Source organism: Lentzea aerocolonigenes (assembly GCF_000974445.1).
GTDB lineage: Bacteria > Actinomycetota > Actinomycetes > Mycobacteriales > Pseudonocardiaceae > Lentzea > Lentzea aerocolonigenes.
This window is the reverse complement of record NZ_BBOJ01000020.1, coordinates 1-183,924: the sequence shown is the minus strand read 5'-3', so window position 1 is coordinate 183,924 and position 183,924 is coordinate 1. Positions and strand designations below refer to the sequence as shown.

At 69.3% G+C, this 183,924-nt stretch carries 171 protein-coding genes, 2 tRNA genes and 1 riboswitch; of the genes, 114 read left to right on the top strand and 59 right to left on the bottom strand.

Translation table 11 applies throughout. The features are described 5' to 3' along the window. On the bottom strand, nt 1–286 hold a 286-nt coding region (locus tag AOM45_RS35005; RefSeq protein WP_156249756.1), incomplete at its 3' end, for an IS110 family transposase. Between the two features lie 499 nt (nt 287–785). Further along, nucleotides 786–1,313, bottom strand: coding sequence for a YbhB/YbcL family Raf kinase inhibitor-like protein (locus AOM45_RS35000; RefSeq protein WP_030472818.1), 528 nt, complete (start codon nt 1,311–1,313; stop codon nt 786–788). A gap of 302 nt (nt 1,314–1,615) precedes the next feature. On the opposite strand from AOM45_RS35000, the gene AOM45_RS34995 reads away from it, so the two are divergent. The 3 genes from AOM45_RS34995 to AOM45_RS34985 all read left to right on the top strand — a co-directional run bounded on the left by AOM45_RS34995 (nt 1,616) and on the right by AOM45_RS34985 (nt 3,178). Then, nucleotides 1,616–2,176, top strand: coding sequence for a polysaccharide deacetylase family protein (locus tag AOM45_RS34995; protein ID WP_308202675.1), 561 nt, complete (start codon nt 1,616–1,618; stop codon nt 2,174–2,176). A gap of 21 nt (nt 2,177–2,197) precedes the next feature. Then, entirely contained in the window at nt 2,198–2,641 is a 444-nt protein-coding gene (locus AOM45_RS34990; RefSeq protein ID WP_156094361.1) for an AMIN-like domain-containing (lipo)protein, read from the top strand. A 63-nt stretch (nt 2,642–2,704) separates the two neighbouring features. Further along, nucleotides 2,705–3,178, top strand: a complete 474-nt coding sequence (locus tag AOM45_RS34985; RefSeq protein ID WP_156094362.1) for an AMIN-like domain-containing (lipo)protein — start codon at nt 2,705–2,707, stop codon at nt 3,176–3,178. Between the two features lie 67 nt (nt 3,179–3,245). Here the strand turns inward: AOM45_RS34985 and lon are convergent, their stop codons facing one another. Continuing rightward, nucleotides 3,246–5,594, bottom strand: coding sequence for an endopeptidase La (gene lon / locus AOM45_RS34980; RefSeq protein WP_030472822.1), 2,349 nt, complete (start codon nt 5,592–5,594; stop codon nt 3,246–3,248). 165 nt (nt 5,595–5,759) lie between these two features. Between lon and AOM45_RS34975 the strand changes: the two genes are divergently transcribed. Next, a complete protein-coding gene (locus AOM45_RS34975) occupies nt 5,760–6,554 on the top strand; it encodes an SAM-dependent methyltransferase (protein ID WP_030472823.1) in 795 nt (264 codons plus the stop codon). Here AOM45_RS34975 and srmL read toward each other — a convergent pair. Together srmL and AOM45_RS53675 are read right to left on the bottom strand one after the other, a co-directional pair. After that, on the bottom strand, nt 6,527–7,555 hold the full coding sequence (gene srmL, locus AOM45_RS34970; RefSeq protein WP_030472824.1) for a PheS-related mystery ligase SrmL: 1,029 nt from the start codon (nt 7,553–7,555) through the stop codon (nt 6,527–6,529). The two genes, AOM45_RS34975 and srmL, sit on opposite strands and share 28 nt — an antisense overlap. 127 nt (nt 7,556–7,682) lie before the next feature. Continuing rightward, nucleotides 7,683–9,563, bottom strand: a complete 1,881-nt coding sequence (locus tag AOM45_RS53675) for a patatin-like phospholipase domain-containing protein (protein WP_030472825.1) — start codon at nt 9,561–9,563, stop codon at nt 7,683–7,685. Between the two features lie 261 nt (nt 9,564–9,824). On the opposite strand from AOM45_RS53675, the gene AOM45_RS34960 reads away from it, so the two are divergent. From AOM45_RS34960 to AOM45_RS34945, 5 genes are read left to right on the top strand one after another with little or no spacing between them, the layout of a single operon-like run. Next, entirely contained in the window at nt 9,825–11,807 is a 1,983-nt protein-coding gene (locus AOM45_RS34960; RefSeq protein ID WP_051784616.1) for a B12-binding domain-containing radical SAM protein, read from the top strand. Between the two features lie 23 nt (nt 11,808–11,830). After that, the gene (locus tag AOM45_RS34955; RefSeq protein WP_156094363.1) at nt 11,831–13,399 is read left to right on the top strand and encodes a B12-binding domain-containing radical SAM protein; all 1,569 of its coding nucleotides are present in this window, start codon (nt 11,831–11,833) and stop codon (nt 13,397–13,399) included. A 29-nt stretch (nt 13,400–13,428) separates the two neighbouring features. After that, nucleotides 13,429–13,605 (top strand): hypothetical protein, encoded by a 177-nt coding sequence (locus tag AOM45_RS51270; RefSeq protein WP_156094364.1) that lies wholly within the window; start codon nt 13,429–13,431, stop codon nt 13,603–13,605. After that, entirely contained in the window at nt 13,596–14,957 is a 1,362-nt protein-coding gene (locus tag AOM45_RS34950) for a hypothetical protein (protein WP_156094365.1), read from the top strand. Before AOM45_RS51270 ends, AOM45_RS34950 begins: the two co-directional genes overlap by 10 nt. Then, complete coding sequence (locus AOM45_RS34945) at nt 14,954–16,147, top strand: MFS transporter (RefSeq protein WP_030472829.1); 1,194 nt, start codon at nt 14,954–14,956, stop codon at nt 16,145–16,147. The genes AOM45_RS34950 and AOM45_RS34945 overlap by 4 nt, the downstream gene beginning before the upstream one ends. A gap of 12 nt (nt 16,148–16,159) precedes the next feature. Here the strand turns inward: AOM45_RS34945 and AOM45_RS34940 are convergent, their stop codons facing one another. From AOM45_RS34940 to AOM45_RS34930, 3 genes are read right to left on the bottom strand one after another with little or no spacing between them, the layout of a single operon-like run. Continuing rightward, nucleotides 16,160–16,804, bottom strand: coding sequence for a CatB-related O-acetyltransferase (locus AOM45_RS34940; RefSeq protein WP_030472830.1), 645 nt, complete (start codon nt 16,802–16,804; stop codon nt 16,160–16,162). After that, the gene (locus tag AOM45_RS34935; protein WP_030472831.1) at nt 16,801–18,675 is read right to left on the bottom strand and encodes an ABC transporter ATP-binding protein; all 1,875 of its coding nucleotides are present in this window, start codon (nt 18,673–18,675) and stop codon (nt 16,801–16,803) included. Before AOM45_RS34935 ends, AOM45_RS34940 begins: the two co-directional genes overlap by 4 nt. A gap of 34 nt (nt 18,676–18,709) precedes the next feature. Continuing rightward, a complete protein-coding gene (locus AOM45_RS34930) occupies nt 18,710–19,606 on the bottom strand; it encodes an alpha/beta hydrolase (protein ID WP_030472832.1) in 897 nt (298 codons plus the stop codon). Nucleotides 19,607–19,676: 70 nt separating this feature from the next. Here AOM45_RS34930 and AOM45_RS34925 point away from each other — a divergent pair, with 70 nt between their 5' ends. Further along, nucleotides 19,677–20,699, top strand: a complete 1,023-nt coding sequence (locus AOM45_RS34925; protein WP_030472833.1) for a M48 family metallopeptidase — start codon at nt 19,677–19,679, stop codon at nt 20,697–20,699. A 15-nt stretch (nt 20,700–20,714) separates the two neighbouring features. Continuing rightward, nucleotides 20,715–21,494: a S1 family peptidase gene (locus AOM45_RS34920; RefSeq protein ID WP_051784617.1), complete on the top strand. Its 780-nt coding sequence runs from the start codon at nt 20,715–20,717 to the stop codon at nt 21,492–21,494. Here AOM45_RS34920 and AOM45_RS34915 read toward each other — a convergent pair. Together AOM45_RS34915 and AOM45_RS34910 are read right to left on the bottom strand one after the other, a co-directional pair. Further along, nucleotides 21,446–23,644 (bottom strand): tetratricopeptide repeat protein, encoded by a 2,199-nt coding sequence (locus tag AOM45_RS34915; RefSeq protein ID WP_030472835.1) that lies wholly within the window; start codon nt 23,642–23,644, stop codon nt 21,446–21,448. The two genes, AOM45_RS34920 and AOM45_RS34915, sit on opposite strands and share 49 nt — an antisense overlap. A 5-nt stretch (nt 23,645–23,649) precedes the next feature. Then, nucleotides 23,650–24,270: a TetR/AcrR family transcriptional regulator gene (locus AOM45_RS34910; protein ID WP_030472836.1), complete on the bottom strand. Its 621-nt coding sequence runs from the start codon at nt 24,268–24,270 to the stop codon at nt 23,650–23,652. 53 nt (nt 24,271–24,323) lie between these two features. On the opposite strand from AOM45_RS34910, the gene AOM45_RS34905 reads away from it, so the two are divergent. Further along, entirely contained in the window at nt 24,324–25,628 is a 1,305-nt protein-coding gene (locus AOM45_RS34905; protein ID WP_030472837.1) for a serine hydrolase domain-containing protein, read from the top strand. Here AOM45_RS34905 and AOM45_RS34900 read toward each other — a convergent pair. Beyond that, nucleotides 25,625–26,233 (bottom strand): LysE family translocator, encoded by a 609-nt coding sequence (locus AOM45_RS34900; protein WP_030472838.1) that lies wholly within the window; start codon nt 26,231–26,233, stop codon nt 25,625–25,627. The genes AOM45_RS34905 and AOM45_RS34900 overlap by 4 nt on opposite strands. 148 nt (nt 26,234–26,381) lie before the next feature. On the opposite strand from AOM45_RS34900, the gene AOM45_RS34895 reads away from it, so the two are divergent. Further along, nucleotides 26,382–27,116, top strand: a complete 735-nt coding sequence (locus AOM45_RS34895; protein ID WP_035913449.1) for a serine protease — start codon at nt 26,382–26,384, stop codon at nt 27,114–27,116. Between the two features lie 12 nt (nt 27,117–27,128). Next, complete coding sequence (locus tag AOM45_RS34890; protein WP_030472840.1) at nt 27,129–27,587, top strand: GNAT family N-acetyltransferase; 459 nt, start codon at nt 27,129–27,131, stop codon at nt 27,585–27,587. Here AOM45_RS34890 and AOM45_RS34885 read toward each other — a convergent pair. Continuing rightward, nucleotides 27,541–28,740, bottom strand: a complete 1,200-nt coding sequence (locus AOM45_RS34885) for an 8-amino-7-oxononanoate synthase (protein ID WP_236703931.1) — start codon at nt 28,738–28,740, stop codon at nt 27,541–27,543. The two genes, AOM45_RS34890 and AOM45_RS34885, sit on opposite strands and share 47 nt — an antisense overlap. A 37-nt stretch (nt 28,741–28,777) precedes the next feature. Between AOM45_RS34885 and AOM45_RS34880 the strand changes: the two genes are divergently transcribed. Both AOM45_RS34880 and AOM45_RS34875 read left to right on the top strand, forming a co-directional pair. Further along, on the top strand, nt 28,778–29,839 hold the full coding sequence (locus AOM45_RS34880; protein ID WP_201780119.1) for a cytochrome P450 family protein: 1,062 nt from the start codon (nt 28,778–28,780) through the stop codon (nt 29,837–29,839). 131 nt (nt 29,840–29,970) lie between these two features. Further along, nucleotides 29,971–30,933, top strand: a complete 963-nt coding sequence (locus AOM45_RS34875; protein ID WP_081902715.1) for a threonine aldolase family protein — start codon at nt 29,971–29,973, stop codon at nt 30,931–30,933. Here AOM45_RS34875 and AOM45_RS34870 read toward each other — a convergent pair. Both AOM45_RS34870 and AOM45_RS34865 read right to left on the bottom strand, forming a co-directional pair. Beyond that, the gene (locus AOM45_RS34870) at nt 30,913–31,809 is read right to left on the bottom strand and encodes a hypothetical protein (RefSeq protein WP_030472844.1); all 897 of its coding nucleotides are present in this window, start codon (nt 31,807–31,809) and stop codon (nt 30,913–30,915) included. The two genes, AOM45_RS34875 and AOM45_RS34870, sit on opposite strands and share 21 nt — an antisense overlap. A gap of 11 nt (nt 31,810–31,820) precedes the next feature. Continuing rightward, nucleotides 31,821–33,935 (bottom strand): hypothetical protein, encoded by a 2,115-nt coding sequence (locus AOM45_RS34865; RefSeq protein WP_030472845.1) that lies wholly within the window; start codon nt 33,933–33,935, stop codon nt 31,821–31,823. A gap of 97 nt (nt 33,936–34,032) precedes the next feature. Next, nucleotides 34,033–34,148: riboswitch (cobalamin riboswitch) on the top strand. A 37-nt stretch (nt 34,149–34,185) separates the two neighbouring features. Here AOM45_RS34865 and AOM45_RS34860 point away from each other — a divergent pair. From AOM45_RS34860 to AOM45_RS34810, 11 genes are all read left to right on the top strand, one after another. Further along, the gene (locus AOM45_RS34860; protein ID WP_035913454.1) at nt 34,186–36,090 is read left to right on the top strand and encodes a putative cobaltochelatase; all 1,905 of its coding nucleotides are present in this window, start codon (nt 34,186–34,188) and stop codon (nt 36,088–36,090) included. Nucleotides 36,091–36,100: 10 nt separating this feature from the next. Then, nucleotides 36,101–36,715, top strand: coding sequence for a cob(I)yrinic acid a,c-diamide adenosyltransferase (gene cobO / locus AOM45_RS34855; RefSeq protein WP_030472847.1), 615 nt, complete (start codon nt 36,101–36,103; stop codon nt 36,713–36,715). After that, on the top strand, nt 36,712–38,088 hold the full coding sequence (locus AOM45_RS34850) for a cobyrinic acid a,c-diamide synthase CobB (RefSeq protein ID WP_174517947.1): 1,377 nt from the start codon (nt 36,712–36,714) through the stop codon (nt 38,086–38,088). Before cobO ends, AOM45_RS34850 begins: the two co-directional genes overlap by 4 nt. A 30-nt stretch (nt 38,089–38,118) precedes the next feature. Beyond that, entirely contained in the window at nt 38,119–39,150 is a 1,032-nt protein-coding gene (locus AOM45_RS34845) for a cobalt-precorrin-4/precorrin-4 C(11)-methyltransferase (RefSeq protein ID WP_035913458.1), read from the top strand. Nucleotides 39,151–39,155: 5 nt separating this feature from the next. Further along, nucleotides 39,156–39,971 carry a hypothetical protein gene (locus AOM45_RS34840; protein ID WP_156094366.1) on the top strand — a complete coding sequence of 272 codons (816 nt, stop codon included), beginning with the start codon at nt 39,156–39,158 and terminating at the stop codon, nt 39,969–39,971. Continuing rightward, a complete protein-coding gene (locus tag AOM45_RS34835) occupies nt 39,968–41,224 on the top strand; it encodes a cobalamin biosynthesis protein (protein WP_030472851.1) in 1,257 nt (418 codons plus the stop codon). The genes AOM45_RS34840 and AOM45_RS34835 overlap by 4 nt, the downstream gene beginning before the upstream one ends. A gap of 101 nt (nt 41,225–41,325) precedes the next feature. Further along, nucleotides 41,326–42,696 (top strand): M36 family metallopeptidase, encoded by a 1,371-nt coding sequence (locus AOM45_RS34830; protein ID WP_030472852.1) that lies wholly within the window; start codon nt 41,326–41,328, stop codon nt 42,694–42,696. Nucleotides 42,697–42,820: 124 nt separating this feature from the next. Beyond that, nucleotides 42,821–43,594, top strand: coding sequence for a S1 family peptidase (locus AOM45_RS34825; protein ID WP_030472853.1), 774 nt, complete (start codon nt 42,821–42,823; stop codon nt 43,592–43,594). Between the two features lie 44 nt (nt 43,595–43,638). Next, complete coding sequence (locus tag AOM45_RS34820) at nt 43,639–44,352, top strand: PIG-L deacetylase family protein (RefSeq protein ID WP_030472854.1); 714 nt, start codon at nt 43,639–43,641, stop codon at nt 44,350–44,352. Between the two features lie 51 nt (nt 44,353–44,403). Further along, complete coding sequence (gene cobA, locus AOM45_RS34815) at nt 44,404–45,612, top strand: uroporphyrinogen-III C-methyltransferase (RefSeq protein WP_030472855.1); 1,209 nt, start codon at nt 44,404–44,406, stop codon at nt 45,610–45,612. Nucleotides 45,613–45,736: 124 nt separating this feature from the next. After that, nucleotides 45,737–46,600, top strand: a complete 864-nt coding sequence (locus AOM45_RS34810) for a ricin-type beta-trefoil lectin domain protein (protein WP_156094367.1) — start codon at nt 45,737–45,739, stop codon at nt 46,598–46,600. Here the strand turns inward: AOM45_RS34810 and AOM45_RS34805 are convergent. Then, nucleotides 46,513–47,739 carry an MFS transporter gene (locus AOM45_RS34805; protein ID WP_051784620.1) on the bottom strand — a complete coding sequence of 409 codons (1,227 nt, stop codon included), beginning with the start codon at nt 47,737–47,739 and terminating at the stop codon, nt 46,513–46,515. The two genes, AOM45_RS34810 and AOM45_RS34805, sit on opposite strands and share 88 nt — an antisense overlap. Nucleotides 47,740–47,787: 48 nt before the next feature. On the opposite strand from AOM45_RS34805, the gene AOM45_RS34800 reads away from it, so the two are divergent. After that, a complete protein-coding gene (locus AOM45_RS34800) occupies nt 47,788–48,147 on the top strand; it encodes a DUF3024 domain-containing protein (RefSeq protein WP_051784621.1) in 360 nt (119 codons plus the stop codon). Nucleotides 48,148–48,308: 161 nt separating this feature from the next. Here the strand turns inward: AOM45_RS34800 and AOM45_RS34795 are convergent, their stop codons facing one another. From AOM45_RS34795 to yaaA, 3 genes are all read right to left on the bottom strand, one after another. Next, nucleotides 48,309–49,850 (bottom strand): DEAD/DEAH box helicase, encoded by a 1,542-nt coding sequence (locus AOM45_RS34795; RefSeq protein ID WP_081902713.1) that lies wholly within the window; start codon nt 49,848–49,850, stop codon nt 48,309–48,311. A 234-nt stretch (nt 49,851–50,084) separates the two neighbouring features. After that, complete coding sequence (locus tag AOM45_RS34790; RefSeq protein WP_030472860.1) at nt 50,085–51,050, bottom strand: serine protein kinase RIO; 966 nt, start codon at nt 51,048–51,050, stop codon at nt 50,085–50,087. Nucleotides 51,051–51,260: 210 nt separating this feature from the next. After that, complete coding sequence (gene yaaA, locus AOM45_RS34785; RefSeq protein ID WP_030472861.1) at nt 51,261–51,989, bottom strand: peroxide stress protein YaaA; 729 nt, start codon at nt 51,987–51,989, stop codon at nt 51,261–51,263. A gap of 60 nt (nt 51,990–52,049) precedes the next feature. Here yaaA and AOM45_RS34780 point away from each other — a divergent pair, with 60 nt between their 5' ends. The 3 genes from AOM45_RS34780 to AOM45_RS34770 all read left to right on the top strand — a co-directional run bounded on the left by AOM45_RS34780 (nt 52,050) and on the right by AOM45_RS34770 (nt 53,555). Continuing rightward, on the top strand, nt 52,050–53,387 hold the full coding sequence (locus AOM45_RS34780) for a hypothetical protein (RefSeq protein WP_051784622.1): 1,338 nt from the start codon (nt 52,050–52,052) through the stop codon (nt 53,385–53,387). Between the two features lie 17 nt (nt 53,388–53,404). Next, nucleotides 53,405–53,477, top strand: a tRNA-Gln gene (locus AOM45_RS34775). Between the two features lie 6 nt (nt 53,478–53,483). Continuing rightward, nucleotides 53,484–53,555, top strand: a tRNA-Lys gene (locus AOM45_RS34770). Here AOM45_RS34770 and AOM45_RS34765 read toward each other — a convergent pair. After that, on the bottom strand, nt 53,555–54,310 hold the full coding sequence (locus tag AOM45_RS34765; protein WP_030472863.1) for an SAM-dependent methyltransferase: 756 nt from the start codon (nt 54,308–54,310) through the stop codon (nt 53,555–53,557). The two genes, AOM45_RS34770 and AOM45_RS34765, sit on opposite strands and share 1 nt — an antisense overlap. Before the next feature lie 85 nt (nt 54,311–54,395). Between AOM45_RS34765 and AOM45_RS34760 the strand changes: the two genes are divergently transcribed. Then, nucleotides 54,396–55,355 carry a GNAT family N-acetyltransferase gene (locus AOM45_RS34760; RefSeq protein ID WP_051784623.1) on the top strand — a complete coding sequence of 320 codons (960 nt, stop codon included), beginning with the start codon at nt 54,396–54,398 and terminating at the stop codon, nt 55,353–55,355. Between the two features lie 940 nt (nt 55,356–56,295). Here AOM45_RS34760 and AOM45_RS34755 read toward each other — a convergent pair. After that, complete coding sequence (locus AOM45_RS34755) at nt 56,296–56,655, bottom strand: VOC family protein (RefSeq protein WP_030472865.1); 360 nt, start codon at nt 56,653–56,655, stop codon at nt 56,296–56,298. Between the two features lie 134 nt (nt 56,656–56,789). Between AOM45_RS34755 and AOM45_RS34750 the strand changes: the two genes are divergently transcribed. Further along, nucleotides 56,790–58,532, top strand: coding sequence for a proline--tRNA ligase (locus tag AOM45_RS34750; RefSeq protein ID WP_030472866.1), 1,743 nt, complete (start codon nt 56,790–56,792; stop codon nt 58,530–58,532). A gap of 307 nt (nt 58,533–58,839) precedes the next feature. Here the strand turns inward: AOM45_RS34750 and AOM45_RS34745 are convergent, their stop codons facing one another. Continuing rightward, the gene (locus AOM45_RS34745) at nt 58,840–59,784 is read right to left on the bottom strand and encodes a DUF8017 domain-containing protein (protein WP_156094369.1); all 945 of its coding nucleotides are present in this window, start codon (nt 59,782–59,784) and stop codon (nt 58,840–58,842) included. A gap of 118 nt (nt 59,785–59,902) precedes the next feature. On the opposite strand from AOM45_RS34745, the gene AOM45_RS34740 reads away from it, so the two are divergent. After that, nucleotides 59,903–60,862 (top strand): YhgE/Pip domain-containing protein, encoded by a 960-nt coding sequence (locus tag AOM45_RS34740; RefSeq protein ID WP_035913460.1) that lies wholly within the window; start codon nt 59,903–59,905, stop codon nt 60,860–60,862. Here the strand turns inward: AOM45_RS34740 and AOM45_RS34735 are convergent. The 3 genes from AOM45_RS34735 to AOM45_RS34725 are packed head-to-tail and all read right to left on the bottom strand — an operon-like array spanning nt 60,758 to nt 62,698. After that, nucleotides 60,758–61,165 (bottom strand): secondary thiamine-phosphate synthase enzyme YjbQ, encoded by a 408-nt coding sequence (locus tag AOM45_RS34735; protein ID WP_059362844.1) that lies wholly within the window; start codon nt 61,163–61,165, stop codon nt 60,758–60,760. The genes AOM45_RS34740 and AOM45_RS34735 overlap by 105 nt on opposite strands. Before the next feature lie 4 nt (nt 61,166–61,169). Further along, nucleotides 61,170–61,727 carry a sugar O-acetyltransferase gene (locus AOM45_RS34730; RefSeq protein WP_030472869.1) on the bottom strand — a complete coding sequence of 186 codons (558 nt, stop codon included), beginning with the start codon at nt 61,725–61,727 and terminating at the stop codon, nt 61,170–61,172. An 8-nt stretch (nt 61,728–61,735) separates the two neighbouring features. Then, the gene (locus AOM45_RS34725; protein WP_030472870.1) at nt 61,736–62,698 is read right to left on the bottom strand and encodes a GlxA family transcriptional regulator; all 963 of its coding nucleotides are present in this window, start codon (nt 62,696–62,698) and stop codon (nt 61,736–61,738) included. A 116-nt stretch (nt 62,699–62,814) separates the two neighbouring features. Here AOM45_RS34725 and AOM45_RS34720 point away from each other — a divergent pair, with 116 nt between their 5' ends. From AOM45_RS34720 to AOM45_RS34695, 6 genes are read left to right on the top strand one after another with little or no spacing between them, the layout of a single operon-like run. After that, nucleotides 62,815–63,660 (top strand): NAD(P)-dependent oxidoreductase, encoded by an 846-nt coding sequence (locus AOM45_RS34720; protein ID WP_030472871.1) that lies wholly within the window; start codon nt 62,815–62,817, stop codon nt 63,658–63,660. Nucleotide 63,661: 1 nt separating this feature from the next. Further along, complete coding sequence (locus tag AOM45_RS34715) at nt 63,662–64,225, top strand: maleylpyruvate isomerase N-terminal domain-containing protein (protein ID WP_030472872.1); 564 nt, start codon at nt 63,662–63,664, stop codon at nt 64,223–64,225. Between the two features lie 9 nt (nt 64,226–64,234). Beyond that, the gene (locus tag AOM45_RS34710; RefSeq protein WP_030472873.1) at nt 64,235–65,143 is read left to right on the top strand and encodes a glycosyltransferase; all 909 of its coding nucleotides are present in this window, start codon (nt 64,235–64,237) and stop codon (nt 65,141–65,143) included. 11 nt (nt 65,144–65,154) lie between these two features. Beyond that, entirely contained in the window at nt 65,155–65,619 is a 465-nt protein-coding gene (locus AOM45_RS34705) for a DUF4442 domain-containing protein (RefSeq protein ID WP_030472874.1), read from the top strand. Then, complete coding sequence (locus AOM45_RS34700) at nt 65,612–66,565, top strand: aminotransferase class V-fold PLP-dependent enzyme (RefSeq protein WP_030472875.1); 954 nt, start codon at nt 65,612–65,614, stop codon at nt 66,563–66,565. Before AOM45_RS34705 ends, AOM45_RS34700 begins: the two co-directional genes overlap by 8 nt. A gap of 55 nt (nt 66,566–66,620) precedes the next feature. Then, entirely contained in the window at nt 66,621–67,346 is a 726-nt protein-coding gene (locus tag AOM45_RS34695) for a hypothetical protein (RefSeq protein ID WP_051784625.1), read from the top strand. 4 nt (nt 67,347–67,350) lie between these two features. Here AOM45_RS34695 and AOM45_RS51265 read toward each other — a convergent pair whose 3' ends face one another. Together AOM45_RS51265 and AOM45_RS51260 are read right to left on the bottom strand one after the other, a co-directional pair. Continuing rightward, nucleotides 67,351–67,779 (bottom strand): ferritin-like domain-containing protein, encoded by a 429-nt coding sequence (locus tag AOM45_RS51265; RefSeq protein ID WP_236703930.1) that lies wholly within the window; start codon nt 67,777–67,779, stop codon nt 67,351–67,353. Then, the gene (locus AOM45_RS51260) at nt 67,776–68,219 is read right to left on the bottom strand and encodes a hypothetical protein (protein ID WP_063757175.1); all 444 of its coding nucleotides are present in this window, start codon (nt 68,217–68,219) and stop codon (nt 67,776–67,778) included. The genes AOM45_RS51265 and AOM45_RS51260 overlap by 4 nt, the downstream gene beginning before the upstream one ends. A gap of 129 nt (nt 68,220–68,348) precedes the next feature. Between AOM45_RS51260 and rimP the strand changes: the two genes are divergently transcribed. From rimP to AOM45_RS34645, 9 genes are all read left to right on the top strand, one after another. Beyond that, nucleotides 68,349–68,873, top strand: coding sequence for a ribosome maturation factor RimP (rimP, locus tag AOM45_RS34680; RefSeq protein ID WP_030472877.1), 525 nt, complete (start codon nt 68,349–68,351; stop codon nt 68,871–68,873). Further along, nucleotides 68,870–69,883 carry a transcription termination factor NusA gene (nusA, locus tag AOM45_RS34675; protein ID WP_030472878.1) on the top strand — a complete coding sequence of 338 codons (1,014 nt, stop codon included), beginning with the start codon at nt 68,870–68,872 and terminating at the stop codon, nt 69,881–69,883. Before rimP ends, nusA begins: the two co-directional genes overlap by 4 nt. A gap of 117 nt (nt 69,884–70,000) precedes the next feature. After that, nucleotides 70,001–70,249 (top strand): YlxR family protein, encoded by a 249-nt coding sequence (locus AOM45_RS50020; RefSeq protein WP_382374053.1) that lies wholly within the window; start codon nt 70,001–70,003, stop codon nt 70,247–70,249. 87 nt (nt 70,250–70,336) lie between these two features. Beyond that, nucleotides 70,337–73,516 (top strand): translation initiation factor IF-2, encoded by a 3,180-nt coding sequence (gene infB / locus AOM45_RS34670; protein WP_030472879.1) that lies wholly within the window; start codon nt 70,337–70,339, stop codon nt 73,514–73,516. Nucleotides 73,517–73,587: 71 nt separating this feature from the next. Further along, the gene (locus tag AOM45_RS34665) at nt 73,588–73,884 is read left to right on the top strand and encodes a DUF503 domain-containing protein (RefSeq protein WP_030472880.1); all 297 of its coding nucleotides are present in this window, start codon (nt 73,588–73,590) and stop codon (nt 73,882–73,884) included. Between the two features lie 13 nt (nt 73,885–73,897). Next, a complete protein-coding gene (gene rbfA, locus AOM45_RS34660; RefSeq protein ID WP_030472881.1) occupies nt 73,898–74,347 on the top strand; it encodes a 30S ribosome-binding factor RbfA in 450 nt (149 codons plus the stop codon). A gap of 126 nt (nt 74,348–74,473) precedes the next feature. Beyond that, nucleotides 74,474–75,460, top strand: a complete 987-nt coding sequence (locus AOM45_RS34655) for a DHH family phosphoesterase (RefSeq protein ID WP_030472882.1) — start codon at nt 74,474–74,476, stop codon at nt 75,458–75,460. Continuing rightward, nucleotides 75,457–76,590 (top strand): ROK family transcriptional regulator, encoded by a 1,134-nt coding sequence (locus AOM45_RS34650; RefSeq protein ID WP_030472883.1) that lies wholly within the window; start codon nt 75,457–75,459, stop codon nt 76,588–76,590. Before AOM45_RS34655 ends, AOM45_RS34650 begins: the two co-directional genes overlap by 4 nt. Before the next feature lie 507 nt (nt 76,591–77,097). Beyond that, nucleotides 77,098–78,399, top strand: a complete 1,302-nt coding sequence (locus AOM45_RS34645; RefSeq protein WP_030472884.1) for an MATE family efflux transporter — start codon at nt 77,098–77,100, stop codon at nt 78,397–78,399. A gap of 400 nt (nt 78,400–78,799) precedes the next feature. Here AOM45_RS34645 and AOM45_RS34640 read toward each other — a convergent pair whose 3' ends face one another. Further along, on the bottom strand, nt 78,800–80,080 hold the full coding sequence (locus AOM45_RS34640; protein WP_236703929.1) for an IS4 family transposase: 1,281 nt from the start codon (nt 80,078–80,080) through the stop codon (nt 78,800–78,802). 738 nt (nt 80,081–80,818) lie between these two features. Here AOM45_RS34640 and AOM45_RS34635 point away from each other — a divergent pair. The 11 genes from AOM45_RS34635 to AOM45_RS34585 all read left to right on the top strand — a co-directional run bounded on the left by AOM45_RS34635 (nt 80,819) and on the right by AOM45_RS34585 (nt 91,227). Next, nucleotides 80,819–82,144: an MFS transporter gene (locus tag AOM45_RS34635; protein ID WP_030471757.1), complete on the top strand. Its 1,326-nt coding sequence runs from the start codon at nt 80,819–80,821 to the stop codon at nt 82,142–82,144. Nucleotides 82,145–82,155: 11 nt separating this feature from the next. Then, nucleotides 82,156–83,043 carry a tRNA pseudouridine(55) synthase TruB gene (truB, locus tag AOM45_RS34630; RefSeq protein ID WP_030471758.1) on the top strand — a complete coding sequence of 296 codons (888 nt, stop codon included), beginning with the start codon at nt 82,156–82,158 and terminating at the stop codon, nt 83,041–83,043. Nucleotides 83,044–83,085: 42 nt separating this feature from the next. Then, nucleotides 83,086–84,018 carry a bifunctional riboflavin kinase/FAD synthetase gene (locus tag AOM45_RS34625; protein ID WP_081902572.1) on the top strand — a complete coding sequence of 311 codons (933 nt, stop codon included), beginning with the start codon at nt 83,086–83,088 and terminating at the stop codon, nt 84,016–84,018. Nucleotides 84,019–84,102: 84 nt separating this feature from the next. Continuing rightward, nucleotides 84,103–84,582, top strand: a complete 480-nt coding sequence (locus AOM45_RS34620; RefSeq protein ID WP_030471760.1) for a helix-turn-helix domain-containing protein — start codon at nt 84,103–84,105, stop codon at nt 84,580–84,582. A gap of 112 nt (nt 84,583–84,694) precedes the next feature. Further along, nucleotides 84,695–85,141: a 2'-5' RNA ligase family protein gene (locus AOM45_RS34615; RefSeq protein WP_051784395.1), complete on the top strand. Its 447-nt coding sequence runs from the start codon at nt 84,695–84,697 to the stop codon at nt 85,139–85,141. A gap of 127 nt (nt 85,142–85,268) precedes the next feature. After that, nucleotides 85,269–85,538: a 30S ribosomal protein S15 gene (rpsO, locus tag AOM45_RS34610; RefSeq protein WP_030471762.1), complete on the top strand. Its 270-nt coding sequence runs from the start codon at nt 85,269–85,271 to the stop codon at nt 85,536–85,538. A gap of 229 nt (nt 85,539–85,767) precedes the next feature. Continuing rightward, entirely contained in the window at nt 85,768–88,017 is a 2,250-nt protein-coding gene (locus tag AOM45_RS34605; protein WP_030471763.1) for a polyribonucleotide nucleotidyltransferase, read from the top strand. Between the two features lie 95 nt (nt 88,018–88,112). Further along, nucleotides 88,113–89,414, top strand: coding sequence for a M16 family metallopeptidase (locus AOM45_RS34600; RefSeq protein WP_236703928.1), 1,302 nt, complete (start codon nt 88,113–88,115; stop codon nt 89,412–89,414). Then, nucleotides 89,411–90,148 carry a 4-hydroxy-tetrahydrodipicolinate reductase gene (dapB, locus tag AOM45_RS34595; RefSeq protein ID WP_035912778.1) on the top strand — a complete coding sequence of 246 codons (738 nt, stop codon included), beginning with the start codon at nt 89,411–89,413 and terminating at the stop codon, nt 90,146–90,148. The genes AOM45_RS34600 and dapB overlap by 4 nt, the downstream gene beginning before the upstream one ends. Beyond that, nucleotides 90,145–90,582 (top strand): tetratricopeptide repeat protein, encoded by a 438-nt coding sequence (locus AOM45_RS34590; protein WP_030471766.1) that lies wholly within the window; start codon nt 90,145–90,147, stop codon nt 90,580–90,582. The genes dapB and AOM45_RS34590 overlap by 4 nt, the downstream gene beginning before the upstream one ends. Nucleotides 90,583–90,648: 66 nt before the next feature. Beyond that, nucleotides 90,649–91,227, top strand: a complete 579-nt coding sequence (locus AOM45_RS34585; RefSeq protein WP_030471767.1) for a maleylpyruvate isomerase mycothiol-dependent enzyme family protein — start codon at nt 90,649–90,651, stop codon at nt 91,225–91,227. 304 nt (nt 91,228–91,531) lie between these two features. Here AOM45_RS34585 and AOM45_RS34580 read toward each other — a convergent pair whose 3' ends face one another. Further along, complete coding sequence (locus AOM45_RS34580) at nt 91,532–92,737, bottom strand: winged helix-turn-helix domain-containing protein (RefSeq protein ID WP_051784408.1); 1,206 nt, start codon at nt 92,735–92,737, stop codon at nt 91,532–91,534. A 70-nt stretch (nt 92,738–92,807) separates the two neighbouring features. On the opposite strand from AOM45_RS34580, the gene AOM45_RS34575 reads away from it, so the two are divergent. Together AOM45_RS34575 and AOM45_RS34570 are read left to right on the top strand one after the other, a co-directional pair. Next, a complete protein-coding gene (locus AOM45_RS34575; RefSeq protein WP_030471769.1) occupies nt 92,808–93,350 on the top strand; it encodes a GNAT family N-acetyltransferase in 543 nt (180 codons plus the stop codon). Between the two features lie 30 nt (nt 93,351–93,380). Then, nucleotides 93,381–93,878 (top strand): YqaA family protein, encoded by a 498-nt coding sequence (locus AOM45_RS34570; protein ID WP_035912805.1) that lies wholly within the window; start codon nt 93,381–93,383, stop codon nt 93,876–93,878. Nucleotides 93,879–94,045: 167 nt separating this feature from the next. Here AOM45_RS34570 and AOM45_RS34565 read toward each other — a convergent pair whose 3' ends face one another. Then, nucleotides 94,046–94,912 carry an SRPBCC family protein gene (locus AOM45_RS34565; protein WP_030471771.1) on the bottom strand — a complete coding sequence of 289 codons (867 nt, stop codon included), beginning with the start codon at nt 94,910–94,912 and terminating at the stop codon, nt 94,046–94,048. Beyond that, on the bottom strand, nt 94,909–95,451 hold the full coding sequence (locus AOM45_RS34560; RefSeq protein ID WP_030471772.1) for a winged helix-turn-helix domain-containing protein: 543 nt from the start codon (nt 95,449–95,451) through the stop codon (nt 94,909–94,911). The genes AOM45_RS34565 and AOM45_RS34560 overlap by 4 nt, the downstream gene beginning before the upstream one ends. Nucleotides 95,452–95,579: 128 nt before the next feature. Here AOM45_RS34560 and AOM45_RS34555 point away from each other — a divergent pair, with 128 nt between their 5' ends. The 3 genes from AOM45_RS34555 to AOM45_RS34545 are packed head-to-tail and all read left to right on the top strand — an operon-like array spanning nt 95,580 to nt 97,686. Next, nucleotides 95,580–96,560 (top strand): aldo/keto reductase, encoded by a 981-nt coding sequence (locus AOM45_RS34555; protein ID WP_030471773.1) that lies wholly within the window; start codon nt 95,580–95,582, stop codon nt 96,558–96,560. A 4-nt stretch (nt 96,561–96,564) separates the two neighbouring features. After that, entirely contained in the window at nt 96,565–97,173 is a 609-nt protein-coding gene (locus AOM45_RS34550) for a TetR/AcrR family transcriptional regulator (RefSeq protein WP_035912783.1), read from the top strand. A gap of 18 nt (nt 97,174–97,191) precedes the next feature. Next, nucleotides 97,192–97,686: a hypothetical protein gene (locus AOM45_RS34545; protein WP_030471775.1), complete on the top strand. Its 495-nt coding sequence runs from the start codon at nt 97,192–97,194 to the stop codon at nt 97,684–97,686. Between the two features lie 89 nt (nt 97,687–97,775). Here AOM45_RS34545 and AOM45_RS34540 read toward each other — a convergent pair whose 3' ends face one another. Together AOM45_RS34540 and AOM45_RS34535 are read right to left on the bottom strand one after the other, a co-directional pair. Continuing rightward, nucleotides 97,776–98,675: a DUF4097 family beta strand repeat-containing protein gene (locus tag AOM45_RS34540; protein WP_030471776.1), complete on the bottom strand. Its 900-nt coding sequence runs from the start codon at nt 98,673–98,675 to the stop codon at nt 97,776–97,778. Between the two features lie 5 nt (nt 98,676–98,680). Then, on the bottom strand, nt 98,681–99,196 hold the full coding sequence (locus AOM45_RS34535) for a toxin-antitoxin system HicB family antitoxin (RefSeq protein ID WP_030471777.1): 516 nt from the start codon (nt 99,194–99,196) through the stop codon (nt 98,681–98,683). Nucleotides 99,197–99,264: 68 nt separating this feature from the next. Between AOM45_RS34535 and thyX the strand changes: the two genes are divergently transcribed. The 8 genes from thyX (at nt 99,265) to AOM45_RS34495 (ending at nt 106,386) form a co-directional block, all read left to right on the top strand. Further along, nucleotides 99,265–99,969, top strand: a complete 705-nt coding sequence (gene thyX, locus AOM45_RS34530) for an FAD-dependent thymidylate synthase (RefSeq protein WP_030471778.1) — start codon at nt 99,265–99,267, stop codon at nt 99,967–99,969. Nucleotides 99,970–99,974: 5 nt separating this feature from the next. Continuing rightward, nucleotides 99,975–100,376 carry an ACT domain-containing protein gene (locus AOM45_RS34525; protein WP_030471779.1) on the top strand — a complete coding sequence of 134 codons (402 nt, stop codon included), beginning with the start codon at nt 99,975–99,977 and terminating at the stop codon, nt 100,374–100,376. A 71-nt stretch (nt 100,377–100,447) separates the two neighbouring features. After that, the gene (locus AOM45_RS34520) at nt 100,448–101,887 is read left to right on the top strand and encodes a serine/threonine-protein kinase (RefSeq protein ID WP_030471780.1); all 1,440 of its coding nucleotides are present in this window, start codon (nt 100,448–100,450) and stop codon (nt 101,885–101,887) included. Nucleotides 101,888–101,889: 2 nt separating this feature from the next. After that, nucleotides 101,890–102,303 (top strand): hypothetical protein, encoded by a 414-nt coding sequence (locus AOM45_RS34515; protein ID WP_030471781.1) that lies wholly within the window; start codon nt 101,890–101,892, stop codon nt 102,301–102,303. Between the two features lie 8 nt (nt 102,304–102,311). After that, the gene (locus tag AOM45_RS34510) at nt 102,312–102,923 is read left to right on the top strand and encodes a TIGR03085 family metal-binding protein (protein ID WP_030471782.1); all 612 of its coding nucleotides are present in this window, start codon (nt 102,312–102,314) and stop codon (nt 102,921–102,923) included. A 19-nt stretch (nt 102,924–102,942) separates the two neighbouring features. Next, on the top strand, nt 102,943–103,839 hold the full coding sequence (dapA, locus tag AOM45_RS34505) for a 4-hydroxy-tetrahydrodipicolinate synthase (protein WP_030471783.1): 897 nt from the start codon (nt 102,943–102,945) through the stop codon (nt 103,837–103,839). Beyond that, nucleotides 103,836–105,515 carry a ribonuclease J gene (locus tag AOM45_RS34500; RefSeq protein ID WP_030471784.1) on the top strand — a complete coding sequence of 560 codons (1,680 nt, stop codon included), beginning with the start codon at nt 103,836–103,838 and terminating at the stop codon, nt 105,513–105,515. The genes dapA and AOM45_RS34500 overlap by 4 nt, the downstream gene beginning before the upstream one ends. Before the next feature lie 76 nt (nt 105,516–105,591). Next, nucleotides 105,592–106,386, top strand: a complete 795-nt coding sequence (locus AOM45_RS34495) for a F0F1 ATP synthase subunit A (RefSeq protein ID WP_030471785.1) — start codon at nt 105,592–105,594, stop codon at nt 106,384–106,386. Here the strand turns inward: AOM45_RS34495 and AOM45_RS51255 are convergent. After that, complete coding sequence (locus tag AOM45_RS51255; RefSeq protein ID WP_030471786.1) at nt 106,383–106,997, bottom strand: class I SAM-dependent methyltransferase; 615 nt, start codon at nt 106,995–106,997, stop codon at nt 106,383–106,385. The genes AOM45_RS34495 and AOM45_RS51255 overlap by 4 nt on opposite strands. Nucleotides 106,998–107,133: 136 nt before the next feature. On the opposite strand from AOM45_RS51255, the gene AOM45_RS34485 reads away from it, so the two are divergent. Genes AOM45_RS34485 through AOM45_RS34475 form a run of 3 tightly spaced genes read left to right on the top strand, consistent with a single transcriptional unit; the run spans nt 107,134 to nt 111,415 of the window. Then, the gene (locus tag AOM45_RS34485; RefSeq protein WP_051784396.1) at nt 107,134–109,905 is read left to right on the top strand and encodes an AfsR/SARP family transcriptional regulator; all 2,772 of its coding nucleotides are present in this window, start codon (nt 107,134–107,136) and stop codon (nt 109,903–109,905) included. Nucleotides 109,906–109,914: 9 nt separating this feature from the next. Continuing rightward, on the top strand, nt 109,915–110,691 hold the full coding sequence (locus AOM45_RS34480; RefSeq protein WP_030471788.1) for an alpha/beta fold hydrolase: 777 nt from the start codon (nt 109,915–109,917) through the stop codon (nt 110,689–110,691). Nucleotides 110,692–110,734: 43 nt separating this feature from the next. Then, entirely contained in the window at nt 110,735–111,415 is a 681-nt protein-coding gene (locus AOM45_RS34475) for a hypothetical protein (RefSeq protein WP_030471789.1), read from the top strand. Here AOM45_RS34475 and AOM45_RS34470 read toward each other — a convergent pair. Next, nucleotides 111,312–112,055: a lysophospholipid acyltransferase family protein gene (locus AOM45_RS34470; RefSeq protein WP_236703933.1), complete on the bottom strand. Its 744-nt coding sequence runs from the start codon at nt 112,053–112,055 to the stop codon at nt 111,312–111,314. The two genes, AOM45_RS34475 and AOM45_RS34470, sit on opposite strands and share 104 nt — an antisense overlap. Before the next feature lie 148 nt (nt 112,056–112,203). On the opposite strand from AOM45_RS34470, the gene AOM45_RS34465 reads away from it, so the two are divergent. Further along, a complete protein-coding gene (locus AOM45_RS34465) occupies nt 112,204–114,585 on the top strand; it encodes a DNA translocase FtsK (protein ID WP_030471791.1) in 2,382 nt (793 codons plus the stop codon). 1 nt (nt 114,586) lies between these two features. On the opposite strand, the gene AOM45_RS34460 is transcribed toward AOM45_RS34465, so the two are convergent. From AOM45_RS34460 to AOM45_RS34425, 8 genes are all read right to left on the bottom strand, one after another. Beyond that, nucleotides 114,587–115,132 carry a GNAT family N-acetyltransferase gene (locus AOM45_RS34460; RefSeq protein WP_030471792.1) on the bottom strand — a complete coding sequence of 182 codons (546 nt, stop codon included), beginning with the start codon at nt 115,130–115,132 and terminating at the stop codon, nt 114,587–114,589. A 226-nt stretch (nt 115,133–115,358) separates the two neighbouring features. Continuing rightward, on the bottom strand, nt 115,359–115,826 hold the full coding sequence (locus AOM45_RS34455; protein WP_030471793.1) for a phospholipase: 468 nt from the start codon (nt 115,824–115,826) through the stop codon (nt 115,359–115,361). A gap of 83 nt (nt 115,827–115,909) precedes the next feature. After that, nucleotides 115,910–116,563 carry a nitroreductase family protein gene (locus AOM45_RS34450; RefSeq protein WP_030471794.1) on the bottom strand — a complete coding sequence of 218 codons (654 nt, stop codon included), beginning with the start codon at nt 116,561–116,563 and terminating at the stop codon, nt 115,910–115,912. Between the two features lie 5 nt (nt 116,564–116,568). Beyond that, nucleotides 116,569–117,723, bottom strand: a complete 1,155-nt coding sequence (locus tag AOM45_RS34445) for a YcaO-like family protein (protein WP_051784397.1) — start codon at nt 117,721–117,723, stop codon at nt 116,569–116,571. Next, a complete protein-coding gene (locus AOM45_RS51940; RefSeq protein ID WP_030471796.1) occupies nt 117,720–118,130 on the bottom strand; it encodes a hypothetical protein in 411 nt (136 codons plus the stop codon). The genes AOM45_RS34445 and AOM45_RS51940 overlap by 4 nt, the downstream gene beginning before the upstream one ends. Nucleotides 118,131–118,224: 94 nt before the next feature. Beyond that, nucleotides 118,225–119,016: a hypothetical protein gene (locus AOM45_RS34435; protein WP_030471797.1), complete on the bottom strand. Its 792-nt coding sequence runs from the start codon at nt 119,014–119,016 to the stop codon at nt 118,225–118,227. Then, complete coding sequence (locus AOM45_RS34430) at nt 119,000–119,851, bottom strand: MerR family transcriptional regulator (protein WP_236703927.1); 852 nt, start codon at nt 119,849–119,851, stop codon at nt 119,000–119,002. The genes AOM45_RS34435 and AOM45_RS34430 overlap by 17 nt, the downstream gene beginning before the upstream one ends. Nucleotides 119,852–119,914: 63 nt before the next feature. Further along, nucleotides 119,915–120,415: an amino-acid N-acetyltransferase gene (locus AOM45_RS34425; RefSeq protein ID WP_081902576.1), complete on the bottom strand. Its 501-nt coding sequence runs from the start codon at nt 120,413–120,415 to the stop codon at nt 119,915–119,917. 147 nt (nt 120,416–120,562) lie between these two features. Here AOM45_RS34425 and AOM45_RS34420 point away from each other — a divergent pair, with 147 nt between their 5' ends. From AOM45_RS34420 to AOM45_RS34380, 9 genes are all read left to right on the top strand, one after another. Beyond that, nucleotides 120,563–121,846, top strand: a complete 1,284-nt coding sequence (locus tag AOM45_RS34420; RefSeq protein ID WP_030471800.1) for an AAA family ATPase — start codon at nt 120,563–120,565, stop codon at nt 121,844–121,846. A gap of 49 nt (nt 121,847–121,895) precedes the next feature. Next, nucleotides 121,896–122,387, top strand: a complete 492-nt coding sequence (locus tag AOM45_RS34415; RefSeq protein WP_051784398.1) for an RloB family protein — start codon at nt 121,896–121,898, stop codon at nt 122,385–122,387. 39 nt (nt 122,388–122,426) lie between these two features. Continuing rightward, a complete protein-coding gene (rimO, locus tag AOM45_RS34410) occupies nt 122,427–123,830 on the top strand; it encodes a 30S ribosomal protein S12 methylthiotransferase RimO (protein ID WP_030471802.1) in 1,404 nt (467 codons plus the stop codon). After that, nucleotides 123,827–124,405 carry a CDP-diacylglycerol--glycerol-3-phosphate 3-phosphatidyltransferase gene (gene pgsA / locus AOM45_RS34405; protein ID WP_035912790.1) on the top strand — a complete coding sequence of 193 codons (579 nt, stop codon included), beginning with the start codon at nt 123,827–123,829 and terminating at the stop codon, nt 124,403–124,405. Before rimO ends, pgsA begins: the two co-directional genes overlap by 4 nt. After that, the gene (locus AOM45_RS34400; RefSeq protein WP_030471804.1) at nt 124,402–124,881 is read left to right on the top strand and encodes a CinA family protein; all 480 of its coding nucleotides are present in this window, start codon (nt 124,402–124,404) and stop codon (nt 124,879–124,881) included. Before pgsA ends, AOM45_RS34400 begins: the two co-directional genes overlap by 4 nt. A 102-nt stretch (nt 124,882–124,983) precedes the next feature. Continuing rightward, a complete protein-coding gene (locus tag AOM45_RS34395) occupies nt 124,984–125,406 on the top strand; it encodes a helix-turn-helix domain-containing protein (protein WP_030471805.1) in 423 nt (140 codons plus the stop codon). A 430-nt stretch (nt 125,407–125,836) separates the two neighbouring features. Then, the gene (locus AOM45_RS34390) at nt 125,837–126,688 is read left to right on the top strand and encodes a PspA/IM30 family protein (protein ID WP_030471806.1); all 852 of its coding nucleotides are present in this window, start codon (nt 125,837–125,839) and stop codon (nt 126,686–126,688) included. Nucleotides 126,689–126,716: 28 nt separating this feature from the next. Continuing rightward, entirely contained in the window at nt 126,717–127,538 is an 822-nt protein-coding gene (pspM, locus tag AOM45_RS34385) for a phage shock envelope stress response protein PspM (RefSeq protein ID WP_035912814.1), read from the top strand. Between the two features lie 235 nt (nt 127,539–127,773). Further along, nucleotides 127,774–128,970: a uracil-xanthine permease family protein gene (locus AOM45_RS34380; protein ID WP_308202652.1), complete on the top strand. Its 1,197-nt coding sequence runs from the start codon at nt 127,774–127,776 to the stop codon at nt 128,968–128,970. Here AOM45_RS34380 and AOM45_RS34375 read toward each other — a convergent pair. From AOM45_RS34375 to AOM45_RS34350, 6 genes are read right to left on the bottom strand one after another with little or no spacing between them, the layout of a single operon-like run. After that, the gene (locus AOM45_RS34375; RefSeq protein WP_030471809.1) at nt 128,945–129,928 is read right to left on the bottom strand and encodes a quinone-dependent dihydroorotate dehydrogenase; all 984 of its coding nucleotides are present in this window, start codon (nt 129,926–129,928) and stop codon (nt 128,945–128,947) included. The genes AOM45_RS34380 and AOM45_RS34375 overlap by 26 nt on opposite strands. A gap of 42 nt (nt 129,929–129,970) precedes the next feature. After that, nucleotides 129,971–130,501 (bottom strand): hypothetical protein, encoded by a 531-nt coding sequence (locus tag AOM45_RS34370; RefSeq protein ID WP_030471810.1) that lies wholly within the window; start codon nt 130,499–130,501, stop codon nt 129,971–129,973. Continuing rightward, the gene (locus AOM45_RS34365) at nt 130,498–131,055 is read right to left on the bottom strand and encodes an RNA polymerase sigma factor (protein WP_051784399.1); all 558 of its coding nucleotides are present in this window, start codon (nt 131,053–131,055) and stop codon (nt 130,498–130,500) included. The genes AOM45_RS34370 and AOM45_RS34365 overlap by 4 nt, the downstream gene beginning before the upstream one ends. A 42-nt stretch (nt 131,056–131,097) precedes the next feature. Continuing rightward, nucleotides 131,098–132,336 carry a cytochrome P450 family protein gene (locus tag AOM45_RS34360; RefSeq protein WP_051784400.1) on the bottom strand — a complete coding sequence of 413 codons (1,239 nt, stop codon included), beginning with the start codon at nt 132,334–132,336 and terminating at the stop codon, nt 131,098–131,100. 32 nt (nt 132,337–132,368) lie between these two features. Next, nucleotides 132,369–133,130: an Fpg/Nei family DNA glycosylase gene (locus tag AOM45_RS34355; protein ID WP_030471813.1), complete on the bottom strand. Its 762-nt coding sequence runs from the start codon at nt 133,128–133,130 to the stop codon at nt 132,369–132,371. Next, complete coding sequence (locus AOM45_RS34350; RefSeq protein ID WP_030471814.1) at nt 133,123–133,968, bottom strand: ParA family protein; 846 nt, start codon at nt 133,966–133,968, stop codon at nt 133,123–133,125. The genes AOM45_RS34355 and AOM45_RS34350 overlap by 8 nt, the downstream gene beginning before the upstream one ends. A 33-nt stretch (nt 133,969–134,001) precedes the next feature. Here AOM45_RS34350 and AOM45_RS34345 point away from each other — a divergent pair, with 33 nt between their 5' ends. From AOM45_RS34345 to AOM45_RS34320, 6 genes are all read left to right on the top strand, one after another. Then, nucleotides 134,002–134,721: a class I SAM-dependent methyltransferase gene (locus tag AOM45_RS34345; RefSeq protein ID WP_030471815.1), complete on the top strand. Its 720-nt coding sequence runs from the start codon at nt 134,002–134,004 to the stop codon at nt 134,719–134,721. Nucleotides 134,722–134,821: 100 nt separating this feature from the next. Then, on the top strand, nt 134,822–135,391 hold the full coding sequence (locus AOM45_RS34340) for a sigma-70 family RNA polymerase sigma factor (RefSeq protein WP_051784401.1): 570 nt from the start codon (nt 134,822–134,824) through the stop codon (nt 135,389–135,391). Further along, nucleotides 135,388–136,104, top strand: a complete 717-nt coding sequence (locus AOM45_RS34335) for a class I SAM-dependent methyltransferase (RefSeq protein ID WP_030471817.1) — start codon at nt 135,388–135,390, stop codon at nt 136,102–136,104. Before AOM45_RS34340 ends, AOM45_RS34335 begins: the two co-directional genes overlap by 4 nt. 84 nt (nt 136,105–136,188) lie before the next feature. After that, nucleotides 136,189–136,755 carry a sigma-70 family RNA polymerase sigma factor gene (locus AOM45_RS34330; RefSeq protein WP_030471818.1) on the top strand — a complete coding sequence of 189 codons (567 nt, stop codon included), beginning with the start codon at nt 136,189–136,191 and terminating at the stop codon, nt 136,753–136,755. Nucleotides 136,756–136,857: 102 nt separating this feature from the next. After that, nucleotides 136,858–137,535: an RNA polymerase sigma factor gene (locus AOM45_RS34325; protein ID WP_030471819.1), complete on the top strand. Its 678-nt coding sequence runs from the start codon at nt 136,858–136,860 to the stop codon at nt 137,533–137,535. Nucleotides 137,536–137,744: 209 nt separating this feature from the next. Next, complete coding sequence (locus tag AOM45_RS34320; protein ID WP_051784412.1) at nt 137,745–138,257, top strand: sigma-70 family RNA polymerase sigma factor; 513 nt, start codon at nt 137,745–137,747, stop codon at nt 138,255–138,257. Here the strand turns inward: AOM45_RS34320 and AOM45_RS34315 are convergent. Then, on the bottom strand, nt 138,238–139,548 hold the full coding sequence (locus AOM45_RS34315; protein WP_030471821.1) for a type I glutamate--ammonia ligase: 1,311 nt from the start codon (nt 139,546–139,548) through the stop codon (nt 138,238–138,240). The two genes, AOM45_RS34320 and AOM45_RS34315, sit on opposite strands and share 20 nt — an antisense overlap. Nucleotides 139,549–139,560: 12 nt before the next feature. On the opposite strand from AOM45_RS34315, the gene AOM45_RS34310 reads away from it, so the two are divergent. The 3 genes from AOM45_RS34310 (at nt 139,561) to AOM45_RS34300 (ending at nt 142,706) form a co-directional block, all read left to right on the top strand. Further along, nucleotides 139,561–140,649 (top strand): amidohydrolase family protein, encoded by a 1,089-nt coding sequence (locus AOM45_RS34310; protein ID WP_030471822.1) that lies wholly within the window; start codon nt 139,561–139,563, stop codon nt 140,647–140,649. Nucleotides 140,650–140,683: 34 nt separating this feature from the next. Next, nucleotides 140,684–141,961, top strand: a complete 1,278-nt coding sequence (locus AOM45_RS34305; protein WP_030471823.1) for a DNA polymerase IV — start codon at nt 140,684–140,686, stop codon at nt 141,959–141,961. Between the two features lie 85 nt (nt 141,962–142,046). Then, nucleotides 142,047–142,706, top strand: coding sequence for a hypothetical protein (locus AOM45_RS34300; RefSeq protein ID WP_051784402.1), 660 nt, complete (start codon nt 142,047–142,049; stop codon nt 142,704–142,706). Nucleotides 142,707–143,000: 294 nt separating this feature from the next. Here AOM45_RS34300 and AOM45_RS34295 read toward each other — a convergent pair whose 3' ends face one another. Continuing rightward, on the bottom strand, nt 143,001–144,095 hold the full coding sequence (locus tag AOM45_RS34295) for a DUF4034 domain-containing protein (RefSeq protein WP_051784403.1): 1,095 nt from the start codon (nt 144,093–144,095) through the stop codon (nt 143,001–143,003). 19 nt (nt 144,096–144,114) lie between these two features. Continuing rightward, nucleotides 144,115–145,614, bottom strand: a complete 1,500-nt coding sequence (locus AOM45_RS34290) for a M48 family metalloprotease (protein WP_030471826.1) — start codon at nt 145,612–145,614, stop codon at nt 144,115–144,117. A gap of 264 nt (nt 145,615–145,878) precedes the next feature. On the opposite strand from AOM45_RS34290, the gene AOM45_RS34285 reads away from it, so the two are divergent. Both AOM45_RS34285 and AOM45_RS34280 read left to right on the top strand, forming a co-directional pair. After that, nucleotides 145,879–149,028, top strand: a complete 3,150-nt coding sequence (locus tag AOM45_RS34285) for a S8 family peptidase (RefSeq protein WP_030471827.1) — start codon at nt 145,879–145,881, stop codon at nt 149,026–149,028. A 397-nt stretch (nt 149,029–149,425) separates the two neighbouring features. Further along, on the top strand, nt 149,426–149,821 hold the full coding sequence (locus tag AOM45_RS34280) for an SCO2097 family morphological protein (RefSeq protein ID WP_030471828.1): 396 nt from the start codon (nt 149,426–149,428) through the stop codon (nt 149,819–149,821). A gap of 214 nt (nt 149,822–150,035) precedes the next feature. Here the strand turns inward: AOM45_RS34280 and AOM45_RS34275 are convergent, their stop codons facing one another. From AOM45_RS34275 to AOM45_RS34265, 3 genes are read right to left on the bottom strand one after another with little or no spacing between them, the layout of a single operon-like run. Next, complete coding sequence (locus tag AOM45_RS34275) at nt 150,036–152,510, bottom strand: transglutaminase TgpA family protein (RefSeq protein WP_051784404.1); 2,475 nt, start codon at nt 152,508–152,510, stop codon at nt 150,036–150,038. Between the two features lies 1 nt (nt 152,511). Continuing rightward, the gene (locus AOM45_RS34270; protein WP_030471830.1) at nt 152,512–153,777 is read right to left on the bottom strand and encodes a DUF58 domain-containing protein; all 1,266 of its coding nucleotides are present in this window, start codon (nt 153,775–153,777) and stop codon (nt 152,512–152,514) included. Nucleotides 153,778–153,779: 2 nt separating this feature from the next. Beyond that, a complete protein-coding gene (locus tag AOM45_RS34265; RefSeq protein WP_372497488.1) occupies nt 153,780–154,832 on the bottom strand; it encodes an AAA family ATPase in 1,053 nt (350 codons plus the stop codon). A gap of 406 nt (nt 154,833–155,238) precedes the next feature. Here AOM45_RS34265 and mraZ point away from each other — a divergent pair, with 406 nt between their 5' ends. From mraZ to AOM45_RS34240, 5 genes are all read left to right on the top strand, one after another. Then, nucleotides 155,239–155,670 (top strand): division/cell wall cluster transcriptional repressor MraZ, encoded by a 432-nt coding sequence (mraZ, locus tag AOM45_RS34260; protein ID WP_030471832.1) that lies wholly within the window; start codon nt 155,239–155,241, stop codon nt 155,668–155,670. Between the two features lie 167 nt (nt 155,671–155,837). Continuing rightward, nucleotides 155,838–156,791, top strand: a complete 954-nt coding sequence (gene rsmH / locus AOM45_RS34255; RefSeq protein WP_030471833.1) for a 16S rRNA (cytosine(1402)-N(4))-methyltransferase RsmH — start codon at nt 155,838–155,840, stop codon at nt 156,789–156,791. Next, a complete protein-coding gene (ftsL, locus tag AOM45_RS34250; RefSeq protein ID WP_051784405.1) occupies nt 156,788–157,366 on the top strand; it encodes a cell division protein FtsL in 579 nt (192 codons plus the stop codon). The genes rsmH and ftsL overlap by 4 nt, the downstream gene beginning before the upstream one ends. Further along, on the top strand, nt 157,366–159,276 hold the full coding sequence (locus AOM45_RS34245; RefSeq protein ID WP_030471835.1) for a peptidoglycan D,D-transpeptidase FtsI family protein: 1,911 nt from the start codon (nt 157,366–157,368) through the stop codon (nt 159,274–159,276). Before ftsL ends, AOM45_RS34245 begins: the two co-directional genes overlap by 1 nt. A 334-nt stretch (nt 159,277–159,610) precedes the next feature. After that, nucleotides 159,611–160,666 (top strand): putative glycoside hydrolase, encoded by a 1,056-nt coding sequence (locus AOM45_RS34240; RefSeq protein ID WP_030471836.1) that lies wholly within the window; start codon nt 159,611–159,613, stop codon nt 160,664–160,666. Here AOM45_RS34240 and AOM45_RS34235 read toward each other — a convergent pair. Both AOM45_RS34235 and AOM45_RS34230 read right to left on the bottom strand, forming a co-directional pair. Further along, nucleotides 160,663–165,702 (bottom strand): NACHT N-terminal helical domain 7-containing protein, encoded by a 5,040-nt coding sequence (locus AOM45_RS34235; RefSeq protein ID WP_156094240.1) that lies wholly within the window; start codon nt 165,700–165,702, stop codon nt 160,663–160,665. The two genes, AOM45_RS34240 and AOM45_RS34235, sit on opposite strands and share 4 nt — an antisense overlap. A 44-nt stretch (nt 165,703–165,746) precedes the next feature. Beyond that, the gene (locus AOM45_RS34230; RefSeq protein ID WP_030471838.1) at nt 165,747–166,496 is read right to left on the bottom strand and encodes a universal stress protein; all 750 of its coding nucleotides are present in this window, start codon (nt 166,494–166,496) and stop codon (nt 165,747–165,749) included. 275 nt (nt 166,497–166,771) lie between these two features. Between AOM45_RS34230 and AOM45_RS34225 the strand changes: the two genes are divergently transcribed. The 8 genes from AOM45_RS34225 to AOM45_RS34190 all read left to right on the top strand — a co-directional run bounded on the left by AOM45_RS34225 (nt 166,772) and on the right by AOM45_RS34190 (nt 176,997). Continuing rightward, a complete protein-coding gene (locus tag AOM45_RS34225; protein WP_035912795.1) occupies nt 166,772–168,298 on the top strand; it encodes a UDP-N-acetylmuramoyl-L-alanyl-D-glutamate--2,6-diaminopimelate ligase in 1,527 nt (508 codons plus the stop codon). After that, nucleotides 168,295–169,755 carry a UDP-N-acetylmuramoyl-tripeptide--D-alanyl-D-alanine ligase gene (locus AOM45_RS34220; protein ID WP_030471840.1) on the top strand — a complete coding sequence of 487 codons (1,461 nt, stop codon included), beginning with the start codon at nt 168,295–168,297 and terminating at the stop codon, nt 169,753–169,755. Before AOM45_RS34225 ends, AOM45_RS34220 begins: the two co-directional genes overlap by 4 nt. After that, nucleotides 169,752–170,837 carry a phospho-N-acetylmuramoyl-pentapeptide-transferase gene (mraY, locus tag AOM45_RS34215; RefSeq protein ID WP_030471841.1) on the top strand — a complete coding sequence of 362 codons (1,086 nt, stop codon included), beginning with the start codon at nt 169,752–169,754 and terminating at the stop codon, nt 170,835–170,837. Before AOM45_RS34220 ends, mraY begins: the two co-directional genes overlap by 4 nt. Further along, a complete protein-coding gene (murD, locus tag AOM45_RS34210) occupies nt 170,837–172,210 on the top strand; it encodes a UDP-N-acetylmuramoyl-L-alanine--D-glutamate ligase (RefSeq protein ID WP_030471842.1) in 1,374 nt (457 codons plus the stop codon). The genes mraY and murD overlap by 1 nt, the downstream gene beginning before the upstream one ends. Nucleotides 172,211–172,277: 67 nt before the next feature. Beyond that, nucleotides 172,278–173,744 carry a putative lipid II flippase FtsW gene (gene ftsW / locus AOM45_RS34205; protein ID WP_030471843.1) on the top strand — a complete coding sequence of 489 codons (1,467 nt, stop codon included), beginning with the start codon at nt 172,278–172,280 and terminating at the stop codon, nt 173,742–173,744. Between the two features lie 21 nt (nt 173,745–173,765). Further along, nucleotides 173,766–174,869 carry an undecaprenyldiphospho-muramoylpentapeptide beta-N-acetylglucosaminyltransferase gene (gene murG / locus AOM45_RS34200; protein ID WP_030471844.1) on the top strand — a complete coding sequence of 368 codons (1,104 nt, stop codon included), beginning with the start codon at nt 173,766–173,768 and terminating at the stop codon, nt 174,867–174,869. A 41-nt stretch (nt 174,870–174,910) separates the two neighbouring features. Continuing rightward, nucleotides 174,911–176,248, top strand: coding sequence for a UDP-N-acetylmuramate--L-alanine ligase (gene murC, locus AOM45_RS34195; protein WP_051784415.1), 1,338 nt, complete (start codon nt 174,911–174,913; stop codon nt 176,246–176,248). Next, nucleotides 176,245–176,997, top strand: coding sequence for a cell division protein FtsQ/DivIB (locus tag AOM45_RS34190; RefSeq protein ID WP_051784406.1), 753 nt, complete (start codon nt 176,245–176,247; stop codon nt 176,995–176,997). The genes murC and AOM45_RS34190 overlap by 4 nt, the downstream gene beginning before the upstream one ends. Nucleotides 176,998–177,323: 326 nt before the next feature. Here the strand turns inward: AOM45_RS34190 and AOM45_RS53590 are convergent, their stop codons facing one another. Then, a complete protein-coding gene (locus tag AOM45_RS53590) occupies nt 177,324–177,449 on the bottom strand; it encodes a hypothetical protein (RefSeq protein ID WP_269083667.1) in 126 nt (41 codons plus the stop codon). A gap of 94 nt (nt 177,450–177,543) precedes the next feature. Between AOM45_RS53590 and crtI the strand changes: the two genes are divergently transcribed. Together crtI and AOM45_RS34180 are read left to right on the top strand one after the other, a co-directional pair. Further along, on the top strand, nt 177,544–178,959 hold the full coding sequence (gene crtI, locus AOM45_RS34185) for a phytoene desaturase family protein (RefSeq protein WP_035912797.1): 1,416 nt from the start codon (nt 177,544–177,546) through the stop codon (nt 178,957–178,959). A gap of 27 nt (nt 178,960–178,986) precedes the next feature. Further along, nucleotides 178,987–179,478 (top strand): DinB family protein, encoded by a 492-nt coding sequence (locus AOM45_RS34180; RefSeq protein WP_030471848.1) that lies wholly within the window; start codon nt 178,987–178,989, stop codon nt 179,476–179,478. Here the strand turns inward: AOM45_RS34180 and AOM45_RS34175 are convergent. Further along, entirely contained in the window at nt 179,475–180,359 is an 885-nt protein-coding gene (locus AOM45_RS34175) for an RICIN domain-containing protein (protein ID WP_030471849.1), read from the bottom strand. The genes AOM45_RS34180 and AOM45_RS34175 overlap by 4 nt on opposite strands. Further along, complete coding sequence (locus AOM45_RS34170) at nt 180,359–181,252, bottom strand: RICIN domain-containing protein (RefSeq protein WP_081902580.1); 894 nt, start codon at nt 181,250–181,252, stop codon at nt 180,359–180,361. Before AOM45_RS34170 ends, AOM45_RS34175 begins: the two co-directional genes overlap by 1 nt. A gap of 331 nt (nt 181,253–181,583) precedes the next feature. On the opposite strand from AOM45_RS34170, the gene ftsZ reads away from it, so the two are divergent. Together ftsZ and AOM45_RS34160 are read left to right on the top strand one after the other, a co-directional pair. Further along, entirely contained in the window at nt 181,584–182,909 is a 1,326-nt protein-coding gene (ftsZ, locus tag AOM45_RS34165; protein WP_030471851.1) for a cell division protein FtsZ, read from the top strand. A 750-nt stretch (nt 182,910–183,659) separates the two neighbouring features. Beyond that, on the top strand, nt 183,660–183,924 hold a 265-nt coding region (locus AOM45_RS34160; protein WP_201780118.1), incomplete at its 3' end, for an IS110 family transposase.

Sequence of the window (183,924 nt, the reverse complement as noted above, 5' to 3'; positions counted from 1 at the left end):
TTCGCCGGTCGGGGCGGGAGACTTCGCGGACCTGGATTCCGTTTTGGCGCAGCGATATCGCGAGTTGTTTGCCGTAGGAGCCGGTGCCTTCGACGCCGATCTTGGCGATGGGGCCGAACCTGGTCAGCCAGCCGAGTAGTTGTGCGCAGCCGCCAGGGGTGGCAGGGAACTTGGCGTCGCCCAGGAGCCGGCCGATGTGGTCGAGTGCGGCGGCGTGGTGGGTGTCGGTGTGGGTGTCGACTCCGCCGAACACCTCACCGTGGGCGGGGGTATGGGCATCGGGCATCCTGGGGACCGCCGTCCTTGCTCGCTGGACCGTGTCGGGACGGCACGCACCGGGCTGGGCGGGACGGACAGAACAGAGATGGGTCCTGTGGCGACAGGCTCCTATCAGGTCACTTCCGCTCGCCTGGTGACGTGCACGCGAGATCACCCGAATCAGTCGACAGATCAGGCGAAGGACACCGCGGTCAGTTGGGTTGAGGGTCAGACCAGCTCAGGTGATCCCGCCACAACATCCTCTCTGTTGGGTTGGGCGGCTTGCTGTTGGGTGGGTGGTGCGGTTCGGGCGGTGTGGTCCCGTCCCAAGCCGTGCCAGGAGCGAGTCACACCCGAGGGGAGAGGTCAAGTCGCGAAAAGCGTGCGACTTGACCTCTCCCCTCGGGCGCGACAAGAGCTGTGGCACGACTCGTGACGGGACCACACCGCCGGAACCTCGCGTTTCAAGCAAGGACTGCTCGCCTTCGGCCTCGCGTCGGCTCGCCTTGAGGTGCCCGCCTTCGGCGTTAGTGCTGGTAGGTGGGGGTGATGATGGCCCTGGCCAGGGTGTGGAAGGCCAGGTTGAAGCTCACCACCGCCGGTGAGGCGTTCTCGTCCACGTCCAGCTTGTCGACGTCCACCGCGTGGACCACGAAGTAGTAGCGGTGCGGGTGGTCTCCCTTGGGCGGGGCGGCTCCTCCGAAGGCTCGGGTGCTGTAGTCCGAGCGGACGTGGAAGGCGTCGCCGGGGAGGGTGGCGTCTGAGGCGCCCGCGCCGGTGTCCAGGGAGGTGGTGGTGGCTGGGATGTTCACGGCCACCCAGTGCCAGAAGCCCGAGGGGGTCGGGGCGTCCGGGTCGTAGCAGGTGACCACGAAGCTTCGGGTTTCGGCTGGGTGGCCGGACCAGGAGAGTTGGGGTGAGGTGTTGCCGCCTTCGAAGACCTGGGCTTCCGGGAGCTGCTTGCCGTCTTCTACGTCGGTGGACGTCACTGTGAACGTGCCCACCTTCGGGAGCAGCTGGTAGGGGTCGGGAGCGACTGGACGCTCAAGGCTCATCGGAACTCCTCCGTCTTGTGATCAGTTCGAGCCTATCCCCGTGCAACCATGAGTGCCTGCGCGACGTCTTTCGCGTGGAGGGGGATTCATCGATGTCCAGGTTGCGGCTCGTTGCTGCATTTGCGTTGGTTGCCGGGATCGTGTCATGTGGACAGACGCCCGATGAGCAGCCCAGTGGTCCCGTTCTCACCACGGCGCCACCTACTACTACGTCTGCCACGCCCGAGAAGCCGAAGCGGATGTTCGAGCCGGCGTATGCATACGGAACCGTTCAGGCTCATGCTCCTGCGGTCGTGGACGGGATGGTGCCCGTCGTCACGCACATTCCAACGGACAAGCCATATGTCTTCATCACGATCGACGACGGGGCCGTGCAGCACCCGAAGGCTCGTGAGCTGATGATCGACGCCGGGGTGTGGCCGTCGGTGTTCCTCAACACGAAGTACGCGGAGGGGCACAAGGACTACTTCAAGGCCCTCCCGGTCACCGTGCACAGCCACACGTCCAACCACCCGAACCTGCTGGGCAAGCCGTACGAGTTCCAGAAGCACGAGATCTGCGGCAACGCGGACTTCCTGGCTCAGGACTACGGCAAGCGGCCCACGTTGTTCCGGCCGCCGTTCGGCAACTACGACGCGACCACGCGCAAGGCTGCTGCCAGTTGCGGGTTCAAGGCGCTGGTCAACTGGACCGCCGCGGTCAACGACGGGCGCGTGCAGTTCCAGCAGGGGGACAAGCTCAAGCCTGGCGACATCGTGCTGATGCACTTCCGGACGACGTTCGTCGAGGACTTCACGGCGTTCTTGAACCGGGCCAAGCAAGATGGACTCACTCCAGTGCCACTGGAGGATTTTCTGGGGTAGTAAGGCAAAAGGGGGAAAGACGTGAAGCGGATTGCAGCAGCGCTCCTCGCCGCTGGGATGGCGTTGAGCATCGTTCCGGCGGCTTCTGCGGCTGACTACGCGCAGCTCACCAATGTGCGGACTGGGCAGCAAGCGACGTTCGACCGGGTCGTGTTCGACCTGACCGGTGGGCAGGTGCAGGACAGCGTTCAGTCGATCTCGGAGCCGGTGGGCTGCGGGTCGGGCAAGCCGATCTCGGCGCCGGGGGTCGAGTTCCTCGAGGTGCGGCTGACTCCGGCCGACGGGCACTCGTACACCGGGTCGCGGAAACTCACGCCGGGGCTGCCGAGTGTGAAGAGCGTGGTGTTCACGTGCGACTTCGAGGCTGACCTGTCGATCGCGATCGGGGTGGGGAAGGCGAACCCGACGTACCGGGCCTACTACCTCACCAGCCCGCTGCGGTACGTGGTCGACATCGACCACTGACGCAACTGTGACGCGTGCCACGCGTCTGTTCTTTCATCGAGTCGCCCTGAGAGGGGGCCAATGATGAGGAACAGACGCTTGGCCGCGTTGCTGCTGGCGGTGCTCGCGGTCTTCACGTTCGTCCCGATGGCGTCTGCGCAGAGCACGCCGACGCTGTCGAAGATCCGGACCGGCCTGCACACCGACTACAACCGGATCGTGCTGGACATGTCCGGCCTGCCCGCCGAGTACCGGCTCCGCGAGGTCTCCAGCGTGTCGGACTGCGGATCCGGCAACCCGGTGTCCATGCCGGGCAGCAACGAGATCCTCGAAGTGGTCATGTTCGGTGCCGCCGCGCACGACGACAACGGGAACCCCACCTACACCGGGCCGCGGAACTTCACGCCGCCCAACCTCGACAACGTCCGCAGGGTCGCGCTGACGTGCGACTTCGAAGCGGTGCTCACCGTCGCCGTCGGATACACGAACACCAGCTCGTGGCACCGGGTCTTCACGCTGACGAACCCGAACCGGGTCGTCATCGACATCGGTCTCTAGCAGCGAAAAGCCTCGTGGGGGCAGTAGTCGCCGCTACTGCCCCCACGAGGGGTCTTACCGGGAACCGTTACGCCGCAACGGTCGTGACGGTCTCCTTCGAGAGTGCGTGCTCCAGGACCTCGGCCACGTCCGAGACGAAGTGCACGGTCAGCTGCTCACGCACGGACTCCGGCACGTCGTCCAGATCGGGCTCGTTGCGCTGAGGCAGCAGCACGGTCGTGATGCCCGCACGGTGCGCGGCGAGCAGCTTCTGCTTCACGCCGCCGATCGGCAGGACCCGGCCGGTCAACGAGATCTCGCCCGTCATCGCCACGTCCGAGCGCACCGGGCGGCCGGACAGCAGGGACGCGAGGGCCGTCGTCATCGTGACGCCCGCGGACGGGCCGTCCTTCGGCACCGCGCCCGCCGGGACGTGGATGTGCACACCCCTGTCGGCCAGCGCTGCGGCCTTGTCGTCGTGCGAACGCAGGTACGACAACGCGATCTGCGCGGACTCCTTCATCACGTCGCCCAGCTGGCCGGTCAGCGTGACGCCGGTCGAGCCGGTGTCCTTCGGGGCCAGTGAGGCCTCGATGAACAGGACGTCGCCGCCGACACCCGTGACGGCCAGACCTGTTGCCACACCGGGAACAGAGGTGCGTTCGGCCGACTCGGGCGTGTTCTTCGGGCTGCCCAGGTACGACTTCAGCGACGGCTGGTCGACGGTGATCGGCAGTTCCGACTCGCCGAGCGCCACCTTCGCGGTCACCTTGCGCAGGATCCGCGCGAGGGCCCGTTCCAGTTGCCGCACACCGGCTTCCCGCGTGTACTCGCTCGCCAGCTGGTGCAGCGCGGGCTTGTCGAACGTGACGTCCTCAGGCGCGAGGCCGGCGCGTTCGATCTGGCGCGGCAGCAGGTGGTCGCTAGCGATCGTGACCTTCTCGTCCTCGGTGTAGCCGTCGAGCTGCACCAGTTCCATGCGGTCGAGCAACGGCGCGGGGATCGACTCCAGCACGTTCGCGGTCGCGAGGAACACGACGTCCGAGAGGTCGAGCTCGACCTCCAGGTAGTGGTCGCGGAACGTGTGGTTCTGCGCCGGGTCGAGCACCTCGAGCAACGCCGCCGTGGGGTCGCCGCGGTAGTCGGAGCCGACCTTGTCGATCTCGTCGAGCAGCACGACCGGGTTCATCGAACCGGCCTCGCTGATCGCGCGGACGATCCGGCCCGGCAGCGCGCCGACGTACGTGCGGCGGTGACCGCGGATCTCGGCCTCGTCGCGGACGCCACCGAGCGCCACGCGGACGAACTTGCGGCCCATCGCGCGTGCCACGGACTCGCCGAGCGAGGTCTTGCCGACACCGGGAGGGCCGACGAGGGCCAGCACGGCACCGGAACGACGTCCGCCGACAACGCCCATGCCGCGGTCGGCGCGACGCTTGCGCACGGCCAGGTACTCGGTGATGCGCTGCTTCACGTCGTCCAGGCCGGCGTGGTCGGAGTCGAGGACCTCGCGGGCGGCCTTGATGTCGTAGGCGTCCTCGGTGCGTTCGTTCCACGGCATCTCGAGCACGGTGTCGAGCCAGGTCCGGATCCAGCCGACCTCAGGCGACTGCTCGGAGGTGCGCTCCAGCTTGTCGACCTCGGCCAGGGCGGCCTTGAGGACCTTCTCCGGCAGCTCGGCGGCCTCGACGCGCGCCCGGTAGTCCTCCTGCTCGGTGGCGGGCTTGCCGTCGAGCTCGGCCAGCTCCTTGCGGATCGCGGCCATCTGCTGGCGCAGCAGGAACTCCCGCTGCTGCTTCTCGACGCCTTCCTTGACGTCCTTCGCGATCGTCTCGTTGACGTCGAGCTCGGTCAGGTGCGCCTGGCCCCACTCGAGGAGCTTCTCCAGCCGGGTGGTGACGTCGGACGTCTCCAGCAGCCAGATCTTCTGCTTCTCGTCGAGGTAGGAGGCGTAACCGGCGAGGTCGGCCAGCGCCGACGGGTCGCTGATCTGCTGCACCGAGTCGACCATCTGCCACGCGCCGCGCGTCTGCAGGATGTTCGTGACGAGCGCGCGGTACTGCTTCGCGAGCTCACGGGTGCGGTCGGTGATCTCGGACTCGTCCGCGACCGTCGCATTCACCCACAGCGCCGCGCCCGGACCCGTGGTGCCCGTGCCGATGCGCACGCGCTTGGTGCCGCGCACGACAGCGGCGCGCTCGCCACCGGGCAGACGGCCCACCTGCTCGATCTCGGCCAGCGTGCCGACCGAGGCGTACTTCCCGTCCAGCCGCGGGACGAGCAGCACTTGATGATCTGCTGCGGTCGTGGCCGCGTCTACGGCCGCACGGGCCTCGGCGCTCGCGTCCGCACCGGAGATGCGGATCGGCACCACCATGCCGGGGAGCACCACGACGTCGTCCAGCGGCAGTACCGGCAGGGCCAGGGTTTCGCCCATCTCGTCATCCTCCAAAGTTGAGTCTGTATCGCTCAACCAACTGGAGCGTGGTGGTGTTCCCCCGTGGTGTTCGCTGTCAGCGAGCACCCCCGACGTGCGACACGAACGTGGGTCGCACTTGTGGCGGTGGACACTCGTGTGCGCACGAGCGAGGATGCGCCCGTGATGGAAGAGCTGAAGTGGGTCCCGTCCACGGTCGACGTCACGCGCCCGAGCGTCGCGCGGATGTACGACTACTACCTGGGCGGCTCGCACAACTTCGAGGCCGACCGCGCCGCAGCCAAGCAGGTGGAGCAGATCTTCCCCGGCATCGCCCAGAGCGCCCAGGCGAACCGCTCGTTCCTGCGCAGGGTCGTCCGCCACCTCGCCGCCGAGGGCGTGGACCAGTTCCTCGACCTGGGCTCCGGCATCCCGACCGTGGGCAACGTCCACGAGATCGCCCAGCAGGACAACCCGTCCGCACGCGTGGTCTACGTCGACTACGAGCCGGTCGCCGTCTCGCACAGCAACGCACTGCTGGCCGACAACCCGAACGCGAACGCCATCCTCGCCGACCTGCGCGCGACCTCCGCGGTGCTGGCAGGCGCCCGCGAGACGCTCGACTTCTCCCGCCCCGTCGGCGTCCTGATCATCGCCGCGCTGCACTTCGTCCCCGACTCCGACGACCCGTACGGCGCGGTCGCCGAGTACATGGCGGACCTCCCGTCCGGCTCGTACCTGGCCATCACCCACGCCACCTGGGACAGCCTCACCGAGGAGGAGGCCGCGGAGGCCAAGCAGGTCGCGCAGATCTACAGCAACTCGGACAACAAGCTCGCCATCCGCACGCACGCCGAGGTGAGCAGGTTCTTCGAGGGCCTGGACCTGCTGGAGCCGGGCATCGTCACGGTGGACGAGTGGCGCCCGGACTCCTTCGAGGACCACACGGGCATCTACGGCGCCGTCGCGCGCAAGCCCTGAAGCAGGCGGTCGCGGATCTCGTTCGTCTCGCGGTCGGTGAGGGTGCGCTCCGGTGCCCTCATCGTCACGCGGATGAGCACGTTCTTCTGCCCTGGCAAGGCTTCCAGGCGTTCTTGGACGTGTTCGGGCAGATCTTCGGTCCTGGTTTCGCTCAGGATCTCGATCTCCTCGACCACGTCCTCCGGCACGAGCGCACGGATCCGGTCACCGAGCGTCTCGACGTCGTCGTTGATGCTCGCCATGACCGAGATGTCCCTGATGGCGGCCGGATGACGTGAGATCGGCCGGTACTCGGTGAGGTCCAGCATCTGGGTCGCGATGCGCGGGTCTTCGTTGCGCAACAGGCGGATGTCGGGGATTCCCTTGCGCAGCATGAGGATCCGGTCGAGCCCGAATCCCGTGGCGAGGCCGTGCGGGTGGTTCTTGAGGACATGCCGCGCCGCTCGTCCACCCTCGCCGATCTCCACCCACTCGCCGTCGTGCTCGACGTCGATCTGCTTGCCGTGCGTGGTGTACGGATGTTGCGCGTCGACCATCCGGTATCGCTTGCCGGGCAACAACGTGGTGACGACGGTGTCTACGAGGTCTTCGAACCGCTCCTCGTGGGTGCTGATCCGCCAGATCTCGAGCTGGTGCGGGGTGCCGGTGTGCAGGCGGTCGACCGTGTCGCGGCGGTAGACGAGGCCGGGGCCGACCAGCGTCACGTCCGGGGCGACTTCTTTGAGAGCGTGCGGGATCATCGCTGTGGTGTGGCTGCGCAGCATGCACGTCTCGCTGACGTACCTGGTGTAGCGGGCTTCCCGGGTGATCGCGTCGGCGGGATAACCGAGGTGTTCGTAGTTGTGCTCCACCGGGACGAGCGGGTGGTGGCGGACCTGCCTCGGGTTGTCGAGGGCTGCTTCGAGGTCGGCGATCAGCTGCTGCATCGCGTGCGGGCCCTGCGCGGGATCGGTGAGATCGCGGACGTTCAGGGCGCGCACGAGTTCATCGGTGCGGTACATGGGGTTCTTCCCGTCTTCCTGGTCCAGTGGGATGCGGAGTCCCCCGACCAACGGGAAGGTTCTAGGCGCGCGCCACCGCCGCAGGTCGGGGGTGGCTAAATCGCGTCATGGACCCAGGTTAGCGCGCCTACTCGGGTGGCGTCAGCCGCAAATCCGGATCCACCGGCGGCGCCCCGTCGAACGGCCCGTCGTCCTTCAACCGCCCCACGTGGTCCAGCGCCACGTCGATCTCCGCCCGGAACGGGTCACCGTCGGCAGGGGGAGTGCGGAACCACTCGTGCAGCGCTTCGGGGATCTGGAAGCGCTCCAGCAGCTCCTCGTACATCGCGTCCCGTTCCGCTGCCTGCACGCCGAGCTCCTGGTACTCCCGCATCGCGATGCGCAGCCGGATCCAGCGGTAGCGGTCGGTGTTCTGCTGCTGCTCGAACCGTTCGCGCAGCAGGTCGCCCGCACGCTGACCGCGCAACGCGAGCTTCCTGATCGTCGCGGGTGGCATGAACAGGTTCGTGCCGCCCTCGTTCTCGGCCTGCCGCACGTGTGCGATCCGGCCGCGGTAGCCGGGCAGGGCGGACTGCATGGTGTCGCGCCAGTCCAGGAAAGTGTCCAAGATGGACACCAGGAAGCGCGGCACCGTGTTCAGAGACGCGTAGTGCGTGCCGGACGTCGACGCGTCCTGCTCCGGCAGCCACACCTCGTCCGTGTCGCCGTTCGGGTAGGGCTGGAGGCTCAGGCCGAACGTGGGCCAGCGCGGCAGCAGCGAGTCGAAGAAGTGGATCGGGAAGTTGCTGGTGATGCCGCCGTCGGAGAACCAGTGCACGCGTCCGTCCCGGTACAGCGGCACGGCGGCGATCAGGCCGGGGAACGACAGCGACATCCGCACGGCCAGCACGACCGGCAGTTGCTCCCTGGCCGGCAGATCCCGCAACGGCATGTGCGTGTGCTGCGGGCATTTCGCCGTGCTGACAGCGCCGTTCATCTGCTCGACCACGCGGCTCGGCAGCACGTAGCCGAGGCACTCCTCGCAGTACTGCCAGCTCTCCTTGAACGGCAACCGGTACGGCCGCCCCTCGGACAGGTCGGTGGTCATCAGCACCAGGTTGATGTCGCCCAGGTCGCCGAACGTCAGCGCGTCCTCGATGCTGGCCAGCGAGTCGAGCTGGTCGGCGATCCAGTCGGCGAGCGGTGGCACGCCCGTCGACTTCGGCATGCCCGCCAGCCGGTCGAGCAACGACGGCGTGAAGTCGCCGGTGCCGGGAATCAGTCCGAAGTGGATGGACCGCGCGTTGTCCTTCAGGAACCGTTGCATCGCATACCCGTACGTGACGATCAGCGCGCTGACCGCGGCGAGCGACAGCACCAGCCACACCAGCAGCACCACCGCCGCCGTGGCGTAGTGCCGCGAGAACGCCAGGCCCAGCACAAGTGGCACCGCGGCGAACACCCAGGCGGGCCAGGGCAGGCTCGACCGCAACGGCCAGAGCACCAGCACCACGCACGCCAGAGCCAGCAGCACGACCAGCGTCGCGAGCCACCCCGCGTAGGACTTCGGCGCGAGCCACGCCGACCACAGCACCGGTCCGCCCAGCCACAGCAACGCCATCAGCGCGAGCACGGCCTTCGCGCGCAACCCCACGGCACCCAGCAACGCGAAGAACAGGCACGAGATCGCACTGCGCCCCGTCGTCTCCCGTTTCTGCATGGTCGCCACGACGATCCGGTACAGCGCACGGGTCTTCTCGGCGGGCTGGAACAGCTGCGCGAGCCGCCACCTGTCCGCACCGCTGCCGGACGTGAACCAGTCGATCAGCTTCGTGAGTCTCTCGAAGCCACCGGAGGCACGACCGCGTTCGGCGGCCGCCGTGAACGCCGCGGCGATCGCACCCGCCGACGCGCCGCCGATCTGCTTGAACTCGTAGTGGCGCGCCAGTGACGCGACGGCGAGGGGGTACACGACGCCGCTGGTCGTGCCGCCGCGCATGGTCAGGTCGCAGTAGCGGTCGTACTCCATGTGCTGATGATCGCGCGGTCAGAAGGCTCCGTCGCGAAAGTTCACTCGGACGCCACCGAATCGACTTCGAGTTGTGCATCCGGTCCAATGGGGTCAAATTCGATCTTTGCGCCCTTTTGGCGCAGTTGAGGAGCCTGGGTGATAAATTGGCTGATGATGTTTATCGGCTGTTGACACGTGTTTGGCCTGGTTGCTAGAACTTGAAGCAAGCTGAGCGGGGGAGGCCTTTGCGGGCGCTCTCCTCTTGTGGGGGGAGTATCCGTGAAGTGGTCATTGGTCTATCCTCCGTTCGAGGACAAGCGCGATCGATCCGCCTACTACGTGGCGCCGCCGCTGGGAATCCTTTCGATTGCCGCCTATCTGGAGGCCGACGGTCACGAAGTCGCTGTCGATGATTTCGTTTTCCGGCTCCAATCGGGTGAGTTGAAGGCCGGCTCGGCGATCTACGACCGCTGTGCCGAGCAGATCCTCGCGAGCGATCCGGACGTCGTGGCCTTCGGCACGCAGTGCTCCACCGGGCCGAGCTCGCTCAACATCGCCCGCAGGGTCAAGCAGCTCAAGCCGGACGTGTCGATCGTCCTCGGCGGGCACGACGTGAGTTTCCTGGCACCTCGCTACCTCGAAGCCTTCCCGTACGTCGACGCGGTGCTCGGCGGCGAGGCCGAACTCACGATCCAGAAGCTCGCGGGCGCGCTCGGCGGCACGCGGCAGTGGGACGGCATCGCGGGTCTCACGTGGCGGGACAACGGCAAGATCAGATTCACCCTCGGTGAGGAGCGGGTGGCCGAACTGGACACGCTGCTCGCCCCGAGCTACCACCTGGTCGACGATCTCGAGCGGTACTTCGAACACAGCCGGAAACCCACCATTCTCGTGGACAGCGGCCGTGGCTGTGCATTCGCGTGCGAGTTCTGCCAGACGACGTTGCTCAACGGGAGGAAGGTCCGCTATCGCAGCGTGCCGTCACTCGTGGCCGAGCTTCAGCGATATCGGCAGCGGTACGGGGAATTCGAGGCCTATTTCGTCCACGACCTCTTCACGGCGCGGACGCAGTTCGTCCGGGACCTTTGTGATGCTTTCATCGAAACCGGTCTCGACCTTTCCTGGCAATGCCGCTGCCGCATCGACGAGGTTGATCAGGACCTGCTCGCGAAGATGAGTGACGCGGGTTGCCGCATGCTGCTCTACGGCGTCGAGTCGGGCTCCGAGGAGACGCTGGCGAAGATGAACAAGCGGCTGCGCAGGGGAGTGGCGGCGGAGACGACCGAGCGGGTGCGCTGGACCGTCGACAACGGAATCTTCCCTTCACTCTCGATGGTCGTCGGCATTCCGGAGGAACGGTTCGAGGACCTCGAGGCGACCCTCCGCCTCGCGGCGACGTTCATCCAGATCGGCCGGGTCAACGCGTTCATCCAGCTGATGAGCCCGCTGCCGGGCACCGCACTGGCCCAGCGGGTCGCGCATCGGCTCGAGTACCGCGGTGAGGACGCGCCCACGGCGTTCTCGCAGGGCATCGAGTTCCTCGACCGTCAGCGCCTGGCCGAGGACGACGAGCTCATCAAGACGTGGCCGGACATCTTCCAGTCCTTCTACGTCGTGGCGCCGGACCACGGTGACCTCGACCTCTGCGTCGACGTCTCGCTCGGGTACTGCAAGCTGCTCGAGGTCTACGGCTGGACGTACGTGGCACTGGCCGAACACCTGCGATGCGGATATCTGGACCTGTTCCGCCGGTTCGTCGACGACATCAGCGCGGCCGCGGGGTCGCGCCGCGGGTTGGTCGGCCTGCGCGATCACGAACTCTGGGAAGGGTTCGCGTCGTTCGCCACCCGCCTGCTGGGCGATGAGGCGCCCGCGCGACTGCGTGACACGTTCGAGTTCGAGACCGTCGTGCACGAAATCTCCGTGTTGCCACCGGTTCCACACGACAGCGGCGCCCCGATGCCGGTGGGAGCCTTCTCCCTGCACCCGGCCGCTCGGGTCTTCCGGTCGACCAGCGGGGTGCCGTGGAGCGAGGAGGGCGGTGACCACGCACCCGCGCACCTCGTCTTCATGGGACCGGACCGGCTGAAGGTCGTGCCGCTCTCGCCCGGTCACCTGAACGCGCTCGACCTGCTGGAAGAGCTGTCGACCTGGCCGGACGCCGCCGAGGCGCACTTCGCCCGGCTCGCACGGGTGCTCGCGCCGCTGGCCGCGCTCGGTGTTTTCGAATCGGCGCACGAGCGCGTCGCGGCGAGCGCCTAGTGCTGGAGGGCAAGGTTGCCCTGGTGCAACCACCACTCGTGGTCGGCACGTCGTACCACCTGGCCGAACCACTGGGGCTGCTGCTGGTCGGCGCCGCGCTGCGGGAGCGGGGCGCCGGCGACCCGACCGTCGTCGACCTCTCGCTGGAGCTGGCCGAGGGAGCGCTCCCACGCGGAGCCGGTCTGGTCCGGGCCGCGGCACAACGCCTCGCCGCGGTGGAAGCCGACACGTACGCCTTTTCCGTGCAGTGCGTCGATCTGCCGATCGCGCTGGCGATCGCGCGAGAGCTGTCCGAGTCACGGCCGGGTTGCCGCGTTGTCCTGGGCGGGCACCACGCGTCGCTGCTCGGCGAGGAACTGGTGCGGCGCTTCGGTTTCGTGGACGAAGTCGTGTGTGGTCACGCCGAGCCCGTGCTCGGCGTGACCGGCGGCCGGTGGCTCACTCCGGCCTATGACCTCGCCGCGCCGTTCTCCAGATACGCGGCGGTCAGCCGGCAACCGACCGGACTGGTCGAAGTGGCTCGCGGCTGTCCTTACAGCTGCACGTACTGCTCGATCCCCGCGGCGTTCGGTCGCCGAGTCTCGTACAAACCCGTCGACCAGATCGTCGCCGAGCTGGACCTGCTCGCGGGACGCGGGTGCACCGAAGTCCACCTGGTGCACGACACCCTCACGGTGAACCGGCGTTTCGTGGCGGAGCTGGTGGCGGCGCTCGACGCCAGGGACGCGGAGCTGAGCTGGACCGGTATGACGCGCGCGGACCTCGTCGATCCCGCGATGCTGGCGGCCTTGGCCCGCACGGGGTGTCAGGGACTGCTCATCGGGGTGGACGCGGGTGACACCGCGACGTTGCGGCTGATCGACAAACGGGCGCACCGCTATCCGCAGCTCGTGGAGCTGGCCCGGTGGCACTTCGAGGCAGGCCTGGCGTCGAAGTTCTACTTCCTGGCGAACCTGCCCGACGACACACCGGAGGCGTTGGGACGTTCGCTGCACGAAGCGGCCAAGGTGTCGGTCGTCGATCCCGGCAGCTGTCACGTGCAGTGCCCCCGGATCGTGCCCGGCACCCCGCTGGCGTCCCGAGTGGACGGACGTCTCGAGCTCGACACGGGCAGCCCGTACGCCCAGTGGCTGCACGAGACCGTGGGCGCGGAGGGCGAACCGTGGGACCTCGTCACCGGCCATCCCGACCTCTTCTCGACGTACTACGCCACGCCCGGCCCGGTGGACGCCGCGACCGCGAGCGCGCTGGCGTGGACGGCCGGCCGTCTGCTGGAAGCGGTGCCGATCACGCTCGCGGCGCTCGGCGAACGCTCGGGACTGCTGGACCTCTTCCGGTTCCTGGGCGGCTGCGCGACAGGACGTGGCTGGCGCGACTGGACCCTCGGCGATCTGCTGGGAGCGGTGGATGAGCACCTGTCCTCGGCCGCACCGGACCTGGGTGAGGTCACCCGGTTCGAACGATGGCTGCGCGACGGCGAGGGGTCGTTCGTGTCGTCGGTCGACCACGGGGGCGTGCGCGCGGCCGTGCTGGACCAGCGACCGCTCACCCCAGCCCTGCACGGCGGTGACCGCGTGTACCGGCGTGCGTGACATCGACGATCTGGAGGAGGTGAATACACATGGTGGGAACCCATTACGGTTTCGGTGACGGCCTCGGCAAGGTTCAGGTCGAGGATCGCGTTCGCAGCGTCGAGGATCGCCTCGACGCGCTGCTCGCCGAGAGCGTCGAGCACGAGCTCACGGTCCAGGAGATCGCTGTCGCTCCTCGCTCGAAGCTGCGGGTCGCATGCGAGTGACCGACGAATCCGGCTCCGGGTGTGTCTGGACTGCGGCCGACGCCCAGACACACCCGGCACCGCGGGTGTACGCGCTCGACATCGTCGTTCCCGACGAGGGCGATCCGCTCGTCGTGGACGTCAACGGTGCGCGGTCGGGGGTGGAGCCGCAGCGGTTGCTCCACGGCGACGACCGCGTTCAGGAGGCGGTGCTGACCCCGCTCGCGGAAGCCGGTGGCGGTGTCATCACCACGGTGTCGCAAACGACCCCGGCACCGCTGCAGGACCGCTTCTGCGCGGCCAGGCTGCGGTTGGCCGGCTCGCGCTGCGGGTGGTACGAGGCCGCCGACGCGTACGTGCCGGTCGGTGATCCAGCCGCGCGTGGACGTGAGCAGCTTCCGGCGGCCACCGCACGACGGCTCGGCATCGACTACCGAGCCGTCACCGTGGACTGGAGGGAAGACCGGTTCGTGGTCCTGGACCGGGGAAAGACCTGCGATCTCCGCGACTGGCGACCCGAGGGAATCGTGTGGCCCTATGCGTGGGACCAGCGCGTCCTGCCGCTGCCGCTCGACGTGCCGGTGTGCAACCCGCTGCCCTACTCGTTGCCCACGACCAACAAACTGCTCGCGAACCACCTCCTCGCCGACGTGGGCGTTCCGCCGACTCGTCCCGCCGGCCTGTGGCTGCCGGGAAGTCCTCTGCTGGCCGAGCAGGCCGCGGGACCCCGGCGGTTGACGGTTGTGAAGCCCGCGGTCGGCAGGCGCAGTTTCGGCGTGGTCCTGACCCCGACCGAGCGGCTGCCGGAGATCGCGCCCGACCTCGGTCTGGTCTCCGCGCGCGCCGGCCTCGACCGCACCGCCGAACTGACCGTGCTCGGCCTGCTGTGGGGACAAGCCACCGAACTGCTGGCGCTGGCCCAGCCCTACGTGCCTCCGCGGCTTCGGCGGCACCCGGAAACCGGTGCGATGCACACGTCGATCGCCCGTGCGACCGTCGTGGTCGAACGGGACGTGCCACGTTGTGTCGACGTGTGCGCGTTCCTCGTGCCCGAACCGCACGGCAGCACGCGGGGCGGTCTGATGCTGACCGGTGCCGGCGGTGCCGCCGTCGTCGCTCTTGCCGACGGCGAAGCCCTCGAAGTGCGGCGCGCGGCCGAAACCGTGGTGGCACGACTGGAAGAGGCCGTCCGGACCCGGTTGCGGGGCCCGAGTGGCGCGGAGATCGTGCGCGCCGAGATCGGTCTGATGGTGGAGTTGCTGGAAGCGGGCACCGACTGTCCGGTCGACCGGGCCTGGCAGGCCCACCGGGACACCATCACCGGCTACGAGGCGTTCGATCCCGGTTACACCAACGAGAGAGCGAAGGCATGACGAAGGAGAACAGCCGCACGGCGACGTGGTGGAGCCTCACCCCGTTGGTCTTCGGCGCGTTCGTGGTGGCGGTCGAGGGCACGATTCTGACCGGTGTGCTTCCGACGCTCGGCAGAGATCTCCAGGTGGAGCCCGGCGCCATCGGGGCGACGCTCGCGATCTACCCCCTCACCTACGTCTTCGGCGCGCCGACCGTCGCGATGCTGGCGGGCAGCCGGTCGCAGCGGACGATGTGCGCGATCGGTCTGGTCGTGTTCGCGCTCGGCAACCTCGGGGCGGCTTCGGCAGGGTCGCTCATCGGGCTGACGGCCGGCCGTCTCCTCGCGTCGTTGGGCGCGTGCGCCTACCTCCCGAACGCCGGTGCCCGTGCGGCCGGCCTCGGTCCCGAACGGCGCGGCAGGGCGTTGTCGATCGTCGCGTCCGGCTACACCGCCGCGACACTCGCCGGTGCGCCGCTGGGCGTCGTGGCGGCCTCCTACCTGGGATGGCGCCCGGTGCTGGTGGTCGTCGCGGTCTGTGCCGTCGCCGTCGCGGTCGCGCAGTGGTTCAGCAGGTTGGACGACCAGCCCGCGAGCACGATGAGCATGCGGGAGAGGCTGAAGTTCCTCGGTGATCGGCGGCTGCTGTCGATCCTGGCGCTGACCCTCGCGGTCGTCACCGCCGAGTTCGTCGTCTACGCCTACATCTCCGTCGTGGTCGGCCACAACATCGGGGCCGACAGCCGGACCGTCGCGACCGCGCTCATGGTCTTCGGCGTCGGCACGACCACCGGCACGCTCGCGGGCGGGTTCCTCGTCGACCGCTTCGGATGGCGCCGGATGTTGCGCGTCAGCACGTTCGTCATCGGCGTGGCCCTGCTCGTGATGCCGTTCGCTCGCAGCATCCCGTTCCTCTTCGCGTGCTTGGTCGTCTGGGGACTGTTCGGCTGGACCTTCACGCCGACCCAGATGAACCGGCTGCTCGACACCTTTCCCGACAACGGCACCATGCTGCTGACGCTGAACGCCTCCGCCGTCCAGCTCGGCGTCGCGGGAGGCGGGCTCGCGGGTGGTGTGGTGCTGGAGACCCTCGGTGCGGGCGCGCTGGCGTTCGCGGGAGCGGCGATCGTGTGGATCGCGCTGGTGGTCGCGTGGCGCGGCAGCCGTGCGCCCGTCGAGGCCGGCAGCGTTCCGCGGCCGGCCGGCCCGTGACGAGCAGCGCCTTCAGCGCTCGATCCCCGCGGCCTCGGCCAGCTCGGCCGGCGTCCCCGACATGATCACGCGGACGTGCTCGGTGACCTTCTCCACCGGCCAGTCCCACCACGCGATCCGTTCCAGCAGCTCGATCTCGTCGTCGCGGTAGCGCTTGCGCAGCACCTTGGCCGGGTTCCCGCCCACGATGCCGTAAGCGGGAACATCCGACACCACGACGGATCCGGCGGCGATGATCGCGCCGTTGCCGATCCGCACGCCGGGCATGATCAACGACTGGTACCCGATCCAGACGTCGTTGCCCACCACCGTGTCTCCGCGAGACGGTGCTCCCAGTGCGATGTCCAGGGTCTTCTCTCCCCACACGCCGCCGAAGATCGTGAACGGGAACGTCGACACGCCCGCCATGTTGTGGTTGGCGCCGGACATGATGAACCGCACTCCCTCGGCCAGAGCGCAGTAACGGCCGATGACCAGCTTCTCCGCGCCGAAGTTGTAGAGCACGTTGCGTTGCTCGAACTGCAAAGCGTGGTGCGGGTCGTCGTAGTAGGTGTACTCGCCGATTTCGATCTGCGGGTTCTTCACCAACGGCTTGAGTTGCACCGTGCGCGCGATGTCCGGCAACGGGTAGAGGTTGTCCGGCGACGGGATGGTCACGGCGCTCCGATCGGTTCCTCGCTGAACTGCGTCCGGTACAACTTGGCGTAGTGGCCTTCCAGAGCCAGCAACGACTCATGCGTACCACGTTCGACGACCTGACCGCGGTCGACGACGAGGATCTGGTCCGCCGCCCTGATCGTCGACAGCCGGTGCGCGATCACCAGTGACGTCCGGCCCGCCAGCGCCTCGACCAGTGCCTCCTGCACCGCCGCCTCGGATCGCGAGTCCAGGTGTGCGGTGGCCTCGTCCAGGATCACGACGCGTGGCTTGGCCAACAACAACCGTGCGATCGTCAGCCGTTGGCGCTCACCGCCAGACAGGCGGTATCCGCGTTCGCCCACCACGGTGTCCAACTGGTCCGGCAACGACGACACCAGGTCCGCCAGCCGTGCGCGCTCCAGCGCGTCCCACAGTTCCTCGTCGGACGCGTCAGGTGCCGTGAGCCGCAGGTTCGCGCCGATCGACTCGTGGAACAGGTGCCCGTCCTGCGTCACCATGCCCACGGTCTCGCGGATCGAGTCGAACGACAGGTCGCGAACGTCCACACCGGACAGTCGCACGGTGCCGGAGTCCGCGTCGTACAACCGGGGCACCAGCGAGGCGATCGTCGACTTGCCCGCGCCCGACGCGCCGACCAGCGCGATCAGCGAACCGGGTTCCGCCACGAAGGACACCCCGCCGAGGATCTCCTCGCCGCCGCGCGTGTCGAGCGACGCGACCTCCTCCAGCGACGCGAGCGACACCTTGTCCGCCGACGGGTAGGCGAAGCGGACGTCGGAGAACTCGACGGACACCGGCCCGTCGGGAACGGCCACCGGGGAGTCCTTCTCCTTGATCAGCGGCGGCAGGTCAAGCACCTCGAAGACCCGTTCGAACGACACGAGCGCGGTCATCACGTCCACCCGTGCGCCGGCCAACGCGGTCAACGGCGCGTACAGGCGCGTCAGCAGCAGCGCCAGCGTCACGATTGTGCCCGGCGCCATCTGCCCGGCGAACACGAAGTACCCGCCCAGGCCGTAGACCAGCGCCAACGCCAGCGAGGACACCAGCGTCAGGGCCACCAGGAACAGCCACTGCGCCACCGCGGTCCGCACGCCGATGTCCCGCACCCGCCGCGCCCGCGTCCCGAACTCCAGGCTCTCCAGCGACGGCCGGCCGAAGAGCTTGATCAACGTGGCACCCGGCGCCGAGAACCGCTCGGTCATCTGGGTCGTCATCGCCGAGTCGAGGTTCGCCGCCTCGCGGTGCATGGACGCCAAACGCTTGCCCATGCGGCGGGCCGGGATCAGGAAGATCGGCAACAACACCATCGCGAGCACCGTGACCTGCCACGACAGCGTCAGCATCACGGCCAGCGTCAGGATCAGGGCGATGATGTTCGTGACGACGCCGGAGATTGTTTCGGAGAACGCCCGCTGCGCCGCGATCACGTCGTTGTTCAGCCGCGACACCAGCGCGCCGGTGCGCGTGCGGGTGAAGAACGCGATCGGCATCCGCTGCACGTGGTCGAAGACGGCCTGCCGCAGCCGCAGGATCAGGTCCTCGCCGACCCGTGACGACTGCCAGCGCTCGGCCAGCGAGAAACCGGCCTCCAGCACCGCGACACCGGCGATCGCCAGCGCGAGCCACACGACCAGCCCGAAGTTCTGGCCGCCGATGATGGTGTCGACGACGCGACCGGCGAGCACCGGCGAGGCCACCGCGAGCACGGCGGCGAACGAGCTGATGGCCAGCAGGCCGTACACGGCCCGCCGCTGCGGGCGGGCGAACCGGGCGACACGCTTCAACGTCGCCCGGCTGACGCGACGGCTCTTTTCGTCCTGCATCGCGCTTTCGAGCGCGTACCAGGCGTTGAAGTCGATGTTCATGACGACCAGTCTCGAACTTCGACCTATGACGAGGTCAAGCCGTTTTGAGGAACTCGTCGACCTCCGCGAGGGCCGCCGCGCGCACCGGCTCAGCCGACAGGAACAGGTCGTGCATGCCCGCCTTGATCTCCACGACCTTCACCGAGGTCCCGAGCTTCGGCCCCCACTTCCGCATGCCCTCGACGTCCAGCACGGCGTCGGCCTTGGAGACGTCCTCGCTCCACTCGCGCGCGTTGAGCATGCTCTTGTCGGAGTGCAGCACCAGCACGGGCACGCGCACGTCGAGGCCGTTGTGGACCTTCTCCTGCGCGATGAGGATCGCGCGGATCCACCCCGCCAGCACGGGGAAGCCCGCGAGCGGTTTCCACTTCAGGTCGAAGTCCCACTCGCCGTTGCGCGAGCTGTGGATCGCCGACCCGTACGCCTCACCGAGGTTCGCGCGGATCTTCGCCTTCGGCGCGACCCGCCCGATCAGTTTCACGACCTGCCGCATGAACGGCGGTTCGACGACGTCGAGCCACGGGCTGTTGAGCACCAGGGCGTCGATCAGGTCGCTGGAGCGGCGTTCGTGCGCCCACAACGAGGTGGTGAGACCACCCGTCGAGTGCCCCATGAGCACCACACGCGAGTGCTCTTCGCGTACGACGGCGATCGCGGCGTCGATCTCCTCGAAGTACACCGCCATGTCGGTCGTGTAGTTCGGCACCTCGCCGTCGCGCAACGACCGGCCGTAGCCGCGCAGGTCGACCGCGTAGAAGTCGTAGCCCTGGGCGGTGTAGTGCTCGGCCACGTGCTCCTGGAAGAAGTAGTCCGCGAAGCCGTGCACGTAGAGGATCGCGCCGCGGTCGTTGGCGGCGGCCCGCCGGCGGACGAGGGTCGCTGATGCGCCGCCCCGCAACGGCAGAACGGTGGTGTCTTCGTCGCTGCTCACCGCGCAAGTTTGCAACGGTCCTGCGCCGATTCCGTGCACCCTTGTCCGGATCGTGTCTAACCTGGATGACGTGACGGGGGATATTGAGCAGTCATCGCGCGTGCGCTTCCCAGGCATCAGCCCGCGCGCCTACGAGCATCCTGCCGACCGAGGCGCCCTCGCGGTGCTGAGGGCGGTGCCCGCGGTGGCACCGATCCTCAAGGCGGTCGCCGGAGCCTTCTCCGAGCGTGGTGAGCGCCTGCTCCAGGTGGCGTCCTCCGTGCGGGTCGGCCCGAAGCAGTACCCGCAGCTCGACCGCATCCGCAACGAGGTGGCGGCGACGTTCGACCTCGACGAGGTCCCGGACCTCTACGTCGAGCGCAGCGCGGGCGCCTACGCCTACACCTACGGCATCGACAAGCCGTTCATCGTGATCAGCACCGGCTCGGTCGACCTGCTCGACAACGAGTCGCTGCGCTTCGTGATCGGTCACGAGATGGGCCACGTGATGTCGGGCCACGCGCTCTACAACACGCTGCTGCGCCGGCTCATCGACCTCACGACGTCGTTCGCGTGGGTGCCCGCGGGTGCGATCGCCATGCGGGCGGTCATCGCGGCGCTGCGCGAGTGGCAGCGCAAGACCGAGCTGTCCTGCGACCGGGCGGGCCTGCTCGCCTGCCAGGACCCGCAGGCCGCGCTGCGCACGCACCTCGCGCTCGCGGGCGACCTCGGCGGCCAGGTCGACATCGCGTCGTTCCTCGCCCAGGCGAAGGAGTACGAGGAGGTCGAGGACATCCGCGACAGCCTCCTCAAACTCCTGCACACCGAGCACCGGTCGCACCCGCTGGTCGTGGTGCGGGCGGCGGAGTTGCAGCGCTGGTCGGCGACCGAGGAGTACCGCGAGATCCTGACCGGCACGTACCCGCGCCGCGAGGACGACAGGCCGACGAGCAACCTCACCGACGACGTGAAGTCCGCCGCCCGGTCGTACAAGGAGTCCATGAGCACCTCAGCCGACCCGTTGATCAAGACGATCAACGACATCGGCGAGAGCGTGATGGGCGCTGCGGGCAGGGTTTGGAGCAAGGTTGCTCCGAACGGCGCATCCGAGTAGCTACCATCTGGAGTCATGCGACGACTCCTGGTGCTGGTCCTCTCGGCGTTGATGGTTTCCACGGGCACCGCTGCCGCCAGCGAGCAGGTCGTTGGCGGCGAGCGGGCCTCCATCGAGGCCAACCCGTGGGCGGTCTTCCTCACCGACGACCGCGGTGCCCAGTTCTGCGGCGGCACGATCGTCGCGCCGACGAAGGTGCTCACCGCGGCGCACTGCGCGGTGGGCCGCTCGCCCGCCGATCTGCGGGTCGTCGCAGGTCGCGAGGACAAGCTGGACCGCGACACCGGCGTGTCGGTGGTGCCCGCGGACATCTGGATCCACAAGCTGTACATCGCCGCGGACGAGGGCGAGGACGTCGCGGTCCTGACGCTCAAGAAAGCGCTGCCGTACACGCCGTTGCCCATCGCGGAACTGTCCGACCGGGTGCTCTACCAGCCCGGCACGAGGCTGCGCGCGCTCGGCTGGGGCCGCACCAGCGAGAACGGCAAGACGTCGCGCTACCTCATGCAGGCCACCGTGCCGGTGCTGCCGGACGCCTTCTGCGCCGAGACCTACCCGCAGTTCGTGAAGACGGACATGTTCTGCGCGGGCTACCAGGACGGCAAGATCGACACCTGTCAGGGCGACTCGGGCGGCCCGATCGTCGCGGAGGGCAAGCTCGTCGGCGTCACGTCGTGGGGCGAGGGCTGCGCGCGCAAGGACAAGCCCGGCGTGTACGTCCGGCTCTCCCGGTACGCGAAGGACCTTCACCCGATCGTGGACGCGGCGCCGGACCGGATCACGTCAGCCCGGTAGCGCAGCCCCGCGCTCTCCGCCCGTTCGATCGCCTGCTCGTACAACGCCCTGTCCTGCAGCAACGCGGCCTTGCCCGCCAACGCGCGCACCTCGATGATCCGGAACTCGGCGTCGACCGCCCGGCGCAGCACCTCGTCGAACTCGGCGACCGAACGGTTCACCTCCGCGAGCACGAGGCAGGCGTCGACCTCGATGAACAGGTCGTCGTCGCCGGCCAGTTCGAGCGCGCGTTCTGCGTGGTCGCGGGCCTCTTCTGGACGACAGGCCGCGATCAGCAGCTCGGCGTACTCGACCCGCGCGGACATCTCGATCGGCCGCAGCCCGTGCTGCTGCGACAACCGGAGGGCCTCGCCGAACGCGTCCTCGGCGTCGGCGTGCCGGTGCTGGGCCGCGAGGACCACGCCGAGGTTGTTGAGGCCGTTCGCGAGGTGCTGCCAGTCGTCGATCTCCCTGGCCAGGCCGACCGACCGGCGCAGCGCGTCCTCGGCGGAGGTGAGCCTGCCGAGCTCCAGCTCGACCAGTCCGAGGTTGCCGAGACCGCCGATGAGCTGCGAAGTCATGCCGTTCGGGCCGTAGATCTCGATCGCGGAGGCGAGGTGTTCGCCGGCGAGCCCGAGCTCGCCGATGTCGTGGTAGATCCCGGCGAGGATGTTCAGCGCGGTGGCCTCCTGGGCCAGCGAGCCGGCGGCGCGGTACTCGGCGATCGCGTGCTCGCTGTGCTCGATCGCGCTCCGGTGCTCGCCGAAGCGCCAGTCGAGGTACGCGAGGCAGACCCGCACCGCCGCCGCCCGCTGTCCCGTCTCGCCGCTGTCCAACGCGGCGCGTGCGATCGTGCGCAGGTCGGTGTACTGGCCGGTGAGCAGCAGGTATCCCCGCAGGGCCGCGACCAGTGCGGCGTCGGGGTGGTCCTCGGCGAGCGCCACGAGGTTCGGCCGTTCCGCCTCGAACCACGCCATCGCCTCGTCGCGGCCGGCGAACGGCACGGCGTCCGGCCCGGCGGGCAACAGGCGGGTGAAGCCGACCTTCAGCTCGGCCTCGGCGCCGTCCGCGCGCTTGAGGTACCAGTCGAACACCGCACGCCTGTCGTCGTCTGTCGTCCGTGCGTGGGCGTACAGCCGTAGGAGGTCGTGCAGTTGGTAGCGGTCGTTGTTCTGTTGGACGAGGTTGGCGGCCACCAGTTCGTCGATCGCGTCTCCTGCGAGACCGCGTGGGACGTCTGGGCCCGGTACCGCGCCGAGGAAGTCGAACGTCCGTTGCGCGCGTTGGGACAGCTTCCGGTACGAGAGGTCGAACGTCGCCTGCACGGCCGTGTCGTCGTCTGCGATCTCCAACGCTTCGAGCCGGTGTCCGCGCAGTTCCTCCACGTAGTCCGGGAGATGGCGCCCGGCGAGGTTCGCCCCGGCGATCCGCAACGCCAGCGGCAGCCGCGCGCACAGCCCGACGAGCTCGCTCGTGTCCCCGTCGACGCGCATGCCCTTGAGCAGTTCGCCCGCCTCGTCGTCCGCCAGCACACCGAGTCTGACCTGCGCGAACTGCGGCAGGTCCTGGCGGCTCGTGACCAGCGCGGCACAGCCTGGCGCGGCCGGCAGCAGGGGCGCGATCACGTCGGCCGTCGCATTGTCGAGCACCACGAGCACCCGCCGGTTCTCCAGGAGCGCGCGGTAGTCGTCGTTCGGGCCGCCGCCGAGCGCCTTCACGAACCGCGCCAGCGCCTGCTCGACCGTCATCGACGGGCCGGTCGAGTAGCCGCGCAGGTTCACGTACAGCTGTCCGTCCGGGAACTCGGGCCGCAGCCGGTGCGCCTCCCTGATCGCGAGCACGGTCTTGCCGACACCGGGCAGTCCGGTGATCGCCCGCACCGGCGCGTCGATCAGCTCCAGCCTGGCGATCTCCTCCCTCCTGCCGACGAAGTCCGGCAGGTCGGCCGGGAGCTGGCACGGCGCGGGCGGCCGCGGCACGAGCCGGTAGCCGGTCGGTTCGGTGATCACCTGCTCGGTGGCGCGCAGCCTGCTGACCAACGTGCGCAACGCCGCGCGCGGGTGCTTGGGCGGTTCGTCCGGCCACACCTGCGCGGCCAGCACGTCGAACGGCACGGGCTCACCGGGACGTGCGGCCAGCGCGTCGCGCAGGGCCTGGAGCCGATCCGCCACCGTGGTTACGACCTGCCTTCGCCCAGTCCCGCGAGCACGCGCGCCAGCCCGTACTCGAACGTCTTGTCCCGCAACGCTTTCGACGTTACGCCGTGCAGCGACAGCTCGTCCTCGGACTGGCCACTGCGCGCCAGCAGCTGCACGTACGCCGCCTCGCTCACGGTCATCCCGACCACGTAGCCGAGGACGGTCTTCATCGCCAGATCGGCTTCCTCGCCGGGAAATCCTCCGCCGGTGAACAACGCCAGCAGCCGTGCCGACCGGTCCGACAGGTTGGGGCCCAGTTCGGCCAGACCGACCTGGCCGAGCACCGACGCCACCCACGGGTGCCGCAACACCATGGCGCGCAAGCTTCGCGCGGCCTCCGCCACCGACGCCTGCCAGGGACCTTCGTGGGGAACCTCCATCTCGCCGTACACCTCGTCGACGACGAGCTCGATCAGCTCGTCCTTGTTCGCGACGTGCCGGTAGAGCGAGGTGGCCCTGGTGTCGATGCGCGCGGCGAGCGTGCGCATGGAAAGGGCCTCCAAACCGTCTGCATCCAGCAGCTCCACGGCTCCGGCCACGATCCGCTCCAGGCTGAGCCCCGCACGCGGCCGTTCCCGCGTCCACACCGAAGAAACCATGCGATCAATGTACGCACTTGCGTACAGCGGCGCGATCTGCGTACAGTGTTCGCATGACGCGAACGATGTACGCACAGAACCTGCTCGACACCCTCCGCGCGGAGCACGACGTTCCCGGCGCCACCCTCGCCGTGCTGGTCGACGGCGAGATCCACGAGTTCGCCAGCGGCGTCCTGAACACCGGCACGGGCGTCGAGGCGACCACCGACTCGGTCTTCCAGCTCGGCTCGGTCGCGAAGATCTACACGGCGACGCTGGTGATGTCGCTGGTCGACGACGGGCTGCTCGACCTCGACGCACGGGTCGTCGACGTGCTGCCCGACTTCCGGGTCGCCGACCCGGACGCGACGAGCAAGATCACCGTGCGGCAGCTGCTCAGCCACACCAGCGGCCTGAGCGGCGACTTCCAGCCCGACACCGGCCGCGGCGACGACTGCATCGAGAAGTACGTCGAGGCGTGCGTGAAGCTCGGCCAGGACGTGGCGCCCGGAGCGACCGTCTCCTACAGCGGCGCGGGGTACGTCGTGCTCGGCCGGATCGTCGAGGTGCTCACCGGCACGACCTGGAACCAGGCGCTCGCCGACCGCGTGCTCACGCCCCTCGGCCTGACGCACACCATGACTTTGCCGGAGGAGGTGCTGCGGTTCCGCGCCGCGACCGGGCACTTCGGCGGTCAGCCGACCCCGGTGTGGGACATGATGCCGCGCGCCGCCGGGCCTGCCGCCGCCGTCTGCGCGAGCGCCGGCGACGTCGTGCGACTCGCGAAGGCACACCTCGACAACGCCGTGCTGAAGCCGGAAACCGTTGCCCTGATGCAGGAACGCCAGGTCGACGTGCCGGACAAGTGGACCGTGAGCGCGGACGGCTGGGGCCTGGGCTGGACGCTCTACGACTTCACCGGCACGCCCGGCATCGGCCACGACGGCGCCGCCACCGGCCAGTACACCTACCTCCGCGTGATCCCGGAGAAGGGCATCGCCATCGCGCTGCTGACCAACGGCGGCGGCGCGCGACCGCTGTCGTCGGCGATCCTGCGCTCGCTGCTGGGCGAGTTCGGCGTCGAGATGCCGCCGCCGTTCGCGCCGCCCGCCGAGCCCCTGGACGTGGACATGACGCCCTACAACGGTGTCTACAAGCGCGAAGGCGTGGTCATCATGATCGACGGCCGCAAGGCGCGGTACGAGTTCGTCGACGACATGGCGATCTACCCGTCCATGGACATGGAGCTGGTTCCCGTGGCGCCCAACGTCTTCGCGGCCACCGGTGCCGGATCGTCGTTCCAGGACGACTTCATGCCGGTCGTGTTCGAAAACGGGTGCTGCTACATCGGAATGCGCGCCGCTCCCAAGGTCTCCTAGACCACGAGTCCCACGGACATCGTGAGGAAGACCGCCGCGCACACCGCGTCCAGCGCGGTCGTCACACCGGGTCGCTTGAGCCGGCCGGCCACCCGCGACGCCGCCAGCACGATCATCAGCTCCCACACGGCGGCGAGTCCGAGGAACAGCACTGCCAGCATCGCGAGCTGCGGCGCCGGTTCACCCGATCCGATGAACTGTGGCAGGAACGCGAGCGAGAACAGGATCATCTTCGGGTTCGTGATGTTGGTCAGGAAGCCCTGCCGGAACGGCCGGTCGCTCATGACCTCCTCCGGCTCGCCGCCCGAGCGCTTCATGAGGCCGCGCGCGATGGAAACCGCCAGGTAGAGCAGGTAGGCGGCGCCGATCCAGCGCAACGCGGCGAGCACCATCGGGTACTGCGCGAGCACCACGCCGAGGCCCGAGATCACGAGCGCCACCTGGACCGCGGCGGCCGAGTGGATGCCCGCCAGCGCCAGCAGGCCGGCGCGGGTGCCGGAACGCAACGACGTGCGCAGCAACAGGAACGCGTCAACACCGGGGGTCACGATGACGACCGCGCACGCGATGAGAAAGGCCGGAACCTGGCCGAAGTCGAACAACACCGTACATACCCCCGTGAGCTACACCACTGGCCGCAAAATCTTCGGCCCAACGGGACACTAACACGAGAATCTCCGGTTTTGACGCCGTCCTAGCGCTGTCGCTACCGTTGGTGACCGATCGTCCACCTGGCGCAACGAGGAGTGGTCCGTGAGGGGTAAGCGGCTTGCCGTGATCGTGGCGGTGATCGCGCTGGTCAGCGGTGCGTCGACGGCCGATGCGATCGTTGGAGGGACACCCGCGCGGGTGGCCGACACCCCGTGGGTTGTGGCGATCACCACCACGGACGGTCAGCTGATCTGCGGTGGCGCGCTCGTCGCCCCGGACAAGGTCGTGACGGCCGCGCACTGCGCGACGATCAAGGGCGTGGTCGGCCGCAACCAGCGTCCCGCCGAGCAGTTGCGAGTGGTCGCCGGGCGCACGGACCTGCGGGCCACGGGCGAGGGGATCGAGGCGGCGGTTGCGACCGTGTGGCGGCACCCCGAGTACAAGGACGTCACGAAGGGCGACGACGTGGCGGTGCTGACGCTGGCCCGTTCGCTGCCGTATCGGACGATTGCGCTCGGTGAGGTCGGCGAGGACGGTGTCGTGCTCGGCTGGGGCCGCACCGCGGAGAGCTCCCCGCCCGCCATGACGTTGCGCAAGGTGACGGTGCCGATCCTGCCGGACGCGGAGTGCGTGGCGAAGGAACCGGACTACCGGCCGGGCGCGATGCTGTGCGCCGGGCGCGGTGGCCGTGACGCGTGCGCCGGCGACTCGGGCGGGCCGCTCGTCGTGCGGGGCAGGCTCGCGGGCGTGGTGTCGTTCGGCCGCGGCTGTGCCCGTGCCGATGAACCTGGTGTCTACACCCGGCTCGCTCACTACCGATCGACGCTGGGCTTCTGATATCCACGGTTGGTGCGAACCACACCGTTTCCCGCCACCCTGCGCAGGCAGTGGGGACTCGACCTGAGTCCCGCCCAGCTGTACGCGATCCTGCGGCTGCGTCAGGACGTCTTCGTCGTCGAGCAGAACTCGATCTACTGCGACGTGGACGGCCGTGACCTCGAACAGGGAACACGGCACTTCTGGCTGGAAGCGGACGGATCACACGACCCGGTCGCGTACCTCAGGCTGCTGGAAGAACCCGACGGCACCTTCCGCATCGGACGCGTCGCCACCGCGCGCATGGCCCGAGGGCGAGGCTTCAGCCGTCGCCTGATGCACGCCGCACTGGTCGATGTGGGCAACACGCCGTGCGTGCTCGACGCGCAGACGTACGTCGTCGACTTCTACGCGTCGTTCGGCTTCGTTCCGGAAGGGGACGAGTTCATCGAGGACGGGATTCCACACCTGCGGATGCGGCGCACTCACTGATCACGCGCACCGCGCGCTCGATGTCGGCCTCGGTCAGGTCGGCGCGCGCGGTGAGCCGCAGCCTGCTGATCTGGTCCGGCACCGACGGCGGGCGGAAGCACCCGACGACCACGCCGTTCGTGCGGCAGGCCTCAGCCCACCGGAACGCCTGCTCCGGGCCGGGCGCCCGCACGCTGACCACGGCCGCGGTGGGCGTGCTGACCTGGAAACCGGCCTCCTTCAGGCGGTTGCTCAGGTCGTGCGCCACCATCAGCGCGCGCTCGGGGCGGTCCGGTTCCTCGCGCAGGATCTTGATCGCGGCGAGGGCCGCCGCGGCACTGTTCGGCGCGAGGCCCGTGTCGAAGATGAACGTACGGGAGGTGTCGATCAGGTGCTTGATCACGCGGCTCGGGCCGAGCACCGCGCCGCCCTGCGCGCCGAGCGACTTGCTCAGCGTCAGCGTGGTGATCACGTCCGGCGCCTTGATGATGCCCGCCTCGGCCACGGCACCGCGACCGCCGGGTCCGACGACACCGAGACCGTGCGCGTCGTCCACCACCAACGCGGCACCCGTCGCGCGACAGGCCTCATGCAGCTCGTTGAGTGGTGCGATGTCACCGTCGACGCTGAAGACCGAGTCCGTGACCACGATCGCGCGCCGCTTGCCGCGGGTCTCCAGCGCGTGCCGGACCTTGCCGACGTCGCAGTGGTCCGCGACGACGACGTCCGCCTTGGACAGACGCGTGCCGTCGATCAACGACGCGTGGATGTGCTGGTCGGCCACGATCGCCGTGCCGGGACCCGTCAGCGCCGTGACCGCGCCGAGGTTCGCCATGTAGCCGCTGCTGAACACCAGCGCGGACTGCGCGCCGCAGAAGTTCGCGAGCTCGTACTCCAGCTCGTTGTGCAGCTCCGTCGAACCCGTGACCAGGCGCGACCCGGTGGAGCCCGCACCCCACTTGAGGGTGGCAGCGGCAGCGGCACCGGCGACGCGCTTGTCCCTCGCGAGCCCGAGGTAGTCGTTGCTCGCGAGGTCGAGGTCCGTCGAGCCCGCCGTGCGCGGCCGCACGCGACGGGTCAGACCGGCCTTGGCGCGCGCTTGCGAGCGGACGTCGATCCAGTCGAACGTCGACTCACCACCGCTGGAGATCGTCTCGGTTGTGCTCACGGTCACCGCCTGAGTCTCCCATCCGCCGACTAGCGTGCCGCTCGTGGACCTGTTCACCTTCACGCGTGCCGAACTCACCTCGCCGGTGCAGTTCGTCGACGGCCGCTGGGTGGTCTCGGCCTACGACGACGTGCGCGCCGTGCTGGCCGATCCGGTCACCTTCCTGCCCGACAACGCCCTGACCGCCGTGACTCCGGTGGCGCCCGCCGCGTTGCGCGCCCTGGTGAGGGCCCGCTTCTCGTTGCCGCCGACGCTCGCGAACAACGGCTCCGACTCGCACGCCGCCCTGCGTCGGCTGGTGGCGTCGTTCTTCACGCCGGTCCGCGTCGCCGCTGCGGAGCCTCGCATCCGGTCGCTGGTTTTGGAACGGCTGGGTGGCGCGGATCTCGTGCGTTCGCTCGCGTGGGACCTTCCGGCGATCGTGCTGATGGAGCTGCTCGGCCTGGAGAACGTCGACATCCCCACGTTGAAGCGGTGGAGCACCGGTTCGCTGGAGTTCTTCTGGGGTGACATCACCCGCGAACGGCAGCTGGAGCTGGTCGACGACGTCGGCGACTTCCACCAGTGGCTGATCAAGCGCTACCACGCGCGGGACGGTGAGCTGTTCTGCGCGCTGGCCGACGCCGGCGTGTCCGCCGAGGACTCCGCCGGTCTCTGCTACTTCCTGCTGATCGCGGGTCAGGAGACGACGACTCAGTTGTTGTCCACGGCGTTGCGCCGTGCGTTGCAGGACCGCGCGTTGTGGGCGCGTCTGGCCGAACCCGGCGTGGCTGAGTCGTTCGTGGAAGACGTCCTACGGACCGATACGCCTGTCGTGACGTGGCGGCGGCTGACCGCTCGTGAGGTCGTGTTGTCCAGTGTGCGCGTTCCTGCCGGTGCGGAGCTCGTGTTGTTGTTGAGCGGTAAGGAAACCGACCCGCGGCATCTGGCGTTCGGCTACGGGCGCCACTTCTGCCTCGGTGCGGGCCTGGCTCGGCTGGAGGCCGCGGTGACGTTGCGGACCGTCGCCGAGCACGAGCCGTCGTTGCACCTGACCGGAGACGACCCGGAGTGGCTGAACCTGCTGTCGTTCCGCGCGCCGAAGTCGGTCACGGTCGCGCGATGAGCTGTGCGTGCCTCCACGCCGCGGCGAGCGCATCGCGTTCCTGCTCGACCAGGGCATGACGGCCGGCGAGATCAGGGCCGGGGTTATCTCGCTCGCCGACACGCTCGCGACTGGGGTTTGATGCGGTGGTGATGAACCGACAGCTCTCGGGAGTCCGGAAGAAGTCGCTGCTGGAGATGCTCGGCCCGGTGCCGGACGTCGACCCCGACCGCTACGGCGAAGGCGGGCCGGTGGGCGCGCTGGAGACGCGGGTCGCACAGCTGCTGGGCACCGAGGCCGCGCTGTTCGTGCCGACGGGCACCATGGCGCAACAGATCGCCCTGCGCTGCTGGTCCGACCGCACGCACAACCCGATCGTGGCGATGCACCCGCTGGCGCACCCGCTGCACCACGAAGACGACGCCCTGACCGTGCTCTCAGGTCTGCGCCCGATCAAGGTGCGCAACGCCGACGTGGCCACGTGCCCGGAGCCGTTCGGCACGCTGCTGATGGAGGTCCCGGACCGCGAGGCGGGCTTCATCCTCCCGACCTGGGACGAGCTGGTCACCGTCGTCGACGCGGCCCGCGAACGCGACGCGGTCGTGCACCTCGACGGCGCGCGCCTGTGGGAGAGCACCTACGGCCTGGGCAAGCCGCTGAACGAGATCGCGGGCCTGTTCGACTCGGTCTACGTGTCGTTCTACAAGTCGCTGGAGGGCATCTCGGGCGCCGCGCTCGCCGGCACCCAGGACTTCGTCGACCAGGCACGCGTGTGGCGGCACCGGTACGGCGGCATGCTGTTCCAGCAGTGGCCGGCCGCGTTGTCCGCACTCCACGGCCTCGACACGGTGCTGCCCCGGCTGGGTGAGTACGTCGCGCACGCCAAGGTCGTGGCGGCCGCGATGGGACTTCCGGAGCCGCACACCCACCAGTTCTCGTTGCACCTGCCGGGTGATCCGGCACGGCTGACCGAGGCGAGCGGGAAGTTCCTCGGGTCGTTCTGGCGGGACGGGACGCTGGCGAAGACGGAGATCACGGTGGCGGAGCCCGCGCTGGAGTGGACCGGGGACGAGGTGCGGGAGGCCTGGACCGAGCTACTCGCCGCGCTGGGCTGAGCGCTCGATCTCGGCGAGGTTCGCGGCGTAGATCCGTTCACCCGCGTAGTCCTGCCGCGCCCGGCACTCCGCGAGCGCCAGCCGGGTGTTCTCCGACGCCGCGTCCAGCTCGCCCAGGTTGAAGTGGTTGAGCCCGAGCAGGCCGTGGATCTTGCCGAGGTAGCGCGTGCCCGCGGTGCCCGTCACGGCGGTGAGCAGTTCCCGCAGGACGTCGTTGCTGGCCGGGTACCGCCGGGTGTCGCTGAGGTCCTGGGCGAACGCGAGCCGGTCACGGGTGTGCGCCAGCTCGCGGCCCGTCTCGGTGCCGTCGGTGATCTCCTTGGCCACGAACAGGGTTTCCGCGTTCTCGGTGTAGATCCACACGCCTTCGAGGTCGTTCAGCTCCCGGCAGCGCCGCAACGCGTCACGGGTGTGCTCGAGCGCCTCGTCGACGTTGCCGAGCCGTTGCGCGTTGGCACCGAGCAGTCCGGAGATCTTGGCGCGGAGCTCGTCGACGCCCGGTCCGGACGAGCCCTCGACGTCTGCCAGCAGTGACCGGAGCTCGTCGGTGCTCGCCGCGTGCTCACCCGCGTCGTGCAGGTGCTGCGCCCGCTGGTAGGCGTAGTTCCAGGCGTTGATCGGGTTCGCCGCACCCTGCGGGTTGAGCCGGTTCATCGGCTCCGGGTGCCCCAGTGCCTCCAGCACCTGCGCGGTGGCGATCAGGACGCTGCCGTACGCGTTGATGCTCTGCGGATCGGCGCGGATCTCGGCAGGGACGACCGCCCAGCCGTTGAACTCGCGCACCACGGTCTGCGCGTGCGTCCGGCACAGCTCGATGAACGTGTGCTCGTCGCCGGTGTGATAGGCGACGAACAGTCGTTGCCAGAGGTCGGTCACGTGCGTTCCCCTCAGCCGATCTCGTCGAACAACCGGGCGCGGAACAGGCCTCCAGGCCACTGCGCGGTCGTCACGCCACCTCGACGGCTGAAGTCGGGGCCCGGCTGCGACGGGTTGTGCCGCTCGACGTTGTTCTCCGGCGCGTCGACGGCGACGGTGACGTGCGGCAACCCGGCGCCGTCGAGCGCGTTGAGGATCGCGGCCGTGGTCGCGCACCGCTCGAACCTCATGCCTGCCGCCACCAGAACCCACATCGGCGCGTCGATCGTCGTGGTGCGCAGGGTGCCGTCGGCGAAGTGCCCGACCGGTGCCACGTCGGTGGCGAGCCAGCTCAGCGAGCCGACCGCACAGTTCGCCGCCGAGGCCAGTTCGTCGTGCCGCGCGAGCGCCCACTCGGCGATCAGGGCCGCTTCGCCCTCGCAGGAGCCGATCACCACGACGTGGCAGTCGCGGCCACGGCCGAGCCACCGCCGTTCCAGCTCCACGTACGACGGAGGAACGCGGTGGCCGCGGCGTTGGCCGAGACGCGTCACCGCGGTCCAGTCCAGCGTGGCGGTGCTCCAGGCGGGCGGTCTGTCGGCAGGCCGCGCGGTGGACGCGGGCAGCACGACCGCGCGTCCGCCGTCGACCAGCGGCAACGGGAAGACGCCGGTGAGCACCTCGGTGTCGTCGATGTGGATCTTGGTGGGCATGCCGAGCCTGCAGAGCCCCGCGTACACCGCGGGCAGGTCGGTGGGCACCGTCGCGGAGAGCTCCAGGCGGCGCAGGCACTCGTCGGGTGTCTGGACGCCGAAGAACTCGGTGTCGAGCAGGGCCCGCCAGACGACGTGCGGCCGGTCCTGGAGAAGGGTGTACAGGTGGTGCTCGGTGCGCCCGGCGACGACCGTGGAGCGGTCGGCACCGACCAGCAGGTCGAAGTTCTGCGCGGAGTCGGCGGTCAGCGCCTCGAGGGTGCACCAGGCGCGGGTGAGGTAGTCGTCGGCGTCGTCGAGCAGGATCGCCGTGCGCCCGATGATCTGGTGCACCGCGAGATGGGTCAGCCCCTCGTCGAACGCCAGCTGTTCGGCTCGGGTGCGCGGAGGCTGCGGCATGCAGCTGTAGTCGTACCAGAGCAGGACGCGGTCCAGGAGCCGCCGCAACCCGGGATGCCCTGCGACGAGCGCGCGCAACCGGCTGAGGTCCTCGTCGGCGTGGCTCGCCGGAACGCCCCGGTCGGCGGTCTCCCGTTGCAGCGGCCAGATCTCGGCGTGCAGCGCGTCCAGCCCGGCGGGGTCCAGCGCGGGACGCAGCACGTTGACGATCAGCGCCTCGGCGAGGTCCGACCCGGACGCCCCGACCGGCACCGGCGTGAGCCTGCTGACCTTGCGAGGTGTGTGCAGACCGCGTTCGTGCGCGACGTACACCGCCTCGCACAGCGCCGCGACGAGCTGCCAGGCGATGAGCCGCGCCTGCCGGCCGTCCGGGTCCGGCGCGGTCGGCGTGAGCCAGCGGTGGGAGACGAAGCAGTAGTAGTTGCCGGGGGCGGTGCTCGCCACGAGATCGCCGGTGACCTTTTGCATCCGCTGGAACCGACCGGCTTCGATCAGGGCGGGCAGCGGCAGCCAGTACGAGTCCGGCACGTCCACTCGCGCGTGCTGGGTGAACAGCTGCGGCTCGTCCCTGTCGTCCGCCGCGTCGAGGAACATCTTCGGCGGTGCGCTCAGCGGGAACGACCACACGAGCCCGTCGTCGGGCTCGCCGTTCTCCGGCACCAGGGTCAGGTTGAACAGGTCGTCCTGGACGGTGAACCGCATCCGCCCGTCCGGTGCCGCGATCGGCCTGTGCCGCAGCTTGCGGGTCTGCGTGAGCAGCAGGTCCAGATCGGCGGGAGTGCGGCGGCGGAGCTCCCGTTCGGCGTCGAGCCGTGCCCTGGCGAACGTCTGCAGCGGCCCGTAGCTGTCGAACGGGGTCGCCGCGAGCGAACGGAACCCGATCTCGTCGTACGGCGCCTGCCCCGCCGACCGCGCGTACTTCAGCGCCCTGGCCGCCGCTTCCCGCGCGGGCAGACCGCTGACCAGGTCCGGCCTCATCGCCAGTTCCTCCGGCGGTACCGACTCCCACCCGCCGAGATCGACGTCCCACCCCATCTGGCTCACCCTAGAGAGAGACGATCACCACGTCGAGGGACCTTCCGCGGGCGATGTCGCTCACCTGGCTGTTGGTCCCGGGGGTGCGAAATGCGACGATGCCGGGGCTGTGAGGGGAGCGCGAGGAAGCCGGTGCGAATCCGGCGCCGTCCCGCGACTGTGACCGACCGCGTGTCGGGAGTCAGGAACTCGTCCCCCTCTTACCCCACCGACCGCGGGCGTGGACACCCGAGGAAGGACCTTGCCGAGCATGTTCCCCTTTTCGGCTGTCGTCGGACATGACGACCTCCGGCTGGCCCTGTTGCTCAACGCCGTGCACCCCGGCATCGGCGGTGTTCTCGTCCGCGGCGAGAAGGGGACCGCGAAGTCGACGATCGTGCGCGCCCTCGCCGCGTTGCTGCCGGAGCTGGCCGTGTCGCGCGGCTGCCGCTTCGGGTGCGTGCCGGGCAGCACGGACTGCCCCGACGCGCCGCACGACGGCACGGAGACCCGCCCCGCCCGGCTCGTCGAGCTGCCCGTCGGTGCCACCGAGGACCGGCTGGTCGGCTCGCTCGACCTGGAGAAGGCGCTGACCGAGGGTGTCCGGGCGTTCCAGCCCGGTCTGCTGGCCGCGGCGCACCGGGGTGTGCTCTACGTCGACGAGGTCAACCTGCTGCACGACCACCTGGTCGACCTGCTGCTCGACGCCGCCGCGATGGGGCGCGCGCACGTCGAACGCGAAGGCGTGTCGGTCTCGCACCCGTCCCAGTTCCTGCTGGTCGGCACCATGAACCCCGAGGAGGGCGAGCTGCGGCCGCAGCTGCTCGACCGGTTCGGGCTGACCGTGGCGGTGAAGGCCGCGCGGGACGTGAGCGTGCGCACCGAGGTGATCCGGCGCCGCCTCGCCTACGAGGCCGATCCCGTCACGTTCGCGGCGAAGTGGGAGGCGGAGGACGCGAAGCTCCGGCAGCAGATCGCCGACGCCAAGCGGAAGCTACCGCAGGTGTCCCTTCCGGACGGTGAGCTGCGCCGGATCGCCGCCGTCTGCGCGGCCTTCGAGGTCGACGGCATGCGCGCGGACCTCGTCGTGGCGCGTGCCGCCACCGCCCACGCGGCGTGGCGCGGCGCCGGGCAGGTCGAGGAGATCGACGTCGAGACCGCCGTCCGGCTCGCGCTGCCGCACCGGCGCCGCCGCGACCCGTTCGACGAGCCCGGCATCGAGGAGCAGCAGCTCGAGGACGCCATGCGCCAGGCGGCCGAGCACGCGGAAGAACCGGACGACGGCCCCGACGACGACGGCCCCGGTGGAGGCGAGCTGCCCGAGCCGCAGGAAGGTCCGAAGGGCAACGGGAACGCGCCCAACGACCGTCCGGCGCCTGAGCCCGCGCCCGCGTTCAAGGCGCGCCTGCTCGAGGTCCCCGGCGTCGGGGAAGGCGCGCCGGGCAAGCGTTCCAGGGCCCGCGCCCGCACCGGCAGGATCGTCCGTTCGTCCAAAGTGGACGGAAGCGGCCTGCACCTCGTCGACACCCTCACCACCGCGGCACCGCACCAGCAGGCGCGCGGCCGCAGCGGCCCTGGGCTCGTGCTCACCGGAACCGACCTGCGCAGGGCCGTCCGGGAGGGCAAGGAGTCGAACCTCGTGCTGTTCGTCGTCGACGCCTCCGGCTCGATGGCGGCGCGACAGCGGATGTCCGCGGTCAGCGGCGCGGTGATCTCCCTGCTGCGCGACGCCTACCAGCGCCGCGACAAGGTCGGCGTGGTGACGTTCCGCGGCAGCCAGGCCGAGGTCGCCCTGCCCCCGACCACCTCCGTCGACGCGGCCGCGACCAGGCTCAAGAAGATGCGCACCGGTGGCAGGACCCCGCTCGCGGACGGCCTGCTGAAGGCCCACCGGGTGCTCGAGATCGAACGGCTGCGCGACCCGCGCAAGCGCCCGCTCGTCGTCCTGCTGACCGACGGCCGCGCCACGTCGTCCGGACTCGGCGGCGACCCCACCAAGGACGCGCTCAAGGCCGCCGGACTGCTGGAGCAGACCGCCGTCGTGGTCGTGGACTGCGAACAGGGCCACGTCCGCCTAGGCCTCGCGCAGAAGATCGCCGAAGCGCTGCAGGGCACGTGCGTCAAGCTCGACCAGCTGTCCGCCGACCACCTCGCCGGCGTCGTCCGGGCCGCATAAGGAGAACCCAGTGCCTCAAGGACAACCCACCGAGGTGCCGAAGGACGGCCTGACCACCCGTCAGCGCCGCAACCGGCCGTTGCTGATGCTGCACACCGGTGAGATGAAGGGGAAGTCGACCGCCGCGTTCGGCATGGCGCTGCGCGGCTGGAACCAGGGCTGGGACGTCGGCGTGTTCCAGTTCGTGAAGTCCGCCAAGTGGAGGGTGGGCGAGGAGTCCGCGTTCAAGGCGCTCGGCCGGCTGCACGAGGAGACCGGCGAGGGCGGCGCGGTCGAGTGGCACAAGATGGGCGAGGGCTGGTCCTGGTCCCGCAAGCAGGGCACCGAGGAGGACCACGCCGCCGCGGCACTCGAGGGCTGGCAGGAGATCGCCCGCCGGCTGCAGTCCGAACGCCACGGCTTCTACGTGCTCGACGAGTTCACGTACCCGCTGCACTGGGGCTGGATCGACGTCGACGAGGTGGTGGACGCGCTGGTCAACCGGCCGGGCCACCAGCACGTCGTGATCACCGGCCGGTACGCGCCGCAGAAGCTGGTCGACGCCGCCGACCTCGTGGTGGAGATGACGAAGGTCAAGCACCCGATGGACGCGGGCCAGAAGGGCCAGCGGGGGATCGAGTGGTGAACAGACTGGTCGTCGCCGCCCCGGCCTCGGGCAGCGGCAAGACCACCGTCGCCACGGGCCTGATGGCCGCACTCCGTCGCGCCGGCTCCCGAGTCGCCCCGTTCAAGGTCGGCCCCGACTACATCGACCCCGGCTACCACTCCCTGGCCACGCGGAGACCGGGCCGCAACCTGGACCCCGTGCTGGTCGGCGAGCACCGCATCCCCGGCCTGTTCGCGCACGGCTCCAAGGGCTGCGACATCGCCGTCGTCGAGGGCGTGATGGGCCTGTTCGACGGCCGCGTCGACACCGCGGGTGTCGGCTCGACCGCGCACGTCGCCAAGCTGATCAACGCCCCCGTGCTGTTCGTCGTGGACGCGCGGGGGCAGAGCCGGTCGCTCGCCGCGCTGCTGCACGGGTTCCGCGGCTACGACCCCACGGTCCGGCTCGGCGGCGTGATCCTCAACCAGGTCGGTTCGGAACGGCACGAGCAGGTCCTCCGCTCGGCGTGCGACGAGGTCGGGCTCGACGTCCTCGGCGTGCTGCCGAGGGATCCTCAGTTCTCCTTGCCCTCACGGCACTTGGGGCTCGTGACGGCGGCGGAGCACGGTCCGGAGGCCGTCGCCGCGGTCGACGCGATTGCCGCCGCGGTGGCCGAGCACGTCGACCTGGACGCCGTGCGCAGGCTCGCCCGTTCCGTGCCCGCGATGGCGGTCGCCGCGTGGGAACCGCAGGTCGAACCCGTCGCGCACGAACCCGTGATCGCCGTGGCGGGTGGAGCGGCGTTCACGTTCGGGTACGCCGAGCACGTCGAGGTGCTGAAGGCGGCGGGAGCGTCAGTCGCCGTCGTCGATCCGCTCAACGATGAAGATCTTCCGGAAGACACGGCGGGGCTCGTCCTTCCTGGCGGATTTCCCGAGCAGCACGCGGAAGCGTTGTCGGCCAACGCGAAGTTGCGCGACGCGGTGGCCCGGTTCGCTCGATCGGGTGCGCCGGTGCACGCCGAGTGCGGTGGGTTGCTGTACCTCGCCAGGTCGCTCGACGGGCACCCGATGTGCGGCGTGCTCGACGCCGACGGGTTCATGACGCCGAAGCTGACCTTGGGTTACCGGGACGCGGTGGCGTCGGCCGGCTCGCCGCTGCACCTGGCCGGCAGCCGCGTGACCGGCCACGAGTTCCACCGTACCCAGCTGTCCACACCGCACTCGGACCCTCCCGCGTGGCACTGGCGCGGCGTCGACTCACGGCCCGTCGCCGAGGGCTTCGTCGCCGGTGGCGTGCACGCGTCGTACCTCCACACGCACCCGGCAGGTGATCCGGAAGCCGTAGCCCGTTTCGTGCGCGCCTGCCACCCGTTCGTGGCCGGAGCGGCAGGCGGTACGGTCTTCGCTTAAGCCTCTCGCCGAAACCCCTGTGGAGCTGTCGTGACGACGACCGGTCGGGTCTCCTTCGTCGGCGCCGGTCCCGGTGCCGCCGACCTCATCACCCTCCGCGGCGCGCGCCGCATCGCGGAAGCCGACGTGGTCGTCTGGGCCCCCAGCGCGGTGGACGCCGAGTGCGTCCGCGAGCACGCCCGTGCCGACGCCGAACTGGTCGACTTCTCCCGCGTGACGCAGGAGGAGATCACGGACCTGTACCGCCGTGCCGCCGCGTCGCGCCTGACGGTCGTCCGGCTGCACGCGGGTGACGCCGCGACCGGTGGTGGCGTGCAGGAGCAGCACGACCTGTGCCTGCGTCTCGGCCTCGAGGTCGAGGTCGTGCCGGGTGTGTCCGTCGTGGCCGCCGCCGCCGCCAAGATCGGCCGCGAGATCACGCTCACCGAGGCGTCGTCGACCGTGCTGATCTCGCCGGAGAGCAGCGAGCTCGTCCAGGAGTTCGCCGCGCTGCAGACCACGATGGCCGCCACGGTCTCGGGCGCGCGCACCGGCCAGTTCGTCGAGAAGCTGCTCCAGGGCGGCTACTCCGAGACCACGCCGGTCGTCGTCGCGTACAAGGTGAGCCAGGCCGACGAACTGGTCGTGCACACCACGATCGGCGAGCTGGAAGCCGTGGTGAAGAAGCACAAGCTGTACCGCCCGACGTTGTTCCTGGTCGGTTCCGCGGTGAAGGCCCCGACCCGCCGCGTCTCGACCTCGGCGACCACCTCGGTGGACGAGCCGATCCGCGCCGCCCGCCCGACCCGCTGGTCGCGCCGCGCCGCCTCCCGCATCTCCACGCGCGTCGACGAGCCCGTCCCCGCGGCCCCGGTTCCCGCCGCGGCTCCTGCCGAGCCGAACCCGGCGTGGACCGCGGTCGAGGAAATACAGCAGTCCGTGCGCAAGCCCGCCGAGGAGCCCGCGCCGAAGCCGAAGCTGACGGTGGTGGCGGCGGAGAAGCCGAAGCCGCCGACGGTGCGCGCCTCGACGGCCACGCCGAAGAAGAAGCCCGCCGCCCGTAAGCCGAAGCGCACCAGCTGATGACGGTGGAGAAGCTGCAGGAGGCAGCGGGCCGGCCCGTCGAGATCGTCGACGCCGCGGACGGCCTGCGTCCCGCGCTGAACGTGTGCCGCGCGCAGTCCGCCGTGATCGTCAAGCTGGCCGAGGGCATCGGTCCGGCCGAGATCGGCGCGGGTCTCGCGGGCTGGCGCCGCACGCTCACCGTGGCGGACTCCGGCGAGCTGTCCACTGTGGACCCGAAGGACGCGGTGACCCGTCGCTGGACCGCGCCCGAAGCGGTGTTGTGCCTGGCGGACAACGAGTTCCTCCGGTCGAACGACGGCTGGGCGCTGCCGGACGAGGCGTTCGCGAGCCGTTCGCACGTGCTCGGCGCCGAGGTCCGCGCGTTCGTGCTGGCGCGGCTCGCCCCACGTCCCGGCGTGCTGGTGTGGGACGTGCTGGCCGGTTCCGGCGCGGTGGGCGTGGAGTGCGCCCGGCTGGGTGCCGCGGTGATCGCGGTCGAGCCCGATCCCGTGCAGTGCGTGCGGATCATCGCGAACGCGTCCGCGCACGGCGTCGACGTCCGGGTCGAGGAAGCCGAGCTGGACACGTCGTCGTTGCCGCGTCCGGACGCGGTGTTCGTGGGGCGTGGTGAGATCGCCGCGGTCAAGGCGTGTGCGGCCGTATCTGCGCGGCGCGTCGTGGTCGCGACGGAGAGCGTGGACGAGATCGTGCCCGCACGGGACGCGTTGCTGGCAGCCGGATACGAGGTCGAGGGCGTGCACTGGACCGCTTCTCGCCTGCTCGACTCGGGTTTCGCGCCCGCGGTGCCCGTGACCGTGTTGTGGGGTACCAAGAAGTGATCGGTGTGTTCGCGGGTCCGGCGCAACGTGGCGACGGAGCCGACCTCGCAGGTCTCCTCGGGTCGGACGCGGTAGTTCCCGATGGTCCGGTGAAGCCCGCGGTGCAGCAGCTGTGGTCGCGGCTCGGTGCGGTGGTCCTGTTCCTGGACGCGGGTTCCGCGGTCCGGCTGATCGCGCCCCTGTTGCGGGACAGGCGATCCGACCCCGCCGTGGTGTGCGTGGACAAGCACTTCGTCGTGGCGCTGGCCGGTGACGCGGACGCGTTCGCCCGGCACGTCGCCGACCTGCTGAACCGCACGGCCGTGGTGACCGGCGGTCCGTCGATCGACTCGGTGCTGGACGAGCTCGTCGAGCAGCTCGACGCCACCGCGGACGGCGACGTCGAGGCCTGCGCCGCCGCCATCGAGGCGGGCGAGAAGGTCGTGCTGCGCAACCCGTTGAACTTCCCGCTGCCCGCCCTGCCGCCCAACGTCGTCGGCGCGGGAGAGGACGCGACGTGGCTGATCGTCGTCGACGACCGCGCGGCCGCCACCAAGGACAACGTGCTGCGGATCGTGCCGCGCACGCTCGTCGTCGGTGTCGGTTCCACGCGCGGTGCGTCGGCCACGAGCGTCGGCGCCGCGCTGGCGGAGCTTGACGCGCAGGGCGGCCTGGATCTGCGCGCCATCAAGGCGTTCGCGACGGCGGACGCCAAGGCCGACGAGCCCGGCATCGTGGATGCCGTGGAGGACTGGGGTTTCTGGCACGGCGACACCGCCGAGCTGCTGACGTTCCCGACCGAGGAGCTCGCGGAGATCGGCGTGCCGAACCCGAGCTCGGTGGTGCGCAACTCGATGGGCACCGCGAGTGTCGCGGAGGCTGCGGCGTTGCGCGGTGCGCAGACGCTCGGGCACGGCGGGCAGGTCGAGCTGGCGGCCGAGAAGTTCAAGCGGGACAACGTGACCGTGGCCGCGGCACGGGTGCTGCCGCGTGGCCGGCTCGCGCTGGTCGGACTCGGTCCGGGGGCGGCGGAGGAGCGCACACCCCGTGCGGAGGCGGAGATCCGGCGCGCGGCGTTCGTGGTCGGCACACCGGAGGCGATCGACGCCGTCGGTCCGCTGCTGCGTTCCGGCACGGAGGTCCGTCACGACGGCGCGTGCGATTTGGCCGCGCGCGGTGCGGCTGTCGCGTTCGTCGCTTTCGGAACCGGACCAACGCTGGACAATCCGGTCGAAGCCGACGTAATTGTTGTTCCCGGAGTCTGGGAACACTGACGTTTTTCCTTCTTTCGTAGGGTCTCTGTCGAAGTTTTCTTGATTACCGTCGCCACGCACACGGCCCACCCTGCCTCGGGCCCGAAGCACTGGAGACCGACATGAGATCGCGTCGTCTCATCGCTGTCGCCTGCACCGCCGGCGTCGCACTGTCCCTGCTGACGATCAACGCTCAGGCCGCCGCGCCCAAGGAAGGCCTCCGCCTGCTCGCCGTCCGCGACTCGCTGACCGCCAGGCACACCTGGTACGAGCAGACCTACGCCGGAAAGCCCGTGCTGGGCGCCTACTACGTGGAGCACGTCGACAAGGCGACCGGTGTGAAGACCGTCGACGACGGCCGGATCGCCGTCGGCACCGTGGACGTCACGCCCGCGGTCACCGCCGAGAGCGCGAAGCAGAAGTCCCAGGGCGTGCCGGAGAACGCGAACCTCAAGGTGCTCGCCGGCACCGGTCTGGTCTACGAGGTGATCTCCGACAACGGCAAGGGATCCGAGCGCACGCTGGTGAACGCGGAGACCGGTGACGTCGTGAAGACGGAGAGCCTGGTCAAGCACGCGAACGGCACCGGCAAGGTGTTCAGCCCGAACCCCGTGTCGTCGCAGCAGAACCAGAACCTGGTCGATGCGAACGACGCCGACTCGGCCGTGCCCGCCGCCGCGTACAAGTCGGTGACGCTGTCCGATCTGGACGGTTCCGGCTACCTCAAGGGCAAGTACGCGGCGTTGACCGGCACCAAGAGCAAGCTCGCGTACAGCGCGAACAACCAGTTCGACTACACGCGCAACAACGACTTCTTCGAGCAGGTCAACGCCTACTGGGGCGTGACGGAGGCGCAGAAGTACATCCAGGGCCTCGGTTTCACCAACATCAACAACGAGGCGCAGAAGATCACCACGATCGGCTTGAAGGACGACAACTCGTTCTACGACCCGTCGAAGGACCAGATCACGTTCGGCAGCGGTGGCGTGGACGACGCCGAGGACGTCGAGGTGGTGTGGCACGAGCTCGGCCACGCGATCCAGGACGCCCAGGTGCCGGGCTTCGGTTCCTCCACGGAGGCGGGCTCGATCGGCGAGGGCTTCGGTGACTGGTGGGCGTTGATCATGTCCTCACGCGACGCGCAGGACACGGCGACGGTTCCGCTGGCGTGCATCATGGACTGGGACGCGACGTTCTACACCACCACGACGCCGCATTGCCTGCGTCGCACGGACACCGAGCTGAAGTACGCCGACCGCAACGGCGAGGTGCACCACGACGGCCAGATCTGGTCGCGCGCTCTGTGGGACGTCTTCAAGAAGTTCGGTCGCGACAAGTCGGCGAAGATCGTGCTGGAGGCGCAGTTCTCGTACTCGCCCTCGACGACGTTCTCCGCTGCCGCCAAGGCGACCGTCGCCGCGGCCAAGAAGCTCTACGGTGACGCGGACGCCGCCACCGTGCAGGCTGCTTTCACGGCGCGTGGCATCGCCTGAGTCAAAAGTGAAGTCGGACTTGTCCGACTAATGGCGGTTCCGCCGCCGAACGTCTGCCCATGACGCTGTGTGTGCCGCCGCTCGACACCCTGCACACACAGCGTCATCGGGAAGGACTGGCTACATGGCGAAAACCCTGCATCGCCTGATCGTGTCCGTCGTGGTGTCCGCTCTCGCGAGCATCTTCTTCATCGCACCGGCCGCCAACGCCGACGTCTCGCCGATGATCGTCGGCGGCACGCGGGCGAGCACGTCGACCTACCCGTGGGTCGTGTACCTGGCCACCACCTCCGGTTCCCAGTTCTGCGGTGGAACGCTGACGAAGGCCAACAAGGTCGTCACCGCCGCGCACTGCGTGAAGGGCCGCACGCCGGCCAGCACGCGGGTCGTGCACGGACGTGACGACAAGCAGAGCACCGCGGGCACGGTCGCGAACGTGACCAAGATCTGGGTGCACCCCAGCTACACCACCGCGACCGCTGGCTACGACGTCGCCGTGCTGACGCTGGACCGCAACATCAGCTCGGCGACCCTGCCGCTCGCCACGCCGTCCGACACCGCGCTGTACACGGCGGGCAACTCGGCGCTGATCCTCGGCTGGGGCACCACGTCCTCCGGCGGTTCCGCCTCGCGGTACCTGCTCAAGGCCAACGTGCCGCTGACCTCGGACGCCACCTGCAAGACCGCGTACTCGCAGTACAGCAACACCTCCATGGTGTGCGCGGGCTACCCGCAGGGCGGCACCGACACCTGCCAGGGCGACTCCGGTGGCCCGCTGGTGTTCGGCGGCAAGCTCATCGGTGACACGTCCTGGGGCCGCGGTTGTGCCGGGGCGGGCTACCCCGGTGTGTACGGCCGCATCGCGCCTTACTACTCGGTGATCACCGCTCAGCTGTAACCGCTCACTTGCCATGCCCGCAGGATCACGCGCATCCTGCGGGCATGGCTGATCTTGAATCGATGCCAGAGGACTGGTCGAGCGCACTGGTCGTCGTCGCGCACCCCGATGACATGGAGTACGGCGGTGCGGGCGCTATCGCGCGTTGGACCGCTCAGGGCAAGAAGATCGCGTACCTGCTGGCGTGCCGTGGTGAAGCCGGCATCGACACGATGAACCCAGCGGAATGCGGCCCGTTGCGGGTCAACGAGCAGATCGCCTCCTGCGCGGCCGTCGGCGTGAACGTGGTCGAGTTCCTGGACCACCCGGACGGTCTCATCGAGTACGGCGTGCCGTTGCGGCGCGACATCGCGGCCGCGATCCGCCGGCACAAGCCGGAGGTCGTGATCACCGGCAACTTCCGCGAGACCTGGCCGGGCGGCGGGTTGAACATGGCGGACCACATCGCGGTCGGGCGCGCGACCGTCGACGCGGTGCGGGACGCGGGCAACCGGTGGATCTTCCAGGAACTGCGTCTCGAACCGTGGAACGGCGTCAAGTACGTGGCGGCGGCGTCCTCGCCGTTGGCCACTCACGCCGTGGACATCACCGACTCGTTCGACGCTTCGGTTGAATCGCTACGCGCGCACAAGGCGTATCTGGCTGCGCTGAGCGGGGACATGGCCGAGCCCGAGCCGTTCCTGCGGGGCGTGGCGGAGGCGGTGGGACAGCGGTTCGGAGGTGTTCTGGCGACCTCTTTCGAGCTGCTCCAGCTGTGACCATGTTCCCTTCGGCTGGACACGACGTGTCGGGTGTGGATGCTTCTACGCATGCCCTTTGAACAGCACTACCTGGCCGGCCTCGACCTGCGGGGCCGGCGCGTCCTCGTGGTCGGCGGAGGCACGGTCGCGCAGCGCCGCCTACCTCGCCTGATCGCGTCCGGCGCCGTCGTCGAGCTCGTGTCGCCGTCCGTCACACCCGCCGTGCAGGGCATGGTCGACGCGGGGGAGCTGACCTGGCACCAGCGGCGGTTCGAGCCGGGTGACGTCGAGGGCGCGTGGTACGTGGTGGCGTGCACGTCCAACGTCGAGGTGAACGCGCAAATCGGCGAAGAGGCGCTGTCGCACCGTGTGTTCTGCGTGCGCGCGGACATCGCCGTCGAGGGCACGGCCGTGACACCGGCCACCGGTATGCACGACGGCATGTTGATCGGTGTGCTGGCAGGCGGCGAGCACCGCCGTTCGGCCTCCGTGCGCGACGGCCTCGTGGCGGCGTTGCGCGACGGTCGCATCGCGGACCAGGCCGCACCGCCCGTCGGCGTGGCGCTGGTCGGCGGCGGCCCCGGCGACCCCGAGCTGATCACCGTGCAGGGCAAGCGTTTGCTGGCCCACGCCGACGTGGTCGTCGCCGACCGCCTGGCCCCGCGCGAGCTGCTGGAGGAACTGCCCGCGCACGTCGAGGTCGTGGACGCGGCGAAGATTCCCTACGGCCGTGCGGCAACGCAGGAGTTCATCAACCAGACGCTGATCGACCGCGCCAAGGAGGGCAAGTTCGTCGTCCGGCTGAAGGGCGGCGACCCGTACGTTTTCGGCCGCGGCTTCGAGGAGTTGCTGGCGTGTGCGGAGGCGGGTATCCCCGTGACCGTCGTGCCGGGCGTGACGTCCGCGTTCGGTGTGCCTGCATTGGCCGGTGTGCCGGTCACGCACCGAGGCGTGGCGCACGAGGTGGTCGTCGTCTCCGGACACGTCGCACCGGACGACCCGCGCTCTCTCGTGGACTGGCCAGCGATCGCACGTCTCCGTGGCACCGTCGTGCTGATGATGGCCGTCGAACGCGCTGGTGCGTTCGCCACGGCGCTGATGGAAGGCCGCCCGGGCTCGACCCCCGTCGCCGTCGTCCAGGAGGGCAGCACGGCGGCCCAGCGCGTCCTGCGCTCCACTTTGGACTCCCTGGCGGCCGACATGGAGGCACAGGCGATTCGTCCGCCGGCGATCATCGTGGTCGGCCCGGTGGCCGACATTGCTTCAGCAAATAGTTAGATAAGTTTCTTTACAAAAACCGCTCGACCGGTGGACTCTGCACTCACGCCGCCAAAGTCCACCGGTTCTTGCGGAGGCACGCATGAAACGCGCCCTGTCTTTGGCGGCAGGCATCTTGCTAGCGATGTCCGGTTTAGTGGTTTCATCCCCGGCGAACGCGGCGTCCCAACAGGTCTTCTGGACCTTCTACGGCTGGTACGACAACACGCCGCCCGGTGGTGACATCGCCTACCCGAAGATCCACGACACAGCCGGCGGCAAGGGCACCTGGTCGGACCCGATCACGTTCGCGACGTCCAGCAAGGAAGCCAAGCCGGGCACGCGCATCTACTTCCCGCGCGTGAAGAAGTACTTCATCATGGAGGACTCCTGCTCCTCCTGCGAGCAGGACTGGAACGGCAACGGCCCCAACGGCGGCCCCAAGCTGTGGCACTTCGACGCCTGGGTGGGCGGCAAGGGCGGCAACGCCATGAACGCCATCGACTGCGAAGACGCGCTGACGAACTACCACGACGACGGCAAGCCGGTGATGGAGGAGACCATCCTCAACCCGCCGTCGAACCTGGCCGTGGACCCGACGCCGATCTTCAACACGCAGACCGGCGAGTGCTACGGCGGCGCGAAGCCCAAGACCACCAACGGCGAGTACAAGAACGTCTCGACCGGCAAGTGCCTGCAGGGCGGCGCCTCCGGAACCCAGCTGACGACCGCCACGTGCAACGGCTCGGCACCGCAGCAGTTCAAGTTCCACGGCGCGTTCATGGAGCAGGGCTCGCCGCAGCTGTGCACGACGCTGTCCTCGGGCAAGGTGCTGCTGAAGAAGTGTGACGGCGGGCCGAACCAGCAGTGGTCCATCAACCCGAACAAGACGATCTCGGACATGCAGTACAACACGAAGTGCTACCGGGACGCGTCCGGGAAGGTGACGGCGGCGTCCTGTTCGGGTGACGCTGCCAAGTGGACGTTCAAGGCAGCAGCGAAGAAGTGAGCGCGTAACGGCTTGAGGCAGATCAGCCCGACCGCGGTTCGCAGTGCGACAGCGACGAACCACGGTGCCAACAGTCCGAAGTAGTCGGCTGTGAGCCCTCCCAGCAGCGCGCCGATCGGTTGAACACCCCAGGTGATCAGGGTCTGCGCGCTGCTGACGCGGCCGAGGAGCTCGGTCGGCACCGCGCGCTGCCGCAGGGTCGCCGTGGCAACGCCCCACACCGCCGTGCAGAACGAGCTCACCACAGCGAACACCGCGACCGTGAGCAGATCGTGTGCCACGGTGGCGATCCCCAGCCACATCAAGGGAATCAGCACCACGGTCACGGTCACGGTGTTCCGGTACCGGAGCAGCCGTTCCGCGAGCATCCCGCCCGCGACGCCACCACAGGCGAGCGTGGCGAGAAACGCGCCGAACCCCGCGTTCGTCAGCCCGAGCCGGTGCTGCGCGAACAACACCAGGGTCGCCATGGTCATCGCGATGCACAGGTTCGTCGTCGCGGACACCACCGTGACCGTCCTCAACGCCTTGTGCTTCACCAACCACCGCAAGCCTTCGGCAACTCTCGGCCTCACCGGCGGGGGCTCTTTCCGTTGTGTGCGCATGCATGTGACGAGCAGTGCCGCGATGGCGAACGTCAGTGCGTTGACCCAGAACGGCGCCGGCACCGCGACCGCGAACAACAACCCACCCAGCGGCGGTCCCGCGAACTGCAACGCCACCGCCTGCGACGCGAACAACCGCCCGTTCGCCCGCTCCAGCAGGTGGTTGTCCACCGTGGCCTTGATGAGCGGCTGCCCGACCGCTCGCGGCACGTTCTCCGCAGTGCCGATCAGGAACGCCATGCCGTAGAGGAACGCGATGTGTGCGCTGTGGAAGGTGGCCAGCAGAGCCATGAGCGCGCACTGGATCCACAAGGCGGTGAGGAGGAGGCGCCGGCCGTCGTACCGGTCCGCCGCCGCCCCGGCCGGGAGTGCGGCCAGCAGCCAGGGGAGTGCGCCGAAGAAGCTGACGCCGGCGATCAGCTTCGGGTCTTGGGTGAGCTGCGCGGCGAGCAGGGGGAGTGCGGCCAGGAAGATCCCGTCGCCCACCGCCGAGATCGCGCTGCCGCCCCACAACAGGTACCAGTTCCGCCCCATGCGTCATCCTAGGGGGCGCACGATGAGGCGACCTGCCACCATCAGGACATGCCGTTGCCCGAAACGCATCTGCGTCAGATCGCCCGGTGGTGTGAGCAGAAGGTCCCCGAGAGGCTCCGCTTCCGAGTCCGGGTCGAGTACAAGGTGCGTGGATCGAACGTGACGCTCCACGAGTGCCACGTGCCGATCGGTGCGACCCCGGAAACGAAGTGGTTCCGGCAACCGATGGCCCAACTGCGGTACGACGGGTCCTCGTGGCAGCTGTATTGGGCGGAGCGCCACTTCTCCGAGCACCCCGGCCGGTGGGTCGCGGTGGACTACGACCCGCGCGGCACCGCGCCCTCGCCAGGCCCGCTGCTCGACATGATCGCCGACCCCCGCGTCTCGTTCTTCGGGGAAAAGGACTGAAGATGCTCATCTGGGACGATCAGTACATGCCTGTCCCAGACACGCATCTTCGCCAGATCGTCCGCTGCTCGACGTGATCGACGATCCCGGCAGTCCGTTCTGGGGATGGCGAAAGGCCGCCTCCCCGCAGCGGGGAGGCGGCCTTCAGCCGTCGATCAGATTCAGTGCTGCGGTGCCCGGCGCGGACGGCCGGTGCGCTCGGTCCGGCCGAAACCGCGGCCGCCCTCGGAGCGCTCCGAGCGACGCGGACCGCCGCGGAACTCGCCGCCCTCGGAGCGACGGCCGGAGCCGCCGCGGTACTCGCCGCGGCCGGTGCCGGTGGCAGGAGCGCCGAAGCGACGGCCGCCGCCGCCGCCGTTGCGACGGGCCGGCTTCTCGCGTTCCACGATCGGCTCGCCGCTCGGGGTGCGGGCGCCGGTGATGCGGATCAGGTCGTCGTCGCCGGGGCGCACCTTCGTGCTCTCCGGACGGATGCCCGCGCGGGCCGCCATGCCCTGGACCGCACGGCGCTGGTCGTGCGTCACCAGCGTGACGACCGTGCCGGACTGGCCTGCGCGAGCCGTGCGGCCTGCGCGGTGCAGGTAGTCCTTCGGGTCGGCCGGCGGGTCGACGTGGACGACCAGGGACACGTCGTCGACGTGGATGCCGCGGGCCGCCACGTCCGTCGCGATCAGGACGGGCGTGGTGCCCTCGCGGAACTCGCCGAGCACCCGCGTGCGGGCGCTCTGGGCCTTGCCGCCGTGCAGCGCGCCGGCGTGGACGCCGACCGAGCGCAGCTTCTTGGCCAGGCGGTCGACGTGGTGCTTGGTGCGCACGAACATGATCGTGCGGCCCTCGCGCGCGGCCACCTCGGTCACCACGTTCTGCTTGTCCTCGGCGGACACGAACAGCAGGTGGTGATCCATCGTCGTGACGCTCGCGGTGGGCGGGGCCACCGAGTGCGTCACCGGGTCGTGCAGGTACTGGCGGACCAGCTTGTCCACGTCGCCGTCGAGCGTCGCGGAGAACAGCAGGCGCTGGCCGTCCTGCGGGGTCAGGTCGAGGATCGCGCGGACCTGGGGCATGAAGCCCATGTCCGCCATCTGGTCGGCCTCGTCCAGTGCGGTGATCTCGACCTGGGACAGGTCGCAGGTGCCCTGGCGGACGTGGTCGGACAGGCGGCCCGGCGTGGCGATCAGCAGGTCGACGCCGCGGCGCAGGTGATCGATCTGGCGCGGGAAGGACGTGCCGCCCACGACGACGCGGCACCACAGGCCCAGCGAGCGGGCGTGCGGCATCAGCGCCGTCTCCACCTGCATCGCGAGCTCGCGGGTCGGGACCAGGATCAGGCCGCGCGGCTTGTGCGGCACGGAGCGGCCGCCCGCGAGGCGGGTCAGCATGGCGAGGCCGAACGCCAGCGTCTTGCCGGAGCCGGTCTGGCCGCGGCCGAGGATGTCACGGCCCGACATCGAGTCGGGCAGGGTGGCCGCCTGGATGGGGAACGGCTCGGTGATCTCGTTGGCGGCGAGCGAACGGATCAAAGCGTCGGAGAGGCCGAGCTCGGCGAACGAGGGCAGCGGGCCTTCCGGCAGCGTGCTCTCGAAGTGCTCGGCGACGATCGGTTCCTCGACCCGCTGCTGCGGACGCGAGGAGTTGCCCTGGCGACCCGAGCGACGCCGCGGTGACCTGCGGCTTTGTGCGCGCTCGGAACGGCCTTCGGACATGGATGGCAAAACAAACCTCCGGGACATGGCACGTCTCGAGGCTGCCCCGCGCGCTACCGCGGTGCCGATCACAAGGACGGGCCCGGCGTGATGGTCACGCCGCTGATGAGTGGGTGGAAACACCGGTCAACGGCTGTCAGGCCTTCATCGGTGCACAGCACAGTCTAGCTGATCATTGAGGGTGCGCCGCGCGCCCGGCAGTGTCGTTGGACACGGCCGGACGCGCAACGTGGGTCACGCCATACCCGCCACGTCCAGCAGCGTTGCCACCAGGGAGGACGGGTCGCCGATCTCCGGCGGGAGGCCGCGCGAGGCGAACCACCCGCTGATGTTGCGGACGTCGCGGTCGAGGAACTCCGCACCGCGCGGGTTCCTGACCAGGTCGACCACCTGCGGCAGGTCGATCATGATCAGCCTGCCTTCGTGGACCATGAGGTTGTACGCGGACAGGTCGCCGTGGGTGAGGCCCGCCTCCGCGAGCGTCATCAACGTGCTCACCAGCTGTCGCCACAGGTCGAGCAGTTCGTCCTCGTCCGGACGGGTCTGCGCGAGCCGCGGTGCCGCGTTGCCCTCGTCGTCACCGATGAACTCCAGCAGCAGTTCGGTGCCGCTGCGCTGCACCGGGTACGGCACGGGTGCGCCGATCTGCCACAGCCCGGAGAGCGCGGCGAACTCCGCGACCGCCCACTGCTCCGCGATCAGGTTGCGCCCGAACGCGGTGCGGTTCGCGATGGCCCGCGTCTCGCGGGACTTCTTCATCCGGCGACCTTCCAGATATCCCGCGTCGCGGTGGAACATCCGGTGGTCGTTGCTGCGGTAGCGCTTGGCGGCGAGCAGGCACGCCTTCTCGCCCATCGCTCGTTCCAGCAGGAAGACGTCCGCTTCCTTGCCGGTCTTCACGATGCCCAGTTCGCGGTCGACCGCGGCGAGTTCGGTGATGAGCCAGTCCGGATGCGGTTCGGGGCCCTGCTCGGCGTCGCCCCACGTGGACCAGCGATCGCCGTCCTCGGGGGTGTCCGCCGTGCTGAGCTGGTCCTCGCGCAGCCGGGCGACTCGCAGCTTCTCTGCTTCTGTCATTCGGCCGCGACGCGTCGGTTCCGCGTCGTCGGCGGTGCGCTTGGCGCGCTTTCCCTTGCGCCGCATGGTGTCGGCGTCGTCAAAGGATGATTCGAAACGCTCGAAAAGATCGTGCTCGCGCACGGTGGGGTCTCCCAAAAGATGAAGGTGACCGCCCCACTGGCGCTCTGCGATCAAACGGTGCTGATCAGGCGCGAAGGGCGGCTGGACGGGTCGCGCGGGCGATGCCACGTCCAAAGACAGGCTCTGACATCACGCACCTCCTCGATCCAGCTCCGATGTCACGCTTCGAGGCAGAAGACTGCCGTGCGGCCCCCACCGGCCGCAACCGAATTAATCGGTGATCAGGTCCGCGGTCTTCTCACCCGTCGGCACGATCTTGAGCCCGGCCTTCTGCGCAAGCTTGACCAGGCCTTTCAGGTCGGCCGGCTCCGTCTTGGCGCTCGCGATGGCGCGGGCCAGCAGACCCTTGTGCGCCTTGTTGAAGTGGCTGACGACCTTGCCCTCGCTGGTGACCACCCGCACGACGACGGCGTGCGGGACCTTCGCGAGGCTCGAGTACGCGCCGGAACGCAGGTCGACGACGAACTCGTCGGCGTCCTTCAGGACCGGTTCCAGCACCGGCTTCCACAACGTGCGCAGGCTGCCGTGGGACGGGAGCGTGCTGCCGCCCGACAGCCGGTACGCGGGCACCGGATCGCCGCCGCGAATCGCCCCGAACAGCGCCGACGCGACCGCCAGCCGCTCGAAAGCGCGCTCTTTCTCGGCCTTCTTCAGCGACGGGAAGTCAAGGTTGTCGTAGAGCACGCCGGTGTAGCGCAGCAGCGCGGGTGTCGTCTCGGACGTGCGCAGTGCCGCGTTGCGGTGCACCTCGTCGACCTGGCGCTCGGAGATCTCCAGCGCCTTCAGGCTCGCCGGGACGTCCTTCGCGAGGTCGGCCAGCGCGGACACCAGCTTGTCGCGCACCGGGTTCAGCTCGGGGAACGACAGCGCGTCGAGATCGAGCGGCGCGCCCTCGCCGCCGATCGCCTTGGTCTCCGACGGGGGAAGCAGCACCAGCACGGTTGGAAAGGGTAGGGCAACGCGCGAAAACCGCTGGACCTGCGTGGTGCTCTGGAAGGCGTGGACGCACTGGACCGCCTGTACGACTCGCTGGACGCACGCCTGCGCCCGGAGGACGTGGTCGCCCTCGTACTGGAGGCGCTGCCGTCGCTGAGGCGCCGGGAGCGTGCGGTGCTGCGCGACGTGGCGGAGCACGCGCGGCGTTGGTACGGCTTCTCCGGGATGAGCGTCGACTACGCCCGCCCGGTCGGTGCCGCGCCTCAGATCGCCGCCACCAGGTTCATGTTCGGAGTGGACGGCGGCGCGGTCGACGCCAACGACCCGATCTCGGTGCTGGAGTTCGCGGCGCTCGTCGGCTCTGAGATCAACTGGGACCCCGCGCGCACCGACTTCCTCACCGACCGGTTGAACCGTGAGGACCGTGCCGCCGCGGGCATCGAACTGTCGAAGCGCAAGTACAACCGGCGCTTCCGCATGCTGCGCCGGCTCACCGCGAAGGCCGCACGGCTGGAGCGCGCGCGGAAGATGCGCGGCCTGAGGATGCTGGCGGCGGCTGGCTTCGTCGGCGCGATCGACCGCGACCGGTTCCGCGCCGACCCGGACGCGGCCTGCTTCATCGCCTACTTCACGGCACGGCGCAAGCTGCGCCGCGAGTTCTCCCTGGCGGGCCGGGAGAACCCGTTCGACCAGGTCGCGGAGGTGTTGTTCGCGCGCTGCGAAGCCGGTGACGAGACCGACTGGGAGATGATCGCGCTGGCCTGCCCGACCTGGCAGGTGCTGCGCCGGTTGCGGGCCGAGCAGCTCGGCGAGCTGCTCGGCCGGTGGTCGGCGGCGACCAGGTCGGTGGCGGAACTGCTGGCTTCGGAGTGGCGGTCGTCCGAGATCGACAAGGCGACCATGATCGTCCGCCGCGGCGTGGACTCGTCCAGCTGGAACGCTCTGGCCGGCGCCTACAACGCCGCGCGCACGGGCTGGATCGCCTGCCTGCACGCGTCCGGGCTGACGTCGCTGGTCGAGGACGCGTGGCCGGGCAAGGTGATGCGCGTGATGGCCGCCGACCTCGCCGCCTGGCACCAGACGTCCGGAGGCGGCCTGCACCCGGACACCTCGGTGTGGTCGCGCCTGCCGCTGCCGTGGGAGGTGCTCGACGGCACGGCCGCCTGCTCGCGTGCCGACGTGGAAGCCGCCTGCCGCGAGCACCGCGTCGACCCCGAGCGTTCCGGATGGACAGCACCGCGAGCGCACACGGCGATCGCGCGCTTCCGGCCGACCCCGGAGCTCGTGCACGGCGTCGCGGTGTCCGACCCGTTGTGGGCCATGGCGTTGCGTCGCGCGCGGGTGTTCAGCGGCAAGCCGTTGAACACCGGGGTATTCGGTGGACAGGACGCGCTCGACTGAGCAGGCTGTACCGGCGTTCGGCTGTAGTTCAGCGGTAGAACACCCGGCTCTGGGACCGGGCGGACGCCGGTTCGAGCCCGGCCGGCCGAACGCGTGGAACGCGTAGCTCAGTGGTGGAGCGCCCGGCTCTTACCCGGGAGGACGCCGGTTCGAGCCCGGTCGTGTTCTCACGGTGCCTGCAACGTCAGGTAAGCCAGGCCGAGCGTGCCGCGCCAGCCGCGCAGGCGGAAGGTGCGGTGCGTGTCGGCCTTCGCGCGGATCTCCTCGGCGTGCGGGGAGTCCGGGTTCTCACGAAGCCAGCGTTCCCACGCGAGCCCGTGCCCGTTCTCGAACACGTCCCACTCGTCGAGGCCCGCCTGCTCCACCGCGAGCAGTCGGTACCCGTGAGCGTGCGCGAGGTCGACCAGGTCGGCCAGCGAGCCGTACTGTTCGCGCGGGATCGGCATCGCGGCGAGCTGCGCTTCAGTCGGCTCGCGCTCCCAGAAACCCTCGCCCAGCAACAGCTTCCCGCCCGCGCGCAACAGCCCTTTCGCCGCTGTGAGCGCGTTCGCCGTGTGCTGCAACGGATCTCCGCCCCACACCTGGCTGGCACCGTTGACGATCACGGCGTCGACTGGCCGATCGGACTGCCACTGAGCGACGTCGGCCACCTCGAGGCTGACGCGGGCCGCAAGGCCTCGTTTCTCGGCGTTGGCCCGCGCGTGGGCGATGGCCGCCTCGTCCAGGTCGACGCCCGTGCCGGTGGCGGTGGGCGCGGTTTCCAGCACTCGCAGCAGGAACTCCGCCCAGCCGCAGCCGACGTCGAGCACGTGCGCGCCGTCGAGCGGGAGCAGGCCGCGGATCAGGCGCGCGGCCCGTTCCTCGGACAGCGGTCCGTGGAAGGTAAGGTCCTCGTGCAGCGGTGCGATCTCTGGTGTCGTCATCGCCCGCAGGATGGCGTTGATCGCCTGGTCCGGCAACGCGTTATTCAGTTGTTGAGGTCATCACCTCCCCGTAGCTTCAGTTGGCGTGGAACTCGTGTGGCGTCCGCTCACGACAGCGGACATTCCTGCGGTTGCCGCGCTGTACAACGCGGCCGAGGCGGTCGACGACACCGGCGAGCTGCTGTCCGAAGAGGACTTCGCCGAGTCGTTCGCCGAGGCGGACCTGCCCAGGGGATCACTGGCCGTGCTCGTGCACGACGAGCTCGCGGCGTACGGCCTCGTCGTGCTGCGGGACAACCCGGCAGGCACGCACCGCGTCCGCCTGGACGGCGCGGTGCACCCGAAGTTCCGCCGCAACGGCATCGGCCGCGAGCTGCTGGCTCGCCTGGTCGCCTCGTCCCGAGAACTGCACACCGAGCGCCACCCGGCGATGCCGCTCACCGTGAGCACCATGGTCGAGAGCCGCTCGGCAGGGCACGTGGCACTGGCCGAGGAAGCAGGGTTCACCGCACAACGCCACTTCTACGAGCTGGAGGTGGCACTGGGCGAGTCACTCGCCCAGGTCCCGATCCCGCCCGGCTACGAGATCGTGCCGTTCTCCCCGGACCGCGACGAAGAGGTCCGCCAGGTGACCAACACGACCTTCGCCGAGCACTGGGGGTCGGTCGAGCGCAGCCCCGAGGAATGGGCGTCGTCGTTCACCAACAGCAAGAGGTTCGTGAAGGAGACCTCCTTCCTGGCGCTCGCACAGGGCGCCGTGGTCGGTTTCGTGCTCGCGCGGCACTACCCGGTCGTCGAGGAGACGACCGGCGTCCGCGAGCTGTGGATCGGAGACGTCGGCACCCTCGCCGAGCACCGCGGGCGCGGGGTCGCCTCCGCCCTGCTGAGCTGGACGCTGGCTCAGGGCAGGGAGCAGGGGTACCAGCGGGCCGGGCTGTCCGTGGACACGGCCAACTCGACCGGTGCGCTCGGTGTGTACGAGCGTGCCGGGTTCGGGGTGGCGCGGACGTGGATCGACTTCGGGTTGCCGGTCTCGTTGGGGTAGCGGGGTTTTCGGCTGGTCTTCGCAGTGGTCGGCGGTGTGTGCTGGTCTCCTTGCGTAGTCGGGAGGCGCGTCTCTGGGACTCCGATGTGCCTGTCTGATCGGCGGGGTGTCGGGTGGAGGTCGGCGGTGACGGCAGCGTTCGAGTGCGTCCGGTCGTCCGTGGACGCTGCCGACTTCGGAGTGCAGGTCGTGTTGGGGTAGCGGGTTTTCGTTGGGGCTCACCGTGGTCGCCAGGGTGCCTCGGTGCTGGCCCGCGCCTCCTCACGCCAGCGGAGGACACGGGACCGCGCCGCACCCGTCTGACCCGGCTTGACGCGTGCGGTCGGTGGTGCGGGAGCACGCTGCAGTCGGGCTGGGTGGTTCGGCCTTCAGCAGGTCGTGCGGCGGCCAGCAGGGGTGCCTCGGTGCCGACCCACGCCTCCTCACGCCAGCGGAGGACGCGGGATCGCGCCGCACCCGTCTGATCCGGTTCGACGGGTGTGGTCGGTGGTGCGGGACCGCGCTGCACCTGTCTGGCTCGGCTTGATGCGTGTGGTCGGTGGTGCGGGAGCACGCTGCAGTCGGGCTGGGTGGTTCGGCCTTCAGCAGGTCGTGCGGCGGCCAGCAGGGGTGCCTCGGTGCCGAGCCCGTGCCTCACGCCAAAGGCGGACACGGGGGCGGCACGGCAGTGCACCGTCTGATCGGCGGGGCATCGGGGGAAGGCGGTGACGGCACTGTTCTCGGACATCGCCAACTCGACCCATGCGCTCGGCGTGCACGAGCGCACAGCGGTAGAGGTGGCACTGACCCGGCTCGACTCGGGTCGCCGACGAGCCGAGGTAGTCAGGTCTTCACCAGGCTCCGCGGCGGCCAGCAGGGTGTCTCGGGCCCGCGCCTCCCCACGCCAGAGGAGGACGCGGACACCGCCGAGCACCCGGCTGACCGGTGAGTGGCGGGGAGGCTAGAGCTCCTCGCCCGCCTGGCCGACGCAGAACTCGTTGCCCTCCGGGTCGGCGAGCACCGACCACACCAGGCCGGGGATGCTGTGCACCGCGACCTCCGTGGCGCCGAGGCCCACCAGCCTGGCCACCTCGGCCTTGCGGTCGGGCACGTGCGAGTCGAAGTGCACTCTGTTCTTGCCCGGCGTGGGGTCCGGTACCTGCTGGATGCCCAGGGCGGGACCGTGTTCGGTGTTCGGCGCGAGGACGATGAACTCGCCCCAGTCGTTCTGGACGGTGGTGTTCAGGGCGGCCGTCCAGAACTCAGCCAGCTTGCGGGCGTCGCCGGTGTCGATGGTGATCATTTCGATGGTCAGGGACATGGGAGGGACGCTACTCAGGGGGTCTGACAGTTTTGGTTCTTGCAGGTCAGATGCGGTGAAACCTGCCGCCGCGATTCCATGAGCAGAGCAACCAGTACGCTGCTCCAACAGCCCGTGAACGAGGAGTACCCACCGTGATCACCAGGATGTCGTCGCTGTTCCTGCGCACTCTTCGCGAGGACCCGGCCGACGCCGAAGTGCCCAGCCACAAGCTGCTGGTGCGCGCCGGCTACGTCCGCCGCGTCGCGCCGGGCGGATACTCCTGGCTGCCGCTCGGGCTGAAGGTCCTGCGCAACATCGAGGCCGTCGTCCGCGAGGAGATGGACGCGTTCGGCGCGCAGGAGATCCAGTTCCCCGCCCTGCTGCCCAAGGAGCCCTACGAGGCGACCAACCGGTGGGAGGAGTACGGGCCCAACATCTTCCGGCTCAAGGACCGCAAGGGTGCCGACTACCTGCTCGGCCCCACGCACGAGGAGCTCTTCACCCTCACCGTGAAGGGCGAGTACAGCTCGTACAAGGACTACCCGGTCACGCTGTACCAGATCCAGACCAAGTACCGCGACGAGGCGCGTCCCCGTGCGGGCATCCTGCGCGGCCGCGAGTTCCTCATGAAGGACTCGTACTCGTTCGACCTCACCGACGAGGGTCTGAGCCAGTCGTACCAGAACCACCGCGACGCCTACATCCGCATCTTCGACCGGCTCGGCCTCGAGTACGTGGTCGTGTCGGCGACGTCCGGTGCGATGGGCGGCTCCGCTTCCGAGGAGTTCCTCGCCGTCGCCGTGACGGGTGAGGACACCTTCGTGCGCAGCACCGAGTCGGGCTACGCGGCGAACGTCGAGGCCGTCACGACCCCCGTGCCCGCCGAGCAGTCGATCGACGACAAGCCCGCCGCGCAGGTGCACCACACGCCGAACACGCCCACCATCGAGACGCTGGTGGACTTCCTCAACGCCAACACCGACCGCAAGTTCACCGCGGCGGACACGTTGAAGAACGTCCTGGTGAAGCTCAAGCACCCCGGCAAGGACTGGGAGCTGCTCGCCGTCGCCGTCCCCGGTGACCGCGAGGTCGACTTCAAGCGCCTCGAGGCCGCGCTGGAGCCCGCCGAGGTCGCGATGGTCGACGAGGCCGACTTCGCCAAGAACTCGTTCCTGGTCAAGGGGTACATCGGTCCGGGCGCGATCCAGGCGAACGGCATCCGCTTCCTCGCCGACCCCCGCGTCGTCAAAGGCACCGCGTGGGTCACGGGCGCCGACAAGGCCGACCACCACGTCGTCGACCTCGTCGCGGGCCGCGACTTCACGCCCGACGGCGTCATCGACGTCGCCGAGGTCCGCGAGGGCGACCCGTCGCCCGACGGCAAGGGTGTGCTGGTCGCCGCGCGCGGCATCGAGATCGGCCACATCTTCCAGCTCGGCCGCAAGTACGCGGACGCGTTCTCGCTCGACGCCCTGGGTCCGGACTCCAAGCCCGTGCGCATCACCATGGGCTCGTACGGCATCGGCGTCTCGCGTCTCGTCGCGGCCATCGCCGAGCAGTCGCACGACGACCGCGGCCTGATCTGGCCCCGCAACGTCGCCCCCGCCGACGTCCACGTCGTCGTGGCCGGCAAGGACGAGACGCTGCTGGCCGCCGGTGAGGACTTCGCGAAGCAGCTCAGCGAGAAGGGCCTCAAGGTCCTGCTGGACGACCGCAAGGCGAGCCCCGGCGTGAAGTTCGCGGACGCCGAGCTCGTGGGCGTGCCGACGATCCTGGTGATTGGCCGCGGGCTGAAGGACGGCGTCGTCGAGGTCAAGGACCGCAAGTCCGGTGAGCGAGTCGACGTGCCGGTCGCGGAGGTCGTGGAGCACCTGGTGCAGGTCGTCCGCGGTTAGTCGTTCGGAGTGCTGGGCGGGGTCGGCCCGCCCAGTTCGCGGATGTGCTGACCGCCTTGGTTGATCGGCCGTGCACCACCTGGTCCGGGTCGTTCGGGCTTAGTTGCTCGCGCTGCTGAGTGGGGTTCGCCCGCCCAGTTCCGGGGGCGTGCCGGCGCTCCAATGATCGGCCGTGGGTTGACGGACGGCGTGATCGAGGACCGCAAGTCCGGTGACCGCGTCGACGTGCCGGTTGCCGAGGTCGTGGATCACCGGCGCAGGTCGCTCGGACCGCTGGGCGGGTCAGCCCGCCCAGCGGTGACGACGGTCAGGTCGTCGGCACCAGCGAGTCGACCATCTTCTGCAGGTCGGCCTCCTTGGGCAGTGGCGGCGTCGTGCCACCTCCGCCGCCCTCCAGGTCGCCGTTGATCGCCAGCACGTGCAGCTTGCTGCTGCCGTTCAGCACGACGACCTTCAGCATTCCCTTGCTCGCCAGGCACTTGTTCGCCGACTGGGTGATCGTCGCGTCCACCTGCACGCCCTCGATGACGACCTTGTTGCCGTTCTTCTGCGTGTGCTGGATCTTCAGGGCCTTCGGCTGGGTCAGCTCCACCTTCGGCTCACCGCCCGACGAGTAGAACTGCGTCGCCAGGGCCTTCGTGAAGTCCGTGGCCGTCTGGTTGATGTCGCCCTTGGGCAGCAACGTGCCGCCGTTGGTGCCCTTCGTGTACGACTTGCCCTCGCAGGTGTAGTTGCCGTACGAGGTCACCCCGGACAAGGCGATGTCGTCGAACTTGTCGACCGGGATCCTGGCGTCGGCGACGACGTCCCAGCTCTTCGGGACCTCGTAGTTGAAGCCGAGCGACGTCTCGACGCACTGCACGCCTTCGTTCTTGCACGCCCCGGTGGTGCCCTGCGCCGTCGAGCTGGGCGGCGCGGTGCTGGGCTGGGCGTTCGGGTCGGTCGTGTTGCGGGACAGCACGAGCCACGTCACGCCGCCGCCCACGAGCAGCACCAGCACGACCGCGCTGATCACCAGGAAGAGCGTCTTGTTGCTCTTCTTGGGCGGCTCGTTGTCGAACCCGCCGTACACGCCGAGGCCGCCGTATCCGCCGTGGCCCTGTTGAGGGAAACCCCCCTGCTGCTGCGGGAAGCCACCCGTCTGCGGATAACCGCCGACCTGGTAGCCACCGCTGGAGTAGTCACCCTGCTGCTGGCCCCAGCCCTGCTGGTCGTTCCAGCCGCCCTGTCCGCCCCCACCTGGGTAAGTCACGAGCAAACGGTACCTGGTGGGTCTGACAGTGATTAATTCATCGGCCGTTGACTTCTGGAGCGTGCCGAGCGTAGCGTTCCCATTGAATTCAACGTGTGATGAACTTTGGAGGCCCGTGATGCGCACCGCGCTGGTCACCGCCGCCGCAGGTGCGGTGGTGGCGTTTCTCCTGGGATTGCTGACGTTCGGCGTGCAGGCGACCGTGCACCCGCACGACGTGCCGCTCGCCGTGGTGGCGCCTCCGCCGATCGCGGAACGGGTCGAGGCCGCCGACTCCGCCGAGGTCCAGATCACCGTCGCGTCCGCCGACGAGGCTCGGACCCTGTTGGCGGAGAAGAAGGTCTACGGAGTCCTGGAGATCGCACCCGGCCAAGCGATCATCCGGCTCAACCCCGCGGTCAACCCGTCCGGCACGCAGGTCGCGCAGCAGGTCCTGACCGGTGTCGCGCAGGGGGCCGGGCTGCCCGTGAAGGTCGAGACCCCGGCCGTGTCCGCGGCCGAACGCACGGCGCCGCTCGCCGCGTCCGCACTGCTGTGGGTCGGCGGCATGGTCGCCGGACTGCTGTTCGTCGTGCTGAAGGGCAACCGGTTCCGGTGGCTGTCGTCGCTCACCGCGGCTGTGCTGGTCGTCGGTTCCGTGACGGGGTTGCTGGCGTGGTGGGGCGTCACGTTCAGCGCGACCGCGGTGGGTTTCCTGCTCGCTGTCGCCGTGTCGTTCGCGCTGCTGCAGGCGGGGTTGTTCAAGCACCTCGGCATCCGTGCGATGGGGATCCTCGGTCTGCTCTACCTGATGGCTCCCGCGGTGGCTGGTCAGGTGCCGGAGCTGCTCAACCCCGCCTACCGCGCGGTTCTGTGGTCGTGGACGCCGTTCCGCTTCTCGACGGAAGGCCTGCGCAGCCTGATGTACGACGGGTCGATCAGCACCGAGTGGTGGGTGTTCGGCGGGATCGCGCTCGTCGGGCTCGTGCTGCTGCTAGCCGGCAAGAAAGCTCAGACGGACCGTGCGGACGGGGTTGTCGACATTGGTGTCGACGAGGCAGATCGACTGCCACGTCCCGAGCGCCAGCACACCGCCTAACACCGGGATCGTCGCGTACGGCGGCACCAGCGCCGGCATCACGTGGTCACGGCCGTGACCGGGGGTGCCGTGCCGGTGCCGCCACTTCACGTCGCGGGGCAGGATGCGCTCCAACGCGGTCAGCAGGTCGTCGTCGCTGCCCGCACCGGTCTCGATGATCGCGACACCGGCGGTCGCGTGCGGCACCCACACGTGCAACAGGCCGTCGCCGTTCTCGCTGTCGAGGAACCGCTGGCATTCGCGGGTCAGGTCGTGCACGACCTCCTCGGAGCCGGTGCGGATCTGGATCTCCTCGCTGCGCATGACCTCAGATCTTACGAACCACCCGTGCGGGGTTGCCGACCGCGAGCACGTGATCAGGCAAATCACGCGTCACGACACTGCCCGCGCCCACCACCGTGTTGTCGCCGATGGCGACTCCAGGGCAGACGATCACGCCGCCGCCGAACCACACGCGGTCGCCGATGACGATCGGCGCGGTGGTCTCCCAGCCGGCGATCCGGGCGTCGTGGTCCTCGACCGGGTGCAACGCCGTCAGCAGCTGCACGCGCGGGCCCATCATCACGTGGTCGCCGATCGTGACCGGGCCGCAGTCGAGGATGATGCCGTCGTAGTTCATGAAGCTGTTCGCGCCGATGCGGGTGTTGTAGCCGTACTCGATCTGCAGGCGTGGCAGCAGAACCGTGTTCTCGCCGATCTCCGCGACGAAGTCCGCGAGAATCGCGTGCATGCCCTCGTAGTCACCGGGTTCCAACGCGTTGTAGCTGTTCATCACGCGCCACGCCCGTTGGCGGTCCAGTTCGAGCTCGGAGTCCATCGACAGGTAGGGCTCGCCGTTGATCATCTTCTCGCGGTTGGTTCCCATGAGGAGATTCAACCCGCGTAGGCTCGTCTGTACTCGGTGGGCGGCACACCGACGTGGGCGGTGAAGTGCCGGCGCAGGTTCGCGCCCGTGCCCAGGCCGCAGCGTTCCGCGACCTGTTCCACGGACAGCGCGGTCGTCTCCAGCAACGCCTGGGCGTGGGCGACGCGCTGGGCGAGCAGCCACTGCAACGGGGTGCTGCCGGTGGCGTCGTGCAGGCGGCGGAAGAACGTGCGCTGGCTCATCCCGGCGCGGCGGGCGAGCTCGGCGACGGTCAGCGGGCGGTCCAGGTGGCGGACGGCCCACTCCAGCACCGGCGCGATGCTGTCGTCGTCGGTCTCTGGCACGTGCCGGGTGACGAACTGCGCCTGGCCTCCGGTGCGGTGGGCCGGCACGCAGAGCTTGCGCGCCAGCTGGTTGGCGACGTGTGCGCCGAAGTCCTGCCGCACCAGGTGCAGGCACAGGTCGAGTCCCGCGGCCGCGCCCGCACTGGTGAGGATCGCGCCGTCGTCGATGTAGAGCACCGAGTCGTCGACCTCGACCTGGGGGAACCGGCGCGCCAGACGGTCCGTGTACGACCAATGTGCCGTGGCGCGACGTCCGTTCAGAAGCCCCGCTTCAGCCAGAACGAACGCACCGTTGCACAACGCGGCGATGCGCACGCCGTTGTCCGCGGCGTCCTGGAGTTCCTTGACCAGCAACGGGTCCAACGGTTCGGTTCCGTCCAGCACTGCTTGCGGGACTGACGGGACGATGATCGTGGACGCGCCGTGCAGGCCCTCCAGGCCGTGTTCGGGGTTGAGCGTCCAACCGTGCTGTGCTCGTGGTGCCGCGGGGTTCAGGCCGCACAACCGCATCGTGTACCAGGGATCGAAGTGGTCGACGCCGAACACCACACACGCCAGCCCCGCCTCGTACACGTCCCAGACGGCCGGTGCGTCGTCCTCGGTCACCAAGATCGCCACCACGCTCATGCCCGCACGGTAGCTGGCAGCAATCGTTCGACAGTAGGCATTTCCGCCACTGTCGGTGCGCGGCACGGCTTGCGAGGGTAGGGGAGGTCAATCGACAACCCTTGGGGGACAACGCAATGCACTCGGATGTTGCCGTGCTCGGACTCGGTCAGATGGGCTCGGCGCTCGCCGCGGCCTTCCTGCACGCCGGTCACCGCGTCACGGTCTGGAACCGCTCCGAAGCCAAGACCGCGCCGTTGGTGGCCCAGGGCGCCCACCCGGCCGCTTCGGCCCTGGAGGCCCAGCGGTCCGCACCGGTCGTGGTGGCCTGCGTGCTGGACTACCCGGCGCTGACCGAGATCCTCGACCCCGAACTGCCGGGCGTCCTGGTCAACCTCACCTCCGGCTCACCGGAACAGGCGCGCGAGATGGCCGCGCGCGTGCCGCGTTACGTCGACGGCGGCATCATGACCACGCCGCCCGGCATCGGCGACGAGCGCTCGATGATCCTCTACAGCGGCGACCAGGACGCGTTCGCCGAGGCGAGGGACCTGCTGTCCGCACTGGCCGAGCCGGTGAACCTCGGCGCCGAACCCGGCCGCGCCGCGCTGTACGACACGGCGTTGCTGGGCATCATGTGGGCGACGCTGACCGGCTGGCTGCACGCGAGCGCTCTCGTCACCGCGGACGGTTCGACCGCCGCGCACTTCACGCCCCTGGCGACCCGCTGGCTCGGACCCGTCGCCGGGTTCGTCACCACCTACGCCGAGCAGGTCGACGCGGGCAGCTACCCCGGCACGGACGCGACGCTGGACGTGCACCTGGCCACGCTCGACCACCTCGTGCACGCGAGCGAGGTCCGCAAGATCGACCCGGCGCTGCCCAGGCTGTTCCGCGAGTACGCGCGTCAGGCGGTCGAAGCCGGTCACGGCGGGGACGGCTGGGCGCGGATCATCGAGCTGCTGCGCGCGAAGGCGGTCTGAGGTGGACTGGCCGAAACTGCTCGACGCCGCGGCCGAGGACTGCGTGCGGGCGCTGGCCACCCTGCCGGAGGCCGGCTTCACCCGCCGCGCCCACGGCCTGGAGTGGTCCCGCCGCGAGACGCTCGACCACGTCGTCGAGGGCCTGCTCGGGTACACGGCGCTGCTGGCGACCCGTGCGGAGAGCAGGTGGACCAGCCTGCTCGGCAGTCTGCGTCCCGGCCTGCCGCTGGAGCACTGCCTGGAAGGCGTCACGACCACCGCGACACTGCTGTCCCGAACCGTTGCCGCGAGCCCGCCGGATGCCCGCGCGTGGCACCCGTGGGGCACTTCGGACGCGACGGGGTTCGCCGCGATGGGCATCACCGAGCTGACCATGCACACGCACGACATCACGGGGGCGCAGTGGCGACCGGACCCTGAGCACTGCGCACCGGTGATCGAGCGGTTGTTCCCCGATGCGCCGCGCCATGCCGATCCCGTCGCGCTGCTGCTGTGGTGCACCGGGCGCGGTGATCTGCCAGGGGTGCCACGACGAGAGAAGTGGCAGTGGCACGGCCAGGTTTAGATTCACGGCATGCGCGTGCTCTTCGCCAGCATGGCCACTGCCGGCCACACCTATCCGTTGATCCCGTTGGCACTCGCACTGCGTGACGCCGGGCACGAAGTCCACTTCGCGGTCGGCGACGAGATGCACCCCGAACTGGACCGGCTGGGACTGCGGCCGTTCCGCCCCGGACTGGTGTTCGGCGAGATCTACGCCGAGGACATCGCGCCGGAGCTGGAACGGGTGCTGCCCGACCTGGTGATCAGCGGGTGGGCGGTGCCCGAGGTCTTCGCGGAAGCGCGCAGACGGGCGTTCCCGGTGCTGTGGCACGGGTTCGGGCGGATGTTCCCCGACGGCATCGGGCTGGCGAGGCCCGCGGGTGGGCGGCACCTCGACATCTGCCCGCCCTCCTTGCAGGACAAGGGTTTCACCGACGAACGCATCCTGTTGCGGCCGGTCGCGCACTCGACGCCCGGTGAGGTCCCGGCCCGCACGCACGAGAAGCTGATCTACGTCACGTTCGGCACCGTGTTCGGCACCGACGACCTGGTCGCGACGGCGGTGGCCGGACTGGGACGGCTCGAGGCCCAGGTCGTGGTCGCCACACCAGGGAGGTGGCTGCCGCAGGCCGAGGTGATCCGGCAGGCGGACGTCGTCGTGCACCACGGCGGCAGCGGCACGATGCTCGCTGCTCTGGCCGAGGGGGTCCCACAGGTCGTGTTGCCGCAGGGCGCGGACCAGTTCGCCAACGCCGATGCGCTCGTCACGGCCGGTGCGGCGGTGCGGCCGGACGCGGTGAGTGCCGAGGCGGTGGCGGAGAGCGCGCGGCTGCTGCTCGTGGACGGCCGGTACCGCGAAGCCGCAGGTCAGATAGCGGAAGAGATACGTCACACGCCTTCGCCGAAGGAAGTTGCGGACAGTCTGGCGGACGTTGTGTAACACTGTTTTTTATGAAGGCAAGCCGCCTGCGCTTCGGGATGAACCTGTGGCCGCCGTTCCTGTTCGCCGGCATCCGTGTCGAGGAGATCTCGCCGGACTACCGCTACGCGCGCGTGCGCATGCGTCTGCGTCCATGGAACCGCAACTTCTTCGGCACGCACTTCGGCGGTTCGCTGTTCGCGATGACCGACCCGTTCTGGGTGCTGTTGCTGTTCAACCAGCTCAACAACGAGCACGTGGTGTGGGACCAGGCCGGCGAGATCGAGTTCGTCGCTCCCGGCCGCGGCACCGTGTACGCGGAGTTCCGGCTGACCGACGAGCACGTCGAGCAGGTGCTGGAGCAGACCTCGAACGGGGAGAAGGCGTTGGTCTGGTTCGACACGGACGTGACCGGGCAGGATGGAACCGTGATCGCTCGAGTGCGAAAGCAGGTCTACGCGCGGCGCAAGCGCGGCAAGCAGCTCGCCCATGCGTGAGGCCTTCGGCGCTGTCTTCGACGTCCAGCCCGGCTACCTGAACACGGCGTCCATCGGGGTACCTCCCCGGCACGTCGCGAACGCGGTGGCGGGCGCTCACGAACGGTGGCGGCGCGGCGAGGACACGTCGTCGGACTTCACCCTCGTGGTCGAGACCTCACGTCAGGCGTTCGGCCGGCTGGTCGGGGTGCCTGAGACGTCGGTCGCGTGCGGCGCCACGGTCTCGCAGTTCGTCTCGCTGGTCGCCCAGGCGCTGCCGGCGGGGTCGAAGGTCTTCGTCGAACCCGGTGAGTTCACCAGCGTCGCGTTGCCCTTCGTCGCGGCGGGCCACGAGGTCGTGTCCACGGCGGACGCCGCGGATCTCGTGGCGACGAGCGTGGTCCAGTCGGCGGACGGGAGGATCGCGGACCTCGAAGCGCTGAGGTCCAGCGGCAAACCGGTGTTGCTGGACGTCTCGCAGGCCGCCGGGTGGATGCCGTTGTCGTTGGCGTGGGCCGATTTCGTCGTCGGCGTGTCCTACAAGTGGCTGATGGCTCCCCGCGGCGCGGCCTGGATGGCGGTGCGGCCGGACCGGCTGGACTTCCTCAAGCCGTTGGCCGCGAACTGGTACAGCACGGAGGAGAACTACGGCACCGAACTGGTGCTCCGTCCGGACGCGAGGCGGTTCGACCTTTCGCCGACCTGGTTCGCGCATCTCGGCGCGGCGGTGGCGCTGCCGTGGGTGGCGTCGCTGGACCTGGAGGCCGTGCGGGCGCACTGCGTGGAGCTGACGGATCACCTGCTCGCCGGACTCGGGCTGCCGTCGAACGGCTCGTCGATCGTCTCCGTCGACGTACCACCCGTTCCGGGTGTCGTTTCGTCGGTTCGTGCAGGTCGGACGAGGTTTGCGTGTCACATGTACAACACGATCGAGGACGTTGATCGGGTGCTCGCAGCGCTTGGCTGACCGCCGTCCGTTACCGTGGGTCCTTGTGTCGGAACCACGCCAGTCACCTGAAGAGGTGACCCAGAACCTGCCTCGCTTCCCACCGAGGCCGTCCGACACCGCACCGCTCTACCCGGCCGACGAGCTCATGAAGCTCCAGTCGATCATGGACAACCGCCAGGGGCACCTGCCCCCTCCGCCGCCCGCGCCCCCGCGCAGGACGTGGCTGGGCAAGGCGCTGGCACTCGTCGGCGTCGCGGTGGTGTCGGGGTTCGTGTGGTGGGTGTTGCAGCCGTCCGAGCCGATCGACAAACCTGTCGCGCAACCGCAGAAGACCGCGGGCGAGTTCGAGTTCACGACGGTCGGGCAGCTCCCGGAACCGGTGAAGGACAGCGACTGCGCGGCCCACGCGACGGGACAGACGCAGGCGTTCTTCAAGACCACGCCGTGCCTGCAGCTGACGCGGGCGTTCTACACGGCGAAGCTGCAGGACGGCCGGGCCGTGTACTCGTCGGTGTCGGTGGTGAAGATGCGCAACGCCGAGGAAGCCAGGCAGTTGCGCGAGCTGACCCAGAAGGACGGCACCGGCAACGTCAAGGACCTGGTGCTGGACAAGGCCATCAGCGTGCCGCCGCTGACCACGCTGGCCAACGGCGGGTACGCCTCCGAGCAGCGCGGCCAGGAGGTCGTGATCGTCGAGTCGGACTCGCCGAACAAGGGGACGGACGCGCTCGCGCACAACAAGGAGATGAAGAGGGTCTCCGCGGACGCGATCAGGCTCGCGTCCTCCTTCGGCGGCTAGGACCTCACCCGGACGCGACACCCGGCATCGTGATCGACGCCGGGTTCGTGCCCGCCGCCTTGCGCCACCGCGTCGCCCGCACGGCCGCCGTCGTCAGCGCCTCCAGCGCCGACGCCCGCAGCGCGGCGTCGTCGGTCCGTTCGAGGACGCCGTGCCACGCGGCACAGGTGTCCTGCTCGACGGCGGCGAGCGCGGTGAGAGCGGAGGGCCCGTCCGACACCGGTGCGGGTGGCAGGTAGGCCGCGGCGGGCGGGTTCGGTGTCGCGCCCTTGTCCCGCAGCCACCGCTCGGTCGTGTCGCGGCGCGCCCGGTGCGCGTTGGCGCCCTCCGCGACGGCCGCGGCCTGGTTGCCCAGGAACGCCGACACCAGGCCGTAGGTCCACAACGCGGCGTGCTCGGTTCCGAGCGCGGTCTGCACGGCGTCCACGTTCACGCGAGCACCTCCCGCAGCGAGGCGCAGCCGGCCGCCACCGACCCGACGAGGCCCGCCCGGTAGCTGGGCAGCGAGGCGACGAGCGTGGAGGCGTCGCGGACGGCTTCGTCGAGCGCGGTCCGCAGCGCCGCCAGCGGGTCCGGTGGCGTGGGCGGGCTGGTGGGAGCGGGCGGGGCCGTGGAGGACAGCGGCGGGCGCTCGCGGTCGACCTCGGCCTGCAGCAGGCCCGCGTGCGTCTCACGGGCCTTGGCGATCTCCGCGGCCGCCGGCACCGACGTGAGCGACTGCGCCAGCTTCGCGTCCGCGCGGGCCTGAGCGGCGAGGGCGGACAACGGATCCGGCGGCGGTGGTGCGGGAGGTTCTGTGGTGCACGCAACGGCGAGCGGTGCGGCGGCCACCGCGAACAGCACGCGGCGGCGGCTGACCGATTCGGAGATCACGCGAACCCATATTGCCAGCAGCCGTGCGGGTCGGTGGGAGGCGGGCGAACGAGATAGTCTTGGCGTCCACGGCCGCCGGGTTTCGCGTCGGCCGGGGTTTTCATGCGTTCGAACTGAAGGAGACACCACGTGTCCAGCCCGCCGCGCGGAGAGCTTTCCGCGCAGCTAGCACCCGTTGTGCGGGAAGCTCTCGAAGCCGTCGGCTTCGACCTCGACGCGCTCGACGTGAATCAGGCTGGGCGCCGCCGTCTGGTCAAGGTCGTCGTGGACGGCGAGGACGGCATCGGGCTCGACGAGGTCGCCGAGGCGAGCCGCGTGGTCTCCGCCGCGCTCGACGCGCACGACCACCTGATCAACGGGCCGTACACCCTCGAGGTCACCTCGCCGGGTGTCGACCGCCCGCTCACCCGCCCGCGCCACTGGAAGCGCGCGCACCTGCGTCTCGTGAAGATCAAGCAGCCCGAGCAGGTCGAGTGGTTCGGCCGGGTCGGGGAGTGCGACGAGACCGGGGTCGAGCTGCTGCACCAGGGCGAGCTGCGGCGCGTGGAGTACCGCCACATCGAACGCGCGGTCATGGAGATCGAGTTCAAGCAGCCGCCGGTCGAGGAACTGGCTCGGCTCACTCGGAAAGCACCGAAGGAGGAGCCGAGGTGAACGTCGACATCGCCGCCCTGAGGGCGATCGAACGTGAAAAGGACATCCCCTTCGAGACGGTCCTGGAGGCGATCGAGTCAGCGCTGCTGACCGCCTACAAGCACACCGAAGGGCACCACTCGCACTCGCGGGTGGAGATCGACCGCAAGACCGGCGTCGTGCGCGTGCTCGCGCAGGAGCTGGGGCCGGACGGCGTGGTGCAGGAGGAGTGGGACGACACTCCGGAAGGCTTCGGCCGCATCGCCGCCACCACCGCGCGCCAGGTCATCCTGCAGCGCCTGCGCGACGCCGAGCACGAGCGCACCTTCGGCGAGTTCGCCGCCAAGGAGGGCGAGATCATCGCCGGTGTGGTGCAGCGCGACGCCCGCGCGAACGCCCGCGGCATGGTCGTCGTCCAGGTGGGCGACACCGAGGGCGTGCTGCCGCCGGCCGAGCAGGTGCCGGGCGAGCAGTACAACCACGGTGAGCGCATCAAGTGCTACGTCGTGAGCGTGTCCCGCGGTGCGCGCGGACCGCAGATCGCTCTCTCGCGGACGCACCCGAACCTCGTGCGGCGGCTCTTCGCCCTCGAGGTTCCGGAGATCGCGGACGGCACCGTGGAGATCCCCGCGGTGGCACGTGAGGCAGGTCACCGTTCGAAGATCGCGGTGAAATCAACGGTTGCCGGAGTGAACGCCAAGGGCGCCTGCATCGGCCCGATGGGTGCCCGCGTGCGCAACGTGATGCACGAGCTCGGCGGCGAGAAGATCGACATCATCGACTTCTCGGACGACCCGGCAACTTTCGTCGGGAATGCATTGTCACCTGCGAAGGTTGTGTCCGTGCGGGTGCTCGACGAGCGTGCCAAGACGGCCCGTGTCGTGGTGCCCGACTTCCAGCTGTCGCTGGCGATCGGCAAGGAGGGGCAGAACGCCCGCCTGGCCGCCCGCCTGACCGGCTGGCGCATCGACATCCGCAGCGACGCGGAGTCTCCGGCTGCCGGAGCAGTCACATCCAGTTCGGCCGAATGAGCTCCAGGGGATAGACTTATCAACGGTTCAACGTCGGGTCCGGTCACCCAACACATCGGCCCTGTTCGCACGTGCATTGGATGCCGCACCCGGACGTTGCCCTCTGAGCTGCTGCGTGTGGTCGCGGTGGACGGTTCGGTGGTTCCGGACGTCCGCAGGCGACTTCCTGGTCGGGGTGCTTGGTTGCATTTCGATCTCGAATGTCTGCGCAACGCCGAGCGGCGACGGGCGTTCTCGCGGGCCCTCCGGGTCCAGGGAGCACTCGACGTCGCTTTGTTGCGCGAGCACCTGGAGCAGCACGGGAACTTGGCCGCGGGACAGCCCCGTGGCCAGCAAGCAACAAGGAAGCAGGTCGACCCGTCATGAGTCAGCCGTGAAGCTGAAGACATGAACGCGCGACGTTAAGACGAGGTCGATGGGACTTGCCCGCCGGCCTCACGACCAAGGAGAGCAGTGGCAGGCAAGGCCCGCGTGCATGAGCTCGCGAAAGAGCTCGGTGTTACGAGCAAGGAAGTTCTCAACAAGCTCGCCGAACAGGGCGAGTACGTGAAGTCCGCGTCTTCGACCGTCGAGGCCCCCGTGGCCCGGCGGCTTCGTGACGCCTACGAAGCCAAGTCCTCGAAGCCGGCTCCCAAGCCGTCCGCTCCGAAGCCCAAGGCTCCGGCACCCGCTGCCGCCGCAGCGCCCGCCGCACCGGCGGAGTCCAAGCCGGCGGCGTCCGACTCCAAGCCGGCCGCCCCCAAGGGTGTGCCCGGCCCGCGTCCGGCTGCTCCGCGTCCGGCGGCCCCGAAGCCCGCACCGGCAGCTCCTGCCGCGCAGGCTCCGGCTCCCGCGGCGCCCGCACCGGCTCCCTCTCAGACCCAGGCTCCGGCCGCAGCGGCACCCGCCGCGCCGGCTCCGGCAGCCCCCAAGGCCGTTCCGGCTCCCGGCGCCAAGCCGGGTGGCCCGCGTCCGGGCCCGCGCCCGGCTCCGCAGCAGCAGCCTGAACAGTCCCAGCAGCCGCAGGCTCCGGCCGCGTCCGCTGGTGCGCAGTCCCCGTCCGTGGTGCCGCCGCGCCCGCAGTCTCCCAAGCCTGCAGGCCCGCGTGCCCCGCGTCCGGGCAACAACCCGTTCGGTGTCGGTGGCGGCAACGCCCCCTCGCCGCGTCCGGGACCTCGTCCCGGCCCGCGTCCGGAGCAGGGCGACCGCCCCTCCGGCCCGAAGCCCGGCGACCCGCGTCCGTCGAGCCCCCGTCCCGGTGGCGCTCCCGGTCAGGGTGGTCCGCGTCCGGCTGCCGCGCAGGGCGGTCCCCGTCCCGCGCCCGGTCAGGGTGGTCCGCGCCCCGCTCCCGGTCAGGGCGGTCCTCGCCCGAACCCGGGCAACATGCCTCCTCGCCCGAACCCCGGCATGATGCCGGGCCGTCCGGCCGGTGGTAACCGTCCTGGTCCTGGTGGCGGCGGTGGCCGTCCCGGTGGCGGTGGCGGTCGTCCCGGTGGTGGCGGCGGCGGTGGCGGCTTCCGCGGCGGTGGCGGCGGTGGCGGTGGCGGTGGCTTCCGCGGCGGTGGCGGCGGAGGCGGCGGTGGCGGCTTCCGTCCCGGTGGCGGCGGTGGCGGAGGCGGTGGCTTCCGTCCCGGCGGTGGTGGCGGTGCCGGTGGCGGCGCCCCGGCCGGTGGTGGCGGCGGTTTCCGCGGCCGTCCCGGTGGCGGTGGCGGCGGCGCTGGTCGCGGCGGTACCGCTGGTGCCTTCGGTCGTCCGGGTGGTCCGGCGCGTCGTGGACGCAAGTCCAAGCGGCAGAAGCGCCAGGAGTACATGGACAACATGCAGGCGCCTTCGGTCGGTGGCGTCCGCCTGCCCAAGGGCAGTGGCGAGACGATCCGCCTGCCGCGCGGTGCCTCGCTGACCGACTTCGCCGACAAGATCAACGCCAACCCGGCGTCGCTCGTGCAGGTGCTCTTCCACCTGGGCGAGATGGTCACGGCGACCCAGTCGGTGTCCGACGAGATCCTGGAGCTGCTCGGCTCCGAGATGAACTACGTCGTGCAGGTCGTGTCCCCCGAGGAGGAGGACCGCGAGCTGCTCGAGACGTTCGACATCACCTACGGCGAGGACGCCGGTGACGAGGACGACCTGCAGGTTCGCCCGCCGGTCGTGACCGTCATGGGTCACGTCGACCACGGTAAGACGCGACTCCTCGACACCATCCGCAAGGCGAAGGTGCACGAGGGCGAGGCCGGTGGCATCACCCAGCACATCGGTGCGTACCAGGTGGAGACGGAGCTCGAGGGCAACGAGCGCCTCATCACCTTCATCGACACCCCAGGTCACGAGGCGTTCACCGCCATGCGTGCCCGTGGTGCGAACTCCACCGACATCGCGGTCATCGTCGTCGCCGCTGACGACGGCGTGATGCCGCAGACGGTCGAGGCGATCAACCACGCCCAGGCCGCCGAGGCGCCGATCGTGGTCGCGGTGAACAAGATCGACAAGGAGGGTGCGAACCCCTCCAAGATCCGCCAGCAGCTCACCGAGTACGGGCTGGTCGCCGAGGAGTACGGCGGCGAGACGATGTTCGTCGACATCTCCGCGAAGCAGGGCATCAACATCGACGGTCTCCTCGAGGCCATCCTGTTGACCGCCGACGCCTCGCTGGACCTCCGGGCCAACCCGGACATGGAGGCCCAGGGTGTCGCGATCGAGGCTCACCTCGACCGCGGTCGCGGTCCGGTCGCCACGGTCCTCGTCCAGCGCGGCTCGCTGCGCGTGGGTGACTCGATCGTCGCGGGTGACGCGTACGGTCGCGTCCGCCGCATGGTCGACGAGCACGGCGACGACGTCACCGTCGCGACCCCGTCGCGTCCGGTGCAGGTCATCGGTCTGACGTCGGTGCCGCGCGCCGGCGACACGTTCCTCGTGGTCGAGGAGGACCGCGTCGCTCGCCAGATCGCCGAGCGTCGCCAGGCCCGCACTCGCAACGCGCAGAACGCCGCCAAGCGCAAGCGCGTCAGCCTCGAGGACCTGGACGCGGCGCTCAAGGAAACCAGCCAGCTCACCTTGATCATCAAGGGTGACAACTCGGGTACCGTCGAGGCCCTCGAGGACGCGCTCATGAAGATCGAGGTCGGCGACGACGTCGAGCTGCGCGTGATCCACCGCGGTGTCGGTGGCATCACCGAAGGCGACATCAACCTCGCCGTGGCCGGTTCCGCGATCGTCCTGGGCTTCAACGTCCGGGCCGAGGGCAAGGCGACCGAGCTCGCGAACCGCGAGGGCGTGGACGTCCGCTACTACACGGTCATCTACCAGGCGATCGACGAGATCGAGGCGGCCCTCAAGGGTCTCCTCAAGCCGGAGTACGAAGAGGTCCAGCTCGGCCGCGCCGAGATCCGCGACGTCTTCAAGTCCTCCAAGGTCGGCACGATCGCGGGTTGCATGGTCCTGTCGGGCGAGATCCGTCGCAACGCCAAGGCCCGCCTGATCCGTGACGGCAAGGTGATCGCGGAGAACCTCCCGATCAGCTCGCTCAAGCGGTTCAAGGACGACGCCACCGAGGTCCGTGAAGGTTTCGAGTGTGGTCTCACGCTCGGCAACTACAGCGACCTCAAGCTGGAAGACGTCATCGAGACCTACGAGATGCGCGAGAAGCCGCGCGCCTAGTCGGTCGATGAGGGGTGCGGAGCCGTTTTAACCGGTGGCTCCGCACCCTTTTCTTCTGGAGGATCTTGCCCATGTACGTGGGGGCTCTGGAACTGGACGTGCTGCTCGGTGACGTCCACTCGTTGAAGGAGAAGCGCTCGGTGGTCCGCCCCGTGGTGGCGGAGCTGCGCAAGCGCTTCGAGGTAGCTGTGTCCGAGGCCGGTCATCTCGACCTGCACCGGCGCAGCCTGATCGGGGTGGCGGCTGTCGCCGCCGACTCCGAGCACGTCAGGGAAGTCCTGGCAGCCTGCGAAAGGCTGGTCGCCGGACGTCCCGAACTTGAACTGCTCTCCGCCCGGACGCGTCTCGTCGGGCCGGAGGACGACTAGGAAGGGGAGGCTCGTGGCCGACACGGCACGTGCCCGCAAGCTCGCCAAGCGGATCTCGCAGATCGTTGCTTCGGCTCTGGAGCACGAGGTCAAGGACCCGCGTCTGGCTCGGGTCACCATCACCGACACCAAGGTGACCGGCGACCTGCACGACGCGACCGTGTACTACACGGTGCTGGGCGAGCGGCTCGACTCCGAGCCCGACTTCGCCGGTGCCGCGGCGGCGCTGGAGAAGGCCAAGGGCGTCCTGCGTTCCATGGTCGGGCAGCAGACCGGCGTCCGGTTCACGCCGACGCTGACGTTCATGACCGACACCGTGCCCGACGCGGCGCGGAAGATGGACGAGCTGCTGGCCAAGGCTCAGGCCGCCGACGCCGAGGTGGCCAGGCTGGCCGCCGGGGCGTCTCCTGCCGGCGAGGCGGATCCGTACAAGGCGCCGCGCGAGGACGAGGACGAGGACTGACGCACCGTCCACACAGCACTGTTCGGGGCACCCGCGGTTGGGCCGTTCACCTCGTGCCAGAGGTAAATGGTCTTGGTCGCGGGTGCCCTGCAGCACATCGGGACCCTGAACAGCTAACGTCTCCCTGTGGCAGACGACCTGAGCACCACCATTGCCGAGGCCGCGCGGTTGCTGGCCGACGCCCGCGACGTGACCCTGCTGAGTCACATCAACCCCGATGCGGACACGCTCGGGAGCGCGTTGGCGGTGGGGCTCGCGTTGCACCGGCGCGGGGTCGCGGTGCGGGTGGCGTTCGGTGAGCCCGAGACGGTGCCGGAGTCGCTGAAGGCGTTGGACACGGCGGGGTTGCTGGTCCACCGCGACGAGGTGCCTCTGGAGCCGTCGTTGCTCGTCGTGATGGACACGGGCAGCCTGCAGCGACTCGGGCCGCTGGCCGGCAGGGTCGAGCGGTGCACGGGTCCGGTCATCGTCGTCGACCACCACGTGTCGAACACGCGGTACGGGACGGTGCACTGCATCGACGAGCACGCGGAAGCGACGGCGCTCATCGCGTTGAAGCTGCTGGACGAGATGGACGTGGAGATCGACGAGCCGATCGCGCGGTGCATCTACGCGGGGCTGGTCACGGACACGGGGGGCTTTCGCAAGGCGGGACCGGCTGCGCACGAGACGGCCGCCCGGCTGCTGCAGACCGGAGTGGATGCCTACAGCGTCACGCGGCCGTTGATGGACGCGCATCCGTTCGCGTACCTGGGCATGTTGTCGCGGGTGCTGGGCAGGGCCGAACTGGACCAGCGCGCGGCGGGAGGCCTCGGGCTGGTGCACGCGGTGGTCGGGCTGGACGACGCGCGCGACGTGCGCAGCGAGGAGGTGGAGAGCGTGATCGACGTGGTGCGATCCGCCTCCGAGGCCGAGGTCGCCGCCGTGTTGAAGGAGTTGCGACCCGGCTTCTGGTCGGTGTCGCTGCGGGCCGTGAGCCGGGTCGACGTGCGCGAGGTGGCGCAGGTCCTCGGCGGTGGTGGGCACCGGCTGGCGGCCGGGTTCACCTTCGACGGGCCCGCGGAGCAGGTCGTCGCCGCGCTCAAGGGCGCGTTGGAGCGGGTGGGGTCATGACGAGGACAGGAAGCCCGCGGCTGCTGCGGGAGATCAACGACCGGGCCGCGATCGAGACGTTGCTGCGCAGCGGTGCGATGACGCGGGCCGAGCTGGAGGAGGTCATCGGCCTCTCCAAGCCCGCGACCGCCCAGCTGCTGGCGCGGCTGGAGGAGGACGGCATGGTCGTCCGCACCGGCCTGCGTGGTGGTGGGCGCGGCCCGCGCGCGCAGATGTGGGCGGTCAACGGCGGGGTGGGGCACGTCGCGGCCGTGGCGTTGTCGGCGGACCTGATCGACGTGGTCATCGCGGACATCACGGGCTCGTTGCTCGCGGAGCACAGCGCGCCGATGCCCAAGGAGAACACGCTGCAGGCGTTCCGGGAGACCGTGCAGAAGGCGGCGGCCCTCGCGGGTCTCCGCCTGGACGCGCTCTCGCACGTCGTGGTCGGCACGCCCGGCGCGGTGGACCCGTCGACCGGGCACCTGGGTTTCGCGCCGCACCTGCCGGGCCTGGTGGACGTCGACCTGCCGGCGACCCTGCGCGAGCTGCTGGGGACGTCGGTGTCGATCGAGAACGACATCAACCTCGCCGCACTGGAGGAGATGAGCTCCGGCCGGGCGGTGGGCGTGCGGAACTTCGTGCTGTTCTGGCCGGCCGACGAGATCGGGTCGGCGGTCGTCGTCAACGGCGTGCTGCTGCGCGGTGTCACGGGCGGCGCAGGCGAGATCGACTCGATGCAGGTCCCCGGCGGCCGCTACGGCGACCAGGTCGACAGCGACGCGATCGTGGCGCTCGCGGCGTCGCACGGGATCTCGGCGTCGTCGGGTCTGGAAGCCGTCGCCCACGCGCTGACCTCGGGAACCGAGGGACGCGCGTTTTTGTCGGACCTCGCCCGTAGGATCGCTTTGGGGTTGGCGAACGTGGTGTGCGTGCTCGACCCGGAACTGGTGCTGCTCTCCGGCGGGGTGGCGCAGGCCGGTGGCGAGACGCTGTGCGACCTGGTGTCGGCGGAGCTGCTGAAGCTGGTGGTGCCGCGGACACCGGTGCACCTCGCGCAGATCACCACGAACCCGGTCCGCGCGGGGGCGCTGCACTCGGCGCTGGCGGTCGCGCGCGAGCAGGTGTTCGGGCTGCCGCAGCGGGCGTAGGTGGCGTTTTTGTCGCTCGATCGGGTGGTTCAGGGCCGCTGGAGGTCCTGAAACGCTGTTACGCGCGCCTCGCGTATCGAGGAAGCGCGCGGGGGAGCGAACCGGGAGAGCGTTGGGGTGAGCGGACCCGGTGGAGCGGGGCGGACCGGTTGGGCGTGGGCGGGCGAACCGGCCGAGCTTGGGTGGGCGAGCCGGTCGGGCTTGGGCGGGTGGCCCGGTCGGGCATGGCGGCAGACCTGGTCGGGCATGGGTGGGCGAGCCGGTCGAGCTTGGGTAGGTGGGCCGGTCGAGCTTGGGTGGCCGAGTCGGTCGGGCATGGGAGAGTGCCCCGGTGCGGCGTGGGGGAGCGACCTGGCAGGGCGCGGCTGAGTGACTCGATGGGGCGCGGGTGAGCGATCCGGCAGGGCGTGAGGGTGGACACGGCCGAGCGTGAGGAGCTGCCAGGAGGGGAGTGCTTTCCATCGCTAAACAGATGGACAGCGTCCCAGGAACGCCTAGGTTCGGCCTGTGGAGGATCGGGTTCCCGCGCGGCGGGTGATCGGGTTGGCGGTGCCGGCGCTGGGCGTGCTGGCTGCCGAGCCGTTGTACGTGCTCGTCGACACGGCCGTCGTCGGGCACTTGGGCGCGCTGCCGCTGGCTGGCCTGGCGCTCGGCGGGGTGCTGCTGACGCAGGTGTCGACGCAGCTGACGTTCCTGTCGTACGGCACGACCGCACGCACGGCTCGCCTGCACGGCGCCGGCCGCCGCATCGACGCCGTTGAGGAGGGCGTGCAGGCCACGTGGCTGGCGCTCGCGGCGGGCCTGCTCGTGGTGGTGCTGGGTCAGCTGTTCGCGCGCCCGCTGGCGTCGCTGCTGGCTGGGGAGGGTGCGGTGGCCGACGCCGCGGTGGAGTGGGTGCGCATCGCGTTGTTCGGGGCGCCGTTCATCCTCGTGACGATGGCCGGCAACGGCTGGATGCGCGGCGTCCAGGACACCCGCCGGCCTTTGCGCTACATCCTGATCGGCAACGGCATCAGCGCCGTGCTGTGCCCGGCGCTGGTGTACGGCGCGGGGTGGGGCCTTGAGGGGTCGGCCATCGCGAACGTGGTGGCGCAGGTGCTGGCGGCGGGGCTCTTCGTGCGCGCGCTTTTCGTGGAGAAGGTGCCGTTGGCGCCGCATTGGGGTGCCATGCGCGCGCAGCTCGGCATGGGGCGTGACCTGGTGTTGCGGAGTTTGGCGTTCCAGGCGTGCTTTGTGAGTGCGGCTTCGGTGGCGGCGCGGACGTCCGTTGCTGCCGTGGGGGCGCATCAGGTCGTGTTGCAGTTGTGGACGTTCCTGGCGTTGGTGCTGGATTCGCTGGCGATCGCCGCGCAGTCGTTGGTGGGGGCCGCGTTGGGGGCGTCTCGGCGAGTGCAGGCTGAGCGGCTGGCCTGGCAGGTCACTCGGTACGGGCTGGTTTTCGGCGTGGGGCTCGGGGTTTTGTTCGCCTGCCTGGTTTCTGTGCTGCCGCGGGCGTTCACTTCGGATGCTGGGGTGTTGGCGGAGATTCCGCACGCTTGGTGGTTTTTTGTTGCGCTGCAACCGGTTGCTGGCGTGGTGTTCGCGTTGGACGGGGTTCTGTTGGGGGCCGGGGACGTTCGGTTCATGCGGACTGCGACGTTGGGGGCGGCGGTGGTGGGGTTCTTGCCGCTGGTTTGGGCTTCGTACGTTTTCGGGTGGGGCTTGGTTGGGATTTGGACTGGGTTGTCGGCGTTCATGGTGTTGCGGTTGGGCGCTGTGGTGTGGAGGGCTCGGTCTGGGGAGTGGGCCGTTGTTGGGGCGGTTCGGTAGGGCCGCGTTGGGTCGTCTTGGGTCTGCCTGGGGTCGCTTTGGGTCCGCCTGGGGTCCGCCTTAGGTCCGCCTGGGTTTCGTAGGTCGTCCCCCTGTTGCGTTGGCGGCTGCCGGTTTTGTGTTCGTAGGTGGTCTTGTTGCGTGCTGGCGTGCCTGTTGCTTTCTGGGAGCTCTGCCCCAGACCCAATGCCGCGTAGCTTAAGTTGATCTTGCTGTGTCCGGTTGAAGGAAGTAGAACCGGATGGTGGCGGGTCCGGGGTGGCGTGTGCTGGCGGGTTCGTCGTGTCGTTTGACGCGGTAGCTGTTGTGGCGCATGCGTTTGACGGCGCGGGGGCAGGTGCGGTGCCGGCGGGGTGGGATGCGCATGCCCGCGATGCGGTCGAGGATGCGGGGTAGGTGGTCAGTCCAGTCCTGAGGGGGGAATGGTGGCTGTGCCGGTGGCGGTGCGGCGGATCAGGCGCAGGGTCTGGGTGTAGGAGATCCGGTCGGGGTCCAGCTCGGCGGCGGTGGCGGCCTGGGTGATCAGTGTGGTGATGGCGTGGTGGGTGATCAGCCAGGCCCAGATCTCCTGGTAGGCCAGTTCGGGTAGCCGGGAGCGCAGGATGCGGCCGGGTCCGCGGAGGTGGGTTTTGGCCTGGTCGTTGCCGGTTTCGTGTTCCCATCGCTGGTGGTAGGCGTCGGCCAGTTCGTCCGGGCGGGCCGCGGCGGGGTCGAGGATGGTGGTGAGCAGGGTGATGATCTCGCCGGTGCCGTTGCCGTCCCGGTCGGGCACGTCGTACTCGATCACGCGAGCCCACTGGCCGTCACTGGGGTGGATGGCGTGTCCGGCGCGGGCGGCGGCGGTCACTCGGTCGCGTCGTTCACGTTTGTGGGTTTTCGGGTTGGACAGCATGGTCAGGTAGGTGCCGTCGGCCAGGACCCGTACCACCGGCAGCTCCAGCTGGGTCGGTGCCCGCCACAACAACGCCGCCCCCGTGGCGGCGGCGGTCTCCCAGGCGGGCCAGGAGTAGAAGTTGCGGTCCGCGGTCAGCAACTCGTCGGCTTGCAGCCGTGGATACAGCTTGCCCGCCAACGCTTTCTCGCTCGTGGCGTAGGTGCCGATCTCGGCGGCGAGGAAGGCGTGCGTGCCGCACTCGGTGAGTGTCACCACCCGTGCTTTCGGGAACGCCGAGCGGCTCTCACCGGTGCCGGCGTAGCCGAACTCGGCGGCGTTGGCCTCGCTGTCGGGCAGGTCGGCCTCGAACCCGTCGATGGCCACCAGCCGCCAGTCCCGTAGCCACGCCCCGCGTGCCCGGCCGGTCGCCAGCAGCCCGGCCATCGGCCCGGGCTCGCCGCCCGCCGGGCCGCAGATCCGCTCGCAAATCTCACGAAAGACGGCAGGGCCGAGTCGTTTGCGGGCCTGGGTGATCGCGCTCGAGGTCGGCGGCGTCCACGAGGCATCCCAGCAGCCCCACCGGTCCAGCGACCCCGTCACCTTGGCCGCGACCTCGGTGTAGTCATCGTCGCCGAACAGGCACAACGCCATCGTCAGATACGCCACCACATGCGGCGGCAGCTTCCCATCCGAGCGGCGTGCCCCCGCCCCGTACGCCGCGATCGCCTCGTCCACCGCGTCCCGCGGCACCGCCGTGACCAGCACACCCAGCGACACCTGATCCGGTAAGGCCACAGCCGTAGTCACGACCACAGACCGTGCCAGCCTTCCGCGTGATGATCACGTCACCACGCCGAACCTCCAGCACACCACCAAGATCAACTTAAGCTACGTGGCATTGGCCCCAGACCCCGCCAATCTGATCAAAGACCGGTCCAGCGCCGTCGGCAGGCTGATGGCACGCCGGTTGCTTCGGGCGGCTTGCTGTTGCGTAGGTGGGTTGCGGTGTGTGGGGTGGTCCCGTCACGAGTCGCGCCAGAGCGAGCCACACCCGAGAGGTCAGGTCAAGCCGACTAAAAGCGTGTCGGCTTGACCTGACCTCTCGGGCGCGGCCTGAGCTGTGGCACGACTCGTGACGGGACCACCCCACCAGCGTTGTTTGCCAAGAACTGCTCGGCTCCGCCATCGCTTCGGCTCGCCTTCGGCCTCGCCTTGGGGCGGCTGGCCTTCGGCCTCGCCGCTCGCGTCAGGGGCCGCCATGTGCGTTGGCCTTCGCCCTGCCTTGCGTGTTCCGTTCGCCCCGCCTCGTCACTTCCCGCCTGGCTCGGTTCGCCCGGCCCGGCCTCGCACGGCTCGCCCGGCTTCGCGCCTCGCCGCCTTGCTTCGCGTCGCTGCCGCCCGGCGGCCTGGCGATGTGAGCGGGGGGTACGGGCGTTGTGGCTGGTTGGAGGCTGTGGTCGACCTCACGGCATGGAATCGTTACCAAGAAGGTTGTTTAGGCGATGTAACTAATATCTGCTCGCCTCCGACCTGGGAGAGTGCGTCTTGCCGTCGGTCGATCGCGCCACCCGAACCTCGTGGCTGATCTGGACCACCGCTGTGTTCGTCTACTTCGCCGCTGTGTTTCACCGGACCACGCTGGGTGTGGCCGGGTTGGAGGCCAGTGAGCGGTTCGGGCTCGGGCCCGCGCAGCTCGGGGTGTTCACCGTGTTGCAGATCGGGGTTTACGCCCTGATGCAGATTCCTACTGGGCTGCTCGTCGACCGGTTTGGGCCTCGGCGGGTGCTCACTGCCGCCGCGTTGCTCATGGGGACCGGGCAGTTGCTGTTCGCTGTTGCCGACTCGTACGGGCTTGGGCTGGTTGCTCGGGCCGTGCTGGGGATGGGCGACGCGATGACCTTCATCAGCGTCATTCGGCTCGTGGCCGCGCACTTTCCGCCTCGGCAGTACTCGTTGGTCGTGGCGATCACGGCTGCGTTGGGCGGGGTTGGCAACCTCGTGGCCACTGTGCCGTTGACGCTCATGCTCGGGTCTGTGGGGTGGACCTGGGCGTTCTTCGTGGCGGGGGCGGTTACTGCCGCCTACTCGGGTGTGGCGTTCTGGCGGTTGCGGGACGTGCCTGCCGGGTTCGTGGCGCCCAAGCCCGAGGTCGTGCCCTTGCGGAAGATTTGGCCCAAGGTTCGGACGGCGTGGAGTGTGCCGGGGACTCGGCTCGGGTTCTGGGCTCACTTCAGCACCATGTCCACGCCTGCTGTGATCGGGTTGTTGTGGGGGTATCCGTACCTCGTGCAGGCGCAGGGCATGTCGGCCAAGGCCGCGTCGTCCACGCTCGGGTTGCTGGTCATCGGCGCGATTGTGGCCAGTCCGGTGATCGGGGCGTTGTTCTCGCGCAATCCTGAGTGGCGGATGCCCATTGCGGGTGGGTTCCTGGCGTTCGCGCTTGCTGGGTGGGCGGTGTTGTTGTTGTGGCCCGGTGGGCACGTGCCGGTGCCTGTTATCGCCGTTGTGTTCTTGGTGCTGACGGTTGGTGGGCCGATTTCCGGGGTCGCGTTCGCGTTGGCGCGGGACTACAACCCCTCGCACCGGCAGTCCACGGCCAGTGGGCTGGTCAACGTGGGTGGGTTTCTCGCGGTGACGGTGGCTGCGCTCGGGGTTGGTGTGTTGCTGGACCTCGTCGAGGGCGTGTTGGCGCCTGCCACGGCGTTTCGGGTCGCCTTCAGCTTCCTGGTGGCGGTGCTCGCGTTCGGCGGGTGGCGGATGCTCGTGTGGTGGCGGCGGGCGCGGGCCGCGGTGTTCGCTGCCGAGGAGCGCGGGGAGACCGTGCCGGTGCAGTTGCGGCGTCGTCGTTGGGACGCTCTGCGCGTCGCTTAAGCTTTCCGGCCGTGAAACCCTCTGTTGCACCGGGCCTGGTCGTCGTCGACAAGCCGGACGGCATGACCTCGCACGACGTGGTGGCGCGTGTGCGCAGGATTCTCGGCACCCGCAAGGTCGGGCACGCCGGCACGCTCGACCCCATGGCCACGGGTGTGCTCGTGCTCGGCATCGAGCGGGCCACGAAGCTGCTCGGTCACCTCGCGCTCGACAGCAAGGCCTACCTCGCGACGATCGTGCTCGGGGCGTCCACCACCACGGACGACGCCGAGGGCGAGGTCTTGTCCACTGTGGACGCTTCTGACGTGGCCGACGACGCGATCGCCGCCGAGGTGGCCAAGCTCACCGGGCCGATCCAGCAGGTGCCTTCCGCGGTGTCGGCGGTGAAGATCGACGGCAAGCGGGCTTACGCGCGGGTGCGTGCCGGTGAGCAGGTTGAGATTCCCGCACGGCCCGTGACGGTGCATCGGTTCGATGTGCTGTTCACGCGCCGTGAGGACAAGACCGTTCTGCTCGACGTGATGGTCGAGTGCTCCTCCGGGACGTACGTGCGCGCGTTGGCACGCGACCTCGGTGCCGCGCTGGGTGTCGGTGGGCACCTGGGTGCGTTGCGGCGCACCAGGGTCGGGCCGTTCGACCTGCGCGTGGCCCGGACGCTGGAGCAGCTGGAGGAGACGCCCGGCCTGTCGCTGGACCTCGACTCGGCCGTGGCCACGGCGTTCCCGCGCCGCGAGATCAACCCGCAGGAGGCGTCGGCGCTCTCGCACGGGCAGCGGCTCAAGGCGGGCGGGATCGACGGGACGTACGGCGTGTTCGGGCCCGACGGGCACGTCATCGCGCTGGCCAAGGACGAGGGCACCGCGTGCAAGCCCGTGGTGGTGCTGAGCCCCGCCGGCTAGGTCCGCTGCCGAGCGCGGGGGCGCCGACGTAGGCTGATCACCGTGCAACGCTGGCGCGGTCTGGATCACCTCCCCGGCGGCTGGGGCCGCTGCGTGGTCACCATCGGTGTTTTCGACGGTGTCCACAAAGGCCATCAAGCCCTCATCGGCAGGGCCGTCGAGCTCGCGGACGAGCGCGGTCTGCCGAGCGTCCTGATGACGTTCGACCCGCACCCGTCCGAGGTCGTGCGGCCCGGCAGCCACCCCGCGCAGCTGACGACGCTGCGGCGCAGGGCGGAGCTGGTGGAGGAGCTCGGCATCGACCACTTCGTCGTCGTGCCGTTCAGCCTCGAGACCTCCCGCATGCCCGCGGACGAGTTCGTGCACGAGGTGCTCGTCGAGAAGCTGCACGCGGCCGCTGTCGTGGTGGGTGAGAACTTCACCTTCGGGCACAAGGCTGCCGGTAACGTCGCGTTGCTGCGCCGGCTCGGGCAGCGGTTCGGATTCGTGACGGAGGGGGCTGATCTGGTGTCCGCGGAAGAGGTGACCTACTCGTCGACCTACGTCCGGGCGTGCATCGACGCCGGGGACGTGAAGGCGGCGGCGGAGGCGCTGGGCCGGCCGCACCGGCTCGAGGGCATCGTCGTCAAGGGCGACGGGCGGGGGAAGGACCTGGGGTTCCCGACGGCCAACCTGTCGACGCCCAAGTTCGCGGCGGTGCCGGCCGATGGCATCTACGCGTGCTGGTTCACCGATGCCAAGGGCAAGAAGCTCAAGGCCGCGGTGAGTGTGGGGACGAACCCGACGTTCTCCGGGCGGGAGCGGCGGGTCGAGGCGTTCGTGCTGGACGTGGACGAGGACTACTACGGGCAGCGGGTCGCGGTGGACTTCGTCGACCGGTTGCGCGAGATGGAGAAGTTCGACTCCGTCGAGGCGCTTCTCGAACAAATGCACCGCGATGTAGACCGAACGAGGGAACTGCTGGCCGAGTCGTGACCGTCAGATTGGGCGAAGCGGACGTGGGGGCGTTCGCGGGCTGGCAGGATGCGGGTCGGAGTGCGGGCTACGGGAGAGGCTGAGGTGGAGGACCACAAGATCGTGCAGCGCAACCTCGCGCTGCAGCGGGAGTGGTACGGGGAGCCCTTGGGCGATCGGGTGCGCCGGCTCGTCGTGGCCTTCAACGTGTCCCAGGCTCAGCTCGCGGACGTGCTGGGGATCAGCGCGCCGATGCTCAGCCAGGTGATGAGCGGCCGCCGCGCCAAGATCGGCAACCCGTCCGTGCTCGCGCGGATGATCATGCTGGAGCGCAAGGTCCTCACGCCGGACGTGGCGACAGGGGCTCCGGAGGCGTTGCAGCGCGCGCTCGACGACGTGCGCGAGTCCAAGCCGACCGTGTCGCGCGACTCGCTGCCGGTCAACGGCGACGAGAGCGTCGCGTACCCGGTGCTGCGCCGCATCGCCGACCGCACCGAGCTGCAGCAGGCCGCGGACATGCTGTCCGACGACTTCCCGGCGATCGCGGAGCTGTTCCGGCGCGCCATCCGTGCCGCCACGCGGTGAAGTTCTTCACCGCGCTCGCTCAGGGGACGTGTGTCCGCGGACAGCGCGGACCACGTCGCTCGCAGTGTCTTCTGGGGAGCGACCCCCAGACCCCCGGGATCGCGCGAGCGCGATGAAGTTCTTCACCGCGCTCTACCCGCCGCTGCACGTGGTGGACGAGCTCCGGGCCGTGCTCGACCGCGGCCCGGACGTGAAGTGGACCAAGCCGGAAAAGTGGCACATCACGTTGTGCTTTCACGGCGAAACCGCAGATGAGGAACGCTTCAAAGCCCTCGAAGGGCACGAGGTGCCGGAAATCCGGCTGAGGAACTTCGGCACCTTCCGCGACACGGTCCTGTGGGCCGGAATAGACGGCGACTTAAATCAGTTGGCAAGGGCAGCGGGCGCGGACGACAATTGGTTCGCGCACCTGACGGTGGCCTACGGATACCGGGGACAGCCGATGCCGGCCTTCCTGAGCAGTCCGTGGCAGCCGTCGGAAGCGGTGCTCGTGAGCAGTGCGGACGGTGTGTACACGCCCCTCACACGGGTGGGGTTGCGCACGTCAGCGCGCCGCTGAGCACCGTGCCTGATAGCCTTCCCAGTTGGGTCTGGCTGCGGTCCGTGGCGGCCAGTACCGGCTACCCCGGCCAGCAATTCGGCGGGCGTGGGGCCGCACGGACCTGAACAAGTAGGAGAAGTACCTAGTGGCACTGTCCACGGAGCAGAAGAAGTCCATCCTCGGTGAGTACGGTCTGCACGACAGCGACACCGGCTCGACCGAGGCGCAGGTGGCCCTGCTGAGCAAGCGCATCGCTGACCTCACGGAGCACCTCAAGCAGCACAAGCACGACCACCACTCCCGCCGCGGTCTTCTGCTGATGGTCGGCCGTCGCCGCCGTCTGCTGAACTACCTGACCAAGGTGGACATCAACCGCTACCGCGCGCTGATCCAGCGCCTCGGTCTGCGCAGGTGATACTTGCCGAGGGGGAGTGACCGGCCGGTCACTCCCCCTCGGCGTACAACCGGGTGTATACAGATCCCTGGTTGAAAGAGGAACAAAACAGGGCCCGCATCGCGCGAAGCAGTTTCCGCGCCGGTCCTCGGTAGTGGCCCCCTGGTGGAACGCCCCAGGGGACTTCGATCGAAGACCGGCCTCGTCAAGACGCGTGTGCGGTGTCCAAAAGACGAGGAGTAACAAGTAAATGACGGACACTGAAGTCCACGAGGCGACTGCCGTAATCGACAACGGCAAGTTCGGCTCGCGCACCATCCGCTTCGAGACCGGGCGCCTCGCGCGCCAGGCCGCCGGAAGCGTGGTCGCGTACCTGGACGACGAGACGATGCTGCTCTCCGCCACCACGGCGTCGAAGCAGCCCAAGGAGCACTTCGACTTCTTCCCCCTCACGGTGGACGTCGAGGAGCGCATGTACGCCGCGGGCCGCATCCCCGGCTCGTTCTTCCGGCGTGAGGGCCGTCCGAGCACGGACGCGATCCTGACCTGCCGCCTGATCGACCGTCCTCTGCGCCCGTCCTTCGTGGACGGTCTGCGCAACGAGATCCAGGTCGTCATCACGGTCATGAGCCTCAACCCGGCCGACCTGTACGACGTCGTGGCGATCAACGCCGCGTCCGCGTCCACGCAGCTCGCCGGCCTGCCGTTCTCCGGCCCGATCGGTGGCGTCCGCGTGGCGCTGATCGAGGGCCAGTGGGTCGCGTTCCCGACGCACGAGCAGCTCGAGAAGGCCGTGTTCGACATGGTCGTCGCGGGTCGCGTGGTCGAGTCCGGCGACGTCGCGATCATGATGGTCGAGGCCGAGGCCACCGAGAACGTGATCGACCTGATCGGCGAGGGCGCCGTCGCCCCCACCGAGGAGGTCGTGGCCGCGGGTCTCGAGGCCGCCAAGCCGTTCATCAAGGTCCTCTGCGAGGCGCAGGCGCAGCTCGCGCAGGTCGCCGCCAAGGAGACCGGTGAGTACCCGACGTACCCGGCCTACCAGGCCGACGCGTTCGAGGCCGTCGAGTCGGCCGCTTCCGGTGAGCTCGCGCAGGCGCTGACCATCGCGGGCAAGCAGGAGCGCGAGGAGAAGCTCGACGAGATCAAGGCCGCCACGCTGGACAAGCTGGCCGAGCAGTTCGAGGGTCGCGAGAAGGAGGTCGGCGCCGCGTTCCGCTCGCTGACCAAGAAGCTCGTGCGCCAGCGGATCCTGCGCGACAAGGTCCGCATCGACGGCCGCGGCCTCACCGACATCCGCGACCTGGGTGCCGAGGTGGCCGTGATCCCGAGGACGCACGGTTCGGCGCTGTTCGAGCGCGGCGAGACCCAGATCCTGGGTGTCACCACGCTGAACATGCTGCGCATGGAGCAGCAGATCGACTCGCTGTCTCCCGAGACGCACAAGCGCTACCTGCACCACTACAACTTCCCGCCCTACTCGACCGGTGAGACCGGCCGCGTGGGTTCGCCGAAGCGCCGCGAGATCGGCCACGGCGCACTGGCCGAGCGCGCGCTCATGCCGGTGCTCCCGAAGCGTGACGAGTTCCCGTACGCGATCCGCCAGGTGTCCGAGGCTCTCGGCTCCAACGGCTCGACGTCCATGGGTTCGGTCTGCGCCTCGACCCTGTCGCTGCTCAACGCGGGTGTCCCGCTGAAGGCGCCGGTCTCCGGCATCGCGATGGGTCTCGTCTCCGACGAGGTCGACGGCAAGACCGAGTACGTGGCGCTGACCGACATCCTCGGTGCCGAGGACGCGTTCGGCGACATGGACTTCAAGGTCGCGGGCACCAAGGAGTTCGTGACGGCGCTGCAGCTCGACACGAAGCTCGACGGCATCCCGTCCGAGGTGCTGGCGCAGGCGCTGGGCCAGGCCCGCGACGCGCGCTACACCATCCTGGAGGTCATGGCCGAGGCCATCTCCGACCCGGACGAGATGAGCGCCTTCGCTCCGCGCGTCACGTCGGTCAAGATCCCGACCGACAAGATCGGCGAGGTCATCGGCCCGAAGGGCAAGATGATCAACTCGATCACCGAGCAGACCGGTGCCGACATCTCCATCGAGGACGACGGCACGATCTACGTCGGTGCGGCGGACGGCCCCTCGGCCGAGGCCGCGATCGGCATGATCAACGCGATCGCGAACCCGCAGCTGCCGAAGGTCGGCGAGCGCTTCCTGGGCACCGTGGTGAAGACGGCCGCGTTCGGCGCGTTCGTCTCGCTGCTGCCCGGCAAGGACGGCCTCGTCCACATCTCGAAGCTGGGCAACGGCAAGCGCATCGCGAAGGTGGAGGACGTCGTCAAGGTCGGCGACAAGCTCCGCGTCGAGATCGCCGACATCGACCAGCGCGGCAAGATCAGCCTGATCGTCGTGTCCGATGACGACGCAGCGGATGCCAAGCCGGCGGCTCCCGCTGCCGAGGCTCCGGCTGAGGCCGCTGAGGCGGCTCCCGCGCAGTGAGTGCGACAGACAACGTGACGGCCGCGGGTGCATCCACCCGCGGCCGTCCGCGTACTGCAACGCCTGGGCACCTCCAGAAGCCGGGCAGCACGCGGGTGCTCGAGACGTCCGCGGGATCCGAGGTGCGGCGCAGCATGCTGCCTTCGGGCCTGCGGGTCATCACCGAGCGCATCCCGAGCGTGCGGTCCGCCTCGGTCGGGCTGTGGGTGCAGGTCGGGTCCCGTGACGAACGGCCCGAGGTCGCGGGTGCCGCGCACTACCTGGAACACCTGCTGTTCAAGGGAACCTCGCGGCGTTCGGCGGCGGCCATCGCGGAGGAGATCGACGCGGTCGGCGGCGAGCTGAACGCGTTCACCGCCAAGGAGCACACCTGCTACTACGCGCACGTCCTGGACGAGGACCTGCCGCTCGCGGTGGACCTGGTCGCGGACGTGGTGTTCGAGGCGATCTGCGGTCCGCGTGACTTCGAGACCGAACGCGGTGTCGTGCTCGAAGAGATCGCGATGCGCGACGACGATCCCGAGGACCTGCTGCACGACGCGTTCATCGAGGCGTTGTTCGGCGGGCACGCGCTGGGCCGGCCGGTGCTCGGCACCGAGAAGTCCATTCAGAACATGGAGAGGGACAACCTCTTCTCGTTCTACAAGAAGCGCTACACGTTGCCGCGCATGGTGTTCTCGGTCGCCGGCAACATCGAGCACGCGCACGTGATGCGTCTGGTGCGCAAGGCGATCGGCGACCGGCTGTCGCGGGAGGGCACCGCGGTCGCGCCGCGGGCGGGTCGTGCGCGCATCGCCGACGCGCGCAAGCTGGTGCTGCACACCGACGACACCGAGCAGGCGCACCTGATGCTCGGCATGAAGGGCCTGGACCGCCACGACGAGCGCCGGTTCGCGCTGAACGTGCTCAACGCGGCGATCGGCGGCGGCATGAGCTCCCGGTTGTTCCAGGAGGTGCGCGAGCGCCGAGGCCTGGCGTACCAGGTGTACTCGTCGGTCGGCCTGTACGCGGACACCGGCACGTTCTCCGTCTACGCGGGCTGCCAGCCGGACCGGCTGGGCGAGACCGCGGGCGTGATCCGCGAGGTGCTCGTGGACGTCGCGCGGGGTGGCCTGTCGGACGCGGAGGTGGCGCGCGGCAAGGGACAGCTGCGCGGTGCTCTCGTGCTGGGCCTGGAGGACACCAGTTCCCGCATGTCGCGCATCGGCAAGTCCGAACTGAACTACGGCGACCACCTGAGCGTGGAAGACACGTTGGCTCGCATCGACGCGGTGTCCGCGGACGAAGTGGCGCTGCTCGCACGTGATCTGCTGCGCCGTCCCGTCGCCGCGGCCGTGGTCGGCCCTTACGATCACGCCGACGATCTGCCGGACCAGGTACACGAGGTGATTGCATGATTCGCGTCGGAGTTCTCGGCGCGCGGGGCCGCATGGGTTCCGAGGTCGTCCGCGCGGTCGAGGCCGCGAAGGACATGGAGGTCGTGGCGGCGATCGACGCCGACGACTCGTTGCAGGCCCTGGTGGACTCCGGGGTGCAGGTCGTCGTCGACTTCACGCACCCCGACGTCGTGATGGGGAACCTGGAGTTCTGCATCGCGGCCGGAATCCACTGCGTCGTGGGCACTTCCGGTTTCGACAACGCGAAGCTGGCCGCGGTCGAGGCCCTGCTTTCGGACAAGCCGGAGGTCGGCGTGCTCGTCGCGCCGAACTTCGGCATCGGCGCCGTCCTGCTGATGCGCTTCTCGGAGATCGCGGCCCGCTACTACGAGTCGGCCGAGATCATCGAGCTGCACCACCCGCGCAAGGCGGACGCCCCGTCCGGCACGGCGGCGCACACGGCTCGTTTGATCGCGGCGGCGCGTGAGGGCATGGACCCGATGCCCGACGCGACCACGCAGGAGGAGCCGGGCGCGCGCGGTGCCGTCGTCGACGGCGTGCGGGTCCACTCGCTGCGGATCTCCGGGATGATCGCGCACCAGGAGGTCGTGTTCGGCGGTGAGAGCGAGACGCTGACGATCCGTCAGGACTCGCTGCACCGGACGTCGTTCATGCCGGGCGTGGTCCTGGGTGTCCGGGAGATCGTGGGTCGTCCCGGTCTCGCGGTCGGTCTCGACAAGTACCTCGACCTGTGAAGGTTCGCATCACGGTCGGGGTGCTGATCGCGGCGCTCGCGGTCTACTTCGTCCTGCTCGCCGGCCGCGCGGTGGCTCTGCTGCAGACCGGCTCGGTGGTCGGCGTGCTGCTCGGCGTGGGCGTGCTGATCCTGCCGCTGCTCGGCGTGTGGCTCGTGTACTCCAACCTGCGTTTCGGTTGGGAGACCGAGAAGATGGCCCGCGAGCTCGACGCGGACGGGCTGCTGCCGGACGTCTCGCACCTGCCCCGGCGGCCGTCGGGGCGCGTGGACCGGGACGCTGCCGACTCGTGGTTCGAGGAACGGAGGGCTGAGGTCGAGGCCTCGCCGGAGGACTGGCGGGCGTGGTTCCGGCTCGCGTACGCGTACGACATCGCGGGGGACCGCGGGCGGGCGCGCGAGACCATGCGGAAGGCGATCGAGCTGCACTCCTGACCTTGCCGGGGTGTTGACCAGGGCGGACGTGTCCAACGCGTCCGCCCTGCGCACTATTCTGCGGCGGTGACGGTAACCGCTGACGACCTCGACGCGGCTGTCTCCTGCCTGCTCGACACGCTCGGCCCCGCGACCGGCCGGGACTGGGTGATCTCGCCCGGTACGGGGGAGTGGAACTGCCGGCAGACCGCTGAACACGTCGGCGACTGCCTGTTGTCCTACGCGGCACAGCTCGTCGCCCAGCCCGATGCCCGCTACGTGCGGTTCCTCGCCGTCGCGGATGAAGAGGCGAGCCCGGCCGAAGTGCTGGAGTTCGCGGTGACCGGCGGCAGGATCCTCGCCTCGGTCGTGCGGACGACGCCGCCGTCCGTGCGCGCCTACCACCCCACCGGCATGGCCGACCCGGCGCACTTCGCGGGCATGGGCTGCGTCGAAGCGCTGGTGCACGGCGAGGACATCGCCCGCGGCCTCGGCCTGAGGCTCGACCCGCAACGCGACGTATGTGCTCGCGTGCTCGCGAGGATGTTCCCCCACGACGATCTCGACGTGGATCCCTGGACCGGGCTGCTGTGGGCCACCAACCGCACCAGCCTGCCCGGCCGTGAGCCGCAGACCGGTTGGCGCTGGCAGGGACCGCCGGTCTGAACTCTCGCCGGTGGCGCTGAGCGGGGGCGGAACGGAAGGGGTGTCGGCTTTGGTGTCGGCGAGGTCGCTCGGCGCTCGTTGGCGGGCGTCGTGAGGCCGGGCTGTGAGCCGCAGACCGGCTGGCGCTGGCAGGGCCCGCCGGTCTGAGCCTGATCCCCGTCGGTGGTGCTGAGCGCGGTGGAACGAAAGGGGTTTCGGCAAATTCGGTCAGCGTGCGGCGCTCGCTGACGGCCGCCGTGAGACCGGCACCGGAGCCTCTGACGATCCGAAACGACTTTGCCCGAGCCTTCCCAGACCGGCGCGGTCAGCCGTGCGCGACCGCCACGGCCAGTTCCGCCGCCAGATCCCCCTTCTGCACCACCAGCACGTCCTCCAGTCCCAGCCACTCAGCCATGTGCTTCAGCTCCCCGGCCAGCTCCGCCGCCACCCGCGGGCGCTCCACACCTTCCTCGGACCAGGCCGACTGCACCCGCAGCACCCCCGCCGCGCGGTCCGCCTTCAGGTCCACGCGGCCCACCAGCTGACCGTCCAGCAGGAACGGGAACACGTAGTAGCCGTGCACCCGGCGTGGCTCCGGCACGTAGATCTCGATGCGGTACCGGAAGCCGAAGATGCGCTCGGTTCGCGCGCGTTCCCAGATCAGCGGGTCGAACGGGCACAGCAACGCGCGGCCTGCCACCCGCCGCGGCGCCTTCGCCTCGACGTGCCGGTAGCCGACGCCTCGCCAGCCGTCGACCGACACCGGTTCCAGGACGCCTTCCTCCACCAGGGACGCCACCGCCGCCTGTGAGCGGCGCGGGTCGAGGCGGTAGTAGTCGCGCAGGTCTGGTTCGGTGGCCACGCCCAGGGCCACGGCGGAGCGCAGGACCAGTTCGCGGGCGCCCTCCTCGGGTGTCCACTTCTGCGCCAGAACCTCCGGCGGGATCACGCGTTCGGTGAGGTCGTAGAGCCGTTCGAACGAGCGGCGCGTGCCCGTGGTCAGGACGCCGACGCCGAACAGGACCTCGCACACCCGTTTGACCTCGGACCAGTCCCACCACGGGCCCTTCGACCGGCCCGAGTCACCGACCAGGGCCTTCTCCAGGGCACCGGCGCCGATCGGGCCCAGTTCCTTCACCGCGGCCAGGACCTCGTCCACGAGCTGGGGCGAGCGTTCGAGGATCGCCTGGTAGTTCTGCCACCAGCCGCGCTTCTTGGCTCCCGAGTGGAACAACGGCCAGTCGAGGACCGGCACCAATGACGCCTCGTGGGCCCAGGTCTCGACGAGCATGCGGGGCTTGCGCGATGTGTGGGTCCACGCCGCGTCGTCCAGCAGGGACGGGTCGTAGGAACCCAACCGCGAGAACAACGGCATGTAGTGCGCGCGCACGGCCACGTTCACGGAGTCGATCTGCAACAGCTGCACGCGCGACAGCACCCGTTGCAGGTGCCTGCGCGTGGCCGCCGACGGCCTCAGGTCGGTGAAACCCTGCGCGCCCAGCGCGATCCGGCGGGCCACGTCCGCACTCATCCTCTGCACCCGGCCGATGTTGCCACGCACCCCTGACAATTCTGCGCGGCGGCGTCGATAAGGTGCGGTTATGGCCGACGCCGGCGTGCACACCGCCACCGCAGCTGATCTTCCCGAGATCGTCCGCATCCACCGGGAGACGTGGCGCCTCGCCTACGCCCAGCTGTTGCCGCCGGAGGTGCTTGACACGCTCGACACCGACGAGGCGTGGGGGCTGGCAGTCCAGCAGGGAGCAGTGCTCAAGGCCGTCGAAGGGGAGTGGACCGTCGGGTTCGTCGTCGCCAGCAAGGCGCCGGACGACGAGGTCGCCAAGGCCGACGGGTCGCTGCCGCAGGACGCCGCCACGACCGCACTGCTCAGTGTTCTCGTCGAACCGCGCTGGGGGCGTCGCGGTCACGGCACGCGGCTGGTCGCGGAAGCGTGCAGGCGCCTGAGCGAGGCGGGCGCGACGCGGGGCATCGCGTGGGTGCCCGAGGCCGACAAGGCGTCGCGCAACTTCTACGAACGACTCGGCTGGACGGGTGACGGCACGGTCCGCACGTTGGACGCGGGCGGGCGTCCGTTGCGCGAGATCCGGGTGTCCGGGCCGCTGGAGGTCCGCCTCGGCGACTGAGATGTGTGTAGCCTCGGGCGGGTGCTCGCCTTGGTTGGCCTCGCCTTCGGGGTCGCGCTCGGCTCAGCGGTGGTTCCCCTGATCAGCATCGAGATGTTCGTGCTGGGACTCTGCACGCGCTGGCCGGACGTCTCGTTCTGGATCGTCGGCCTCGCCGTGGCCGTCGGCCAGGTGCTGGGCAAGCTGCTCTACTTCTACGCGGCGCGCGGCGACATCCACCTGCCGAAGTTCCTGCACCTCAAGCCGAAGGACAAGCCGTCACGGCTGAAGCGCTGGTTCGGGCCGGGCACGCGCGTCCACCGCTGGAACGCCTGGATCCACGTGAGGTGCCGGGCGCACCCGAACTGGATGGCCGGCACGCACGCGGTGAGTTCACTGGTAGGGGTGCCGCCGTTCATGGCGACGAGTGTTCTCGCCGGGTTCGCGGGCATGTCCACGGCGATGTTCGTCGTGACCGGCATGGCGGGCCGCTTCGCGAGGTTCAGCTTCCTCGCGGCCTCGCCGGCCGTGATCATGGCCTGGTTCTAGCTGAACAAGATCGACGCCGTCACGGAGAAGGCGATCAGCAAACTGGCAACGGCGATGCGGGCTGAATCGAGCACGAACTTAACGATATCGATCCGCCGCCGATGAAAGACAGGCGCAAACGGGTGAGAACCGAATGATCTGGCTCTCACCCGCTGTTTCACGCCCGATCATTCAAGAGTGAGAACGCCGTCGGGCAGGCCAGGCATCTCCATCGAGTGCCACATCGGACGCCAGTTCGGCACCTCCAGCATGCGCTTGAGGTCCGCGAACCCGCTGAGCCAGCCCAGCCACGGCCCGTACGGCGGGTTGGCGGCGTCGAACCCGCTCTGCACGAACGTCAGGTGCGTCTTGCCCTCGGAGCCCTTCAGCTCCCAGGACGCGACCATCCCCTCCTGGAACTCCAGCGTGAAGTGCTCCGAGTCCAAAGCGAGGATCTTCGCCGGCGTCTCGTCGGTCTCGAGGCTGCCCATCGTCCACCGGCCGCCGACGTGCGGCTCGATCTCCATGCGGGCTCCGAACCACCGCGCGAACACGTCCGGGTCGATCAGCGCGTCGATGATCGCCTCGGGGGAAGCCGCGATGTCGGTCTCGAACCGCTGCTCGGGCGTCGAGAAGTCGCAGAACCCGAACACCGGCCTGCCCTCGACGTGCTCGACCAGGTTCGCCAGCACGAGTGCCCAGAACGTCTGGACGATCTCGGCCTGGTCGTCTCCCGGGCCCCAGGACGGGTACGGGGACTGCGTCATGGCGATCACCGTCTCGCCGTCGCGTTCCTCGATCCCGAGCGAGACCGTGTAGTTCTCGTCGAAGAAGAACCACGAGAAGCTCACCGACGTGTCGTCGACGCTCAGGAGCTTCTGCCGGCCCCGCTCACCTTCCGGCGTGTAGCGCCCCCAGAACTCGAACGTCCCCTGCGCGAGGTCCACGGCGGCGTGCTCGGCGAGCCACGTCCGCAGGCCCTCGGTGGTCGTCAAGGCCTCGTAGACGCGGGCGACGGGCGCGGTGGTGCGAACGCGGACAACTCCCGTGCTCATCGGTTGTCTCCCTTCGGGTAGCAGGCGAGCGCGATGCGGAACGCATCCCCTTCCGCGCCGCCGTATCGGGTGAAGAGGTCCTGCAACGTCGTCTGCAGCTCGGCGAGGAACTGCTGGCGGTCTTCCGGGCGGACGCGGATCTCGCCGGACACGCCCACTGACGGCAGTTCGGACGACCGGTCCAGCGCCGCCACGTCGACCTGGATCTGCTCGGCGAGGTCCACGAGGTGCCCCAGCGCGAGTTCGTCGCGCGAACCGATCCGGCCGACCAGTCGCGGCGACAGCCAGTACGACCGCGCCACCGCCTGGTAGAGGCCTTCTTGGACGCCGCGCACCCTGCGTTCGGCGACCTGGGTCGCGAGACCGGCCTTGACCAGCTGTTTCACGTGGTAGTGCACGCGTTGCGGCGTCTGGTCGAGCACCTCGGCGACCTCGGTGCACGAACGCGGCGCGGCGAGCTGCCGCAGCACCTCCACGCGCTGCGGCTTGAGCAGGGTCTCTGCCTGCTCCATCCGGTCCAGGTAGATCACGTCTCTCATCGCAAAAACAACTTTGAACGTTCAAAACATTTTTGTCAATCGTCCCAACAACTATGGACTGACAGATATTGAAATCTGTCAGTCCATCGGGCAGGGTGGAGTCACCGAAGAGGAGAAGGAGTTCGGGAATGCAGAAGCGTCAGCTCGGAGCCACCGGCCCGATCGTGTCCGCCATCGGGCTGGGCTGCATGGGCATGTCCGACGCCTACGGCCCCGCCGACCGGGACGAAAGCATCGCGACCATCCACGCGGCGATGGACGCGGGCGTCACGTTGCTCGACACCGGTGACTTCTACGGCATGGGGCACAACGAGCTGCTCATCAACGAGGCGATCAAGGGCCGCCGCGACGAGGTGCAGCTCAGCGTCAAGTTCGGCGGCATGCGCGACGCCGACGGCGCGTTCATCGGGTTCGACACCAGGCCGGCCGCCGTGGCCAACTTCCTGGCGTACTCGCTGGAGCGGCTCGGCACCGACCACGTCGACATCTACCGGCCCGCCCGGCTCGACCCGAACGTGCCGATCGAGGAGACCGTCGGCGCGATCGCCGAGCAGATCGAGAAGGGGTACGTCCGGCACATCGGCCTGTCCGAGGTCGGTGCGGAGACCATCCGCCGTGCCCACGCCGTCCACCCGATCGTCGACCTCCAGATCGAGTACGGGTTGCTCGAACGCGGCGTGGAGCGAGAGATCCTGCAGACCACGCGCGAGCTCGGCATCAGCATCACCGCGTACGGGGTGCTGTCGCGCGGCCTGATCTCGGCCACTCCGCCCGCTATCGGCGGCGACTACCGCGTCCACACGCCTCGGTTCCAGGGCGACAACCTGATCCACAACCAGGCGCTCGTCGAGAAGCTCAACCAGATCGCGCAGAACAAGGGCGTCACGGTCGCGCAGCTCGCGATCGCGTGGGTCGCGGCACGCGGAGAGGACGTGGTGCCTCTCGTCGGCACGACCAAGCGTGCGAGGCTGAGCGAGGCGATCGGTGCCGTCGACGTGACGTTCACCGAACGGGAACTGCAGGAGATCGAGGCTGCTGTTCCTGCAGGGGCCGCTGCGGGCACTCGGTACCCGACCGCGATGATGGCCTTCTTGGACAGCGAGAGGTGAGTACGTGGCGGAGGCGTTGACGTCGGAGGCGATCCTCGCGGCTACCGAAGAGGTGCTGCGCAGGTACGGCCCCGCCAAGGCGACGGTGGTCGACGTCGCCAAGGCGCTCGGGGTCAGCCACGGCAGCGTCTACCGCCACTTCCCGACCAAGGCCGCGTTGCGCGAGGCCGTGACGCGGCGCTGGCTCGACGCCATCCACGTCGCGATGGAGCCGAGGTTCGACCAGGGCCTCACCGCCGCCGAGACGTTGCGGGCCTGGCTGCAGAAGCTCTTCGACCGCAAGAGGCACTCGCACGTCGACGAGCCGGAGCTGTTCGCGACGTTCCGGGTGCTGGTGAGCGAGAGCCAGAACATCCCCGAGTACCACGTCGACCACCTGGTGGGGCAGGTCGCTCGCATCATTCAGGCGGGAGTGGATACCCAGGAGTTCGTGACCGACGACGTGCCGAAGACGGCTCTGGCGGTGTGGGACGCGACCGAGAAGTTCCACCACCCGGCGCACGCTCAGGAGTGGGGGGATCCTCACATTCAGGACGCGTTCGACGCCGTCGTCTCACTGGTCATCGCTGGACTGCGGTACAACCGAATCCCGAGTGCCGCAGGCGATGCTTGAGGGTCACGGAGGTGAGCGGTGCCGCCTGACGAGTGGATCGATCTGCTGGGAGCGCCAGAAAGGCGTCCTGACCCGGTCGACTGGGACGCGGTCAGGGCGCGGGCGGGCACGGACCTGCCGACCGACTACGTGCACCTCGCCGAGGCCTATCCACCGCTGATCGTCGGCGGTTACGTCCGGATCCTGCACCCCACCGCGCGTGCCGCGTTCATGAACTGGATGTCGCAGGCGCCGAAGATCCTGCGGGCGCTGAGACGCCAGCCGGGACTGCGGGTGCATCCGGATGTTCCGGGTCTGCTGCCGTGGGGCACGACGCTGGGCGGCGACCACTGCCTCTGGTACACCCGCGGCGAACCGGACGAGTGGACCGTCGTGATCACGGACCTGCGGCAGAGCTGGTCGTACGAAGGCAACTTCTCGAGCTTCGTCAGGAAGTTCCTGACCGGCGAGATCCGCTGCCCGGTCTTCCCGGACGACGTCCCCGGCGGCTCCAAACCGTTCCAGGAGCCCTGACAGCCCGGCTTTTTTCGGCACGCGGGGGCCCTGCGTACTTCAAAACGAGTACGCGGGGCTCCCGCGTAACCTTTTTTCCGACCCCCCGGTCAGTTTGCGGCGGCGGTTACGAGGGCGTTGCCGCTGCCCGTGCGGCCTGTGACGGTGAGAGAGGCGTCTCCCAGCGGTTGCGAGGAGACCTCGAAGTCGCTGCGGGCGTTGCCGGACGTCGACACGAGGTCGATGCGCGCGAGCGTGCCCTGGCGGATGCCGACGCGGATGTTGCCGGACCCGGTGCCGAGCTGGATCTCGCCGGACGCGGCGTCGGCGACGGTCAGGTCGCCGCTGCCGGTGCGGACCTGGACGTTGCCCTGCACCGCGCCCAGCCACACGTCGCCGGTTCCGGTGATCAGCGTCGTCGTGCCGCCCACGGACGACACCTCGACGTCACCGCTGCCCGTCTTGGCCTTCAGCGAGGAGAGCATCGTGCCGAGCCGGACGGTGCCCGCGCCCGAGTTGACCTTGGCCTCGCCGGTCGCCCTGTCGGCGGACACGCTGCCCGTGCCGGTGTTGAGGTCGAGCCGGCCCGCTCCGCCCGTGACGCTCACGTCGGCGGCGCCGGTCCGTGACGACACGTGCGACCCGACCGGCGCCGTCACCACCACCGACAGCGGCACGGCGCGCAACGGCAGCGCTTTCGACGACTCGATGCGCAAACGGTTGCCCAGCAGCTCGACGCGTGCCTCGCGCACGGCCTCCTCGGGACCGGCGACCGGAGCGGTCTTGTCGGGGCCGAACTGGCCGCTGACCCAGCTGAGCACGCTCGACAGTCCCTCGGTCCACGAGTTGCCCGCGGTCGGGTCGTGCCGGACCTCGACGTGCACGCCCGGCTCGTCGACCAGGTGCACCTGCACCCGGCCGCTGAGCAGCGAGATGTCGATCTCGGCGATCCCCGCGAACTCGAAGCTCTGCTGACGCACCACGCCTGTCGGTTCGGTTTCCTCGGTCATCCCGCTCACCCCTGCACCCATCCGCGGACACGCGAGCCGGAGCCCGTGTTGCCCTGCCACCCCTTGTGTCCGTGATGCTTGTGCTTGCCGTGCACCGCGCCGCCCACGGCCTGCTGGATGAACGAGTTCAGCGACACGCCCTGGGCCGCGGCGGCGGCCTCGGCCTTCGACTTGAGCTCGTTGATCATGCGCAGGGTGATGCGGCTGATGTCACCCGTGGCGTCACCTGCGCCAAAGTTCGGCACGTCCTGACGCGGGCCGGGCTCCGGCTCCGGTTCCACCGACCCCGTGACGACCACCTGGACGTCGCGGCCCGCCAGGCGAACCTCCACGACCTGGCCTTCCAGGGAGGCGGTGACCTCCGCGGCCAGGTCCGACAGTGCGTTCATGATTGCCAGTCGCGCGGCTGGCTCAAGCGCTGCGGACAACGCGGCGGCCGTTCGACGGGTGTTCTCGTCCCCCGCTGATGCGGCCGTCGCCAGGTCCTCGCGCAGTGACGCGATGTACGGCGACAGATCCATGACACCACTATGACGTCACATCTGGCGTCGCGCAACCACCGCCTGACATCAGGACTAGTGTCCGGGCCATGCCGAGAGTGCGCTTGGTGGCGAAAACCGAGTTCATCCCGCCGGACGACGTGCCGTGGACGACCGACGCGGACGGCGGCGCGGCGCTGGTCGAGTTCGCCGGCCGCGCCTGCTACCAGTCGTGGGACCGCTCGAACCCGCTGACGAACACCAACGCGACGTTCCTGCACCACCTGCTCGACGTCGGCCACCTCGCGGCGTTCGAGCACGCCAGTGCCACGCTCTACCTGACCGAGCTGCCGCGTTCGCTCACCCACGAGCTGGTGCGGCACCGGCTCTTCTCGTACTCGCAGCTCTCCCAGCGCACCGACCCGACCGACGTCGTCGAGCCCGAGCTGATCGCGAAGGACCCGGAGCTGCACGCGCGGTTCGTCGCCGCGACCGAGGCGAGCCTGCGGGCGTACGAGGACTTGGTGCAGAGCCTCGAAAAGACCGTGAACGGCCGACGCGCGCGACAGATCGCACGGTCCGTGCTGCCCAACGCCACGGGCACCGAGATCGTCGTCACGGGCAACTACCGCTCGTGGCGGCACTTCATCGCGATGCGCGCGACGGAGCACATCAACGTCGAACTGCGCGAGCTCGCGGTCGCCTGCCTGCGGGAACTGATCAAGGCCGCGCCGAACGCGTTCGCGGACTTCGTGATCTCGACACTCCCGGACGGCACAGAAGTTGCTTCGAGCCCACTGGTGGTTGAAGGCTGACGCCCATGAAGCGGCTCATCGTGGACGTCCGCCCTGGCGAGTACACGGTCACGCGCCTGGCGGCGGACGCCCGAGTCCCCGCCGGGCTGCTCGACCTGACCGACGTGCTGGTGTCGGTGACCAGGACCCCGGACGAGATGTCGATCATCGCGCCCTCGTCGTTCGAGATGCCTGTGGACAACGCGGAAGAGGGCTGGCGGCTGCTCACCGTGCGCGGCCCGCTGGAGTTCACCCTCACCGGCATCATGGCCGCCCTGGCGGGCGAACTCGCGGCCGCCGGCGTCTCCCTGTTCGCGGTGTCCACATACGACACGGACCACCTGCTCGTGAAGCACACGGACCTCGGCCGCGCCGTGCTGGCGTTGCGTGCCGCAGGTCACGAACTGGTTGTAGCACCGGAAGCGTAGGAACCGATCCTCCGTGTGGCGGGTCTGAAGTACCGTCAACGCCCCCGGCTCATCGTTGTAGGAGCGCCACGTTGCACGGACAGGCAGTCGAACCGCGCGTCATCGCCGGCAGGTACGCCCTGGTGGCCGAGCTCGGCCGCGGTGGCATGGGCATCGTGTGGCGTGCGCAGGACCGCCACATCGGACGGTTCGTCGCGATCAAGGAACTGCACCTGCCAGACGGCATCGCGCACGAGGAACGCCGTGTGCTCGAAGAGCGCGCTCTGCGTGAGGCGCGCACCGCGGGCAAGCTCAACGACCCCGGCATCGTGACCGTCTACGACGCCATCAACGAGAACGGCACGACGTACATCGTCATGGAGCTGGTCGAGGCGGCGACGCTGTCGACGTTGATCAGCGCCCACGGCCCGATGCCGCCGAACCAGGTCGTGTCGATCGCGCTGCAGGCCTTGTCCGCGCTGGAGACCGCGCACGCGGCGGGGATCGTGCACCGCGACGTCAAGCCCGGCAACCTGATGGTCCGCCCGGACGGCAAGCTCAAGCTCACCGACTTCGGCATCGCGCAGGCCGTCGACGACCCGCGCCTGACGACCAGCGGCAGCCTCATCGGTTCGCCCGCGTACATGGCGCCGGAACGCATCCACGGCCACGAGGCCAGTCCCGCGTCGGACCTGTGGGCGCTCGGTGCGACGCTCTGCTACGCCGTCGAGGGCTGGAGCCCGTTCGAGCGCTCGTCCACGGCCTCGACGCTGCACGCGATCATGAGCGAGACCCCGCGCCTGACACGGGCCACCGGCGTGCTCGGCGCCGTGATCACCGGTCTGCTGATCGCCGACCCGAACGCCCGGCTGTCCGGCCCGCAGGCCCGCGCGATGCTCGCCAGCATCGGCAACCAGCCGACGCCGCCCACCGGGATCCCGCCGCAGGCCACGCAGCAGTACCAGCAGAACGCGCCCGTCGACCCCGCGAAGAAGAAGCGCAACCGCATCCTCGCGATCGTCGGTGTGGTCGCCATCGCGGCGGCCGCGTTCACCGGCGGCATCTACGCGCACAGCTGGTTCACGGCGCCGGGTGGCGGCAGCAGCAACACGCTGACCTACGGCGAGGGTGGTGAGGTCCCGGTCTTCGGGCTCTCCGAGAACGTCTGCGGGAACGGCGCGGTCGCGCCGACCAAGCAGCTCGACTCGGACACCCGCGAGGACTGCGACAAGCCGCACGACTTCGAGGTGTTCGACGTCGTCGAGACGCTGCCGGTGAACTCGAGCCTGCCCGACTCGACCTACCCCGGCGTCGAGGCGCTGACGAACCTCGGTGTCGCGCGCTGTGAGCTGACGCTGAAGTCGCAGTGGGTCAAGGAGGGCGGGAAGCTCAAGCTCACCACGCTGATCCCCACCGAGACGGCGTGGAAGAAGGACAAGAACGACAGCGCGGAACGCCGCATCTACTGCGTGGCGGCCAAGAAGGACGGCAGCCAGCTGAACAGCACCATCAGCGCGAAGAAGGACAACTGACGGTGAAGAGAAGGATCGGCTCGGCTCTGCTGGTGCTGGGCTGCGCGGCGGCCATGTCGGCGTGCGCGAGCAACGAGGACAAGTTCGTCTCCGAGCTGAAGGCCGCCGGCTTCACCAACCCCGGCCCGGCCAGCACGGAGACGTCGAAGAAGTCCAAGAAGATCGGCAAGCGCACGGTCAAGTCCTCGGAGAAGACCATCGAGGTCGTCGTGCGGGTCAAGGGCTGCGACCTGGAGTTCGCCAAGACCTCCGGTCAGTCGGGATACTGGTTGGACGAACTGCACGTCAACGGACAGGAACCGGACTGGCCCGGCTACCCGGAGAACCTGAACCGCGACCAGGTGGTCAAGCTGCTGGCGGACAAGTCCGCGAAGCCGGACGGTTTCACCGGCTGCTACAAGCCGAACGAGCCCTAGGAGTAGGTGTGGGTCTCGCCCGCGACGAGCGCAAGGCGCTCGTCGACCTCATGACCGAGCTCGGCCCCGACGCGCCCACGTTGTGCGGCACCTGGCTGACCAAGGACCTCGCCGCGCACCTCGCGATCCGCGAGCGACGCCCGGACACCGCGCCCGGCATCGTGCTGCCGGTGTTCGCGAAGTGGACGGAGAAGGTCCAGGAGGACTACACGCACAAGGCGTGGAGCGAGCTCCTCGACCTGGTGCGCACACCGCCGTTCTGGATCCAGCCGGTCGACGACCTGATGAACACGGGCGAGTACTTCGTTCACCACGAGGACGTGCGGCGCGCACAGTCGGACTGGGAGCCACGGCCGTACGACGCTCGTCGCGAGAAGGTGCTGTGGAAGCTGCTGCCGTTCACCGCGCGCATGACGTACAAGTCGTCGCCTGTGGGCGTGACGCTGGTACGGCCTGATGGCGAGCACATCGTGGCCAAGCCCGGTGCGAACGGCGTGGTGATCACGGGCGAGGTGTCGGAGCTGGTGATGCTCGCGTTCGGGCGCGATCAGGCCCGAGTCGAGTACAGCGGTGACGCCGACGCGGTCGAACGCGTGCGGTCGTTGAACCGAAGTGTCTGAACTCGGGTAGTTTCTGCGCATGCCTGCAAGCCCCTACGCAGGGCCGAACCGCCCGTTCGGCCGCGTTCTCACCGCCATGGTCACGCCGTTCGACTCGCGCGGCGAGATCGACCTGCCCAAGGCGCAGGAGCTGGCGAAACACCTGGTGGACCTGGGCAACGACGGGCTGGTCGTGAACGGCACGACCGGCGAGAGCCCGACGACGACCGACCGCGAGAAGGCCGCACTGATCACGGCCGTCGTCGAGGCGGTGGGCGACCGGGCGACCGTCGTCGCCGGCGCGGGCACCTATGACACCGCACACAGCATCCACCTGGTGCAGCAGGCCGAGAAGGCGGGCGCGCACGGCGCACTGGTCGTGACGCCCTACTACTCGCGGCCGCCGCAGGAGGGCCTGCTCGCGCACTTCACCGCCGTCGCCGACGCGTCGGAGCTGCCGGTGATGCTCTACGACATCCCGCCGCGCGCCGTCGTGCCGATCGAGGTCGACACGCTCCTGCGCCTGGCGGAACACCCGCGGATCCTCGCCGTGAAGGACGCGAAGGGCGACCTGCACGCGGGCAGCCGGGTGATCGCTTCGACCGATCTCGCCTACTACTCGGGCGACGACCCGCTGAACCTGCCGTGGCTGTCCGTGGGCGCCGTCGGGTTCGTGAGCGTCATCGGTCACCTCGCGGCGGACCGGCTGCGGGATCTCGTCGACGCGTACGAAGCCGGGGACGTGGCCCGGGCGAAAGAAATCCACGAGTCGCTGCTGCCGCTGCTGCGACCCTTCCGCCGGGTCCCCGGCGTGACGTACACGAAGGCTGCGCTGCGCCTGCGCGGACTGGACGTGGGTGACCCGCGTCTGCCGCTGGTGCCGGCCGCGGCCGAGGACATCGAGGCCATCGCGGCCGAACTGGGAGTAAACGCGTGACCCAATCGACCGAATTGCCGCCCGCCCTGCCGGAAGGCGGCCTGCGGGTCGTCGCACTCGGCGGAATCGGCGAGGTCGGCCGCAACATGACCGTCTTCGAGCACGCCGGCCGGCTGCTCGTGGTCGACTGCGGCGTTCTTTTCCCCGAAGACGACCAACCGGGCGTGGACCTGATCCTGCCCGACTTCCGCGCCATCGAGGACCGGCTCGACGACATCGACGCCATCGTCCTGACGCACGGCCACGAGGACCACATCGGCGCGGTCCCGTTCCTGCTCAAGCTGCGTCCCGACGTGCCGGTCGTGGGCTCCCGCTTCACGCTGGCACTGCTCGCCGCCAAGTGCCGCGAGCACCGCCAGACGCCGAAGCTGGTGGAGGTGAAGGAAGGCCAGCGCGCGACCTACGGGCCGTTCGAGCTGGAGTTCTTCGCCGTCAACCACTCCATTCCGGACGCGCTCGCCATCGCGATCCGCACGGCGGCCGGGCTCGTGCTGCACACCGGTGACATCAAGCTGGACCAGCTGCCGCTGGACGGCCGCCTCACCGACCTGGCCGGGTTCTCCCGCCTGGGCGACGAGGGCGTGGACCTGTTCCTGGTCGACTCGACCAACGCCGAGGTGCCCGGTTTCGTGGTGCCGGAGCGCGAGATCGGCCCGGTGCTGGAGAACGTGATCCGCAAGGCGCGCCAGCGGGTCATCGTCGCCTGCTTCGCCTCGCACGTGCACCGCGTGCAGCAGGTGCTGGACGTCGCGGTCCAGTACAAGCGGAAGATCGCGTTCGTCGGCCGCTCGATGGTCCGCAACATGGGCATCGCGGCCGAGCTGGGCTTCCTGAACGTGCCGGACGGGCTGTTCGTCGACCTCGACGTGGCGATGCGGATGGAGGAGGACGAGGTCATCTTCGTCTCCACCGGGTCGCAGGGCGAGCCGCTGTCGGCGTTGTCGCGCATGGCCCGCGGCGACCACCGGCAGATCTCGATCCGCGAAGGCGACACGGTGATCCTCGCGTCGTCGCTGATCCCCGGCAACGAGAACGCGGTCTTCAACGTGGTCAACGGTCTCGCCAAGCTCGGCGCGACCGTGGTGCACCAGGGCAACGCCAAGGTCCACGTCTCCGGCCACTCACCGGCCGGCGAACTCCTGTTCCTGTACAACGCTGTTCGCCCGTCGAACGTCATGCCGGTGCACGGCGAGTGGCGCCACCTCCGCGCGAACGCCGCGCTGGCCGTCGCCACCGGTGTCGCCGAGGACCACGTGGTGATCGCCGAGGACGGCGTCGTCGTCGACCTGGTCGACGGCAAGGCCGCGGTGTCCGGACGCGTTGTGGTGGGCCACGTCTACGTCGACGGCCTGTCGGTCGGCGACGTCGGTGAGTCCACTTTGTCCGATCGTCTGGTGCTGGGCGAGGGCGGTTTCATCTCGATCTCCGTCGCCATCGACACCACGACCGGGCGTGCCGTCACGGCGCCGACGATCTCCGGGCGCGGGTTCTCCGACGACCCCAAGGCGCTCGACCAGGTCGTGCCGCTGGTGGAGATGGAGCTGGCGCGGACCGAGGCGGAGGGGATCACGGACACGCACCGGGTCGCCCAGGCCGTGCGGCGCGTTGTCGGGCGCTGGGTGGCGGAGACGTACCGGCGCCGGCCGATGATCGTGCCGACGGTCATTCCGGTCTGAACGTGACCCTGCTGTGATCTGCGTCCCCCTCGTCCGCTAAGGTCTAACTCCAGACCATGGACGAGGGGGTCGCCTCATGGCCGATGTTTTCGCACCACCGGGCAAGGAAGACATCTTCCTTCCGCCGATCTTCACCTGGCACCACCCGTTCGGAATTCCGATCGATTTCGTGGTGGACAAGGCACTGGTCCTGCTGTTCCTGTCCGTGGCGATCATCATGGGGTTCTTCCTGATCACCACGAGGAACCTGAAACTCGTCCCGTCCCGGTGGCAGTTCGCCGCCGAGTCGGTCTACGACTTCGGCCGCAACACGATCGCGCGCGAGCAGATCGGCGCCAAGGAGTTCGCGCCGTACGTGCCGCTGATCGTCAGCATCTTCTGCTTCGCCCTGGTGAACAACCTCTACGGGTTGATCCCCTTCGTGCAGTTCCCGACGTTCACGCACAGCGGGTTCCCGTTCGCCGTGGTGGTGATCATCTACCCGCTCTACCACTTCGTGGGCGTCAGGAAGTTCGGGCTCAGGGGCTACCTGCGCAACCAGTTCATCATCCCGGGCGTGCCGAAGGGCGTGCTGTGGGGCCTGCTGATCCCCACCGAGGTCATCCTCAAGTTCTTCTTCGACCCGCTGAACCTCATGATCCGGGTGTTCGCGGCGATGTTCGCGGGTCACCTGCTGGTGCTGGTGTTCACGCTCGGCGGGGAGTTCCTGTTGCTGCACGGCCCGGTCTGGCTGAAGCCGGTGTCGGTGCTGGGCTTCGCGCTCGCGATCGGGCTGATCTTCCTCGAAGCGCTCGTGCAGGTGTTGCAGGCGTACATCTTCGCCTTGCTGTCAGCGCACTTCATCGGCCGGGCGCTCGCCGAACAGCACTAAGGTCGTTGGCACACCAGGTGAAGTGACTCTTCGGGCGTCGCGCCGGGGAACGACGGTGTGAACACCGGACGGCTCCGGCGCACGACCCGCAGGCCCACGTCGCCCAGGTGCTTCTCGAAGTTCTCCTCGGAGAACGACGACACCTCGATCTCCTGGCCCATCCACGGCAGCGTGACCTGCTCGACGTCGATCGCCACGGTGGCCAGGAAGAAGTGGCCGCCCGGCCGCAGCCACGCCGAGACGCGACCCAGGGTCTGGATGATCTCGGCCTGGGGCATCTGCAGCAGCGAGAACACCGCGCAGATGACGTCCCACGAGCCGGCCGGCGACTCGAAGTCGCGGACGTCGATCTTGTGGAAGGCGGCGTCGGGGACCTGGTCGGTCGCGATGTCGACCATCACCGGGGAGACGTCGATGCCGGTGACCTTCATGCCGGCCTTGGCGAGCGTCCGCGCCACCGGGACGCCCGTGCCGCAGCCGATGTCGAGCACGCGCGAGCCCGACGGCTGGGTCGCTGCGAACCAGGCGAGGGTGCCGTGCAGTGCGGGCTGGTGCGACCAAGCCCGTTGGTATTCCAGTCCGAGCGTGTCGAAGACCTCGGCCGCGTTCATCTCCGCCCCTCATTTCGGCCCAATCCACCTGTGTGAAGTGTGGAGAAGCCCTCTGCACGGACTCTGGATGGCTTCTGGACGAAAACTGACGGTAGGTTGCTGGATGGCTGCGGACAGCGACGGAGTTGGGACAAAGGTGCAGAACGAGTTGCGCGTCAGCTTGCTGGGCGCGCTCGCCGCGACGGTGGACGGCCAGGAGCTCACCCTGGGGCCACCGCGGCAGAGAGCTGTGCTCGCCGTGCTCGCCTTGCGCGCCAACCACGTCGTGTCCCGCAGTGAGCTGATCGACGCCGTCTGGGGTGACGAGCCGCCCGCCAGCGCGGACAACGGCATCCACACGTACGTCGCGGGACTGCGCCGTCTCTTCGAACCGGGCAGGGCCTCGCGCGCGCCCAGTTCCGTGCTGCTCTCCACGGACGCTGGATACCTGCTGAAGCTGCCGTCGGACAGTTCCGACGCCGCCCTGTTCCGCACGCACCTCGACGAGGCCGGGCGGCTGCGCGACAGGCCCGCGGAAGCCATCGCCGCGTTCGACGCCGCGCTCGGGTTGTGGCGGGGTGTCGCTCTGGACGGCGTGCCGGGTCCGTTCGCTGCGGTGGAACGCGCGCGCCTGGCCGAACTGCGGCTCACGGCCGTGGAGCAACGTGCAGCGCTGATGCTGTCCGTCGGGCGTGAGACGGAGGTGGCGGCGGAGCTGGCGACGTTGGTCAGTGCGCATCCGCTGCGAGAGAGGCTGCACGGCCTGCTGATGTCCGCGTTGTACCGCGGTGGCAGGCAGGCGGAGGCGCTCGCCGTCTACACGGACCTGCGCCGGCTGCTGATCGAGGAGCTCGGCATCGAGCCGGGGCCCGAACTGCGCCAGGTCCACGAGCAACTCCTCGTCGGCCGCCACGACCCGCAGCCGGAACCGGCCGAGCCCGCGCTCGTCCCCGTCCAGCTGCCGCACGAGATCCGCGACTTCACCGGCCGCGAGAAGGAGCTCGTGAAGCTCTCCGAGGCCGTCCCGAGCGACCACTCGCCGGTGCTCGTCGCGATCACCGGCACCGGTGGCGTCGGCAAGACCGCCTTGGCCGTCCGGTTCGCGCACCAGGTGGCCGCCCGGTTCCCCGATGGGCAGCTGCACGTCGACCTGCGCGGTTTCGACGCGTCGGCACCGCCGGTGCAGCCCGCCGCCGCGTTGCACCAGTTGTTGCAGAGCCTCGGCGTGCCGGCCGAACGCATCCCGGACGACCTGCCCGCGAGGTCCGCGCTCTACCGCAGTGTGCTGGCGGGCAAACGGGTCCTGGTGCTCCTCGACAACGCCCGGCTGGCCGAGCAGGTGCGCCCGCTGCTGCCGGGACGGTCGTCGTCGATGGTGCTGGTGACCTCCCGCAACCACCTCGGCGGGCTCGTGGCGCGCGACGGTGCCCATTCGCTGACGCTCTCGACGTTGACGCCCGACGAAGGGCTCGCGCTGCTGACGTCCGCCGTGGGTTCGGACCGGGTCGCGGCGGAACCCGAGGCCGCCGCCAAGCTCGTCGAGCTGTGCGGGCACCTGCCGCTGGCGGTGCGGATCGCGGCCGAACGCGTCGTCACGCGGCCGCACCTGACGCTGGCGGACCTGGCGGACGACCTCGCCGACGAGCGCGACCGGTTGAACGTGCTGGCGACGGGCGACGACGAGGACACGGCCGTGCGGGCGGCGTTCTCGTGGTCGTACCTGGCGCTGAAGCCGGACGCGGCGCGGATGTTCCGGTTGATCGGCCTGCATCCCGGCGCCGAGATCAGCCTCGCCGCCACCGCCGCGCTGGCCGGTGTGCCGGTGTCGCGCGCACGGACGTTGCTGGACGTGCTGACGGGCGGCCACATGATCGAGGAGGTCGCGCGCGGACGGTTCCGGCTGCACGACCTGCTCCGGTTGTACGCCACGGAGCTCAGCGCCACGGAGGAGTCGCCGGACGGGCGCGACGAGGCCGTGAAACGCCTGCTGCGGTGGTACTTCGACACCGCGAACGCGGCCGGCACCGTCATCGCGCCACCCGACCACCCGTCGTTCCTGCTGCCTCCACTGTCCACTCAGGACTTCGCATCGCACGACGAGGCGTTCACCTGGTGCCGCACCGAGTCCTCGAACCTGCTGGCGGTGGCGAAGCTCGCCGAGGAGGAGCACTCGCCCACGGCGTGGCAGATCCCGGTGGCGCTGTGGAACTACTTCATCGTCTCGAGCGCGCTGGACGAGTGGACCCGCACGTACCGCGTCGCCGAACGCGCGGCCGCCCGTGACGGCAACCAGGCCGCCCGCGCGTGGGCGGTGCACGGCCAGGGTCTCGCCGCCTTCCGCGGCCAGCGTTTCGCCGACGCACTGGAGCTCTTCGACCGCGCGCTGGCGATCCGGCGCGAGATCGACGACCGCGTCGGTGCCGCGTGGAGCCTCACCGGGCTCGGCATGGCGTACGGCGGGTTGCGCCAGTTCGATCTCGCCATCGACAGGTTCGGCGAGGCGCTGGACCGGCACGCCGAGGCCGGCTCGTGGTTCGGCGAGGGCGGCACGAGGTTGTTCCTGAGCGACATCCTGCGTTCGGCGGGCCAGCACGAGGCGTCGCTGGCGGCGGCGCGGCGGGCGTTCGAGCTGATGGACTCGCACGACGCCGTGCACGGCAAGGCGATGGCGCTGGTCAGCATCGGCTGGGCGCAGTGCAAGCTCGGCCGGCGCGTCGAGTCGCGCGAGGTGTTCCGCAACGCGCTGGGCTTCCTGCGTGTGCTCGGCGACCGCAAGAGTCTCGCGGAAGCGTTGCACGGCTTGGGGGAGACGAGCCTCGGGCAGCCGGACGTGGCCCGGACGCACCTGCTCGAAGCGTTGGCGATCTACGAGGACTACGACCACCCTCTTGTGCCGGAAGTGCGCGCACGGCTGCACGAGTTGGCATAGAACTGCGGTGTGCATTTCGTAGAACACGGCGCGGGCACTCCGGTGCTCGCCATTCACGGCTGGACCCCTGACCACCGCCTGATGCTGGGCTGCTTGGAACCGTTCTTCGAGACCAGGCCGGGCTACCGGCGCCTGTACCCCGATCTGCCCGCGATGGGGAAGTCGCCGGCCGACGGGATCGACTCCAGCGACGACGTCCTCGCGGCGCTGGAGAAGTTCGTCGACGCCGAGATCGGCGCCGAGCCGTTCCTGCTGGTCGGCGAGTCGTACGGCGGCTACCTCTCCCGCGCCCTGACGCACCGCCGCCCGGACCAGGTGCGCGGGCTGGCGCTCATCTGCCCGATCGGCACGAACCTCTTCTCGCCCGACCGGACGCTGCCGGAGTTCGAGGTCCGCCGGTCCGACGGCGTCGAGCTGGACCCGGCGCTGGCCGCGCAGTTCGACGGCCTGGCCGTGGTGCGCACGGCCGAGACGGCGCGGCGCTTCGCCGAGGAGATCCTGCCCGGACTGCAGATCGCCGACCGCGAGGCGATGGTGCGGATCTACGAGCGGTGGGAGCTCTCGGAGGGGCCGGAGCTCGGCACCTACTCCGGCCCCTCGTTGATCCTCACTGGACGCCAGGACAACGCCACCGGGTACGAGGACGTGTACCTGTTGTTGCCGCACTACCCCTACGCGTCGTTCGTCGTGCTGGACACGGCCGGGCACAACCTCCAGATCGACCAGCCGGTGCTGTTCGACGCGCTCATGGGCGAGTGGCTGGACCGGGTGGCTCAGTCAGGGTGATCCCTGATGCGCTTCGCCCTGACGTGTAGGCACGCTACATGTCATGGCGAAGCGCGCGAGAACGTTGTTGGTGTGGTTGCACGTCGTGAGCTCGGTCGGCTGGCTCAGCCAGGCCGTGGCACTGCTGGCGTTGCTGCTCCACGGCATGAAGACGAGCGACGTCAACGCGTTCAGGATGGCGCGGGTGCTGGACCACAACGTGCTCGCGATCATGGCCAACACCAGCGCGTTCACCGGCATGATGCTCAGCGCGACGACGCCGTGGGGCTACTTCCGGCACTGGTGGGTGCTCGCGAAGTTCGCGATCACCGTCAGCCAGCTGTACATCGGGATCTTCATCCTGAGCGGCAACCTGCAGGCGGCTTCGGAAGGCCACGTCAGCGCGTGGATGCCGGTGGGAACCGGGTTCATGATCGGCGCGATCGCGTTCCAGACGTGGCTCAGCGTCGCGAAGCCGTGGAAGCGCACGCCGTGGGCGGATCCGAAGATCAAGCTGCCCACGGCGGGCACCGCCGCGTTCGTGCTGGCCCTGGTCGTTCCCGCGATCGACTTCGCGCTGAGTCTCGTCGTGGGCAATCCGATGCCGATGACGATGCTCGTCACGGTGATCGCCTACTCGATCAGGCGGGCCGCCAGGGGGAGGAACCGGTCGTCGGCCGCGTCGGGTCGTGGAACCTCGGCAGGTCCGGCTCGTCGAGACGCAGCGGCACCAGGCCCTCGGTGATCGCGAGCATGATCCGCTCGTGGGCCCGGCGCGCGTCGCCCATCGTCTCCGCGGAGAGGTCCGACAGCTCGACCGGCTTGCCGAAGTGGACCCTGAACGTCGGCCGCTTGCGGATCGCGGACAGCCACGACGTCAGGTACGGCAGGAAGTCCTTCCAGCCCGACACGTGCAGGTTGCCCCAGTACACGGCCTCGTGGGCGCCCCACTGACTGATCGGGATCACCGGGATGCCGCCGCCCAGCGCCATGCGGGCGACACCGGTCTTGCCGCGCTCTGGCCACATGCCGGGATCCAGCGTGATCTTGCCTTCGGGGTAGACGGCGATCGGGTCGCCGCCGGACTGCAACGCCTCGACGGCGCGGTGCATCGCCTCGCCGACGTTGGCGGACCTGCGGTCGACGCGCAGGTGGCCGCACGCCTTGAGCGCCGGGCCCATGATCGGCGCGTCGAGCAACCCGCCCGCGAGCATGAACCGCGGATTGATGCCGATCTTGCGGCACGCGGCGATGAGCACGAACGGATCGAGGTTGCCGATGTGGTTGGAAGCGAGCAGCAACGGCTTGCCGAGCAGCTCCGGAGGAACGTCGCCGGACACCTCGAGCTTGCCGGTCAGCGCGACGAAGCCACGGTCGATCGCCATGAGCACGCGCCAGAAGAGCGGTGTGGACACGCGGGGCAGCGTACGGCGTGTCGAAACGACACCGTGCGGGATCCGGGGAACCATGAGGTTTCGCACGCGTCCCAGTTGCAAACGGGGCTGGTGAGACGCGAGGGACTACCTTATACACATGGCCGGGCGTACAGGGACTTCGAGAAAGACCACGTCACGCGGCAAAGCACCAGCCAAGCCGCGGGCGCGATCGGCCGCGTCCAGAAAGCCCGCTCCGCGCAAGAAGAGCAGCAGTGGCGCGATCAGCGCCGTGTGGGGCGGCATCGGACGCGGTGTCGGCACCGTGGTGCGGGCGATCACCGGCACCAAGGGCCTCGACCCCGAACACCGGCGGGACGGCATCGGGCTGTTCCTCATCGCGCTCGCGTTCATCACCGGCGCGGGCGTGTGGTGGCAGGCGGGCGGCCCGGTCGGCCAGTGGGTCGACGTCGCCGTGCGCAGCTCCGTCGGGTTCCCGGCGGTGATCGTTCCCGTCGTGCTGCTCGGCATCGGCGTGACGCTGATGCGCACCGACGCGAAGCCCGAGGAGCGCTTCCGGCTGGTCGTCGGCGGCGTGCTGATCGGCATCGGCGTGCTCGGCATGTTCCACCTGATCGGCGGCCTGCCGATGGACCCGCTGGCGCGTCGTGACGCGGGCGGTGCGCTGGGGTACCTGGCCGGCGGGTTCCTCGCGCAGGGCCTCACGCCGTGGGTCGCGGGCCCGCTGCTCATGCTGATCTTCGTTTTCGGCCTCCTCTGCTTGCTGCACTGGCCGGTTCGTGAGGTGCCGCAGCGACTTCGTGCGCTCGTGCACCGCGAACGGCCGGAGGAACCGGAAGCCGAGACCGACGAAGAAGAAGAGCCGAAGCCGGTTCGCCTGCGCCGGCCCAGCAGGCGTCGTCAGGCAGCCGCGCCCGTCGAGGAGGAGCCGCAGGCCGAGCTCCCGCTGGAAGAGCCCGCGGAGCCCGCGCCGAAACCCGTTGCCGCGAAGGAGAAGAAGGCTTCCGCTCCGGCGCTGGCCGTGCGCGCGGTGGAGGGCGAGTACCAGCTGCCGCCGCCGAACGTCCTCAAGGACGGCGACGCGCCGAAGACCCGCAGCAAGGCCAACGACCACATGATCGAGGCCATCACCGGCGTCCTCGACCAGTTCTCGATCGACGCCCAGGTCACCGGCTTCACCCGTGGCCCGACGGTCACGCGGTACGAGGTCGAGCTCGGCCCCGGCGTGAAGGTCGAGAAGATCACCGCGCTGACCAAGAACATCGCGTACGCCGTCGCGACGGACAACGTGCGCCTGCTGGCCCCGATTCCCGGCAAGTCCGCCGTCGGCATCGAGGTGCCGAACAGCGACCGCGAGATGGTGCGCCTGGGCGACGTGCTGCGCGCGCCGTCCACGGTCAAGGACACGCACCCGATGGTGATCGGCCTCGGCAAGGACATCGAGGGCCACATGGTCACCGCGAACCTGACGAAGATGCCGCACCTGCTGGTCGCGGGCTCCACGGGTTCCGGCAAGTCGTCGTTCGTGAACTCGATGCTGGTGTCGCTGCTGGCCCGCGCGACGCCGGACGAGGTCCGGATGATCCTGATCGACCCGAAGATGGTCGAGCTGACGCCGTACGAGGGCATCCCGCACCTGATCACGCCGATCATCACGCAGCCGAAGAAGGCGGCGGCGGCGCTCGCGTGGCTCGTCGAGGAGATGGAGCAGCGCTACCAGGACATGCAGGTCAACCGGGTGCGCCACGTCGACGACTTCAACCGCAAGGTGAAGTCCGGCGAGATCACCGCGCCTCCCGGTTCCGAGCGCGTCTACCGGCCGTACCCGTACATCATGGCGATCGTCGACGAGCTCGCCGACCTGATGATGACCGCGCCACGAGACGTCGAGGACGCGATCGTGCGCATCACGCAGAAGGCCCGCGCGGCCGGCATCCACCTGGTGCTGGCGACGCAGCGTCCGTCCGTGGACGTCGTCACCGGTCTGATCAAGACGAACGTGCCGTCCCGCCTGGCGTTCGCGACGTCGTCGTTGACGGACTCGCGGGTCATCCTCGACCAGCCCGGTGCGGAGAAGCTGATCGGCATGGGCGACGCCCTGTACCTGCCGATGGGCGCGTCGAAGCCGGTGCGCATCCAGGGCGCGTTCGTCGGCGACGAGGAGATCGCGTCGATCGTCGAGTTCACCAAGAACCAGGCACAGCCCGAGTACACCGACGGCGTCACGGCGGCCAAGGCGGGCGAGAAGAAGGAGATCGACGCCGACATCGGCGACGACCTGGAGCTGCTCGTGCAGGCGACGGAGCTGATCGTCACGTCGCAGTTCGGCTCGACGTCGATGCTGCAGCGCAAGCTCCGCGTCGGGTTCGCGAAGGCGGGGCGCCTCATGGACCTGCTGGAGACCCGCGGCGTGGTCGGCCCGTCCGAGGGCTCGAAGGCACGTGAGGTGCTGATCAAGCCGGACGAGCTCGAGTCCGTGATCTACCTGATGCGTGGAGGCGGCCCCGCCGACGACGAGTAGGTCACCCGGCCCGCACGCCGAACCACTGCTCCGCGCCGAACTCCTCGAACCGGTCGACCTCGGTGAAGCCCAGCTTCGCCGCGAGGTGCATCGAGGCTTGGTTGGCGGTCTGGGTGGTGAGCACCACCGGCTCCCCGGGATGGCTGCCGTGGAACCAGTCGAGCGCCGCCGCACACGCCTCGGCGGCGTACCCGTGACCCCACGACCGCGGCAGGAACAGGTAGCCGAGCTCGGCCTCGCCGCCTTCCGGCAGGAACAGCCCCGAACTGGCGGGGGTGCGCCGGTCGAACGAGATCATGCCGATCATCGCGCCGTCGAGGTCGACCACGAAGCAGCCGAAGCGCCGGCCCGGCACCTCGGGCGCCGTGCGCTCCATTTCGTCTCGCTGGTGGGGGCCACCGATGTAGGTGCCCACCTCTGGTGAGGTGAACAGGTCGATGAACGTCGCCCGGTCTTCGGGTGCCGACTCGCGGAGCACCAGGCGCTCGGTTTTGATCGGGGCGGGCGGCCAGGTGACGGGTGCGAGTCGGTCGTGGTCGGTGCTCATCGGTCATCCCCCAAAGCTGACGCAGGGGTCCCCCTTGATCGGGAACCCCTGCGTTTCAACGTACTCCGGAGGTCTGACAGTTCAGTCGGGCTGCTTCGGGCCGGGCTGCTTCGGGCCGGGCTACGTCAGACCGGGCTGCTTCGGGCCCGGACTACTTCAGGCCGGACTACTTCAGGCCGGACTACTTCAGGCCGGACTACTTCAGGCCGGACTACTTCAAGCCGGACTACTTCAAGCCGGCCTGCTGGAGGCTCTTCGCCGTGGACGACGCGGTGCCGCCGAACTCGCGCACGGCCGCGTAGTAGATGTCGGCCGTCCGCTTGCACGCCCAGTTGCTGCCGCAGACCTTGTACATGTCGGACTTGAAGTTGTTGTCGATCCGCAGCCGGTTCGCCTCGCTGAACCGCGACTGCCGCTTGTAGTTGCGGTAGCCGAAGTCGTGCCGGTAGCAGGTCGGCAGGAACTTGAACCCGAAGGGGTTGTCCGGCGAGTACGAGCAGCCGTCGGACGACCAGTCGAGCTCGCCGGCGTAGGGCTGCTGCGCGCGCAGTGTTGTGAACTGGCTGAGTGTCTTGGTGTAGAGGTAGTCGTCGGTCACCGCGACGATGTCCACGGCCTGGGCCGGGGCGCCCGTGAAGATCAGGGCCAGGGACGCGGCGGCACCCACGAATGCCGAACGCAGGGTCTTCGACATGGCGAGCTCCTCGGGATGTGAGCAGGGTCTCGCCTTGTTGTAGCGGTGATCGACTGTCCTCGGTAGACACGATCTGATGAACGTCAGGTGATCATGTGACCGCACGCGATCGCTGTGGCCACGCGAAGTTCGCGGGGTAAGCCGAGTGAGTGAAGCATCTCGTTGTCGGCTACTCCGCCGAGCAGACAGCCGCCGAGTTTCTGTTCCGCCAAACGGAGGCAAATGCTCTGGGCCGCGGCGCCGACCTCGATCAGCCCGAACCGGCCGGCGCGTTCGCCGTACTTCTCGAAGCCCTCGTCGTCCTTCAGCACCAGCACGATCGTGAGCGGCGGGACCTCCGGAGTGCCGAGGATCTCCGCGAGGTTCCCGGGTGCGGCGCCGATGTCCTGCAGGGCGTGCCGGCTGATGTCGTAGCGGACCGCGCGCCCGTTCACGAAGGCGTAGCAGCGCAACGGGTTCAGGCCGCCGGCGGACGGGAAGCTGTGGTCGCCCAGTGCGCCGAGGACGGTGCCGAGCTGCTTGTCGGTCAACGGCCTGTCCGTGAACTCCCGCGTGCTCTTCCGCGCCTGGAACAGCTTCTGCAGGCGGTCATGAGGCTTGGGCAGCGGTTGTGGCGCGGTGGACAGCTCCAGCGGGTCGACCAGCGGTGGTTGCGGCCGGAAGTCGCGCAGCCGCTCGCCGAGCCTGCGCTGGTGCAGCGGCGAGAACCGGCTGGCCGCCCAGAAGTCGTCGAACATCGGCCTCACCCCAGCGGATGTGGTGCGGGATTGGGGAACACGCCCGGTGAGGCGTGCGGGTAGCGCCAGTCCAGCTCCCGTGCGCGGCCGCCGAGGTGGGGCCAGCGGTGGTCGGCGTGCAGCGGCGCGAGGTCGGGGGACAGGACGCGGACGCAGTGCAGTCCGACGGCGGACAGCTCCGGTGTCGTCAGCTCGCGGTAGGCGAGCCGGATGCCCGCGCCGTCGAGCGCGTGCACCAGTTCGGTCAGTTCCGCTGCCGTGCCGCGTGAATCGGCATCGGGCGGCGGGTCGGTCTCGATGCCGGAGAACCACGGCAGAGCGTCCCACTTCTCCGGATGCGTCGCGTAGTACACGGCGTGCTCGTCGAAGTCGGTGGCCTCCTCGACGGGCCGGTCGCCGTTGCGCGCCAGCCACACCTCGATGAACACCGTGCCCTGCACCCACTCCTCGTACGCCTTCCGCAGCGCGTCCGCGACCGTCGCGCGGCAGGCGAGGCCGAGCGTGGGACGTGGTTTTCCGGCGATCGGCAGCGAACCCGCCACGGCGATCACCGGGTGCGGGCTGTAGGCGGGCGTGAGGTCGAACGCCTGCGCGCCGTGCGGGAGATCGGCCGAGAACCGTTGGGGCGCAATGGAGTGCAGCCAGGTCGTGGTGAACGCGTCGCGCTCGACCAGTTCCTGGACGGCCCGCAGCAACGCACTGGTCGTCGACGGACCGGCCGCGAGCCCGGACGACGTCGTGGGCAGCCCGTGCGACGCGTCCAGACCCACCAGTCCGGCGGGCACGCGGATCGGTTCGTTGCCCGGCAACGTCCACGCCCGCGTGTACTTCGTGTCGACGTATCCCTTGCGGTAGCGGTAATCGCCGCGCACGCGTTGCTCGACCGTGTGCAGGCTGAAGTGCTCCAGCGGCCAGCACGCCCCGTCCGTGGCGATCTCCAGCGGCGCCCGCGCGGCGGCGTGCCGTTCCAGCGCCTCGGCGATCGCGGCAACCCTGCTGGTGCCACCGGAAGTGCCGCCGGTGGCGAACGGTTCCGGCACCGCGGCCCAGCCCTCGACGTCCACATCGGACAGACTGTGCGGCACGGGGTGCAGCTGCGACACCACACCCTGCCGCCACCCGACCGCGCGCTCGACGAGCGCCTCCGCGACGGTCTTCACGACTTCCTCCGGTAGTGCCGGAAGAGCCAGTACCCGAACGCCAGTGCGCCGCCGACGTAGATCACCGCACCGACCGCGACGTGCGTGCCCGCGGAGAGCACCACCAGCAGCGGCAACGCGACGAACGGTTCGAGGCACCACAGCAGGATCCAGCCGAGCAGCCGCACCACGCTCGCCCACGGCTTCGGCGACCGTGCGAGGAACCCCGCCGCCACGGCCCACGCCAGCGCCGCGCCCAGGCCCCCGACCCACCATCCCCAGTGCAGGTCGAAGACCGCGCCCGCCGTCGCGAACGGCAGCACCACGACGAGCAAAGGGAACAGCGCGGCGGGAAGGACGATCGCGCTGCGCGTGCCCGGTTCGGGCAGCTCCTTGGTGTCCTGGTGCAGCGCTGCCGGGATGTGCACAGCCGCACCGACCGAGGAAACCGCGCAACAGCAACAACAACAGCAACAGGTGGGCGTCGCGGCGTTGGCGGCGGCCGCACCGGGTGAGAACTGGTCAGGTAACCGGGCTGCTGTCCCGTTCATGGTGCCCCCAAGGAAGTGTCACGCGCCCGAACTCGACCTTCGGGCAGACCTCGCAGTCGGCGGCCGGCAGCACGCTCTCGCGCGTCGTCGTGAACTCGTCGAGGTTGACGGTCACGACCGCGTCCAGCAGCGCCAACGAGCCGTTGCGGATGTTCTGAACCGCTTGCAGCGCAAGCGAAATCGGGAAGTCGAACGTCAGTGCCGCCGGCTGCGGGGGAGGTGGCGGATCTCCCCACCGCCGCCCCGCGCGCACCGCGAGGCAGGCCAGGCACGCTCCGGCGCCCGGAACCACGAACGGTCCGATCGCGGCGGTGTGGTGGTACGCGAGGTCCAGCAACAGATGCGGAACCTTCGTCTCGCGCGCCACCTCGACGAGGTCGACCAACGTGCCCGTGGTCCGCACGACGAGCAGGAGGTCCGGATCGTCGTCGTGCGGCAACCGCTCCACCAGCCCGGCGGGCGCCTCTCCGACGAACCGCGTGCCGATCCCCAAGGGCTCGCGGTCGTCGGTCGGCAACCCCGCCGGGCGGAGAGCGCCCAGGGTCCTCAGCTGGGCCACGTGCCGGCGCACCGGTTCCCCCAACCGGCTTTCGTCGACCGTTCGAGCCACTCCCCTCAAAACCGGCTCGAACAGTCCCGCCAGCGCCACGGCCACCGCCCCGGGCAGGTCCGGAATCAGGTACGCGAGGTCGGCCCCCGCGTACACGACCAGGCCTTCGTCTCGTATCTGCGCCTGCCACGCGGGATCAGCGATCAGGCTCATCCTCGTCCCCCTTTTGCAGGAAGCGCTCGATCTCCTGCTCGCTCGGCAGATCTCCCGCCGGATCCATGAGGTTCTCGGCGATCGGCGGCAACGGCTGCTCCGCCCACGCGGGCTGGAATTCGTCGCTGGGCAGCAACCCGTGCCGTGACGCGAACTCCTCGGCCGCGTCCCGGATGGACTCCCGCAGCGTCCCCACCACCGCGGTCTCCGCCGTGTACGTCAGCTCGACCAGCAGCGCCCGCACGTTCTCCAGCTGGTTCTCGTCACCGGCCTTGCGGGCGAGCTCCGGCCAGAACTGACGCTCGAACAACCGCACGAAGTCCGCCGCCACCGCGTCGGTCGCCGTGCGCAGGCGCGTGAAGCTGTCCATGACGTCATCGCTGGGCACCCTGAGGCCGGCGAGCCTGCCGCCCGCCTCGAGTGCCCAGCGACGCGCGTGCGGCCAGCCGTACTTCCACCGCACCAAGCCCAACCGCATAGCCCGGAGGAGGAGTCGCGGTTGGACGTCTCCCATCGGAACGAGGTGCCGGATGTCGCGCACCTTGATCCGAACCCAGTCGTCGGGCCCCTCGGTCTCGCCCATGCCGAGAACCGCGGCGACCGACTCGCCCTTCTCGCGCGCCGAGATCAGCTCGGCGATCGCCGGCAGCGAGAACCCCCGCTGCTGCAACCGCTGGACCAACGTCAACCGCTCGACGTGCGAGGCGTCGTAGTACGCCACGCGCCCCTGCCTTCTCGGCGCGTGCAGCACACCCTTCGTCTGGTACATGCGAATGGTGCTGCTGGGCAGGCCGATCCGGGCAGCGAGCTCGTCGACGGTCAGCGATTCGGGCACGGCACAGATCCTGACGCGCCCTGGTTCATCGAGTCAAGACTATTCGAGTATTTACTCGAATAGTCAGAGCTCCAGGAGCATCCGGCTGTTGCCGAGCGTGTTCGGCTTCACGTAGCTCAGGTCGAGGAACTCGGCGACACCCTCGTCCACCGATCGCATGATCTCCTCGTAGACCTCGGGGCTCACCGGCGTGCCGTCGATCTCCACGAAGCCGTGCTTGTTGAAGAACTTGGTCTCGAACGTCAGCACGAAGATGCGCGCGAGCTGCAGCTCCCTGGCCGTCGCGATCAGCTGGGCCACGATCCGGTGCCCCACGCCGCGGCCGAGCGCCATGGGGGAGACGGCCACACTGCGGATCTCGGCCAGGTCCTCCCACATCACGTGCAGGGCACCGCAGCCGAGCAGCTCGCCGTCCTCCTCGGCCACCCAGAACTCCTGGACGGCCTCGTACAGCGTGACCAGGGGTTTGGCCAGCAGGACCTTGCCCGCGTACCCGTCGATCAACGCCTTCATGGCACGCACGTCGCTGGTGCGGGCGCGCCGCACGACTACCCCACTGGTCACAGTGGTCAAGTATGAGCTGGCCCGTCGAGTCGGTCGCGAGCCAGTGGCAAACCTCCTGAAGTGGGCCTGTGTGGATACCTTCGAGCTGCTCTGTGCGACTTATTCGCATTCTGAGGCCTGTAGTCTGCTTCTGGAGGTGGATGGACCATGCTTCGCAGTTTTCGCCTCGGCAACCACCGGTCGTTCCGCGACGAGCGTGAGTTGCTGCTCATGCCTGCCTACTCGAAGGATCGTGACGTCCTGCCGGTGGCGGCGATCTACGGAGCGAACGCTTCGGGCAAGTCGAACCTCGTCGACGGTCTGCAGTTCATGGCTGCGGCGGTACGCGACTCCTTCGCCGTGTGGCCTCCGGACGGAGGCGTGCCGCGACAGCCGTTCAAGCTCGACGAGCCGCGTGTCAAGCCCTCGGTGTACGTCGTCGAGCTGATCGAGGCCGGCGTCCGGTACACGTACGGCTTCGAGGTGGACGATCACCGCGTCCGCGAGGAGTGGCTGTACAGCTACCCCGAGAAGCGCAAACGGATCTTGTTCGAACGCGTCGGCGGTGAGATCAAGTTCGGCACGACGGTCGCCGACGGCGTGGCGAAAGGCGACGTGCTCAAGGGCCTTCTTCGGCCGAACTCGCTGTTCCTCAGTCTTGGCGCTCAATCAGGGCTCGACGCCGTTCTTCCAGTACAACGATGGTTCGCGCACAAGCTGGTGTTCCGCGGCGAAGCGCACGCTCAGTTCGACCACGGCGCGATCTCGCGGTTTCTTCGCTCCAACGACGGGTTGGCCGATCAGTTCGTCAGCCTGCTGCGAATCGCAGACCTCGGAATCACCGGCATCCGGTACAGCGAAGATCGACCGGCGGACGAAGATGAGATTTTCGCGATGCTCCGCCTGATGGAACCGGACAGGTCGAATGAGGGGGTCCGCGAGTTCCTGGAGCAAGTACTTCGGCGGCAAGGTCGAGTCCGGCTCACGCACGGACCTGCGAACCGGGCGTTCGACATCGGCGAGGAGTCGGCGGGTACCCGCTCCTGGCTGATGTTGCTGCCCACCGTCCTCGCGATGCTCCGTGATGGCGGCACACTGGTCGTCGACGAGATCGATTCGAGTCTGCACCCACGTCTCACTGCGGCGTTGGTGGGCATCTTCCGGAGTGCTGAGATCAACGTGGGTGGTGCCCAACTGATTTTCACCACGCACGACGCGAGCCTGCTCAGCCCGGTCCTGGGCGACGAGGTGCTCACCCGTGAGGACGTCTGGTTCGTGGACAAGAACTCTGAGGGTGCATCCGATTTGTACCCGTTGACGGACTTCAAACCGCGCAAGGAGGGCGAGAACCTGGAGCGTCGCTACCTCGGCGGCAGCTATGGCGCCGTCCCCGACGTGCAAGCCGAGGCGTTCGTGGCCGCCGTCCTACGAGGTGTCGATGGCGCGGCGTGAGAACTCGCCTCGTCGTCGCCGCACACCTACGCGGGTTTCTGCCAGTCGTGTGCTCGCCGTGTGCTGTGGGCAGACCGAGCAGGCGTACCTGGACGGGTTGAAGCGGCTGTCCAAGCCTGTGACGGTGAAGGCGGTGGTCAAAGTCGGTTCGCCTGCGCAGCTGGTGAGGTACGCGGCGAAGATGCGTGAGAGCGACCGCGGTGGGTTCGACGAGTACTGGTGCGTTGTGGATGTCGATGAGTTCGACATCGCCGAAGCCATCGCAGAGGCCCAGTCGACGAGGATCTCGTTGGCCGTGTCGAACCCGTGCTTCGAAGTGTGGTTGATCCTTCATTTCGAGGGTTGTACGGCCGGCATCTCGAGCCCGAAGGCCGCCGCGGAGAAACTGCGCAGGCACGTGCCCGGCTACGCGAAGGGGACACTCGACTTCGCCTTGCTCGCGGAGCGCGTCGACAAGGCTGTCGAGCGGGCCAAGGCGTTGGGCGATGGCAACCCCTCAAGTGACATGTGGCGCCTTGTCGAGGTCGTTCGGAAGCACTGAGTTCAAGCGCTCACACCTGGGCCGGTTACGCTGAGCACCGTGTCTTCTCCCACCACTCCGCGACGCGTGTCGCTGCTGACCCTGGGCTGCGCCCGCAACGAGGTCGACTCCGAAGAGCTCGCCGGACGCCTCGGCGAGGGCGGCTGGGAGCTGGTGGACGAGGGCGCGGACGTCGTCGTCGTCAACACGTGCGGCTTCGTCGAGCAGGCGAAGAAGGACTCGGTCGACACGCTGCTCGCCGCGTCCGACACCGGGGCCAAGGTGGTCGCGGTCGGGTGCATGGCCGAGCGCTACGGCAAGGAGCTCGCGGACAGCCTCCCGGAGGCGGCCGCGGTCCTCGGCTTCGACCAGTACAACGACCTGGCCGAGCGCCTCAACGACGTGCTGCACGGCAAGCAGGTCGAGTCGCACGTGCCGGTCGACCGGCGCACGCTGCTGCCCATCACGCCGGTCAAGCGCCAGGAGGCGAAGAACGACGTGCAGGTGCCCGGCCACGGCTGGGGCCCCACGAACGTCCAGCGGCGCAGGCTCGACGACGCTCCCGTGGCGCCGTTGAAGATCGCGTCCGGCTGCGACCGGCGGTGCTCGTTCTGCGCGATCCCGAGCTTCCGCGGCGCGTTCGTGTCGCGGCACCCGGACGAGGTCGTGGCCGAGGCCATGTGGCTCGCCGAGAACGGCGTGAAGGAGCTGTTCCTCGTCAGCGAGAACTCGACGAGCTACGGCAAGGACCTGCCGCGCGAGCAGGGCGCCCTGGAGCAGCTCCTCCCGAGGCTGGCGTCCATCCCGAACATCGAGCGGGTCAGGGTCAGCTACCTGCAGCCGGCCGAGACCAAGCCGTCGCTCGTCGCCGCCATCGCGAAGACCGAGAAGGTCGCGAACTACTTCGACATGTCGTTCCAGCACTCCAGCGAGAACGTGCTGCGGCGCATGCGCCGGTTCGGCGACACCGACAGCTTCCTCAAGCTCGTGTGGCAGATCCGCGAGCACGCCCCTGAGGCGGGCATCCGCAGCAACTTCATCGTGGGCTTCCCCGGCGAGACCGAGGATGACCTGGCCGAGCTGGAGCGGTTCCTCACCGAGGCGCGCCTGGACGCCGTCGGCATCTTCGGCTACTCCGACGAGGACGGCACCGAGGCGGAGAACCTCGACGGCAAGCTCGACGCGGACACCATCGCCGAACGCGTCCAGCGCATCGGCAACCTCGTCGAGGAGCTGACGAGCCAGCGCGCCGAGGACCGGGTCGGCTCCGAGGTCGTCGTGCTGATCGAGCACGAGGAGGACGAGGAGAGCGACTGCGTCGGCCGGGCCGAGCACCAGGCTCCCGAGGTCGACGGCGAGTGCATCGTGCTCGAAGCCGAGGGCCTCAAGCGCGGCGACTTCGTGCGGTGCCGTGTCGTCGACTCCGAGGGCGTCGACCTGATCGTCGAGGTGCTCCCGACATGACAGAGGCCAGGAAGGTCCCGCTGCTCAACGTCGCCAACATCCTCACGATGGCGCGGATGGCACTGGTTCCGGTCTTCCTGCTCTCACTGTTCGCGGCGGGCGGTTTCGACACGACGTGGCGGCTCATCGCGTTCGGGATCTTCGCCGTCGCGAGCTTCACCGACCACATCGACGGCACGCTCGCCCGCAAGCACGGGCTGATCACCGACTTCGGCAAGATCGCCGACCCGATCGCGGACAAGGCGCTGACCGGGTCCGCGCTGGTCGGCCTGAGCATGCTCGACGTCCTGCCGTGGTGGATCACGATCGTCATCGCCGTGCGCGAGGTGGGCGTGACACTGCTGCGGTTCTGGGTGATCCGCTACGGCGTGATCCCCGCCAGCCGCGGTGGCAAGGCCAAGACGTTGCTGCAGGTCATCGCGATCGGCCTGTTCCTGCTGCCGCAGAACGACGTGATCGCGCTGATCGCGTGGGTGATCATGGCGGCCGCGCTGGTCCTCACGGTCGTCACGGGAATCGATTACGTCGTCCGCGCGTTTAGATTGAAAGCCCGCGCGGGTAGGGCGGTGGCGTGACGAACGTCGTCGACCTGCTCAAGGCGCGCGGGCAGACCGTAGCCACTGCCGAGTCGCTGACCGCGGGTCTGCTGTGCGCGACGATCGTCGACACACCGGGGGCGAGTGCCGTGGTCCGCGGTGGGTTGATCGTCTACGCGACCGAGCTCAAGCACGAGCTCGCGGGCGTGGATCAGCAGTTGCTCGACGAGCACGGCGCCGTGCACCCCGACGTTGCGATCCAACTGGCCGAGGGAGCCCGGAACCGGTGCAAATCGGACTGGGGGATCGGACTGACCGGGGTCGCGGGCCCCGATCCGCAGGACGGAGTCGCTCCAGGCACGGTCCACATCGGCTTGAGCGGGCCTGGAGTGTCCACAGTGCGGACCATCACGCTGAGTGGTGACCGGAAAACGGTGCGCCGCACAGCCGTGGAAAAAGCGCTGGTCCTGCTGTCGGATCATCTGCTGATCACCGGGGACGGGAACAAACGATGACTTCGCGTTCGTTCGCCCTTGGCGGACGTGTTCGGAAGTCACTGCCCGTTGTCGGTGTCGATCGGTAACGTAGGGACACGGCCGGCCGGAAGGAGGCGCGCGATGACCGTGCTGCTGCGCGAGGCGATCGGTGATCGGCTTCGCCATGCCCGCACCAACCAACGCCGCACGCTGCGCGAGGTCTCTCGGACCGCCCGCGTGAGCCTGGGGTATCTGTCCGAGGTGGAGCGCGGCCGCAAAGAGGCGTCCAGCGAGCTCCTCGCGGCCATCTGTGAAGCGTTAGAGCTGCCGCTGTCCGAGCTGCTGCACCACGTCGCCTCCGACATCGGCGCCGTCTCGCAGACGCCCGACACGGTGCCGGACACCGTCCCGGACGGCCGCTCCGAGCGCGGGAAGCTGGAAGGTGGCCGCGTGCTGCCGACCACGCTGTCGGACGACCTGTCCGACCTGCGCCTGCAGCCGATGCTCAGTCACAGGCTCACGAGCAAGATCGGCGAACCGCCCAAGGCAGTCGTCGCGGCCTGACCCATGTCGTTCCGACCCCGTTCGCTGCAAAGCGAGCGGGGTCGCTGGCATCCGGGTGAACGCTTCTCCGCACGCGGGGACCCCGCGTCCTCTCCTGGAGTACGCGGGGTCCCCGCGTACCGTCCGGCAACACGGGTGGGTGGGGTTGTGGTCCCCGACACGTCACGCGCTGCAACAAGAACGGGTCGTCGCACGTTCAACTGACAACGACGGCGGCGTGCTGGACGCAGGCAACGGCTTGGCCACAGCACGCTGGGTCACCGCGTCTCGGGGCGCGGGTGCGGGCAGGATTGGGCGCCGGCGGGCGTGTCAGTCCAAAGTCCCGGGGTGGGTCGGGGTCTTCCCGGATATCTCCCCAGGTTGGTGGAACCGCCGACGCACAATTGAGACGATGGATCCAACACCGGCACCGAGAAGGCAGGCGTAGGAGATGGCCAGTCCGTTCGTGAAGTTCTGGAAGTACCTGATGGCATCGTTCTCGTCCAAGATCGACGAGCACGCTGACCCGAAGGTGCAGATCCAGCAGGCCATCGAGGAGGCGCAGCGTCAGCACCAGGCGCTCTCTCAGCAGGCCGCGGCCGTGATCGGCAACCAGCGTCAGCTGGAGATGAAGCTGAACCGGCAGCTCGGCGACGTCGAGAAGCTGCAGGCGTCCGCTCGTCAGGCCCTGGTGCTGGCCGACGAGGCGCGCTCCAAGGGCGACGAGCAGAAGGCGCAGCAGTTCGAGAACGCCGCACAGGGCTTCGCGACCCAGCTCGTCACCGCCGAGCAGGGCATCGAGGACCTCAAGACGCTGCACGACCAGTCGCTGCAGGCCGCCGCACAGGCCAAGCAGGCCGTCGAGCGCAACTCGATGATGCTGCAGCAGAAGCTGGCCGAGCGCACGAAGCTCCTCAGCCAGCTGGAGCAGGCGAAGATGCAGGAGCAGGTCTCCGCGTCGCTGACCCAGATGAGCGAGCTCGCCGCACCCGGCAACGTGCCGTCGCTGGAAGAGGTCCGCGACAAGATCGAGAAGCGCTACGCGACCGCGATCGGGTCCGCCGAGCTCGCCCAGAACTCGGTGCAGGGCCGCATGCTCGAGGTCCAGGCCTCGACCACGCAGCTCGCCGGGTCGTCGCGGCTGGAGCAGATCCGCGCGTCCATGCACGGCGGTCAGGCCAGCACGCCGCCGCAGGTGACCGCGGGCAACAGCGCCGCCGCGCAGATCCAGGCCGAGATCGCGCAGCGCGTCCAGCAGGAGCAGAAGACCACGCAGCAGCAGGTCCCGCCGGCACAGCACTGAGCGGGGCAGAGGGAGTCAGCAGGTGATCATGGAGCCCTGGAGAAACCGTCCCAACAACGAGATCGTCCGCAAGGTCGTCAACGAGTTGGGTGCGTCGCTCCAGGGCCACCCGCTGGCCGAGCAGGCGCGGTACCGCCTGCAGAAGTGGAACGACCCCCGCGCCAAGCTCGAACGCAAGCGCAAGCGCACCAACGCCGTGCTCACGTTCTGGCTCGCGCTGATCACGATCTTCGGCACGCTGGCCGTGTTCGGCTTCACCGGCGTGCTCGGCACCTGGGCCGCGGTCGGCGGCACGATCGGCGCGGCGGTGCCCGGTCTGCTCGCCGTGCGCAGCGGCTTCAAGCTGCGTGAGCTGGGTGCGGCCAGGCAACGCCTGGCGCTGTCCCCGCCGCCACCGCCCCGGCCGCCGCTGCCCGCGCACATCTCCGCCGCGCGCGTGCCGATGGAGAAGCTGCACAGCGCCGAGGACGCGATGAACGAGCTGCTGCGTCAGCTCGACTCGCCCGCGTTGACGTCGATGCCGACGGAGTCCGTCCAGCACGCCCGCCAGACCGCCCAGGAGGCCGCCACGGCGATCCGCGCGGTGTCCGGGCAGCTCCAGGCCGTGGAGCGCGCTCGTGACACGGCACCGCACCTGGAACGCGCGCCGTTGGTCGAAGGCGTGCGGGTGCTCAGGATCCAACTGGCGGACGGCGTCGACCGCTACTGTGCGTTGGTGGCGGAAGCGGGCAAGGCGCTCGCGGCGAGCACGCAGTTCCAGGATCCGCGCTCGGTGCTGGACGACGCGACCGACCACCTGGCAGGCCTGGCGTCAGCCATGCGAGACGTGTCAGGCTATTCAGCGTATTAACGGTAACGCTGTGTAGTTGTGTCCGCCTATTCGGCGGTTCTCCCTGGGATCTTTACGGCGATCGTGTGATTATCAGACCGTTATCTAGCCGTAGCCACTACATGGCGTGGCAGGATTCCGGGGCCGGTCTGCGGGAAGTCCGGCTGAATTGCCGGGAGGCAGTGCGTTGGCGTTGTGGACCGTGCACGGGGACGGTCGGATCACCGACAGTGAAACCGTCGCACCGCAGGAGCGGGTGAGCTGGCCGCTCACGATCGGGTTCGGAGTGCAGCACCTCGTCGCCATGTTCGGGGCGACGGTGCTCGTGCCCACCGCCACCGGCCTCCCCGTCGCCACCACGCTGCTGTTCTCGGGCCTGGGCACGCTGCTGTTCCTGGTGATCACCAAGAACCGCGTGCCGAGCTACCTGGGCTCGTCCTTCGCCTTCGTGGCGCCGCTGGTGGCCGCTCGGGAACAGGGCATCGCGGCCCAGCTCGGCGGTGTCGTCGCCGCCGGTCTGCTCGTGATCGTCGTCGGCATCGCGGTCAAGGCGCTCGGCGTGCGGCTGCTGGAGTCGGTCATGCCGCCGGTCGTCACCGGTGCGGTCGTGATCATCATCGGCCTGAACCTCGCGAACCAGTCCACCTCGAACTTCGCCAAGCAGCCGTTGCTGGCCGCCATCACCACCGTGCTGATCCTGCTGGCCGGGGTGCTGGGCCGCGGCCTGGTCTTCCGGTTCTCGGTCCTGCTGGGCTTCGTCGCGGTCTGGGCGGCTGGCCTGGCGTTCGGCGCGGTGTCCTCGGACAAGCTCGAGGCGCTGCGGGACGCCGCGTGGGTCGGCCTGCCGACGCTGTACCAGCCGGAGCTCCGGCCGTCCGTGGTGCTGCTGATGCTGCCCGTGGTGATCGTGCTGGTGGCCGAGGTCGTCGGACACGTGAAGGCGGTCGCGGCGCTCACGGGCCGCAACCTCGACGGCAGCGCGGGCGACGCGATCATCGCGAACGGCCTGTCGACGGCCCTGTCCGGCCTCGGCGGTGGCGTGGGGACGACGACGTACTCCGAGAACATCGGCGTCATGGCCGTGACCCGCGTCTACTCGACGGCTGCGTTCGCGTTCGCCGGTGTGTTCGCCGCGGCACTGGCGTTCTCCCCGAAGGCCATCGCGCTGTTCGGCACCATTCCGCCGGGTGTGCTGGGCGGCTGCACGTTGGTGCTCTACGGCCTGATCGTGCTCATCGGCGTGCGCATCTGGATGGACCGCGGCGTCGACCTGGCCAACCCGGCGAACGCCCTGGTCGGCGGCGCCGCGCTGGTCGCGGGCGTCGGCGACCTCACGATCGAGATCGGCGACCTGCAGATGGGCGGGATGGTGTGGGGCTCGCTGCTGGTCGTGATCCTGCACCCGGTGATGCGCTGGCTGCGGGCGGCTAGGCGTCCTTCAACGCCCGGTTGATCCTCGACACCAGTCCGGGGCCCTCGTAGATGAACCCGGTGTAGATCTGCACCAGGCTCGCGCCCGCGTCGATCATGCGCCTGGCGTCGTCCGCGGTCGCGATGCCGCCGACGCCGATGACCGGCAGGTCGCTGTTCTTGGTGATGAACCGGACCACGTCGTTCGCGCGCTGGGTGAGGGGCTTGCCGCTGAGACCGCCCGTCTCGTCCCTGTACGGGCTCCTGAGGCCCTCACGGCTGAGGGTGGTGTTCGTGGCGATGAGGCCCTTGATGCCGTTGTCCACGCACACCTGGATGACCTCGGCGATGGCGTCCTCGGTCAGGTCGGGCGCGATCTTGACCAGCATCGGCTTGGTCGTGGCCCGCGTCAGCGCCTGAACCAGTTCGGTGAGCGCGCCCTTGTCCTGGAGGCTGCGCAGGCCCGGCGTGTTGGGCGAGCTGACGTTGATCGCGTAGTAGTCGCCGTGGTTCTTCAGGGCGTTGAGCGAGTTCAGGTAGTCCTGCACGGCGTCCTCGACCGGGGTGATCTTGGACTTGCCGAGGCTGATGCCGAGCGGTGCCTTCAACGGCGTCCGGTCGAGCTTCGCCGCGAGGGCCTGAGCGCCGGCGTTGTTGAAGCCCATCCGGTTGATGATCGCCTCGTCCTCGCGAAGGCGGAACAGCCGCGGCTTGGGGTTGCCCGGCTGCCCGTGCCACGTGACGGTGCCGACCTCGACGAACCCGAAGCCCAGCGCGGCCCACGCCGGCAGCGCGCGTCCGTCCTTGTCCAGCCCGGCCGCGAGCCCGACGGGGTTGGGGAACCGGACGCCGAAGACGGTGCGCGGGTTGTTCTGGTTGCGGGCGAACCTCGCCAGCGGGCTCAGCCGCGCCATGACGTTGAGCGTGGTCTCGTGGACCCGCTCCGCGTCGCCGCCGTGCATTCCGAACAACGCCCTGCGAACCACCTGCTTGTAAACCACGCGCCCACCCTATAACGCCAGTTCAGGGTGGGCGCGCGGCACCTACTCGCCGACTTCCTGCAGGCAGTCCGGCGCCGGGTCGCGGTGCGGGCCGGTGAAGCCCAGTCCAGTGCCGCGGTTCGGCATGTTCGAGATGCCCAGCAGGATCGTCCACCCGTCCGGGACGTCGCCGGGGCTCATCGTGACCGACCCGTCCGCCTCGTTCTGGCGCGGCAGCCGGTAGTCCTCGGTGATCTTCATCTTGCTCTCGTCGAGCGGAGCACATTCACGCGACATCGGTACTGCTTTCGCGTGGATCCCGTACTCGCGCAGCTTCGCATTCGCGGGGTCGACTCCTTTGATGTCCTTGATGCTCACCGTGACGCTGCCGTCGGCGTTCTTGGTGACCGCGTACGCCTCCGGAGTACCGCCGCTCGTCGTGATCGCCACCGTGGCCGCACCGGCGATCGCCAACGCCGCGCCCGCGATCAGCAGAGGCCGTGCGGACCTCGTGGTGCGCACCGGTGCTTCCTCCACTGTCTCGCCGTGTTCGCGCATCAGGTCGTTGAGCAGGTTGTCCTTGAACGTCGTCATCGCTGTCCCCCTCGCGTGGCCAGGTCGCGGACCTTGCCGCGGACCCGGAAGAGCTTGATCCGCAGCGCGCCGGACGACATGCCCAGCACCTTCGCCGCGTCCTTCGGTGTCAGGCCGACCAGGTCGACGAGCTCGATGACCTCGCGGTCGGTGTCGGACAACGCCGACATGGCCGCGATCAGCTCACGGCCGGCCCGTTCCGCGTCGATGCGCGTGACCAGGTCGGCGATCTCGTCGGTGTCGAGCGAACGGCGCCCGTGAATGCGCGCGACCACGTCCCGGCCGCGCGTGACGGCCTCGCAGTGCTGCGCGAACACCCGGCGGGCGATGCCCAGGACCCAGCCGCGGGCGGTGCCTCGCGCGGGGTCGAACGTGGCGAACGAGGTGATGGCGGCGACGAACGTGTCCGCGGTGAGGTCCGCGGCCGTCTGCGGGTCCGCGGTGCGCCGCGCGAAGTACGACGTGACGACGTCGAACTCGGATTCGTAGATCTCCTCGAACGCGCGCGCTGCGCGGGTCAGAGGCGGTGGTGGTGGATGTCGTGGGGCTGTCATCGGCTGACTCACGCCAATGATTGCCGACTTCTCCGAACAGCGTTACATCGGCTTCTGGACCTTCACCGTCATCTGCTCGTCGAGCGGCATGGCGGGCTCGGTCCGGAACGTCACCGGCAGCGACCTCAGGCCCCTGCTGCCCAGCGACACCCGCCACCCGAGCGGCTGCGAGGCGTCGAGCGTCAGCCCCGCGCACCGGCCGAGCAGGGTGCGGAACGCCACCTCGCCCTCCAGCCGGGCGAGCGGCGCGCCGAGGCAGAAGTGGATGCCGTGCCCGAACGCCAGGTGCTGGCGGTCCGCCCGTTCGATGTTGAGCTGGTCGGCCCGCGGGTAGCGCGCGCTGTCGTGTTCGGCGGAAGCCAGCGAGAGCAGCACGACGTCACCGGCCGGGATCTGCACGCCGCCGACCGTCAGCGGCTGCGCGGCGAACCGCACCAGGTGCGAAGTCGGGCCGTCGAAGCGCAGGAACTCCTCGATGGCGCCGGGCAGCAGCGACGACGAGCGTTGCAGCAGCTCGAGCTGTTCGGGGTGGCGCAGCAACGCGAGCGCGCCGTTGCCGACCAGGTCGACGGCGGTCGTGTACCCGGCCACGAGCAGCAGGAACGCCAGTGACGCGAGCTCGGAGTCGGTCAGCGCGGCCTCGCCGGTGGCCCTCGCCAGCGCGCCGATCAGGTCGTCGTCGCCGGACGTCCGCTTGTGCGCCACCAGGTCGCCCAGGTAGCCGGAGGTCTCCTCGCGGGCCGAGGTCGCGTCACCGTCGGCCAGCCCGGTCACCACGTCGGCCCAGTAGCGGAAGTTCTCCTGGTCGACGGCGGGAACACCGAGCAGTTCCATGATCACGGTGATCGGCAGCGGCGCCGCGAAGTCCGCGATCAGGTCGCACTGCCCCGAGTCGGCGAACGCGTCGGCCAGCGAGGTGGCGAGCTGCTCGATGCGGGGGCGCAGGGCGGCGATGCGCCGTGGCGTCAGCTCGCTCGACACCGCGCGGCGCAGGCGCGTGTGGTCCGGGCCGTCGCTGTTCATCATGTGGTCGGACAGGTCGCCGAACCACCACGACGCGAAGTGCGGATGGCCGCGCAGGGGTTCGGCGAGCGCGGAGCCGTGCGAGGACAGCTGCGGGTTGTCCAACGCGGCGCGCACGTCGGGGTAGCGGGTCACGAGCCACATCGGCACGCCGAGGGTCTCGACCCGGTGCACGGGGCCTGCGTCGCGCAGGCTCTTGAGCACCGCGTAGGGGTCGTCGGTGAAGCCGGGGCGCAGCGCATCCAGATTTACCGCCATATTGGGGCACACGGCCAGGAGAGCGTCTCGGTTCAACCGGATTGGCATTTTGGGCAGAAGTACACGAACCTGCCGTCGATCTCGCCCGATCGGACTCTTGTGCCGCAACGCAAACAGGGTTTGCCGGTCCGCTCGAAAACGTAGTGCTGGACGCGCCGGTCACCGGTCGTGATCTGCTCGGGACGCCACTGGTTGGCCTGCAAGAGCTTGCGGGACAACGCAACGGCTCGTGCGGCATCCACGGCTGACACCGGTGCCGCCGGGTGAACGCGCAACAGGAAACAAACCTCCGCGCGGTAGAGATTGCCGACGCCGGCCATGATCCGCTGGTCCAACAATGCGATCCCCACGGACCGTGCCGGATCGGCGGTCAGCCGTGCGACGGCCTCGGCGGCGTCGAACTCAGGGGAAAGCAGGTCGGGCCCCAGATGTGAGATGAGTTCATCTTCTCGTGAGGTCGGAATGAACTCCATGTCGTGCAACGCGAAGCCGATGGCCTGCCGGTCGTCGACCTCGAACACCGCACGTGCCTGGTGCGCGGGGCGGCGCCAGCGCTCGCCGGGGCGGTAGAGGTGCCACGCTCCGTCCATCCGGAAGTGGCTGTGCAGGCTGTTGCCGTCGGAGAAGCGGGTGAACATGCGCTTGCCGTAGGTGCGGACGCCGAGCACGTCCAGGCCCTCGAGGTCCAGTGTGGACAGCCGGGGATGGCGCAGTTCCCCGCGCCGCAGCGTCTTCCCGGCCAGCGCCTCGTGCATCCGGTGGCCGGCCAGGAAGACGGTGTCGCCCTCAGGCATCCACCGCCTCTTGGATCTCGTCGTCGTCGAAGTCGTGGTGCACGGCGCGCCGGCGGCTGCGGGAGATGCGCTGGATGCGGGCGAGCAGCAGGTTGAACGCCAGTGCCACCTCGCGCGCGCCCGGCGTGCCCCACTCGTGGATCGGCATGCACGCACCCTGTGCCTGCTGCACGGCCAGACGGTCCGGCAACGCCACGGGCATCACCAACGGGCCGAAGATGTCCCGTAGCTCCTCGATGCGGAACTGGTGCTCGTGCGAGCGTGGGCGCACACGGTTCACGACGACGCCCAACGGCTGAAGGTCGGCGTTGTTCTGCTCGCGCTCGTTCTGCACCGCCTCGAACGCCCGCTGCACGCCCGCCACCGCGAACATCGTCGGCTCGGTGACCAGCAGCGCGCGGTCGGCCGCGACCAGCGCGGAGCGGGTCAGCTGGCCCAGCGACGGCGGGCAGTCGAGCAGCACGAGCTGGTACGGGAACTCGTCGTACATGTCCCGCAACGTGCGCAACGCGTCTTTCAGCCGGTGCAGCCGCGACTCGTTCGGGTCCGGGTGGTTGAGCAGCTCGGCGTCCTCGGACCCGGACAGCACGTCGATCCCGTCGCCCCACCTGCTCGGGCGGATCGCCTGTTCCAGGTTCTCCTCGGACGGGTCCTGCAGGACGTCGTAGATGCTCGCCTTGGACTCCTCGGGCTCCAGCGTCGACGTGGCGTTGCACTGCGGATCGAGATCGATCACCAGCGTGCGGACGCCACGGCGGAGAGCGGCTGAGGCGAGGCCGAGCACCACCGTCGTCTTGCCGACGCCTCCCTTGAGGCTGAGCACGGACACCGTATGCACAGACCTACTCTAGGGTCTCCTAGTCTGTGTGCCATGCGACCGGACGCCGTACACAGGGTGCTCGACGCCGAACTGGCCGCCGCGCGCGAGCGCAGGGGCGGCGAACCACCGCGCGTGCTCGACGTTGGTGGTGGTAGCGGCGTCTGGGCCGTGCCTCTCGCTGCGGCGGGGTGCGCGGTCACGGTCGTGGAGCCGTCGCCGAACGCACTGGCCACGCTGAACACCCGTGCACGCGAGGCCGGCGTGACCATCAACGCGGTCCAGGGCGACACCGACTCGTTGGGTGTTCCCGCAGGTGAGGCCGATCTGGTGCTCGCGCACGGCCTGCTGGAGGTCGTCGACGACGCGCCCGCGGCGCTGTCCGCGCTGGCCGCCGCCGTGACCCCTGGTGGCGCGGTGTCGGTGCTGGTCGCGAACCGGTTCGCGACCATCCTGCACCGCGCGATCGCGGGCCGGATCGTGGACGCGCGCAGGCTCCTGGACGACGACGCGGGCCAACTTGCGGGCACGCGTGATCCGTTGCAACGTAGGTTCGACGTTCCAGGGCTTGAGAAGCTGGTCCTGGAGGCAGGGCTTTCCGTTGAGCTCCTGCAAGGTCATGGCATTGTTTCGGATCTCGTGCCCGGCGTGGTGCTGGACGCGAATCCGGGTGCCGCCGACGCACTCGCCGAGCTGGAACTGGCCGCCGCCACACGGTCTCCGCTCCGCGATGTCGCCGCCCGGCTGCACGTGCTGGCCCGTCGTACCGCCTGAAGCGTTTGCATCAGGGACTTTTATGTCCCGGATGAGTGGTCCCAAACGACTTCGCGGCGAAAGATGTGAAGTTCCGCTGCCGACGTGGGGGACCAACGCCATGGAGAGTTCGGACCTGCTGGCCTCTTTGGTCACGGAGGCCGTTGCGGGTGATCGACGTGCCGTCGAACGGCTGCTCGCGACCGTGAGGCCACTCGTATCGCGGTACTGCCGTGCACGCGTTGGCCGCCACGAGCGTGCGTACGCGTCCGCGGACGACGTGGCGCAGGAAGTCTGCCTGGCGGTGCTGACAGCGTTGCCCACCTACCGCGAGCAGGGCCGGCCGTTCCTCGCGTTCGTGTACGGCATCGCCGCGCACAAGGTCGCGGACGCGCACCGGGTCTCGGCGCGCAACCGGTCCGAGCCCGTCGCGGAGGTGCCGGACGGGCCGTCGCTGACGATCGACCCGGAGGAGAACGCGCTGCTCGGGTCGCTCTCGGTGCGGCTGGGTCAGATGCTGCGAGGGCTGCCGGACAAGCAGCGCGAGATCTTGCTGCTGCGGGTCGTGGTGGGTCTGTCGGCGGAGGAGACCGCCGAGGCGATCGGCTCGACGCCGGGGGCCGTGCGGGTGGCCCAGCACCGCGCGCTGGCGAAGCTGCGGACGTCCGTGGGGGTCGAGGAGCTGATTTGACCGGTGCCTTCTACGACGGTCTGGCGGGGACGTACGACCTCATGTTCCCGGACTGGGACGCGTCGATGGCCCGGCAGGCGTCGCAGCTCGCGGAGTTCGTTCCGGCGGGCGCGCGCGTTCTGGACTGTGCGTGTGGCATCGGTACGCAGGCGATCGGTCTGGCGATGCGCGGCTATGAGGTCGTGGGCGCTGATCTGAGTCCCAAGGCGGCGGTACGGGCCGTTGTAGAGGCTTCTGCGCGAGGCGTCGCGTTGCGCGCGTTGTCGTCGGACATGCGTGCGTTGCCGTTCGCCGATGGCTCGTTCGACGTCGTGCTCGCTGCCGACAACGCACTGCCGCACCTGTTGACCTCTGATGATGTGCTGGCGGCGTTGCGGGAGATGCGCCGTGTGCTGCGCCCTGGTGGCCGGCTCGTCATTTCGACGCGCGACTACGACGCGATCCGGCGTGACCGGCCGTTGTCGACGCCACCATCAGTTGGTCCGGGTCGAGTCGTGTGGTTCCAGCTCTGGCATTGGGACAACGATCAGTACGAATTGGAGATGTTCCAGCTGCACGAAGCCGACTCGTGGCGCGTTGTCGTGGGCAAGGCACGGTATTGGGCGATTACCCGTCACGAACTCACCGAATTGGCTGAACGTGCAGGTCTACGTCACGTTGAGTGGTCACTCCACGCCTATTGCCAACCGCTGATGGTTGCTACAAATGGGTGACGTTTGAAGTTTCTCCCTACTTTCCGCATAAGGAGTGACGTGTCGCACGTCTCCTCTCCGGGACGTCGACGAGGGGAACTTCGGATGGAGAGTACGGCTTTATCCGCGGAACTGGTCAACCTGGCTGTGCACGGTGAGCGCAGGGCCATTGACCAGCTGCTTCGCTATCTCCGGCCACTGGTGGTGAAGTACTGTCGCGCACGTGTTGGGCGTTCCGCGACAACCGCGGACGACGTCGCGCAGGACGTCTGCCTGGCCGTGCTGACGGCCCTGCCGAACTACCGGGAGCAGGGCAGGCCCTTCCTGGCGTTCGTCTACGGCATCGCGGCGCACAAGGTCGCGGACGCCCATCGGGCCATGGCTCGTAACCGTGCGGAGCCGACGGCCGATGTGCCGGATCAGGCCGTGCGCGGTGGTGGGCCGGAGGAGTTCGTCCTCCAGGACGAGCTGAACGGGACCATGGGCGAGCTGCTGCGCCTTCTGCCCGACAAGCAGCGCGAAATTCTCATGCTGCGCGTGGTGGTGGGCCTGTCGGCCGAGGAGACCGCCGAGGCCGTCGGTTCGACACCGGGCGCGGTCCGCGTCGCGCAGCACCGGGCGTTGGGGCGTCTGCGGAAGGAAATCGCGGCCCTGAGTGTCCCGATCGGGTGACATTCGTTTGCTTTCGCGACTAGTCGGGGCTGGGGCGTGGGGTGGACGCACCCAAACGACATACCTAGTTGCAGGAAGACACCGACATAGGGACCAGGGGGCATGGGAAGTTCGGACTCAGCGCTTGCCGCCGAGCGGCTGCGCGTCGACGGGGTGCTGGTGCAGCACTTCCGCGAGTCGGGGCTAACCGGACCCCGCTGGGACCAGTTCCACCGCCAGCTTCTCGGACACGGACTCGACATCGTTACGAAGCTCGTGAGGTCGGGCGCGATGTTCGCCCGCTGCGGGCGCCACGGTCGCTACCTGCACCAGCAGGACATCTCGCCGCAGGAGGCCGAGGAACTGGCCAGCGACGCGGTGTTCGAGGGGTTCGTCTACTTCCGCGACCGGGGTCTGCTCGGCAAGCAGTGGTCCGTCGAGCACGGGCAGCCGCTGACCGAGTACTTCGTCAACGCCTGCGTGCTGGCGTTCCCGAACGTCTACCGGCGCTGGCAGACGCGCGTGAACGGCTGGCAGGACGTGTGGCTGGTCGACTCGTGGGCCTCCCTCGAACACGTCGTGACCGAGGGGACCCCCGAGGACGCGGTCGTCGAGCAGCAGGCGGCGAACACCGCGTTCGCCGCGTTGAGCGAGGACATCAAGCGGTTGCTCTTCCTCCATGACCAGGGCTATTCGCATGCGGAGATCGGCGAGTTGCTGCGACTCACCCCGCGCGCGGTCGAAGGACGGATCCGGAGGGCGCGGCTCGCCGTGCGCCGGCTTCCAGAAGAGGAGCGGTGATCTGCGTGGAGTTCTCACCTGGCCTGCATCGGAAGGTTCCCGCGGAAGCCGTGCGGCACTCTTCCGTCGGTGGTCCGGTCTCCGCGTCGAGGGGCACCATCGACGCGTTGGTCGTGCGGACCACCGTTGAGCAAGGACCGGTCGATCCGCCCCCACCGTCGTACTACTCCAGTCGTCCAGAGGCCGCCGACGACCACGTTGCGCGCGCTGTGGCCGGTGACCGCGTTGCTGTCGAACGGCTGCTGGGCACCATCCGGCCGTTGGTCGTCAGGTACTGCCGTGCGCGTGTTGGGTCGTTCGCGTCGGCGGATGACGTTGCACAGGACGTGTGTCTGGCGGTGCTGACGTCGTTGCCGTCGTACCGCGACCAGGGCCGGCCGTTCCTGGCGTTCGTCTACGGCATCGCGGCGCACAAGGTCGCGGACTCGTTCCGCAGCTTCTCCCGCAACCGCGCCGAGGCCGTGCCGGAGCTGCCGGAGTCGATGGACACGGCGGCCGGGCCCGAGCAGATGGCGATGCAGGGAGAGCTCTCCGACCAGATGGCGACGCTTCTGCGCGTGTTGCCCGAGAAGCAGCGCGAGATCGTTGTGCTGCGTGTGGTGGTGGGGTTGTCGGCGGAGGAGACGGCCGAGGCTGTCGGCTCCACGCCCGGTGCGGTGCGGGTGGCTCAGCACCGGGCGTTGGCGCGGCTGCGCAAGGAGATCAGTGGCGCCAGCGGGTGACGTTGGCGATGCCCTGGGGGCTGGCGTCCTTGTACCGCTCCATCTCACCGCGCCGGACGTCGGCGATCGTGCCCGCGAGCTCCTTGCCGAACGCCTCGGTGAGCACGGCGTCCTTCTCGAACTCGTCCACGGCCTCCTTGAGGGACGTCGGCAGGCGCGGGACCTCGTCCAGCAGTGCCGGGTCGACGTTGAGGCCCTCCGGGAGGGCCGCCTGCGTGGCGATGCCGTCGAGGCCGGCCGCGATCACGCCCGCGACGACGAGGTACGGGTTCGCGGTGAGGTCGAAGCACTTGATCTCGAGGTTGTCGTGGATCAGACGCAGGGCCGTTTCGCGGTTCTCCTCGCCCCACGCCACGAACGGTGCTGACCACGTGTGCGGCACGAGCCTGAGGTAGCTCGCGAGAGAGGGGCAGCCGATGGCGCACAACGCGCGCAGGTGGTTGAGCACGCCCGCGCTGAACTGCTTCGCCTCGTCCTGGAAGCCGTCGAAGAGGTTCGTGTCGTCACGCCAGAGGCTGAAGTGCAGGTGACCGCCGTTGCCGACACCGCCGTTGATCACCTTGGGGGAGAACGACGGGCGCATGCCGTGCCGGATCGTGACGGCGCGAATGGTCTCTTTGGTCAGTACTGCGGTGTCTGCTGCTGCGACCGGGTCTTCGGGCGCGGTGGAGATCTCGAACTGGCCGGCCGCGTACTCGGGGTGGAACTGGAGCACCTCGACGTCCTGCTGGTCCAGCGCGTTGAGGAGGTCGACGCAGTAGTCGGACAGCTCGACCTGGCGCGCGTGGCCGTACGCGGAACCGCTCGTCGCGGGGACCCAGTCGTCGGTGCCGGTCTTGCCGACGCACCACTCGATCTCGAAGCCCGCCTTGGCGGTGAGGCCCTGGCCGGCGAGGTTCTGGACGGCTTTGCGCGCTTGGAGGCGCTGGTCCATCGGGTACGGGACGCCGCTCTGGAAGTGGCGGTCGGCGGGTGCCCAGGCCCAGCCGGGCTGGCCCGCGAGCACCGTGAGGCGGTCGAGGTCGGGGTGCAGCCGCAGGTCGCCGACCGGTCCGCCGGCGAACCGGCCCTGGATGATCCAGTCGTCGAACAGGAACACGTCGAACACCGGTGACGCGCCGACGCCGTGTGCTGCTGCGTGAGCCAGTCTGCGCAGAGGCACGGACTTGGTGCGTGTGATGCCGCTGTTGTCGACCCAGGTGAGCGCCACGACGCTCACGTCCCTGGCGTTGAGCCCGTCGAAGAGTTCCGTCGCCCGGTCGAACCGCTGGTCCCGTTCCGCAGAGTCCACGATCCTAAGGTTATGGGCATCTTGCCGTTCGTCGCCGAACTCGGGCTGATAGATCACCACTGCCACGGCGTGTCGCGCACAGACAGCACGCGTGAGGAGTTCGAGTCGCTGTTGTTGGAGGCTGACGGCGTCTCGCCGTTGGGCGGGTCCTTCTTCGACTCGGCTATCGGATTCGCGGTCCGTCGGTGGTGTGCTCCGCTGCTGGACCTGCCTCGGCACGCGTCCGCCGAGGCGTACCTCGAACGGCGGAACTCTCTGCACATCACGGAGGTGTCGCGGACGTTCCTGATGGCGTCCGGGATTCACACGTTCCTGGTGGACGGCGGGTTCCAGCCCGAGCGGTTGCTCTCAGGCGCCGAGCTGGCGTCGCTGGCCGGTGCCGACTCGCACGAGATCGTGCGGCTGGAGCACCTCGCGCAGGAGCTGTCCGCGGCTGCTTCGGCGGCCGAGTTCGTCCACGAGCTGCGTGCGCGGTTGCGGTCGGCGTCCGTGGTCGGGGCGAAGTCGGTCGCGGCGTACCGGACGGGGCTGGCGATCAGCGGCGAGCGGCCGAGCGAGGCCGAGGCGTTGCGGTCGATCTCTTCGGGGCCGGTGAAGGACCCCGTGATGATCTCGTGGCTGGCGTGGGAGGCGATGGACGCCGGGCTGCCGTTGCAGTTCCACGTGGGCTATGGCGACTCCGACATCGATCTGCACCGTTGCGATCCGTCGTTGTTGACGCCGTTCTTGCGCGCGACGGCGGGCTTGGGTGTCCCTGTGCTGTTGTTGCACAACTACCCGTTCCACCGGCAGGCCGGATACCTCGCGCAGGTGTTCCCGCACGTGTTCTGCGACCTGGGGCTGGCCACGCACGGGCTGGGGCATCAGGCGTCGCGGGTGTTCGCCGAGGCGCTGGAGATCGTGCCCTACGGCAAGTTCTTGTTCTCCTCCGACGCGTTCGGTCTGCCCGAGTTGTACTACCTCGGTGCGTTGCTGTTCCGGCAGGCGTTGTCGGACTTTCTGGCCGATGGGTTGCGACGCGATGCGTTTCTCGAGGAGGACGCGCACCGGATTGCACGACTCATAGCGTCGGAGAACGCAGCGCGTGTGTACAAACTGTAGGATTCGCTCGAACTGACGTTCGAGAGGGGTGTTCATGGGTCGCAGTGCGAACCTGCCACGCGGCCTGCGTGACCGGTTCCGTGCTCGTGACGGCGTTTGGCCTGATGACACGGGCTGCCGAATGCTGCACGTCGACATGGACGCCTTCTACGCGTCGGTGGAAATTCGCGAACGTCCCGAGCTCGCTTCTGTGCCCGTCGTCGTCGGAGGCGTCAGCGGACGTGGTGTCGTGTGTTCCGCGAACTATCTCGCGCGCGAGTACGGCGTGCGTTCCGCGATGCCTACCGCGCACGCACGGCGGTTGATCCCCAACGCCGTGTACCTGCCGCCGCAGTTCGACCTCTACCAGGAGGTGTCGCGCGGGGTCATGGCGATCTTCCGCGACATCACGCCGTTGGTGGAGCCGTTGTCGCTGGACGAGGCGTTCCTGGACGTCGGTGGCGCACTCCGCCGTCTGGGCCTGACGCCGGGCGGTGTGGGGGAGCTGATCAGGTCTCGCGTGTTCGCCGACCACGGCGTGACGTGTTCTGTCGGTGTGGCACCGACGAAGTTCCTCGCGAAGCTCGCCTCTGGCATGTGCAAGCCCGACGGCATGATGGTCGTGCCTTCTTCTTCTTCTACATTGGAGTTCCTGCACCCGCTGCCGGTGTCCGCGCTGTGGGGCGTGGGCGCGAAAACCGCTGCGCGCCTCGAGGAACTGGGCCTGGAAACCGTCGGCGACGTCGCCGCCACCCCGCTTCCCCGCCTGCGCCGCATGATCGGTGTGGCGCTGGCGGAGCACCTGTTCGCGCTGGCCAAGGGTGTCGACGAACGGGCAGTGGTGCCGACGTCGCGGGAGAAGTCGATCGGCGCGGAGGAGACGTTCGAGGTCGACCACTACGACCGCGCCGTGCTGCGCCGCGAGCTGCTGCGCCTGTCGGAACGCTCGGCAGGTTCGTTGCGCTCGAAGGGTTTGCACGGCCGGACGATCTCCATCAAGGTCCGCTTCTCGGACTTCACCACGATCACCCGCTCGCGGACCCTGCCCGTCCCGACCGACGTGACCCAGGAGGTCTACCGCACCGCCGTCGAGCTCCTGGACACCCAGGTGCCGCCCGGCGCGGTCCGTCTGATCGGCGTCCGAATAGAAGGTCTTGACAACGCCGACTCCGCCCAGCAACTGATCTTCGACGCCCCAGAACGCGGCTGGCGAGAAGCCGAGCAAGCCGCTGACCAGGCCCGTTCCCGCTTCGGCTCACTGGCCGTCCGCCCAGCCTCACTGCTGCGCGACAGTCCAGAAAGGACAGCCGAGCCCGAACCGAAGCCCGAGTGATCGCAACCTGTCCACAGCCCCTGACTTGTCCACAACTTCAGGTTCCCGAGGTTCCCCACCCGCTGACGCCGCGCACCATGAACCCATGCGCCACCCCATCGACCTGGAAGCCCTGGGTACCCTCTTCGTCCACCGAGTAGCCCCAGTCGCAGCCCTGATCCACATAGGACTGTCCCCGTCCCTGATCGACCAGCGCGCCCGCCCAGGCGGCCCCTGGCAACGCCTGTTCCCAGGCATCTTCCTGCTGTCCAGGGCAGGCCCGTCCCGCGAGCAACTGGTCCAGGCGGCTCTCCTGTACGCGGGCGAGCGCTCGATGCTCACCGCCTTCGACGCCCTCTACCTGCACGGCATGAGATCCGTCCTCCCCACGGCAGACGCGATCCACGTCCTGGCCCCACGCCACTCGAGAGCCTGGGGCCACGCCACCCTGCGCCTGGAACGAACAGACCGCCTCCCCAAACCGGCAATCCGCAGAGGCTTCCACGTGGCCCCACTGGAACGAGCGGCGATCGACGCCATCCGCCGCACCCGCTCAATAGCCGACACGAAGGCCATCCTCGAAGAAGCGACCCACTACGTAGGCGTACAAACCCTGCGAGCCGAACTGGCCATGGCCCCGCGCAAGGGCACCACCCTGGCCCGCAAACTGCTGGGCGAATCCCCAGCCCGCCAACTGGAACTGGCGGTGATGGAACGCCGCCACCCAACAGTCCCACCGACCAGAGTCCCGCTGCCAACCAGCTAGTCCCCGCCGTCAGACACCTCTGCGGGCCGCCGCCCGTGCTTGAGCCCGTCGCGAGCGGCAATCGCCCACGACTCGCCAGCCCGCGCTAACACCGCTCGCGAGCCCGCGGCGCCACCGTCCGCGGCACTGCTGCCTGCGGTACCACTGCTCGCAGTGCCGCCGTCCGCGGGCACTGCTGCCTGCGGCACCACTGCCCGCGGCACCACTGCCCGAGGCGTGACCGTCCGCGGTGCCACTGCCCGCGGCACCGCCGCCCACGAGCGCCACCCAACCCGAAAGGAGCCACCCCCAGCCCTACCGAGCCGAAGCCTTGACCCCTTTCCCCTTGGCCGCAGCCTTGACCGCGATCCCCCGCATGCTCAAGAAGGTGATCCGAGGCTCCTCGAAGTAGTTCCAAGGCCCGGCATCAGCCAACGCCCCCAAAGCCCGGAACTGCCCCACCGCTTCCTCGAACCGCTCCAACTGGATCAACCCGAAAGCCGCATACCCCCGGTCGTTCCGCAGCGCATACGTGTCGGCCCCCTCATCGGCCAGCCGAGACAGCAACGCATCCAGGGAAGCCACAACAGCGGGCAACTTCCAGGCATCGGAGCCGGTGCTCTCGTAGGCGGCCTGCAACGGCAGCGCCAGCAACTTCGGCGACTTGGCCGCCGCCTCCAGAGCGAACTCCAGTGCCAGCTCGTCGGAGCCGTGCCACTTGCGGCACCAGTACTGCAGGGCCTGCATGTGTCCGTTGTGGTGCAACGGGTCGCGCGCCATCAGCTCGGACCAGATCGCGCGGAACTCCTCGTGCTCCACCTGCAGCCCGCGGGCGAGGGTGAGCAAGGTGTTCAACGGCGTCGGGTCGTCGGGCAGGACGGAGGCGGCCACCGTTGCGGCCTCGCGGGCCTCGAACAGGACGCGGTGGAAGCCCTCGAACTGTTCGCGGGTGGTTTCGGAGGCGCTCGCGCTGCCGCGGATGTCCCAGGCCAGGGACACGAGCGACATCGCGTGCACCACCAGCCAGTGCGGGTCGCCTGGGCGGGCGGCTTGCCAGGCGGCCATCCACGTGTCGTCCTTGGCGGCCAGGTCGGCGAGGGCCCACACCACTCGCTGGCGGCGGTCCCAGTCGCCGAGCGTGGTGGTCACCAGGTCGGCGGCGTTCTCCCAGTTGCCGGCTCGGACGTCGTCCTTCACGGCCGACAGGGCCAGGTCCTCGATCGGGGAGGTGGACGTCACCTCGGCGTCGGGGACCAGGCCGTAGCGCTCCGGGTGGGTCTTCGGCAGGACGTGGGCGGCGACCACGTCGGTGGGGAGGTCTTCGATCTCGACGCCCAGGCGCTTGGCCTCGCGCATCAGGCGGACGACGGTGATGAGTTCTTTCGGCTTGAACAGGAGTGAGAGGACCACGGGGTTTCTCCAGGAGCTTTCAGCGCGCGGGGCGGTAGTCGGGGGCCACGCCGGCTGCGGCCAGCGCGTCGCGCAGGGCCTCGGTGCTGCCGGACACGGCGGCGTCCAGGTGTTCGGCCATGTCGAAGTCGTGAGAGGAGGTGACGAACGTGGTTCGTCCCAGCCAGTCGAGCTCCCAGTGGGCGAGGCCCGCGTCGGAGAAGGCCAGTGCCACCAACGCGGAGAGCTCGGGCAGGACTTCGCCCCGGGCCATTTCGCGGCGGGCTCGGGCGCCGGCGGCGCGGTTGCCCGGTTCGAACGAGCCGAGGTCGGCCAGGCGGCCCGCGTCCAGGGCGTCGAGGACCGTGGTGAGGGAGGGCGGCTGGTTCATCGCGGCGGCTGAGGTCTGCAGGAGACGTTCGGTGCCGTGCACCACGCGGGCTCGGGCGCCGATGTGGCCGAGGGTGGCCCAGTCGACGCGTTCCTTCGCGGCCGCGTCGGACACCAGCGAGTTCAGCACCGCGGCGTCGAGCAACGGCATCGGGTCGGCCAGCAGTTCCAGTGCGGGGCGGTCGCCCCAGCCCGACTCGGGTTCCAGGGCCATGGCCTCGATGGCGATGATGCGGTCCTGCAGCGGCGGGTGGGAGTCGTACGGGCCGCGGTCGGGGTCGGACGGGTTCTGGCGGATCTCCTCGAGTTTCTCGTGGAGCTCCGGTGCGGTGCGCAGGCGGGCGAAGCCGTCGAAGAACGTCGTGGGGAGGTAGCCGAGCTCCCACGCGACGGTGAGGTGGCGGTTGGTGAAGAGGTCCCACGCGGCGTCGATCACCGGCAGTTCGCGCAGTGCGGACGCGGCGGCGGACGAGCCGGCGAGGGAGGCCGAGAAGCGGTCGGCGGCGAACTCCTGGCGCCTGCTGATCGCCTGTGAGACGCGGAGGTAGAGCTTGGCGTAGCCGCGGAACAGCTTCGCGATCATGCGCTGGAACCAGTGCTCGACGTCCATGTGGGAGCCGGCGCGCAGCATCGCGTCGCGGCCGGAGACCACGACGCCGGCGAGGCGGGTGTCCTTGTTGGCGTAGTGCCCCAGCTCGTGCGCGAGCACGGCGATGAGTTGCTTCTCGGTCAAGGAGGTGAGCAGGGGAGCACCGATGAACATCCTGCGCTTCATCACGCGCAGGCCCAGGAATCGGGTGTCCTCGGCGACACCGGCGTTCACCGCGGCGAGGATCCGGATCTCGTCCGGCGGGCGGGTGCCGACGTCCGCGGCCAGGCGGCGGACGAGGTCCCACAGCGCCGGTTGCTCCGCGGGCGTGACGAGGGTGCCGGGCACCTCCTCCTGCGCGCGGCGGTCCAGCGACACCAGGCCCTTGGCCAGCGCGAACACCACCGGCACGACGAACAGCGCCAGCTTCAGGCCCACGAACGGCCGGTTGACCAGGGCGTAGGTCTCCAGTGCGAGCAGCCCGCCGATCAACCCGAAGGCGAGCACGTAGAAACCGACCAGCAGTGCGACCGCGATGGCAGCACGAAATGAAACACGCATGAGTAAAGCGACCTTCCCCCAAGCCCCCAGTGCCGCGCAGACGGCAGCAGCACGCAGTGTGCACGATGGACGGTCACGACTCAATCCCGAAAGACGCCGGGCGCGAATGCGCCGCGGGGGTGTCAACCAGTCGATCGGCCAGTCCTCGTACCTCTGCGGGATGACATCAGTGTCGGGACCACCGACCTTCAGACGGAGGTGAGGTGACGCTCGGTGTCCCTACGGTCACTGAGGAAACACCTCATCGAGCAGTGGAGGTAACCCGTGAGAACAGGACAGCGAGGTGCCCGTCGGGGGCTCACCGCGCTCGCACTGTCGGCAGGCCTCGTCACCGCGGCAACGGGGACGACGGCGGTCGCGCACGCGGAGGCGCCGGCGTCGGGAGAGCGCGACCACAGCGTCACGCTGATCACCGGCGACCGGGTGCAGCTGGCGGGCAACCGCGTCGTGCGGTACGTGCCGGGACCGGGCAGGGAGAAGCTCCCCGTGCGCACGTTCACGCGCGACGGGCATCAGCACGTGGTTCCGGCGGACGCGTTGCCGTTGGTGGGCAACGGAAAACTCGACCCGCGGTTGTTCGACGTGACGTCGCTGGCCGAGTTCGGCTACGACGACGCGCGGCGCGGCACCGTGCCTGTGATCGTGCGGCCGGCGGCGGGCGCACGATCGGGCATCACCGCGCTCGACGCCAAGGGATCCGTGGCCGGCCTGGTGACCGGCGCGGTCGCGAAGTCGGGCAGCGCCTGGGAGTCGCTGCGCGGTGGCGCGGTCGAGAAGGTGTGGCTCGACGGCGTCCGCAAGGTGACGCTCGACCGCAGCACCAAGCAGATCGGTGCGCCGCAGGCGTGGCAGGCGGGCGTCACGGGCAAGGGCGTGAAGGTCGCGGTGGTCGACACCGGTGTCGACGAGAAGCACCCGGACCTGCAGGGCAAGCAGATCGCCGAGAAGAACTTCACCGACTCGCCGGACACCACCGACGAGGTCGGGCACGGCACGCACGTCGCGTCGACGATCGCCAGCAAGGGTGAGAAGTACCGCGGCGTCGCGCCGGACGCCGGGATTCTCGACGCCAAGGTCTGCCGTCCGGGCGGGTGCACCGAGTCGGCGATCCTCGGCGGAATGCAGTGGGCCGCCGAGCAGGGTGCGCAGGTCATCAACATGAGCCTGGGCGGCGGCGACTCCGCGGACATCGACCCGCTCGAGGAGGCGGTCAACCGGATCTCGCGCGAGACCGGTGCGCTGTTCGTGATCGCGGCCGGCAACTCGGGCCGCCCGGAGACGATCGGGTCGCCCGGCAGCGCCGAGTCCGCGCTGACCGTCGGTGCGATAGACCGCAACGACGCCATCGCACCGTTCTCCAGCCGCGGCCCGGCCGCGGACGGCGCGGTCAAACCGGACGTCACCGCGCCCGGTGTCGACATCGTGGCGGCCGAGGCCGGTACGCAGGGGCACGTCGCCATGTCCGGCACGTCGATGGCGACGCCGCACGTCGCGGGTGTCGTCGCGCTGCTCAAGCAGCAGCACCCGGACTGGACCGGTGAGCGGCTCAAGGCGACCGTGATGGCGTCGGCGAAGGCGAACCCGGCGCTGACGCCGTTCGACCAGGGCACCGGTCGCGTGGACGTGCCGAAGATGCTGGCGCAGCAGGTGGTCTCGGAGCCCAGCAACATCAACTTCGGCGTGCAGCAGTGGCCCCACGACGACGACCAGAAGGTCGTCCGCGAGGTCACCTACCGCAACGGCGGCAAGGACCCCCTGACGCTCGACCTGACCGCGGACGTCAAGGGACCGGACGGCAAGCCCTCGCCCGCCGGTCTGGTCACGGTGTCCCCGGCGAAGATCACGGTTCCGGCCGGTGGCGAGGCCACCGCGACGATCACGGTCGACACCAAGGTGAACGCGCCCGACGGCGCCTACAGCGGCGCGATCGTCGCGTCGAACGGCCTGCGCACCCTCGTCAGCGTCAACCGCGAGGTCGAGAGCTACGACGTCGGAGTCTCGGTGATCGGCGCCGACGGCAACCCGGCGGACAACCACGACACGATCTTCGTCAACACCAGGACGGGCAAGGCGTATCAGGGAACGGCCAAGAACATCCGGCTGCCCAAGGGCGAGTACCTCGTGGACAGCAGCGTCATCACCCCGGACTTCAAGGTCGCGTTCATGGTGCAGCCGAGGTTCCAGGTGACCGGCAAGGCCTCCACGACGATCGACGCGCGCACCGCCAAGCCGGTCGCGCTCAAGACCCCGGACGCCGCGGCCAAGGGGATCATCGGCACTGTCGTGTTCACCGCGCAGGTGGCGGGCAGTGCGTTCGGCCACGGCTGGGCGTTCTTCGACGGGCTGGCGGGCCGCGTCTCCACCGCCCAGATCGGGTCGGCACCGCAGGACTTCGCGACCACCGTCGCCGAGCAGTTCCAGGGCACGCCACGGGATGAGAAGACACCCGTCAGCTATCGCCTGATGTACTCGCAGAAGGGCATGCCGACCGGCTTCGAGCGCACGGCCAAGGCGAGCGAGCTCGCGGAGATGACGACTGGTTTCCGCTCCGCCGGCGAGGGCGTCAAGCACTCCGCCGCCGCGATGCCGAACCCGGACGACGGCAGCGGTGGTCTCGCCTGGTTCACCCCGATCCCAGAGGGCGGGCGAGGCATCGACCTCGTCAGCACCGCGACCGGCAGGTGGAGCTGGCTCTACGAACGCGTCGGAGCGGACAACAACACCGAGTACCTGATGGAGACCGCGGCCCGTTCCTTCAAGGCGGGCAAGAAGTACTCGCAGACGTTCGGCACCGCGGTCATGGGTCCGTCGGTGCCGGCCGCGCCCAATTTCGGCCTCGCACGGCTGGAGGACCAGATCGCGGTCAGGGTCCCGCTCTTCACCGACGCCAACGGCGGTGAGGGCAGGGCCTTCGGCGGAACGGTGAAGACCTCGTTGTCCTACAACGGCACCAAGGTCGGTGAGTCGGACCGGCCGAGCGTGATCTTCGACGTCCCCGCGGCGGAGGGCTCGTACCGGGCCGAGATGGAGCACAGCCGGACGGCGGAGCTGTCGACGAAGGTGAGCGGTGCCTGGACGTTCAAAGCCAAGCACACCACCGACATCACGCACCTGCCGCTCACTGTCGTCCGCTTCCTGCCCAGGCTCGACGACAAGGACACCGCGCACGGCCGTGTGCTGGTCGTCCCGCTGAAGGTCGAGCAGGCGCAGAACACGCCGAAGGTCAGGCGCACGACCGTCGAGGTGTCGTTCGACGACGGCGCCACGTGGAAGCAGGTGCGGGTGGCCGGCGGCAACGCGATCGTGCCGCACCCGAAAGGCGCGAAGTTCGCCTCGCTGCGCGCCAAGACCACGGACGCGGCGGGCAACACTGGTGAGGTGACGATCATCCGCGCCTACAAGATCGCGGGTTGATCGGGATGCGAGGGCGGGCTCCGGTCCGCCCTCGCGTCCTCCTCACGATCGAACTGAGACGTCCGGCGCGTGGATGTCACGCTCTGTCGCACCCCGCCGAAGGGGTGCCGCCGCGGTCGTTGATCGGGACGCCGCGCCGTGCCGGAGAGGAATCACCTGGCCGGACCAGGCGTGAACACGCGCCCACAAGGGCCGTGTGGAGGCCTCACGACGGCCTCACCACTGCCCCAGGAGGATGATGGTGACAGAACCGACCGTATGAGAAGGCCCACTGGGTAGTCGCCGGGGCGCGCGGATCGTATCCTGGAGGGTGACGTCCCCAGGGTGGGCCGTCCGCCGGGTTCGGCGGAAACCGAGAACACCCGGCGCCCGCGACCGCTGTGCCGGAGGAGGAACGATGCCACTCTCCGAGCACGAGCAGCGACTGCTCGACCAGATCGAGCGCGCGCTCTACGCCGAAGACCCGAAGTTCGCATCCACCGTACGAGGCGCCAAGCTGCGACGGCCGTCCAAGCGGCGCCGCGTGCAAGGCATCGTGTTGTTCGTGGTCGGCGTGGCCGCGCTCATCACCGGCGTGATGCTGCCGCAGCTCGCGATCGCCAGCATTCCCGTGGTGAGCGTCTTCGGCTTCCTGCTCATGTTCTTCGGTGTGCTCATCACCCTGACGACACTGCGTCGTGGTGACCAGGTGGCCGAGGGCGCGCAGGAGGACGGCAAGCCGACGCGCAGCCGCAGCTCGTTCTCCGAACGGATGGAGGAGCGCTTCCGTCGTCGCTTTGACGAGGAGCAGTAAGACCTTCAGACGACCAAGCGATGGGCCCGCCCCCGAGAGGGAGCGGGCCCATCGCTTTGCGTGGGCTTCGGCACCGACTTCGGGAACTCGCTCGCCTGCAGCGACAGCGGAGCGGAGCGTGCTGCCGCGCGGCGGCTAGCCCATCAGGCAGCGTCGGGCGACCAAGCGAAGGGCCCGCCCCCAAGAGGGAGCGGGCCCTTCGCTTCAGGATCGGTTACACCGGTACCGGCTCGCGTTCCTGCGTCTCGGCCACCGGTGCGGGCGTCGGCTTGAGCACCGACTTCGGGAACATCCTCGCCCGCAGCGACAGCGGAGCGTTCTGTCGCAACGACTGTCGCACTGCCGCCAGTGCACCGGGCAGCGACGGGTCTGCGGCCGGGTTCGCGCTGTACCAGGACCGCTCGATCGCCCCGACGACCACGCGCAGGCCGTCCTTGCCCGCGTCGTCCAGGTTGTGCTCACGCGCCAACCGGCGAGCGGCCGCCCTGATCGTCTCGGCCGCGGGCACGGGAGCGCCGCGGTCGATCGACTCCGCCATGAGCTCGCTCCAGGCCGCCGAGGACGCGCCAGGACCGAGGGCCGCCACCGTGTGCAGGCGGTTGTGCCTGCGAACGCCCCGCACGAGCAGAGGCGTCAGGACGACTCCCGCCACCACCAGCACGATCGCGAGCCACCAGGAGAGCAACGCCGCGGCCAGGCCGACGCCGATGAGCCACAACCCGGCCGCGGCCGGTATCAGCAGCTTGCGTGCCCACGAGACGCCGATCAGGCCCGCACTGATCACGCCGAGCAGCCCGAGCACCAGGAACAGCGTCACGAGGAACGCCAGCACCAGCACCACGCCCAGCGCCCACAGGTGCCACGGCTGCGGCCCGGTGCTTCCCGCGTCCGGCAGCGCCTGGCCCTGGTCCGTGCCGTCGGGCGACGCGGACGCCTGGGTCGAGCCGTTCGCGGACGACGTCACCGTCTCGGTCTTCGTCTCCGCGGTCGGCACCTCGTCGCCGCCCTGCGGGGTGTCGCGCAGGTACGGCGGCACGACGCCGCGGCCGTCGGAGATCGGGGTCGGGTCGAAGGTCATCCAGCCGTGGTTCGGGAAGAAGATCTCGACCCACGCGTGCGCGTCGTCCGTGCTGATCACGCGGTAGGAGTTGTCGGCGGACGCGACGCCCGCGGTGAAGCCGATCGCCACGCGCGACGGCAGGCCCACCACGCGGGCCATCACGGCCATCGCGGAGGCGAACTGCTCGCAGTAGCCGATCTTGCCCTTCGTCACGAAGTCGGTCAGCGCGTCCTTGGTGACGTCGCCCTGGGTCTTGAGGTCGTACTTGAAGTCGCTGAGGGGCGAGTTGAAGAACTCGCTGAGCTTGGCGGCCTTGTCGAAGTCGTTGGTGGCGCCCTCCACGATCTTGTTCGAGAGGTCGATCACCTCCTGCTCGACGCCTTCGTACTTGTAGTACTCCTGGTCGACCAGGTTCTTCGGCCCGGAGGCCATCCGCAGCGCCTGCTTGGTCGGCGTCGACAGCACCGTGTCGAGCTCGTAGGGCTCCGGCTCGCGCTCCCGCTGCGTGAAGATCACGCCCTTCTTCGTGTCGAAGCGGTAGTCGTCGTCCGGGGTCTCGATGCGGCGCACGGAGCCGTAGGTCGGCAGCCAGAAGCTCTTCCAGTCGCGCGGCTCGATGTTGATCCGCGTGGTCTTGCCCTCGCCGCGGTCACCCGGCTGCAACGGCAGCTCGCCACGCGCGGGCTGGCCACCGGGGTCGCTGCCGCGTTCCCAGCCCTTGTTCGGCACGTACCTGGCCAGCGTGGACGCCCGCATGTACGTCTGCTCCGGCAGGCCGCGGACGTAGAAGACCTCGGCCGTCCTGCCGCGGTTGAGCATGCCGCGCAACGACGTCATCTCGCTCAGGCCGATGCCGCCCTTGCCGCCGCCACCCGAGCCACCGCCCGGCAGCCTGCCGACCGTGCCGACGATCGTGAAGCCCGCACCGACGATCAACGCGATCACCATCGCGATGCTCGCCACCGTGGTCGCGGAACCGCCGGACCCGCTCGCCGACCCCGACCCGAGCCTGCCCCGCCACGCCTCGTGCCGGTGCTGCCCGTCGACGGCGAGCAGCAGCGCGAACGCCGCGGCGCCCAGGATGAACGTCCAGAACGGCAGCATCTCGTCGGCCAGCGACGCGGGCACCGCGAACACGCACAGCAGCACGAGCCCGGACGCCGCCGGGGCCGCCGCCGCCACGGCCAGCGTGTCCACCAGCACCGCGACCAGTCCGATCGCCAGCACCACGAGCGCCTGGATCGCCGGCGTCGCGTGCACCGGCGGGACCCCGGTCTGCACCTGCGCGACGGACTCCGCGAGCACGTCGCCGAGCTCGCCCAACGCGTCGGGGCCGGGGATGAACAGGAAGATGCCCGACCGCGTGTGCAACGCCGTGAGCAGGCACAACAGCACGAAGACCTGGGCGACGGCGACGAGCGGCGGGGTCAGCCTGGTCGCCCGCAGGAACGCGCCGGTCACGGTGATCGCGACGATCACCACGCCGATGCGCACGAGCCACAGGTCGCCCTCGATCACGCCGGAGAGCGCGGTCGACGCGCACAGCACGGCCAGCGCCGCGATCCACGGCGTCGCCGAGGTGAACCACTCGGGCTCGGTGCTCCTCGACGGAGCGGAACGGGACCCCATCTCAGCCCACCTCCGAGCGAACCGACGGTCCCCGGTTGCCTGCCGAGGCGCACAACTCCTGCCACACCTGCTGCATCGACGCCGACGGCCGTGCGATCGCCACGCCCCAGCCTGCGCCCACCAGCAGCCTCCGCGCGTCCTCGGGATCCGGCGCCGAGGCGTCGGACCCACCGGCCCACGCGTTCACGTCGAGCAGCACGGCCAGGCTGCGCGTGCCGCGCGGCCGGTACCGGATCAGCTCCTCGACCGATGCCGGCGACACGCCACCCAGCACCGCGATGACCTCCTGGCCGGCACCGGGGTCGGTGCCGCCGCTGAGCTCACGCCGGTGCGAGCCCTGCAGCGCCGCCAGCGAGTCCAGCACCACGTGGTCGCTGTGCCCGCCGTCGGACGACCCGCCCGCGAGCACCCGCCCGTCCTCGGAGACCAGGCGCACCTGGTGCCCGAAGTGGTGCAGGTGCAGGCAGATCGACGCCACGAACGAGATCGCCCATTCGAGCGACGCCGTCGGTCCGCTGCCACGGTGCGCGTGCACCCGGTGGTCCAGCAGCACCGTCGTGCCCCCGCGCCACGGGCGTTCCTCGACGCGCACCATCAGCTCGTCGCGCCGCGCCGTGGACCGCCAGTGCACCTTCCGCAGGTCGTCGCCCTGGCGGTACGGGCGCACCACCGCGTCGTCCTCGCCCTGGCCGGCCCGCAACCGCACCGAGCCGTCGTCGCCCGCGCCCATGCCGGAACCGCCGGGCAGACCCGCCAGCCGCACGACCCGCGGCACCACGACCAGCCGAGACCGGCCGGCGAGCTCGCGGTCGAACTCCGCGAGCCCGAACGGGTCGGTGATCCGCGCCATGAGCGGGCCGACCTGCTGGATGCCGCGCATCACCGGCTTGAGCGGGTAGCGCAACGTCGTGGGCGTGTTGCGGGGCAACCGCTCCACCAGGAACCGCGGCCGTGCGCCCAGTGCGTACGGAACTGTGTCCTCCAGCATCAGCCCGCCCGTGGGCAACCTGCCGGTGCTGCGCAGGTCGAGCTTCACCTCGGACGCGGCCCCGACCGGCACGCGGCTCGGCGCGAGGTACCGGGCGGCGCGCAGGCCGACCCGAGCCCTCGTCGCGAGCCACGCGGCCAGCAGGGGCAACGCGATGACGAAGGCCGCGACCCGGAGCAGGTCTCGCTCGTTCAGCACCGCGGCGCACACTCCTGCGGCGAACCCCGCGGCGAGCAAGCATCTTCCGCGTGTGGTCAAACCGGAGAGTGCGGTTCGCATCGTTAGCGTGGCGTCCCTGCGTTGTTGTTGTTCATGCTCCGTACGAACGCGGCACTCGGGTCGAGTGCCGCCGTGGGCACCGGCACCCGCTGCAGCAGCGCCCTGATCAGCTCGGCGGGGGACCGGCGAGCTGCCTGCGCCTCCGCGGTCATCACGAGCCGGTGCGCGAGCACCGGGATCGCGATCGCGTGGATGTCGTCCGGCACCACGAAGTCGCGGCCCGCGAGCGCGGCCTGCGCCCGTGCGGCCCGCACGAGGTGGAGCGTGGACCTCGGCGACGCACCCAGCCGCAGCTCCGGCAGACGACGCGTGGCCGACACCAGCTCGACGGCGTACCGGCGCACCTCGGGGGAGAGGTGCACCCGGCGCACGGCCTCGATCAGCCGCAGGATCTGGGCCGCGTCCGAGACGGGCCGCAGATCGTCGAGCGGGTTGTGGCCCGCGTGCTCGTCGACCATCGCCAGCTCCGCCGCCGGGTCGGGATAGCCGACAGACACGCGCGCGGTGAACCTGTCGCGCTGCGCCTCGGGGAGGGCGTAGGTGCCCTCCATCTCGATCGGGTTCTGCGTCGCGATCACCATGAACGGCGAACCCAGCGGGTACGTGTTCGCGTCGACCGTGACCTGGTGCTCCTCCATGCACTCCAAGAGCGCGGACTGCGTCTTGGGGGAGGCGCGGTTGATCTCGTCGCCGACCACGATGTTCGCGAAGATCGGTCCCGGCCGGAACTCGAAGTCGTTCTCCTGCCGGTTGTAGATGGACGAGCCGGTGATGTCGCTGGGCAACAGGTCCGGCGTGAACTGCACGCGACTCACGGTGCAGTCGATCGAACGGGCAAGCGCTTTCGCCAGTGAGGTCTTGCCGACTCCCGGCACGTCCTCCACGAGCAGGTGCCCCTCGGCGAGCAGCGTGACCAGGGCCAGACGGACCACGTCGGGTTTGCCGACGAGCACCCGTTCGACGTTGGCGGCGATCCGCTGGACGGCGCCGTGCAACTCCCCCAGGACCTGATCGACCGGCGCGTGGCTGTTCGCGCTTGGGCTTCCCGGTGTCACTAAACCTCCAGCAGCCGTGTCCGGAACACGGACGTGTGAGCCTTTCACGCAGTGTGTCAAACCACGGCTAAGTGCCCTACACCTGCGGGCTACATCGGGTTCGCACCACCACTTCCCAGCTTCCCCCACCACCGCGCCTCAACCCCACGTTTTGGCCGAAATTTCTAGGCCGTTCGAGTGGCAAATCAGTCCCCAACCCTCACCCGCGAAGGTGGAGCCTGGCCAAGCTCCCCACCGTCCCCCCACGCCTCCCCACTCGATCTACCTGGGAAAACAGTTCACGGGTTGGTGTGTAAACACCTGTTTCAACGTTGACTGTGGTGAAAAGTGGGGTACTGTGGCGGCCGGTGGGGCAGACGGGGGCTCCACTGCCGGTCTCGTCGCCCGGCAAGGGAGGTGACTGCCGATGTTCCTCGGCACTCACTACCCGCGCCTGGACGACAAAGGTCGGCTGACACTGCCTGCGAAGTTCCGGGACGAACTGGCGGGAGGTCTCATGGTCACCAAAGGCCAGGACCACTGCCTGTACGTGTTCCCCCGGGCTGAGTTCGAGCAGATGGCGAGGAAGGTCGCCGAGGCGCCGTTCACGAACGACGCCGTACGCGCCTATCAGCGGTATCTGTTCGCAGGTACGGACGAGCAGCGTCCGGACGGTCAGGGCCGCGTTCTGATCGCACCGGAACTGCGCCGGTATGCCGGGTTGACCAAGGAGTGCGTGGTCGTCGGCGCGTTCACCAGGTTGGAAATCTGGGACGCGGCGGCCTGGCAGACCTATCTCGAAGAGCACGAGGACGGCTACGCCACGGCTCGCGAGGAGGTCATTCCGGGCGTCTTCTGATGGCGGTCAGCCGAGCAACAGGCCGGATGTTCCACACGCGATTCGGGTGCCGTGAGGCCTCGGTCCGCTCGACTATCGGCCCTGGCGCACCTTCCCCGGCGCCAGGTTCGACGGGCGGGCGGGGACCTGACGTCACCCGAAACGCGCATCAGGGGAGTCGAGGGACGATGGATCAGCCGCGGCACGTTCCGGTGCTGCTGGACCGCGTCCTGGAACTCTTCGCTCCAGCGCTGCACGGCAAGCCCGCGGTCGTCGTCGACACGACGCTCGGGATGGGCGGCCACTCCGACGCGCTGTTGAGCGCCCACCCGGATCTCACGCTCATCGGGCTCGACCGCGACCCCCAGGCCATCGAGATGGCCGGCAAGCGCCTGGCCCGTCACGGTGATCGCGTTCACCTGGTCAACGTCACCTACGACCACATCGACGAAGCCGTGGCGGACCTCGGCTACTCGCACGTGGACGGCGTGCTGATGGACCTCGGCGTGTCCTCGTTGCAGCTGGACGAGGAGGAGCGCGGGTTCGCGTACTCGAAGGACGCTCCGCTCGACATGCGGATGTCCAAGGGCACCGGCATGACGGCGGCGGACGTGCTCAACACGTACTCGCACGGCGACCTCGCGCGGATCCTCTCCACCTACGGCGAGGAGCGGTTCGCGGGCAAGATCGCTTCGGCGGTGCTCAGGGAGCGCGAGAAGGAGCCGTTCACGAACTCCGGGCGGCTCGTCGAGCTGCTCTACAACGTCGTTCCCGCCGCTTCTCGCCGCACGGGCGGGCATCCGGCCAAGCGCACGTTCCAGGCGTTGCGGATCGAGGTCAACGGCGAGCTGGAGTCGTTGCGGCTGGCGTTGCCCGCGGCGTTGGGCGTGCTGGGTGTGGGCGGACGGATCGTCGTGGAGTCCTACCAGTCCCTCGAGGACCGGATGGTGAAGCAGGCGTTCGCGGAACTGGCGAAGTCGAAGACGCCGCCGGGGCTGCCGGTCGAGCTGCCGGGTCACGGGCCCGAGATCAAGTTGCTCACGAAGGGCGCGGAGCTCGCGTCGGAGCAGGAAATCGAGGACAACCCGCGTGCGGCGCCGGTGCGGCTGCGGGCGGCGGAACGGATCGGAGAACCGAGATGACGGCTGCACCCGCGAGGGTCGGTGGGCCGTCGCCCCGCGACCGGTCCAAGAAGAAGGCCGAGGAGCAGGACAAGGCACGGCGGCGGACCGCCGGTGCCGAACGCGCCTACGCCCGGCGGGCCCAGCGCGCCCAGAACCTGCGGGGTGCCGCCGCGGCGCCGCAGCAGAAGCCGGTGTCGAAGGCGCCGTTCGTCGTGCTGGTGATGCTCGTGCTCGGCGCGGGCGTCGCCGGGATCATGTACTTCTCGACCCAGGCCGCCGCCGACACCTACCGCCTGCAGGAGGCGAAGGCCGAGGCGGAGAAGCTGACGTTGCGGATGGAGCAGCTGCGCCGTGAGGTGGCGCTGCTCGAGTCGCCGACGGACCTCGCGCGCAGGGCCACCGAGATGGGCCTCGTCGAGCCGACGAACCCGGCGCGCCTGCGGCAGAACCCGGACGGCTCGATCGAGGAGTTCGGCAAGCCGAGCGCGCCGACCAAGTCGACGCCTCCGCCACCGCCGTCCTCCGAGTCGCCCGTCCCGCCCGCAGGCCAGACACCGCCTGCCGGCAACCAGACCCCTCCGGCGGGTGGCTGATGCCGGGTCCGCAGCAGAGGGGGCCGCGCCGCCCGTTGTCGGTGCGCGGCCCTCGCCCGGCCGCGCGCACGGGTGGCAACAGCCGGGTGCGCATCGCGGTCGGCCGGATCCTGCTGATCGGCGCGTTGCTGATCGCGGGCGTGAAGCTCGTGCAGGTGCAGGGCATCCAGGCCGACGAGCTCGCGGACCAGGCCAAGAAGCAGCGCACCACGCGCCTGAACATCCCCGCCGAGCGCGGTTCGATCCTCGATCGCAACGGCAACCAGCTCGCGTTCTCGATCGAGGTGCGCGCGCTCTACATCCTTCCGCAGCGCGCCCGCAAGACGTGGGACGAGGCCCGCGCGAAGGAGCCGGAGAAGTACCCGCTGTCCTACGACGACCACATGCGCGAGGTCGCGAAGTTCATCTCGTCGACCCTCGGTCCTGAGGTCAACGGCGAGAAGACCGACGAGGAGTCGGTCTACCAGCAGCTCGTGAAGGACATCAGCTACGAGGTCCTGGTGAGCGAGGCCGAGCCGGCCAAGGCCGCCAAGATCGTCGAGAAGTACCCGGCGGAGATCGGCTCGGAGTACCGCTCCAAGCGCATCTACCCGAACGGCGACCTGGCCTCGAACATCATCGGCGCGGCGAACTGGCGCCAGGACGAGAAGCCCCCGACCGTGCAGGGCATCCTCGGCCTGGAGAGCGCCCAGGACAACGTGCTGGCCGGGCGCATGGGCCGCCGCGTCGTCGACACGATGTCCGGCGACGACACGTTGATCATCCCGAACACCGAGCGCGAGCTGGTGAAGCCGCAGCCCGGCAAGAGCCTCGAGCTCACCATCGACATCGACACGCAGTACGCCGTGCAGAGGATGGTCACCGACTACGCCAAGAAGTCGGGTGCCAAGAACGCGTCGGCCGTCGTGCTGGACAGCCGCACCGGCGAGATCGTCGCGATGGCCAACGACAAGACGTACGACCCGACCGACTTCGGCAAGGCGAACGAGGACCAGCTCCGCAACGGCGCGGTCTCCTCCAGCTTCGAGCCCGGTTCGGTCAACAAGATCGTCACGGCCGCGGCGGCCGTTGAGTACGGCCTGTTCAAGCCGGACGACGTGCTGCAGGTGCCGGGTTCGCTCAAGGTCGCGGACCGGGTCATCAGGGACGCGTGGACCCACAACACGGTCCCCATGTCGTTCACCGGTGTCTTCGCCAAGTCGTCCAACGTCGGCACGCTGCTCGCCGCCCAGGAGGTCGGCAAGGAGCGTTACGCCGAGATGCTGCAGAAGTTCGGTCTCGGCCGCCGCACCCAGTCCGGCGTCCCCGCCGAGGAGGCCGGCGTCGTGCCGCCGCTGAACCAGTGGTCCGGCTCGACCTTCGGCAACCTGCCCATCGGCCAGGGCCTCTCGATGACCCTGCTGCAGATGACCGGCATGTACCAGGCCATCGCGAACGACGGCGTGCGCATCCCGCCGCGCCTGATCCGCGCCGAGATCGGCGAGGAGGGCGCGCGCTCGGAGAAGCCGCGCCCGGAAGGCGTGCGCGTGGTGTCGAAGGAGACCGCGAAGACCGTCCGCGACATGTTCCGCTCGGTCACGCAGTCAGACCCGCGTGACCCGAACCAGAACGGCACCGGTGCCAAGGCGGCCATGCCCGGCTACCAGATCGCAGGCAAGACCGGCACGGCCCAGCAGATCGACCCGACCTGCAAGTGCTACTCGCAGTCGCAGTACTGGATCACGTTCGCCGGCATCCTCCCGGCCGACAACCCGCGCTACGTCGTCGGCATCATGCTCGACGCGCCGCACGGCACCCAGTTCAGCGCCTCGGCCGCGCCGCTGTTCCACGACATCGCGACGTTCCTGACCCAGCGGTTCCAGGTGCCGATGTCGGCGGAGCAGACGCCGTTCGTCCAGCTGCAGATGTAGATCATTTCGCGGGGGCGCATTCTTTATGATGCGCCCCCTTCGTGCAAGTGATGTGAGACACGCTCAGGCGTGCACTGTGAGACGATTCCCTGTTCTTCTGGTTAACAGTGAAAATCGTCATATGATCCATTCGTAATGAGACGCATTTCATCACGTCTAATACTTCGAAACCGGAGTGCAGGGCGAGACGGGGTTTGGTGTGCGTTTCTTCGGATATTCGATCTTGGTCGCCGCATTGACGGTGACGCTTGTTCCCGCAGCTCAGGCAGGAGAAGACGCCTGGACTGCCAAGTCGTACTGGCTGCACATGAACAGCACGCCCACGTCTGATGAAATGATCGCCACCGAGGCTGCACGCCGTTCGTACGTGGTGCTCAACGCCTGGGAAACCGATCTTGCCGCGAAGTTCAAGGCAGCCAACCCGAAGATTCAGACGTTCGTTTACAAGGATCTTTCGTCAACGCGTAGTTATGCGTGCACGGACGGTGTCGACGATTCCGCTCTGCCCACCGGTGTCGGTTACTGCGCGGCCGACCCGTCCTGGTTTCTTCTCGACCCGAACGGTCAGCGCCTCTCCTATGACGGCTACGAAGGCCATTGGCAGATGGACGTCGGCAACACCGACTACCAGAACGCCTGGGCCGACAACGTGATCGCGTCGTCGAAGGGGTCGTTCGACGGCGTCTTCATGGACAACGCGCTCTTCGCCTGCGACACCTACCACGAGGGCGTCTGCCCGGCCGCGCACCCGACCGACGAGTCCCTGCGCGACGCCTACCGCTCGATGCTCGCCAACACCCGGCAGAAGTTCGTGGACGCGGGCCTCAAGACCGTCGCGAACATGTCCAACGCCCGCCTCCACGAGGGCGCCTGGGACAGCTACGTCGAGTACCTCGACGGCGGCTTCGACGAGTGGTGGCTGACCTTCAACGACAACGACCTGCTCTCCGAGTACCCGGAGGGCTGGAGCCGCCAGGTCGCCGAGATCACGGCCAACGAGGCCAAGGGCAAGATCACCTGGGTCCAGCCCCACCACAGCGGCGCCGAACAGCCGTTCCGCTACGCCTACGCGAGCTACCTGCTGGCCGCGGGCTCGCACGCGGCGATCTCGGAGATCCAGGAGACCGACCGCTACGACAACGCCTCCCAGTGGCGCGCCGAGTACGACTGGGACCTGGGCGAACCCGCCGGCCCGTACTTCGCCGCGGCCTCGAACGTGTTCCAGCGCGACTTCACGTGCGGCACCGTGATCGTCAACGCGAACAGGACCGGCAGCTCCGCGGTCACCGTGCGGCTCTCCTCGTCGCAGGTCAACGCGGAGGGCTCCACGGTCCGCTCGGTGTCCCTGCCGGGCACTTCGGGAGCCGTGCTGCGCAAGAAGTCCTGCTAGGCCCACCGGGGGTGTTGCCCGGTGATGCCCCAGACCAGCTGCTCGATCGGGTCGGGGTCGGCCGTCCGCATGTCGACGGTCGACCACACCCGCAGGAAGCCGGGCAGTTCCGGTTCGTTCTCGGTGCCTTCGAGGATCACCGGGATGACCCGCCGGCTCCTGTTGCGCGCGGACCAGTCGTTGATGAGCTCCATCTCGGCCTCGTGCCACGGCCCCGGCCCGGCTGGCCCGATGAGCACGGCCGCCGACCGGCTCTTCGCGATCCCGTCGGCCATCTCCTGCTGCCACCGTGAGCCGGGCGGGATGTCGTGGATGTCGAGCCACGGCAGGATGCCGCGTTCGTGCAGCTCGTGGACGATCTTGAGCACCGCGGGCTTGTCCTTGACGTTGTGGCACAGGAAGACGTCGTAGTCGCCGGCTTCGCGCTTGCCCTTCAGGGTCGTGGCGGCGACGTCCTGGTCCCGCTGGGCGTTGGCGTTGGAGTTCATCTCCGCGACCGCCGGCCGCACGTCGGGCTGCTCGTCGTCGGTGATCGGGATGATCGCGTCGCAGATCTGGCAGGCCACCGTGGTCAGCCCGCGGCCGAGCCGGCGCCGCACGACCTCGTCGTCGATCGCGTAGTCGCACACCTTGCACCTGCGCACCCGGCGCACGACGACGCTGCCGGCGCGTTGCTCCAGGTGCTCGGCGACGTAGGCCTCGAACTGCCGCCGGACGATCGGCTGGACCTGCTCGTCGTGGAAGACCACCAGCTCGCCCCTGCCCTCCGCGATCTCGCGGATCGCGATCCCGCACGTTCCTCCGGTGTCCGGCCGATAGGTGGCGGAGTTGTGCCACATCTCGTCCTTCTTGAAGAACCTCGAGTGCGACAGCCGCACGGCGAGCGTCGAGTAGATCGAGGCCAGGTCGCCGTCGAACGTGAACACCACGTCCTGGCCGGGCACCTTCGGCGCGTCCGGACGCTCCCTGGTGAACTGCGACGGGAAGATCAGGTCGACCTCCTTGTCGGTGACCTCCTTCAGCGCGATCTCGCGCCGCAGCAGTTCCTCCACGACCGTGATCAGCAGGATCCGTTCCTGCTGCCGGTTGTCCAGCCGTTCGGACTCCGGCATCCGGAACGTGCCGGCGAGCGCGTCGGACTCCGGCACGAAACCGAGCCCGTCCGGCTCGTCCTTCGCCGCCTGCACCAGTGACGACACGTAGGCGTCCAGGAGCTCGGGCCGCAGCAGGACGTAGTCGCCGAACGCCATGCGCCGGATGACACCGATGCTCTCCAGCCGGCCGAGACAGGCGGTGAACTTGTCGATCAGGTCCTCGGCCGGCGTCTCGTCCTGCTGGACGCGGCGGAAGCTGTGCAGCAGGTCGTCCACAGTGGACAGGATGCGGCCCTGCCGCTTCTCCTCCAGCACGAAGTCCTTGATCGACTGGAACAACGCCGTGGAGCTGACCACCGGCATCGCGTCCCAGTCGATCGCCTCACGGGCCCTGCGGACCAGCTCGTCGACGCCCCACCCCTCCTTCGCGCTGGTCTCGACGAACCCGTCGAACCCGTACTGCCGCACGGCCTGCTCGATCCGGGCGGTGCCCACTGCCGTGCCACCGCGGTCGGTTCTCGCGGCGACCAGGTACGCGCGGAGACGGCCGGCCGTCGCACCGTCGAGCCTGCGCGCCTGGGCGAGTGCGCGGCTCCAGTACTGCACCCCGGCGAACGGGTCCGTCTCGCTGCGCGCGTCGAACACCACCAGCGCCACCGCGACCTCGTTGAGGTGCAGCTGGTGCACCATCCGGTAGCCGGGCTGGCCGGCGAGGTCCCACAGCAGCGTTTCCCTGGTCTGGACGTCACCGGACGGCGTCGTCTCGATGGACTTCTCGAACGTCCACACGTTGCGCCCGTGCGTCGAGTCGGTCGGTGCGAACGGCTGGCCGCTCATCACCAGCCCCAGCCCCGACTTGCCCACACCGGTGTCGCCGACCAGCACGATCTTGGCGTTGGCGTACTTGCGCGACGTCCGCGCGGCGCCGATCGTGCCGAGCACCCGCGGGTCGAAGCGGACGATGTCGACGGTGTTGCCGTCCTTGATCGCCAGCAGCGGCTCGGTGGGGTGGAAGGCGAGCCCGCCTCTGCCGCTGATCTCCCTGCGGGCCAGCACCGCCACGCACTGCCAGTCCTCACAGCGCCAGATCCGGACGGTGTTGTCCTCGGACAACGATCCGAGGAAGTCACCGTTCGGGGAGAACCTGACGCAGCTGACGAATTTGGTGTGTCCTTCGAGCATCGTCGCGCCGCCGCCGGTGTGCACGGGGATGATGGCGATGTCGGAGCTGGCAGGCGAGGTGAACGCGACCAGGCTTTGCCTGCCATCCCGCACGAAGACGTCGCGCGCGTGCATGCCGTAGCTGGTCACCGGCGCCGGGCCGCCGTTCGCGGGAGCGGTGACCACGGTGCCGCCGGCGGCGACCCAGATGTCGTCGCCGTCGCGCGACCAGCGAGGCCTCAGGAGGTACGACTGGTGGTCGAGGTCGTCGAACGACGTCACCGTTCGCCGCTCGCCGGTGGTGACGTCGACGGTCGACAGAGCTCTGGTGCTGAACACGGCGAGCGATCCGCCGTCCGGTGACCAGGCGATCCGGCTGCGCCGCCCGACCTCGCACAGTTCGCGCGTCGTCCCGTCCTCGAACCGAGTGATCATCACGTGACGTGATCCACCGTTCCGCGGCCGTTGCACGACCGCGGCGACCGGGCGGGTCGGGTGCCAGTCGACGTCGGCGATGCCGGCGAGTTCGCCGATGACGTGCGGCGGCACGTTCTCTGCGACCCGCCAGCACACGACTGAGTCGCCGCCGTAGCTCGTGGTGAGCAACCGGCCGTCGGACGACCAGGTGACCTGGGTGACCGGACGGTCTCCGGCGGTCAGCCCGCGGTGGACGAACTCGACTCCTGCGGGCAGGCCGTCGGGATCGAGCTTCGCTTCGGACGTCGCACGGGACGGGCGTCGCGCGAACCCGATGTCGTCGGAGGAGATCAAGGCCTGGAGCGAACGGTGGGCCATGGCGTCCAACCCCGTCGACCACAGCTCGATCAAGGCGCCTGCCTGGTCGCCTGCGATGCGCGTACTCTCGCCGACCGGCTGTGTGAACAGCCGTAGCAGAACGAGGTTCGCCGTGTAGGCGGCGGCGGAACGGATCTGGTCGGGCGGGGTTGGCCGGTAGTCCGGGTAGCGGCCCGTGGTGGTCCGGGTGCGATGTCCGGCGAGCAGATCGTCGAGGGTTCGCTCCAGCTCGGCCGGTGCCTCCTCCAGGAGCTGCCGCACGAAGGTGAGCGTTGCTGGACGGAGTGACAGGGGTGCGTGCGAGAGCAGCGTGAAAAGCAGCTCGTCGTCGTGTTCGCGCAACGTCCTGGCGAGCACGTCCGCGATCAGGTACTCGGCGAACGTCGCGGGCTGCTGGTCGAGGTCGCGCAGGACGGACTCGACCGCGCTCAGGTCGGTGTGGCCGAGTGCGGTGAGATCGGCACGGAGCTCCTCTGGGGAGATCGGCCGCCAACCGCGGTTGAGCATCCCCAGCGCGGCGACTCCCGGCGCGAAGTCCCGGGCGGCCGGATCGGTCAGCTGCCGCGTGAGCATCGTCAACTGGAACGGGTTCCGCGCAAGCTCGGGATGTGCCAGTGCGGCTTCGAGCGTCATGGGACGTCGTCCAGTACCTGCCGTCGCCCGGTTCCACTGCTCGACCCAGCGGCCGATCTGCGCCTCGTCGAAGTCCGCGAGCAGCGCGACCGGTGTGTCGTCAGGGATGAGCAGGTGATCCAGGTACGACGTCCGGCAGGTGGCGACGACCGCCACCTGATGCCTTGTGCGCTGGAACCGGAGGACGTCATCGAGGTAGTACCGCGACGTGGAGGTCCGCGACATCTCGTCCAGGCCGTCCAGGACGACGACGCAGGGCTCGTCGCGGAGATCGCTCCAGCGGATCTGGCCGTCGGTCTGATGCTGCAACTCCTCGTTGATGTTCAGGTCCACGGGGGTGTCCGACCTGGTCATCCGCATGGGCACGCGTACGACGACGTGGTCGGTGTCGAACTCGCGGGCGGCGAGGACCTTCGCCAACGCTGATTTGCCCGAGCCTGGTCCGCCGACGACCAGCAGGGGCAGCCGGTAGGCGTCGGGGCTGGCGAGATGGGCCGCGAGCATCTGGTCCAGGTCGTGCCGCAGCCGCGTTTCCGACGACCACCAGCTCTCGTCGATCAACCTCGTCAGCGGACTCGCCACCGCCAGGCGGTGGTCGGGCGTGACGTAGAGGTCGGCGAGCGGAGGCAGGCCCGGGCCGTTCGGCAACGGGTCGTGCAGCACCGCCTGATTGGTCCTGTGCAAGATCGTGTGGGCGTCGGTCGCGGCCCCGGAGACAGTGGACGACTCACGCTTCATGCCGGCCCATGTCGCGAACTCGCCAACGTCGGCCGCCAACATGCGGAAGTCCACCTCGAACCGGAGGAGCACGTACCGCACGAAGGCGGGTTCCAGCAGCACCTCGCTGCCGCTGTGAGGGCTCGTCCTCTGCAGAATGTGGTGAACGCGCGCACCACGATGAGTCACCCACCTGCTGATGGCGCTGAGGTTGCGCGTATAGGGGCGGGTGATGGACGGCGTGGGCATCTCGTCCGAGTACAGGTAAGAGATGAACGAATGGTCTTCCTGTTGCCAATTGCGCTTGTCCAGCTGAAGTTCGTGCGTGAGGACTCTGCTGACCGTCTCGAAGAACACCGACGCCACCAGCACCGTGTGCACGGCGACGATGGGATCGAGACGCTCCCGCCTGGTCATGGTGGGCAGCTGTGCGACCACCTGCGCCAGCCGGTCCCGGATCAGTTTCGGCGCCTCGCCGCCGTCGATCCACCCGTACAGCCCGTACATCGACGTCTGGATCGAGGTACCCGACAACACGCGGCCCAGCAGCCGGTCGACCGCCTCCAGCCACGCCTCGTCGTCCTGCGCGAGGGTCAGCAGGGCGCCTCGGAGCGTCGTCGCGTCAACAGGCGGCATCGGCACAGGCTAAAGACTTCGTGCGCGACCGAACGAGACTTCGGTTACGGCATCACCCGATCGTCGTGAAGCGGCTCAGGCCGAGCCACCAGCACAGGACAAGAGGCGTGGTACAGCGCCGCGCGGGTGATCAGCCCGACACCGTCGTTCTGCCCACCGCGACCGACGACCACGATGTCGGAGTCCAAAGAGGCCAGAGCCTCGTGCGGATGGCGGGACTCCACGAGGACCTCGGGCGTCAGCTCCGGGGCCGTGGTGCGCAAGAACAACACGGCGCGGCGGACCGCGGCCTCGTCGCGGGGCACCGCGACGCCGTGCTGGGCCGGCGGGTGGACGTGGAGGAGCCTCAACGACGCTCGGCGGGTGCGGCAGAGCTCGACCGCGCGCCGCAGCACGACCGGGTCCTCGCACCCGCCGACGGCGGCGGTGATCCAGCCGTACTCGCCACGGATCGCCGGGGGTCGTCCGCGCACCACTACGACTCCGCACCGCGCGCGGCGCAACACCGGGAGGACGAGGGAGCCCAGACCCAGGCTGCGGTGCTGTTCGCCCTTGCACCCCAAGACCAAGGTCGCGCTGGAGTCCGACGCCCTCACCAGTGCGGCCACCGGGTCGTCACCGCTCGGGCGGAAGTGGGCGGTGAGCATCGGGAGTCGTTCCAGGACTCGCTGGACCGTCGTGTCGCCGGGGTCCGCGAGGTAGACCTGGAGGTCCGTCCTGAGCGACCACGCGTGGCGCGCGGCCCACTCGAAAGCGTGATACGCGGATTCGGAAGTGTCGACCCCTACCGTCACGGAACGACTGAAATCCGGTGCCCAGAAGGAGAATCTCCTCGGTTGCACCGTCGTGGTTGTCCTCATCGCCGCCTCCTGCCGCCTCTACCTCACCTCGACTGCACTGCTGGTCACAGGGCCCAAAGTCACAAACCGGGCAGGAACTTGTTCGGCCGGACGGGCTCACTCCTGAAGACCACTGCGCGAGGCCACTCGAACGGCTCAGCGGGACCGATCATCACCCGAACGCCAACGCGCCGCTCGGCCACTCTGTGTACGCCGGTAGCCTCTTGCCCGTGCCTGCCAAGCTCGAGGGCAAGGTCGCGACCGCCCCGCCCCGCCCCAACGCCATCCGCCCTGCTTCCGTGGCTGCTCTCGCCGCGGTTGCCGACGTGCACCTGACCAGGCCAGCACATGCCGACGTCCAGGTGACGGGGGTGACGCTGCGTGCTCAGCACGTGGTCCCCGGCGACCTGTACGCCGCGCTGCCCGGTGCGCGCGTGCACGGTGCCGACTTCGCCGAGACGGCGATCGCGAACGGTGCCGTCGCCGTGCTCACGGACGAGGCCGGTGCCGCGCGCGAGGCACTCAAGGACGTGCCCGTGCTGATCCACCCACGTCCGCGTGAGGTCGTGGGACTGCTCGCCGCGCACGTCTACGGCCGGCCGTCGACCAAGATCAGGTTGTGGGGGGTCACCGGCACGTCCGGCAAGACCACCACCACGTACATGATCGAGTCGGTGCTCAAGGCGGCCGGGAGGAAGACGGGCCTGATCGGCACGGTCGGCACGCGCATCGGTGACGAGCAGCTCGACAGCTCGCACACCACGCCGGAAGCTCCTGACCTGCAGGCGTTGTTCGCCGTCATGGCCGAGCGCGGCATCACCGACGTCGCGATGGAGGTGTCGAGCCACGCGCTGGAACTGGGCCGCGTCGCCGCCACCGAGTTCGAGATCGGCGCGTTCACGAACCTCAGCCAGGACCACCTCGACTTCCACGCCTCGATGGAGGAGTACTTCGAGGTCAAGGCGCAGCTGTTCGACGGCCGCGCGCGCAAGGAAGTCGTCTGCGTCGACGGCGAGTGGGGTCCCCGGCTCGTCAAGGACGGCACGATCACCGTCTCCACCACCGGGCCCGCCACCTGGACCGCGAGCGGCGTCGAGGTGAGCCCGACCGGTGAGCAGACGTTCACCGCGCACGGGCCCGGCGTCGACGTCGAGATCCACCTGCCGCTCGCGGGCAGCTTCAACGTCGCGAACGCCCTGCTGGCCATCGCCTGCCTGCACGCGGAAGGCATCGGCGCCGAGGCGATCGCGGAGGGCCTGCGCACGGTCCAGGTCCCCGGCCGCATGCAGCGCGTCGACGAGGGCCAGGACTTCACCGCCGTCGTCGACTACTCGCACAAGCCCGCCGCCGTCGCGCTCGCGCTGGACGCCGTGCGCGCCAAGACCGACGGCCGGGTGATCATCGTGCTCGGCTGCGGTGGTGACCGCGACCGGGCCAAGCGCCCGCTGATGGGCGAGGCCGCCGCGCAACGAGCCGACGTGTTGATCATCACCGATGACAACCCGAGGAGCGAAGACGCGTCTTCTATTCGGGCCGCCATGCTCGAAGGAGCCCTCGCCACCGAGAACCGCGGCGAGGTGCTGGAGATCGGCGACCGGAAGCTCGCGATCGAAAAGGCCGTCGAGCTGGCACATCCGGGCGATGTCGTCGTGGTGGCGGGCAAGGGACACGAGACGGGACAGGAGATCGCCGGCGTGATCCACCCGTTCTCGGACGTCGAGACGCTGACCGCCGCGATCAGAAAGGCGCACCGTTGATCGCACTCACGCTCGCCGAGATCGCTGAGATCGTCGGCGGACGGTTGCACGCAACCGATGGCAGCCCGGTGATCACCGGCTCCATCGAGTTCGACACCCGCGAGGTCACCGAGGGCGGACTCTTCCTGGCGCTGCCGGGTGAACGCGTGGACGGCCACGACTTCGCCGCCCAGGCCGTCGCCAGTGGTGCCGCCGGCGTGCTGGCCGGCCGCGAGGTCGACGCTCCCGCGGTGATCGCACCGCCGGTGGAGACCAAGCACGCCAACGCTTACGTGCTCGCGGGCGACAAGAACGGCGAGGGCGCCGCGGTGCTGGCCGCGCTGGCCAAGCTCGCCCGGTACGTCACCGACCAGCTCAAGGACCTCACGATCGTCGGCATCACCGGCTCGGCGGGCAAGACGTCCACGAAGGACCTCATCGCCCAGGTGCTGAGCCCCACCGGCGAGACCATCGCGCCACCCGGTTCGTTCAACAACGAGCTCGGGCACCCGTGGACCGCGCTCAGGGCCACTGAGGCCACGAAGTTCCTCGTGCTGGAGCTGTCCGCGCGCGGGATCGGCCACATCGCGAACCTGTGCGAGATCGCCCCGCCGCGTTTCGGCGCGGTGCTGAACGTCGGCAGCGCGCACCTGAGCGAGTTCGGTTCCCGGGAAGGCATCGCGCAGGGCAAGGGCGAGCTGATCGAGTCGCTGCCCGAGGACGGCGTCGCGATCCTCAACGCCGACGACCCGCTGGTCGCGGGCATGGCGAGCCGCACGAAGGCCAAGGTGGTCCTGGTCGGGGAGAACCCGAAGGTGGACGTCCGGGCCGAGAACATCGAGCTGGACGAGCAGGCCCGCGCTTCGTTCACCCTGAAGACCGCCAAGGGAGACGCGCAGGTCAAGCTCGCGCTGAACGGCCCGCACCAGGTGGGCAACGCGCTGGTCGCCGCCGCGATCGCACTCGAGCTGGGTGCCACGCCGGAGGAAGTGGCGCAACGGCTCGGCGCGGCGGAACGGGTGTCCGCGCACCGCATGGTCATCACGGACCGGGCCGACGGCGTGACCGTGATCGACGACGCGTACAACGCGAACCCCGACTCGGTGCGGGCGGCGTTGAAGGCGCTCGCGACGATCTCGCGCGCCACCACGCCTGCCCGCCGCAGCTGGGCCGTCCTCGGCCCGATGGCGGAACTGGGCGACGACGCGGTGCGCGAGCACGACGAGATCGGCCGGCTCGCGGTGCGTCTGGACATCAGCAAGCTCGTCGTCATCGGTGACGCGGCCCGCGCGATGCACCAGGGTGCGCACCTGGAAGGATCTTGGGGAGAGGAATCCGTCCTGGTGCCGGACGCGGACGCGGCGATCGCGTTGCTGCGCGCGGAAATCCGGCCCGGTGACGTCGTGCTGGTCAAGGCATCCAACGCCTACCGCCTGTGGCGCATCGCCGAGGCCCTGCTGGAGGCAGGAACCAAGTGAAGAGCATCCTGATCGCGGCAGCGATCGCACTGGCAGTGTCGATCCTGCTGACGCCCTACCTGATCAAGATCTTCTCCCGTCAGGGCTTCGGCCAGGAGATCCGCGAGGACGGTCCACAGCACCACAAGACCAAGCGCGGCACGCCGACCATGGGTGGCCTCGCCATCCTGATCGCGATGTGGGCCGGTTACCTCGGCACGCACCTGGTGAACTCGATGTCGGCCTCGGCGTCCGAGCAGACCCCGTCGGCGTCCGGCCTGCTCGTGCTGATGCTGACCACGTCGCTGGGGCTCGTCGGCTTCCTCGACGACTTCATCAAGATCCGCAAGGCTCGCAACCTGGGCCTGAACAAGACCGCGAAGCTGGTCGGCCAGTTCATCGCGACGATCACGTTCGCGATCCTCGTGCTGCAGTTCCCGAACAAGGACGGCCTGACGCCCGCGTCGGTCAACCTGTCGTTCGTCCGCGACATCACCGTGGTCTCGTTCGGCGTCGTCGGGTTCATCGTCTTCTGTTACGGCATGGTCGCCGCCTGGTCGAACGCCGTGAACCTGACCGACGGCCTCGACGGCCTGGCCGGTGGCTCGTCGGCGATGGTGCTGGGCACCTACGTGGTGATCTCGTTCTGGCAGTTCCGCTACAACTGCTCCACCTTCGCCGTCGCCGGCTGCTACGACGTGCGCGACCCGCTGGACCTGGCGGTGGTCGCCTCCGCCGCGATGGCCGGCTGCATCGGCTTCCTCTGGTGGAACGCCGCCCCCGCCAAGATCTTCATGGGTGACACCGGCTCGCTCGCGTTGGGTGGCCTCGTCGCCGGTCTCGCGATCGCGACCCGCACCGAGCTGCTGATGATCGTCATCGGTGGTCTGTTCGTGGTCGAGGCCCTGTCGGTGGCGTTGCAGGTCGCGGTCTTCCGCACCTCACGACGGCGCCTGTTCCGCATGGCACCGTTCCACCACCACTTCGAGCTGGCCGGCTGGGCGGAGACCACGGTCATCATCCGGTTCTGGCTGATGGCGGGCATCTGCTGCATGTTCGGGCTCGGCGTGTTCTACAGCGAGTGGCTGACGGGCGGGTTCTGATGACGAAGCTGGCCGGTTCACGGGTACTGGTCGCCGGTGCTGGTGTGACCGGCCGGTCCGCCGCGGAGGCGTTGCTCGCGGCGGGCGCCGAGGTCGTGGTGACGGACTCGTCGCAGGAACGGCTGATGGCGCTGGAGACGTTGCTCGAAGGCGTGGAGCTGGTGCCCGGCCTGACGGAACCTCCAGCCGGAACCTCGCTGGTCGTCACGTCGCCGGGTTGGCAGCCGTCGAGCCCGCTGCTCGCGGCCGCCGCGTCGGCGGGCATCGAGGTGATCGGTGAGGTGGAGCTGGCGTGGCGGATGGCCGCCGAGCTGGCCGACCCGCCGGTGTGGCTCGCGGTGACCGGCACGAACGGCAAGACCACGACGGTCGGCATGCTGGAGTCGATCCTGCACGCGGCCGGTGCGGACGCCGTGGCCTGCGGAAACGTCGGCCTGCCCGTGGTGGACGCGTTGCTGGCGGGCCGCAGGGTGCTCGCCGTGGAGCTGTCGAGCTTCCAGCTGCACTGGGCGCCGTCGGTGCGCCCACAGGCCGGCGCGCTGCTCAACCTCGCGGAGGACCACCTCGACTGGCACGGCGGCATGCAGGCCTACGCGCAGGCGAAGGCCCAGGTCCTCACCGGTGACGTGGCGATCGGCTGGCTCGACGACGACCTCGTCGTGGACCTGCTGGAGGACGCTCCCGCCCGCGACCGCGTCGGCTTCACCCTGGACGAGCCGGAACCGGGCCAGCTCGGCGTCCGCGACGGCTGGCTGGTCGACCGCGCGTTCGCGGACGACGAGCCGTTGATCGAGGTCTCGAAGATCCGCCCCGCGGGCCCTCCCGGTATCGCCGACGCTCTGGCCGCCACGGCTCTGGCGCGTGCCTACGGTGTGCCGTCCGAGGCCGTGCGGGAGGGCCTGGAGGCGTTCGAACCCGCTGCTCACCGCGCCGTGCTCGTGACGGTCGACGCAACTGATATCCAATACATCAACGACTCGAAGGCGACGAATCCGCATGCCGCGGTGGCGTCGCTGCGGGCGTTCGACAACGTCGTGTGGATCGCGGGCGGCCTGCTCAAGGGCGCCTCGGTCGACGAAATGGTGCGTGCGGAATCCCACCGGCTGCGCGGGGCGGTGCTGATCGGTGCCGACCGCGCGGTGATCGCCGAAGCTCTTGCCCGGCACGCGCCGGACGTGCCGGTGCGGGTGCTCGACGTCGCCGACGAGGACGAGCCGATGGTCGCGGTCGTGCGGGCGGCGCAGGAGTTCGCGCAGCCGGGCGACACCGTGTTGCTGGCGCCCGCGGCGGCGTCGATGGACATGTTCACCGACTACGCACACCGCGGGCAGTCGTTCACGGAGGCCGTGAAGCGCCTGACAGGTGGCCGGTAGCCTTCGAAACAGGCGACACGCCCCAGGAATCCCCGTTCGAGCGCTTGACACAGGAGACGATGATCTGGTGACCGTCGTCGCCGACAAGCCGAAGAGCAAGCGCAAGGTTCGTCCCGCGGGCCGCGTCGCGTCGTTGCGCGGCGGCATGACCGCGTGGCTGAGCCGGCCGCTCGCGGACTTCCACCTCCTGCTGGCGATCTTCGGCATGCTCACCGTGCTGGGTCTGGTGATGGTGCTTTCGGCGTCGGCGCCGGGGCAGGTCGCCTCGGGTGTGTCGGCGTACAGCGTGTTCCAGAAGCAGCTCATCTACGTCTGCATCGGCTCGGTGTTGTTCTGGCTGGTGCTGCGGTTCCCGTTGCGGCGGCTGCGGCACCTGTCGACGGCCGCGATGGGTATCGGCGTGCTGTTGCTGGCGCTGGTGCTGACCCCGCTGGGCGACGTGCGTGGTGGTGCCCGGTCGTGGTTCACCGTCGGGCCGATCTCGTTTCAGCCGATCGAGGCCGTCAAACTCGCGTTGGCGTTGTGGGGCGCGCACGTCCTCGTCACCAAACGGGCGTTGCTGTCGCAGTACCGGCACCTGCTGGTGCCCGTCGTGCCGGTGGCGATGCTGGTGTTCGCGCTGGTCATGTTGCAGCCCGACCTCGGTGGCACGATCACGCTCGGCGTGGTGCTGATCAGCCTGCTGTGGTTCGTGGGCGCGCCCATGCGGTTGTTCGGCGTGATCGCCGGTGGTGCGGTGGCGGGTGCGGTCGTGCTCGCGATCGGTGCCGCGTACCGGCTTCAGCGCGTCACGACGTTCCTCAACCCCGACGCCGACCCGCTGGGTGCCGGTCTGCAGGCCCGGCAGGCGATGTTCGCGCTCGCCGAGGGCGGCCTGTTCGGCAAGGGGCTCGCGCAGGGCAGCTCGCAGTGGCGATATCTGCCCAACGTCGAGTCGGACTTCATCTTCGCCGTCATCGGCGAGGAGCTCGGGTTCGTCGGGTGCGCGCTGGTGCTGGCGCTGTTCGGCGGGCTCGCGTGGGTCGGGCTGCGGGTGGCCGCGCGCAACACCGACCCGTGGATCCGGATCGTGTCCGCGACGCTGACGGTGTGGCTCGTCGCGCAGGCCGCGATCAACATCGGGTACGTCGTGCGGCTGCTGCCCGTCACCGGCATCACGCTGCCGATGATCTCCTCCGGTGGCACCTCCGTCGTCACGACGATGGTCGTGTTCGGCATCCTCGCGAACTGCGCGCGGCACGAGCCCGACGCCGTCGCGGCGCTGCGTTCGCTCGGTCCCGGACGTGTCGGCGGGCTGCTCAAGCTGCCCGCGCCCGAGGCGTACCGGCCGCCGCCCAAGCGCAAGCCGGTCCGCCCGTCCACGCCTCCGCGGGCACCGGGACGGCGCACGCAGCAACTTCCAGTGGTCGACGAACGTCGTATGGCTGGGCGATCAGCTCCGCCCTCGGAGTACCGTCGCCGCGAAACGCGGCGGGTGAACCAGGGCCGTTCAGAGCAAGGCCGGTCGACCCGTGGTCGCGGGCGATACAACTGATTTGATCTCTCGGAGGAAGTCTTGACCGGGCACCCTGCCCCCAGTGGTCCGTGCGTCGTGGTCGCCGGCGGTGGCACCGCCGGACACATCGAGCCGGCACTGGCGCTGGCCGACGCGGTCATGCGGCTGCGACCGGACGCGCGTGTCGTCGCGCTCGGCACCGAACGCGGCCTGGAGAGCAAGATCGTGCCGGCGCGCGGCTACCCGCTGGAGCTGATCCCGCCGGTGCCGATGCCGCGCAAGCCGACGCTCGACCTGCTCAAGCTGCCGTTGAACGTGCGCGGCGCGGTGAAGCAGACGCGTGAGGTCCTCGAACGCGTCGGCGCGGACGTCGTCGTCGGGTTCGGCGGCTACGTGGCGCTGCCCGCGTACCTCGCCGCACGTGGCCGCGTGCCGATCGTGGTGCACGAGGCGAACGCCAAGGCCGGTCTCGCGAACAAGGTCGGCGCGAAGTTCGCCGAGCACGTCGCCGCGGCCGTGCCGGACTCCGGCCTGTCGGACGCGCAGATCATCGGCATCCCGCTGCGCCACTCGATCACGACGCTGAACCGCGCCGCGTTGCGCGACGAGGCCCGCCGGTTCTTCGGCCTGGACCCGCACGCGCCGACGCTGCTGGTGTTCGGCGGCTCGCAGGGCGCGCGCTCGATCAACGAGGCCGTGGCGCCCGTCGCGGCCGAGTTCGCTCGTGCGGGCGTCGGCGTGCTGCACGCGCACGGCCCGAAGAACACCCTTGCGGTGCAACAGGTTCCGGGCGCGCCCGCCTACGTGCCGGTGCCGTACCTGGAGCGGATGGACCTCGCGTACGCCGCCGCGGACGCCGTGCTGTGCCGTTCCGGCGCGATGACCGTCGCCGAGGTGTCGGCGGTCGGTCTGCCCGCGATCTTCGTGCCGCTGCCTCACGGCAACGGTGAGCAGGCCCTCAACGCCGGCCCGGTCGTCTCCGCGGGCGGTGGCCTGCTGGTGCCGGACGAGGAGCTCACGCCGCAGAAGGTGGCGTCGCTGGTCGTGCCGCTGCTGGCCGACCGCGCCCGCCTCGCCGCGATGTCGCAGGCGACCCTGAGCACCGGCCGTCGCGAGGCCGACGAGGTCCTCGCCCGCACAGTCCTGGAGGTGATCAAGAAGTGAGCCTGGAGCGCGTTCACCTCGTGGGCATCGGTGGTGCCGGCATGAGCGGCATCGCCCGGATCTTGTTGGCGCGTGGTGCGCAGGTGTCCGGATCGGACGCGAAGGACTCGCGGACCGTGCTGGCCCTGCGTGCCCAGGGCGCGCGGATCGCCGTCGGTCACGACGCGTCGAACCTGGACCAGCTCGTCGGTGGTCCGACCGAGGTCGTGGTGTCGACCGCGATCAAGGAGTCGAACCCGGAGTACGCGGCGGCCCGCGAGCGCGGCGTGACGGTACTGCGGCGTGCCGAAGCGCTGGCCGCGTTGATGGAAGACCACCGTGTCGTGTGTGTTGCAGGTACGCACGGCAAGACGTCGACCACGTCGATGCTGACCGTTGCGTTGCAGCACTGCCGGTTGGACCCGTCGTTCGCGATCGGTGGTGACCTGAACGAGTCCGGCGCCAACGCCCACCAGGGCACCGGTGGCGTGTTCGTGGCGGAGGCGGACGAGTCCGACGGCTCGTTCCTGTTCTTCTCGCCGTCGGTCGCCGTCGTGACGAACGTCGAGGCGGACCACCTCGACCACCACGGCACCGTTGAGGCTTACACAGCTGTGTTCGACTCGTTCCTGGAACGGATCGCGCCCGGCGGTGTGCTGGTGTCCTGTGTGGACGACCCCGGTGCTGCCCGCCTGATCGCGGAGGCTCGCGCGCGCGGAATCCGTGTGCGCGAGTACGGCCGGACTGCGACCGACGCGCGCATTGTCGACTACAAGCCGTTCGAGTCCGGTGGCTTGGCTTCGGTCGAGATCGACGGTGTCGCTGTCGAGGTCCGCGTTGCGGTGCCGGGTGAGCACATGGCGTTGAACGCCGTGGCTGCTCTCTTGGCAGGCCTGGAGCTCGGCGCGGACCAGACCGGGATGCTCGAGGGTCTGGCGGCGTTCGGTGGCGTGCGGCGGCGGTTCGAGTTCAAGGGCCGTGCCGGTGGCGTGTCGGTGTACGACGACTACGCGCACCACCCGACCGAGGTCGACGCACAGCTGCGTGCCGCGCGTCCGGTCGCGGCCGCGGGTCGTGTCGTCGTGGTGTTCCAGCCGCACCTGTACTCACGCACCCGCACGTTCGCCACGGAGTTCGCCGCCGCGTTGTCGCTGGCGGACGAGGTCGTGGTGCTGGACGTGTACGGCGCCCGCGAGGAGCCGGAGCCGGGCGTGACCGGTGGGCTGATCGCCGACCAGGTGACGGCGTCCGTGCACTACGAGCCGTCGTTCGACCGGGTGCCGGCGCTGGTGGCGTCGCTGGTGAGGGAGGGCGACCTGGTCGTCACCATGGGCGCGGGCGACGTGACGATGCTCGGCCCCGAGATCGTCAGCGCGCTGTCGAGCGAAGAGCAGGCATGAGCGCCCCGGTTCGCGGCAGGTCCACGCGAGTACGCCCCGCCTCGAACCGGCGGCAGAAGAGCGCGGAGTACCGGGCGCGGCGCAGGGTGATCGTGCGCCGCCGCCTGGTCGCTCTGCTGACGTTGCTTTCCGTGGTGGGCCTGACCTACTGCGTGTTCTTCACGCCGTTGCTCGGCGTGCACCAGGTGGACGTGCGCGGCTCGGTGGTGCTGACCGACGACGAGGTCCGCACCGCCGCGGCGATCGAACCGGGCTCACCCCTGGTCCGGCTGGACCTCATCGGCATCCACGACCGGGTGGCCGCCCTGCCGCGCGTCGCCGCGGTGGAGGTGGAACGCCAGCTCCCCGGCACGGTCCGGCTGCTGATCACCGAACGCGTCCCCGTCGGCTCGGTGAAGCTGCCCGACGGCTTCCACCTGGTCGACGCGACCGGCAAGGACTACGCCGTCCTCCCGACGGCGGCACCCGGCGTGCCGGAACTGGTGCTCGCCGCGCCGTCGTCCGCGGACCCGGCCACTCGCGCCGTGGTCGGGGTCGTGAACGAGCTGCCGGAGAAGCTGCGGCCCGACGTGGTGCAGGTGTCGGCGACCTCCGGCGCGGACGTGAAGGTGACACTGACGGGGAACCGCGTGGTGAAGTGGGGCAGCGCCGACGAGACGCCGCGCAAGGCGGCCGTGCTCCTGGTGATGCTGACGCGGCCGGGGCTGGCGTTCGACGTGTCGGCGCCGGACCTGCCGACGGTGTCCTAGCCGAGCGTGAGGCGCCGTTCGCTGCTCGATGCGTCTCACACCGCGAAAGCGAAGAAGCAGCCTCGTACCGGCAGGGCACGGTCGTGCTGCCGTCGACGGACAACATGTCGGGGCGCCTCACCGCCCTGAAGCGAACCCGAATCCGGTACCGCCCGCCGCGAGATCCTTCGATCGAGGGCGAACTGGACGCGCCGACCACCCTGGAGTCGGCGCGTCGGCTCACGGCCGCGGTGCGGGCGGCCGGGACGGCGTCGGCAGCCTGCGGAGGCGGCGGGGGAACCGGGGAACCGGTTGGGAGCACACGGAATCTCTCCTGAGTTCGCGCGCTAGCCGTTCGGCCTCAGCCGTGCCGTCGCCACTCGCACGAACAGGCTGCCCAACCTGCTCGTCACGAGTTCCAACACGATCGCCTCGATGACGAGCGAACGCACGGATGCGGGTGCGGGTGCCAAGACGTGCCTCCTGGTGATGAACGACTAGCGTGTTCATCGGACTGCTCCGCACGGCATTAGCCGCATTGGTCGTTGTCACCCGAAGGAAGTACTCATGGCGGACCACGTCGTGGTGGTGGGCGCCGGTCTCGCCGGACTGTCGGCCGCGTTGCACCTGCAGGGCAGCGGGCGGCGGGTCACCGTGCTCGAAAAGGCCGACGTGCCAGGCGGTCGCGCCGGGACGGTTCAGGTCGGCGGGTTCGTCGCGGACAGCGGGCCCACGGTGCTCACGATGCCCGAGTACCTCGACGAGGCGTTCGGTGCGGTGGGGGAGCGGCTGGCTGACTGGCTGACGCTCGACCGGGTCGATCCGGCCTATCACGCGAGGTTCGCGGACGGGTCGCGGATCCACGTGCACACGGACGCCGGTGCGATGGAGGACGAGGTCCGCACCGTTTGCGGAGCAAGGGAAGCGGCCGGGTACCGGGAGCTGCGGCGGTGGCTGGGCGAGTTGTACGCGGTGCAGCGCGAGCACTTCATCGGGGCGAACTTCGACTCGCCGTTCAACCTGGTGAGGCCGGAGTTGCTGAGGCTCGCGCGGCTCGGCGGGTTCGGCCGGCTGGAGCCGCAGTTGCGGCGGTTCATCAAGGACGAGCGGTTGATCCGGCTGTTCTCGTTCCAGGCGTTGTACGCGGGTGTGCCCCCGCAGCACGCTCTCGCGGCGTACGCGGTCATCGCGTACATGGACACCATCGCCGGTGTGTATTACCCGCGCGGTGGAATGCATGCGGTGCCTCAAGCGTTGTCGAAGGCTGCTGAGAAGCACGGTGCGGAGTTCCGTTGGGGGACAACGGTCACACGGTTGGAGTGGAGCGGTGCGCGCGTCACGGCCGTGCACACCGCAGAGGAGCGCATCACGTGCGACGCGGTGGTACTGGCGTGTGAGTTGCCTGACGCGTACGGGTTGTTGGGGAAACGGCCGCAGAGAGTGCTCAAGCACCGTTGGTCGCCATCGGCCGTGGTGTTGCACGCCGCGACGGACCGCACGTGGGACTTGGGACACCACAACATCCTGTTCGGCAACGCCTGGAGCGCGACCTTCGACGAGATCGTCCACAAGGGACGGTTGATGTCGGATCCGTCACTGCTCGTCACGCAGGCGCAGGACGGGCTGCACTACGTGCTGGCGCCGTGTCCGAACCTGCGCACGAGCACGATCGACTGGCAGCGCGTCGGACCCCGATACCGCGACGAGCTCGTTGCCGCGCTGGAGAAGCGCGGTCTCGGCGGCTTCGGCGCGGCGATCCGGGACGAGCTCCTCGTCACGCCGCTGGACTGGGGAAACGCGGCGGGCACGCCGTTCGGGCTCGCGCACACGTTCGCGCAGACCGGGCCCTTCCGGCCGCGCAACGTCGTCAAGGGCGCGGAGAACGTGGCGTTGGCCGGAGCCGGCACCACGCCGGGAGTCGGTGTGCCGCCGGTGCTGATCTCTGGACGGCTCGCGGCCCAGCGGATAAATGCGGTGCGGTGACGAAGACGCTCATGCAGGCTGCGCCGCATGACACGTACTGCACCACCACTGGTCGCCGACGAGCGTGCGACCTACACGGCCCTGCTGGACTATCTGCGCGCCACGATCGAGATGAAAGTCGACGGTCTGCGCGATGACGACGCAACGCGCGCGGTGCTGCCGTCGAAGCTGACGACCGCGGCAGGCGTGGTGAAACACGTGCTGTGGATGGAGCACCATTGGTTCGAGGTGGTGCTTGCCGGACGTGAGTCGCGCGCGCCGTACACGATGGAAGATCCCGACGCGGACTGGCGCGTCGAAGAAGACGAGACGCTCGCGGGCCTGCTCGACGGTTACCGGCAGCAGTGCGAGATCAGCCGCCGGCTGCTGCCCGAGGACCTGGACCGGGTCGTGCCCTTCCGGGGCGACCGGACGGTCTCGGCCCGATGGGTGCTCGCGCACGTCATCGAGGAGACCGCCCGGCACGCCGGTCATCTGGACGTGGTCCGGGAACTGCTGGACGGGACCACCGGCGACTAGGCAGCCGTGACGTGCCAGATCTGCACGCTCATGAACGTCGGCGGGAACTCGGCGGCCGCCCACACGTTGTTGTCACCGGGTGTGAGCACGCGCTCGCCCGACCGGACGCGGAACGCGCCGGTGACGCTGCGGTCGAGCTTCCAGGTCTGGCCCGCGTCGAGGGCGTCGCACTCGGCCAGCGCGTCGACGACCACCTCGGCGCCGTCCTCCGCGTGCAGGCACTTGCCGTTCGCCAGGCTGCGCAGCGCGGTGCCGCCGTCGGCGAGCTCGATCCGCTGGAACTTCTGCGCGGCCACGTCGGCGCAGGGCGTCGGCTTGGGCACGGACCTGTCGTCGACGGTGAGGCAGCCGAAGCCGAGCGCGACCGCCTCGATCCGCACCACCTGTCCCGCGGTGTCGGCGGGCGGCGTCGTCGTGCCGACCTGCCGCACCCGCCAGCGCTGGCGGTCCGAGTCGGCGAACCGCGCCATCCACAGGGAGCTGTGCTGGTTCTCGACGTACTCGCTGCCGTACTTGATCCGCACCGTGCCGTCCGCGTCCGGGACCAGCTCCGCCTGCTGGTACACGGACCTGTCGTCGCACCAGAAGTTGTTGACGCTGGCACCGGCCTCCAGGCAGTCGCGCGACGTGGTGCTGCGCAAGATGACCTTTCCACCGTTCGCTGGGATCTGCTCCCAGCGCTGCGCGGGAGCCTCCGTGCAGCTCCTGAGCACCGGCCTCGGCCAGTCCGGTGCGGCTTCGACCTGAAGCTGCGCGCACGTGCCGTCGAACGCGCTCACGATCTCGACGACCGGATTCCCCTCCGCCGCACTCGCGGGTGCGACCGTCACCGTCCCCAGAGCGATCGCGGCCAGCGCGACGCTCAGCACCTTCGTCCTCATCAGGCCGCCACCAGTTCCCAGAGCTGCCAGGTGTTGGTCTCGCGCTGCCGCGGGTAGGCGAACACCCGGTCGGAGCTCGGCGTCAGGTAGTGGTCACCGGTGAACAGCCGGGCCGCGCCGGTCTTCGTCGGTTCGATCGTCCAGTGGTGCCGGGTGGTGTCGGCCGCGCAGTCGGCCAGCACCTCGATCCGCGTGGGCGACTGCTCGTTCTGGGCGATGCACTTGCCGTTGGCGAGGCTGCGCAGGGCCGTCGTGCCGTCAGCGAGCTCGATCCGCTGGAACTTCTGGTAGTCCGTCTTCCCGCACGGCAGTGACAGCGTCATGAGCCCGCCGTCGCTCGTGGTGTACATGCAGCCGTAGGTCGAGTCGACGGACTTGATCTGCACGATCTGGCCCTTGGTGTCGGCGGGCGGCGTCATCGTGCCGGTCACGCGCACCTGCCAGAGCTCCTCGGCGGGGTTGCTGCCGAAGGTCGGGAACCAGATCTCGCGCGAACCGTTGCCGAAGGTGAGTCCGGTCATGTACACCGCGCCGAACTTGACCCGCACGGCACCAGACGCGTCCGGCACCAGTTCGGCGAACATGTCGGCGCCCTCGTCGTCACACCAGTAGCTGCCGAACTTCGTGCTCACGCACTCGGTGGTCGCGAGGTTGCGCAGCAGGTGTCTGCCGCCGCCCACCGCGATCTGCTCCCAGCGCTGGTTGTTCGCACCGGTGCAGGCCCCGACGCCGGGACCGGCGTGCGGGTCCTGAGTGTCGGGCTGCAGGCAGTCACCGTGCGCGACGCTCCTGATCTCGATGATGTCGTTCCCGGTCGCGGCGCCCGCGGGCGCCACCGTCACTGCCCCCAGAGCGATCGCGGCCAGCGCGACGCTCAGCATCTTCATCCCCATCTACCGACAGTAGCCAGTGATCACCTGGAAAAGGGGTGGAACTGACGAAGGTGTGGGCGAGACGATCTCTGATTCGAGGTCCGACTACGCTTACGGTGCGCCGTGCTCAGCACCGTGCGGACTGCTTGACGGCACGACCGGGGAGTAGTAGCGCACAGTGTTGGGACTCTGCGGCGTGGCTGCTGGACCGACGCACCGCCGGTGCTTACCGTCCAGCAGGAACATATGGGGTTGACATAACTCTGGACCTCGAGGAGAGGTTGAGAGTTTCAATCCGGGTGCATCACCACCCAGCACCACAGCACGGACCACGATCAGGAAGGCGGATCCGATGACGCCCCCGCACAACTACCTCGCGGTGATCAAGGTCGTCGGCATCGGTGGTGGCGGCGTCAACGCCGTCAACCGCATGATCGAGGTCGGGCTCAAGGGCGTCGAGTTCATCGCGGTGAACACCGACGCACAGGCCTTGCTGATGTCTGATGCCGACGTCAAGCTCGACATCGGCAGGGAGCTCACCCGCGGCCTCGGTGCCGGCGCGAACCCCGAGGTCGGGCACAAGGCCGCCGAAGACCACCGCGAGGAGATCGAGGAGGTCCTCAAGGGGGCCGACATGGTCTTCGTGACCGCCGGCGAGGGCGGCGGCACGGGCACCGGCGGCGCGCCGGTGGTGGCCTCGATCGCCCGCAAGCTCGGCGCACTCACCATCGGCGTCGTGACGCGCCCGTTCTCGTTCGAGGGCAAGCGCCGCGCCAAGCAGGCCGAGGACGGCATCCAGGCCCTGCGCAACGAGTGCGACACGCTGATCGTCATCCCCAACGACCGACTGCTCCAGCTGGGTGACATCGGTGTCAGCCTGATGGACGCGTTCCGCTCGGCCGACGAGGTGCTCCTCTCCGGTGTCCAGGGCATCACCGACCTGATCACGACCCCCGGTCTGATCAACCTGGACTTCGCCGACGTCAAGTCGGTCATGTCCGGCGCGGGTTCGGCGTTGATGGGCATCGGCTCGGCCCGAGGCGAGGGCCGAGCGGTCCAGGCCGCGCAGAAGGCGATCAACTCGCCGCTGCTCGAGGCCTCGATGGAGGGCGCGCACGGCGTGCTGCTGTCGATCGCCGGTGGCTCCGACCTGGGCCTGTTCGAGATCAACGAGTCCGCGTCGCTGGTCCAGGAGGCCGCGCACCCGGACGCCAACATCATCTTCGGTACGGTCATCGACGACTCGCTGGGCGACGAGGTCCGCGTGACGGTGATCGCGGCCGGGTTCGACGGTGGCGGCCCGACCCACAAGAAGCTGGAGCCGACGGCGTTGTCGTCGCCGCCGCGGACGGCTTCCGGGCCGATCGCGTCCGCTTCCGCTGTGCCGGCCGCGCATGTTCCGCCGGCGGTTCAGGCGCCTCCGCCGGTCGTTCAGGCGCCGGTTTCGCAGCCGGTCTCCCAGCCTGTTTCGCAGACGCCGGTTCCGCCGGTTCCGCAGCCTGAGGTTCGGCAGGCTCCGCCGGCCACCACGGTGCCGCCGCAGCCTTCGCCGGGGAACGGGTACGTGCCGTCTGTGCCTCGGTCGTTGTCGCAGAACGGGTCGTTGCCTTCTCGGCCGGTGCCCGTTACGGACGACCCGGACGATGAGGTGGACGTGCCGCCGTTCATGCGGCGGTGAGGTTTGGGCCTTTCGTTAGGTCTCGATCTTGTCGGACCCCCTGAGTAGCGTTTGGGCTCAGGGGGTCCTGCTTTTGAGGGGACGCCTGCGGTCGCTTGCGGTTTTGGGGTGTCGCGCGGGGTTGCGTTGGTTGTCTCCCTGTTGCGTTGGCGGCAGCCGGTTTCGTGTTCGTGCGTGGTCGTTTTGCGATTTGACCTTGCGGGTGCGTGCGTGGGCTGAGGGCTCTGCCCTCAGACTCCCGACACTCCCAAAAGAGCCCTCCAGCGCCGTCTGCGGGTTGATGGCACGCCTGTTGCTCTTGGCGGCTTGCGGTTGCGTTGGTGGTTGCGTTTGCGGTGTGGCTCCCCCGTCTAGCGCTCCGCAGCGGGCCACACCCGAGGGGTCAGGTCAAGTCGACGAAAAAGCGTGTCGACTTGACCTGACCCCTCGGGCGCGGCAAGGGCAGAGGAGCGCTAGACGGGGGAGCCACACCGCCGGGTCGCGTTGGCAGGGCGGTTGGGTCGCCTCGGCTAATGAGTGCTGAGTCGGCCGTCTGGCAGGCTCGGCCTGTGGCCGCTGGTGGGTGAGCACTCTGTCTCGGATGGAGTTGTTGAGTTCTTGGCGAAGACCGTGCCCTCACCAGTTGCCGGGAGAACGTGATCGCTGCTGGGATGTCGTGCCTGCCGATGGTGGCGTGAGCACTGTTCATTAGCTTGCCGACAAGTTCTCCCTGGGCCGCTGGCGTCGAGTGGGCGAGTGGGAGTGCGGATGTTGTTGCTGGTCGGTGATGACTGGGCCGAGGATCACCACGATGTCGAGTTGATGGACGCCGACGGGCGCAGGCTGGTCAAGGCCCGGTTGCCCGAGGGTGTGGCCGGGATGGCGCGGCTGCACGCGTTGATCGCCGAGCACACCGGTCAGGCCGATCCTGAGGATGTCGAGGTCCGGGTCGGGATCGAGACCGATCGTGGTCCGTGGGTGCGGGCGCTGGTCGCGGCCGGATACACGGTGTTCGCGATCAATCCGATGTCGGTGG

What these genes read in the sequence shown, in the direction of transcription:
- AOM45_RS34825 (WP_030472853.1), top strand. Translation starts at nt 42,821, where the DNA reads ATGGCGAAAACCCTGCATCGCCTGATCGTGTCCGTCGTGGTGTCCGCT.
- AOM45_RS34180 (WP_030471848.1), top strand. Translation starts at nt 178,987, where the DNA reads ATGACACGTACTGCACCACCACTGGTCGCCGACGAGCGTGCGACCTAC.
- AOM45_RS34875 (WP_081902715.1), top strand. Translation starts at nt 29,971, where the DNA reads ATGAACCGACAGCTCTCGGGAGTCCGGAAGAAGTCGCTGCTGGAGATG.
- AOM45_RS34420 (WP_030471800.1), top strand. Translation starts at nt 120,563, where the DNA reads ATGCTTCGCAGTTTTCGCCTCGGCAACCACCGGTCGTTCCGCGACGAG.
- AOM45_RS34865 (WP_030472845.1), bottom strand. Translation starts at nt 33,935, where the DNA reads ATGGGGTGGGACGTCGATCTCGGCGGGTGGGAGTCGGTACCGCCGGAG.
- AOM45_RS34560 (WP_030471772.1), bottom strand. Translation starts at nt 95,451, where the DNA reads ATGAGAGACGTGATCTACCTGGACCGGATGGAGCAGGCAGAGACCCTG.
- cobA (WP_030472855.1), top strand. Translation starts at nt 44,404, where the DNA reads ATGCCCTTTGAACAGCACTACCTGGCCGGCCTCGACCTGCGGGGCCGG.
- crtI (WP_035912797.1), top strand. Translation starts at nt 177,544, where the DNA reads ATGGCGGACCACGTCGTGGTGGTGGGCGCCGGTCTCGCCGGACTGTCG.
- AOM45_RS34300 (WP_051784402.1), top strand. Translation starts at nt 142,047, where the DNA reads ATGCGCCACCCCATCGACCTGGAAGCCCTGGGTACCCTCTTCGTCCAC.
- AOM45_RS34245 (WP_030471835.1), top strand. Translation starts at nt 157,366, where the DNA reads ATGCCGGGTCCGCAGCAGAGGGGGCCGCGCCGCCCGTTGTCGGTGCGC.
- AOM45_RS34650 (WP_030472883.1), top strand. Translation starts at nt 75,457, where the DNA reads ATGACGAGGACAGGAAGCCCGCGGCTGCTGCGGGAGATCAACGACCGG.
- AOM45_RS34470 (WP_236703933.1), bottom strand. Translation starts at nt 112,055, where the DNA reads ATGGCGATCGACCGTGGCTTCGTCGCGCTGACCGGCAAGCTCGAGGTG.
- AOM45_RS34975 (WP_030472823.1), top strand. Translation starts at nt 5,760, where the DNA reads ATGGAAGAGCTGAAGTGGGTCCCGTCCACGGTCGACGTCACGCGCCCG.
- pspM (WP_035912814.1), top strand. Translation starts at nt 126,717, where the DNA reads ATGGAGCCCTGGAGAAACCGTCCCAACAACGAGATCGTCCGCAAGGTC.
- AOM45_RS34275 (WP_051784404.1), bottom strand. Translation starts at nt 152,510, where the DNA reads ATGGGGTCCCGTTCCGCTCCGTCGAGGAGCACCGAGCCCGAGTGGTTC.
- ftsL (WP_051784405.1), top strand. Translation starts at nt 156,788, where the DNA reads ATGACGGCTGCACCCGCGAGGGTCGGTGGGCCGTCGCCCCGCGACCGG.
- AOM45_RS34390 (WP_030471806.1), top strand. Translation starts at nt 125,837, where the DNA reads ATGGCCAGTCCGTTCGTGAAGTTCTGGAAGTACCTGATGGCATCGTTC.
- AOM45_RS34755 (WP_030472865.1), bottom strand. Translation starts at nt 56,655, where the DNA reads ATGTCCCTGACCATCGAAATGATCACCATCGACACCGGCGACGCCCGC.
- AOM45_RS34175 (WP_030471849.1), bottom strand. Translation starts at nt 180,359, where the DNA reads ATGAGGACGAAGGTGCTGAGCGTCGCGCTGGCCGCGATCGCTCTGGGG.
- AOM45_RS34460 (WP_030471792.1), bottom strand. Translation starts at nt 115,132, where the DNA reads ATGAGCACCGACCACGACCGACTCGCACCCGTCACCTGGCCGCCCGCC.
- AOM45_RS34235 (WP_156094240.1), bottom strand. Translation starts at nt 165,702, where the DNA reads ATGCCGCCTGTTGACGCGACGACGCTCCGAGGCGCCCTGCTGACCCTC.
- AOM45_RS34310 (WP_030471822.1), top strand. Translation starts at nt 139,561, where the DNA reads ATGGGCATCTTGCCGTTCGTCGCCGAACTCGGGCTGATAGATCACCAC.
- AOM45_RS34370 (WP_030471810.1), bottom strand. Translation starts at nt 130,501, where the DNA reads ATGACGACGTTCAAGGACAACCTGCTCAACGACCTGATGCGCGAACAC.
- AOM45_RS34985 (WP_156094362.1), top strand. Translation starts at nt 2,705, where the DNA reads ATGAGGAACAGACGCTTGGCCGCGTTGCTGCTGGCGGTGCTCGCGGTC.
- AOM45_RS34665 (WP_030472880.1), top strand. Translation starts at nt 73,588, where the DNA reads ATGTACGTGGGGGCTCTGGAACTGGACGTGCTGCTCGGTGACGTCCAC.
- AOM45_RS34765 (WP_030472863.1), bottom strand. Translation starts at nt 54,310, where the DNA reads ATGACGACACCAGAGATCGCACCGCTGCACGAGGACCTTACCTTCCAC.
- AOM45_RS34995 (WP_308202675.1), top strand. Translation starts at nt 1,616, where the DNA reads ATGGTGCCCGTCGTCACGCACATTCCAACGGACAAGCCATATGTCTTC.
- AOM45_RS34705 (WP_030472874.1), top strand. Translation starts at nt 65,155, where the DNA reads ATGAAGGCAAGCCGCCTGCGCTTCGGGATGAACCTGTGGCCGCCGTTC.
- murC (WP_051784415.1), top strand. Translation starts at nt 174,911, where the DNA reads ATGAGCGGCATCGCCCGGATCTTGTTGGCGCGTGGTGCGCAGGTGTCC.
- mraZ (WP_030471832.1), top strand. Translation starts at nt 155,239, where the DNA reads ATGTTCCTCGGCACTCACTACCCGCGCCTGGACGACAAAGGTCGGCTG.
- AOM45_RS34325 (WP_030471819.1), top strand. Translation starts at nt 136,858, where the DNA reads ATGGGAAGTTCGGACTCAGCGCTTGCCGCCGAGCGGCTGCGCGTCGAC.
- AOM45_RS34920 (WP_051784617.1), top strand. Translation starts at nt 20,715, where the DNA reads ATGCGACGACTCCTGGTGCTGGTCCTCTCGGCGTTGATGGTTTCCACG.
- AOM45_RS35000 (WP_030472818.1), bottom strand. Translation starts at nt 1,313, where the DNA reads ATGAGCCTTGAGCGTCCAGTCGCTCCCGACCCCTACCAGCTGCTCCCG.
- AOM45_RS34535 (WP_030471777.1), bottom strand. Translation starts at nt 99,196, where the DNA reads ATGGATCTGTCGCCGTACATCGCGTCACTGCGCGAGGACCTGGCGACG.
- AOM45_RS34450 (WP_030471794.1), bottom strand. Translation starts at nt 116,563, where the DNA reads ATGTTCGACGACTTCTGGGCGGCCAGCCGGTTCTCGCCGCTGCACCAG.
- AOM45_RS34730 (WP_030472869.1), bottom strand. Translation starts at nt 61,727, where the DNA reads ATGGGAACCAACCGCGAGAAGATGATCAACGGCGAGCCCTACCTGTCG.
- pgsA (WP_035912790.1), top strand. Translation starts at nt 123,827, where the DNA reads ATGACAGAGGCCAGGAAGGTCCCGCTGCTCAACGTCGCCAACATCCTC.
- AOM45_RS34435 (WP_030471797.1), bottom strand. Translation starts at nt 119,016, where the DNA reads ATGAGCCTGATCGCTGATCCCGCGTGGCAGGCGCAGATACGAGACGAA.
- thyX (WP_030471778.1), top strand. Translation starts at nt 99,265, where the DNA reads ATGCCGAGAGTGCGCTTGGTGGCGAAAACCGAGTTCATCCCGCCGGAC.
- AOM45_RS34305 (WP_030471823.1), top strand. Translation starts at nt 140,684, where the DNA reads ATGGGTCGCAGTGCGAACCTGCCACGCGGCCTGCGTGACCGGTTCCGT.
- AOM45_RS34475 (WP_030471789.1), top strand. Translation starts at nt 110,735, where the DNA reads ATGGCGAAGCGCGCGAGAACGTTGTTGGTGTGGTTGCACGTCGTGAGC.
- AOM45_RS51270 (WP_156094364.1), top strand. Translation starts at nt 13,429, where the DNA reads ATGGTGGGAACCCATTACGGTTTCGGTGACGGCCTCGGCAAGGTTCAG.
- AOM45_RS34395 (WP_030471805.1), top strand. Translation starts at nt 124,984, where the DNA reads ATGACCGTGCTGCTGCGCGAGGCGATCGGTGATCGGCTTCGCCATGCC.
- AOM45_RS34555 (WP_030471773.1), top strand. Translation starts at nt 95,580, where the DNA reads ATGCAGAAGCGTCAGCTCGGAGCCACCGGCCCGATCGTGTCCGCCATC.
- AOM45_RS34710 (WP_030472873.1), top strand. Translation starts at nt 64,235, where the DNA reads ATGCGCGTGCTCTTCGCCAGCATGGCCACTGCCGGCCACACCTATCCG.
- AOM45_RS34720 (WP_030472871.1), top strand. Translation starts at nt 62,815, where the DNA reads ATGCACTCGGATGTTGCCGTGCTCGGACTCGGTCAGATGGGCTCGGCG.
- AOM45_RS34525 (WP_030471779.1), top strand. Translation starts at nt 99,975, where the DNA reads ATGAAGCGGCTCATCGTGGACGTCCGCCCTGGCGAGTACACGGTCACG.
- AOM45_RS34810 (WP_156094367.1), top strand. Translation starts at nt 45,737, where the DNA reads ATGTCCGGTTTAGTGGTTTCATCCCCGGCGAACGCGGCGTCCCAACAG.
- AOM45_RS34580 (WP_051784408.1), bottom strand. Translation starts at nt 92,737, where the DNA reads ATGAGTGCGGACGTGGCCCGCCGGATCGCGCTGGGCGCGCAGGGTTTC.
- AOM45_RS34605 (WP_030471763.1), top strand. Translation starts at nt 85,768, where the DNA reads ATGACGGACACTGAAGTCCACGAGGCGACTGCCGTAATCGACAACGGC.
- AOM45_RS34365 (WP_051784399.1), bottom strand. Translation starts at nt 131,055, where the DNA reads ATGACAGCCCCACGACATCCACCACCACCGCCTCTGACCCGCGCAGCG.
- AOM45_RS34800 (WP_051784621.1), top strand. Translation starts at nt 47,788, where the DNA reads ATGCCGTTGCCCGAAACGCATCTGCGTCAGATCGCCCGGTGGTGTGAG.
- AOM45_RS34820 (WP_030472854.1), top strand. Translation starts at nt 43,639, where the DNA reads ATGGCTGATCTTGAATCGATGCCAGAGGACTGGTCGAGCGCACTGGTC.
- AOM45_RS34945 (WP_030472829.1), top strand. Translation starts at nt 14,954, where the DNA reads ATGACGAAGGAGAACAGCCGCACGGCGACGTGGTGGAGCCTCACCCCG.
- AOM45_RS34360 (WP_051784400.1), bottom strand. Translation starts at nt 132,336, where the DNA reads ATGGCGGTAAATCTGGATGCGCTGCGCCCCGGCTTCACCGACGACCCC.
- AOM45_RS34290 (WP_030471826.1), bottom strand. Translation starts at nt 145,614, where the DNA reads ATGCGTGTTTCATTTCGTGCTGCCATCGCGGTCGCACTGCTGGTCGGT.
- AOM45_RS51255 (WP_030471786.1), bottom strand. Translation starts at nt 106,997, where the DNA reads ATGAACGCGGCCGAGGTCTTCGACACGCTCGGACTGGAATACCAACGG.
- AOM45_RS34340 (WP_051784401.1), top strand. Translation starts at nt 134,822, where the DNA reads ATGGAGAGTTCGGACCTGCTGGCCTCTTTGGTCACGGAGGCCGTTGCG.
- AOM45_RS34575 (WP_030471769.1), top strand. Translation starts at nt 92,808, where the DNA reads ATGGCCGACGCCGGCGTGCACACCGCCACCGCAGCTGATCTTCCCGAG.
- lon (WP_030472822.1), bottom strand. Translation starts at nt 5,594, where the DNA reads ATGGGCGAAACCCTGGCCCTGCCGGTACTGCCGCTGGACGACGTCGTG.
- AOM45_RS34700 (WP_030472875.1), top strand. Translation starts at nt 65,612, where the DNA reads ATGCGTGAGGCCTTCGGCGCTGTCTTCGACGTCCAGCCCGGCTACCTG.
- dapB (WP_035912778.1), top strand. Translation starts at nt 89,411, where the DNA reads ATGATTCGCGTCGGAGTTCTCGGCGCGCGGGGCCGCATGGGTTCCGAG.
- AOM45_RS34455 (WP_030471793.1), bottom strand. Translation starts at nt 115,826, where the DNA reads ATGTCGAAGACCCTGCGTTCGGCATTCGTGGGTGCCGCCGCGTCCCTG.
- AOM45_RS34540 (WP_030471776.1), bottom strand. Translation starts at nt 98,675, where the DNA reads ATGACCGAGGAAACCGAACCGACAGGCGTGGTGCGTCAGCAGAGCTTC.
- srmL (WP_030472824.1), bottom strand. Translation starts at nt 7,555, where the DNA reads ATGTACCGCACCGATGAACTCGTGCGCGCCCTGAACGTCCGCGATCTC.
- AOM45_RS34935 (WP_030472831.1), bottom strand. Translation starts at nt 18,675, where the DNA reads ATGAACATCGACTTCAACGCCTGGTACGCGCTCGAAAGCGCGATGCAG.
- AOM45_RS34345 (WP_030471815.1), top strand. Translation starts at nt 134,002, where the DNA reads ATGCGACCGGACGCCGTACACAGGGTGCTCGACGCCGAACTGGCCGCC.
- AOM45_RS34190 (WP_051784406.1), top strand. Translation starts at nt 176,245, where the DNA reads ATGAGCGCCCCGGTTCGCGGCAGGTCCACGCGAGTACGCCCCGCCTCG.
- AOM45_RS34950 (WP_156094365.1), top strand. Translation starts at nt 13,596, where the DNA reads ATGCGAGTGACCGACGAATCCGGCTCCGGGTGTGTCTGGACTGCGGCC.
- AOM45_RS34905 (WP_030472837.1), top strand. Translation starts at nt 24,324, where the DNA reads ATGACGCGAACGATGTACGCACAGAACCTGCTCGACACCCTCCGCGCG.
- AOM45_RS34565 (WP_030471771.1), bottom strand. Translation starts at nt 94,912, where the DNA reads ATGAGCACGGGAGTTGTCCGCGTTCGCACCACCGCGCCCGTCGCCCGC.
- AOM45_RS34830 (WP_030472852.1), top strand. Translation starts at nt 41,326, where the DNA reads ATGAGATCGCGTCGTCTCATCGCTGTCGCCTGCACCGCCGGCGTCGCA.
- AOM45_RS34270 (WP_030471830.1), bottom strand. Translation starts at nt 153,777, where the DNA reads ATGCGAACCGCACTCTCCGGTTTGACCACACGCGGAAGATGCTTGCTC.
- AOM45_RS34170 (WP_081902580.1), bottom strand. Translation starts at nt 181,252, where the DNA reads ATGGGGATGAAGATGCTGAGCGTCGCGCTGGCCGCGATCGCTCTGGGG.
- AOM45_RS34725 (WP_030472870.1), bottom strand. Translation starts at nt 62,698, where the DNA reads ATGAGCGTGGTGGCGATCTTGGTGACCGAGGACGACGCACCGGCCGTC.
- AOM45_RS34465 (WP_030471791.1), top strand. Translation starts at nt 112,204, where the DNA reads ATGGCCGGGCGTACAGGGACTTCGAGAAAGACCACGTCACGCGGCAAA.
- AOM45_RS34615 (WP_051784395.1), top strand. Translation starts at nt 84,695, where the DNA reads ATGAAGTTCTTCACCGCGCTCTACCCGCCGCTGCACGTGGTGGACGAG.
- AOM45_RS53675 (WP_030472825.1), bottom strand. Translation starts at nt 9,563, where the DNA reads ATGGAGTACGACCGCTACTGCGACCTGACCATGCGCGGCGGCACGACC.
- AOM45_RS34240 (WP_030471836.1), top strand. Translation starts at nt 159,611, where the DNA reads ATGATCGCCACCGAGGCTGCACGCCGTTCGTACGTGGTGCTCAACGCC.
- AOM45_RS34910 (WP_030472836.1), bottom strand. Translation starts at nt 24,270, where the DNA reads ATGGTTTCTTCGGTGTGGACGCGGGAACGGCCGCGTGCGGGGCTCAGC.
- dapA (WP_030471783.1), top strand. Translation starts at nt 102,943, where the DNA reads ATGCCTGCAAGCCCCTACGCAGGGCCGAACCGCCCGTTCGGCCGCGTT.
- AOM45_RS34860 (WP_035913454.1), top strand. Translation starts at nt 34,186, where the DNA reads ATGTTCCCCTTTTCGGCTGTCGTCGGACATGACGACCTCCGGCTGGCC.
- rsmH (WP_030471833.1), top strand. Translation starts at nt 155,838, where the DNA reads ATGGATCAGCCGCGGCACGTTCCGGTGCTGCTGGACCGCGTCCTGGAA.
- AOM45_RS34280 (WP_030471828.1), top strand. Translation starts at nt 149,426, where the DNA reads ATGCCACTCTCCGAGCACGAGCAGCGACTGCTCGACCAGATCGAGCGC.
- AOM45_RS34735 (WP_059362844.1), bottom strand. Translation starts at nt 61,165, where the DNA reads ATGCGCAGCGAGGAGATCCAGATCCGCACCGGCTCCGAGGAGGTCGTG.
- AOM45_RS34355 (WP_030471813.1), bottom strand. Translation starts at nt 133,130, where the DNA reads ATGCCTGAGGGCGACACCGTCTTCCTGGCCGGCCACCGGATGCACGAG.
- murD (WP_030471842.1), top strand. Translation starts at nt 170,837, where the DNA reads ATGACGAAGCTGGCCGGTTCACGGGTACTGGTCGCCGGTGCTGGTGTG.
- ftsZ (WP_030471851.1), top strand. Translation starts at nt 181,584, where the DNA reads ATGACGCCCCCGCACAACTACCTCGCGGTGATCAAGGTCGTCGGCATC.
- AOM45_RS34740 (WP_035913460.1), top strand. Translation starts at nt 59,903, where the DNA reads ATGCGCACCGCGCTGGTCACCGCCGCCGCAGGTGCGGTGGTGGCGTTT.
- AOM45_RS34795 (WP_081902713.1), bottom strand. Translation starts at nt 49,850, where the DNA reads ATGTCCGAAGGCCGTTCCGAGCGCGCACAAAGCCGCAGGTCACCGCGG.
- AOM45_RS34330 (WP_030471818.1), top strand. Translation starts at nt 136,189, where the DNA reads ATGGAGAGTACGGCTTTATCCGCGGAACTGGTCAACCTGGCTGTGCAC.
- AOM45_RS34805 (WP_051784620.1), bottom strand. Translation starts at nt 47,739, where the DNA reads ATGGGGCGGAACTGGTACCTGTTGTGGGGCGGCAGCGCGATCTCGGCG.
- AOM45_RS34495 (WP_030471785.1), top strand. Translation starts at nt 105,592, where the DNA reads ATGGCCGATGTTTTCGCACCACCGGGCAAGGAAGACATCTTCCTTCCG.